The following is a 222102-nucleotide window of genomic DNA, read 5'->3' on the forward strand; positions in this document are numbered from 1 at the left end:
CTGCCCGAGGACGGTCGATGTCTGCCCGGGAGCGCGGGTGCGACCGCCTCCCGGGACATCTTAATCAGATTTCGTCGATACAAGCCCGAGGGTGACGCGCGGTGGGCTTGGGAAAGGTGGGATCGGGTGCGACGAGTATCCCCTCACGCCCCCGCATACGCCTTCTGCAGCCCCGCCACGTCGAGCTTCCGCATCTGCATCATAGCCTGCATGGCGCGGTTGGCGCCGGCCTTGTCGGGGCCGAAGACGGTTTCGAAAACCTGCTTGGGCACCACCTGCCAGCTCAGCCCGAACTTGTCCTTGCACCAGCCGCACATACTTTCCTCGCCGCCGTCGCTGACGAAGGTGTTCCAGAAATAATCCACCTCGGCCTGGTCGGCGCAGTCGATCACGAAGCTCACGGCCTCGGTGAATTTGAAGTCCGCGCCGCCATTGAGCAGCATGAATTTCTGCCCTTCCAGCTCGATAACGGCGGTGAAGGCCGGGCCCTTGGGATCCTGGCGCACCACGTCGTGGACCTTCGCCGACTTGAAGGTCTCGGTGTAGAACGCGATGGCATCGTCGATGCGGTTGTCGAACCACAGGCAGGGCATGATCTTGGTCATTGTCGTTCTCCTCGAATGAGCGGCGCCGGATCCTTGTCCAGAACCAATGTGTTATATTCCTATTTGGTTATATAATGAATGTCAACGGGCTCTGTTCGGCCGCGGCGTGGTTAACGCGCCGTCAATGGGTAACCGCCATGTGTCGCAAATTGCGTTCACGTTAACACCGGCGAGGCAATTGTTAGGGGCCGGTTAACGTTTGGGAGGGTAAATCTTTACCAACCAAGCCACTATGGGGCCTTCCATGACTATCAACCTCACCATTCCCGATATCCAGGAACTCAAGCCCCGCATCACCGTGTTCGGTGTTGGCGGTGGTGGCGGCAACGCCGTCAACAACATGATTGAATCCGGGCTCGACGGGGTGGATTTTGTCGTTGCCAATACCGATGCGCAGGCCCTGGCCTTGTCCAAGGCCCAGCGGATCATCCAGCTCGGCGTGGGCGTTACCGAAGGCCTGGGTGCGGGGTCGCATCCCGAGGTCGGTCGCGCGGCTGCCGAAGAGAGTTGGGACGAGATCAACGATCACCTTTCCGGCTCGCATATGGTGTTCATCACTTGCGGCATGGGTGGCGGCACCGGCACCGGCGCCGCGCCCGTCGTGGCTCGCGCTGCACGCGAGCAGGGCATTCTCACTGTTGGCGTCGTCACCAAGCCGTTCAACTTCGAAGGCAATCGCCGTACGCGCCTGGCCGATGACGGCATCGACGAGCTGCATCGCCATGTCGATACGCTGATCGTCATCCCCAACCAGAACCTGTTCCGCGTCGCCAACGAGAAGACCACCTTCGCCGACGCCTTTGCCATGGCCGACCAGGTGCTGTTTTCGGGCGTTGCCTGCATCACCGACCTGATGGTCAAGGAAGGCCTGATCAACCTCGACTTCGCCGACGTGCGCGCCGTGATGCGCGGCATGGGCAAGGCGATGATGGGGACCGGGGAAGCCTCGGGCGAAGATCGTGCCCGCCACGCGGCCGAAGCCGCCATCGCCAATCCGCTGCTCGACGATGTGTCGATGCAGGGTGCGCGTGGCCTGTTGATTTCCATCACCGGTGGTCCGGACCTCACCCTTTACGAAGTCGATGAAGCGGCCAGCCGCATTCGCGAGGAAGTCGATCCGGACTGCAACATCATCCTGGGCGCCACCTACGATCCGAGCCTGACCGGCACGATCCGCGTGTCCGTCGTCGCCACCGGCACCGATGCCACCATGGTTCAGGCGCTGGAGCCGGCCAAGCCGCATGCTTCGCGCACCCCGCTCGAAGTGCGCCGCCATGTGCCGGTCGAGCCGACCCGCACGCAGACCGAGCGCGCTGCCGTTACCACGCCGGCCGCGCCGCAGGCCATCGAACACCAGTTCGCGGCTGCTGTCGCCGAAGCGTTCAATGCAGCACCGGCGCCGATCTCGTCATATGACGAGGATGACGGTGTTTTCGTCGAACCGTATATTCCGGCCGCCGAGAGCATGCACGAAGCCGAGGAATCGACCACGATCGCCGAAGAGCCGGTTCCCAGTGTCTATGTGCCGTCCCATGCCGCTCGCCCCGAAGGGCAGCGCCGCATGCCGCGCACCGAGGAACTGCCGATTGTTGCGAGGCGGTCACAGGAACCGCAGGAACGTCACGACGCCGAGCCGCGCAATGCGCGCGCGCTGTTCAAGAAGCTGGCCTCCAATGTCGGCCTCAATCTGGGCCAGTCCCAGCCGGCCGCTGGCGAGCAAACCAACTATTCGGCAGCCGATGATGCTGCGGCACGCAGCGCCATAGAGGCCGGTGGGGCAAGGGCTTCGCGCGTTGCGCCGGCCGTCGAGGGCGCACGCGGCCTGTCCGATGCCCATGGCCGCCAGCCGGCGCCCGCGCCGCAGAAGGACAGCCTCGAAATCCCAGCCTTCCTGCGCAAGCACGGTTAACATTCGGCCTGCAAATTCCAGAAACATTGCTCGGCGCGTCTTTCGCGCCGAGTTTTTTTTGGCTAACACAGTCTCGGGCGTCCCGGGCCTTGGGGTCGGAGTTATTTCGAGTATGCAAAAACTGTCCACGCGCCAGCGTACCCTCGCGGCCGCGATCACTTTCGCCGGATACGGCGTCCACAGCGCCCAGCCCGTGACCATGACGCTCAGTCCGGGTGCTGCCGATAGCGGCATTACCATCAGCCGCGAAAAGGGCGATGGCACCAGGACTGCGCCGGTTCCCGTGCATTTCTCCCGCGTTACCCGCACCACCCTCTGCACCACGCTCGATCTGGGCGACAGCATCAGCGTCGCTACCGTCGAGCATGTGATGTCGGCCCTCAGTGGCATGGGTGTCGACAATGCCGTCATTACCCTCGATGGCGGCGAATGCCCGATCCTGGATGGCAGCGCACGCCCCTTTGCCGAGGCCATCCTGCGGGTCGGCCTCGAAATCCAGCCGGTGCAGCGCCGCTTCCTCAAGGTCATGCGCGCCGTAACGGTGCGCAACAATGACGCCTTTGCGGCGCTCGAGCCCTATAATGGCCGCGCGCTCGACCTCGAGATCGATTTCGACAGCAAGGTCATCGGTCGCCAGCGCATGATTTTCGACTGGACCCCGCGCCGCTACTACGAGGACGTGTCCAGCGCCCGCACCTTCGGCTTCGTGCGCGATGCCAAGATCCTGCGCCAAGCCGGCTATGCGCTCGGCTCCAGCCTCGACAATTCCATTACCGTGCACGAGGATCGCATCCTCAATCCGGGCGGGCTGCGCTACGAAGACGAATTCGTGCGCCACAAGCTGCTCGACGCCATCGGCGATCTCTCGCTCGGTGGGCTGCCCATCTGGGGCCGCTTCCGCTCCTACAAGGGCGGGCACGCGCTCAATGCGCATGTGTTGACCGGACTCTTTTCGAGCGAAGCCAACTATGAGATAGTCGGCGCCGAAGACCTGCCGCTCGAATTCGAGGCATTCGAAGACCAGCCCGAGGGGTTGGCGGTCAATCACTATCTGCGGTCCGTGCGCTGATCCCTTGTCGGGCGGCGGGCGGTGCCACAGTTTTGATCCATTTGCTAACTACGCCGCAGGCAAGCGGTTTTCGTTATAAGGACGGGGCAGTTCGTGACAGTTGACGCTATTGGTGGTCTCACCAGCCGGGCCGCCCGGTTTCTCACGGTTGCCCTGCTGGCCGCGGTTCTCGCCGGCTGCAGCCTGTTCGGTCCTGAAAAGCTCAAGGAAGAGCCGATCATTCCGGCCGCCACGCTGTATCAGAAGGCGCTGGACGATATGGACCGGCAATATTACGCGACTGCCATCAAGTCCCTGGAACAGCTCGACCGCCAGCATCCGCGCGATGCCCTGGTGGAAAAATCCAAGCTGATGCAGGTCTATGCCAATTATCGCGGCGGTAAGCTCGATGAAGCCATTCTCGCGGCCGACCGCTACATGGCGCTCTATGCCAACAAGCCCGACGCGGCCTATGTGCTCTATCTCAAGGGCAATGCCTATTACGCCCAGATCAAGGACATCACCCGCGATCAGCAACTGTCGACCGATGCGATCGAAGCCTACAATCTGGTGATTGCCAACTATCCGAGGTCCGAATATGCCGAGGATGCGCGCGAAAAGCTGCTGGTGGCCTATGACCAGCTCGCCGGCAAGGAAATGTCGGTAGGCCGCTACTATCTCGGTAATGGCCAATATACCGCCGCCATCAACCGCTTCCGCGTCGTGGTGGAAAGCTGGCAGACTTCGACCCATGTCGAGGAAGCCCTGTTCCGCCTGACCGAGGGCTACCTGTTGCTCGGTCTCACCAACGAGGCCGCCACCGCCGCCGCCGTGCTGGGCCACAACTACCCGTCCAGCACCTGGTACAAGGAAGCCTACGACCTGCTCGCCAAGCAGGGCCTGGCCCCCGTGGTCAATGACGGTAGCTGGATGGCCGGCCTGCGGAACTAACGCTTCCGAAGGATTTTGTTGCTAGTTTGTTCCGGGGTGCTAATATGCGCCCCGGTTCGTTTTTGGGAGGCATCCATCTCCTCGTGTCATTCCCGCCTTCGCGGGAATGACACAGTGGTAGTAAATGGATGCTCATCCGCCTTGGTTGATCGAAGTCCGGGAATAGTCCGCGCATGCTGAACGCGCTTTCGGTTCGCAACATCGTCCTCATCGACCAGCTCGACCTGGCGCTCGATGGCGGCATGACGGTTCTCACCGGCGAGACCGGTGCCGGCAAATCCATCCTGCTCGATGCGCTGACCCTGGCGCTGGGTGGGCGGGGCGATGCCGCGCTGGTGCGCAGCGGGCAGGAGAGCGGGCAGGTGGTCGCCGTGCTGCAACTGGCCGCTGACCATCCCGCCCGCGCTGTCCTGCGCGACAATGCCATTCCCGATGACGAGGATGTCATCCTGCGCCGCGTGCAGTTTGCCGATGGCCGCACCCGCGCCTTCATCAACGACCAGCCGGTTTCCGCTTCGCTGCTGCAGCGGGTCGGCAGCCAGATCGTGGAAATCCATGGCCAGCATGATGACCGGGCTTTGGTCGATGTCGCCACCCATCGCGCCGCGCTCGATGCCTTCGGCGAGCTTGAGACGGCTGCCGCCAGGGTCGGCACGGCCTGGCAGGAGCTCAGCGACGCGCAGGATGCCGTGGTGGCGCAGCAGGCCCTCGTAGCCCAGGCGCTGGCCGCCGAGGACTATGCGCGCCATACCGTGGACGAGCTGTCCAAGCTCAAGCCCGTTGCCGGCGAGGAAGAAGAACTGGCCGGGCGCCGCCAGCATCTCCAGCAAGTGGAGCGCTCCGCCTCCGACGTCATCGAGATCGACGACATGCTCAATGGCCCCGCTGCGCCGGCGCCGGCCCTGGCGAGCCTGATGCGGCGGCTGATGCGCAAGATCGATGGCGGGCAGGACCTGTTCCAGCCCCTCGTCGATACGCTGGATGCCTCGCTGGTGGCGCTGGACCGGACCGGCGATGCGCTTGATGATCTCAAGCGCGAAATGGCCTATGATCCGGCCGAACTGGAGGGAGTGGAAGAACGCCTGTTCGCCCTGCGCGGCGCTGCCCGCAAGCACCAGACGACATGCGACGAACTGGTCGGCGTGCTGGCCCGATACAGCGCCGATCTCGATACCCTGCAGAGCGGCGAGGCGCGTCTCGGCGCCCTCAGGATCGCCGAAGCCAGGGCCTTGGAAACCTATCGCAAGCTGGCCGAAACGCTCAGCGCCGGCCGCGCCAAAGCCGCCGCGGCGCTGGGCAAGGCGGTCGGCGCGGAACTGCCCGACCTCAAGCTGGGCTCGGCCAGGTTCATCGTCGATCACCAGATCGATAAGAGCCGAATTTCTGCCGCTGGCTTCGACCAGATCGCCTTTCACGTACAGACCAATCCGGGCACCGCCGCCGGCCCCTTGCTCAAGGTTGCCTCAGGCGGCGAGCTCAGCCGGTTCCTGCTCGCCCTCAAGGTGGTGCTGGCCGCGTCCGGCTCCGCCCCGGTGCTGATCTTCGACGAAATCGACACCGGCGTCGGTGGCGCCGTCGCCGACGCCATCGGCCGCCGCCTGGCGCGGCTGGCCGGCAAGGTGCAGGTTCTCGCCGTCACCCATGCGCCACAGGTGGCCGCACGGGCGCAGCGGCATCTGCTCATCGAGAAGCAGGCTGTCAGCGAAGGCGCCTTCATGCGCACCCACGTAAAGCCGCTCGGCACCGATGCACGGCAGGAGGAAGTCGCCCGCATGCTGGCTGGGGCCAAGGTAACCGACGAGGCGCGGGCCGCGGCGAGCAAATTGCTGAGCGAGGTGGGGTAGGGCGCCCTTTCTTCCCTTCTCCCCTTGTGGGAGAAGGTGGCGCGCAGCGCCGGATGAGGGGGCTGCTGCGTTGTGTATGCGGAGGCAACCCCTCACCCGCCCTTCTGGCACCCTCTCCCACAAGGGGGAGAGGGGGAGTCCGGTGGTTGAATGACGCAGCGAGTATCAATCGTGACCGACCTGTCCCAAAAACCCGTCGACGATCTCACCGAAGCCGAAGCCGATAGCGAACTGGCCCGCCTGGCCGCTTCCATTGCCGAGGCCGATATCGCCTATCACCAGAAGGACGCGCCCGAGATCACCGACGCGGCCTATGACGCGATGCGCCGCCGCAATGACGCCATCGAGGAAGCATTCCCCAACCTGGTGCGCGAGGATAGCCCATCGCTATCGGTCGGCGCGCCGCCGGCCGAAGGCTTCGCCAAGGTGCGCCATGCCGTGCCCATGCTCAGCCTCGCCAAGGCCTATACCGATGAGGACGTGGTTGATTTCATCACGCGCGGCCAGCGCTTCTTCCAGCGCGACGAGGGGCTGGAAATCGCCTTCACCGCCGAGCCCAAGATCGACGGGCTCTCGGCCTCCCTGCGCTACGAGAATGGCATCTTCGTGCAAGGCGCCACGCGCGGCGACGGCGCTGTGGGCGAGGACATCACCGCCAATCTGCGCACCATCAAGGACATTCCCGAAAAGCTCGCCGGCTCGGGCTGGCCGCAGACCATCGAAATCCGCGGCGAGGTCTATATGACCTATGCCGAATTCCAGGCGCTGAAGGCCCGTTCGGCCGCCGCCGGCGGGCAGGATTACGTCAATCCACGCAACACGGCGGCCGGCTCGCTGCGTCAGAAGGACGCCTCGGTTACCGCCAGCCGCAACCTCAGGTTCTTCGCCTACGCCTGGGGCGCCACGTCAGAGGACCCGGCGCCGACCCAGTATGATGCGGTGCAGAAATTCGCCGAATGGGGTTTTCCGATCAGCCCGCTGATGGTCCGGGCGAAGTCCGTGGACGAACTCATCGCGCAATATCGCAAGATCGAGGAACAGCGCTCCTCGCTCGGCTACGATATCGACGGGGTCGTCTACAAGGTCGACCAGCTCGAATTGCAGCGCCGCTGGGGCTTCGTCACCGGCGAGCCGCGCTGGGCCGTGGCCCATAAATTCCCCGCCGAACAGGCGACGACCACGGTCAGGCGCATCGATATCCAGGTCGGCCGCACCGGCACGCTGGCCCCGGTGGCGCGGCTGCAGCCGGTCACGGTGGGCGGCGTGGTGGTGGAAAATGTCACCCTGCACAACGAGGATTATATTGCCGGCATCGACAGCAATGGCCTGCCGATCCGTGGCGACGAGCCGATCGATATCCGCATAGACGACACGGTGGTCATCCAGCGGGCAGGGGATGTCATTCCCCAGATCGTCCGCGTGGTGCTGGAAAAGCGCCCCGCCGATGCCGTGCCCTATCAGTTTCCGCATGAATGCCCGATCTGCAAATCGCCCGCCACGCGCGAACTCAACGAAAAGACCGGCAAGGAGGATTCCCGCCGCCGCTGTACGGGCGAACTGATCTGCCCGGCCCAGGCGGTGGAAGGGCTGCGCCATTTCGTGTCGCGCGGCGCTCTCGATATCGAGGGGCTGGGTGCGGAAAATATCGAGCTTTTCTTCAGTAAGGGCCTGGTGCGAACCGCCGCCGATATCTTCACCCTCCGGGATCGCCGCCCGGCCGTGCAGCAGGCTCTGGCCGAGCGCCGCGAGGAACAGGCGAAAACCCGCGAAGCCGCTTCGGGCAAGGTGCGCAAGAATGTCCGCGCCGTCGAAGACCGCAATTACGAGGGCCTCGACAAGCTCTTCGCCGCCATCGACGCCCGCCGCGAGCCTGAGCTCGACCGCTTCATCTTCGCGCTGGGCATCCGCCATATCGGGGAAACCACCGCCGCCGCCCTGGCGCGCACCTTCGGCACGATGGATGAGCTGATCAAGGTCGGCAAGGAAACCGCCGCCGCCGAAGACCCCAAAAGCGTATTCCCCTCGGTCGATGGCATTGGCGGCACGGTCATCGAGGCGCTGGTCGGCTTCTTCGGCAATCAGCGCAATGACGATGTGCTCGATGCCCTGCTGGCCCAGGTCCATCCCAGGCCCTACATCGTCAATGTCTCCGCCGACAGTGTCGTCGCCGGCAAGACCGTGGTCTTCACCGGCTCCCTCGAAAAAATGACACGATCGGAAGCCAAGGCTATGGCCGAACGGCTGGGCGCCAAGGTCGCGGGTTCGGTATCGGCGAAAACCGATATCCTGATCGCCGGCCCCGGCGCCGGCTCCAAGCTGAAGACGGCCGAAGCGCTTGGCGTCGAGGTCATCAGCGAAGACGAGTGGTTCGTACGCGTCGGCAAATAGGCGCGACGCCACGAGGGAGAGTGTGATGAGGGGTTTTTCCGCGGCCGCCCTGGCTGCCCTGCTGTTGCCGGCTGCGGCTTCCGCCAGCGAAGTCGGCGACCAGTTGGCCCAGCGCCTCTATGATGGCACGCTCGCCGAAATCGGCGACCTGGCCCTGCAACGCTGCGACGAATACAATGCCGATGCCTGCTTTGCACTCGGCATGCTCGATCTGGTCACCGCTTATGAGCGCACCGCGCAGGCGCTTTATCGCCATGGCGCGACGGCGCCCAATTCGCCGGCCATGGCCATGCTGTTCGGCATGGGGCTCGACGCCCCGGCCCGCCCGGCCAATCCCGATCCGGAGCCGCTGACCTATCAGGGCCTGCGTGACATTCTCGAGGAATTCGCCAGCCTGCTCGACGTGGCGCGTGGCCATTTCGAAATGGCCGATATGGGCACCGGCTACGTCATTCCCATCGATCCGCTCAAGGTGCGGATCGATCTCGATGGCAATGGCACGGCCGAGCCGGGCGAAACGCTGGCGTCATTGCTCGGCCCGCTGGGTGAATTCACCGATATTCCCGCCCCCGATGGCCCGCCGCCATCGGGCAAGCGCAAGACCGGTCCCGAGTCCGCCCCGGACCTGACCATCGGCTTCGACAATGCCGATGCCATCTGGCTGGCCGGCTACAGCACCATTATCTCGACCCCGGCCGAGCTGTTGCTGGCCCATGATTTCTCCGAATTCTACGATGCCTATCTGCACCGGGTCTTCCCCGAGGCCGATCTGCCGATGCAGGACTATTCGCGCGGCGGCACGCTGTTCATGGACCCCGACAGCGACACTTTCATCGCCGACATCATCGCGGCCATTCACACGGCCGATTTTCCGGTCACCGATGCAGCGCGGCTGGCCGGGGTGCGCGAGCGCCTGCTGTCCATCACCGCCTTGTCGCGCAAGAATTGGGAACTGATCCTGGCCGAGACCGACGATGACCGGGAACTGTTGCCCGGCCCGCAGCAGACTTCGCTGGTGCCCGATACGCCGGTAACGCAGGAGACGGTCGCTGCCTGGCTGGCGACGCTCGACAGGCTCGACGAAATCCTCAATGGCGAATTGCTGCTGCCGCATTGGCGCTTCAAGCAGGGTTTTGATCTCAAGGCGTATTTCGATACGGCCACCGAGACCGACCTGGTCATGCTGTTCACCGGCCTCGGCGCGCTGCCCTATCTCAAGGACGGCCCGATTGCCGATGCCCAGGCGTTTGCCGATGCCAATCGCGTATTCGGTGACAACTGGCCGGGCTTTGCCCTCTGGTTCAACTGACCTTCGGAGTTCTCCATGCGCCTAGCCGCTTTCGCCATCGGCCTGTTCCTCGCCCTGACAGGCCTTGCGGCCGCCCAGCCCTATGAGACGCCACAGGCGCTGCTCGAAGCCTTTTACGAGCCCTATTTCAGCGACACCTTCTCCGAGGACGAGAGCCAGTTCCGCTCGCGGGCGCTGCAGGCGCTCTATGACAATGACGTGGAACTGGCGGGCGAAGGCGAAATGGGCGCCATCAGCTTCGACCCCTATATCGACGGGCAGGATTACGACATCACCGAACTGGAAATCGGCACGCCCGGCATTGCCGGCGACTATGCCGCGGTCGATGTGACCTTCCGCAATTTCGGTGAGCCCCGTGCGCTGAGCTATGAACTGGTGCTGGAGGACGGTGGCTGGAAGATCGACGATGTGGTTTCCACCAATCCGGATAATGAATATCGCCTGAGCGAGATTTTCGCCGAGGCGGCCGCTGGGTATTGAGGGCCCTTCACCTCTCCCTTGGGGGAGAGGTCGGCGCGCAGCGCCGGGTGAGGGGGCCTTTCCAGGGTGAGTTGCGTGGGGAAGGCCCCCTCACCCGACCCGAAGACGGGTCGACCTCTCCCCCAAAGGGAGAGGTGAGGAGCCTACAGCGCCCCCGTCGCCTCCTTCAGCCAGTCCCTGACCTTCCCCTTGACCCGCGGCCCGATCTCTTTCCACACCCGATGATGATACGCATCCAGCCATTCCCGCTCCGCCTCCGATAGCAGCGACTTGCGGATCAGCCTCTTGTCGATCGGCGCCAGGGTCAGCGTCTCGAATTCCAGATAGCCCGGGAAATCTGCGTTCTCGATCACGGTGATCAGGTTCTCGATACGGATGCCATAGGCGTCGGCCTTGTAGTAGCCCGGCTCGTTGGAGATGACATTGCCCACCTCGAACGGCGTCGTGTAGCGCGACGAAATCCCAACCGGCCCCTCGTGTACGCCCAGATACGCGCCCACGCCGTGCCCGGTGCCGTGATTATAGGTGACGCCGGCCTGCCACAGGAATTGCCGCGCCAGCACGTCGATCTGCGCCCCGGTCGTGCCCTTGGGAAAGCGCGCCATGGAAATGGCGATCATGCCCTTGAGCACGCGCGTATAGCGGTCGCGTTCCTCGTCGCTGGGCTTGCCGGTCGAAAGCGTGCGGGTGATGTCGGTCGTGCCCGACAGGTATTGCGCGCCGCTATCGACAAGCATCAATTCGCCGGGATTGAGGGCACGGTCGGTCTTGCCGGTTACCCGGTAATGCACGATGGCCCCGTTCGGCCCGGCGCCGGAAATGGTGTCGAAGCTGGCATCGACACAGCTTTCCTCTTCGCGGCGGAAGGCTTCGAGCGCCGTGACGATACCGATTTCGGTCAGCCCGCCCTTGGGTGCGGCGTCATCGAACCAGGCGAGAAACTTGGCCAAAGCCACCCCGTCGAGCAAATGTGCCTCGCGCATGCCCGACAGTTCGGCCGGGTTCTTGCGCGACTTGGGCAGCAGCACTGGATCGCGTTTTTCCACCAGCCTGGCCCCCGCCTGCTTGAGTGCCGAGACGATGGCTTCTGGCGCGCTGGCCGGATCGACCAGCACTGCCTTGGCGCTCTTGCCCAGTCGGGTCAGTGCGGCCGGTAGTGTCTTGCTGCTGGCCAGTTTGGCCACGCCGGCCAGGGCGGTCCTCAATTCATCGGTGATCTTGGTGGGATCGAGATAAAGCGTGGGCTGGCCTTTTTTAGGCACGATGGCGAAGCCGAGCACGAAGGGCGTGTTGGGCACGTCGCGGCCGCGCATGTTGAGCAGCCAGCAGATCGATTCGGGCAGTGTCAGCACCACGGCATCGGCCTGGTCGGCGGCGATGGCTTGCTGGATTTCAGCGATCTTGTCCGGCGCCGTCTGTCCGGCGCGGTTGTGGCCGAGGAACTCGATGGTGGAGACCGGCGCGCCGGGGCGGTCGGCCCAGATGGCGTCGACCAGGTTGGGGCTGGGCACCAGTGTCGCGTGGCCGGCCAGCAGGGTCGTCATTTCGCGCACTTCGCCCGGGGTGTGCAGCCATGGGTCATAAGCCAGCAGACCGCCCTTGGGAACGATGGTGGTGACCGCCTCATTCATGCCGCCGCGGTCGGTCTGGACCACCGCGATCCTTTTGGTGTCGGTCTGGGCCGGTGCCTGCAGGGTGTATCGGCTATCGACGAATAGTGCGGCCTTCTTCGGCCCGACCACGGCCAGTCCGGCTGAACCGGTGAAGCCCGACACATAGGCCAGGCGAGCCTCGCTGGCCGGTACCGATTCGCCGCGATGCGCATCGGCGCGCGGGATGAGGAAGCCATCGACGCCGGCCTTGGCCATGGCTTGCCGAAGGGCAGCGAGACGCGGCGCCACGGTCCTGCTGTCGGACTTTTCGTCGAAGCTCTGGAAAACGGTGGCGGGAAAGCTCTGGGCGGTCATGGCGGCTCCTCGGGCCGGAATGCGCTCCGGTCATGGCTGGCGTGTGGTATCGGGCTATGGCAAATCGCCGCCCGCTCCCCAACTTAGTTGCAGAAACAAGGAGAGCGAAGATGGCACAGGACAAGAATTTCCTTACACGGGCTTTTGATGCGCTGGTCGCTGGCCGCGAGCGCGAGGCTCGCCGCTATATCGATCGCTATGAGCGCGAATACGGCAAGCTGAATACCAAATTAACGAAGCGGTAACGGGACTTGCGAGTCTTGCAGGGCTGGTCTGACCGCAAAGGCCTAACCAAACCTTGCGGCGCGGCCTAGATAGATCGTGACGAAGGCAACAGACCCTCGTCACACGTGCATGGAGACTGAAATGACCGAGAGCAAGAACGATTTCCGCAAGGCCCTGGGATCCGTCATCGACGCCCGCGGCCGTGAATCGAGCCGCCAGGTCAGCTATCGCATGCAGCACCAGCTGATCGGCGCATTCACCAAGCGCCCATAAGCGCTGCAGTTTACTGCTGACGATCCAAGTAATCCCCGGAGCCCGCTTCGGGGATTTTGCTTTTCTGGAGGGGGCTGGCGACGGGTAAGCCCCGCCCCGGATCGTCACCCTCGGGCTCGACCCGAGGGCTCTGCACTGCCGATGGCGTCGCAAGTACAGACCCCTCGGGTCAGGCCCGAGGGTGACGCGCGGTGGTAGGTGGCCGATTCACACTTCCGTCTCGTCAATGCTAACAGTGTGCTAACCAATTCGACCCTCGCGTTACCGCATTTCGAGGATCAGCGTGGTCCAGTCCTTGCGCTGCAGTTTCTGGTTCAGCACCATGCCCTGACGGGCATAGGCATTGATGACGCCGCGCGCCTGATGCTCCAGAATTCCCGACAGGATCACCGTCGCGCCCTTGCCGGCGATGCGGCCGATTGAAGGCGCCAGGGCCATCAGCGGACCCGCCAGGATATTGGCGACGATCAGGTCATAAGGCGAATTCTGCGTGATGGTAGGGTGGTTTACGCCGGTCGCTTCAAGCGCGATAATGTGCTTGCCCACCCCGTTCTGGGCGGCATTGTCGATCGTGGTGGTCACCGAAACCGGGTCGATGTCGCTGGCGATCACCGTCGTCCGCGTGCGCTTGGCCAAAGCGATGGCGAGGACGCCGGTGCCGGTGCCCACATCGATCATGGTGCGCGGCCGCTTGCGCTTGAGCACCTTGTCGATGGCTTCAAGGCACCCGGTCGTCGTTTCGTGGTGACCGGTGCCGAAGGCTTGCGCCGCGTCGATTTTCATCGGCGTCAGCCCGCCGGGAATCGGTCCGGTTTCGTGGCTGCCATAGACATAGAAGCCCCCGGCAATCACCGGGGCCAGGCCCTCGAGCGACCTGGCGACCCAGTTGATTTCGGGGTCGATCGGCGCGACGGAAAATTCCACAGCGCCGCCAAGGGTTTGCCGCGCCAGTTCAACAAACGATTCAATATCGGGCGGGCTGTCGCAGGTGGCTTCGAACACCCATTCGCCGGTCTCTTCGTTCTCATGCGCCGAGGCGGTCAGCGCCAGGTCGTCCCGCTCCATCACGGCATCGACCAGCGCATAGGCCTGTTCCTTGGTGAGCGGGACGGAAGAAAGCTGATCGACGGACATGGCGAAAAATCCTTTGTTCCGCGCCTAGTTGCGCCATGTGCGGAGCAAGGTCAATCTGACTTATCCCCGTATTGGCGGGGTGGTGTAGATTCGGCGGAGGACGGGTTATGTATGGATTGATCGGGAAAATGCTGGCGGCGCCGGGCAAGCGCGACGAACTCATCGCCACCATGCTGGAGGGCAGCGTGGCGATGGCGGGGTGCCTGAGCTATGTGATCGCCCGCGATCCCGCCAGCGATAACGGCATCTGGATCACCGAGGTCTGGGACAACAAGGAAAATCACGCCGCCTCCCTCGCCATTCCCGAGGTAAAGGCGACCATAGCCAAGGCCATGCCGCTCATCACCGGCTTCGGCGAACGCTTCGAGACCGAGCCGCTTGGCGGGATAGGGCTGTGAGCGGGTCGGCGGGGGCGTCATATCGTATCACGGCGTCATTGCCCGGCTTGTCCGGGCAATCTACCTTTCCACTCGCGCTGAACCATGGATCACCCGGACAAGCCGGGTGATGACGATGGCGGTGGGACCAGTGCGGGCGCTATAGCTTCACTGCCGTCCCAGAGATCGAAACCATCAGCATGGAGCCGCCCTGGCCGACCACCTCATAGTCAAGATCGACACCCACCACGGCATCGGCGCCCATGCGTTCGGCCTCCATGCTCAACTCTTCATAGGCCTGACGCCTTGCGTCGCGCAGTGCGCCCTCATAGGCGCCGGCCCGGCCGCCGACAATGTCGCGGATGCCGGCAAACAGGTCCTTGAAGATATTGGCGCCTACGATCACCTCGCCGGTGACAATGCCGAGATAGTCGCGAACGGGGCGGCCTTCGAGCGTGGGCGTGGTCGAGATGATCATGCGGCTTCTCCTGATGTGCTACGCCAAGAAATAGGCTTGCCAGCACGGATGCGGAAGAGCGGCGAAAAAATCTTTGGCCAAAGTGTCGAAGCAAGGGCAGGCTGGGCGACATGGATCGAGAGCCGGATGATCCGGCCGCAGACAAAGGATGCCCAGCCGTGCTCGCCGTCACCAGCTACAACGAAGTCTATGTGCAACTGACCGCCGCCAAGGTGGAAGAGCAACTCGCCGCCTACGCCGCGCTGGCCGCCGCCGTGAAGGGCAATGCCAAGGCCGAAGCCGCGCTGGCCGCCTTCGCGCCGGGCTATTTCAATGCCATGCTGCTGGCGCTGGACCACCACTTCATGCACCGCATGCGCGGCGCCGAAGGCAAGGACGGCAACCCGCTCAATGAAGTGCGGATGCTGAGCGATTCCATCATGGAGCATGATGGCGTGCTGAAGGAGAACAAGACGATCAAGTACAAGGCGGAAAAGGCCGTGGCGGGCATCGCAGTGGGCCAGGAGATCGCGCTGGACGCGGAGACGTTCGAGCGGCTGGCCAAGGCTTATGTGGCGGAGATCGGGAAGCGGTTTTCTTGATGGGTGGATCACCTCTTCCGGTTCCACTCCACCAGCGCGACTCCTCCCCCTCGACGGGGGAGGTTGGGAGGGGGTGTTGGGAGCCCGGATATCCGGGCTAAACATCCCCCACCCTTGATCCCTCCCCGCGAGGGGGAGGGAGACGACTGAGGCATTTGGGCCTTCAAGCCTTCTTCACAAAGCTCTCCAGAACCTTCTTGCGACCGGCCTTCTCGAACTCGATGCTGAGCTTGTTACCCTCGATATCGATAATGGCGCCATAGCCGAATTTGAGGTGAAACACCCGCTCGCCCACCCCGAAGGCGGAGCGGTCATTGCCGAGATCGACCGAGCGGGCGACGAGGTCGCCTTCGATGGTCAGGGGGCCGGCACTCTTGCGGTTGCCCTGCTGGGCGCGGGCGCGCTGCCAGCCGGGGGTTTCGTAGACGCTTTCGAACGGGTCGGCCTTGTTGAAGCGGCTGGTGGCCCCGCCGCCATAGCCGTAGCCGCCATAGGACGAGCCGGTATCCTTGACCTCGACGGCGTCGGCCGGTAGTTCGTCGAGGAAGCGGCTTGGAATGGCCGATTGCCAGAGGCCGTTGATACGGCGGTTCTGCGCCACCGACAGGCGCGCGCGCCTGCGGGCGCGGGTGATGCCGACATAGGCGAGGCGACGCTCTTCTTCGAGGCCGGCGCGACCGCTCTCGTCCATGGTGCGCTGGCTGGGGAACAGGCCTTCCTCCCAGCCGGGCAGGAAGACGGTGTCGAATTCCAGCCCCTTGGCCGAATGCAGGGTCATGATGGACACGGCGTCCTCGGCCTCGGCCGTGTCGCGATCCATCACCAGCGAAATATGTTCCAGGAACCCGCCCAGCGTCTCGAACTCTTCCATCGAGCGCACGAGTTCCTTGAGGTTTTCGAGACGGCCGGGGGAGTCGGGCGATTTGTCGGCCTGCCACATGGCGGTGTAGCCGCTTTCGTCGAGAATTTGCTCGGCCAGCTCCCAATGCGGCATGGCGTTGAGACGGGCTGACCAGTTATCGAACTGGCCGACCAGCTCGCGCAAAGTGCTGCGCTGCTTGGGCTTGAGCTCTTCGGTTTCCAGCAGCATACGCGTGGCGGCGAGCAGCGACACTTCGGCGACGCGAGAGGCGTTGTAGATGATCTGCACGGTGGAATCGCCCAACCCTCGCTTGGGCACGTTGACGATGCGCTCGAAGCTCAGGCCGTCGGACGGGTTGGAGACCACGCGCAGATAGGCGATGGCGTCGCGGATTTCCTTGCGCTCGTAGAAGCGCGGGCCACCGATGACGCGGTAGTTCAGCCCCAGCGTGATGAAGCGCTCTTCAAACGAGCGCATCTGGTGGGAGGCGCGGACGAGGATGGCCATGGAATTGAGGGCTTCGCCGGCGCGCTGATAGTTCTCGATTTCCTCGCCAACCGTACGGGCCTCCTCCTCGCTGTCCCATAGCGAGGTGACCGAAAGCGGCTCGCCCTGTTCGCCCACATCGGTCTGCAGGGTCTTGCCCAAGCGGCCTTCATTGAAGGCGATCAGGGTCGAGGCGGCCTTGAGGATATTGGAGGTGGAGCGGTAGTTGCGCTCCAGCTTGATGACCTTGGCGCCGGGAAAATCCTTCTCGAAGCGCAGGATATTGTCGACCTCGGCGCCGCGCCAGCCATAGATGGATTGGTCGTCATCGCCCACGACGCAGATATTGGCTTCGCTTGCGGGTTTTCCCTGCGCGAGAAGCCGCAGCCAGAGATACTGGGCGGTATTGCTGTCCTGGTATTCATCGACAAGCATGTATTTGAAGCGCTCGTGGTAGTGCGCCAGCACGTCCGGATATTCGCGAAACAGCCGGATATTTTCCAGCAGCAGGTCGCCGAAATCGGCGGCGTTGAGCACTTTGAGCCGGGCCTGATAGTCGGCATAGAGCTTGGCACCCCGGCCATTGGCGTAACTGCCACTGTCGGCCGGCGAAATATCCTTGGGCAAGAGTCCCCGGTTCTTCCAGGTGTCCATCATCCCCGCGAACTGGCGCGCCGGCCAGCGCTTTTCGTCGATATTTTCGGCGTCGAGAAGCTGCTTGATGAGGCGGATCTGGTCGTCGGTATCGAGAATGGTGAAGTCCGACTTCAGCCCCACCAGTTCGGCATGGCGGCGCAGGATGCGGGCGCCGATGGAGTGGAACGTGCCAAGCCACGGCATGCCCTCGACGCCTGATCCGACCAGGTGGCCAATGCGCTCCTTCATCTCGCGGGCCGCCTTGTTGGTGAAGGTCACCGACAGGATTTCCGACGGCCAGGCGCGCTTGGTTGTGAGGATATGGGCGATACGAGTGGTCAGCACGCGCGTCTTGCCCGTACCGGCGCCGGCCAGCACCAGCAGCGGGCCATCCACGGTCAGCACGGCCGCGCGCTGTTCCTCGTTGAGACCATTGAGGTAGTCGGGCGCCTGGTTCCGGCTGAACTGGCTGGTAATCGAACCCGCGGCGGGGCGAGCGAGTGGGTGGGCTTCACCGGGCATTGGGGGCCTTTCCATCGCCGCGTGCCGGGGCCGGCAGACGCAGCGCGGGGATTGACGAATCTTATTTTGTTCTCGTTTGGCAATATAGGCTGCGGGGCGTCCTGTGTATAGAACGCCGGCCTGTCACCGATCCGTCATGCCCCCGTCATCCAGCGGTCTTGCAGCGGCACTAATCGGAGCCCCGTATCCTTACAGGGGGCTCCTTCATGCATACGTCAAAATTGCTCACCGGGCTGACTGTCGCGCTGCTCGCGACCACTGCTTCGGCCCATGCCGCCGAATATTTCAACCGCATTGCCAGCTTCCCGGTGGCGCTGAACAATCCCGATGCCGAAGCCGGCGTCGAGAATTCGGCCGAAATCATCACCGCCACCGAAGACGGCATGACGCTGGTCTATTCCAATGCCTTGCTGGGCGGCATCGGCTTTGTCGATATCACCGACCCGACAGCGCCCAAACCGGCCGGCTTCGTGGCGCTCGATGGCGGCCCGACTTCGGTCGCCGTGATTGGCGGCAAGGCGCTGGTGACCTCGGACACGACGGAAGACTTCACCGCACCCACCGGCTACCTGTCGATCATCGATATTGCAAGCAAGACCATCGAGACCACCTGCGACCTGGGCGGCCAGCCCGACGCGATTGCCAAGAATGCCGACGCCTCGCTGGTCGCCATCTCGATGGAAAACCAGCGCAATGAAGACTTCAATGACGGCGTGATCCCGCAGCTGCCCAGCGGCAACATCACCTTTTTCGATGTGGCCGATGGCAGTGTCGACTGCGGCACGATGCGCGTCACCGAACTGGCCGGCGTGGCCGACTTTGCCGCCGAGGATGCCGAGCCGGAATATACCGATTTCAACAGCCTCAACGAACTGGCCGTGACGCTGCAGGAAAACAACCACATCGTCATTCTCAACGGCGAGACGGGCGAAATCATCAGTAATTTCAGCGCTGGTACGGTCGATCTTGAAGGGATCGACGCCACCGAGGACGGCATTCTGAGCTTCACCGAGAGCCAGGAGGGCCGCAAGCGCGAGCCCGACGCTATACAGTGGCTGGACGAGAACCGCATCGTGATCGCCAACGAAGGCGACTATGAAGGCGGCTCGCGCGGCTTTACCATCTTCCACAAGGACGGCACCGAGCTTTATGAGAGCGGCCCGTCGATGGAGTATATCGCCGCCCAGCTCGGCCATTACCCGGAGGGCCGTTCGGACGCCAAGGGCGTCGAGCCCGAAGGCATGGAAGTCGGCACGTTCGGCGAGACGAAGTTTATCTTCGTCAACCAGGAGCGCTCCTCGCTCGTTGCCATCTACAAGGACACTGGCGATGTGCCGGAATACTGGCAGTCGGTGCCCTCGGGTATCGGTCCGGAAGGTGCGCTGGCCATTCCGTCGCGCAATCTCTATGTCACCGCCAACGAGACCGACCTCAGCCCCGACGGGCTGGCCGGTTCGCATGTGATGATTTTCGAGCTCAGTGACAGCGAGCCGGCCTACCCACAGATCATGTCGGACCTCGACGCCGCCGGCAAGCCGATCGGCTGGGCCGCGCTGTCGGGCGCCGTGGGCGATGCCGAAAAGCCGGGCATGCTCTATGCCGTCAGCGACAGCGCCTTTACGGAAGCCGCGATCTACACCATCGACGCCACGGCCAAGCCGGCCCGCATCGTCAAGAAGACGATCGTGACCCGCAATGGCGTTCCGGCGCAGAAGCTCGACCTCGAAGGCATCACGCTGGACGGGGAAGGCGGCTTCTGGCTGGCTTCGGAAGGCGATACCGCCAAGCTGACGCCGCATGCGCTCTACCATGTCAATGCCGATGGCGAGATCGAAGACGAGATCGCCTATCCGGCGGCCCTGCTGGCCGGCGAAACCCGCTCGGGTTCGGAAGGCGTGGCCAAGATCGGCGATACGCTGTGGATCGCCATCCAGCGCGAATGGAAGGACGACGAGAAGGGCTTCGTGAAGCTCGTCTCCTACAACACCGACTCCGAAGAGTGGGGCGCGGTGCGCTACCCGCTCGAAAAGGCCCCGGAAGGCGGCTGGGTCGGCCTCTCGGAAATCACTGTCCACGGTGACTATGCCTATATCATCGAGCGCGACAACCAGATCGCCGGCAAGGCCACGCTCAAGGCGATCTACCGCGTGCCGGTCAGCGAGCTGGTTCCGGCCGAACTGGGCGGCGAACTGCCGACCGTCAGCAAGGAACTGGTGCGGGATCTGGTGCCCGATCTCGCCGCCAATAACGGCTATGTGGTCGACAAGGTCGAAAGCTTCGCCGTCGACGCTGATGGCAACGGCTTTGTGATCACCGACAATGACGGCGTCGACGACAGCTCGGGCGAGACCTTCTTCTGGTCCATCGGCGCGCTCTGAAGCGTTGCAAGGCCAAATATGAGCGGCCGGACCGGGAGGTCCGGCCGCTTCGTTTTGCGCGCGATGAATCCATACGTCGATTCAAGGCAATGGCGGGGTTGCGCCAGCGGTGCGCATGCCTACACTCTGCGGCGGGAAACCGGGTGACCACGCGCAGTGCTGAACCGCATCTACATCGTCGTCGGCTTGCTGGCGATCATCGTGCTGGCCGGCGCTTTCATCGCGCCGCATTTCATTCGCTGGAGCGATTATCGCGGGCGGATGGAAGAGCTGGCGACCAATGTGCTCGGCACGCCGGTCACCGTGCGGGGCGAGATCGACTTCACCCTGCTGCCGCAGCCGCGCCTGCGGTTCTCCGACGTGCTGGTGGGGTCGCCCGAGGAGCCGGCGGCGACGGTGGACAGCGTCGAAGCCGAGTTCTCGCTGATGGATTTCCTGCGCGACAACTACAATGTCACGCGCCTGGTGCTGCGCCAGCCGGTGGTCGATTTCACCATCGATGAAAGCGGCCTTTTCGGCAGCGGGGTGGCGCTGGCCTCGGGAACCGGCGGGGTCGGCCTGGGGCAGACGACGGTCATCGATGCCACCGTGCGGCTGATGGACCGGCGGTCGGGCGAAAATTTCGTTGCCAGCGCGGTCAGCGGCGAGCTGCGCCTGGCCAGCTTCAGCGGCCCGTTCTCGTTCCAGGGCAATGGCAGCTATCGCAACGAGCCCTATGGCCTGCGCTTCAATTCGGGCCTGGTCGACGAGGCCGGCAAGACGCGCGCGTCGCTGTTCCTGCAGCCACTGTCGAATGCGTTCTCGCTGTCGCTGGAGGGGCTGCTGCAGCCCGGCATGGCGCCGAAATTCGAGGGCGACATGGTCTATCGCCAGACACCCCCCGCCACCGATGTCGCGACCGACATTCGCGGCGACCTGGTGCTGGAGAGCAAAATCACCGGCTCGACCGACCGCATCGTGCTGTCGGGCTATACCTTGCGGCCGGACGAAAACCGGGCCGGCACGCGCCTCACCGGCGCCGCCAGCATCCAGCTCGGCGATGTCAGAAGTTTCGATGCGGTGATTTCGGGCGGGGTGTTCTCGCTGTCGCCGCGCGACGCCAAGGAGGACGCGACGACCTTGCCCTATGAGGCGGTGCGGCTGCTGTCGGAACTGCCGGCGCCGATCATTCCGTCCATGGCGGGGCGGGTGGGGATCGACCTGGCCGAAGTGGGCCTGCGCGGCTTCGCGCTGCGCAATGTCCGCATGGATGCACGGACCGATGGTTCGGCATGGCAGATCGAGCAATTCATCGCCCAACTGCCCGGCGATACCGAGTTGCGGATCAACGGGCAATTGGCCAGCGAAAACGGCCGCCCGGCTTTCAGTGGCGACGTTTCGCTGGCAAGCGCCCGTCTGGATGGCCTGGCGGCGCTGTGGCGCAAGCCGGATGAGGATAATCCGCTGTTCAACGAACCCGGCTCGCTTAGCGGGCGCGTCATGCTGGCAGGCGATGCCTTCGGTCTGGTCAATGGCGTACTGACCCTCGACGAGCGCCCGCATGGCGTCGAAATCCGCCTCGGTTTCGGCGAGGAAAAGCGGCTTGACCTGGTGGCGCATTTCGACGAGCTGGGCGCCAGGGGGAGCGCCGTGGTCGCGGCGCTGCTGCCCGATATCGCGGCCGAACCGGCCTTTGGCATCAGTTTCCCCTATGGCAGTTTCTCGCTGACTGGCAAGGGTGGCCGCGTGCTCGGGCTCGATGGCACGGGCCTGGTGGCCGAGGGGCAATGGGGCAATGGCGAGGTGAGCTTTTCGCGGCTTTCCGCCGACGACTGGGGTGGCGTCGGCTTCGACGCGACCTTGACGGCCGGAGGTACTATAGCGGCGCCCAATGTTTTCGGCTCGGGCATGGTGAGGGTCGATGCCGGCGACGCCCCGGCGCTGGCGCGATTCTACGGCCTGCTCGATGTGCCGCAAAGCTGGCGCGACGCCCTGGCCCTGTCGGCGCCGGCCGATCTGCTGATCGACCTCGGCAAGCCGGTCGATGGCGGGCAGACGGTGACGGTGGCGGGCGCGCTGGGCGTGGGCAAGCTCAATCTACGCGCCGACTTCAGCGATGGCATCGGGGCACTGGCCACGGCGCCGTTGCGGGTCACGATGGGGCTCGAATCCACCGACATTGCCGGTCTGACACAGCAGGTCGGGCTCGGCGACATTCCGCTATTCGCCGGCGAGGGCTCCATGCTGGTGAGCCTCAGCCTGCAGGGCTCGCCGAGTAACAGCCTCGACAGCGCCGTTACGGCAAGCCTGGGCGATGAAAGCATCAGCTATTCCGGCAACCTGCTGTCGCTGGACAATGGCGAAATCCAGGGGACGGGTCGGCTGGACGTTGCACTGGCCGATGCCGGCGGACTGGGGCGCATCGTCGGTGCGCGCGGCCTGACCCTGCCGATGGCCACGGGCAGCGCGCAAATCCATTTCGAGGGCGAACGGCTGGCGCGGCTGACCGAAATCAGCGGAACGTCCGGGGAAACCGGCTTTGCCGGCGAGCTGTCGCTGTCGCGTACCGGCAGTACGGCCGCCGTTTCCGGCGATATCGCGGTGGACCTGGTGTCGGCCGAGGGGTTGGCGGTGACGCTGTTCGGCCCGGCGGCACTGGTCGGCGGCAGCCAGACCTGGCCCGAGGGGCCGATTTCGCTCGGCGGCGAGGTCCGGCAGACGCGCGGCACCGTTGCGGTGACCGCCAATGCGCTGGCGGCCGGCGGTGTCGAACGGCTGGGCAAGACCAGTTTCGAATTGAGCTGGGACGAGACGCGGACACGGCTGGCCCGTTTCGAGGCGGTAGCCGATCTCGGCACGCTGGGGCTCGATGTCGCGGTCTGCTGTGCCGGCCCGCTGACCGACAAGACGGTGAGCGGGCGCCTGAGCCTGACGGCGGTGCCGATCGGGATGGTCGCGCCCCCCGCCATCGCCGCTATGCTGGACGGCTTGATCGATGGCGGGTTGCGGTTCGAGGCCACCGGCGCCAGCCTGGCCGAAGCGATGAGCGTCATGGCGGGCGAGGGCAATTTCACCCTGACCGGGCTGACGATCGACGGTATGTCGCCCCAGATTTACCCCACCGTGGCCGGGCTTGAGGACGTGCTCGACATGGACCCCGACGCGATGGGCGCCATCATGGGATTGGCGCTGGGGCAAGGGCCGTTCACCGCGCCCACGGCGACCGGTGCATTTTCCGTAGCCGGGGGCGTGGTGCGGCTGGCCAATTTCATTGTCGATGGCATGGGTGCCAGCCTGGCTGGCGACATCCACCTGACGCTGCCGAACCTGGGTCTTGGTGGCGGCTTCGTGATGACGCCGCGGGATTTCGCCGATAGCAGCGGTCTTGTCGGCCCCGATACGTCGCGCGTCATCACCCGGTTGGCTGGCACGCTGCTGGCGCCTGAGGTGACGCTGGACCTGGGCGAGATGGTCGCGGCCGTGATGGTGCGCGCCAATGAAATGGAAGTGGACCGGCTTGAAATCCTGCGCGCGGAGGATGCCGAACGCCAACGGGCGGCCGCCGAGGAGCGCAATCGGCTGATCGCCGAACAACGCCGCCGCGCCGCCGAGGAAGCGGCCCGCCTCGCCGCTGAAGAAGCAGCACGGCAGGCCGCGGAGGAAGAAGCGCTTCGGCTGCAGCAGCAACAGGCGCCCCAGACCAGTCCATCGATCACGACGCTGCCGACCCAGCCGATCGAAGGGCCGCTGGATCTGGGCCTGCCGCCCAGGGTCAACCAGCCCATCGGCCCGGGCGTGAACCAGTCGCTGTTCTAGGCGGCTCCAGGGTTGGGCATGCCTAAAGCGCTGCGGCCCTGCTCTGATACCAGCGCAGCACGGCCAGCCGCGCGGCCGACGACAGGTTGGCCGTCTCGCGGTTTTCGTCGATGTCGCGGATCAGGCCAGCCATGGTCTGGGATTTTTCCGCGGCCATGAACTCCAGCGCCGCCCAGAATTCGGGTTCCAGCGCAATGGAGGTGCGATGACCTGCGATGGACAGGGAGCGCTTGTCCATCAGGGGCTTGTCAGGGTTTCTTGCGGAAGGCGTCGAGGCTGACAACCTTTTCGCCGGGTTGTTCTTCGCCATCGGTGGCATCGGTCTCGGCGGCCGCTTCGACATCGGCGTCGGCCTTGGCCTCGACGGCGGCGGCGCCCGGCGCCGTTGCCGGATCGAACTGCAGGCCAAACTGGACCGAGGGGTCGAAGAAGCCCTTGACCGCCGAGAACGGGATCACCAGCGTTTCGGGAATGCCGTCAAAGCTGAGGCCGACCTCGAAGCCGGTCTCGTTGACCTTGAGGTCCCAATACTGGTTCTGGATGACGATGGTCATTTCCTTGTCGTACTGGCCGAGCAGTTTTTCGCTCAGGCGCACGCCGGGGGCGCGGGTGATGAAGGAAATGAAGAAGTGATGCTCGCCGGGCAGGCCGGTCTTGGCGACCTCGGCCAATACCTTGCGCACGACGCCGCGCAGGGCTTCCTGGGCGAGGATGTCGTATCGCATGTGGTCTTCGGCCATCGGCTACCTTCCAGTCTTCTGGGATAGAATCCCTGATGGCCCATATCAGCCTCACGTTCCATGAGAATTCAAGAACAAAGGCGCGCGGTCCGACAATGGGAAGTGCAGGCTTCTGTTGCCAGGTGCCTGCGAACCCCGCCTGTCACCCGGCTAGGGGTGGAGGACTTAAATTCCCAGTGCTAGCACCGCTTACGCGGCGAGAGCGACCGGAGCCTTATGGTTGTCATTTGCAACTATAAGTTTTGGACCGATAACGGTGGTACCTCACCGAGCAAAAGCACACCCTTTACGCCCTCGTCGATCCTGTTTCGCCCCCATTGGCTGCCCCTGCGGGGGGTAGATGGTGGAGGCGCCGGGTACTGCCCCCGGGTCCGAAAGGTTTATTACGATGACCGTTTATCGCCATAGCTCTTGCGAGCAGGTTCTATATAGGCGCGGTCGGGTTCCGATGCAAATCAACCGTTCCATTTCATGCCCATATATGCGCTGCCGGCCTCCAGCTCATCGAGCATCTGGGCCAAATGCTTCCGTTTGGTGTCATCGCGCTTCACCTTGTTGATCCAGAGCAGGTAGTCGTTGCGCTGGTAGGCGGGGCGGGCGTCGTATTTGTCGCGCAATCCGCGTTCTTCCAGCGCCTCGCGGACGAAGTCTGGCATGTCCTCGCGCTGACGCAACGGACGCAGTACCGGGCTCATGGGAGTGCCGCCTGTGCCTCGATCTCGATGAGGAAATCGGGATTGGCGAGACCGGCAACACGGAAGCCCGTCACGGTCGGCGGATTGGGCCGCTGGCCCCAGACGCTCATCCAGACGCCAAAGGCAGCGCCGAGGTCGATATCCTGCTGCATGATGATGGTCGTCTTGACCAGATCCTCCAGGCGCCCGCCGGCGGCGGCGAGCACCTTTTGCAGATTGTCCAGTGCTTGCTTCGTCTGTGCGGCGACGTCACCCTTGCCGACGATCTCACCCTTTTCGTTGACCCCATTCTGGCCACCGATCAGCAGGATACGGGCGCCCGCCGGCAGGATGATGCCCTGCGAGAAAACCGGGCTTTTATACACTCCATCGGGATTGACGTGTTCAACGGGCATGGTCGTTCTCCTTTGGGTCAGCGACAGGAATAGCGCAGCTATCCTGACATCGTGCGTCAGGGGAGTCTGCGGTATTCTACTACCTGCATGCCAACGCCGTGGATAGCGATCGAGCCGGTGCGAGCAGCAGCGCGCGAATCGAACTAGACTGTGGGCATGCAGCCCTATCTCAAACTCCTTTCCGACATTCTCGAACACGGCACCGACAAGGCCGACCGGACCGGCACCGGCACGCGGTCACTGTTCGGCTATCAGATGCGGTTCGACCTCAATGCGGGCTTTCCGCTGCTGACCACCAAGAAACTGCATCTCAAATCCATCATATACGAGTTGCTGTGGTTCATCCGTGGCGAGACCAACGTGCGCTGGCTGCAGGAGCGCGGCGTCAAGATCTGGGACGAATGGGCCGACGAGAGTGGCGATCTCGGGCCGGTCTATGGCTCGCAATGGCGAAGCTGGCCGGCGCCGGATGGGCGCAAGATCGACCAGCTCGCCAATGTGATCGAGAGCATCCGCACCAGGCCGGATTCGCGCCGGCACATCGTTTCGGCCTGGAACCCGGCCGAGGTGGACGAAATGGCGCTGCCGCCCTGTCACTGCCTGTTCCAGTTCTATGTCGCCAATGGCAAGCTGAGCTGCCAGCTCTACCAGCGCTCGGCCGATACATTCCTCGGCGTGCCGTTCAATATCGCCTCCTATGCGCTGCTGACCCATATGGTGGCTCAGGTAGCGGGGCTCGGCGTGGGCGACTTCGTCCATACCTTTGGCGACGTGCACCTCTATTCGAACCATTTCGAGCAGGCCCGGCTGCAACTGACACGCGAGCCGCGGGCGCTGCCGGTGCTGAAGGTCAATCCGGCGGTGACCCGCATCGAAGATTTCGCGTTCGAGGACTTCGCCTTCGAGGGCTATGACCCCCATCCCCATATCAAGGCCGAGGTTTCGGTCTAGGTTCCGCCTCGGGCGGCGTGGTATCTCAAGGTGTCTGATCGGGAGGATTGGGATGCGATCTCTGATTGCTGCCGGCCTGTTGCTGGCTGCCGCGCCTGCCTGGGCCAATGACACATCCGCGGTGCTGACGACGGGCGGGCTCGAATTCATCACCAACCAGGATATCGTGATGGAGAGCGAGGAGCTGTTCATCTCGAAGGATGAAATCCGGGTCGTCTACCAGTTCAACAATACCGGGGCCGAAGACCAGAACATCCTCGTGGCTTTCCCCATGCCCGATATCGTGCCCAATTTCTGGTCGCCGGTGGCCTTTCCAATGGGGCCTGACGACAATCTTTTCCAGTTCGAGACCACGCTCAACGGCCAGCATGTCGAGACGGAATTGCACGAATATGCCTATGCCTTCGGGGTGGACCGCACCAAGACGATCAAGCAGCTTGGCCTGCCGCTGGTGCCGATCACCAGCGCGGCCAGCGAGGCGACCGATGCGCTCGACAACCAGACCATCGAGCGGCTGCTGCATCTGGGCCTGGTGGCGCCGGACGAGTTCGATGCGGGCGAGGGCTGGGAAAAACATTACTGGCCGGCCTGGACCTACAAGGCGACCTATACTTGGGAGGGAATTTTTCCCGCCGGGGAAACGGTGACCGTGGAACATCGCTACAAGCCGAGTGTCGGCGGCACGGTGGGGGTCAGCTTCCTCAGCGAACCCTACGAGGGCTATGACCCGGCCGCCGAATACAGGACCAAGTACTGCACTGACGAGGGCTTCCTGGCGGCAGTCCGCAAGACGCTGACCAATCCGGACGAGCCCTGGTCGGCGCCTTTCTTCGAAAGCTGGATTTCCTACATCCTGACCACCGGCGGCAATTGGAGCGGTGGCGCCATCGGCAAGTTCCGTCTCGTGGTCGACAAGGGCAGCGCCGACAATCTCGTCTCGTTCTGCGGCGAGGGCGTCAAGAAGATCGGCCCGACCACGTTCGAGATGGTCAAGGAGGATTTTTGGCCGCAGGAGGAGCTGAATATCCTGATCCTCGAGCGGCAGCCGGCGAGCAATTAGCTAAAAAACTCGGTGTCATTCCCGCGCAGGCGGGAATCCACTCTTCATTCTCGCGGCGCCTACAGGAAGAATGGATTCCCGCCTGCGCGGGAATGACACCGTGAAAACGAGAAGATTGAGCAACAGTTGAACACTTCCCTCACCATCCGCTCCGCGACTCCTGCCGATGCCGCAACCATCATCGGCTTCATCGAGGCCCTGGCGGCCTATGAAAAGCTGAGCCACGAGGTCAAGGCGAGCGAGGCCGATATCCTGCGCGACCTGTTCGGAGCCGAGCCGAAGGTGTTCTGCGAGATCGCCGAGTGGGACGGCAAGCCGGTCGGTTTCGCGCTGTGGTTCTATACCTATTCCACCTTCCAGGGGCGGCATGGCATCTGGCTGGAAGATTTGTTCGTCGATCCGTCCCTGCGCGGCAAGGGGATCGGCAAGGCGCTGCTGGTCAATCTGGCGCGGCGCTGCGTGGCCGAAGGCCTGGGACGCTTCGAATGGTGGGTGCTGGACTGGAACGCCCCGAGCATCGACTTTTACAAGGCGCAGGGCGGCGTGATGCAGGACGAATGGACCAAGGTGCGGGTCGATGGCGAGGCGCTGCTGAAATTGGGGGCGACATGACCGTGCGGATCGCCATGATCGCCGGCGTGGCGGAAAACGGCGTCATTGGCAGCGACCAGGCCATTCCCTGGCGCGTGCCATCCGACATGGCCTTTTTCAAGCAGACCACCATGGGCAAGCCCATCGTCATGGGCCGCAAGCAATATGAGACCGTCGGCAAGCCGCTGCCGGGGCGGACCAATATCGTCATTACCCGCCGGCAGGGCTACCGGCCCGAGGGTGTGCTGGTGTTCCACGACATCGACGCCGCGCTCGCCAAGGCGCGTTCCATCGCCCTCGCGGACGGCGTTGACGAAATCATGGTCATCGGTGGCGGCGAGCTTTATGCGCAGCTCATCGACCGGGCAGACCGGCTCTACATCACCCATATCGACCTCAGTCCCGCCGGAGATGTGCGGTTTCCCGCGATAGAGCCGGCGCAATGGGCGGTGGTCGACCTGCCCGAAGTAACGCCCTCGCCCAGGGATGAAGCAAGCTACCGCGTCAAAGTGTACGAGCGCCGTCTGCCCGCCGCGCATTGATCGCATGAAGGCCTTGCCTATATAAGTCCGTAACGAAACGAAAATTATCCGAAAGGGACGCGATGCCGTGGGAGAATAACGGAGGCGGAGGTGGCCGCAATAGTAATGGCGGCCCCTGGGGTCAGGCGCCCGGCGGCGGTGGCCCGCGGCGTCCGGGCGGCGGCAATACGCCCAATCTCGAAGATATTCTCAACCGGGGCCGCGACCAGTTCCGTGGCGGCATTCCGGGCGGCCGCTGGGCGCTGATCGGCGGAGCCCTGGCCATCGTGGCATTCTGGGCGCTCAACTCGATCTATACGGTCGATCCGCAGGAAGTCGGCGTCGAGCTGCGCTTTGGCGCACCCAAGCCGGAATTGTCCATGCCGGGCCTGCATTTCCATCTCTGGCCCATCGAGACCGTCGAACGCGTCACCGTCACTGTCAACCAGACCACCATCGGTTCCCCCGCCGCTGCCGGCTCCCGCAGCAATGGCGATGACGGGCTGATGTTGTCGGGCGACCAGAACATCGTCGATGTCCGGTTCTCGGTGTTCTGGGCCGTGGCCAATCCGGTCGAATACCTGTTCAACGTGCGTGATCCCGAGGACATGGTGCGCAACGCGGCCGAAAGCGCCATGCGCGAAGTCGTCGGCCGCCGCCCGGCCAATGACGTGTTCCGTGACGACCAGGCGGGGATCGAATCCCAGGTCCAGGACATCACCCAGACCATTCTAGACTCCTATGGCCTCGGCGTTGCCGTCAGCCAGATTTCCATCGAAGGCGCGGCGCCGCCGGCCGAAGTGGCCGATGCCTTCAACGAAGTGCAGCGTGCCGAGCAGGACGAGGACCGCGTGCAGGAAGAAGCCCGCTCCTACGCCAATACGCTGCTGGGCGATGCCCGCGGCCGTGCGGCAGCTTTGCGCGAAGACGCCGCCGCCTACACCAACCGCGTGGTGCAGGAAGCGACCGGTGAGGCCGAGCGCTTCAACGCCATCTATGCCGAATATGTCAACGCCCCCGAAGTGACCCGCAAGCGCCTGTTCCTCGAAACGATGGAAGAAGTGCTGGGCGGTTCCGAGAAAGTGCTGATCGAGAGCGGCGCCAACGGACAGGGTGTCATTCCCTACCTGCCGCTGCCCGAATTGCGCCCCGGCGCCACGACCAACACGACGACGGGGAATTAAGCCATGAACAATCGTCTGATCATCATCGGCGTCGTTCTGCTCGCCGCGCTCTACGTCTTCTTTTCGTCGATTTATGTGGTCAACGAGCGCGACCAGGCCATCGTTACCCGGTTCGGACAGATCACCGATGTTCGCACCGAGCCGGGCATCTATTTCAAGATCCCGACCGATATCGTGGACAGCGTGCAGATCATCGAGGATCGCCTGCTGCGCCAGGACATCCAGGATTTGCGCGTGCAGGTTTCGGGCGGCGCCTTCTATGAAGTCGACGCGTTCCTGACCTATCGCATCACTGATCCGCGCCTGTTCCGCGAACGCGCCCAGGGTCAGCTGGCGGTGGTGGAAGATCGTATCGCCACCCGCTTTGCCGCCGTGCTGCGCCAGGTCTACGGCCTGCGCGAATTCAACGCGGCTCTCTCCGAGCAGCGCCCGCAGATGATGCTGGAAGCCCGTGACCTCATCCGTCCGGACGTCGAACAGCTCGGCATCGAGGTCATCGACGTGCGTATTCTGCGCACCGACCTGGCTGCCGATGTGTTCGAGCGCACCTATGAGCGCATGCGGGCCGAACGCCTTGCCGAAGCGGCCCTGCTGCGGGCTCGCGGCCAGGAACAGGCACAGAGCCTACGCGCCATCGCCGACCGCCAGGCCGTGGAAATCGTGGCAGCCGCCACCCGCGACTCGGAAATCATCCGTGGTACCGGTGATGCCGAGCGCAGCCGGCTGTTCGCGGCTGCCTATGGTCAGGATGCGGAATTCTTCGAATTCTACCGCTCGATGGAGGCCTATCGCAAAGCGCTGACCAGCACCGGCACGACCATGGTCCTGTCGCCCGACAGCGAGTTCTTCCGCTACTTCGGTTCGGGCGGCTCGATCCCGCCGGCCAATACCAACCTGGCGCCCCCGATCCAGCCTTCGGCAGCACCGATCACGCCGGCGCTGACCGACGAGCCGGCGCTCGATGGGCTCGGCATCGAGGAAACCACCGTCCCCAGCATTACGCTGGAAGACGGTTCGGAACTGGCGCCGACGGTGGGCACCGAGGTTCCGGCGCCAGCCGAGGAACCGGCGGCTCCGGCAGCGCAGTAAGCGCTCCCGGCTGACGCAAAGGCCGGCGCAGCGATGCGCCGGCCTTTTTTGTTGCGGCCTCTCCCAGGGGAGGTGAAGATATTAGCGGACGATCTCTTCGTCGCTGTAGCCCTGCAGATAGAGCAAGGCGGTGAGGTCGCCATGGTCGATGCGGATGCCCGCTTCCGCCGCCACGGCCGGCTTGGCATGCAACGCCACGCCGAAGCCGGCGATGCGGATCATGTCGAGGTCGTTGGCGCCGTCCCCTACCGCGATGGTCTGGCTCAGCGGCAGGTTGCGTTCGGCGGCCAATGCCGTCAGGCGCTCGCGCTTGGTGTTCTTGTCGACGATGGGCTTTGCCACCGTGCCGGTCAGCGCGTCGCCGTCGAATTCGAGCACGTTGGCGATGGCCTCGTGGAAGCCGATGCGCTTGCCGAAATAGTCGGCGAAAAAGGTGAAGCCACCCGAGACCAGCGCGGTATAGGCGCCATATTCCTTCATGGTCTGGATCAGCGCGCGTCCGCCGGGGGCCAGCGTAATCTGCTCGCGGCGGATTTCCTCGATGACCTTGCGCTCCAGCCCCTTGAGCAGGGCGACGCGGGTATCGAGCGCCTGGCCGAAATCGAGTTCGCCGCGCATGGCGCGATCGGTGATCTCGGCCACCTGGTCCTTGATGCCGAGGGCGGCGGCGAGTTCGTCGATGCACTCCTCGTTGATCATGGTGGAGTCCATGTCGGCGACGAGGATCTGTTTGCGGCGGTCTTCCGTCGGCACCAATGCCGCATCGACCCGGCGATTACCGATGATCTCGCGCGCCCGGGCCAGCGCGTCGGTTGACTTCGGCTCGATGATCTCGCAGGCAATGGCGTGGTTGAGCCAGTTGAGTTCGCCACCTGTCGCCTTCACCACGGCGGCGGCCAGTGCCGGGTCGAGGTCGGAATCGGCGGGGTTGGCGATAAGGCAGAGGACTGGCATGAGGTCTACTTCTTGGAGGAATGCGTGACAGGCCGCAGACGCGCCGTTCTGATAGCGGGTCCGACTGCCAGCGGCAAGTCGGCGCTGGCGCTCGCCATGGCGCAGCGAGAGAATGGCATCGTGGTCAATGCGGATGCCATGCAGATTTACGATACGCTGCAGGTGGTTACGGCCCGTCCGAGCGGCGGGGAAATGGCCCTGGCCGAGCATCGGCTCTATGGCACGGTGCCGGCGGCGACGCGGTTTTCGACGGGGCAGTGGCTAGCGGCTGTGCGCGTGATCGTCGCTGATGCCGATCCGGCGCGGGTGCTGATTTTCGTTGGTGGAACAGGGCTTTACTTCGATGCGCTGCTAAACGGATTCGCCGATATTCCCCAAGTGCCGGTCGCGGTGACGCTTCAAGTTCAACAAGAGATTCAAGCGCTGGATGGTGCGGAGCGCCTGGCTTTGCTGCGTCGCGAAGACCCGGTGACGGCGGCGCGGCTCAAGGTTGCCGACCCGCAGCGGCTGGTCCGGGCGCTGGCGGTAAAGCGGGCAACGGGCCGCAGGCTCTCCGCCTTTCAGGACGAAATTTCCGCAGGCATGCTTGCCGACTTCTCGCGGGTTGACCGCCTGGTGCTCGATCCTGACCGCAATCTGCTCCGCGACCGCATCGCATGGCGCTTCGAGGCCATGTTCGCGGGCGGGGCGGTGGAGGAGGTGAAGGCGCTGCGCGCGCTCGATCTCGATCCGTCGCTGCCGGTCATGAAGGCCATCGGCGTGCGCGAAATCGGCGACTGGCTCGATGGGGTGACGGGGCGCGACGAGGCGATTGCGCTCGCCACCATCGCCACCCATCAATATGCCAAGCGGCAGCGCACCTGGTTTCGCAACCGTTTCGGCGACTGGCCGCGACGGGGGCTGGCCGGCGCTTAGCGCGGACGCAGCAGGCCCAGCCGCTCGCGCAGCGCAAAGCGCGTGACCAGCACCACGGCAACGAAGGCGAGGCCCGCCGCCAGGCCGATCCAGATGCCGACGCCATTCCAGCCGACAACGAAGCCGAGAATGTAGGAGGTCGGCAGGCCGACGCCCCAATAGCCGAGGATAGCCAACAGCATCGGTATCTTGGTGTCGCTGAGGCCGCGCAAGGCGTGCGCTGCAACCACCTGGGCGCCATCGACCAGTTGGAATATGCCGGCGACGGCGAGGAAGGCTGCCGCCAAGGCCAGGGCATTGGCGTTCTCGATGACCTTTGGATCGAGGAACCAGGTCACGATCACCTGGCCCAGGGTCAGAAACACGATGCTGGCTACTGCCATGAAGCCGACGCCCAGCGCGAAGGCGGTCCAGCCGGCCTTGCGGATGCCTTCGGTGTCGCTGCCGCCATAGGCATTGCCCACGCGCACGGTGGCGGCGATGCCGAGGCCGAGCGGCACCATGAAGGCCATCGAGGCGCATTGCAGGGCAATGGCGTGGGCCGCGACCTCGTCGGTGCCGATGCGGCCCATCAGCAATGCTGCAGCGGTGAACAGGCCCACCTCGGCCAGCACCGTCAGGCCGATGGGCGTGCCGATGCGGAAAATTTCGCGGAAACGCGACCAGTCCGGCTTCCAGAAACGGAGCAGCAGGTGGAAGCGCTTGAAACGGCGATGCCGCAGCACATAGACCAGCATCAGCACGAACATCGCGATATTGGTCAGCAGCGTCGACAGCGCCGCGCCGCGCAGTTCCAGCCGGGGCAGGCCGAGCGTGCCAAACATCAGCAGATAATTGCCGATGGCGTTGAGCACGACGCCGCCGACGGTGATGAAAAGGATGATGCGCGTGGCTTCGAATGCCGAGAGCAGCGACCGCGGCACGATGATGGCCAGCGCCGGGAACAGCATCCAGACGGCGACCTGGATATATTCCTCGGCCCGGATGGTGGCCGCCGGATCCTGGCCGAGCAGGGTGAAGACAGGTCGGATCTGCAGGATGATCGGGATCAGCACTACGGCGAGCAGGATGGCGACCCAGAAACCCTGGCGGGCGATGCGGCGGATGGCCTTGATGTCGCGCGCGCCACGCGCCTGCGCCACCAGCGGGGCAACGGCGCCGACGATGCCGATGCCCAGCAGCAGGAAGGGCATGAGGAACGTCGTTGCCAGCGTGCCGGCGGCGAGCGCCTGCGGCCCCAGCCAGCCCATCATGATGACATCGGTGGTAGTGAGGGCCGTCTGCGCCAGTTGGGCGATGACGAGCGGCCAGGCCAGCGCGAAGGTGGCGCGCAATTCAGCGCCCCAGCTATCGGCGGGGGAATGGCTGATGTCGGCGGCGCCGGGCGCAACCGTGACGGGCTCGTTCATGGCAATGTCCTACTCGCGGGGGATTGCTCTAGAGGAAACCGCCCGTTAGCGGAAGGGGCAAGGGCGGAGACACGGGGCGGAGGCACAGGCATGAGCGGACCCAATGACATGATGCGGCGACTGACACTGGCGGCGGCCGGCCTGATCGGCGGGGCCGGTGTCATGGCTGCTGCGGCGGCGTCGCATGGCGGCGAAGCGCGGAATTTTGGCGCCATCGCCGCCATCGGGCTGGCGCATGGTCCGGCCTTGCTGGCGCTGGCTTTGGCCGGGCGGGGGCGAGTGCTCGCCATCGCGGCGGCACTCCTGGCAGTCGGTACCATCATCTTCGTAGGCGACCTGTTCCTGCGCCAGTGGCTGGGGCAGGGGATGCTTCCCGGTGCCGCGCCGCTGGGCGGTATCGGCATGATCGGCGGCTGGCTGGCGATCGTCGTCGCGGCGCTGCTGCCGGGGTCCCGATCCAATTTTAGTTAATGGCCGCCGGAACCAAATGCCGGCGTGCCGCATTCTTGCCCTCGATAGTATCTGGAGGGTTTCCCATGCATAAAATCCTGATCATTGCCGCGACGGCACTTTCGCTGGCGGCCTGCACGACCACCCAGCAGGGCGCGGTCGTTGGCGGCGTCGGCGGCGCGGTTATCGGCGCAGCGGCGACCGGCAATGTTGTCGGCACCGCGGTTGGCGCAGGTATCGGTACCGTGGTTGGCGCGGCGGCAGGCAATGTGCTCGGCCGTGCGGCCGGCACCAGCAACATCTGTATCTACGAACGCGCCAATGGCAGCCGCTACCGCGACACCTGCCCGGCATACTAAGAAGTTGCAGCATCGCCCCATGCTGCATGCGCCCTTAGGGGCGCCATGGCCCTCGATCCGGAGTCCCTCCTGGATCGAGGGCTTTTCATCGACCAGTGAATCGCCTTGAAATTCCCACAGACAGCCGACATATTTTGCGATGACGACACATCTTGCGGCGCTATCCGATCGACCGGCAGAAGGCCGGGAACCTGGCTACCTCCTGATCTGTGAATCGTTCAGGCCGGGCCGATTGGCCCGTTTTCAACCCTTAGCCGCCCCGGCGGCGACCACTTGCGAGGACCACATTCCATGGCTGCCATCACTGGTACCGTAAAATTCTTCAATACCACCAAGGGCTTCGGCTTCATTTCGCCCGAGAACGGCGAAAAGGACGCGTTTGTCCACATTTCCGCCGTGCAGCGTTCGGGCCTGCAGGGGCTCTATGAAGGCGACAAGGTGACCTACGAGCTCGAAACCGGCCGCGACGGCAAGGTCTCGGCGACCAACCTGACCCTGCTGCCGTAAGCGCAGCGACGTGATTTCGAAGGGCCCCACGGGGCCCTTTTTGTTGGCCTTTTGCACAGGTCGTCGCATCGACAGCCAGGCGTCCATTATGCGAATGTCCGGCCCGTCGATCCGATGGAGAGTGTCATGCTGCGCGAGTTCCTGAGCAACTGGAGCCCGAGGGTGGAAACCACGCCCGGCCTGCGCCAATCCGGCGCGCTGCCCTATTCGATCGTCGAGGGCCGGGTGGTTTTCCTGCTCATCACGTCGCGGCGCACCGGCCGCTGGATTTTCCCCAAAGGTGATATCGAGCCCGGCATGACGCCATGGGAGAGCGCCGCGCTGGAGGCTCTCGAAGAGGCCGGTGTCAGTGGCCAGATCGGCACCGAGCCGGTCGGCAGCTATCGCTCGAGCGCCAGCGTCGACGGGTCCAGCCTGGTCGATGTCGATCTCTATCCGCTACGCGTGGAAACCCAGCTCGATGTGTGGAAGGAAATGGACCAGCGCCTGCGCCACTGGGCGGTGCTGCCCGAAGCGCGGCGTCTGCTCAATGACGGCGCGCTGTCGCGGCTGGCGGTGAAGCTGCAGGCACAGTTGCGCCGCGCCTAGCCGATCAGCCAGTCGAGAATCCAGAACAGCACGGCCGCGACCACAGCCGAGGCGGGAACGGTGATGATCCAGGCCGCCGCAATGCTGGTGACGTGCTGGCGACGCACCAGCTTGCGCCGCTCGCTCTTGCGCTCCCGCGACAGCGCATCTTCCGGCGTGGCATTGAGCGCGGCTGGGTCGACATGTTTGGCATGCACCGGCACGGCGGCGAAATCGAGATCGCGGCGCGAATAATACTCGCGCAGGAAGCCGACGCCGAAGACGCCGCCCACCGCTATATGGGTCGAGGATACCGGCAGGCCCAGCGCCGAGGCGACGAGCACAGTGACGGCGGCCGAGAGGGCCACGCAATAGGCGCGGATCTCGTTGAGCTTGGTGATCTGCTCGCCCACGGTGCGGATCAGCCGCGGACCGAACAGCGCCAGGCCGAGCGAGATGCCGATGGCGCCGATGGCCAGCACCCAGAAGGGCAGAGCCAGGTCCGAGGCCTCCATATGCCCCGATTGCAGGGTGGTGACGATCGCGGCGAAGGGGCCGATGGCATTGGCGACGTCGTTGGCGCCATGCGCGAAGGACAGCAGCGCCGCCGCGACGACCAGGGGCAGGCGGAACAGGGACGACACATGCTTCTTGCGGTTTTCGAGGCCGACCGACTGGAAGCGAACCAGCGGCATGGCGCCGATCCAGCCCAGGGTGGCAAAGCCGACGCCAAGCGCCAGCACCACGGCCAGGCCCGGCGACCAGACCCGGCTCAGGCCCTTGGTAGCGATATACATGGCGAAGATGCCGGTCATGCCGGCTACGATGACCGGCACCCAGATGCGCGCTGCCGAGACTTTGTCGATGCGGTCGGTGATGGTGTGCTTGATCAGCGACAACAGCAGCGCCGCCGCGATGCCGCCCAGCACCGGCGAGATGACCCAGCTGACGGCGATGGTGCCAATGACAGGCCAGGCCACGCTTCCAAATCCGGCAGCCGCGACGCCGGCCCCGACGACGCCACCCACCACGGCGTGAGTGGTGGACACAGGCGCGCCGATATAGGTGGCGAGATTGACCCAGAGTGCGGAGGCCAGCAGCGCCGCCATCATCAGTAGCACGAACTGGTCCGATGGAATTGTGGTCCCGATCAGCAGGTCCCGAGCCACGGTGCTGACCACGTCGCCGCCGGCCAGCAGGGCGCCGCCGGCCTCGAATATGGCGGCGATGACCAGCGCGCCGCCCATGGTCAGGGCCCTTGAGCCGACGGCGGGACCCATGTTGTTGGCGACGTCGTTGGCGCCGACATTGAGGGCCATGTAGCCGGCAATGGCGGCGGCGATAACCACAAGATAGCTCATCGGACCATCGGCCACGACAAAGCTGGCCCACACGGCCGCCAGCAGCAGGAAGACCAGGGCTATGCCCGGCGCCGCCAGGGCGCGCGCCAGGTCATGGGTGGCATGTTCCAGGCCGGAAACCCGTTGCAGATCCTTGTCGAGGACGCTCTTGGCCATGTGTCATCAAAACCGTCATAAACGCAGCTCTCGCGGCAATAGCATTGTCTGATGCAATGGCCACCTCTTTTGCGTGTGGACGGGCCAGTCCTCCACGGTTTTCACGCGGACGGCGGATGGCGATCGCCAGGGCAATACAGCGCGCCCTTGACACTTCCGCGGCAATGCCCCTATCAATGCGCCCGTAATTTCATGGAGAGGTCCTGTGCGGGCACTCATTCTCGTAGTAGGCAGGCGCATCGGCAACGTGGGGTAAAACCCCGCGCGTAAGCTGGTGCGCCGAAGACAGGTCCCGAACGGGGCCTTTTTTATTGCCCGGTTTTCGCCGCTACGAGACTGGGCCAGGTGGATTAAGAAGGGAATTGACGATGGCCGAAAGAATGACCGGCGCGGAAATGGTGATCCAGGCGCTCGCCGACCAGGGAGTCGAACACATATTCGGCTATCCCGGCGGAGCGGCCTTGCCGATCTACGATGCACTGTTCCAACAGGACGCGGTTCAGCACATCCTGGTGCGGCACGAGCAGGGCGCGACCCACATGGCCGAGGGCTATGCCCGGTCGACCGGCAAACCGGGCGTCGTTCTCGTCACCTCCGGTCCCGGCGCCACCAATGCAGTCACCGGCCTGACCGATGCGCTGATGGATTCCATCCCGATGGTCTGCATCACCGCCCAGGTGCCGACGACGCTGATCGGCACGGATGGTTTCCAGGAATGCGATACGGTCGGCATCACCCGCTCCTGCACCAAATACAACTATCTGGTGAAGCGCGTGGAAGACCTGCCGCGCATCATGCACGAGGCCTTCCTCATCGCGACCACGGGGCGTCCCGGTCCGGTTGTCGTCGACATTCCCAAGGACATCCAGTTCGCGCTGGGCGACTATTACAAGCCCGATCTCGAGACGCTGCGCCACCAGAGCTATCGCCCGCAGGTGGATGGCGATGCGGCGGCAATCGAAGCCGCGGTGGACCTGATGCTCAAGGCGGAGCGGCCGATCTTCTATACCGGCGGCGGCGTTATCAATGCCGGCCCGCAGGCCTCCGAACATCTGCGCGAACTGGCCGAGCTGACCGGTTTCCCGGTGACCTCCACCCTGATGGGGCTGGGCGCCTTCCCGGCGTCCAATCCGCAATGGATGGGCATGCTGGGCATGCACGGCACCTACGAGGCCAACCTGGCGATGCACGATTGCGACGTCATGATCAATATCGGCGCGAGGTTCGATGATCGCATCACCGGCCGCGTCGACGCCTTCTCGCCCAACAGCCGCAAGATCCATGTCGATATCGATCCGAGTTCGATCAACAAGGTGGTGCATGTCGACGTGCCCGTCATCGGCGATTGCGAGCGGGTGCTGGCCGAGATGGTCCGCGTGTGGCGCAGCAAGACCAACCAGCCGCGCACCGAGGCCATCGCGCCGTGGTGGAAGCAGATCGACAAGTGGCGGGCGGTGGACTCGCTCGGCTACAAGAACTCGGAGACGGTGATCAAGCCGCAATATGCCATCGAGCGCCTCTACCAGGCGACGCAGAAGCAGGGCAAGGAGGTGTTCATCACCACCGAAGTCGGCCAGCACCAGATGTGGGCGGCCCAGCATTTCCACTTTGACAAGCCGAACCACTGGATGACCTCCGGCGGGCTGGGCACGATGGGCTATGGCCTGCCGGCCGCGGTCGGCGTGCAGGTGGCGCATCCGGAGGCGCTGGTGATCGACATTGCCGGCGAAGCCAGCGTGCAGATGACGATGCAGGAATTGTCGACGGCGGTGCAGTATCGCCTGCCGGTCAAGATCTTCATCCTCAACAATGAGCGCATGGGCATGGTCCGGCAGTGGCAGGACCTGCTGCATGGATCGCGCTACGCCCATTCCTATTCGGAATCGCTGCCCGATTTCGTCAAGCTGGCCGAGGCCTATGGCGGCAAGGGGATTCGGTGCGAGAACCCGGCCGAGCTCGATGCCGCCATTGCCGAAATGCTCGACTATGACGGCCCGGTGCTGTTCGACGTGATCGTGGAAAAGGACGAGAACTGCCTGCCGATGATCCCGTCGGGCAAGCCGCATAACGAGATCATCCTGCCCGACACCGCCAATATCGGGGACATCATCGACGAAAAGGGGCGGGCGCTGGTTTAGGCGCTGCGGAGGACACAAAAATGAACGCACATCTGCAGCCGACCGGCTCGGCCTATTTCATCACCAAGGAAACCCAGGAGATCGAGCGGCACACCCTCTCGGTGCTGGTGGACAACGAGCCGGGCATTCTCGCCCGCGTCGTCGGCCTGTTCTCGGCGCGCGGCTATAATATCGAAAGCCTCACCGTCAGCGAGACCGAACACGGGCGGCGACTTAGTCGCATCACCGTGGTCGTCACCGCCACGCCCAGGACGCTGGTGCAGATCAAGCTGCAGCTGGAACGGCTGGTGCCGGTGCACAAGGTGCATGACCTGACTTCGGAAGGCGCTTCGCTGGAACGGGAACTGGCGCTGATCAAGGTGGCCGGCTCGGGCGACCATCGCGCCGAGACGCTGCGGCTGGCCGATGCCTTCCGGGCGCAGATCGTCGATGCCACGGTGGAAAGCTTCGTCTTCGAGGTCACCGGCAAGCCGTCCAAGATCGACAGTTTCATCACGCTGATGACGCCGCTCGGGCTGGTCGAGGTGGTGCGCACCGGCCTGGCGGCCATTTCGCGCGGGCCGCAGGGCATGTGATCGCAGCTATCAAAAGGTTCGATTGGGCGGCTGGCCCGGTCTGGTATAGAGCAGGGGCCGCTATTCGCGAGTCCCTGCCATGACCCTTCTCTCCGTCAATCTCAATGCCGTCGCCCAACTCCGCAACCGGCGCGACCTACCCTGGCCGAGCGTGGTCGGCCTGGCGCGCGTGGTGCTCGATGCCGGCGCCAGCGGGGTGACGGTGCATCCGCGGCCGGATGAGCGGCATATACGGCGCAGCGATGTGTACGATCTGGCGGACCTGTTGCGCTACGAATACCCGACGGCCGAGTTCAATATCGAGGGCTATCCGAGCGAGGATTTCTTCGCCCTGATCGACAAGGTGAACCCGCAGCAGGTGACGCTGGTGCCCGACGATCCGGCGCAGGCCACCTCCGACCATGGCTGGGATTTTCGCGGCAAGGGCAATTTCCTCACCGATGTCGTGCAGCGGCTCAAGGCGCCGGACCGGCGCATTTCGCTGTTCTGCGATCCCGATGCCGGTGTCGATGGAGTCGCCGCGGCGCGGGCGACCGGCGCCGACCGCATCGAGCTTTATACCGGCCCCTATGGTGGCTGCCACGATGACCGGGACCGCGCGGTGCGCGAATTGGCGGCGCTGGCCCATACGGCCCAGGCTGCCCACCTGGCCGGCCTCGGGGTCAATGCCGGGCATGACCTGACGCTGGCCAACCTGCCGGCCTTCCAGTCGGCCGTGCCGCATGTGGATGAAGTGTCCATCGGCCACGGCATCACCGCCGATGCGTTGCTGCTGGGATTTGCCGAGGCCGTCCGGCAGTATCGGGCGGTGCTGGGGAGCTAGGCTAACGCCGGCGCCGCCACCGAAGCCCATCCCCTCGACCGTCATCACCCGGCTTGTCCGGGCAATGACGGCGGAGGGATGGCTCAGTCCGTATAGTTGAACTGGGCCAGTTCGCAGACATTGTTGTTGTACTTCACCAGCTCTTCGCCGTCCTCGAAGACCGCCAGGAAGTCGTATTTGCAATAGCCGCTGCCGTCGTCGATGTTGATGACGACGCTGTTGCCGGCCGGCAGGATGTTGCGGCCCAGAATGTCTTCTTCCCACGAGCGCGAACCCTTGTTGGACGCATAGAACTCGACGATGTCGTAGGATGTGTAGTTGTTGATGCGAACGCGGCGGTCGATGGCAAACGCGTCGCCGACGCCAAGCGCCGAAATGGCCAATGCCAACAGCGCTGCCGAAAATCTGGTCATGATGTCCCTCATGTGTCTGTGCCCCGAGGCTAGCTAAGCGCTCGCACCGGCCGCCGCCAACCCGGATTCATGGGGGGTGATGCAGGGGACATGTGGATTGTTGCCTCCTGTCGAACGCTCCGTCAGCGGCAGGAGCCGAAAGCAGGTTCTGGCGGTCAGCTGTCGGAAAAATCCGGAAAATTCTCAGCCATTCCCGATACTTACACGAATGTTCCCTAGGCAGGCGGATGTCCCCGCGCCACAGCAAGGTGCCTCCTTGCGAGGATTGTTGATAGGCACATATATCGCCTCAGTTACGATTTGTTACTAAGGAGGGCTTCCAATGTCCAAACTCAAGATTGCCGTCATCATCTCGTCCACCCGCCCGACTCGCTTTGGCGACCTGCCGGCGCAGTGGATCCTCGAAAAGGCCAATGAACGTCCCGAGATCGAAGCCGAGATCGTCGATATCCGCGACTTCGACCTGCCGTTCTTCGACGAGATGGCTTCCAACGCCTGGATGCCGTCGGCCAACCAGAACGCCGTCAAGTGGCAGAACAAGATCAGCGAATTCGACGGCTACATCTTCGTCACCGCCGAATATAACCGTGCCATCACCGGCGCCCTGAAGAATGCCATCGACCAGGCCTATACCAACTGGAACAAGAAGGTGTTCGGCGCGGTCGGCTACGGCTCGGTTGGCGGCGCCCGCGCCATCGAAAACCTGCGCACGATCGGTGTCGAGCTGCAGATGGTTTCGACCCGTTCGGCCGTCCACATTGCCGGCGCCGACTTCATGGCCGTGCATCCCGGTTTCGGCGGCACCAAGACCCTGACCGACATCGAGCCCGCAATCGGCAACTCGGCCAAGGACATGCTCGACCAGCTCGTCTGGTGGGGCCAGGCCACCAAGGCCGCCCGTGAAGACGAGGCCGTGGCCCAGGCCGCCGAATAACCCTACGAAGACCTCCAAATCTTCGTTTACCGGCAGGGCCGCTCCGAAAGGGGCGGCCCTGCTGGTTTGAACCATTGTGGGCGAGCGGTGTTGTGTGTGACGGTGGGGCGGTGTATAGCGGCGCCCGCCTTTGACCAAGAGAGCACAAGGTTCATGACGCAGACGAATCCGGCCGGCGATACCATTGCCGACGTCGATGCGAGCGACCACACCAGCCACTCACATTCCAGAAAAGACCTACCCCTGCTCGTCATGGGCGCGGTCGGTGTCGTCTATGGCGACATCGGCACGAGCCCCATTTATGCCTTCCGGCAGGCGATGCAGGTGCGGCCGGGTGCCGCCGAAAGCACCGGTGAGGTTCTGGGGCTGCTCTCGCTCATCGTCTGGGCGCTGACCTTGACCGTCGCGGTCAAGTACGTGTTCTTCGTCACGCGCGCCGACAACAATGGCGAAGGCGGGACGCTGTCGCTGATGGCGCTGGCGCGCAAGACCTTCACCAACCCGCCGGTCTGGATCACGGTGCTGGGGGTGATGGGCGCGGCCATGTTCTTTGGCGACGCCATCATTACCCCCGCCATTTCAGTGCTTTCGGCGGTAGAAGGCGTGCAACTGGTGACGCCGGGCATGGCGCGCTGGGTGGTGCCGATTACGCTGGTCATCATCCTCGGCGTGTTTTTCGTGCAGCGCTTCGGCACGGCCAGGGTCTCGATCGTCTTCGGCCCGATCACGGCTATCTGGTTCCTCGTGCTCGGCTTTTCGGGCCTGGTGCATATCATTGAATATCCCGCGGTGCTCTGGGCACTCAATCCGTGGCTGGGCCTGCAATTTCTGGCGACGCATTTTGGCATCGCCTTTGTCGTGGTCGGCGCCATCTTCCTGGCCGTCACCGGTGCCGAGGCACTCTATGTCGACCTCGGCCATTTCGGTCGCAAGCCGATCGTGCTGGCCTGGTTCGGCCTGGTCTTTCCCTGCCTGCTGCTCAATTATTTCGGGCAGGGCGCCTTCGTGCTGCAGGTGGGCGTGCACAATGTGCAGAGTCCATTCTTCGAAATGCAGCCTGAATGGGCGTTGCTGCCCTTTGTCGGCCTTGCCACGATGGCGACCATCATTGCCAGCCAGGCGGTCATTTCAGGCACCTACAGCCTCACGCAGCAGGCCATCGCGCTCAACATGATGCCGCGCATGCAGGTGCTGCATACGTCCGCGACGCAGAGCGGCCAGGTCTACATGCCGCAGATCAATTCGATGCTGATGGTCGGCGTGCTGCTGCTGGTGGTGGCCTTTGGCAGTTCCGAAGCCCTGTCAAACGCCTATGGCATCGCCGTATCCGGCGTCATGGTGGTCACGCTGTCGCTGCTGGTGGTGGTGATGTGGCGGAACTGGAAGTGGCATCCGCTCGCGGTGATCGGCTTTGGGCTGGTTTTCCTGTTCATCGATGGCGGCTTCTTTGCCGCCAATGCCGCCAAGCTGTTCCAGGGTGGCTGGGTGCCGGCAGTGGTGGCGGGCATGGTCGCGCTGGTCATGTGGAGCTGGATGGCCGGTCGCCGGCGCCTGTCGGAAAAAACCCGGCGCGACGAGGTGCCCCTGCAGTTCCTGGTCGATAACCTGCAAAAGAAGAAACCGACGCTGGTGCCGGGCACGGCCGTATTCCTCACCAGCGATATCGAAGGCGCCCCCACGGCGCTGCTGCACAGCCTCAAGCATTACAAGGTGCTGCATGAGCAGAATGTAATCCTGACCGTGCGCACCTCGCCATCGCCGCGCGTGCCCGACGACGAGAAGGTGACCATCGACGCCTATAACGAGCTGTTCAGCCGCGTGGTGGTGACCTTCGGCTATATGGAAAGCCCCAATATCCCCAAGGCGCTGGCGCTCGGCCGCAAGCTGGGCTGGAAGTTCGATATCATGTCGACCTCGTTCTTCCTGTCCCGCCGCTCGCTGAAGCCTGGCCCGAAATCGGGCAACCTGCTGCGCTATTGGCAGGACCGGCTGTTCACCCGGCTGGCGCGCAATGCCAGCGATGCGACGGAATATTTCCACATCCCGACCGGCCGCGTGGTGGAGATCGGTACGCAGGTGGTGCTGTAGGCTGGATGCAGTGCCACGCCCTCGTGGTTCGAGGCGCTGAAGAAGCGCACCTCACCATGAGGGCTGTTGTTCCACCGAGGTCCCAGTAGCCCTCATGGTGAGGTGGGAGCGCAGCGACCCTCGAACCACGAGGGCGTGGCGATTTACTTCACCATGTCCGGGCACACATAGGGCACGGTCGCCGTGACGAAGCGCTGTTCCTGTACCTCTTCGCCCAGCTTGAGATTGAGCACCAGTTCGCTGTCGCTGATGCTGGCAATGTCGGCATTGATGGTCATGCCGTCCTCGTCCCAACTGATGGCGCTGTCGGAGACCTGCTGCCATTTTGACAGGCGGTAGGTTTCCCAGCAACTGTCGCTCACCAGCGTACCGTCGCCGAGGAAGATCTGCATGGGGCCGGGCAGGGACGGGTCGGCGTCGGTGCGGACCCAGACCTTGTTGAGCAGCGGGTTCTCGCTCTCGCCGATGGTGTCGGTGGCGTCCTCGGTCGCGTCGTCGGCGTCCTGGGCGCTGGCGGGGAGGGTGGCACAAGTGCCAACGCCCCAGACGCTCATGAGGGCGATGATTGCGGCCTTGGTATCCATTGCACTGCTCCCTGTTCACCGTTGATCTGGTGACGATGCCAACGATGGACAAGAGTGCGCGGCCAATCGCGGCAAATTTGCGTTGCCGCGAAGGTTGTTTGGCGGAATTATCCTGCCGTCAGGAGGCGGCGAAGCCGCGCTGGCCGAGCGAGCGGTCGCGCTCGCGCACCCGGTTGGTCGGCTTGGGCCAAAGGTCGTAGTCGTGATTGCCCAGCTCGTGGCGGACATGTACAGGCCAGTTGGGATCGTCGAGAGCGCCACGGGCCAGGGCGATGAAATCGGCCTCGCCATTGGCGATGATCTCCTCGGCGCGGTGGGCATCGCCCAGCAGGCCCACCGCCATGCAGGGCAGGCCGCCCTCGTTGCGGATCGCGGTGGCGAAAGGCACCTGGTAGTCGGCGGCGGCGGGAATGACCGCGCCTTCGAAGCCGCCGCTCGAGGCGTCGATGGCGTCGACGCCGCGCGCCTTGAGTTCGCGGGTCAGCGCGACACTGTCCTTCACCTGCCAGCCATCGGGATGCCAGTCGCTGACCGACAGCCGCACCAGCAACGGCTTGTCGGCCGGCCAGACGGCGCGAACGGCTTCGGTCACTTCCAGCAGCAGGCGCGTGCGGTTTTCGAAGGAGCCGCCATAGCGGTCGGTGCGCTTGTTGGCGAGCGGGGAGAGGAACTGGTTGAGCAAATAACCATGCGCTGCGTGGATTTCCACGGTGTCGAAGCCGGCCCGGTCAGCCCGCTTTGCCGCAGCGACGAACGAATCGATGATATTGCGGATGCCCGCCTCATCCAGCGCTTCGGGCTGGGTGAAATCCTTGTTCTCGGCATGGATCAATGCGCTGGGCGCCACCGGGGTCCAGCTTTCGAAATGCAGCGCGCGCTTTTCCGCCTCGGTCTCGTCGAACCCCTTGCGCCATGGCACCGGCGTCGAGGCCTTGCGCCCGGCATGGGCGAGCTGGATGCCGGCGGCAGCGCCCTGGCCGTGCAGGAAGGTGACGATGCGCTTGAGCGGGGCGATCTGCTCGTCCTTCCACAGGCCGAGGTCGCCATAGCTGATCCGGCCCTCGGGGACGATGGCGGTTGCCTCCTGCATCACCAGGCCGAAGCCGCCGATCGCGAAGCGCCCGAGATGGACGAGGTGCCAGTCATTGGCGAAGCCGTCCTGCGCCGAATACTGGCACATGGGGGCAACGACCGTACGGTTGCGCAGGGTAAGGCCGCGCAACGTGGCGGGGGAGAACAGCTTGGACATCGAAGGCTCTTGGTTGGTCTTGCCGGTGAGTGGCGGCGCATAAATGCCCTGTTCAAGCTCCATCGGCAAGTGCCGATGGACGAGTGCAGCGATGCGGCCGGCGCATGCACGGCAAGGGTCTTGCGGCCGTCTTTCCCGTTGTCTCGGCGCAGGTTAGGGTCCGCGCGAACGTTTCGCCCACCATAGGCCAATAGAAGATGTCCATCACCCGTGCCCGTTTCCGCGACCTTATTGGGCTTGAAGAGCCTGTGGTCAGCCCTATCGCAAGGCGGGCTGAAGCCGCCGACGGCTATGTGGTGGAACATCTGCGGCTGCGACTCGGCGATACCGAGGTGCGCGGTATTCTCACCCGACCGACCGACAATGCCGCGCGCCTGCCGGCCATCCTTTATGGCCATTCGCATGGCGGCGGCTATGCCATTGGCGCCAGCGAATTGCTGGATGGCCGCGAATATCTGCTCGATCCGCTCGGACCGGCCTTCGCCCGCGCCGGCTATGTGACGCTCTGCATCGACATGCCGGTCTTCGGCGAGCGCGCCACGGTCAGCGAAGGTTCTGCCGCCAAGGCGCTGCTGTGGCAAGGCAAGTCGCTGTTCGGGCAGATGCTGTCGGACCATTCCGCCGCGCTGAGCTACCTGGCCGGCCGCGACGATGTCGATGCGGCCCGCATCGGCGCCTTCGGCATCTCCATGGGCTGCGTGCTCAGCTACTGGCTGGCCGCCATGGACGAGCGCATTGCCGCCGTCGCGCATCTCTGCTGCTTTGCCGATTTCCGCACCATGATCGAGCTTGGCGCCCACGATGGCCACGGCATCTATCTCACCGTGCCGGGCCTGCTGGCCGAGGCCGATGGCGGCAGTATTGCCGCGCTCATCGCGCCGCGTCCGCAACTGGTCTGTATCGGCGAGGCCGACAGCCTGACGCCACCGGCCGCCGTCGCCCGCGCCTGGGCCGAACTGGAGCCCGCCTATGCCGATAGGCGCGACCGGCTGGAACTGGTCAGCGAACCCGGCATCGGTCATCGCGAAACGCCTCGCATGCGGGACGCCATGTTGGCGTTCTTCGCCACGCATCTTGTCGGCCGGACCGGCTGACGATTTCCACGCCTCGTTACAAATAGCACTTGCAACGAACCGTACCGTACGGTACGCCTGCGGACGGAATTGGCCGAAACCGTTCGGCCCATAACCGGGGACAGGTCGTGGCATTGACCATCAAGGTCAACGAAGAGACGTTCACACCGCGCCAGCAGGCAGTGCTGACGGCGGCACTGGATTTGCTCGTCGAAAATGGCGATGGCCTGACCATGACGGCCGTGGCGCGCCGCGCCTCATGCTCCAAGGAAACGCTCTACAAGTGGTTCGGCGACCGCGATGGGCTGCTGACCGCCACCGTGCAGTGGCAGGCCGCCAAGGTGCGCATGCCGGTGGTCGATCGGTCCCATCTCAATGCCAAGGCGCTGCGCCTCAGCATCGAGCAGTTCGCGCGGGACCTGCTGACCGTCATCACCGGCGAAGTCTCCATCACCCTCAACCGCACGGCCGTTACCCATGCGGCGCAGGAAAAAGACAGCCTGGGCATTATCGTGCTGGAAAATGGTCCGCTGGCCATTCGCCGCCGGCTCAAGCCCATTCTTGAAGCGGGGCGCGATGCGCGCCTGTTGCGCTTCGATTCCAGCGAGGATGCCTATCGCACCTTTTTCGGCCTCGTGGTCCGCGACGTGCAGATCCGGCTGCTGCTGGGCGACAAGGCGCTGACTCAGACCAATGTCGTGGCCAATATCGAAGCCGATGTGAAGGCCGCCACCGACCAGTTCTTCGCCCTCTACGGGGCGAAAGCCAACAATCCATAACACTGCATTTCAGGGAGAAACCCATGCGCGTCTATTACGATCGGGATGCCGATCTCAACATCATCAAGTCGAAGAAGGTCGCCATTGTCGGCTACGGTTCGCAGGGCCATGCCCATACGCTGAATCTGCGCGACAGCGGCGTGAAGGATGTCGTCGTGGCCCTGCGCCCCGGTTCCGCATCGGCCAAGAAGGCCGAGGGTGAAGGCCTCAAGGTGATGAGCGTCGCCGACGCCGCCAAGTGGGCCGACGTCATCATGATGCTGACCCCCGATGAGCTGCAGGCCGATATCTACAAGCAGCATATCGAGCCCAACATCCGTGACGGCGCCGCGCTGGCTTTCGCGCATGGCCTCAACGTGCATTTCAACCTGATCGAGCCCAAGTCGACCGTCGACGTGATCATGATCGCGCCCAAGGGTCCGGGCCACACCGTGCGCGGCGAGTACCAGAAGGGTGGCGGCGTGCCGTGCCTGATCGCCGTGCATCAGGACGCTTCGGGCAATGCCCATGATATCGCGCTGGCTTATGCCTCGGGCGTTGGCGGCGGCCGTTCGGGCGTCATCGAGACCAATTTCCGCGAAGAGTGCGAGACCGACCTGTTCGGCGAGCAGGCCGTGCTGTGCGGTGGTCTCGTGGAACTGATCCGCGCCGGCTTCGAAACGCTGGTGGAAGCCGGCTACGCGCCGGAAATGGCCTATTTCGAGTGCCTGCACGAAGTGAAGCTGATCGTCGACCTGATCTACCAGGGCGGCATCGCCAACATGAACTACTCGATCTCCAACACTGCCGAGTGGGGCGAATATGTTTCGGGCCCGCGCGTCATCACCTCGGACACCAAGGCCGAGATGAAGCGTATCCTGACCGACATCCAGACCGGCAAGTTCACCGCCGAGTGGATGCAGGAAATCAAGGCCGGCGGTTCGCGCTTCAAGGCGACCCGTCGTCTGCATGACGAGCACCAGATCGAGGAGGTCGGCGCCAAGCTGCGCGACATGATGCCCTGGATCAAGGCCGGCGCGCTGGTCGACAAGGCGAAGAACTAAGCTACGGGACGGGGGCTTCGGCCCCCGTTTTTTCTTATTCTTCTTCACCCCATCGCCGGGGTGCGCCGCCCTTGGCGATGTAGCGGTCGAGAATGGGCAGGGCTTCCGTGAAGAAAGCCCTGGAGGGTCGTGGATAAACGCGCGCATTCGTGCCCCGCCCGAACGCCATCAATTCCGCCTCGGAATAGCGGCCGCTGGCGAAATCGGCAAGGAGCGCCCGAAGCTCGCGCAGCCGCTCCAGCCGGTCCTGCTGGGGGAAATTGTCGGAGGCTCGCTGTCTATAGCTGGATGTCGATGAGATGCAACTTCTTGGCCGCACTTAGTGCTCTTGGCTGGTTGGCCGGCAGGCCCATTTGCTCGACCTCGATGGCCTGGAGGGTTGCCGCTATCACCCGAGTAGATTCTCGGTTGATGAGAAGTTTCCAGATCACCGGAATATAGTCGTCGTACTCGTCCTGTGCTTCGGGCTCATCTTCCACGCCGATTGGGTCCCAATGTTTCATCAGGACTCTTCGAATGGCGTCTCTCGCTAAGGCGGCAATTCGTTGTTGCACCTCAAAAACTCCTTCTTGGCCACATGGTAATCACCACGCCTGTTGGGTCTAGTACCACCGTGGCGCTGCCACCGATAAATTGAGTGCTGCCATTTGGCCTTGGCCGGATGCGTAAGGGATTAGATGCGCGCTTCTGCCCTGGCCCAACTTGGTCTAGAACCTGACGCGGGCGCAGAGTCGGAGGGTGCAATGGGGTTGCCGGAATTCCCGGTCGAGGGCGGGTGCCAGTGCGGGGCGGTGCGTTATCGGCTCAAGGCGAGTCCGCTCGCGGTCTACAATTGCCATTGCAAGGACTGCCAGCGCTATTCCGGCGCGGGCTGGTCCATGTCGATGATCGTCCGGGACGACGATTTCGAGCTGTTGTCCGGCGAGATCGCCCAATATCGCCGCATCGCCGAGAGCGGCAATGTCATCGTGATGAACTTTTGCGCCCATTGCCACGGCTGGCTGTGGAACGATCCACCCCAGCCCGGCATCAAGGTGGTGCGGGCGGGGACGCTCGACGACATGGATTGGGCCGCGCCCGTCGGCAATATCTGGGCCGCCATCGATCCGCGCCAGACCAATTTTCCCAAGGGCGCCGTCGACCGCCAGCCGCTGTTCGACGCCTGGACCCGCTTTACCCACAAGGACACCTGACCATGGCCGCTGCTGAAGATATCGCCCTCGTCAAGAAGCAGGAGCAGGAACTCGTTCTGCCGGCATTCGACGAGACCGTCGCCTTCAAGCTGGGCAGCGCCATTCGCGATCGGGCGCTGGCCGAGGGTCTGTCGCTGGTGGTCGATATCCGCACCTGGGACCGGCAGATGTTCTTTGCCGCCACGGCGGGCACCAGTGCCGACAATGCCGAATGGGTGCGCCGCAAGATCAATTCCGTCCGCCGCTTCCAGCGCGCCAGCTACCGGCTGGTGCTCGAGCGGGGCGAAGCGCCGTTCAGTCCGCAATCGGGCGCCGATCCGGCCGACTATGTCATTGCCGGCGGTGGCTTTCCCATCCGCGTCAAGGGCGCCGGCATTATCGGGTGCCTCACCATTTCAGGCCTGCCCGGCCGCAGCGACCACGGCGTGGCCGTCGCCGCCTTGTGCGATCACCTGGGGCTCGACCGGGCCGTCTACGCCCTGCCGGCGGAATAGGGCCGCCATGAAGCTCAACTATCTGCTGCTGGATGTCTTCACCCGCGAGCGGCTCATGGGCAATCAGCTTGCCGTGGTCACCAAGGCCGATGGGCTGCTCGATGGCGAGATGCAGGCCATTGCCCGCGAGTTCAATCTCAGCGAGACGGTGTTCATCCTCAAGCCCAAGACAGAGCGCAATACCGCCGCCATCCGCATTTTCACGCCCTATGCCGAACTGCCCTTCGCCGGCCACCCCACCGTAGGCGCCGCCGTGGTGCTAGGGCTGCAGAACAAGGTCAGCGCCGTCCGGCTCGAGGAGAAGGTGGGGCTTATCACGGCCCTGTTCGAAAAGACCGACAAACGTTCGGGCGAAGCCCGGTTTGCTCTGCCGCGCCTGCCCGCGCGTATCGCGCCGCTCACCGACAGGCTGGGCATGGCCCAGGCTTTGGGCATCGAGGTGGAAGATATCGGCTGCGACGTCTATGAGCCGGCAGTGTTCTCGGCCGGTGTCACCTTCCACCTGGTGCCGGTGCGCAATGCCAAGGTGCTGCGTAGGATCAAGGTCAACCAGGCCATCTGGAACAGCGTCTTCAGCCACGACCACAACTCGGCCTATGTGTTCACCCTGACGCCGGACGAGCCCGATAACGATCTGGCCGCCCGCATGTTCGGCATGGATGTCGGCGAGGATCCCGGCACCGGCTCGGCTGCCGCGGCGCTGATCGGCCTGCTCGCAGAACATGCCAATCTGGCGACAGGGCAGGCCGACTTCACCCTGCGCCAGGGCCAGGAAATGGGCCGCCCATGCCGCATCACCATCCAGTTGCGCAAGGAAAACGACGTGCTGATCCATGGCGGCATCGGGGGCCATGCCGTTATCGTGGCTGAAGGGCTGCTCGACTTGGACGACTAGGCGGGTGGTCCGCAAGCGCTTTATTCCCACGACGAAACTGCTATTGTCCCCGACGCAACTGCGTTGAGGGCGGCAGCATGGATATTCTGGTCAACCTTCTGTTCTGGATTCATCTGCTGGCGCTGGTCGGCGGCGGGGCGAGTGCGGTGGCGATGCCGATTATCGGCAGCAAGCTCGTTACAGCCGAAGGCCCGACACGCGAGGTGCTGTTCGATATTGTCACCCGCATTTCCCGTGCCGCTCGCGGCGCCTTGGGCGGACTCATCATCACCGGCATTCTGCTGTTCTGGCTCAAGTGGGATTTCTCGGCGCCCAGCATGACCTGGTTCGGCATCAAGATGGCTTTGGTGCTGGTGCTGCTGGGTGCCACGATTGTCGGTGGCATCAACCTCAGGAAGGCGCATGGCGGCGATGCCGAGGCGGGGCGCAGGGCAGGCATCGCCGGGCAGGTTGCGGGCCTGGCCCTGGCCGCGACCGTGCTTTCGGCTGTGTTTGCATTCAATTAGACGCAAGTCCAACAGCGAAAAATCAACATTGCCCGCAGCTTGGGCTTGCACGGCGATGCGGTTTCGCGCATTCTTGCCGGTAAATCGGAACTGAACCCATGCAGCGCAAGCGCGCAATTGCCATCGCCGTCGCCCAACGCCAGGAACGCGCTCGCGTCCTGACGATTGCCGCTGGCCTGCTTTTGCTGCCTGCTGCGCTTCTTCTCCTTCTTATCAGCCCCTGATCACCGGCAGCTCGAACGAGCGGGTCGTCAGGGGATAGTGCCATAAGCCGAACAGTAAATGTCCGGCCTGCAGAGCTGCGACTCTGGGCCGACCGATAGGAATTCGAGAATGTCCGCTGCCGCCGATACCAACAAAGACCGCGTTTTCATCTTCGACACCACCCTGCGGGATGGCGAGCAATCCCCCGGCGCCACCATGACGCTGGAAGAAAAGCTGCAGGTCGCCGAAGCGCTCGACGAGATGGGCGTCGATATCATCGAGGCCGGGTTTCCCATCGCCTCCAATGGTGACTTCGAGGCCGTCGTCGCCGTCGCCAAGCAGGTCAAGCGCTCCACCGTCGCCGGCCTCGCCCGCGCCATACCGGCCGATATCGACCGGGCAGGGGAGGCCGTGCGCCATGCAAGGCGCGGCCGCATCCATACGTTCGTTTCCACCTCGCCGATCCATCTGGCCCACCAGATGAAAAAGACCGAGGACGAGGTCATCGAGATCATCGCCCGCACCGTGGCGCAGGCGCGCAACCTGATCGACGATGTGGAATGGTCGGCGATGGACGCCACCCGCACGCCGCTGGAATTCCTCAAGCGCTGCGTCGAAACCGCCATCAAGGCCGGCGCCACCACGATCAACCTGCCCGATACGGTCGGCTATGCCGTGCCCGACGAGCATGAGAAGATGTTCCGCGATATCATCACGCAGGTCCCCGGCGCCGACAAGGCGATCTTCTCGGCCCATTGCCACAATGACCTGGGTCTGGCCGTCGCCAATTCGCTGGCCGCCGTGCGCGGCGGGGCGCGACAGGTGGAATGCACCATCAACGGGCTGGGCGAACGCGCCGGCAATGCGGCGCTCGAAGAGGTCGTCATGGCCCTGCGCACCCGCGCCGACGCCATGCCCTACCACACCGAGATCGAGACCACGCACCTGGCGCGCGCCAGCAAGGTCGTCTCGGCGGCCGCCAATTTCCCGGTGCAGTACAACAAGGCCATCGTCGGCAAGAATGCCTTCGCCCATGAAAGCGGCATCCATCAGGATGGCATGCTCAAGAATGCCGAGACCTACGAGATCATGACGCCGGCCAGTGTCGGCATCAAGGAAACCACCCTGGTCATGGGCAAGCATTCCGGCCGCGCCGCCTTCAAGGACAAGCTGCGCGAGCTGGGCTACGAGCTGGGCGACAATGCCTTCCAGGAGGCTTTCGTGCGCTTCAAGGATTTGGCCGATCGCAAGAAGCATGTCTACGACGCCGATATTGTCGCTTTGGTCGATGACGAAGTCGGCTCGGTGGGCGACCGCATCAAGCTGGTCGATATGGAAGTCGTCTCCAAGACCGGCGGTACGCATAAATGCACCATGACCCTCTCGATTGATGGCGAGGAATCCCGCGTCACCTATGAGGGCACCGGCTCGGTGGATGCCATCTTCAACGCCATCAAGGCGAGTGTCGGTCAGGAGCCGCATCTGGTGCTCTATGCCGTGGATGGCGTTACCGGCGGCACCGACGCCCAGGCCAGCGCCCATGTGCGCCTCGAAATGAACGGCCGCATCGTCTCCGGCAACGCGGCGGAGCCCGATACGCTGGTGGCCTCGGCCCGCGCCTATCTCAACGCCTATAATCGCCTGCTGATCGAACGCGGTGCTGCGGCACAAGGCGCGATGGCGGGCTGACAACCGCGTCTTGCTCCCGGCCCGCGGGAGCAAGACGGCCACCACCCCTTGCAATATATCGCCGGGCCGGGCCACCATTGGCGGGCAGGCGAATTCACGGGGCCGGTTTGTCGATTCTTTCCGAAACCAGAGGCGTGCTGAGCGGACTGGCTGTCGTCGGGGTGGCGCTGCTGTTTGCCGTGAGCGTCAATCTGGGCGTGCCCGGCCAGGAATTGCTGAGCACGCTGCGCTTCCATATCGGGGTGGCCATGCTGCTGCTGCCGCTGGCGCTGGCGCTGACAGGGGCGCGGCTGCGGGCGCTGGTCTTGTCGGGGCTGATTGGGCTCAGCCTGGCGCAGGGTGCGACGACGATTTTCGCACAGCAGCAGCGGCGCGCGGCCCTGGAAAGCGGGGTAGCCCACGCTAGTTTCCGCATGCTCGGCTTCAACGTGCTCAACAGCAATCCGCGCGGCGCGGATGCGGCGGCCTTCGTCATCGATAGCGGAGCGGATGTGGTGGTGCTCATGGAGGCCAGGGGCGTCGGTCCAGCGGGATTGGAGGCCATTGCTGCGCACTATCCCTATCGGCTGGGCTGCGAAAGCCCGAGGGTCTGCGACCTGGCGATCTTTTCGCGGACGCCGCTGGCCGATACACAGATGCAGCGGTTGAACGGCCTGTTTCGCACCCGGCTGTTTACGGCGAAGACCATTATCGGCGGCCAGGCCGTAACCATCGTGGCGCTGCACCTGACCAAGCCCTATTTCGATAACAATGCCGAGCTGGAACTGCGGCAGGCCCGCGAGGTGATCGGCGCCATCGAGGGGCCGGTGCTGCTGGCGGGCGATTTCAATGCCGCGGCGTGGTCCAACCAGATTGCCGCGCTGGCCGATCAACTGGGCCTGATCCCGCCGCCGGGCTATCCCGCCACCTGGCCGGTCAAGATCGCGCCGTTTGGTGTTCCCATCGACAACATGTTTACCCGCGGTCCCGCCCTGATCCGCAATATCGCCTCGACGCCCGAGGCCTTCGGCTCAAACCATCTCGGGCTGCTGGCGACTGTTGATCTGTTCTAGCGCGGCAGCGCCGTCAACACTTCGCCCAGCGCCGCGTCCAGCAAGGCCCGATCGGCTTTTGTGCCGGCGCTGATGCGGATGCAGCGGTTGAGGCCCGTCACCGCCGGCTTGCGCACGAAGATGCCGCGGCTCGCCAGCCCATCGAGGATGGCCTGTGCATGCGGCCCGTCGCGGCCGCAATCGACCGCCACGAAATTGGTCGCCGTCGGCAGGGGCGTCAGCCCGTGCCGACGCACAATAGCGGCGGTGTCCTCCAGCGCGTGCTGCACTGTCGCCACCGCCTGCGCCAGGTAGGCGCCATCGGCCAAAGCTGCGATGCCGGCGGCCTGCGCCACATTGCTGATGCCGAAATGGTTGCGGATGCGGTTGAAGGCGGAAATGCTGCGTTCCTCGCCGAACACATAGCCGACGCGGGCGCCGGCCAGGCCGTAGGCCTTGGAAAACGTGCGCATACGCAGCAGGTTCGGCCGGCTGACGTCCAGCGGCGGCAGCGTGCCGGGCGGGGCGAATTCGCCATAGGCCTCGTCGAGGATAATCATCGTCGTTTCGGGCACGGCGGCGATGAAGCGCTCCACCGAGGCCGCGTCCCACCAGCTTCCCATGGGGTTGTCGGGATTGGCCAGATAGACCATGGCCGCTTTGGTCTGGCGTGCGGCGGCAGCCAGCGCATCGATATCCTCGCGGTCCCCGATATAGGGGACAGTGTGCATCTGCGCGCCGTAGCCGTGGATATGGTAGTTGAAGGTCGGGTAGCCGCCCAGCGATGTGACCACGGTGCTGCCCGGCGCCGCATAGAGCCGTACCGCCATGCCCAGGATCGCATCCACGCCTTCGCCGGGCATCACATTGGCGAAGGGAATGCCGAGATGGGCGGCGATGGCTTCGCGCAGGTCATGGTTTTCCGGATCGCCATAGTGCCAGCTTTCATGCGCCGCTGCCGCCATGGCGGCCAGTACGGACGGCGCCGGGCCGAACGGGCTCTCATTGGCGCCGATCCGCGCCCGCAACGGCACGCCGCTGTGCCGGGCAATGGCTTCCGGCCCGACAAAGGGCACGGTCTCGTCGAGGGTGGCGGCAACGGGGGAGAGGGAAGGGCGGGGCACGGGACGACGACTCGCTGTTCTTTGATCACGTCATCCTAGACGGGCGCGCCGCCTGCCGGGAAGCGATTCAGGCGCCGGCGTGATTCTTCCGGTAGGCAATTTTTGCCCTGATTCTGCCGCTTTCCAGCGGGTTTGCCAATCCTGACGAAATTGCGGCAGGCTTTTACACAGGGCAGCCGCGGCGCCAGTCGGGCGGCGTGGCCACGGAAACAAGGCCTCTCCGGCCGGTCATGCAAACCGGTCGCTTTTGAATCAAAGGCCAGGAGTTCCGGCAAGGTTGAGGAAGGCATGCACGCGCACCCTCTGTCCCGCGTCACACCTCCCTGGCGCTCCCAAAAACAGATTCTCTATCAAGGAGCCTCGTGCCATGCCGCCCACCTACGTTCTCGCCCGAGATCACCTGCAGCGCGCCGCGACGATCCTGCAGGGTGTGGACAGTCGCTCGCGCCAGCTGCGCTACATTATCGAACGGACCATCACCCTCATGGATGAGACGCGGCAGGAGCCGGCGTCCAGGGCCAGCAATGTCCTCGATTTCGCTGCCTTCCGTGAGAGCCGGGTCAATTTCGACTGATCATTCCGACGCTGGCGGGCATCCGCCGGCGTCACCCCTCAAGCGTCTGCCTGCGTTTTTGCGCTGGCAAAACCTCCCATGTGAGGAAAGTGGCGTGGGGCGCTAGACAGGGCGGAATCCCTTTGATAGAGAGGCGCCACTTTGGAAGCTCCGGCATTGGGGCGAGTAGCTCAGCTGGTAGAGCAGACGACTCTTAATCGTCGGGTCCACGGTTCGAATCCGTGCTCGCCCACCAAAGCCCCCGGTTTTCTGTCGCAATTGCCTGCCGCTTGCGGCAAACTGGTGCTTTGTGGACTGGAGGACGGCAATGCGGTTCCTGCTGGTTTTGGCTTTGGGCCTCGTCGTCGTGCCGGTTGCGGCGCAGGATATGCCCCCGGCGTTCAAGAGGTGTCTGCCCTGTCATGCGATTGGCGAGGGCGCGACCAACAAACTCGGGCCGGAGCTGAATGGCGTCGTCGGCCGGCCGGCCGCTGACGCCTATGGTTATTCCTATTCGGCGGCCATGCTGGCGGCCCAGGTCGATGGCCTCGAATGGACCCGCCAGACGCTGACGCAATTCCTCAAGCGTCCCAAGCACCTTGTCGTGGGCACCAGCATGTCGTTCGCCGGCATGACGGATCGCGCCGAGATCGACGCCATCATCGATTATCTTGCCAGTTTCGATAGCGGGGGCGGGCGCGTTGTGCCCTGAAAACGTGCAATTGAGGCCTCCGGGGTTGGCGCGTTCCGATGCAGTTCGAAGTTACCGCCTATAGTTATGACGCTGCGGCGCACCGACTGCATTTTACCGCCAGCGGCCTGCGTGATGGCATGCGCTTTACCGTCGCCAGCCATGTGCGCTGCCTCAAGGATCCGGTTACCCCGCAGAATGCCCATCTCGTCGCCCTGGTGGCGCTGACCGAAATCTTCAAGCGGCCGGGCGCCTCGGGGCGGTGAGCCTGTCACCAAGCTGTCAGAATGACGCCGAACCGGCATCGATCCTCAGACTTTCGTTTATTTTGGACGAGTTCCGCTTCCCAGCGGTCGACCGGCCCGTTATAGGGCGGACCATTAGTTGCCCAGACGAGGATCAGTTGCATGTTCGGTTTCGACCCGAGTTTCTTTAGCTCGCTTGTTCAAGTGATCCTCATTGATCTGGTTCTCGCCGGCGACAATGCCGTGGTTATCGGCCTCGCCGCAGCGGGCCTTTCCTCAGATATCCGCCGCAAGGCCATCCTCATCGGTATCATTGCCGCGACGGTGCTGCGCATCTTCTTCGCGCTCATCACCACCCAATTGCTGGCGCTCGGCGGCGGCCTGCTCATCGCCGGCGGCGTGCTGCTGCTCTATGTGTGCTGGAAGATGTTCCGCGAGCTCACCGTCTCGCAGGCCGAAGAGCACGAGGCGCAGGAAGCGCTCGAAGACAGCGACAAGAATGCTGATGGCACCGTTGCCGGCAAGGCGCCGCGCAAGACGCTGCGCCAGGCCGTCATCCAGATCATCATCGCCGACGTGTCCATGTCTCTCGATAACGTGCTGGCCGTGGCCGGCGCGGCGCAGCACCATTTCGAGGCGCTGATCATCGGCCTCGGCCTTTCGGTGGTGATGATGGGCGTTGCCGCCACCTTCATCGCCGGCCTGCTGCACAAGCATCGCTGGATCGCCTGGGTGGGCCTGCTGATCATCCTGTTCGTGGCCGTGCGCATGGCACTCGAGGGCCTGGGTGCGTTCGTCGCCATCCCGGAAATCCCCTTCGTCTATACGCCCCATGCCGTGGCCGGGGCCGCTGCGGCTGCCCATTAGCCTTTGGTAACCACGGCCCGAACTTTGCGGCATTTGCCGTGCCGCAATAGGGATTTACTCACCTCGCAGGTCTAGTTTCCCGCTCAACTGATACGAGCGGGAAGCAATTTCGATGTCCCTTATCGCTGATCGACTGGTCGAGACCGAGCCGGCCGGCCATCCGGCCGAGCGCGCGGGTCTGGCCGTGGACCGCTTGCAGACCCGCATTATCGATGGCGCGGAGTGGGACCGGACCATTGCCGGCTTCGACGAGGTCTGCCAGGAGCAGATGTACGCCTTTGCCGTTACCCGCTGGCCATCGGTCAAGCAGGAACCGATGCTGTTCCTGCTCGATGGCGAGATTGTCGGCGGCGCCCTGGTCATGGTGCAATCACTGCCGCTCGGGTTGGCGCGGATCGCGGTGTCCAAATGGGCGCCGATGCTCAAGGACGTGTCGCGCCCCGATGCCGAAGCCATTCATGCCGGCATGGTCGAGGCCATGATGGCCGAATATGCCAATGGCCGGGGCCAGATGCTGTCGGTGCTGCCGCGCGCCTCGATCAACCCGGTCAATCGCGAATATGAGCGCCTCAGGGCGCGCGGCTTCAGGCGCGGGTCCGAGCTGGGCTTTCCCAATCGCTATATCGTCAACCTGCGCCTCACCGACGAGGCGCAGCGCAAGAGCTTCCAGCAGACCTGGCGGCGCCAGCTCAACAAATCGGAAAAGGCCGGCCTCAGCTTCGAGCATGCCGGCCCGGACAGGATCGCCGATTTCGAGACGCTCTATGCCGCGATGACCGACCGCAAGCAGTTTTCCGACCATTCGGCCTATGAAACCGTGCCTGCGCTCATGCAGATCGATGTGCCGGAACTGCGGCCCGAACTGTTCTTCGTGCGCCACGCGGGCGAACTGGTGGCCGGGGCGCTGATCTTCAAGGCCGGCGACCGGGCCGTCTATCTCTATGGCGCCACCAATGACAAGGCGCTGCCGCTGCGCGCCGGCTATTTCATGCACTGGCACGTCATCCGCTGGCTGCGCGACAATACAACCGCCACCTGGTACGACCTCGGCGGCACTGACGGGTTTCAGGGGCTGCATCAGTTCAAGAAGGGCATGGTCGGCGAGGCCGGCGTCATCCGCCCGGTGCCGCCGGTGGCCAATTATGCCAGCCGCCCCCTGGCCCTGCTGCTGGGCACAGGGGCCTTTGCCGCACGCGATGCGCTCTATGCGCTGCGCCGGGCCGTCGACGGCTGGCGCAATCCCAGGACCAGGGCGACCCAGACCAGGCACGCCGGCGAGGAGGCCGCCGAATGAACGTGCATCGGCGCCTGGCCTCGCAGTCGACGATCATTTTCGGCGCACGGCTGGCCGGCGCCGGGCTGATCTTCCTGGTGCAGGCGCTGATCGCCCGCATCTGGGGCGCCGATCTGCTGGGCGAATACATGATCGTCATTGCCACGGTGAACCTGGTCGCGGTGGTCATGCCGCTGGGCTTTCATACGGTCGGCACCTATTTCGCCGCCGAATACCGGGCCCGCGGCGAGCGCCGGCATTTCATTACCTTCATCACCCGTGCCTATGGCCATGTCGTGGGTGCGCTGGTGCTGTTGCTGCTGCTGGGCCAGCCGGTGCTGGGCCTGCTGGGGCAGGGGGACAGTGTCCTTGCCGACCATTTTATCCCGGTAGCCTTACTCGCCTTCGCGACGGCCATGGTCTATGTCAACGGGGCGCTGCTGGTCGGGCTCAAGCGCCCATTTGCCGGCTTCTTCGCCGATACCATGTTCCGCCCGATCATCGTCATCGCGGCGTTCCTCGCCACCATGAGCTTTGCCGTGCCCGCAGAGGGCTTTTCGATGATGCTGTGGATCGTGGCGGCGGGCTATGTGGTGATCGCGCTGGTGCATTTCGGCTTCGTCGTCAGCTCGCTGAACCGCATTCCCGATACCGCGCCGCGGCGCCCGTCCGAGGCGGCCCGCTGGTGGCGCTTTGCCTTGCCCTGGGTGTTAATCTCGCTGGCCACCGATTTCTTCTTCGACATCGACCTCCTGCTGCTCAGCCATGCGCTCAGCCGCGAGGAACTGGCCGTTTTCGGCATCTGCACCCGCATCTTCTCGCTGATTTCCTTTGCCGTCGCCGCCGTCTACGCCGTCACCTTGCCCGACATGTTCGAAAGCGAGGCCAATGCCGACCGCGAGTCGTTCAAGCGCAAGGTGGGCGATGCCAATTTCGTCGCCAGCGTCATTTCTGTCGTGCTGTTCGGCGGTATCGCCGTTGCCGGCCCGTTTGCGCTGATGCTGTTCGGCCCGAGCTTTTCGGCGGGCGCCGCACCGCTGGCCGTGCTGTGCCTGGCGCTGGTGGTGCGCTCGGTTATGGGCCCGGCCTCGCTGGTGCTCTCCATCCACGACCGTCCCTATGCCAGTCTGCCCTCGGTGGGGCTGGGTGTCGTGACGCTGGTGCTGGGCAACTGGCTGCTGGTGCCCAATTTCGGGCTGATGGGCGCCGCCCTCTCGGCCATCATCGCCATTTCGATCTGGTCGGTGGGGCTGTGGTGGGTAGCCTTGCGCACCGCCAAGCTCGACGTCTCGATCCTGCAATGGTTCCGCAGCCGCCGCGCCGCCGCGGTGGCGGCGGAATAGATCAGGCCGCCAGGCCCAGCCGCCGCTTCAGCAGGCCCAGCCGGCCGATATTGGCGCCGCTGTCATAGTCCTCGGTCACTTTGGTATAGGGCTTCTCGATCAACAGGTAATCCTGCCCAAAAATGTGCTTTTCCAGCAGGCACGTCTCCTTGTAGCCGTAGCGTTTGAGCAGCATGCGGGCTACGGCGTTCTCGGGCCGCACGAAGGTATAGGCCTTGTGGAAGCGGGTATTGTCCCAATGCTCGTCGAAGGCGCGCATGCCGAACATGCCCAGCTTGGTCTGGCGGTGGCTGGGGAAGACCCAGCTCCAATAGCGGAACACCGAGCCGCATTCGGGGCCCGACACCATGGCGCCGCCCGGTATGCCATCGGCGCACATGATCATGATGTGCCAGGGGTCGAGCGCCAGCAGGGTGCGCAGGAAATTCTTGTTGAGCCGGCCCATTTCGTGGGCCTTGAAGCGGTCGCTGTAATATTCGGACGTGGCAATCACATCCATCAGCTCGCGGTGGATCAGCTCGATATCGGCCGGCGTGGCGGCCCGAATGGTCATCTCGGCCATGATGCGGCTCCCTCAATGCGCCGACAGTACCAAACACCGGCCCGCGCCCGAAGCATCCTAGGCCAGCGCAGTTAATGGGCGGTACTTGGTGCCGTACCCATTAAGTCGCAGCGTCAAGGCCTTGCCCGGCGCGGGGTGGGTCAGTAGAACGGGAGCGGGAGAGATAAGGGAGGATAGTATGAGCGAGCAGCTCGTATTCCAGCCAAGTGCGGCTGCGATCGCACGCACCCACGTCACCAAAGCCCAGTATGACGAGATGTATGCGCGCTCGATCAGCGATCCGGATGGCTTCTGGGCGGAGCAGGCCAAGCGCCTCGATTGGGTGAAATTCCCCAGCAAGATCAAGAACACCACCTATGCCTATCCCGATGTCTCGATCAAATGGTTCGAGGACGGGATCCTCAACGTCTCCTACAATTGCCTCGATCGGCATCTGGCGACGCGTGGCGACCAGACCGCAATTCTCTGGGAAGGCGATACGCCGGGTACCGACAGCAAGGTGACCTATCGCGAGCTGCATGACCGGGTCTGCCGCTTTGCCAACGTGCTCAAGGCCAATGGCGTCAAGAAGGGCGACCGCGTCACCATCTACATGCCGATGATCATCGATACGGCGGTGGCCATGCTGGCCTGCTCACGCATCGGTGCCGTGCATTCGGTGATCTTCGGCGGCTTCTCGCCGGATTCGATCGCCGGCCGGGTCAGCGACTGCGGCAGCAAGATCATCCTGACGGCCGATGAAGGCCGCCGCGGCGGCAAGACCGTGCCGCTCAAGAAGAATGTCGACGAGGCGCTGGGCAAGGTTTCGGGCGTCGAGACGGTCATCGTGGTCAAGGTGACCGGCAATCCGGTGAACATGGTCGAGGGTCGCGACATCTGGTACGACGACGCGGTTTCCCTCGTCGACGCCGATTGCCCGCCCGAGCCGATGAATGCCGAAGACCCGCTCTTCGTGCTCTATACGTCCGGCTCCACCGGCAAGCCCAAGGGGGTGCTGCACACCACCGGCGGCTACCTGCTATGGGGCTCGCTCACCCATGAGCTGAGCTTCGATTATCAGGATGGCGAGGTGTTCTGGTGCACGGCCGATGTGGGCTGGGTCACCGGGCACACCTATATCGTCTACGGTCCGCTGGCCAATGGCGCCACGACGCTGATGTTCGAGGGCATTCCGAGCTATCCGGATGCCTCGCGCTTCTGGCAGGTGGTGGAAAAGCACAAGGTCAACGTGTTCCATACCGCGCCGACCGCCATCCGCGCGCTGATGGGCGCCGGGTCCGAATTCGCCGACAAATACGAAATGCCGACCCTGCGCCTGCTGGGCACGGTGGGCGAGCCGATCAACCCGGAAGCCTGGCTCTGGTATCACAAGCATGTCGGCAAGGGCCGCTGCGAGATCGTCGATGCCTGGTGGCAGACCGAGACGGGCGGCCATATGATCGCGCCTTTCCCCGGCGCCATTCCCACCAAGCCCGGTTCGGCCACCAAGCCCTTCTTCGGCGTGCAGCCGGTTGTGCTGTCACCCGAAGGCGTGGTCCAGAGCGAGACCAAGGCCGAGGGCGTGCTGGCCATCAAGGATAGCTGGCCGGGCCAGATGCGCACCGTCTATGGCGACCACAAAAGGTTCGTGGAAACCTACTTCACCCAGTACAAGGGCTATTACTTCACCGGCGATGGCTGCCGTCGCGACGAGGACGGCTATTACTGGATCACCGGCCGTGTCGACGACGTGCTCAACGTCTCGGGCCATCGCCTGGGCACCGCCGAGGTCGAAAGCGCGCTGGTCAGCCACCCCAAGGTCTCCGAGGCCGCTGTCGTCGGCTATCCGCACGACGTCAAGGGGCAGGGCATCTATTGCTACGTCACCCTGATGGCCGGCGAAACCAGCGACGACGCGCTCAAGGCCGAGCTTAAGAGCTGGGTCCGCAAGGAAATCGGTCCCATCGCCACGCCCGATCTCATCCAGTGGGCGCCGGGCCTGCCCAAGACCCGCTCCGGCAAGATCATGCGCCGCATCCTGCGCAAGGTGGCCGAGAACGACTTCGGCTCGCTGGGCGATACGTCCACGCTGGCCGATCCGGCCGTGGTCAACGACCTGATCGAGAACCGGCAGAACCGTTAGCCCGGAAAAGTCACGGGCGGGGACCCCAAGATCCCCGCCCGATCAAAGGCAACGGCCTCACGGGCTGAAGGTTGAAAACGGCCCATGCTCCAAGTCACCGCGGCCAAACTGGCATGGCCGGGCGGCGTCCCGCATCCCCCAAATGGGGGTGATGGGACAATGAACTTGTGCGCCCAGCCATTGTTTCGGCCGGATTTGCCGGTCATCGTCGGACCAGTGATTCCTGCCTGGACCATCCCGTGACCCGTCATGCCTGCCTCATTGCCGCCCTGGCGCTGCTGTTCCTGCCCGTTACCGCCCATGGCGCGACGCTGGAGCAGATGGCGGGGCAGATGATTGTGGTCGGCTTCCAGGGCGACGATGTGGACGATGCCGCCGTGGCCGGGCTGCGCGACGACCTGGCGGCCGGCCGGCTTGGTGGCGTCATGCTGCTCAAGCTCAACGTCAAGAGCCTCGACGCCGTGGCCGAAATGAATGCCGCCTTCCGCGCGGCGTCCCCAGACCTGCCGCCGTTCCTCACGCTCGATCAGGAGGGCGGCGCGGTCGAGCGGCTGACCAGGGATGTCGGCTTCAAGGAAATCCCCAACGCCGCCACCATTGCTGCCGAGAACTCTCCCGAGCAGGCCGAGGCGATCTATGCCGAAATGGCCGCGTCCATCGCGCAATACGGTTTCACCGTCAATTTCGGGCCGGTGGCCGACGTCAATATCAATCCCGACAACCAGATCATTGCCAAATATGGCCGCGCCTTCAGCGTCGATCCGGCGGTCGTCGCCCGCTATGACGCGGCCTTCATCGCGGCCCATCACCAGGCGGGCCTTCTTACGGCACTCAAGCATTTTCCCGGGCATGGCTCATCCACCGCCGACAGCCATGAAGGGTTCGTGGATATCACCCAGACCTGGCAGCCGGCCGAACTCGATCCCTATCGCGCGCTGATCGCCGATGGCCTGGTCGACATGGTCATGGTCGGCCATCTCTATCACGCCGATTATTCCGATGCCGGCGCCAAGACCCCCGCGTCGCTCTCCCCGCAATGGATAGACGGCGTGCTGCGCGGTGAGTTGGGCTATGATGGCGTGGTCATCAGCGACGATCTCGAAATGGGCGCCATCCGCGACCATTTCACCCTGGAACAGACCGTCACCGAGGCTGTCCGCGCCGGCATGGACGTGCTGCTGTTCTCCAACACGGCCAGATACCGCGCCAGCCTGGGCCAGGAAATCCTCGACATCCTGCTCGCCGAAGCCCAGGCCGACCCGGCCTTCGCCGCACGGATCGAGGAAAGCTACGAGCGGATCGTGCAGCTCAAGGCACGAATTCGCTGAGTCCGCCCAAAACTCGATCGTCACCCTCGGGCTTGACCCGAGGGCTCTGTACTTACCGGACGCTCTGCAAGTGAAGAGCCCTCGGGTCAAGCCCGAGGGTGACGCTCAGTGGTGGTGGATATAGGTAAGATAGCTGAGTAAGCTCTGCCCCCGCTTTCCCCACCTTCTCGCCAGCAGCGGTTCCCTCCGCATCCATCGCCAGATAAAGTGCGCCCCCACGAGGCAGGAGTCGTTGCTTGATGACGGATGATCGCGAAGTCCGACAGGTCCGGGCGATGTTCATTTCGGACGTCCATCTGGGCATGAAGCCGATCCGGGTCGGACAGCTCATCGAATTCCTGCGCGCCCATGATGCCGAGACCATCTATCTCGTCGGCGATATCCTCGATGGCTGGCGTCTGGCCAAGTCCTGGCATTGGCCGGCCGAATACAACGTGCTGGTGCAGATCCTGCTCGACAAGGCCAATGCCGGCACCCGTGTCGTCTACCTGCCGGGCAATCACGACGAGTTCCTGCGCGAATATCTGGGCACCTATTTCGGTGAGGTCGAATTCGTCGACCGCACCGTCCACACCTCGGCCTCGGGCAAAACCTACCTCGTCATCCACGGCGATCAGTTCGATGTGGTGGTGATGAACGCCAAGTGGCTCGCCCATGTCGGCGACTGGGCCTACAACGCCGCCCTGCGCGTCAACATCGCCATCAACTGGGTGCGGCGCCGGCTGGGCCTGCAATACTGGTCGCTGAGCGCCTGGGCCAAGCAGAAGGTCAAGAACGCCGTCTCCGTGATCGGCCGCTTCGAGGAAGCGCTGGTGCATGAGGCGAAAGAGTCCGGCGTCGACGGCGTCATCTGCGGCCATATCCACTTCGCCGACATGCACGATCGGTTGGGCATCCACTACATCAATACCGGTGACTGGGTGGAAAGCTGCACCGCCATCGTCGAAAATGCCGACGGCGCCTTCGAGCTGGTCAAATGGACCGAAATGGTCGCCGGTGAACCCCGCAGGTTCCGCCTGCGTCGAGCCGCCGGGTAAGCCGCCCCTCACCTCTCCCTGGAGAGGTCGGCCGAAGGCCGGGTGAGGGGGCGCCCGCCGGATAACAGTAAAGCGGCAACAACACCCCTTGCCTTGCCGGGCAATGCGAGGCACCAAGGGTTCCGGGCGCTGATTTGCCCGGAGTTCATTTCCATGCTTTCGGCATTTTCGCGCCCGGCCAGTCCCGAGCTGCGCGCGTCCGTGTTTCAGTTCACCGTCTATATCCCCGGTGGCGTGGCTTCGGTCTTCCTGGGCATCTGGCTCAGCGAACACGGTATTCCCGCCGACCAGATCGGCATCATCAATGCGCTGCCCACTTTGTGCCTGCTGCTGCTCAACATCCTTGTGGGCCGCATTGCCGACAAGGCCGATGACTGGCGCACGGCGCTGATCGTCATCTCGCTCGCCTCGGCATTGGCGCCGCTGCCGCTGTTCTTCGTCTCCGAATTCTGGGGCATATTGCTGATCTGGGCGCTCTGCGCCACCTCCAACGGCCTGGTCGCCCCGGTCATCGACGCGGCCACCGTGCGGATGACGCGCCGCAACGGCACCGATTTCGGCACGGTCCGGGCCTGGGCCACCGTGGGCTATGTCTTCGCGGCCGGCGGGCTTGGCCTCTTTCTCAATGTGCTGGGGTCGGGTGCCTTTGTCGCCCTCTATGTGGCGACGGTGGTGGTGCGGGCCGCGCTCGCCTTCCTGCTGCCGCGCTTCCGCGCGCCCGCGCCCCAGCCGACGCTGGCCAACAGCGATCCGGCGCTGGTCGCCCAGCCCAGCCGGCTCAGGGATTCCCTGCAACCTTGGTTCGTGCTGCCGCTGCTGGCGTTTGCGCTGGTCAATTCGAGCAATTCGGTGATCGGCAGCTTCGGCGCGCTGCTGTGGCACGAAAACGGAATTCCGAGCTATTTCCTCGGGCCGCTGCTAGGCATTGCGGCGGTGGGCGAGGCCATCCTGATGTTCGCCTGGCGGCGCTTCGGCGGGCGGGTCACGGCGCGCAACATGATCCTGGTGGCGGCGGTGGCGGGCTTCGTGCGCTTCACCATCATGGCTTTCAATCCGCCGGCGGAAGTGCTGTTCTTCACCCAGCTCCTGCACGCTTTCAGCTTCGGCATGGGCTATTTCGGGGTCGTGCACTTCATCGCCAACTGGACCAACGAGGCCAATGCCGCCGAGGCGCAGGGTTTCGCCAACATGCTCAACATGGCCATGGCCATGCTGGCGCTGGTCATCTTCGGCGTGCTGGTGGAGTTTTTCGGGGCCTATGCCTTCTTCTACTCCACGGTCACCTCGCTGCTGGCCGTCGGCTGCGTACTGCTGTCCCTGCGGCTCCGCCCGCCAAAGTCGCTGGTGGGGTAAGACTCCAGCGGGTGGTTGGCGTATGGTGCAGCCAGTCGCAGATTACCATTGGTAGGAAACTGGCATGGCTATCGGGCAGAGTGACGAACGGCACGGCAGAGTGCTGTGGAGCTTCATGATGTCGCTGGATGGGTTTGTCGCAGGGCCCAACCATGACATGGGCTGGATGTGGACCGGTGGATATCGCGCGGAGCCGGGGGTGATCCGGGGATATATCGAACGAACCGGCGCGATCATCGCAGGACGCGACGGCTGGGACTCTCCAGGGGGCCATAGTCCCTGGGGTGGGGCATGGCGCGGTCCGATCTTCGTTCTCACGCACCATCCCGAAGATGCTGAGCCCGCTGAGAATGTGACGTTCCTGCATCGCGAACCCGCCGAGGTGGTGCAACTGGCGCTTGCCGCCGCGGCTGGCAAGGACATCATGGTGTTCTCCCCGAATATCGGCGCCCAGCTTCTCGGACTCGGGCTCATCGACGAGATCGACCTGCACATCGCGCCCGTTCTGCTCGGTGACGGCATCCGGCTTTACAGCAAGCCGGATGGCACCCCGATCCGCCTCACGCCGCTCGCCGAGAACAGCGACACCGCATCGACAGTTCGGGTGCGATACCGGCCCATCTCCCGCCACAGGGACGCCGATATCTGATCGTGGTCGCAGGCAGTAGGCGCGACCGGTTCTCGGCGTCGATCACCGGTCGCGGATCGATTACTGCTCCTTCTTGAACACATCCTGGAAGATGAGCTTGCCCCAGACGCGGTCGCGCGCATGTACCAGCGCGCCACCCTCGTCGAGCTTTCCCAGGTCGACTGGTGCGAAGCCCAGTTGCCTGGCCAAATCCGCCACGGGGGCGATCGCGGCCTCGTCGTCGCTCGACAGGAAGACCACGCGGTGGCCGCCATCGACGACCGGATCGGCGGCCAGGATGGCTGCGATCAGGTGATTGAACCCCTTGACGAGCCTGGCGCCGGTGAACGCCCTGGCGAGGAAGGCGGAGGACGGCAGGCCTTCCAGGTCCTCCAGGGAAACCAGCGCGTTTGTCGCGTCGATGACCGTCTTGCCTTGCCAGCTCGGCAGGGCCTTCGCAACTTGGCCATGTTCCCCGAACGGGATCGCCAGGATGATTGTGTCGGCTTCGAGTGCCTCCTGCAGCGATCTGGCGACGACTGTCGGGCCAATCGCCCGAGCCTGCGGCGCCAGTGCCTCGGCCGGCCGCCGGCTGGCGACGGTCACGTTCATGTTTTTGCGGGCAAAGGCTTGCGCAAGCGCCTGGCCTATCCTGCCGAATCCTATAATCGCGTAGCTCATAATGCTTCTCCGGGTTATCCGTTGTGCTGTCCAGCCGCCTCAACATGGGTCCGGCGAAGCTGGGCGTTGAGTGCGGAAGCGCGCATATCGGTGGTGCGAAATCGATCCGGCCGGACGATTGGTGCTCGCCGATGGCCACCCATACTGCTGCTCGATATGCTAGATACGGGCTTGGGAGGCGCACCGCGCGGTGCGGGATTGCACCATGATCGACTGGGATGACGTCCGCTACTTTCTTGCCGTCGCGCGGGGAGGCTCGGTGCGGGCCGCCGCCGGGCGCCTCAAGGTGAATCACGCGACCGTGCTGCGACGCATCGCGCAGCTCGAGGAGCGTCTTGGGGCGCATATGTTCGAGAAACTGCCTTCAGGCTACCGTCTGACGACTGCGGGCGAGGAGGTTCTCGAGTTCGCGGAGCAGATGGAGGCGTCGTCGCATTTGCTGGAGGCGCGAATCTTCGGGCGGGACCAGGGCGCGCGGGGGCTTTTGCGGGTGACGCTTCCGCCGTTCCTCGCCACACACCTGCTCATGCCGGATCTCGCCGATTTCGCCCGGCTGCATCCGGATATCGAGATGGAAATCCTGTCGTCCGGCGAATTGGCAAATCTGACCAATCGAGAGGCCGACGTTGCAATCCGCATTGTTGCCGACCGCAAGACCCTGCCGCTCAATCTTCACGGCCTGAAGGGACCGGAACTGCTCAGCGGCATCTATATGTCTCGCCATCGACTGGCCGCGTGGCGTGCGGGCGCGCCTGATCCCATCCGGTGGATCGTCATTGACAGTCATGGAATTCCGGGCTGGGCGCGCGAGGGAGATGTTCACACCACGGGCGTTCCCTTCAGAACCCCGGATGCCGAGACGCAGATCGCAGCGGCGCAGCAAGGGATCGGGATGACGAAACTGCCGTGCTTCGTCGGTGATGCCGACCCTCTGCTGGTGAGGGTTCCGGGCACCGACCTGCCAGCCCATGGAACGCTCTGGCTTCTCACGCAGGGGGAGACACGCAAGACGAAGCGCGTGCGGCTCTTCACGGAGTTCGTATCCCGCAGGCTCGCCGCCTATGGTCCGCTGCTCGCGGGGCTGTCTGTATCGCGCGACTGACGCGCGGCAGGTCGAAGTAGCCCTCGTGGTTCGAGGCTCGCGAAGGGCTCGCACCTCACCATGAGGGCTACTCTTGGTCCGGCGTATCAGTAGCCCTCATGGTGAGGCGGGAGCGTAGCGACCCTCGAACCACGAGGGCGTGGCATTGTGCCCCCAAACAAAACGGCCCCGGTTTCCCTGGGGCCGCTGCAATTCCCTGCCGGGCCTCAGTTCAGCCGCCCGCTGGCATGGGCCAGGGTCGTATAGACCTTGCCGCGGTCGCTCAGCAGGTATTCGCGCGTTTCGGCGGCCGGGTGGGCGCCGGCGGCGGCGCGCTTCAGCAGCTGCTCGAATTCGCTCATATATGCCTGCGCGGTGCGGGCGAATTCAGGTTCGCGCTGCAGCTTCTTGCGCACTTCGTCATAGGTGCCCTGGCCGCTGAGCGTGTAGATCCGGCGGGAGAACACGTTGGATTCGCCGGCCTGGTAGCGGGCCCAGGCATCGGCCAGCGCGCCATCGTCGATGGAGCGGGCGATTTCGTCGGTCAGGCCGGAAAGGCCGACCTGCTGGGGCTGCGTGCCCTGCTGCTTGGCCGTGGCATTGCGCAGCACGTCGCGCAGCCAGCCGCCATTGTCGGTGGCTGCCGGCGCTTCGGCCGGTTCGACTTCGGGCTGCGGCTCGGGCTGGCGTAAAGGTTCGGCGTGGCGGGCCGGCTCGGCGGTGCGGATCGGGTCGATCAGCGTCGTGGTCTGACGGGCCGGTTCCTCGCGATAGGTGTCGCGCGGCGCCTGATAGGCCGGGGGCTCCTGGCGGGTTTCGGCGCGCGGGACAGGGCGCGACGGGCGGCGGTCGTTGAGGTCATGCGTGGCTGGCTGGCTGCGTACGATGGCGTTGAGCTCGCTCAGCGCCTCGATCTGTTCGGCCACGACCCGGCGCATGGCGGCGGCGCTGGCGCGGGTTTCCTCGGGCAGTTCGTTGACGCCGCGCGCCAGCTCGGCGCGGGTGGCTTCGAGTTCGGTCCCCACTTCGCGGGCCGTCTCGCGCATGGCGCGGGCGGTGTCGTTGAAGCGCAGCGTGGCTTCCTCGATGGCGCGCTGCATCTCGCCCACCATCATCTGCTGCGCCTGTTGCAGGGCCGCATTGGCGCGGCGACCTTCGGCATCGGCGGCGCCGCGGAATTCGCCCAGGCGGCTGGTGACTTCGCCGGAGGTTTCGTCCAGCGCCTGGCGGAAGGTGCCGGTGGTCTGGTCGATGGCGTTGCGCAGCTGGCCGGCATTGGACGCAATGGCATTGCGCACCGATACCGAGCTGTCGCTGATGGTGTCGGCCAGCGTGCTGGTGGTGGTGGTGAGAACATCGGTGACATTGCTGGCCGTGGCGGCCAGCACGTCGCTGACCTTGTTAGCATTGTCTTCGAGCGCGTTGTTGACCTGCGCGGTCTGGTCGTTGAGCGCCATCCGGACCGAGGATGCGGTCTGGCTGAGCGCCGCGGCGGCGGCGTCGGCGGCGCGCTGCACGGCGCTGTCGACCTGGCTGGCATTGGTCGACAGGGTCGTGGTGAAGCGCTCATTGGTCGCATAAAGCGCGTCAGTGACGCTGTCGGTGGAGGACTTGATGGTCTCGGCAATGCTGCCGGTCGTGGCGGTCAGCGCTTCGTCCATGGCGCGGCGGGCGCCGATCAGGCGGCGTTCCGTGTCGTTGACCGTATCCGCGATCGACTGCGCAAAGAGCCGCATGCGACCGTCGATATCGTCGGCGCGCGAGGCGAAGCTCTGGGCCAGCGAGTCCATGGCGGTGCGGCGGTCTTCGAGCGTCTGCAGGGCCTCGTCGCTGGTCAGGGCCAGCGCATTGGAGGCCTGGGACATGTTGGCCGCTTCCGAATCGAGCCGCCCCAGCACGGTCGAGAACTCGTCGACCATGCCGCGAATGGTGGTCTGGAGGGCCGAGACATGCTGGCTGACCATGGCGCCGGCCTGTTCGGTCTGGCCGATGGCCTCGCGCACCGTGGTCGAATAGGTCGAGGTCTGTTGGGCGACGCTGGTTTCCAGGTTCGCCAGGTTGGCCGTGGAGGCATCCAGCACGCGCTGCAGCAGCAGGTTGGAATCGTTGAGCTTGCCCAGAGCCGCGGTGACGTCGGTGAGGATGCGCGAGGTCGAGACCGCCATGATGGCCTCGGCTTCGCGGGCATTGTCGCCCAGCGCGTCGCGCAGCAGGTTGCCGTGGCTGTTGAGCGCCCCCTGCAACTGCTCGGATTTCTCGCTGACCAATGCGGCAAAGGCGCTGGTATGGTGTTCCACCGAGCGGTTGATGTCGCTGAGGCGGGTTTCGATCGTGTCGACCGCGCCCACGGCCTTGACCGTCAGCAACTGGTCGATATCGCCGGCAGCGACGCGGATTTGCTCCAGTGCGGTGCGCACGGCGCTGTCCATCCGGTTGGCGGTGTTGCTGATGTCGGTCGAAATATTCTGCGTTGCCGCGGTGATGCGGGTGGCGATGGTCTCCTCGATGCGGTCGGCGCCGGCTTCGAGATCGGCCATGGACTGGGTGATCGACGTGTTGATCGAGGCGTTGAGCGCGGCCAGGCGCTCGGCGGTGATGTCGGCGCGGGCGGTGATCGCCTCGGGCAGGGTGCCCAGGCGCTGGTCGACCATGTCGCTGATGGCCTGGCGCGCCGAGGTGACGCCGGTCTCGATGAGGTCGGCGGCCTGGCGGGCGCTTTCGCTGACCGTGGCGCTGGCCGCATCGATGCGGGCAGCGACGCCGTGCTCGGCGTCGGAAATGCGCGCGATGGCACTGTCGAGGCCGGTGCCGAGATTGCTGTTGAGTTCGGCCACCTTGTCGGTGATCAGCGACGACATGGTGGTTACGCGCTCGCCCATGGCGTCGGTGGCGGTGCGCAGCGAGCCGTCGATCTTGGCGCGGGCTTCCTCGCCCTGCTGGGCGATGGTGTCGGCCAGCTCGGACGTGCGCAGGCCGATGGTTTCCCCGATCGAGGCGGTGTGGGTCGCCAGGGTATCGCTGAGCGCCTGGGTGCGGCTGCCCAGGGCTTCGGAGAGCTGCTGGGTGCGGGTGCCGACAGCTTGCGCCAGTTGCTGGGTGCCGCCGTCGAGCGCGCTGCGCAACTCGTCGGCGCGGCTGTCGAGTTCCCCGGTCAGCGTGGTGGTGCGCTCCCCGATCTGGGCCACCAGCGCGGTGGTGCGGTCGTCGAGCTGGCTGGCCAGCGTGCCGGTGCGGCTGTCGAGTTCGAGCGACAGGGCGGTGGTCTTTTCGGTCAGCGTGTCGGCCAGGCGCTGGGTGCGGCCGGCAATCGCCTGGTCGAAGGCGCTGGTGCTGCCGGTCAGCGTCTCGCCCAGTTCTTCGCTGCGGGCGCGGATGGCTTCGCTCATTTCGGTGGTGCGGGCGGCGAGCAGCTCGTCCACGGCCCTGGTGCGGCCGTCGAGGGCCTCGGCGATGATCCCGGCATGGCCTTCCAGCGAATCCGAGATTTCGCGGGTGCGGTTGGTCAGGCTTTCGGTGATGGCCTTGGTGCGCGCGCCGAGCACTTCGCCCAGTTCGCGGGTGCGTTCGGCCACCGCGTCATCGAAGCGCCCCGATTCCTCGTTGAGCGCCAGTTCCAGCACATTGGCGCGGGCGGCAAAGCTGGTGCCCTGCTCCTCGAGCCGGGCAATGAGGCTGTCGCCCTTGTCGCCGATGACATTGTCCAGCGTATGCAGGCGCGTATCGAGGATGGCGGCGATTTCGTTGAGGCGAACGTCGAACTGGCTGAGCGAATCCTGCCCGGCGGTGGCCAGGGTGATGCGGGCGCGCTCGGACGTGTCGTCCAGCGCGCCGTTGATCTCGATGACCGCCGATTGCAGGCGGCTGTCCATGGCGTTGAGCTGGATGGATACCGATTCATCGAGCTGGCGGGTCAGCGCGTTGAGCAGCACTTCGGCTTCGCGCGAGCGGGAGGAGATATCCTCGGCAATGCGCTGGCCGATCATGTCCAGCCCGCCGGTCACCTCATGGCCGCGTTCGCGCAACTGTTCGAGCAGCGAGGCGCCGCCGTCGGTCAGCAGGGTGGACAGGGTCAGCGTGCGGTCGTCGAGGGCCGAAGCCAGTTCGCCCGTGCGGGCTTCGATCAGCCCGGCAATGGTCTGCGTACGCTCCTCGAACGAGCCGGTCAGCGTGGCCGTCCGCTGCTCGATCTGCTGGGTCCGCGAGTCGATGGCGTCGGCAATGGAGGCCGAATGGGCATCGAGCGCCCCGGTCAGCGAGGCGATGCGGCTTTCGACGCCGGCATTGAGCTCGGCGGCGCGCTCGTCGAGCGAGCGGGCCATGGCGCCGGTCTGGTCCTCGAAGGTCAGCGACAGGCGGTTGGCGCTGTTGTCGAGCGAGGTAATGAAGTCGGTGGTGCGGTTATCGACCAGCGACACGAAGCTGTCGGTGCGTTCGCCGAAGGAGTTGGTCAGCGTATTGCCGGCGGTTTCGAGGGCGCGGGTCAGGTTGCCGCCGCTTTCGACGATGGTGCCGGCGATGCGCTGGCTGATCATGTCGAGGTCGAAGACCAGGCCGGTATGGCTTTCGGTGATGGCTTCGCGCACCCGCTCGGTATTGGTCAGCACGCTTTCGCGCTGGCTGGCCAGTTCGGCGATCAGCGCGCGCATGCGCGATTCATTGTCCGAATAGGTGCGTTCGAGCGCGGTGACCTCGTTGTGGATCATCACTTCGAGCTCGCCGGCCCGGCTCAGCGCGCGTTCGAGCCCATCGCCCAGCGCGTTGACCTCGCGGCGCACCGCCTGGCCCACCGAGGCGACCTTGTCGGCGGCGGTGACTTCGGGCTCGGCCAGGCGAATGGCGGCCTGGGTGATCGAGGAGGCGGCGTTGCGCAGGTCCTGCGCGCGGCGGAACAGGGTGGCCACGGCGAAGAAGCCGAGCACCGGCAGGATCATGATGGCCAGCACGCCGATGAAATCGATGGTGCCGACGAACTGGCCGAAATTGGCCAGTTGCGGGCCATAGCGCAGCCAGGCGACGGTTCCGGCGACCGCCAGCCAGACGATGGACAGGACCAGCGCGATCCAGGTGGGGGTCGACGAGGAGCGGTTCTGCAGGTTGTAGAGGATTTTCGATGTGGGGAAGCGGTCGTCGTTGGCGACGCTGCCGGCCTGCTGGGCAATCTTGTCGGCGGCGCGCAGACGCTCGGAGCGTGCGCTGTCCGCCGGCTTCTTGTCCGCAGGCTGCTGGGCAGGGCTATCGAGGCTGAATACCGAGTCCTTGAGAGCGTCTTCGACGGCCGAAAAGGCCAGCGCGGCCGGATCGTTTTGGGGTGTCGGATTCTTCGCCATACTCTTTACAACTCTCGCGTCGGCTTCACAGCAACAAGGCGGACCACGGGAGTTGTCATGACTCCGCAGCCGTTTCCGGTCGCATCGTCAAAAGGAAGCAATTCGATGCAAATGCCCCGCATCGTCCCCCAACCGTCGCCGCCGCGCGCTGGTTCAAAGCCCATTAATACATTCAATTTGAACCAAACCGAACGGTTTCTTACCCAAAGGTTAATTTTCTGGGGATGAAACCGGGTCATCACAACCGCCAAACAAAGGCGAAGATGTGGCTTAATCCCCTGTTCATTCGCCCGTTCTAGGCTGCTGGGGTGTGGCATTGTCCGTTTCCGCGGGCGCGTCGCCGCACCAGTCAGGGAGCCGCCAGGATGGCGCAGCGATCAGCAGCAGTCGAAAAGCTCGACCAGGGTGTCCATGTCCGGCCGATGCGGCCCATCGATCTGGTCCATCTGGCCAAGCAGTGCCTGGGCGACGAACATCTCGAATACGAGATCCTTCGCCTGTTCGATACCACGGTCAAAACCTATTTCGGCCGCCTCGAACTGGCCGCCAGCTATGATGACCTGGCGATCAACCTTCATTCCATCAAGGGTGCGGCCGGCGGTGTCGGCGCCTGGACCATCGCCGACCTGGCCAAGGCCGCCGAAGTCGAAATGCAGGCCGGCCGGCCGCTGACCACCGAGCGCATTGCCGATCTGGGCATGGCCATCGAGGAAGTCCGCACCTTCATCGACCGCATGCTGAGCAACGAGCCGGCCTAGAAGCGCCCGCCCACGATGCCCTTGATGCTCTGGGTGAAATCTCCGGCGGAGACCTGGCCGCCATAGACCACGTCGATATTGAGGCCCGCATTCACGTCGATGTTGAGCCCGGCCTCATAGGCCAGCGCATCGCCTGCAAAGCTGGCGCCGCTCACCGTGAAGGGGCCGCTGCCGGCCAGGGCCATCTGCGACGAGGGCGCCGTGCCGTTCTGGTGTTGCCAGCCCAGCATGCCGCGCGCGGCAACCAGCATGTCATTCACCGCAAAGGGCGCCGCCATGCGGGCGCCGAGCAGCGTCGTGGTGGAATTGTTGCTCGCTGCGGCGCTGCTCAGCGCTGCCGGCCCACCGGTTTCGGCGAAGGCGTCCGTATGGGTCAGCGCATAGCTTAGCGAGCCGAAGGGCTCGAGTTCGAACGAACCCATGTCGAACACATAGCCGGCTTCGCCGAACACCTGCGCGGTCCGGGCGCCATAGCTGGCCGTCAGCGTGTCGGTCAGCCCGCCGAAGCTCACATCGCGCCGCGTGCTCAGGCCATGCCAGGTCAGCATGGCATTGCCCTGCAGCCTGATGGCATCGAGCGCCGCGCTGGCGTAGATGCCGGCATGCAGGTTCTGCGCGGTGCCGGTGGCCGGCCGGTCGATGGCGGCAAAGCCCGATCCAGTATAGCCGGCCAGTACGCCCAGGCGCCAATTGCTCGGCAGCAGCACGTCGGCACCGCCCAGCACGCCGCCGGCGCCCGCGGTCAGCCCGCCCGCGCCGCCATTGGGCTCGACGCGCACATAGTCGCCCAACCCCTGCAGCCAGACCCCGACCGGCAAGCGATCGTCCGCCTCGACGACACCCTGGCCGGCATAGGCCGAAACGGGGTTGGCCTGGCTCACGGCGGCGAAGGTCTGGCGCACCCGGGCGGCCGCGAAATTCTGCACCTGCTGGGCCAGCGCCATATTGGCGTCCTGCAGCGTGCCATGCGTGTCGCCGGCAAGCTGGTTCAGCGCATCGCGCGCCTGGTCGGGCGTCAGCCCCAGCATGGCCTGGACCAGCGGGTTGCTGCCCGGCAGGCCGGACAGGGCCTGGCCTACCTGGCCCTGGTTGCCCGTGCTGCCCACATCCTCGAAGGCGACATCGTTGCGCGACAGGGTCAGCCACACCTCGTTGGGGGTGTCATAGTCGAGCGTGGGGTCCAGGAAGGCCAGCGCGCTGGTGACATCGGCGAAGGTGCCGCTCAGGCCCGTTTCGCTGCTCAGGATGCGGACCGATTCCTGCCAGTCGAATGTGTCGGCCGCCGCCTGGTGCTGCACGGTGCCGCCATTGAGCGTCACCGTTCCGGTGGCGGCGATGGAATCATGCGCGCCCGGCACCGCATCGACCAGATAGAAGGAACCATTCTCGAAGGTCAGGTCGCCGTCTACCGACAGTAGGCCATCCGGCGCTATGCTGCCCAGTGCATCGACGACCGTCGTGCCGACCGTGCCACTGCCTCCGAGCATGCCGCCGCCAAAAACGTCGACCGTGCCGCCCAGCGTCTGCATGACCCGCAGCGTGCCGCCCTGGACGACCGTTTCGCCCGTGAACAGGGAACCGTCGCCTGACAGGATGGTGGTTCCGGCGAGTTGGAACAGGCCGCCGTCGCCGACAAGGTCGGGCGCAAAATCGAGATCGGCGCCGGTGTGGTTGAAGCCCAGCAGGCCGTCGCCGTCGCCGAAGGTGATGCTCGGGGCGTCGATGGTGCCCGGCGCCTCCGGCGTTGACGCGCCGCCTACCGTCAGCACGCCGAAGCTGCCTGCGCCGTAGGCAATGCGTACTGTCCCGCGCAGGGTGCCGCCATTGCTGACCACGGCCTGGCCGTAGCCCAGATAGCCAATCATCGCATAAGTGCTGGCGTCGAGCAGGCTGCCGGCGCCATTGATGGTAGCAAGGCCCAGGCCATCGGTCGTCGTGCCGAGCAGCAGGTGGGTGGCATTGACCACGCCGCCGTCATCGACCTGCACGCCGCCCAGCCCGCTCATGCCGGCCCATATCTGGCCGGCATCGATCTGGCTGCCGGTCCCGGTCACGAACAGCACGCCCTGGCCGTCGTAGCCCTGGCCGATATTGATGCGTCCGGCGCCGCCCAAGGCCACAGTCGAGGCGGTGGCGCCGTCGGAAATGAGCACGCCGCCCAGGCCATCGCCGCCGATAACGGTCGTGCCCGACGTGACATCCCAGCGGCTGCCTTCGCCGGCAATGTCGAGAACGCCGTAGGCCTCGAAGTTCTGCCCGAGTGTCGTCGCGCCGGTCACCAGCGACGCTTCGTCGGACACCGAAATGCCGCCATTGCCGGAAGCGCCGACAACAGTGACTCCCTGGCTGGTCACCTTTGAGCCAGCGCCGAAAATTTCCAGTGTGCCCATGCCCTGGTTCAGCGTGGTCGCATTGTAATGCGTGCCCAGCTGAAGCGAGGTTGCCGCCGTGAGTGTGCTGCCATCTGTCACGAATACGGAGCCGTCGCCATAGGCACCGATATTCAGCCAGTCCGTGCTCCAGTCCGAGGCGCCGGACAGGGCGACGAGGCCCCCGTCTTCTTCCAGCAGGTTGCCGGCATTGTTGTTGCCGGCCTCGCCGACGGATGCCGACGCCGTGGTCAGGCTCGCGCCATTGATCAGGTCGAGCGTCGCGCCGCCATCGATGGCGTCATGCCCGACATAGAGAATATTGGCGGTGACGGTATCGCCGTCGATGGTCGGCATTTGCACTGCCGGCCCGGTGATGACGATATTGGCGCCGGGCGCGGGCGCAACGCCGCCGACCCAGTTGTTGCCATCCGACATGTCTGTGCTGTCGCTGCCGTCCCAGGTCTGCGCCCAGGCCGGAATGGTCCCGGCAAGCACGACAGCGACGGCTATCGGCGCGAATATTTGAGCGCGACACGCGAACACAGAGCTGGGCATTGGCTCCCCCCCAATGGCTGCAGTTATTCGGTCTTGTGTTTGGCAGTCAAGTTGGGAGAAATCTCTTGTTAAGTTTTCCATCGTGTGGCGGCCTGGTCGCGCGATGGGTCGCCAATTGCAGCGGGCAACGCCAACCGTCATTTGACCCTCCACTTGTCTGCCCCTATACAGCGGCCAATAGCTGACGCGCCGCCCCTTGCCGCGGCCCATGACCCGACACGTTCCCATGACCTTATCATCTGCCGCCGAGGCCGCGCCCCGGTCCACTGCCGAGCCGTTCCGCACCCGCCGTACCTTTGCGATCATTTCGCACCCGGACGCCGGCAAGACGACGCTCACCGAACGGCTGCTGGCCGCCGCCGGCGCCATTCAGTCGGCCGGTGCCGTGCGCGGCAAGGCCGGTGTCCGCTCGACCCGGTCGGACTGGATGGAGATGGAGCAGCAGCGCGGCATTTCCATCACCTCGTCGGTGATGACCTTCGAATATGACGGACTGACCCTCAACCTGCTCGATACCCCCGGCCACTCCGACTTCTCCGAAGACACCTATCGCACGCTGACGGCCGTCGACGCGGCCATCATGGTCATCGATGCCGCCAAGGGCATCGAGAGCCAGACGCTCAAGCTCTTCGAAGTCTGCCGCCTGCGCGACATTCCCATCATCACCTTCATCAACAAGGTGGACCGCGAAGGCCTTAGCCCGCTCGACCTGATCGACGAAATCCAGGGCAAGCTGGCGCTCGATCTCACCCCGGTCCTCTGGCCTATCGGGCAGGGCGTGGATTTCCATGGCTATCTCGACCTGCTGGAAAAGCGGGTCCTCTCGCCCCAGGGCAGGCCGATGGCCGAATATGACGCTATCGAGGACTTGCTCGACAACGAAAAGCTGGTCGACGATCCGGTTTTCATGGTGGCGCTGGAAACTCTCGAAATGGCCACGGCCATGCTGCCCCCATTCGATCTCGACACCTTCCATGCCGGCCATCTGAGCCCGGTGCTCTTCGGCTCTGCCCTCAAGGGCATCGGCGTTGCCGAATTGCTGCGCACCCTGGGCGAGTGGGGGCCCGAACCGCGCCCGCAGCCGGCCATTCCGGCCCCCATCGCCCCGAGCGAAAAGAAGGTCACCGGCTTCGTGTTCAAGGTGCAGGCGAATATGGACGCCAATCACCGCGACCGCATCGCCTTCGTGCGCCTGTGTTCCGGCACCTTCACCCGCGGCATGCGCCTCAAGAATGTCCGCTCCGGCAAGGACATGGCGGTTTCCAACCCCATGTTCTTCTTCGGCAATGACCGGGAACTGGCCGAGCAGGCGGTGGCCGGCGACATCGTCGGCATCCCCAATCACGGCACCCTGTCGGTCGGCGATACGCTGACCGAAGGCGCCACGATCAACGTCACAGGCATTCCGAACTTCGCCCCGGAAATTATCCGCCGCGTCCGCCTCACCGATCATATGAAGACCAAGCAGATGGCCAAGGCCCTCAGCGACCTCGCCGAGGAGGGCGTGACGCAGGTGTTCCGCCGCGTCGTCGGCGCCGACTGGATCGTGGGCGTGGTCGGCCAGCTCCAGCTCGAAGTGCTGTCCAGCCGCGTCGCCAAGGAATATGGCGTACCGATCACCTTCGAGAGCCTCAACTACGAAGTCGCCCGCTGGATCGAGAGCGACGATCCCAGGGAGCTCGACCGCTTTATCGCTGCCCAGAAGATGAATATCGCCGAGGACCGCACCGGCGCGCCGGTGTTCCTGGCGCAGAACGCCTGGTGGGCCGATCGCGCCAAGCAGGATTTTCCAAAAATCGCCTTCCTCACCACGAAGGAACGGCATTGAGCACCGAGCGCATCGAGGAGTTCCTGGGCACGGTGAAGTCGGCCTTTGCCGGCAATACGCTGGTCGGGCTCAAGCTGGGCGGTTATCACGGCGCCGAGCCCGACCTCAAGACTATCGACGTCAAGAAAATCGTCGCCAAGGGGACCGAGAAGTTCAGCTTCACCTTCCACTACAAGACGCGCGACATCATCAAGAACCACATCCAGCCCGAGGCGCTAGGCCTGTTGCGCGCCGCCCTGCGCGACGAATTCCGCAGCGCCCGCCTCGCCACCACCGAATTCGATCTCACCTACGAGCGCAATGGCGACAAGGTGCGCCTCAAGCGCAACGAAATTGCCGGTCGCGCCGCGCCGTCGACCGGGCATGATCGCGCCAAGAACCGTCCGCTGACCGTTACCGACAAGCCGTATCTCCATGCCCTCGGCATCACCGGCAAGGATGGCCAGGTCCGCAATGACGCGCAGGACAAGTTCAGGCAAATCAACAAGATGGTCGAGATTTTCGCGCCATTGATTCAAGCGATCAAGGCCGAAAAACCCCGCATCGTCGATATGGGTGCCGGCAAGGGCTATCTCGATTTCGCCCTCTACGACTACCTCGACGGCAACGCCGAAATCATCGGCGTCGAGCTGCGCGACAAGCTGGTCGCCGATGGCAACGCCACCGCCGCCGTTTCGGGCTTTGCCGGCCTCAGCTTCGTCCCCGGCACCATCCTCGACTATGACGCCGCTGGCGTCGACGCCGTCATCGCGCTCCATGCCTGTGACACCGCCACCGACGACGCCATCTATCAGGGCATCAAGGCCGGCGCAGCGCTGATTGCCGTCGCCCCCTGCTGCCACAAGCAGATCCGCCGCCAGATGGAAGCCGGCAAGCCGGCGACCGAACTTGGCGTCCTGCTGCGTCACGGCATCTTCCTCGAGCGCCAGGCCGAAATGGTCACCGATACTCTTCGCGCCTTGCTGCTCGAACTCAGCGGCTATCGCGTCAAGGTCTTCGAATTCGTCTCCGACGCCCATACGCCCAAGAACAACCTGATCGTGGCCGAAAAGGATGGACGGGCAGGGCGAGACCGCGATGCCGTGCTCAGGCAGATTGCCGAGACCAAGGCGCTGTTCGGGGTGGAACGGCATTATCTCGAAGGCTTGCTCGGGCTCGGAGTCCTCCTCACCTCTCCCTTTGGGGGAGAGGTCGGCGCGTAGCGCCGGGTGAGGGGGCCTTTTCCTGGCTCGGTGCGTGAGGAAGGCCCCCTCACCCGACCCAAGAGGGTCGACCTCTCCCCCAAGGGAGAGGTGAAAGCCCCGCCTTCCTAAACCCCCCGCCATCGCCTATATGCGATGTAATCAACCAAATCCCCGAGACCATGACCAAGATCACATTCGTCCAGCAGGACGGCGAACGCATCGAGACCGAGGGCGAAAACGGCGCCACGGTGATGGAAACCGCCATCATGAACGGAATTCCCGGCATTGTCGCCGAATGCGGCGGCGCCTGCACCTGCGCCACCTGCCATGTCTATGTGGATGACGCCTGGACCGAAACGGTCGGCGGCCCGTCGAACATGGAAGAAGACATGCTCGATTTCGCCTTCGACGTGAAAGCCCAGAGCCGCCTGTCCTGCCAGATCAAGGTCAAGGACGAACTGGATGGCCTCGTCGTGCATGTCCCCAGCCGGCAGGGCTAGTCACAGCGCGTGAATATATAGGGGTGCCCCCATTCTGCATCCTGGGTTGGAACGTCGTCGTAGAAATAGAACGCATCCCGGCTGACCCAGAAGGCGAAGTCGCTGTCGCTGTCGTCATCGGGTGTCCATAGCGTGCCACCTTCGATGGCCCGCAATGTCAGTATGGTTCCGGACCGGGTCTCGCCCGGCTGGTAGTAGATCATCGTTTTGTCGCCCGTCGCCTCGATGCGTATGGGCAAACTGCAGATGGCGAGACTGTGATCGGGTTCGCCCATCGTCATGGTCGGATTTCGGATGGCCCATGAACCGGCAAAGGCGTGGGCATTGGCATTGGCGACGTCGTCCGTTGGTTCAGGCTTTGGAAACGGTGTCAGCGCCGAAACGCCCGATGTGGCCAGGGCCAGCGCGACCACTGCAAGCGCCAGGTGCTTCGCCATCATTTCATGCCTTTCCTTCCTGCCGTCCCGGCACTGCCGCATTTCCGAACCGGGCCCGGCGCGCAAAAATTTCTCTCGGTCCCCCGTGCGCAGATTCATTTAGCTTCTATGCGCCAAAGCCATAGGTGGCATTCCACGGCGGCCCTTCACAGGGAAATATAAAAGCTATTGAATTTCAATGTCTTGCCGCGATGGGCTGGTTTGGATTATTTTCCTGCCATTCAATTCAGGGTTCCAATGGGTCAACTCAACACATTTCCGTTGAGCTACAAAGTTCAGGGTCAGCGCATCGTCGTCCTCGGCGGTGCAGAAGAAGCCCTCAACAAGGTCCGGTTGGTCACTAAGACGACTGCTTCAGTAGTCATTATATCCCGCCACATCGAAGCTGACTTCAGCGCCTTTCCCGTCGCGGTGATCGAGCGGGCCTTTGCCCCGTCCGATCTCGACAATGCCGCCTTGCTCTTCGTCGCCGAGGAAGGCCTCGATGCCGAGCTGGCGAAGGTCGAGGCGCGGGCTCGCGGCATTCCGCTCAATGTGGTCGATGTGCCGGCCGAATGCGATTTCTACACGCCCTCCATCGTCGACCGCGCGCCGCTTACCGTCGCCATTTCCACCGAGGGTGATGCGCCGGTGCTGGCTCGCCTGGTGCGCGCCCGCATCGAGGCCATGCTGTCGCCACGGATCGGCAAAATCGCTGGCCTCGCCGGACGCTTGCGCAAGGCGGCCGAGAGCCTGATCCACGATGGCGCCGCCCGCCGCCGCTTCTACGAGGCGCTGGTGACCTCGCCCGAAATCGAAGCTGCCGAAAGCAAGGGGCAGGGGCTCACTGCCGCCGAGGCCCTGCTGGCGCATCACGCCAATGGCCGGACCCAGGGTGTCGTCTGGCTGATCGGGGCCGGCCCCGGTTCGGAAGACCTGCTCACCCTGCGCGCCCAGCGGCTGCTGCAAGAAGCCGATGTTATCGTGCATGATCAACTCGTGCCCGCCGTCGTCATCGACATGGGCCGCCGCGACGCCGAGCGTATCGATGTCGGCAAGGCCAAGGGGCATCACAGCTTTTCGCAGGCGCAGATCAATACGCTGATCGTGCGACTGGCCCGCCAGGGCAAGCGCGTCGCCCGCCTCAAGTCCGGCGATCCGATGGTGTTCGGCCGGGCAGGCGAGGAAATCGCCGCCCTGCGCCAGGCGGGCGTCGCCTACCAGGTCGTTCCCGGCATTTCCTCCGCCCTGGCGGCGGCGGCTGATACGGCGACACCGGTCACCCTGCGCAAGGTCTCCAGCGGCTTCGTCACGGCGACGGCGCATGGCGCCGACGATAGCGACCTCGCCCATTGGGCAGCGCTGGCGCAGTCGGGCCTCACGCTCGCGCTCTATATGGGCAAGTCCATCGCGTCGGATGTGGCGGCAAGGCTCATTGCCCATGGTGCGGCGGCCATGCTGCCGGTGGGCATCGTGGTCAATGCCGGCCGGGCCGACAAATCCACCTATGCGGGTACGCTGGGTGCCCTCGCGGCCAACAGGATCGCGTTCAGCGACGGTCCGGCCATCATTTTCGTAGGCGAAGCCGTTGCGGCCGGTGATTGGGCAGAGGCTGTCCAATTGGCCGCGTCGGGCTTCAAGGTAGCGTGACGACATGGAAATTCTGACAGGCAACGAACTGATATCGGGCGGCACGGTCTATCTCGATGCCACCAATCGCTGGGTCGAGGACCTGCAGGCCGCTCGCCTCTTTTCCAAGGACGAGGCCGAGGCGCGCGATGCGGCGATGGCCGCCACCAGGGCCAGTGGCCGCATTGTCGGGGTCGAGGTCGAGGATGTCTCCCATGATGGCACCGGCATCGTGCCCAAGCGCCTCCGCGAACGCATCAGGGCGGCGGGGCCCACCGCGCCGCTGACCTTGAACGGCCGGGTCTATGAGCGCCAGCCTCTGGGTGAGGACGGTCATGTATCGATATGACGAATTCGACGCGGCCTTCGTTTCCGGCCGCACCGCACAATTCACCGACCAGGTGAACCGCCGCATTTCGGGCGAGCTGTCGGAAGACCAGTTCCGCCCCCTGCGCCTGATGAACGGGCTCTATCTGCAACTGCATGCCTATATGCTGCGCATCGCCGTGCCCTATGGCACGCTGTCGTCGCGCCAGTTGCGCAAGCTGGCCCATATCGCGCGCACCTATGATCGCGGCTATGGCCACTTCACCACGCGGCAGAACATCCAGTTCAACTGGCCCAAGCTCAAGGATGTGCCGGCAATCCTGCGCGAGCTGGGTTCGGTGGAGATGCACTCGATCCAGACTTCGGGCAATTGCATCCGCAACACCACGACCGACCAGTTCGCCGGTGCCGCCGCCGATGAGATCATCGATCCGCGTCCCGTGGCCGAGATCATCCGGCAATGGTCGAGCCTGCACCCCGAATTCAGCTATCTGCCGCGCAAGTTCAAGATCGGCATGAGCGGTTCGCCCAATGATCGGGCGGCCATCCGCTTCCACGATATCGGCCTGCAGGCCGCGGCCAATGCCGCCGGCGATATCGGCTGGGAGGTCTGGGTCGGTGGCGGGCTGGGGCGCACCCCCATCGTCGCCAAGCTGATCAACAGCTTCGTGCCCAACGAGCATCTGCTCGCCTATCTCGAATCCATCATGCGCGTTTACAACCGCTATGGTCGCCGCGACAACAAGTTCAAGGCGCGCATCAAGATCCTGGTCCACGAAGAGGGTCTGGAGACCATCAAGGGCCAGGTGGAAAACGAGTTTGCCCAGGTGCGTGGGGGTGTGCTGACCCTGCCGGCCGAGGAAGTCGACCGCATCACCACCTATTTCGCGGCGCCGGATTTCAAGGTCCAGACGGCCACGAAGATCGATGTGGCCTATGAGTCCATCATCGATCCAGCCTATGGCCGCTGGCTCGACAACAATATCAATTCCCACCGCCAGCCAGGTTATGCCTCGGTCACCATTTCGCTCAAGCCGGTCGGCGGCGCACCGGGCGATGCGACCGATGCCCAGATGGATGTCGTGGCCGACTTGGCGGAACGCTATTCCTTCGACGAATTGCGCGTCACGCACGAGCAGAACTTGGTCCTGCCCCATGTCGCCATTGCCGACCTGCGCGCGGTCTATGACGCCTTGGTCGCCGCCGATCTGGCCGAAGGCAATACCGGGCTCATCACCGACATGATCTGCTGCCCGGGCCTCGATTTCTGCGCCCTGGCCAATGCCCGCTCGATCCCGATCGCGCAGGAAATCTCGCGCAAATTCGCCGAACCCAGGCGCCAGGCCGAAATCGGCGATCTCAAGATCAAGATTTCCGGCTGCATCAATGCCTGCGGCCACCACCATGTCGGCCATATCGGCATTCTCGGCGTGGAGAAGAAGGGCGGCGAACTCTACCAGATCACCCTGGGCGGCGACGCCACCGAGAACGCTTCGGTGGGCAAGATCATCGGGCCGGGCTTTGAGGCCGAAAGCGTGCCTGGTGCCATCGAGACGCTGGTCGACACCTATATCGCCCGCCGCACCAGCGCCGACGAAACCTTCATCCAGGCCTATCGCCGCCTGGGCGAAGCTCCCTTCAAGGAGGCGTTGTATGGCGCTGCATAGCGTTCTTCACCTCTCCCTTTGGGGGAGAGGTCGGCGCGAAGCGCCGGGTGAGGGGGCCTTTTCTCGGCTCGGTGCGTGGGGAAGGCCTCCTCACCCGACCCAAGAGGCTCGACCTCTCCCCCAAGGGAGAGGTGGCGCTGCCGCGCCAATGAAAGCGGAGACCACTCATGGCGCTGCCTAAGCTTGCCCCCGTTCAGCCCGCGCATGACAAGCTGCGCGCGCTGGGCATCCTCGCCCTCAACGGCATGTTCGACGAAATGGACGCGCTGGGCGTGCTTCGCTATGCCGTCAGCGACGTGTTGCCGGGCGATCTCGCCATCGTCAGCTCCTTCGGCGCCGATTCCGCCGTGCTGCTGCATCTGGTGGCGCAGGTCGATCCGTCCATGCCGGTCTATTTCCTCGAAACCGGCAAGCATTTCAGCGAGACGCTCGATTATGTCGAGACGCTCAAGAAGCATCTCGGCCTCATCAATGTCCACGCCATCCACCCCAGTTCCGATGACGTGAAGCGCTTCGATCCCAAGGGAGACCTGTGGGAGACCGATCCCGATTCCTGCTGCCATATCCGCAAGACCGAACCGCTGGAGCCGATCACCGAGCAATTCGGCGGCTGGGTCACCGGGCGCAAGCGTTTCCAGACCAAGGAACGCGGGGTGCTGCCGCATTTCGAATTGACCAGCGACAACCGCATCAAGGTCAACCCTTTGGCCTACTTCTCCGACACCGACGTCAACCAGTATAAGATCGAGCATGGCTTGCCCGAGCATCCGCTGTTCGCTAAGGGCTACAAGTCCATTGGCTGCGCGCCTTGCACCTCGGTCGTTGCCGAAGGCGAGGATCCGCGCGCGGGACGGTGGCGCGGCCTCAACAAGAAAGAGTGCGGCATCCATTTCGATTTCAACGGAGCGATTGCCTCGCCGATGACTGCCGCGACCCGCCATACGCTGTGGAAGGACGGTGCCTTCATTGCCGACCCGTTCCACGACTGGACCGAGGCGAGCGATCCGGCCACGGCCAGCTACACCCATGTTCCGCTGGCGGTGTTTCTCGCTAACAGGGCGGCCTTCCTCGCCAACCCGCATCCGCTGGGTCTGCTGGTATCGCCGGGCGAGGGCATCGAGGCCGTGGAAGCCGATGTCGGGCGCTTTGCCTCAATCGCCATCAAGTTCCCCGGCTTCACCGATGGCCGTGGCTATTCAACCGCACGTCTGCTGTCTCAACGTTACCAGTACGCTAACGAAATCAGGGCCATTGGTGACGTATTGCAGGACCAGATTCCACTGATGCGGCGCTGCGGCTTCACCGCCTTCGTGGTTACCCACGAGCCGACCCGCCAGGCGCTGATCGAGGACCGTCTGCCCGAGGTGGCGCTGTTTTATCAGCCGGTCGGCACGGCAGAAATCCCCGTCGGCACGCGCCCCTTCCTTCGCCGCGTTTCCTAGGGTAAGTGGAGCGTACTAGTCAGGATTATTCAATCCTATCTGTCAACGACGTCATTCCCGCGCAGGCGGGAATCCACTCTCGTCAGTGAAGAATGGATCCCTGCCTGCGCGGGGATGACCCCTGCAAATTACGGCCTTCGGGCCTTTGGAAGAGTCTGGAATGACCACTGAAATCACCACCGATGTCGTCGTCGTCGGCGCGGGCCCCTGCGGGCTGTTCGCGGCCTTCGAACTCGGATTGCTCGATCTCAAATGTCATTTCATTGACATTCTCGACCGTCCCGGCGGCCAGTGCGCCGAGCTTTATCCCGAGAAGCCCATCTACGATATCCCCGGTTTCCCTGTCGTCACCGGCCAGCAGCTCACCGACAACCTGATGGCGCAGATCGCGCCCTTCGCGCCCGAATTCCACTTCAACCGCATGATCAACACGATCGAAAAGCAGCCGGACGGCTCATTCAGGCTGTCGACCGACGCCGACGAGGTGTTTCACGCCAAGGTCGTGGTCATCGCAGCCGGGGGCGGCTCGTTCCAGCCCAAGCGGCCGCCGGTGGACGGCATCGAAGCCTTTGAAAATACGTCGGTTTTCTATTCCGTCCGCAAGATGGACGATTTCCGTGGCCAGGACGTGGTCATCGTCGGCGGCGGCGATTCCGCCCTCGACTGGACCCTCAATCTCCAGCCCATTGTCCGCTCGCTGACGCTGGTCCATCGCCGCGCCGTATTCAAGGCGGCCCCGGCCTCGGTCAACAAGATGCAGGAGCTGGTGGGCGAGGGGAAGATCAATTTCCTCACCGGCCAGATCGCCAAGCTCGACGGCGAGGATGGCCAGATCAACCACGTACACCTGACGACCGACGCGGGCGATCTGTCAGTGCCAGCAACGCGTTTGCTGCCTTTCTTCGGGTTGACCATGAAGCTGGGCCCGGTGGCCGATTGGGGGCTGGAGCTCAACGACAACACCATCGTCGTCGATACCGAGAAGTTCGAAACCTCGGTGCCGGGCATCTTCGCCATCGGCGACATCAATTCCTATCCCGGCAAGCTCAAGCTCATCCTGTCCGGCTTCCATGAAGCGGCGCTGATGGCCCAGGCTGCCAAGAAGATCGTTTCGCCGGACGAGCGCGTGGTATTCCAGTATACCACCAGTTCCACCAAGCTGCAGAAGAAGCTGGGCGTCGCCTGACCATGATCATCCATGTCACCGACCAGGCCGGCGAAAACCACGAGCTCGAAGGGCTCGAGGGCTGGCGCGTCATGGAGGTCATCCGCGACTGGGGCCTCAATATCAAGGCCGAATGCGGTGGCGCCATGAGCTGCGCCACCTGCCATGTCTATGTCGACAAAGACTGGCTTGACGTTGTCGGCGCACCCAGCGACGAGGAAGAGGACATGCTCGACAGCGTCGGCGATGTCCGCTCCAACTCCCGGCTCTGCTGCCAGATCCTGTGCAGCGACGCGATCGACGGCCTCAAGCTGACGCTGGCACCGAGCGCTGCCAAGGACTGAGCCTATTTGGCCACATCGCCGGCCAGGTTGGTCAGCTCGGGAATGAAGTCCCGCACCATAGGCTGTTTCTGCGTCTCGAAGGGCAGGGGCCGGACGACGCGCATGGCAGCAATCCCCACGCGCACCGTCATCAAGCCATTGACCACGCCCTCGCCCAGCCGGGCCGAGAGCTTGGCCGCCAACCCCTGACCCACCAGTTGTTCCACCACCCCATCGGTCAGCACCAGGCCGCCGGTGACGGCCAGATGGGTCAGGATGGCGCCAAGCAGCCGCCAAGAGCCGAAGAAGCCCGGACGGGCTCCGTAAAGCCGTGCAATAGCCCCGGACAGGCGGAAGCTCTCATAGATGACGAAGGCAATATCAACCAATGCGCGCGGCGACACGGTCGTCACCAGCGCCACGCGGCGCGCCGAGGCGGCCGTCAGCACTTTCGCGCGTGCATCGAGCGGCGCCATCAGGCTGCGTTCGGCCAGCGCGATCATTTCGTGCCCGTCGAACATATGGGGCAGGTTGTCGGCCACACCCTGCCGCGCCCGCGCCAGATCGGGCCGGCCGGCATAGATGCCCTCAAGGCTGCTGACGACGTGCTTTGCCTTGTGTCCGTCATTCTCGGCGACTGCCGCTGCCGCGTCGCGCCGCAAGGCATCGAGCACGCGCAGGCGGCGCAGGGCGAAGACTTCGCGGGCCGCCAGCGCCAGCACGGCGATGAGGAAGACCCCCAGCACGCCAAGCCCCAGCCAGCCCAGCCACTCATTGGCGGCAAAGAGGTCGCGGATCAGCCGGTCGGCGGCGAGGCCCAACCCGGCCGAGACCAGAATGCCGCCGGCGGCCCAGGCCAGCCGCCCAACCCAGCCCATGCGGCGCGGCGCCGGCGCGATCAGCGTTTCGTCGGTAGCAGCATCGAATTCCGGCTCGATGATTTCCACCTTGGCCGGCGCGAAGGCCCTTGGCGTGCGGAAGGGCTCGGGGGCGTCGTCAGCCGGTATGGTGGGGCGGGCGATGGGGCGTTTCATGCGAGCCAGTCTCCCAGCAGATAGTCCAGCGCGCGGTCGAAGCGGATATGGGGCAGCACCACGTCGCCATTGGCGTTGCGGTCGAGCTTTTGCGGCGGGGTGAAGCGCAGGAAGTTGAGCGCGACGGGCGTGCCGTCCTCGAACAGTGAATCCGGCCGCTCCGGTAAGTCACCGGGAAACAAGGCGATTTCCGTCTTACCGTCATAGGTCACGCCATCCAGCGTCTCGCCCTGCATCGGCGTGCCGACAATGGTGGGCAACGTCTCGCCACCCTCCGATATCGTGCCCTCGCGCGTGGCGCGAATGCCGGCCATGGCGATGGATTTGACCTCGGCCCCAGCAAAGCGGGCGCGCTTGCCGGCATTGGCGACAAGGCGGTTGAGAATGGCCTCCAGCCGGTCATGGCTGGTGTGATGCACATGGTCGGCCTTGGTGGCCGCGAACAATATCCGGTCGATCTTGCGCACGAAGGGGCGGAGCAGCGGATTGGTCTCGCCCTGGCGGAAGCAGGCCAGCACTGATGTCAACGCCGTCTCGAGGTCCGCCACGGCGGCCGGGCCGGTATTGAGTGCCCGCAAAGCATCCACCAGCACGATCTGCCGGTCCAGCCGGGCGAAGTGGTCGCGGAAGAAGGGACGTACGATGCGGTCCTTATAGGCCTCGTAGCGGTGCTCCAGCATGGCATAGAGGCTGTTGCCGCGGATGGCTTGCCGCTGCGGCGGCAGGGGCGCGAAGGTCAGTGCAGGCGAGCCTTCCAGGTCCCCCGGCAGCAGGAAGCGGCCGGGCGGCAGAGTGGAGAGCGCCTGATGTTCGCGGCTCTTGCGCAGATAGTCGGTGAAAGCTGTCGCCAGCTTCTCGGCGTCGGGATCGTTGGCTTCCTTGAGCGGGTCGGTGCTTTCGAGCAGGTCGAGGAACGGCCCTGCCTCCTTGCTCGAACCCGGCCGGTCGGCGCGGTCCAGCGCCTCGGCGCTCCACTCGGCAAAGCTCAGCCCCAGCAAAGGCAGGTCGAGCAGCCATTCGCCGGGATAGTCCACAATGTCGAGATTGACGGTCGAAGGCCCGGTCATGCCGGAATACCAGTTCTTCGACTGGAATTTCAGCACCACGCGAAGCTGGGAAATCCGCCGTGTGCTTTCCGGCCAGGTCGGCACCTTGCCGGTCAGCGCGTCCAGATGCTGCTCATAGGCGAAGCGCGGAATGGTGGCGTCGGGATATTCGGCCAGTCGTGCGCCGATGAAGCGCCCCTCGGCGAGCGGCGCAAAGCCGGGCAGGCGGCCGCCGGTCAGCAGGTTATGCACCAGTGCAGTGATGAAAATGGTCTTGCCGGCCCGGCTCAGGCCGGTCACGCCCAGCCGCAATGTCGGGGTAAAGGCGCCCGTGGCGGCGTCGGCCAGGTTGGACAGGGCAATGCCCAGTTCGTCGACGATGGTCGTGGGTGGCTGGGGCACGCTTATGTCTCACTTGTCCCTGCGCAAGATAGGGATTTGTCCAGCGTGTTCAAGCATGCACGCCGAGCATCCCCCACCCACCGCCGCCTCCCGCGGGCTTGACCCGCGGGTCGCTATCAGCGCGGTGTGTGCGGCGAAAGACCCCCGGATCAAGTCCGGGGGAAGCGATTGTGGGTGGGATAGATCGGGTTCGTTCTGGCGGTCAGCCTTACGTGGTCCCGATCCTGTCCATCTCGTATGGCGTCGTCTGGTAGATCTCGTTGATCCAGTTCTGGAACAGCAGATGGGCGTGGCTGCGCCAGCGGTTTTCCGGCGTGGCTGACGTGTCGCCATTGGGAAAGAGGTTGAGCGGCGGCGCCGTATCGAGCCCTGCCTTCTGGTCGCGCTCATATTCATCGGCCAGCGAGCGGTTGTCATATTCCAGGTGATTGAGGAAATGCACCGCCCGGTGCTTCTGGTCGCCCAGCATGCAGACGCCGATATCCGGGTTATCGATCAGCACTTCGAGGTCCGGTCCGAAGGTCGCCCGGTCGATGTCGTTATAGCGCGATACCGGGATCATCGGGCTGTCCGAGAAGCCACGCAGGAAGGGCGAGCGCGGGTTGATCACCTGGTGACGGAACACGCCGAAGGCCTTTTCCGGCATGCGGTAGCGCTTGGCGCCATGGAAGTGGTCCAAAGCCGCCTGGGCCCCCCAGCAGATAAACATCGTGTGGTGCACATTGGTCTGCGTCCAATCCATGATTTCGAGCATTTCGGGCCAGTAGCGGACCTCCTCGAAGGGAATGTTGGCGATGGGCGCACCGGTGACGATGAAGCCGTCGAACTTCTTTTCCCGCACCTCGTCCCAGGTCTTGTAGAAGGCCTTGAGATAATCCTCGGACGTATTCTTGGACTGGTGCTCGGTCACCCGCACCAGTGTCAGGTCCACCTGCAGCGGCGTCGAGCCGATCAGGCGGGTGAACTGGGTTTCGGTGCGCTCCTTGTTGGGCATCAGGTTGAGCAGGCCGATTTCGAGCGGACGGATGTCCTGCCGCGCGGCGCGGGCGGAATCCATCACGTTGACGCCCTCGTCTTCGAGGGTCTTGCGGGCAGGCAGGTTGTCGGGGATTCGGATAGGCATATCAGCCTCTTGAACGAGTTTGATCGAAAAGCGATGCAGGCGTGGCGCGTCTCCAGTGGAGCCCGCGCTAACGCATTCGCTGCTCGATCGCGGCGGCCATGAGATCGATGAATTCGTCACCGTCGCGGACCGTGGCCAGGTCCGATGCTTCGACCACATAGCCGAAATTGTCGGCCAGCGCCTGGTAGCGCGGCAGCCGGTCATGCAGCAGGGCCTCGAAGCCCCAGGCGCCGAAACCCAACGGATCGACGTCGCAATCTTCCACGATGCCGTTGATCAGCTTGTATTCGGCCCATTTCTCGATGAGGAAGGGCGGGCGGTAATACATGGGCTTGGGCGATTGCCGGAAGCGGCGCACCAGTTCGGTCGCGTCCTTTTCCGTGCCGCGGATATAGAGCAGGGCGGTCGAGGCGGCCAAAGTCTTCACCACCGGGTCTTGCGGATCGGTGGGATCGATCACCTCGATCAGCGAGCCGCCGGTATCGGCGATGAAGTCGTCATAGCCATAGAGCGCCTTGGCGCGCTCGATGAAATGCGGCACGTCCTTGAGCGCATCGACTTCTGCGATCCTGTGCTGCTCCTGGCGGCGCTGGTATTCGGCCAGCGGCAGGCCGCCCTTGTCGGGATTGCCGGGCGTGCCGAGATAGGTCGACAGCGGATCGAGATTGTCGAAGGTGATGTTGGACGAGATATAGATCGAGTCCGAGCGTAGCAGCTCAGCCAGGAACGGCACCTTCATCGCCTCGAGCTTGAAGTTGTCGACGATATATTCGCCCATATAGCGCGTGCCGATGCGGTAGTCGGCCGAGTAGTGGAACCACTTGCTGGCGCGCAGCATGTTGGACAGCCGCGTCTTGCCGACCCCGGCCATGCCGAACACCGTCACGGCGCGGCGCGGGGCTTTCACGAACTCATCGGCACTACTGAACAGCATCCTGGATAACGACTGCCGTCGCCCCTCTCGGTGTCATTCCCGCGAAAGCGGGAACCTCCGTTTCCTTTTATTCGTGCCGCAAACAGAGGTTCCCGTTTTCGCGGGAATGACCCTGTGGGTTGGCTTGATCGTGTAGTCGAAGGATCGCGCCTTCACAAGCGGGCGGCAATTTCTGCCGCCGGCTCGGACTCAATTGCCGGGATGTCGCCACATTTCGGCCGTCTCCCGACAAATAAGCTAGTAAAATCAATATCGAAGCTAGTTGGCATCGTGCTTGCTTTGTCCTTGGCGAACGCGTCCGGCGACGCAAACGGGTTTTTACGGAGTTTCACATGGGCATTTATGGCGCTCTTTCCAGTGCGGTGACGGGTCTGCGGGCTCAGGCGCATGCCTTGGAAAACATTTCGGGCAATATCGCGAACTCGCAGACGACGGGCTACAAGCGGATCGAGACCGATTTCCTCGACCTGATCCCCGATGCTCCGATCACCCGCCAGGTGCCCGGCGCCGTGCTGGCCCAGTCGCGCGGCACCAACAATGTGCAGGGCGACATCAAGACGGTTTCGGACGAAACCTTCATCGCCCTCAATTCCAACGGCTTCTTCGTGGTCGAGCCCAAGATCGGCCAGTCGGACGGCAATGCCGTGTTTGCCGGCACCAATTTCTACACCCGCCGTGGCGATTTCGAGATCGACAAGGATGGCCTGCTGGTCAACGGCGCCGGCTACTACCTCAAGGGCCTGCCGATCGATACGCTGACCGGCAACATTTCGGGCTCGGTGCCCGAGGTGATCCACCTCTCCAACAACTTCCTGCCGGCCCAGGCGACGACCCGCGTCAACTATCAGGCCAACCTGCCGCAGCTGCCCAAGAACACCGGCTACAACCCCACCATCTACAATAGCGAGCTGATGGAGGCCAACGACTACCTGGCTGGCTCCACCACGGCGACCAAGGCCGGCGCCGGTGGCCTCTTGACCGATGGTACGCTCAATGCGGCTACGGTGATGACGCCAGGCGAATCCATCACCGTCACGGTGAACGGCACTGCGGTCAAATTCGACTTTTACGACAGCGATCTTCTTCCGCCCGGGGAGACTTATAGCGGCACCAATGTCGGCATTGACGTATCGGCCACCACTGTTCCGCCCGTGTCGATTAACGCTGCTCTCGCGGCGATGCAGGCGGGGTTGATCTCGGCGGGCGGCCCGGCTGCGGCGACAGCCACCATCGGCATCAATGGCGCCGACAATCTCGAGATCACGCTGGGCTCCGACTACCACGCCTCCTTCTTGGTGACCGGCGACGCCGCCGCCATGACGGCCCTGGGCCTGACGGATGGCGCATCCACCGCGCCGACGCGCCCGGACGTGGAGACGATCGCGGCGGACCTCGATGCCGAGTTCAAGGCCAATTCGGTCGCTGGCGGCGCCATAACGGTCTATGCCGAGAACGGCGCTCCGGCCAACGTCCAGATGCGCTGGGCCAAGGTGGACAGCGCTGCCGCGGGCGGCGCCGATACGTGGAACCTCTATTACATGTCCAACAGCGCGGCGACGGGTACATCGCCGATGTGGACGCGCGTGGATCAGGACTACACCTTCCGCGGCGATGGTTCGCTGGTGCCTCCCGGCGTTCCCACGGCGATGATCAATGATCTCGTGGTCAATGGCGTGGCGCTGGGCGATGTGGAACTCAAGCACGACACCAATGGCGTGTCCCAGTTCGCCGATGTCAACGGCACGGTCAATGTCTCGACGCTGAACCAGAACGGGTATGGCGCCGGCGAGTTCGTCTCGGTGGCCATCAATGACAGCGGCCGCGTCGTGGCGACCTATTCCAACGGCGAGCGCATCGATATGGCGCAGGTGGTGACGGCCGAATTCAACGCCATCAACAAGCTCAAGCGGCTCGATGGCGGCGTGTTCGCCAGCACCTCGGAATCGGGCGAGGCCATTCTCGATCTTTCCGGCTCGGGCGTCATCGGCGGGGCACTCGAAGCCTCCAATACCGATATTTCCGACGAGTTCACCAAGCTGATCGTGACCCAGCAGGCCTATGCGGCCGGCACGCGCATCGTCAGCGCGGCCGACGACATGCTCCAGGAAGCGCTCAACATGATCCGCTGACGCGGAGCAAGCCAGTAGACGGCTCGGGACCTGGTTCCGGGCCGGTTTTCCCAGTGTGGAGTCCTCGTGAATGGGTTTGACGGCATCCCTCACCAACGCTGTGTCCGGTCTGCGGGTCAATCAGGATTCTCTCGACATCCTGAGCCGCAACATCGCCAATTCTGGCACGCCGGGCTACCACCGGCAGTCGCTCAACATTGTCGACTACAATTCGCAGGACAGCAGCTACGCCCGCTCGGTGGGCACGCATCGCGCCTTCAATTCCAGCCTGCAGGCCTATTACAACCGCCAGGTTTCCGACACCGCCAATTCCGGCATCCAGGCAGGCTATCTCGATCGCCTCCAGGGCTTCATGGGCAAGCCCGGCACGGCCGGCTCGCTCGATACGGTATTCGGCGATTTGCAGAATGCCCTCCAGGGCATTGCTACCAGCCCCGACGACTACAATTCACGGGCCCAGGCCGTTGCCTCGGCACAAAGCATGGTGGAAACGCTCAACCGGCTTTCCACCACCATCCAGGGCATGCGTCAGGAGACGGAGGGGCAGATTGCCTCGAATGTCCACAATCTGAATGGCATGCTGAACTCGCTTGCCGAGGTCAATAACCGCATGCTCGACCTGGGCATGACCGAGACGTCCCGTGCTGCGCTGCTCGACCAGCGCGACCGCCTGATCGGTTCGGTCGCCGAGATGATCGACGTGCGGGCCGATTACCGCCCCGACGGCACCGTGGCGCTGATGACGCGTTCAGGTGTCGGCCTGATCGACAATGGCGTCTCCACCTTCAAATTCGAGAGCGCCGGCAACCTGTCGCCGAATTCGGTGTTCGACGTCGATCCGGCCAAGACCAAGGTCGGCAAGATGACGCTGACCACGCCGTCCGGCCTCACCATCGACCTGGTGACGCAGGGCGTCCTGCAGGGTGGCGAACTTGGCGGCCTGGTCACCTTGCGCGACAAGACCCTGGTCGAGGCGCAGGACCAGCTCGATGAAATCGCCGCGGGTCTGGCGCAGGCCTTCTCGACCAACAAGACGGCCGGCGTGGCTGCCGCCGACGGCCTTGGCGCCGAAGGCCTTGATGTCGACATCTCCAACATGGCGCCGGGCAACGATGTCCTGCTCACCTATGCCGAGAATGGCGTGGAAAAGCGGGTCCGCGTCGTCAATACCAGCCAGGCGCAGGACTATGTCGATGCCTCCGGCCAGCGGGTCATCGGGGTGGATTTCTCGGCCGGCGCGAGCGCCGTTGCCGCTGCGCTCGATGCCAAGCTGCCGAACCTCGACATCAGCAGCACCGGCGCCAACAACCTGCGCATCCTCGACGATGGCGCTGCTGGCAAAACCGACGTGCGTACCGCTGTCGCCGGCTCCAGCTCGACGAGCCTTCAGGGTTCGGGGCTGGGGCTCAACCTGTTCGTCGACCAGGGCAATTCGGCTTTCACCAACAATCTCGATACCGATCCGCCCCAGAAGCAGGGCTTCGCGGCGCGTATCTCGATCAATCCGGCGATCCTCGCCGACAATCGCCTGCTGGTGCAATACGAGGTCGGCGGCACCTTGGGCGATGCCGATCGCGCCGACTACGTGATCGACCAACTCAGCAAGATGCAGTTCGTGTCCGGGGGCAATCCTGCCGCCAATACGGGGCGTTTCCAGTTGAGCGGCAATCTCAGCGAGCTGATCTCGCAGGTGGTCGGCTTCCAGGGGTCGACCATCAATGCGGCCATCACCAAGAATGACGACCGCCAACTGACGCTGGACACCATCGTTGACCAGATGGAATCCGACTACGGCGTCAATGTCGATGAGGAAATGGCGCGGCTGATGGAGTTGCAGAATGCCTATGCCGCCAATGCGCGCGTGGTTTCCGTCGTCAAGGAACTGCTCGACGCGCTGCTGGCTTCGACATGACGGCAGCGGCGGGATGTGAGGGAGTAGAGTAAGATGATCGTCAACAAGTCGATGTTTCCGCTTCAAACCGGGTTCGGCGTCATCTCGAAGATGCAAAGCCGCTTTGCCACGCTGCAGATGCAACTGGGCACCGGCGAACGCGCATCCAAGCTCTCGGAAATGGGACGCGACCTGCCCATGTCGCTGTCGGTGCGCTCGCGCCTCAGCAAGATCGAGGGATTCTCGGCCAATATCGACACGGTCAACCTGCGCCTGACCTTTCTGGACAAGACCATGACCCGCCTCGATGCCATCGAGAGCGAAACCCGCAATTCGGCGGTGCAGGGGCAATACGGCACCAACAATATCAACATGGCCACGCTGCCGGGCCTGTCCAAGGCGCGGTTCGACGAAATGGTCACCCTGCTCAATGCCGATGTGGCCGGGCGCTACCTGTTCGGCGGTTCCAATACCGACAGCGCGCCGTTGCCCGATACGACCAGCCTGCTCGAAGGCATCGGCGGCAAGGATGGCTTCAAGAGCGTGGTGGGCGAGCGCAAGGCTGCCGATGCCGGCACCGACGGACTGGGGCGCCTCGTGATCGACCAGCCGACGACAAATTCCGTCAGCCTGACCGAGGACGGCATCCACCCGTTCGGTTTCAAACTGCTGCGCGTGACCAGCACGGCGCCGGCGGCATCGGTGAATGTGGGGGCGGTCGCCGCCTCCCCCGTCGCGGTGCCGCAGCTCGGCAACACCAATACCGTCACCTTCGAAGCGCCGCCCGCCGAACAGATGCTGCCGGGCCAGACCATAACACTGGGCCTGCAACTGCCCGACGGCCGGGACACCCAGATCACGCTCACCGCGATCGCCCCGGAGGATGCGCCTCCGGGCAAGGGACAGTTCGTGGTCGATCCCGGCACCGCCGGCCCGCCCGCCATTCCTGCCGATCCGGCCATTACCGCCACCAATTTCAAGGCGGCGCTGCAGGCCAGCCTCGAAACAGCCGCCGGGTCCGAGTTGGAAGCGGCTTCGACTTTCGCCGCCGCGGAAATGTTCTTCAACGGTCCCGGCGAACCGGCCTTGCGGGTCGATGGCGATCCGGCTACGGCGACGGCGCTCAAGGTGGCGACCGATGCTGATACTGTGCTCTGGTATCGCGGCCAGTCTCCCGCCGTGGCGGCAGAGGGGCTGGGCCGGTTGGGCATAAAGACGAGCGCCGGCGTCGTGACATTGCAGGAAAAGTCGCCGGTTTCGGCGGCGCACGGCTTCCAGATCACCGGGATCTCGCCCGATACGACCAATATCGCTACCACCCCTCCCGGTGCTGATCCCAGCAGCGTGGCCATCGCGTTCACGGCGACGCTGACCCCTGGCGAGAAAGTCAGCGTTACCCTCAAAGAGCCCAACGGCACGACGCGCACGGTCGAATTGACCGCGGTGGTCGGCAAGGCGATAGCGGGCCAGTTCAGCATCGGTACCACGGCCGACGAAAACGCCGAGAATTTCAGCAAGGGGCTTGAGCAGGCCCTTACCGAGACGGCGATGCTTGCCGAAGGCAATCCGCGCCAGAGCGTTACCGCCCAGGTCGATGATGCGACGCGCGTCAGCTACGGCCTTGAGGCCAATGAATCCGGCCTGTTGCGCATGGTGCGTACGCTCGGCGCCATGTCGGTCGAGACCTATCCGGATGCCGATACCAACGCGATGGGACGTTTCGATGCCATGGCGCGGCGGCAGCAGTCGGAACTGTCGGAGTCGCATAATTCCGAGCGTGGCTCCATCGAGGTTCTGACCATGGAACTGGCCGTGGCTCAGATCGGCATCAACAATGCCGCCGAGCGTCACACCAACTACAAGGCGCAACTCGACAACCTGCTGAGCGATGTCGAGACAGTGAGCAAGGAAGACGTGGCGATGGAAATCCTGGCGCTGCAGACGCGCCTGCAGGCCAGCTACCAGGCGACCTCGATGATCAGCCAGCTCAGCCTCGTGAAATTCATCTAGCCATTGCATCACGGCCAGCAAAAAACCCTCGGCACAAGCCGAGGGTTTTTTGCTGGGGAGGATGTTCGGTTAGCTGCCGCGCAGGCCGGCGGCGATCTGGCGATTGAGACGCACCAGCACGTCGAGCTGATTGGGCTGCGGATTGACTTCGAGCAGGATGTCGCGGGTCTGGTTCATGATGAACATGCCCAGATTGGCGATGTTCTGGCGCACGTCCTGGGGCAGGGGATTGTCTTCCTTGGTCACCGAGGCCATGAAGATGGTCCAGAGCTTGCGGTTGAAGGCCAAGGCCGACTTGAGCTCCTGCTGGGTGCCGATATCCCACTCGTCCTTCACGCGTTGCAGGCCGGCGGCCGCTTTCATCAGCAGGGCAGATTCGCGTTCACGGGGCGATTCAACGACTTTCGTCGTCTGCTGATAGGCCAGGGCGCCTTGCTGATGCATGATTGAGGAGTTCCTGTTCGTACTCGGTAAGCCGTTGGGCAGCTTTCAGAGCTTTGTACAGGGCGCCAGTTAATATCTCGTTATTGATTTGGTTAATGATTTCAATTGCCGAGGGGACGGCCTCGAGGAAGTCTTTCGACAGGCTCGTGTAAGATGACTTGGCAGCATCGAGGTCCTCGTCAATATACATCAACTGGATGGCCAGGTAGATGCGCTTGGCCGGCGTTGTGGCCGTCTCCGAGGTCAGGATGTCCTTTTCGCGAAGAATGGGCGCCCGGCCGTCGATGAACAGGCGGGTGCGCTGGTCCGAATTGGTGATGATGCAGTTGCCCACCAGCAGCTTTTCGCCAGGTTTCAGTTCGACCTTGAGCGCCATTTAGCCAGCCTCCACGCAATTGCCCGTCTGATCTAGCCTGACACTGTGGCGAAAACAATGAAGGCGGGCCTGGGCCCGCCTTCCGGTTGATCTATGGTAACCGATTTACCGCAGCAGTTGCAGGATCGACTGGTCGGCCTGGCTGGCCAGCGACAGCGAGTTCTGCGAAAGCTGCTGGCGCGTCTGCAGGGCCAGCAGGTTGGCGGCTTCCTCGTTCATGTCGGCCAAGGTCAGGTTGCCGGCGCCGGTCTGCAGCGTGTCCACCATCGAGTTGGTGAAGGTCTGGCGGTTTTCCACGATCGAGAGGTTCGAGCCGAAGGTCGATGCCTGCGAACGCACCTGATCGAGCGCCGCCTTGACGTCGGTCAGCAGGGCATCGATCGACAGGTCGCTGTCGAGCTGTTCGGGCAGCAGCGAGGTCGGCACGCCCAGATTGCTGGCGTTGATGGTATCGCCGCCCTTGGTCTGGATGTCGATGGACGACGTGCCCGTCTCGTTGAAGGTGATGGTCAGCTTGTCGCCGCGCAGCAGGTTGATACCGTTGAACGAGGCGTCGTCGGCGAGCTTGTCGAGCTGGTCGCGCAGTTCGTTGAACTGGTCGGCCAGGCCGGTGCGGACCGAATTGCCCTCGATCGTGGAGGTGCCGGTGCCGCCATTGATGGCCCCGTCAGCGTCCTTGCCCTCGACGGTCAGTTCCTGGGTCGACTGGTTTTCGATACGCAGCTTGCCGTTGTCGTTGGAGGCGCGGATATTGCCCTTCAATGCCGTATTGGCGTTGATCGCGGCCACCATTTCGTCGGTGGTGCGGGCAAATTTCAGGGTGCCGGAGGTGCCGGCCACGACGCCGCCTGCCGGCGTGCCGAAGAAGTCCGCGTCGGGTCCGCCGATCGTCAGGGGGCCGGCATTGTCCTTGATCGCGCGAATGCCGATCTTGCCGCCCAGGGCATCGTAGGCCTCGAACTTGGCGTCGGCGCCGAGTTGGGTGTTGATCGAGGCGATGGCGGTGTCGAGATCAAGGCCGGTCGTGGGCGTCAGCGTGATCTTCTTGCCGTTGATGGTGAAATCGTGCGTGCCGTTGGAGCCCGTGACCGAAACGGGATTCTCGGTTGCCGTCGCACTGGCCGGATCGCCGAAGAAGGCGTTGCCGTCAGTGCCGCCGATGGTGAATTCGCCATCGACGTTGCCAACGGTCTCCAGCCTGAACACGCCGGCGGCCTGGCTGATGGTGACCTTGCCGGCATAGGCGGGCGAGGCATCGATCAGGTCCTGCATCATGTCGGCCAGTTCGGCCGGCGTACGCGTCGCGCCTGCGTCAACAGCCACGCCCAGGTCGAGCACCGGGCCGTCGTCAAAGCTGAATTCGAGGTCGATAACCGCCTGCGCGGCCGCGTCGTCGATGGCAGTAACGCCGGTGCCAGGCTCGATGGAAGCCTTGACCGGGGCAGTGGGCGCGGCGTAGGCGCCGGTCATGGCCGCCGAAAAACCAGTGCCGGTCTTGATGAGGTCGACGCCAACCGTATTGGTCACCGAGCCGCCGGAGAAGCTGATCTGACCGAGCAGCGGATCATTGGCGTCGATATCGGCCATCACGAAGGATTCGGTCTGGAACGACTTGTCTTGGCGCGCCTGGCGCAGGGTCGACTGCATCGATTCCAGCGTCTTGGTCATGGCGGTGAGGCCATTGTCGGCGGCTTCCAGGGTCTGGACGCCGTTGGCCATCGAGTCGAGCAGGGCGCCGAGATCGCTGGCGCGATTGTTGAGGCCCTGGGCGGTGAACCAGTTGCTCGGATTGTCCAGGGCAGAGTTCACCTTGTTGCCGGTGGCCAGGCGATCCTGGGTGCGCGCCATCATGTCCGCAGTGCCCTGCAGCGAGAGCAGGTTGGAGCGAACTGCTTTCGAAAGAGAAATGTCGGACATCTAATGTGATCCTTGCCCTATTGGTCCTTCGGGCCGGTTCTGGCCCCGTTGGTAACCATTTAGGCAGCCTTTCGTTAAAGCGGCGTTAACCATGAAAATTCATGCGGCATAAACCATGACCGATTGGCAGGGGCAAAGAGAAAGGGCGGACCTTGCGGCCCGCCCCTCCAATTTATGTCGATGTAGCCTGGACTTAGCGGATCAGCTGGAGAACCGACTGGTCGGCCTGGCTGGCCAGCGACAGCGAGTTCTGCGAGAGCGACTGGCGGGTCTGCAGCGCCAGAAGATTGGCGGCTTCTTCGTTCATGTCGGCCAGGGTCAGGTTACCGGCACCGCTCTGGAGGGTGTCGATCATCGAGTTGGTGAAGGTCTGGCGATTCTGCACGATCGAGAGATTCGAGCCGAAGGACGAAGCCTGGGCACGAACGTCGTTCAGGGCAGACTTCAACTTGCTCAGTTCAGCGTCGATCGAGGTATCGTTGTCCAGATCGGAGGCTTCAAGAGTGGTCGACACGCCCAGGTTGGCCGAGTTGATCGTCTTGTTGTCCTTGGTCTGGATATCGATCGAAGACGTGCCGGTTTCATTGAAGGTGATCGACAGCTTGTCGCCACGCAGCAGGTTGATACCGTTGAAGGCAGCGTCATCGGCGAGCTTGTCGAGCTGGTCGCGCAGTTCGTTGAACTGATCGGCCAGGCCGGAGCGAACCGAGTTGCCGTCGATGTCGGACTTGCCAGCACCGCCGGTGATCTTGCCGTCGGTCGACAGGCCTTCGACTTCGAGTTCCTTGGTCGACTGGTTCTCGATGCGGAGCTTGCCGTTGTCGTTGGAGGCGCGGATCTTGCCATCCAGCAGCGCGCTGTCGTTGATGGCCGTCACCAATTCGTCGACCGAACGAGCGAACTTCAGCGTGGTGCTCTGCGTCGGCGCGGCGAACAGGGCCTTGTCGGTGCCATCGATCACCAGGGCACCGGCGTCGTCGGCAATGGCGCGAAGGCCGATCTTGCCACCGGTGTCCTTGAAGGCCTCGAACTTCTTGTCGGCGCCAAGGGCAGTATTGATGGTTGCGACGGCATCCTCTGCGGTGGCGTCGGCGTCGGTGAGCGTGACCTTCTTGCCGTTGATCGTGAACTCGTGCTTACCGTCCGAACCGGTGGACGCAACGCGTTCGCCGGCGACCGGAACGTCCGGGTCCGCCGGAGCGGTACCGAATACAGCATCAACGCTGGTACCACCAAGGGTGATGTCGCCGTCGACGTTGTCGACTGTGGCAAGGGTGAACTTGCCGGTCGCAACTTCCGTGAAGGTGACCTTGCCGGCCAGGTCGGAGTCATCGATCTGCGACTGAATTTCGGTCGCAAGTTCGGTGGTGGTGCGAGTGTTGCCCGCATCAGCCGCGACGGCGATCGTCGCAGTTTTGCCACCGAAAGTGAAGGTCAGGTCGATTGCGCCCTGAGCGGCGGTGTCGTCGAAGGCAGCAGCGTCGCCGACGACCTGGGCCTTGCCGGCAGCGGCCGGAGCTTCATACTTGGCAGCGGTAGCGGAGATCGCGCCCGAGCCGGTCTTGATCAGATCGACACCAACCACGTTGGTGACCGAACCACCCGAGAAGCTGAGCTGGCCGAGGTCTTCGGCATTGGCATCAACCTTGGTCAGTTCGAAGGACGAGGTCTGGAAGGACTTGTCCTGACGGGCCTGGCGCAGGGTCGACTGCATCGATTCCAGGGTCTTGGTCATGGCGGTCAGGCCATTGTCGGCAGCTTCCAGCGTCTGGACGCCGTTAGCCATGTTGTCGAGCAGGGCGCCGAGGTCGCTGGCGCGGTTGTTGAGGCCCTGGGCAGTGAACCAGCTGGACGGATTGTCGAGAGCGGAGTTCACCTTGTTGCCGGTGGCGAGACGGTTCTGCGTCGACGCCATCATGTCCGCGGTGCTCTTCAGCGAGAGCAGGTTCGAGCGGACGGCTTTCGAGAGAGAGATATCGGCCATTCGTATAGTCCTTTTCTAGGATTACGCAAACTAAAGCGCCTCTTCCTGAGGCAAGGCGATCCTCATCCGGCAGGCTCTAAAGAAGGATTAAGCGGGCGATGAATATTTGGGCAAATTGCGCGCGATACCTGACGGTCAAAACAAAAAGCCCCGGATTTCCGGGGCTTTGGGTCTGGTCCTGTCGTGCGGTGCGTTAGCTTGTGTTAACCTAGGCCAGCAGATCCTTGATCCGGGCCTCGGATTCCGGCGGTAGTGGAATGGACCCGATGCGCATGATCAGTTCTTCAATCGTGGTGGGAACCGGGGGCATCTTGCCGGCAATCACCGCGGCGGCGAACATCGAGGCAGCGCCAAAGCGTTCCGCGTCCTGCTTCGGCATCGGTTCCGCCGGCGTGTCATGTTGTGGAAAGTTGCCGTTGTCGCTGGTGCTTGAATTCTTCGGTGCCGGCGGCGGGCTATCGGGCAACAGGCTGCGCTCCCCAAGGCTGGGGCGCGTGCGATAGCCAGCGAGGCCGCTGCTACTGATGATTGGATCTGCCGCAACTGCAGTGATCATGACGCTGTCCCGTGCATTCACGAATGCCAGTCGTCATCGTATATACTCCGCTCTTGCGGCGCCGTTACTTCAATCCGTTACAATTGGTTAAAATTGAGTCCAAGTCAAAGCGCCCGGTTGACTGCTATGCCACGCGCCGATGCTGCGGGGTCTGCTGCAATGGCGCCACCCCGTCCATAGGTCTTTGCCTTGTTCTGCTGCCCGACGATCTTGGCGACATCTGTCAGCAGGTCTTCGGTGACCATTCGCGCCGTGGCCAGCACGCGCAGATTCTCGGCCATCTGTGTCGCGAGGCGCTCGTGGCCCAGGCGCAGACGTTCCACGGCGTCGGGCGCCTGCGCCTTGAGGCGCGCACTCTGGCGCTGCACCGAGCGGGCGAAGCTCACATAATCCTGCGCCAGCCGCGTCTTTTCGGGCGTCAGTGTGCCGGCCTGCCGCATATGGCCGGCACGAAGCAGGGTGGTTTCCTGGTTCATGACGTCGACAAGGGCGGCAAGGGCGATCTCGGCCATGCGGCAGAGCTCATCGGCCGGCAGGCTGTCGAGGGCGGCGAGGCGTGCGGCTGCGGTCATTTGTAGGCTCCCGGCAAGGTGTTCTGGTTATTGGCCGCTTCCTGCATGGCGAGCAGGTCGGGCAGGAGTTGTTCGGCAATGCCCAGCCCGCCATTCTGCGCCATGTTGGCGGCGAGCTGTTCGGACTGCATGGAGCGCCAGGTTTCTTCCCCGAAGCCGCCGCCCATGACGCTCGCGTCGGTCTTGATGGACGAGAAGAGTTCCTTGGTCAGGGTATTGAGGAAGACGCCTTCGAATTCCTCGGCCTGCTGGCGCACCTTGGCGATCTGGTCGGGGGTGAGCGTGGAGCCGGTCCGCTTGACGGGATCGAGCATCACAGCACCTCGATTTCGGCTTGCAGCGCGCCGGTCGCCTTGATGGCCTGGAGGATGGCGATCAGGTCGCGCGGGGATATGCCCAGGGCGTTGAGCCCATCGACCAGTTCCTGCAGCGATACGGATTCGTTGACGACCGACAGCGCGGTCTCGGACAGGTTGGCGTTGAGGTCGGTATTGGGTTCGACGGCCGTCACGCCCAGGCTCAGCGGATTGGGCTGCACCACATTGGGGTTCTCGGCGATGGTGACGGTGAGGTTGGACTGCGCCACCGCCACGCTCGACACGCGAACATCCTTGCCCATGACGATGATGCCGGAATTCTCGTCGATGACGATCTTGGCGATCTGGTCGGTCTCGACCATCAACTGCTCGATATCGGTCAACAGGTCGACGATATTGCCGTTGAAGCCATAGGGCAGGGTGACCCTCACCGTGGCTGGGTCTTCCGGCGTTGCCGTCGGGGCGCCGATGAAATCGTTAACGGCCAGGGCAATGCGACGCGCGGTCGTCAGGTCCGGGTTGCGCAAGGCCAGGCGCAGCGAGGTCTGGCTGCCGAGATGGAAATCGATCTCGCGCTCGATCAGCGCGCCCGAGGAAATGCGGCCGGTGGTGGGAACGCCGGAAATGATGGTGGCGGCGTCGCCCTCGGCCTTGAAGCCATTGATGGAAACCGGGCCCTGGGCGATGGCATAGACTTCGCCGTCGGCGCCGAGCAGCGGCGTCACCAGCAGCGTGCCGCCCTGCAGGCTGTCGCTATCGCCCAGCGCGGCGACCGAAACATCCATGCGCGAGCCCTGGGTGGCGAAAGGCGGCAGGTTGGCGGTGACCATCACGGCCGCCACATTGGCGGTGCGGACATTTTCGCCGGCGGTGTTGACGCCCAGCCGTTCCAGCATGGATTGCAGCGACTGCTTGGTGAAGGGGGAATTGTTGAGGCTGTCGCCAGTGCCGTTGAGGCCGACGACCAGGCCATAGCCGACCAACTGGTTCTCGCGCACGCCCTCAAAGTCGACGATATCCTTGATGCGAGCGGCCGCGGCCTGGGCTTCGAGCGTTGGCAGCAGCACCATTGTAATGGTGAGCGCCCCCGCGATCAGCCTGTGCAGCAGTGATTTGGTCATTCGGCATCCCCGTATTCCGGCCTGCCATCCCCATGGCGCAGCACTCGCCGATCACATTGCGAAAACCGTGCCAATTGGCGTCCGAGCGGCTAGTCCATTAATATCAAATGGGATTTCTGGCAGGTAAGGGCTGCTCGGGATCGGCGGAAGGGTCCGGTGAGCAATTCTTGCCGGGCATGTTAAGGTCTTGTTAACGGCTGGCGGCAGATTTTGCCGATGACGGCACCAACCGATTTGAGTCCAGCCTTGCGCATCGACACCACCAACCGAACGACGGGCGTCGGCCGCGGCAGTGCCGCCGGCCGCTCCGGCGCGGGTGGCGATTTCGTGCCGGTGGGCGGCAATGCGCCGGCCCGCGTGGCCGGCAACGCCCCCATGCAGGCTGCTGCGGGGATCGATGCGATCCTGGCGCTGCAGGCGGTGGGCGAGCCACTGTCCGGCAAGAAGAAGGCGGTTCGCCGCGGCGCGTCGCTGCTCGACCTGCTCGACGACATCAAGGCGGACCTGCTGATCGGGCGGATCAGCGGCGAACGCCTGGACGATATGGTCGCCAAGCTGGCGGAGGCGCGGGAACGGTCGCTGCCCGGACTCGACGCGGTGCTCGATGACATCGATCTGCGGGTGCGCGTGGAACTGGCCAAGTTCGGGCGTTTCCCGTCCGCCTGACCCTTGGTCATCAAAATGTTGTCAATATCGCGCTATGCGCCTGACGCGCCGGGGCTTTCCTGTGTTAAGCACCGCCGCTTTTGTGCGCTTGCCCGGTGGGGTCGAGGCGCATATATAGGCCGCCGTGGGGGCGCATGGGAGTTGAGTCTGCTGATGTCTTCGGTTGCAGAAGTGATTGAATACCGGCCCAGTGACAACGAGCCGTTCATGAATCCGCGGCAGCGGGAGTATTTCCGCGCCAAGCTCAACACGTGGAAGGATGATATCCTCCGTGAGAGCCGCGAGACCCTTGAGAACCTGCAGGAAGAAAGCCAGAACCACCCGGACATGGCCGACCGCGCCAGTTCCGAGAGTGATCGCTCCCTCGAATTGCGCACGCGCGACCGGCAGCGCAAGCTGATCTCCAAGATCGATGCGGCGCTCAAGCGCATCGACGACGGCACCTACGGCTATTGTGAGGAAACCGGCGATCCGATCGGCATTGCCCGGCTCGATGCCCGCCCCATCGCCACGCTGAGCCTGGAAGCCCAGGAAATGCACGAGCGCCGCGAAAAGGTCTATCGGGACGAATAGGAAGTCCGGCACTGTTCAGGAAGGTCCGCAACAGTTGCGGGCCTTTCTTTTTATGGCCGAGCGACATCAAACTACTGACAATCCAATACTCTTTGCGGCCTTGTTTCCGCCTCAGCTTCACGTCCATATGGTGGCGTTGAGCTTGGGAGGGCAACGATGCTGCAGATCGTCTCGAAGATGCGCGCGCTGGGACTGGCGGTTGTTCTTGCCCTGGGCCTGCCAGCAGCGGCAATGGCGGCGGACACCAAGATCACGCTGCTGCAGGACACCGATCTGCCGGGTTCCGACTACGCCATCATCCGCAATACCGATCTGGACGCCTGCAGCGCGGCCTGTGCCGACGACAATATCTGCCGGGCCTTCACCTTCAACGCGCAGTCGAACTGGTGCTTCCTCAAGGGCACGGTGGGCGAGCCGACCGAATTTGCCGGCGCCACGTCCGGCCGCGTCAGCCGCGCGCCTTCCCCGGCGGTAGTAGAGGCCGTCCGCCAGGCCGAACTGCCATTCCCGGCCCAGGGCATCATCGGCGACGCCCGCAGTTTCGCCAACAACCTGCCGCAGACCGATGCGCCGCCGCCCAAGGTGACCTATGCCAGCCTCGTCCAGTCCGGCGATGAAGCCGCCGCTGCGGGCAATCCGGCCGCGGCCATCGTCGCCTATCGGCAGGCGCTGGCCATCAATGCCAATGACCGCGCGGTGTGGCAGGCTTTGGCCCAGGCCGCGCTGACGCAGGCCGAAATGGTGGCCGGCCAGTCCGAGGGCGACAACAGCGCCGATCTGGCGCGGGTTGCCACTGCCGCCGCCATGAATGCCTTCCTGCGTTCCAGCGCCCCGCTGGATCGCGCCAATGCCCTGGCGACCCTGGCCAATGGCATGGAATATCGCGAAATGTGGCGCGAGGTCATCGCCACCTATCGCGTGAGCCTCAGCCTGGCAGCCAATGACGGCGTCGCGGCCCATCTCGACGATGTCGTCGCCCAGCACGGCTTCCGCGTGGTCGATCACGTCGTTGATGCCGAGGGGGCCGCGCCACGCATCTGTGCCGTCTTCTCCAGCCCGCTCCCCTATAGCTCGACCGACCTGTCGGCCTATGTGGTCGTGACCGACACGCCGCAGGCTGCCGTCGAGGCCGAGCAGGACCAGATCTGCATCGAGGGCGTGCAGCATGGCGGGCGCTATGCCATCCGCCTGCGCGCCGGCCTGCCGTCGGTCGATGGCGAGGAATTGCTCAAGGATGTCGTGCTCGATGTCTACGTGCCCGATCGCTCGCCCTTCGTCGGTTTTGCCAACAATGCCTACGTCATGCCCGCTGGCCTCGGCGGCGGATTGCCGATCACCTCGGTCAATGCCGATGTGGCGCAGGTGATGATCTATCGCGTGGGCGACCGCTCCATTGCAACTGCGGTGCGTGACGGCATCTTCCAGGGCAGCCTCACCGAATACGATGCCGAGGACATTGCCGGCCGGGTTGGCGAGCAGGTCTGGCAGGGCGAAGTCGATCTCGCACGCGGCAAGCCCAATGAATTGACCACCACCGCCATTCCGGTGGCCGAGACGCTCGGCCAGATGGAGGCGGGCGCCTATGTCATCACCGCCAAGATCAAGGACGAATATACTGAATATTGGGACAGCGTAGCCACGCAGTGGTTCATCGTTACCGACCTCGGCCTCACCACCATTTCCGGCGATGATGGCGTGCATGCCTTCGTGCGCGGGCTCGACGATGCCCAGCCGATCGAAGGCGCCACTGTGCGCCTGGTGGCCGTCAACAACGAAATCCTGGGTGAAGCCACCACCGATGCCGATGGCCAGGCGATCTTTGCGCCGGGCCTGGCGCGCGGTGAAGGGGGCAGGGCGCCGCAATTGCTGGTCGCCGAAACCGATGATGGTGACTATGCCTTCCTCGACCTCAGCCGCCCGGCTTTCGACCTGACCGATCGTGGCGTCGAGGGCCGGCCCTCTCCGGGTCCGCTCGACCTGTTCGCGACTACCGAGCGGGGTGTCTATCGCCCCGGCGAAACCGTCTATCTCACCGCGCTGCTGCGCGATGAACGGGCGGTCGCGGTGACCGGCCTGCCGCTGACGCTCGAGGTCGAGCGCCCGGACGGCGTCGTCGCCAGCACCCAATTGCTCGACGATCAGGGCGCGGGCGGCTATTTCGTGGCGCTGCCCATGGTGGCCGAAGCGATGCGTGGCTCGTGGACGGCACGGCTCTATGCCGATCCCGACGCGCAAGCGCTGTCCAGCACCAGCTTTCTAGTGGAAGATTTCGAGCCTGAGCGTCTGGCCTTCGAGGTCAGCGCCGCCGATGCGCCCTTCGTCGCCGGCGAGGTCACCGAGGTCGATATTGCCGCCAAGTACCTCTATGGCGCCACGGCGCCCGATCTGGCCGTCGAGGCCGATGTCATCGTCAGTCCGCGAAGCACGCTGGACGGCTTTCCCGGCTATGTTTTCGGCCGCCTCGACGACACGATCGAAACCACCCGCGAACCGCTGGGCGTGGTCGGCACCACCGATGAATCGGGCAATGCCGTCGCCGAAATCGTGCTGCCCGAGCCGCAGGTAACCACGCGCCCGCTCACGGCACAGTTGCTGCTGCGCCTGGTGGACAGCAATGGCCGCAGCATCGAGCGCAGCATCAGCCGGCCGGTGCTGGCCACTGTCGATCGCATCGGCATCAAGCCCGTCTTCAGCGATGCGTCCGGCCTCGCCGAAGGCAGCGAAGCCAGCTTCGATATCGTCGCGGTCTCGCCCGAAGGGGAGGCCATCGCCAAGACGGGCCTCAACTGGACCATCGCCCGCATCGAAACCAACTATCAGTGGTATCGCAATGGCAGCACCTGGCAGTGGGAGGCCATCACCACCTCGCGCGAAGTCGCCAGCGGCACTGCCGAGACGCCTGAGGGCGGCCCGGTGACCATTGGCGCCAATGTCGATTGGGGCCGCTATCGCGTCGAGGTGCAAAGCACCGGCGAGGGCGCCACCTCGTCCAGCTACGAGTTCTATGCCGGCTACTACTACGCCGACGCGGGCAGCGACACGCCCGACACTTTGCAGGTTGCCCTCGACAAGCCCGCCTATCGGGTCGGCGAAACCGCCAATCTCAAGCTCGATCCGCAGTTTGCCGGCACCGCGCTGGTCATGGTGGTGGATAATCGCGTCATTGCCATGCAGGCGGTGGACGTGCCTGAAGGCGGCACCACCATACCGCTCGAAGTCACCGAGGAATGGGGCCCCGGCGCCTATGTTACGGCGATCCTCTACCGTCCCTCCGACGCCGCCGAGAAGCGCATGCCGTCCCGCGCGCTCGGTCTTGCCTTTGCCGATGTCGAGCCCGGTGACCGCAAGCTCGACGTGACGCTCGATACGCCCGAAGTCACCCTGCCGCGCCAGAGCTTCACCACCACGGTCGAACTGGGCAACCTTGCCGCCGGCCAGCAGGCCTATGTGGCTGTCGCGGCGGTGGATTTGGGTATTCTCAACCTCACCAATTTCAAGGTGCCGGACCCCGATGGCTGGTATTTCGGCCAGCGCCAGCTCGGTATGGATATCCGCGATCTCTACGGCTCGCTGATCGATCCGACCCAGGGCCTGGCCGGTGCTATGCGCTCGGGCGGTGACGGCGGCTCCTCGCGCACCGGGACGCCACCGGCAACCTCGGTCCTCGTCGCCCTCCATTCGGGCATCGTGGAGGTCGATGCCGAAGGCAAGGCGACCGTTACGTTCGACATGCCCGACTTTTCCGGCACGGTGCGCGTCATGGCCATGGCCTGGACCGACACGGCGGTCGGCCATGCTTCCGCCGATGTGATCGTGCGCGATCCTGTGGTCGTCACCCTCAGCCCGCCGCGCTTCCTGCGTGTCGGTGACGAGTCGCGGCTGCTGGTCGAGATCAACAATCTCAGTGGCGCCACGGGCACTTATGGTGTCGCGCTCTCGACGGGTGAAGGCATTGCCACCCCGGCTGGGGACAGCGAGGTCGAACTGGCCGAAGGCGACCGAACCGCGCTCGATCTCACGCTCAACGGCATGCAGATCGGCGATTGGCCGGTGGTCCTGACCATCACCGCGCCCGATGGCACGACGCAGACCAAGGAACTGCTGCTCGGCGTGCGGCCGACCAGCGCGCCGATCACCACCAGCCGCGTGCTGCCGGTCAAGGCCGGGGAAAGCGTTACGGTCGGGCCGGACTATTTCGACAGCTACATGGCCAATACCGGGGCGATGACCCTGGCCATCGGGCCGATTGCGCGCCTCGACGTGCCCGGCCTGCTGCTGGCGCTCGATCGCTACCCCTATGGCTGCGCCGAGCAGCTTTCGAGCCGCGCTTTGCCGCTGCTTTATCTGAACGACGTGGCCAAGCTGCTGGGCACCGCCACCGACGATAAACTCAACCAGACCGTCATCGACGCCATCGCCAACCTGTTGTCCAAGCAGAGTTCCAGCGGCGGCTTCGGCCTGTGGGGGCCATTCGATGGCGGTGACCTGTGGCTCGACGGCTTTGTCACCGACTTCCTGCAGCGCGCCGTGGCTGCCGGCTACGATGTGCCCGAGCAGTCCATGACCATGGCCTTCGACAATCTGGCCAACCAGCTGTCCTATGCTGCCGATTTCGACAAGGGCGGCGAAGACATCGCCTATGCGCTCTACGACCTGGCGCGAGCCGGTCGGGTGTCGATGGGCGATCTGCGCTACTATCACGAGGCGCGCCTCAACGCCTTCGGTTCGCCGCTGGCCCAGGCGCAGCTCGGGGCGGCACTGGCGCTCTATGGCGATCCGACGCGCGCCAATTCCGCCTTCGAGGCAGCTTTGGCCGGGCTCGACGCGCCCGACAATATCCGCCGCTATCGCGGCGACTACGGCACCCGCTTGCGCGATCTCGCCGGCGTGCTGGCCCTGGCCGCCGAGTTCAAGCCCCCTGGGGTGGACCTGACGGCCCTGGCCAACCAGCTCGCCAAGCTGCGGGACCGCGCCACCTATACGTCCACACAGGAAGACAGTTGGACATTGCTCGCCGCCGCTGCACTCGGTGCATCCAGCACCGATGGCTCGATAATGCTCGATGGTGAGGCCCTGACCGGCCAGGTCTATCGTCGCTACGACCAGCAGGGCTTCGAAGCGGTCGAGATCGCCAATACCGGCACCGCAGATACCGAAGCCAAGGTGACCGTGACCGGCTATCCGCTCACGCCGCCGCCGGCCACCAGCAGCGGCTTCACCATCACGCGGGAATATTTCCTGCCTGATGGCACGCCCATCGACCCGCAGGCCGCGCCCATCGCGCAGAATGAACGCCTGATCGTAGTGCTGCGCGTGCGGCCACAGAGCCTCGGTTCGGGCCAGTATGTGGTGTCCGATCCACTGCCGGCCGGTTTCGAGATCGAAAATCCGGACCTGTCGGCCGGTGGAGGCGTCACCGATTTCAACTGGCTCGATCTCGACAGCGCGACCCATGTGGAATCCCGCACCGACCAGTATGTCGCGGCCTTCCGCTACTTCGACGAAACCGGCAGCTTCACCACCGCCTATCTGGTGCGGGCGGTTTCACCGGGCAGCTTCGTGCTGCCGGGCGCCACGGTGGAGGACATGTATCGCCCAGAATTCCGGGCGAACACGGCTGCCGGCGCCATCGAGGTCACGCCAACCGGGCCATGAGCGGGGTGACGACATATCAGGGCGGGATGGAGGGCACTGTCTCTCCCTTTCACCAGCCGTCACCCTCGGGCTTGACCCGAGGGCGTTACGCTTGCCGAGCGGGCGGCAAGTGCAGGGCCCTCGGGTCTAGCCCGAGGGTGACGCTCGGTGGTCGGTACGATGAGTGATACCCGCCCAGCCAAATCCCACCCCTGGGCCCGCCGGCTCACCCTCGCCGGCTTCACCTTCTTCGTCATCGCCTGTGCCGGCGCCATCCAGCTCAATTCCATGATTGTCGGCATCGCCGCCACGCTGCCGCCGACGCCCGACATCGCCACGCTCCCGGTTTCCGTCGCGGTCACCGACCGCGATGGCCTGCTGCTGCGGCCCTTCACCACCGGCGATGGCCGCTGGCGCCTGCCGGTCGACCGGACCGCGGTCGATCCGCGCTTCATCGCCATGCTCATCGCCTATGAGGACCGCGGCTTTGCCGAGCATGACGGCATCGCCTGGTCCTCCATGCTGCGCGCTGCCGGCCAGTTCGTCGGCGCGGGTGGCCGCGTTGTCTCGGGCGGCTCGACGCTCACCATGCAGGTGGCGCGGCTGATCGAAGGCGAGCCGACGCGCAACATCTGGGGCAAGCTGCGCCAGATGGTGCATGCCGACCGGCTGGAGCACGATCTCAGCAAGGACGAGATCATCGATCTCTACCTGACGCTGGCGCCCTATGGCGGCAATATCGAGGGTATTCGCGCCGCCACCCTGGCCTATTTCGGCAAGGAGCCAACGCGCCTCACCACCGCCGAGGCCGCCTTGCTGGTGGCCCTGCCGCAATCGCCCGAAGCTCGCCGGCCCGATCGCGACCCGGTGGCCGCCCAGCGCAGCCGCGACATGGTGCTCGACCGGCTAGTGGCCATGGGCGCCTTGCTCGAAGAAGATGCCATCGCCGCCAAGCGCGAGCCGGTGCCATCGGCGCGCCGCGATTTCCCGATGCTGGCGGCGCACATGGCCGAGCAGGCAGTCCGGGCACAACCGACGGCGCGCTCGGTGACCCTCACCATCGACAAGCGCCTGCAGGATGCACTGGAACATCTCGCCGCCGGCCGGGCGCGCCGCATCGACCCGAAAGTGTCGGTCGCCATCGTCGCCGCCGACATCGCCAGCGGAGAGGTGCTGGCCTCGGTGGGCTCGGCCGGCCTGCTGGACACCGAAAGCGCCGGCTTCGTCGACATGACCAACGCCATCCGCTCGCCCGGCTCGACCCTCAAGCCGTTGATCTATGGCCTCGCGTTCGAGCTGGGCCTCGCCCATCCGCAAAGCATGATCGAGGATAGGCCTACCGCCTTTGGCGGCTATGTGCCGGTCAATTTCGACGGCTTCAACCGCGGTACGGTCACCATTCACGATGCGCTGACCGAGTCGCTCAACATCCCGGCAGTGGTGGTGCTCGATGCCGTCGGTCCGGCGCGCCTCGTCTCCCGCCTGCGCCGCGCCCATGCCGAGCCGCGCCTGCCGGTCGATACCGCGCCCAGTCTTGCCGTGGGTCTTGGCGGGGTCGGCATCACCCTGCGCGATCTTGTCTCGGTCTACGCCGCCATCGGCAATGGCGGCATGCCGATCCAGCTTCGTGACGGCACAAGGCCGGCTCCTGCAGCCGAAATCGCGCCCCCGGTGCTCGATCCGATAGCCGCCTGGTATGTCTCCGACATTCTCGCCGACGTACCGCCGCCGTTGAACGGTTCGCCCGGTCGCATCGCCTACAAGACCGGCACCTCCTACGGCTATCGCGATGGCTGGGCCATAGGCTTCGATGGCAAGACTGTCATCGGCGTCTGGGTTGGCCGGCCCGATGGCGCTCCGGTGCCGGGGCTGGCCGGCATCACCGGCGCCGCGCCGATCCTGTTCGAGGCCTTCGACCGCCTCGGCAATCGCAAGGCGCCATTGCCACGTGCGCCGCAGGGGGCCGTCCTGGCCTCCAACAGCGAGTTGCCCACGCCGCTGCGCCGTTTCCGCCATCCGGACGAGGACATGGTCGCGCGCGTCGCCGCTCCGGAAATCGCCTTTCCCGGCGATGGCGTCGATGTCGATCTGGGGCTGGCCGCGGGCGACATTTCCCCCCTGATGGTCAAGGTGCGCAACGGCGTGCCGCCCTTCACCTTCTTCGCCAATGGCGCCCCCTTCGGCCGCCCCGAATTCGCCCGCCAGAGCCTGTGGGAACCCGACGGTCCTGGCTTCGTGACCCTCTCGGTGGTCGATGCCGAGGGCAGGGCGGATACGGTGACGGTGTTCCTCAACTAGCAACAGAAACGGGCCCCGAAGGGCCCGCAAACTGCGTGCTGAACGGGCTCAGAAACCGAAGACGGTGGTGATGCTCGACTGGCCATTGCCATTTTGGACGCACTGGCCGTTGGTGTTTTCGCCGAACTGGAACAGGCCACAATTGTTGTTGTTGCCGTTCTGCTCGATGGTGCCCTCGTGGCCATTGCCCTCCTGCACGATCAGGCCGTGATTGCCCGAGCCGTTCTGGTTGAAACCGGCGGCGTTGAAATTGCCGTTCTGGCTGGCATTGGCGCCCGTGGCTGACAGGCCCTGCATCAGCGAAAACATCTGCAGGCCCATGCCCAGCGCCTGCTGCTGGTCGGGGTCGGTGGGGGTGAAGCTGATCGAGACCTGGCCGGCGGCCATGGCAGGAGCAGCAAGGGTCGCGGTGCCGATGACGGCAGCGGCAAGGGCGGCGACGAAGGTCTTGGTGAACTTGGTGGTCATGGCATCTCTCCCTGAGGGTGTGGCAGTGTTTGCTGGGTGTTCCAGCCGATGACCCGAAACTATGGGAGGGCGACTGAACCGGTTCGGAGCGGGATGTTCAGAATGGGTTCAGCGTTGTCAGCTAATAGTTGACATCTTCGATGTAAGCTATTAGTTTGCATTCATGATCAAGAGCTTCAAAAGCAAGTCGCTGGCAGAGCTTTGGAATACCGGAAAGTCGGGCAAGATCGATGCCCGCATGCACAAGCGGCTCATGGTCCGTCTGTCTCGCCTCGATGCTCTGGTTTCCCTTGATGAGTTGAATCTTCCCGGCTTCGATTTTCATCCGTTGAGGGGCTTCGACCCGGCCCGCTACACGGTGCATATCAATGGGCCGTGGTGCGTCACATTCGAGTTCGACGGCAATGACATTCTTGCAGTCGATTTCGAGCAATACCATTGAGAAGGAGGCCAATATGACCCTCTATCCCGCCAAGCGATCGCCAGATATTTGCCCCAGTCATCCGGGCGCACTGCTCGATGACATCCTGCCCGACACGGGCAAGACCAAGACCGAAATCGCCCGCTTGCTCGGTATTTCCCGCCAGCACCTGTATGACATCATGGCCGAGCGCAAGCCGGTGTCTCCCGAGGTCGCCGTTCGTCTGGGCAAGCTGTTCGGTGATGGTCCGGGTGTCTGGGTCAGGATGCAGGCCGCCTATGACACCTGGCATGCCGAGCGCGCGGTGGACGTCTCGACCATCCCGACGCTCGAACTGGCCTGAAACAAAAAGGCCCCGGCATCCCGGAGCCCTTCAGTCGTCCCTGATGATGTGTGTCAACGCAGGCTCGCAATATCCTGGTCGCAATCGATTTTCTGGCCGCCAACCGTAACGTCGAAGGCAATGTCATAGCTGGAGCCGGCATTGACCAGCACCTTGCCCAGGATCGTATCTTCGTTGGCATTGGCGGCAAAATGGCCGCCTTGGCTGATATTGGTCGAGCCGCCATTGCCCGAGCTCTGGACGGCGAAGCGGTATTCGCCGCTGAGCGCCGCCGGACTGACGATGATGCCCTCCAGCACCAGCATGCCGCGTTCCGAGTTGGTGGCGATGCCGCATAGCGTGTCGCTGGATGCGGAATTGGCCAGGCCCGCATTGGCCGCCAGGGCGGCGACAGCGAGGCCGAGGGCGATGGCGCCGATGCGCCGGGATGGAATGGTCATGGCTTCCTCCTGATTTCGGGTGGCAGACGAGCCGGAAGGGGAACTCCCTTCCGGCTATGCGCAGGTCACGTCAGGACCGATTACGGGCAGGCCTGCACGAAAGCAGTCACATTGCCCGCGCCGGCCTGGTGGATGTTGGCATTGCAGCCATTGCCGACCTGCACGCCGGCGGCAACATTGCCGTTGCCGTCCTGGGTCAGGATGGCGGTGTGGTTGTCACCGAACTGGCCGACGCCGGCGGCATTGTTCCAGCCGTCCTGCCAGGTGTCGGCATAGTTGTTGTTGCCCTGCTGGCCGATGGCGCCGACATTGTTGCCGCCATTCTGGTGGCCGGTGGCGGTGTTCCAGTTGCCGGTCTGGTCGACGCCGAGCAGGTTGTTCCAGCCGAGCTGGCTGCCGCCGGCGGCATTGCCGAAGCCGAACTGATTGACGAAGACGTCGTTGGCCATGGTGGGGGCAGCCGAGGCAGCGATGGCGACGGCGGCGACTGCGGTGATGAAGAACTTGGCGATCATTTGGTCTCTCCTGTCTGGGCTGCGCTCCCTCCGAGCGCTTCTTGCCGATGACACGAGGATTAGTCCGGTGATTTGGAACCGGTCCTGAGCGAGGAATTCAGACTCCATTCATCGGCGTGGCAGCTTCGGGGCCGGCCAGTTGGATGTGCGTGGCAATGCCGATGGCGGCGAGAAAATCGGCATCGTGGCTTACCACCAGCAGGGCTCCGTCATAGCCCCGCAGGCCTGCCTCAACCTGCTCTATGGCGTGGATATCGAGGTGATTGGTCGGCTCGTCCAGAATAAGCAATTGCGGCGGGTGGTTGCCGCCGATGGTGCAGGCGAGGCCGGCCCGCAGCATTTCGCCGCCGCTCAGCGTTCCCACCTGCTGCAGGGCGGCATCGGCGCGGAACATGAAGCGGGCCAGCGCCGACCGGCAGGTTTTCTCGTCCGCATCGGGATTGAGGATGCGGAAATTGTCGCGAATGCTCAGCGCCGGATCGAGCAGGCTCACGGTCTGGTCGAGCATGGCGAAGGGCACGAGGATGCGGGCTGTTCCGGACAACGCGGGCAGGGCGCCGGTCAGCAGGCGCAACAGCGTCGTCTTGCCCGAGCCATTGGGGCCGGTGATGGCGACGCGTTCCGGCCCGGTCAGTTGCAGCGACAGGTCGCCAATAATCGGCGTTGTCTCATCCGGGCCGCCGGTCAGGCTGTCGATCTGCAATACCGTGCGACCCGCCGGCAGGCCGGTGGGCATCAGGACTACTGATAGCGGGGTGAGGATTTCGACCTTGGCGCGCGCGTCGCTGGCCGCTTCCGCTGCGTCGCCACGCAGGCGGTTGGCCAGACGCGCGCCTTCGCCGCTGGTGTTTTCGGAATTCTCCTTCATGCCGCCCAGCATGATCTTGGGAATGTCGCCCTTGGCCGCCTTGCGCTTGCCGGCTCCATCCTTACGCGCCTTCTTCTCGGCCACGGCCTGAATCTTGCGGTCGATCTCGGCGACCTTGCGTTCGGCCGTGTTCAACTCGTGTTCGGCCGCCGCCAGTTCCAGGGCCTTGCGCTCGGCATAGTGGTCCCAATTGCCGCCATAGGTCCTGGCCCCGAGTGTTGTCAGCTCGATAATGGCGTCCATTTCGCGCAGCAGCGCCCGGTCATGGCTGACCACGATGGCCGCGCCGCGCCAGCCATGCAGCAGGTCGACCACCGCCTGCCGGCCGTCGGCATCCAGATTGTTGGTGGGCTCGTCAAGCAGGATGATGTCGGGCGCCGCAAGGATCAGCCGCGCCAAGGCCAGCCGCGTGCGCTGCCCGCCACTCAGCGTGGATAGCGGCCTGTCCGGCGCATAGGCCGGCAGGCCCACATCGGCAAGGGCGGTCTCGATCCGTCCAGGCAGGGCCCAGTCCGCCTCGCCGGCATCATCGACGCTGCCCAGCCCCTGTTCGAGCCGGTCGAGCCGCGCCAGCGCCTCGGCCGCGCCGAGCTGATCTGCCACGGTGGCGCCCGGCGTGACCTGGACCGACTGGTCGAGCATGCCGATGCTGCCCTGGACCGACACCGATCCGGCGCCCGGCCGCAGTTGTCCGGTGATGATGCGGAGCAGGCTGGATTTGCCCGTGCCGTTCCGGCCGATCAGCCCCGTTCGTTCATTGCCGAACGCAAGGTCGAGACCGGTAAAGAGCGGCTGGTTATCTGAGGTCGAATAGGAAAGCTGGTGCAGTGAAACGGAGGCGGGCATGGACGGATTCCAGGTGAGCGATGCAAGCGAGGCAGTCGTTCAGCGTGGAATCCATGGGTACCGTCCGGTCAGTGCTGCGGATGGCGTGAAAATAGGGATGGGGGCGGGGATGTCAAGTTTTGGGCTCTTCCCCTCTCCCTTTGGGGGAGAGGTCGGCGCGTAGCGCCGGGTGAGGGGGCCTTTCCATGCGCTGAGGCAGGAAGGCCCCTCACCCGACCCGAAGGCGGGTCGACCTCTCCCCCAAAGGGGAGGTGAAGAAGGCCTAGGCCAGATATCGCTCCTTCAGATGCGCCTTGAAGAAATCGGCGTTGAGGGGTTCGCCGGTGGCGCGGGTGATCAGCTCCGGCGTCGACCAACGCGAGCCCTGGCTCCAGATATTGTCGCTGCGCCATTGGTTGACGCCACCGAATTCGCCCTTGCGAATATCCTCGCGCACGCCCGGCTGGGCCTTTTCCAGCGCCGCCCATTGCTGCGCCGCGATCATGGCGCCGAGCGTGTAGCTGGGGAAATAGCCGAAGGCGCCGCCCGGCCAATGCACGTCCTGCATCGGGCCGTCCTTGGGGTCGGCCAGGGTCGAGATGCCGAGATATTCGGTCATCCTGGCGTCCCAGGCCTCGGGGATCTGGCTGGCTTCCAGTTTGCCATTGACCAGGTCCTGCTCCAGTTCGTAGCGCAGGATGACATGGAGCGGATAGGTCACCTCGTCGGCATCGACGCGGATATAGCCGCGCTCGACGAAATTCACCTCGTTGAGGATATCGGTGATGTCCCAGCCCGGAATGGCGTCCTCGCCCAGATGCAGATGCACCAGCGGCAGCGCGAACTCCCAGAATTCGGGGCTGCGCGCCAGCTGCATTTCCACGAACAGGCTCTGGCTTTCGTGGATGCCCATGCCGCGCGCCTTGCCCAGCGGCCAGTGCGACCAGTCCTCGGGCAGGCCTTGCTCATAAAGCGCGTGGCCGGTTTCGTGCAGCACACCCATCAGCGAGCTCAGGAATTCGTCGGTGCGATAGCGCGTGGTCATCCGCACATCGCTGGGTACCCCCCCGCAGAACGGATGGTGCGACACGGAAAGCGAGCCATGGGTGAAATCGAAGCCGACTGCCCGCATCGCCGCCAGGCCCAGCTCGCGCTGCTTTTCGATCGGGTAGGGGCCGTTGAGGCTCTTGCGCGGCCGCTTGGCCAGCCGGCGCTCCTGCGCATCGAGTGCTTCGGGGACGAAGCCCTTGAGGAAGCTCTTGAGGTCGCCGAACACCCCGTCCAATTCGGCTGTGCGGTTGCCTGGATCATACTGGTCCATCAGCGCATCATAGGGCGCCAGCTTCAGCGCCTCGGAGCGAAGCTGTGCCTCCTCGCGGACCAGCGCGACGACACCTTCCAGCGCCGGCAAAAAACTGTCCCAGTCGCCCTTGGCGCGCAGGTCGCGCCAAAGCTGTTCGGACCGCATCGTGGCTGCTGTACGGCGCTCGACGAATTCGGTCGGCAGGCAGGTGGCGTTGATATATTGCCGCTTGAATTCGGCCAAAGCGAGCTTCTGGTCCTCGCTTTCGGGCTTGGCCGCCTCGATCCAGTCGGCGATCTCCGGCGCCGTGGCCTGGGCATGATACATGCCGGCCAGGTTCGACATGGCCTCGGCCCGCTTCTCGCCCCCGCCGACCGCCATATGAGTGGCCTCGTCGGCGCCCAATATGGACAAGGCATGCTCCAGCGCTTCGAGCTTGCGGCCGATTGTGTCGAGTTTCTGGAAGGACATGCGGGCAACTCCGTTTGTTGCCCAAGCTCTTTCATAGAGCGCAAATTCGATCAAGCCGCCGGCGGCCTCACTCCTTCGGCTTGTTCCTGCCGAACGCCTGCCAGGTGCCGCCCATGGCGATGCCGATCGCAATGCCGATGCCGATCCCCATCGCGACATTGTCCATTGCTACACCGATGGCGACGCCGATCGCGACGCCAATGGCAATCCCTGTACCCATGGACATGGCAATCTCCTTGTTCGTTGTTGGTCAACCACTACAGGCCCGATGCGTTCCCAAAAAGGGGAAGAGGCGCAGCCGGGGGACTGCGCCTCTGGAAAGGCCGGGTCTGTTCTGGAGCCGACCGGGGATCCTGCCGCGCCATTGGGGGAATGCGACGGCAGGAGAAACCGGGGTCGTTAGAAGGGCAGGATGGCGTCCATGGCCTGCTGCCCGTAGCGCGGTTGCTGCATGTTGGTGATCTGGCCGCGACCGCCGTAGGAGATGCGGGCTTCGGCGATCTTGGACGAGAGGATCGTATTGTTGGCCTGGATATCGGAAGGCCGCACGATGCCTGCGACGATCAGGTCGCGGACTTCGAAGTTCACCCGCACCTCCTGGCGCCCTTCGATGACCAGATTGCCGTTGGGCAGCACCTGGGTTACCACGGCGGCGACCGAGGTTTCGAGGCTTTCCGAGCGGTTGACCGAGCCGTTGCCGCGATTGGTGAGGCCGGATTCGAAGTCAATGGCGGCAGACGGGTCGATAGCCCCGCCACTCAGATTGTCGACGGCGGCGCCGAAGAGGCCGCCCATGCCGGCCGAATTGGTCGAGGTGCGGTTCGACTGGGTGGTGTTGGCGATCTGGGCGCTGTCGTCGATGGTCACCATCACCGTCAGGATGTCGCCGATGCGGTGGGCGCGTTCATCCTTGAAGAAGCCCTTGGCCGAGGTGCGATAGAGCGAATTGGGCTGATAAGTATCGGCGATCGCCTCGGGCATCGGCATATGCACCGGCTGGTAGCCCGCCGTGGTGGTGGGGTCGGCGATGGCGGTCAGCGGCGGCGCCTGTCCGACGCTGGCAAGCTGGTCCATGGTGCTGCAAGCCCCGAGGCTGGCCGCAAGCATCAGGAGGGCGGCGAGTTTGAAGAGGTTCATTGGTCTGGTCTCCTGAGGCTTAGAGTCCCGCTACGGCGAGCGGGTCGGCGCTGACTTCGACGGCACCGGCAGAGATTGCGGTGGCGCTGATGACGCGCTTGGACATGAGGTTGAGCACCTGTACCGGCCCGCCCGAAGCGGCGCCGGTGACCGCCTGACCTTTGACGGTCAGCGTCATCGGGCCCTGGCGGAAATAGATGGTGACGGGATCGTTCTTGCTGATCAGCAGCGGCACGGTGACATCGGCGGGCTTGAGCAGCATGCCGTCACGGCTTTGCCGCGCCAGCGCCTTGCCCACCACGTCTTCCAGCCGGGCGACGCCGGTGCTTTCGACGAATTTCAGCGGCACCGGGCGCATCTCGATATTGCCGGCTGTCAGCAGCGTGCCGGCAGGCAGGCTGGCATTGATATGCGGCGCCTCGATCATCAGTTCGATCGTCCCCGACACGTCCAGCGGCTGGGCCATGCCGGCGATGGCGAAGCGGGCGGTGAACGCGCCGCTGCCGGGCAGGTAGCGCAGGCTGATGATGCTGGCCGGTTCTGCCACCGCCTCGGCATTGAGCGGCTGGACCGGCATCGAAAACAGCGTATCGACGCTCATGCCGCTGCCGACGATGCCACGGGCGGCCAGGTCGGCGGCGATGAGGTCGGACAGCGCGGCTTCATCGATGACGGTTGCGGCGCGGGAGACGCGCACGCCGTCGAGGCCGCGCGCTTCGAATGCCTCGATGCCGATGCGGGCCAGTGCGGCGTCGATGTCGGACAGGCCGACGAGGCCGCTGGTGCCGGGCAAGGGCGCACGGAACAGCGCCTGTTCGGCGGCGGGGCCGGCATCTTCGAACATGTCGCCGACCGTAACGATGGCGGCGCTGACGACGATATCGGACCGGAGGACCGGGGTGGCCCAGGCGGCGCCAGCGAGCAGCAGGCTGGCCGTCATGGCGATAGCGGAACGCAGGATCATCTTCACCGCCCCCATCAACGCAGCTGGCTCGTCGCCTGCATCATCTGGTCGGCGCCGGAGATGACGCGGGCGTTCATCTCGTAGGCGCGCTGGGCAGCGATGAGGTCGGCGATTTCAGTGACGGAGTTGACGTTGGCCATTTCGAGATAGCCCTGCAGCAGATCGCCGGTGCCGTCCGTATTGGGCACGCTGACCTGCGCCGGACCGCTGGCGGCGGTTTCGAGGAACAGGTTGTCGCCCATCGATTCGAGGCCGGATTTGTTGACGAACCGGGCGAGCTGGAGCTGGCCGAGCTGGGTGGGCGTGGTGTCATTGTCGAGATAGGCGCTGACCATGCCGTCGGGCGAGATGGCGACGCCATCGGCGGTGCCGGGAATGGTGATGCCCGGATCGATGGGATAACCCGTCGAGGTCACGATTTCGCCCTCGGGGGAGCGTTCGAACGAGCCGTCGCGGGTATAGCCGGTGCGGCCATCGGGCAGTTGCACCATGAAGAAACCTTCGCCGCGCACCGCGACGTCGAGCTCGCGCTCGGTGATGTTGACCGTGCCCTGGCTCATGACGCGCGGGGTGGAGACGGTGCGCACGCCGGAGCCGATTTCGAGGCCGGCGGGGATCAGGGTGCCCTGGTCCGAAGTCGGCGAGCCGGCGCGGGTGACCTGCTGGTAGAGCAGATCCTCGAATTCGGCGCGCTGGCGCTTGTAGCCGGTGGTCCGCATGTTGGCGATATTGTTGGAAATGACTTCGACGTTGCGTTCCTGGGCGCTCATGCCGGTCGATGCGATATAGAGGGCTTTCATGGCATATCCTCAGGGTTAGCTATTGGCGTCGCCAAGGCGCTGGATGGCGCTGCGGCGCAGCTCATCCTGCTTCTGGGCAAGGTTGGCGGCCGATTCATAGGCGCGGGTCACGCGGATCATTTCGGCCATCTCGGAAACGCCCGAGACGTTGGAGCGCTCGACAAAGCCCTGCATGGCCCTGGTATTGGTGGCCGCGACCGGCGTGCCGCCGGCAAACAGGTTGGTGCCCTCGCGGGTCAGTTCCTGCGGATTGGCGAATTCGACGAGACGGAGGCGTCCCTTGGGGCCGGCGCTGGAGCTGACCGAACCGTCGGCGGCGATCAGGATGCCGTTTTCCTCGGGACCGAACTGGATCGGGCCGGCTTCGCCGAGCACCGGATTGCCGTTGACGTCGACCAGGGTGCCGTTGGCGCTGAGCTGGAAGGCGCCGGATTTGCTCCAGCGCTCGCCACCCGGGGTCTGGATGGCGAAGAAGCCGTCGCCATTGAGGGCGACATCGAGGGCGTTGCCGGTCTGCACCATGGCGCCGCCGGCCAGATCGTGGATCGTCGCCCAGTCCTGCACATAGGAGAGCGGCTGGTCGAGGCGCGGGAAATCCTGGTCGCGGGCGACCGGCATCACATATTCCTCGAACAGGATGTTCTCGGCCTTGAAGCCGGTCGTGTTGATGTTGGCCATGTTGTTGGCCACCACATCCATCTGCCGCTGCAGCGCGATCTGCCTGGAGAGGCTGATCAGTTGCGCATTCTCGATCATTGCTGATCCCCGGAATGTTAACGTCCCCGAGACTGCCCACTTCCCCAAGCGGATCGCCTCGCCGTTCACATTGCAGAAACCATGCCAGGCGGCGAAATTGAATAAAATCAGATAGATAGCGAATAGGCTGGGTTAGCCTTACTGGGCTACTCTCTCCGGTCTCGGCAAAAGCTGCCCGGCAAATTTTGCCGCTTCGGGGCAGTTTGTAACCAATCGTTAACCATCGGGCGCTTAGCTGGACGAACAGCCGGAATCGTCCGGAAAGCCCCCGTATTTGGCAGGTTGGCATGGCCGCTGAAGCAGATCTCGAAGACGGCGCCCCAGCCAGGAAGGGGATCCCGAAACTCTTCATCATCATCGGTGCGGCGGCCCTCGTCGTGCTGCTGGGCGGGGCCGGGCTCTATTTCTTCCTGTCATCGTCGTCGGCGCCGGCCGAAGATGCCGAGCACGGCGCAACTGCTGATGCGCATGCTGCGGCTGCAGCGGCGGGGCATACCTTCATCTTCAACCTGCCCCCGATGATCGTGAACCTTCATGACGAGAACGGTCAGAGCGGCGCGTTCATGAAGCTCAGCATCGCGCTCGAAGTCGCCAATCAGGAAATGATGCTCGAGATTCAGCCGCGCATGGCCAAGGTTGTCGACGCCTTCCAGATTTACCTGCGCGAACTGCGCCGCTCGGATCTCGAGGGGTCCGCGGGGGTCTACCGCCTCAAGGAAGAGCTGCTGCGCCGGGTCAATGTCGCGATCTATCCGAGCCGCGTCGAATCCGTGTTGTTCAAGGAAATCCTGGTGCAGTAATGGCGGGCCCCACCGAACAGGACAAACTCGCCGACGACTGGGGGCTCGATGATGCGTCCCCCCAGGGCGAGAGCATGGCCGGCGCCGCCAGTGACGACGACATGACCGACGAGGAACGCGCCGCCGCCGCCGCCGCTGAATGGGCGGCGATGCTGGAGGGCGACAATGGCGACGGCGAGGGTGGTCCCGACCGTGTGCTCAACCAGGACGAAATCGACAGCCTGCTCGGCTTCGACGCCAGCGTGGGCAGCAATGTCGAGCTGACCGGCGTCCAGGCTCTCATCAATTCGGCGCTGGTCAGCTACGAGCGCCTGCCGATGCTCGAAATCGTCTTCGACCGCCTGGTGCGGCTGGCGACGACGAGCCTGCGCAACTTCACCTCAGACAATGTCGAAGTCACCATGGACTCGATTTCGTCGGTGCGGTTCGGCGACTACCTCAATTCCATTCCGCTGCCGGCCATCCTCTCGGTCATCAAGGCCGAGGAATGGGAGAATTACGGCCTGCTCACCGTCGATTCCAGCCTGATTTACTCGATGATCGACGTGCTCTTGGGTGGCCGCCGCATCGGCGGCAATATCCGCGTCGAGGGCCGGCCCTATACCACCATCGAAATGGCGCTGGCCCGCAAGATGATCGAGATCATCCTGGAGGATACCCATCGCGCCTTCGAGCCGGTGACGCAGGTCAATTTCAAGCTTGAGCGCATGGAGACCAATCCGCGCTTCGCCGCTATTTCGCGGCCGGGCAATGCCGCCATCCTGATCGAGCTGCGCATCGAGATGGACGATCGCGGCGGCAAGATCGAGATTCTGCTGCCCTACGCCACTATCGAGCCCATTCGCGAACAGCTCCTGCAGATGTTCATGGGTGAAAAATTCGGTCGCGACCCGATCTGGGAGGGCCACCTCGCCACCGAGATCTACGCCGCCGATGTCGAGATCGAAGCGGTGCTGCATGAGCAGGATTTGCCGCTCTCGCGCATGCTGGCGATGAAGCCGGGCGATACCGTGATGTTCGAGCGCTCGCCGAGCGACCCGGTGCGGCTGCGCTGCGGCGATGTCGATCTTACCGAGGCCATTATGGGCCATATCGGCAACCACGTATCCGTGCGGGTGTCGCGCCCGCTTAACCCGCCCAAGGTCACCATGGCGGCCTTCGAGGCGATCGACGAGAAAATGGAACAACAACGATGATGTTCGGCTTGCCTCTGGGGCTGCTTGTGGAAAGTGCTGTTGCCATTCTGCTCGCGCTGACAATCGGATATTGCATCGTGCTCAACCAGCGCCTCAAGCGGCTGCATGCCGACAAGGACGTGATGCGCCAGATGGTCGCCGACCTGGTCGGGGCCACCAACCTCGCCAATCAGGCGATCAAGGAACTCAAGCAGACGGCCGTCGAGGCCGACCTGTCGCTCAATTCGCGGCTTGAGGAGGCCGAACGCTTCGGCATCGAGCTGGCCAACCATGTTACTGCCGGCACCGTGCTGATGGAGCGCATCGCCAAGATCACCAGCGTCGCCCGCCACAGCCAGGCCATCGAGCCGGTCGAGCAGCCCAACAAGGTGCAATCGGCCCTTGAGCAGCTTTCAGCCCGCGTGCGGACCCGCGGAGTTGCCGCGTGACCAGGATTCGCCTGCTCCCTGTCGTCGTCATGGCCATTGCCGCCCTGCTGGTGCTCAAGACCCTGGGTCTGGTTACCAATGGCAGCTATGTGCTGGGCGGCGTCAGCGTGGCGCAGGCCGCAGGCGCCAGTGCGGAGGGAACAACCGAGGCCGATCTGACGGTGACGCCGGCTGGTGAGCCGACCATGGAGGACAGCAGCCCCACGCTCGCCGATTCCGCTCCGACGATCGGCGGGCAGCCGGCAGGGGCGAGTGGCGGGCATGGTGAGCCTGCCGCCGATGCAGAACCAGCTGACACCGAGACCCCGGCGGCAGAAGCGGTCGTGCCGGCCGGCGATGCCACCCTCCCTGCCATCCCCGTTGCCGGTGCGGCATCCAGCACCTATTGCGTCGACTCCGATGCCACCATTACTGCGGGCGGGGACGTGGTGCTGGAGGGTGTGTCCACCGAGCTCGCCGGCGGCGGGCAAGCGGAGGCGGGCGGAGAGCCGGCACCCGTGCCCGAAGGCAGCTTCGCGGCCCAGATGGCGGCCGATTGCCTGCCCTCCGGCGATGTTGTCCCCATGGAAATCACCACCGGGGGCGAAGTCGTGCCGTTGGTTGGTGCCGATGGCGTGTCGGTGACCGAACAGCAGTTGCTCGAGCGGCTGGCCGCCCGCCGGACCGAACTGCAGCAATATGAGAGCGATCTGGCGTTGCGGGCCTCGATCGTCGACGCCGCCGAAAAGCGCATCGCGGAACGGGCCTCGACGCTCGAGGCCCTGGAGGCGCAGATATCGACCCTGGTCGATCAGCGCACCGAGATGGAAACCGGCCAGTTTGCCGGGATCGTGGCGATGTACGAGGCCATGCGGCCCAAGGATGCCGCCAACATCTTCAACGAGCTCGACATGGAGGTGCTGCTGCGCGTCGCCAAGACCATGAGTCCGCGCAAGATGGCGCCGATCCTGGCGGAGATGTCGCCGGCGCGGGCGCAGGAGCTGACGGTGCGGATGGCTGCCCTGGCCGACAAGCCGGCAACCGAAATGACCCCGGACGATCTGGCCGCCTTGCCGCAGATCGTGGGTCAGTAGAACACCGAGAAAATGCCTGGTTGCTTTATCGTTCGGCGTAAGGCGACGTTAAGCACGGGGCGCTAGGGTCGGCACAGAGTATGTGTAACCCATGCGTTTTGTGATCCCGGAGCCGAAGGCTTCGCCATGAGACGCGCAGAGTGCGTCGGGGCGGGCAGAAGCCGGTGAAGACCGCGATCATGGCTGGTTTGCGGTTCGCGAGGCGGGCCGTCATGGTTGGCGTCGCTGTCGCGGCGCTGGGTTCGGTCGCGCCTGCCTCCGCACAGGAACAGGGCCAGCTCTTTGCCACGCAGGAAGACGGCTATGGCCGCCTGATCCTCAGCTTTCCCGGCCGCGACGACCTTCCCGACTATACGATGCGCATCGAGAATGGTGTGCTGTCGCTCGAATTCGACGAGAAGGTGTCGGTCATCCTGCCCGATGTCGGCACGACGATGGGGCAGTATCTGTCGGTCGCGCGCGTCGATCCGGACGGGATGGGCCTCCGCCTCGGCCTGCGCTCGGCCTTCACCTTCAACCGCATCGAGGCCGGTGAAAAGCTCTTCATCGATCTGTTGCCGACCACCTGGCAGGGCATGCCGCCCGCTTTGCCGCAGGAAATCATCGACGAGCTGGCCGAGCGGGCCCGTCTCGCCGCCATCCGTGCCGAGCGCGAGCGCAAGGCCGCCGATGTGGTGGCGCTCGACCCCAGGGCCAGCGTTCGGGTCGGCCGCAATCCCACTTTCATGCGCATCCAGTTCGACTGGACCGTGCCGACCACGGCCGAATATGTGCAGGAAGGCGAAGTCAGCCATATCGCCTTCGAATGGCCGGTCGGCATCGACCTGCGCGACCTGGCCGTCGACCTGCCCCCCGAAATCGCCTCGGTGGAAAGCGCGGTCAGTCCCGATGGGGCCGTGGTGTCGCTGACCCTGGCCAAGGATATCACGCCGCGTTTCTACGAAAATTCCTCGCGCCAGTTCGTTCTCGATATCGACATTGCCGGGGTCAGCCTGCCCAGCTTTACCGCGGCCAGCCTGGCCGATAGCGTGGCGCAGGAAGCCGAGCCGGAGGCCCAGATGCCCGGCGGGCCCGAGCAGGCCCAGGTCGACAAGCTCTTTCCGGAAAGCGCGGCGCGCACCGTGACACCTTTCGTCAGCGTGCTGGGCTCGACCGTTCGCGTCGTGTTTCCGTTCGAGCAGGATACGCCGGCCGCCGTATTCCGCCGTGGCGACACGGTGTGGATGATGTTCGATACCGTCTCGGGCATCCTGCCGCCGAGCCATTCCGATGAACTGGACGCGCTGGCCAGCGAATTTGCCGTGGTGGCGTCAGGCGATACCCAGGTGGTGCGGGTCGAGCTGTCGCAGGATCGGCTGGCGACGCTGGGCTCGGAAGGCATGGCCTGGGTGTTGTCACTGGGCGATATCATGCTGACGCCGACCGAACCGATCGAACTCAGCCGCCGCCGCGATATCGAGGGTAATTTCGAGGTCGTGGCCGATGTGGCGCGCCCGGCCCGCATCCACGATTTCCGCGACCCGCTGGTCGGCGACATGCTCAAGGTGGTCACCGCCTATCCGCCGGCGCGTGGCGTGACGCGCACGCTGGACTATGTCGAATTCTCCGCCCTGCGCAGCGTACACGGCCTCGTCATCAAGCCGAAAAACCCCGAACTGGATCTGGCCATTGAGAGCGATCTGGCGGTGCTGTCCACATCCGGCGGGCTCACCGTTTCGGCGGTCGATGCGCCACGCACCATAGGCAATGGCATCACCGAAAGCCTGCGTGGCAGTTTCGTGGATTTGGGGGCCCTGGAAGAAAAGGACTTCGGCGCCCTCAACGATCACGTCGAGTCCCTGCTGGCCGCGGCTGCCGATGGCGAGGGCCGGGACCGCGACATCGCCCGGCTGGACCTGGCGCAGTATTACGTCGCCAACCGCTTCGCCCATGAGGCGCTCGGCGTGCTCGACGTACTGGAATCCGAACTCAAGGCCGAAGACCTGACGCGCAAGCTGCGCATTACGCGAGCCATTGCCGATACATTGGCCAACCGCCCGGCCGACGCGCTCAGCATCCTCAATTCCACCGGCGTCGGGCAGGAGCTCGACGCGCTGCTGTGGCGCACCATGGCCCGCGTCGAGTCCTACGACTTCAAGGGCGCGCGCTTCGACGCTATCGAAGCCAACAGCATCGTCGAGAATTACCCGCTCTGGGTCCGCAACAAGTTCTACTTCGCCGCGCTGCGCGCCGCCGTCGAGACCGACGACATGACATTGGCCGAGCGCTTCCTCAACGAGATCGACTTTGCCAGCCTCGATCCCGAGGATTCCAGCCTCTACCACCTGATGTCGGGCCGCATCGACGAGGGGCGCGACCGGATTTCGGAAGCGATCGACACCTATGGCCAGGTGATTGCCGCCGATATCCGTCCGACGCGCGCGGAGGCCATCTACCGCACCCTGCGCCTGCTCGACGAACAGGGTACGCTCGACCTGGCCAAGGCCACCGATACGCTGTCGGCGGAGTCGCTCCTGTGGCGGGGCAATCCGCTGGAAGCGGACATGCAGACCATGCTGGCGGATTTCTACTTCCGCGATGGCGACTATCGGCGCGGCTTTGAAACCGTGCGGCAGGCCGTTGCCAACTATCCGGAGAGCCCGCCGGTCAATGCCCTGCGCGACAAGGCGCAGCAGATGTTCAGCGAGCTGTTCCTCAACGGCGTCGCCGACTCGCTGGGGCCGGTCGATGCGCTCAGCCTCTACTACGATTTCCGCCAGTTGACGCCGCCGGGTGCCCGCGGCGACGAAATGATCCGCAACCTGGCCCGCCGGCTGGTGCGCGTCGATCTGTTGGCGCAGGCCGCCGAACTGCTCGAATATCAGCTCGAAAACCGCCTGCGCGGCGTTGCCCGCACCCAGATCGCGGCCGACCTGGCCGTCATCTACCTGGCCGATCGCCGGCCGCAGGAGGCCTTGCGCGTGCTCAACGACACGCGCCTGCCGGACCTGCCCGAATCGCTGCAGCGCCAGCGCCGCATCCTCGAAGCCCGCGCCATGATCGATGGTGGTCGCGACCAGTTGGCGCTCGACCTGCTGCGCGACATGGATGGCCGGGACGCGACCCTGCTGCGCATCGACGCGCATTGGAAGGCCAAGCGCTACGACCGGGCCGGCGAGATGCTGGAAGCCCTCTATGCCGAGCAGCCCGCCGGCGTGCCGCTGGGCCAGCCGGTACGGCTCGGACTGATCAAGGCCGCTGTCGGCTTTGCCCTGTCGGGCGATGCCTTCGGGCTGTCGCGCCTGCGCGCCAAGTTCGGCGATGCCATGGTCGTCACGCCGGAATGGCCGATGTTCGATCTGGTCACCGGGCAGGTCGCCGTCACCAGTCTCGAATTCAAGGCCGTGGCCAGCCAGGTCGCCGATGTCGGCGGCATCAACGCCTTCCTCGCCTCCTATCGCGACACCTATGCCGGCGAAGGCGCCCTGGCCCCGCTCAACGCCGCCGAGCCAAGCGCAGGCCTGGCGAGCCTTTGACAGGGCTTCATGTATCCACAAACGCGATGTCATCCCGGCCTTGAGCCGGGATCCATCCTGAGATGTGTTCGCAGCGCGATTTCAGGATGGGCCTCGGCTCAAGGCCGGGGTGACATCGTGACTTTGGCCTCATTTATCGCAGCCGGCGCGCTCGGGTAGACTGAACAACATGCTCCCTTTGCGCCACGAAGGCTCGGGCCCTTGGAACGGCATCGTGCAAATACTGGTCCGGCCCCAGCATCTTTCGTGCATTCAGGGCATTGGCGCCCAGAATGGGAAAATCCACGCGCTCGATGTCGCAATCCCACCCCGGATAATCGGCCGACCAGCTGCGGCGATGATGGTCGAGCAATCGCCCGCGCAGGCTGTAGCCGTGATAGTCGAAGGCAATTACGCCATCGGTCACATACATATGGCCGCCGGGGACGTCGCCCCGCGGGATGATGCGCTCGGCATGGAACCCCGAAAGCGGTGCGTCGGCCAGATAGACGCCGGCCAGGATGTGGCAGGCGCCATGGCCGAAGAATACCCGGTCGGGCAGGGCCCACCGGCGCATATGGTTCTGCTTGATCCCCGGCTTGAGGCGGTACACGCCCGCTACCCGCTCACGAAACTGCGCACCAGCGAGCCCGCCACAAGGTACCAGCCGTCGACCAGCACGAAGAAGATCAGCTTGAACGGCAGCGATATGACCACCGGCGGCAGCATCATCATGCCCATGCTCATCAGCACCGAGGCCACGACCATGTCGATGACGACGAAGGGCAGGAACAGCAGGAATCCGATCTCGAAGGCGCGCCGCAATTCGGAGATCATGAAGGCCGGGATCAGCAGCTGCAGCGGGATCGCCTCGGGTTCCTCGGGCACCGGCGCATCGGTCAGGTCGAAGAACAGGGTCAGGTCCTGCTCGCGCACATTGGCGCGCATGAATTCATGCAGGGGGGCGCTGCCCAGTTCGAACGCTTCGGCAATCTCGATATCACCGGCCAGCAACGGCGCGATGCCCTGGTCATAGGTCTGCTGCAAAGTCGGCTGCATGACGAAGATGGTCAGGAACAAAGCCAGCGACACCATCACCGAATTGGGCGGAGCGGTCTGCAGGCCGATAGCCGTGCGCAGCAGCGACAGCACCACCACGATGCGGGTGAAGCTGGTGACCATCACCAGGATGGACGGCGCCAGCGACAGCAGCGTGATGAGGCCGATGATCTGGACGGCGCGTTCGGTAATCGTGGTGTCGTCGCCGAAATCGATCGACACATCCTGCCCGAAGGCAATGGTCGGGATCAGGGCCGCGAGCGCAAAGGCGACGAGGCCGGCATAGGGTGCAAACCGCAGCAGGCGCGCCGGGCGTGCCTCAGTTCCGGTTTGCCTCGCTGTTGTCCTCGACAAGGTCGGTGCCTTCTACGTCACGCCGCGCATTGTCCTCTTTAGCTGAGTCGGCGGCGGGCACGACTGGAGTGGACGAGTTTTCGGGGGAAACCGGCATTTCCATTTCGCTGACCGGGCGGAGCAGGCCGGTATGGCGCAGCGAGAGGTGGGCCCGCTTGTTGGTGGGCTGCCCCAGATCGCGCAGGCGCTCGATGGCGGTGCCGGGCGCCGGGGGTGCCGGCTCGGCGGGCGGAACGACCACGGCTGGCGCAGGGGCGGCCGGCACGGCCTTGGCCGGCGCCGGCTTGCGGGTTGCCACCATGGGTATGGGGCGCCGGGTCGGCAGCGCCGCCGGAGCGTCTTCCACCGCAATACCGGTTTCCACCACCACATCCTGCGGCCCACCGGTGAGGATCAGGTGTTCCACATTGTCTCGCCTGACGATCAGCAATTGCCGCTTGGGGTCGAGCGCCAGCGAATCCACTACGGCCAGCCGCCGGTTGCGGCCACGGGCGACATTGCCCGATGCGCGGAACAGCAGCTTGAGCAGCCACAGCACCAGCAGGATGGCCACGATGACCGCGCCAAGGGCGAAGATCGCCGTGAGGAAACTGTTGCCTGAGCCACTGAACAGGCTGGTGATGAATTGCATGTCGGCTCCAAATCGCGTCTCGCCCGAATCCGGGCGGCATATATTGCCTATCACATAAGGCAAAAGTGCAGAATGCGAGGCCGAAACTGCCCTAAACGGCCCAAGTTAACGCTTGATTAACCATGGGTCGGCAAGATTTGCCCATCACGCCACGGTTTAGAGACTCGCGGGGGACTTCGGCCAATGGGCCTCATGAACATGCCGGTCTTTTCGGCGCTCACAGACAAGATGCGCTGGCATCAGACCCGTCAAGGGCTCCTGGCCGAAAACGTAGCCAATGCCGAGACCCCCGGCTATCGCGGCCGCGATCTGGCCCAGTACGACTTTGCCGATCGCGCATCCGGGTTTTCGTCTGCCACGGTCACCACCTCGGCGACCCAGCCCATGCACTTTTCCGTGTCCAGCAGCGAAAACAGTGCCTTTGGCGCGCAGCGCATGGCCAATTTCGAGATTACGCCGGAAGGCAATGGGGTGACGCTCGAAGACGAGATGATGAAGGTCACGACCAACCTGATGGATTATCAGGCCGCGACCAGCCTCTACCAGAAATCGATCAAAATCCTCAAAACCGCCTTGGGCCGCCAGGCCTGATCGTTAGGACAAGCGCATGGACTTCAATTCGTCGCTCCGCATTGCCGCTACCGGCCTGCACGCACAGACAGCCCGCATGCGCGTCATCGCCGAGAACCTCGCCAATGCCGATTCTGCCGGCAAGGCGCCGGGGGAGGAGCCTTATCGCCGCCGCATCCCGACCTTCGAGGCGAGCTTCGATCCCGATGTGGGCGGCAAGATCGTCGAGGTGGGGAACCTGGCCTATGACATGAGCGATTTCACCTCGCGCTACGAGCCCGGCCATCCGGCGGCCGATGCCAGCGGCTATGTGCAGTATCCCAACGTCAATCCGCTGATCGAGGCGATGGACATGCGCGAGGCCCAGCGCACCTATGAGGCCAATCTCAACGTCGTCACCGTCACGCGGCAGATGCTTGGGCGCACGCTCGACATCCTGCGCGGCTGACGCGTTTCAGAGGAGCCATAGATGGCCATCAACACCCCATTCAACGCCGCCACCGCTGCCTATGGCAATGCCAGCCGGCTGATCAACCAGGCCGCGCGCCCGCAGACCGATCTCACCGCCATGAACTCGGGCGGCAACGGCACCAATTTCGCCGACATGCTGGCCCAGCAGGTGCAGGGCGTCGTCGATGCCGGCGCGACCAGCGACCAAATGGCCATCGACATGGTCAATGGCAAGGCCAATGTCGTCGACATGGTGACGGCCCTCAGCGAGACCGAAATGGCCATCGAAAGCATGGTGACGGTCCGCGACCGCGTCATCTCGGCCTATGAAGAAATCATGCGGATGCCGATCTAGCCCAGTGCCACGCCCTCGTGGTTCGAGGCGTTGAAGAAGCGCACCTCACCATGAGGGCTGATGTCACAGCGAGTTCCCAGTAGCCCCCATGGTGAGGTGTGAGCTCTTCGCGAGCCTCGAACCACGAGGGCGTGGCACGATAATAGGATAAACTGCACCACGGCGTCGATTCGCCTGGCAGGAAACAGCATGACCGGCGCCGAAGTTCTCGACATAGCCAGCGACGGCATCTGGACGCTGATCATCGTGTCGGCGCCGATGATGCTGGTTGGCCTGGTTGTCGGTGTCATCATCGCGCTGTTCCAGGCGCTGACCCAGATTCAGGAACAGACCCTGGTCTTCGTGCCCAAGATCATCGCCATCTTCGTCACCATGCTGCTGACCCTGCCGTTTCTCGGCGCCACCATGGGCGGCTACATGAACCGCGTGGTCGACATGATCATCGTGGGTGGCTGACGGTGACCGTCGGGCTCGACTGGCTGCCCAATACGGCCTTCCTCTACCTGCTGCTGTTCACGCGCATCGGCGCCATCCTCATGCTGATGCCGGCGCTGGGCGAGGACATGATCCCGATGCGGATGCGCCTCAGCTTCGCGCTGGCCTTTACGCTGGTGGTTTATCCCCTGCTGTCGGCCAGCCTGCCTGCCATGCCCCCCGACGTCATGAACATTGTCGGTCTCATCTTTCACGAGCTGGCCATCGGCATCATGCTGGGCGCCATCGTCCGCATCACGGTGATGGCGACGCAGGTGGCCGGGGCGATCATTGCCTTCCAGACGGGCCTCTCCAGCGCCATGGCGGCCGATCCGACCCAGGTCGGCGTGCAGGGCGCCATTTTCGGCAGCTTTCTCAGCTTCCTGGGCATGGTGCTGATCTTCGCCACCGACCTGCATCATGTGGCTTTGGCCGCGACCTATGACAGCTACGTGGTGTTTCCGCTCGATATGCCCCTGATGTTCGATGATGCGGCGCAGCTGGCGATCCGCACCGTCTCGGGGGCATTCAGCGTCGGCATCCAGATGGCAGCGCCGTTCATCGTCTTCGGGCTGGTCTTCAACCTCGGTGCGGGCATCCTCGCCCGGCTCATGCCGGCTTTGCAGGTGTTCTTCCTGTTGATGCCGGCCAATATCATGATCGGGCTGGTACTGTTCGCCATGCTCCTGATGATGATGATGGGCTGGTATCTCAGCCATTTCGAAGCGCACCTGGCGATGTGGAGGGGTTAGAGGATGCCCCGGAATCCACGTCAGGCCGTCATCACGTGGATAGCGGGGTATCCTGATGTCCAGTGAGGCCCCCGAACAAGACGCCAAAACAGAAGACCCTTCCCAAAAGAAGCTCGAGGACGCCCACAAGAAGGGCGATGTCGCCAAGAGCCAGGAAGTGGTTACCTGGTTCATGCTGCTCGGCTCGGCTGCCATCTTCGCCATGATGGCGCCGGCCACGGCCGCCAACCTGTCGGAATCGCTCAAGCTCATCATCATGAATGCCGATCAGTTCGAACTGGGCGGGGCAGGCTTTGCGGCCTTCTTCAATGGCCTGGCGCTGGCGCTGATCGGCACCGTGCTCATCCCGCTCGTCGTACTCTCGACCTGCGCCGTGCTCGCCAACCTCATCCAGCATCGGCCGTTGCTGTCGGTCGAGCCGATCACGCCCAAGCTCTCCAAGATTTCGCCCCTGGCCGGGGCCAAAAGGCTCTTTTCCATCGAGTCGCTGGTCAATTTCGGCAAGGGGCTGCTCAAGATCGGCATCGTGGGCACGGTGGTCATCATGGTGGTGTGGCCCGAGCGCGACCGGCTCGACACGATGATGACGGCCGATCCGCTGATGATCCTCGCCGATTTCCAGGAAATCGGGATCAAGATATTCGTGGCGGTGCTGGCCATCGTCACGGTCATCGCCTTCGCCGACTATCTCTATGTCCGCCAGAAATGGTGGAAGAAGCTGATGATGACGGTCCAGGAGACGCGCGACGAATACAAGCAGATGGAGGGCGATCCCCATATCAAGGGCAAGCTGCGCCAACTGCGTCAGGAGCGTTCGCGCCGGCGCATGATGGCGGCCGTGCCTGATGCAACCGTGGTCATCACCAACCCGACCCACTTCGCCGTCGCGCTCAAATACGACAAGGGGATGAAGGCCCCCAAATGCGTGGCCAAGGGCGCCGACGCGGTGGCTTTCCGCATCCGCGAGCTGGCCAAGGAGCACGACGTGCCCATCGTCGAAAACCCGCCGCTGGCCCGCGCTTTGTTCGCCAGCGTCGATGTCGACGACGCCATCCCCAACGAACATTTCAAGGCCGTCGCCGAAGTCGTCGGCTTCGTCATGCGCCTCAAGCGCGGGGCAGGGTGGAAGGCGAATTGATGGTTCGGCTCCTACCGTCGGCGATGCGCGCCAAGTCGCCGCCCCACCCACCGGCCGTCACCCTCGGGCTTGACCCGAGGGCGTTGCACTTGCCGAACGCGCCGCAAGTATAGAGCCCTCGGGTCAAGCCCGAGGGTGACGATCGAGTTTTGTTTGATGTCCATTCTCAATCCCTTCGCCGCGATCCCGTGTTGAAAACCGTGATCGCCCTCCCGCAGGCCCGGACCATTTGCTAGACCATAGCAACGTGCCTGATTCGGCCCGACTCACCGGTTACGGAGCATCCTGACCCATGGCATCGACGCCGCTCGGCGAGGACAGTTATCCAGATCCGCTCGTGACGGCGGGCCGGGGCGGGGCCGGTCTGTGGCGCGTGGTCGTGCTTGGCCTGGTGCTGATCGCCATAGCGGTGGGCTTTGCCCTGTTCAGCGACCGTGTGCCGGCCGATCTGATCATGACCTTTGTCGGCGTGCTGGCCGTGGTGGGTGTTTTCTGCCTCTTCGGTCTCGCCGCCGGCCTGTTCCGCTTCGCCAATGGCGAGGAGCGGCGCACCGTTTCCAACGCCGTGGTCGACAGCCTGCCCTTCGGCGCCGTGGTGTCGGATCGCGATGGCAAGATTTCCTATGTCAACGCGCATTACGGCAGCTTTTCGGGCGCGGTGACCAATGGCGTGCCGGTCGGCATCCCGCGGCTGTTTGCCGGCCAGTCCGACGCCAGCGAGGCCATCTACCGGCTGTCGCGCGCCGCCAAGGACGGGCGCGCCGCAGTGGAGGATATCCGCATTGTCGGCGGGCTGGGCGGCTCGCTGGGCGACAGCGCCAAGCCGTTCTGGTATCGCGTCGGCGTGCGGCCGCTCCCCGAATCCGACGAGACCAGCAGGCCTCTGGCCATCTGGTCCGTGGAGGATATCACACGCGACCGCGACAATAACGAAAGCGCCTTCCGCGACCTGCAGCGCGCTATCGACTATCTCGATCATTCGCCGGCCGGCTTCTTCTCCGCCGATGCGCATGGCCGCATCCAGTATCTCAATTCGACCCTGACCGACTGGCTCGGCTATGACCTGGCCGAGTTCAATTCCGGCCATCTGGGCCTTTCCGACCTGGTGCGCGGCGACGGCGCGACCCTGCTCATGCGCGGCCGCGGCGACGGCGAGATCGGCACCGAGATCATCGATATCGACCTGGTGCGTCGCAACGGCACCAGTTTCCCGGTGCGCCTGCTGCATCGCGCCGCCCGCCTGGCCGATGGCGAACTGGGCGAGACGCGCACCCTGGTTCTCGACAAGTCCAAGGCGCCCGACACCGAGGAGGCGCTGCGCGCCGCCGAGGTGCGCTTCTCGCGCTTCTTCAACGACACCCCCTTTGCCATCGCCACGCTTGATGCCGAGGGGCGCATCATCCGGACCAACGCCCCGTTCGGGCGCATCTTCAAATGGTCGGGCGAGGAAAAAAGCCTCGAAATGCAGCCGTTGAGCGACCTGATCGGCGAAGGCAGCCGCGAGAAATTCGCCCGCGCCATTGCCGATGCCGCCGCCCACCGCTCCGAAGTCGAGCCGGTCGATGCGCTGCTCAGCGCCGAGGGCGACCATGCCGTGCGGCTTTATCTCTCCTCCTCGGAAATGAGCGCCGGCTCGCCCGAGCAGGTCAATGTCTATGCCCTCGACATGACCGACCAGCGCAAGCTGGAGGCCCAGTTCGCCCAGAGCCAGAAGATGCAGGCCGTCGGCCAGCTTGCCGGCGGCGTGGCGCATGATTTCAACAATCTTCTTACCGCCATTATCGGCTTTTCCGACCTGCTGCTGCTCAAGCACAAGCCGGGCGATCCCAGCTTCAGCGAATTGATGCAGATCAAGCAGAATGCCAATCGTGCCGCCGGCCTCACCCGCCAACTGCTGGCCTTTTCGCGCCGGCAGACCCTGCGCCCGCAGGTGCTGGAACTGCCGCTGATCGTCGATGACCTCACCGTGCTGCTCAAACGCATGATCGGCGAGAAGAACACGCTCGGCGTCGAGCATGGCCGCAATATCTGGCCGGTGCGCGCCGACGTGGTGCAGCTCGAACAGGTCATCATCAACCTGGTCGTCAATGCCCGCGATGCCATGGAAAATGGCGGCTCCATCACCATCCGCACCAGCAATATCGAAAAGTCCGAGGCCGAGCGCCTGAGCTTCGAGGGTATGGTACCGGCCGATTATGTGCTGATCGACGTGCAGGATACCGGCACTGGCATGAGCGCCGAAGTGCTGCAGAAGATTTTCGAGCCCTTCTTCACCACCAAGGAACTGGGCAAGGGCACCGGCCTCGGTCTCTCCACCGTCTACGGCATCGTCAAGCAGACCGAGGGCTATATCTACCCGGTCTCGGTGGTGGGCGTCGGCACCACGTTCAAGATTTTCCTGCCACGCCATGTCGCCAGCGCTGCCGAGCAGGCCGCCAAGGTTGCGGCGGCCGCCGCGCCGGTGCGCGATCTGACCGGCCACGAACGGATATTGCTGGTTGATGACGAAGAGAGCGTGCGTGCCTTTTCGGCCCGCGCCTTGCGTGCCACCGGATATGAGGTTTTCGAGGCCGATGGCGGCGAGGAGGCCCTTGAAATCCTTGAGGATGAAGAGTTCAACATCGACCTGATGATATCGGACGTGGCCATGCCCGAAATGGACGGCCCGACGCTGCTGAAACATATTCGGGAGCGCATGCCCGATCTCAAGGTCATCTTCGTCTCCGGCTATGCCGAGGAAAGCGTGCGCCGCGATATCGAGGACGACCAGAGCGTCGAATTCCTGCCCAAGCCGTATTCGCTCGACCAGATCAACACCAAGGTCAAGGAAGTGCTGCAGATGGTGGGCAAGAGCGACCTCAATTGAACGTCCATCTGGGCCTCATCCCGCTGGACCCATTGAAGGCCCATGCGCTGGATTTGAACTGAGAGTGACCTGAGATATCGGTTCTTGCCCACCCTCCCCCTTGAGGGGCTTCGACCCGGCCGAAGGCAAGTTTGCTCCAGTGGAGCAAACTTAGGTGAGAAGGCCATGAGAGCTATGCTCGAATGGCTGGTAGCGTCGCTTGGCCCGCAGGGCCGTAACAGGGCTGGGGAGGGGGTGTCGGAGCATCCGCAAACGTCGTGCCCGGGGGCCTAGGCAACCCTTCTTGGGGGCCTGGACTCTTCCCCTTCTCCCCTCGTGGGAGAAGGTGCCCGAAGGGCGGATGAGGGGGCACCAAGCGATCCGCGAATATTGAAGTATGGGCGAGCGCAGCCCCCCTCACCCGGAAATCCGCTGGACGCGGATTTCCACCCTCTCCCAAAGGGGAGAGGTTAGCCGGCCTCATGCATTCAAGAACACCGAACCTTACCCCCGCATCAGCCGCGCCAGCGCCACGCCCAGCCCGGCGAGCGCCACGGTGAAGAAGGTCCACTGCAGGACAACCAGAAACGTGCTGGGCGCCTCGGTGGAAAAGAAGATCGTATAACCCAGCCAGGCAGCGACCGCGGCGCAGATGATTGCCGAAATACGGGGATCGTTCATGCGCCTTCTCCCATCTCCGCCAGCACCTCATCCATCTTGGAGAACCCAAACTCCATGCCCTCAGCCATCGGCGTCGCCAACGCTCCGTCGCGGGCTTCTTTCGACGAATAGGTGATGGTGTTGACCAGCGTCGTCCGCTCGCCTTCCTCGGTGAATTCCAGCGACGAAACGGCTTCGCCACCGGTCCAGTCATCGTCGAACACTTCGGCGCTCACCAGCCGTTCGACCGGCTCGATTTCCCTGACCACGCCGCCCATGCCCATCACATAGCCGCTGGGCGCCTTCCATTCGTAACGGTATTTTCCGCCCACTTTGGCGTCGAATTCGCAGACCGTCATGACCCAGCCGTCGGCGCCGTTGAGCCAGCGACGGATCAGTGCCGGCTGGGTGTAACAGGCAAAAACCAGATGCCGCGGCGCATCGAACTGCCTTGTGATCACGATCTGCGTGTCTTCAGGCGTGGTTACAACAAGCGGTCCGCCAAAACCCATCGCCATCTCCTCAATTGTTCTTGCCCGCCATGGCTTCAAGCCGCTTCAACTCATCGAGCAGGTCGTCGAGCTGGCCGAACTGCTTTTCCCAGAATTTGCGGTATTCGATCAGCCAGCCCGTGGCCTCGGCCAGTGGCGCAGCCTCCAGCTTGCAGGGCCGGCGCTGGGCGTCGCGGCCACGCGAGATCAGTCCGGCATTCTCCAGCACCTTCAGGTGCTTGGAAATGGCCGGCTGGCTCATGGCAAAAGGTTCGGCGAGCTCCATCACCGAGGCTTCACCTTGTGCCAGGCGCGCCAGGATGGCCCGCCGGGTCGGATCGGCAAGCGCCTGGAAGGTGGCATCGAGAGCAGCAGGCGTCGGCATGGGAATAACTTTCAGGTTCTAGAACCGTCCGGTTATATTGCTCGCTTGTCGCGCAGCCGTCAAGCCACGCCGCTGGGAATGGGCGTGCCCGGTGCCAGCAGGCCCCTGTCCGCCAAAGTGGTCCACAGCTCGCCGGGCACCTTGATGTCCCACCAGCCGAGAATACCGTCCAGTTCGGCCGGGGATCGCGGCCCCGGCAGCACGTTGCAGACGGCCGGATGGGTCAGCGGAAATTGCAAGGCGGCGGCGGGCAGGGGCACGTCGAATTCGCGGCAGACCGCTTCGATGGCCCTGACCTTGCTGACGATTTCGTCCGGCGCCTTGGCATAGTTGAACGTTTCGCCGCCCACCAGAATGCCGGAATTGAACGGGCCGCCGATGACCACCGAGGCGCCGCGCTCGATACAGGTGGTCATGAAGGGGGTGAGCGAGGTCTGCTCCAGCAGCGTATAGCGCCCGGCCAGCAGGAACACGTCCCAGTCGCCCAGCGCAAAGGCGTCCATCAGCACCTGCCATTCATTGACGCCCAGCCCGATCGCCTTGACCGCGCCGCCGTCGCGCAATTCGCGCAAGGCCTTGTAACCACCATTGGCCAATTGCGCCCAGAGCGGCTTGTTGCCTTCGACGCCATGCGTCGCCACGCCGATGTCATGCACATAGAGAATGTCGATGCGGTGGATGCCCAGCCGCTGCCGGCTGTCTTCGTAGGATCGCATGATCCCGTCATAGGAATAATCATAAGCCTGGTTGAAGGGCAGGGGATCGATCCAGTTGCCCATGTCCTGCTCGGCGGCGCTGATCGGCTTCAGCAGCCTGCCCACCTTGCTCGACAGCACCACGCCATCGCGCCGCTCGCGCAGCGCGTCGCCCACCAGATGCTCGGAGCGGCCCAGCCCATATTGCGGAGCGGTATCGACATAGTTGATGCCCATATCGAGCGCATGGCCCACCGTGGCGCGGGCCTGCTCGGCCGGAACGGCGGAGAAAATGCCGGCCAGCGAAGCGCAGCCCAGCCCCAGCGTCGTCACCTCAAGATCGGTGCGGCCGATGCGGCGCTTTTCGAACTCGCGAGCAGTCATGTCATCCCTCCAGCAGGCGGTGGGATAACTGACATGTTAGTTGGCTGGCTTCAAGCTCAATAGACGTTGCCGACGATCACCGGATGCTCGGTTTCTACCCGCACCGGGTTGCGCAGGGCCATGCCGAACTGGGCTTCCTCGATTTCGAAGATATCGTCCGGCTGGGTCTTGATGCCATCGGCAAAGCTCAGCGTCGCCGTGCCGAACATATGCACATGCACGTCGCCCGGATTGCGGAACAGGTCATACTTGAAGTGGTGATATTCGAGATTGGCGATAGTGTGGCTCATATTGTCCTCACCCGACAGAAACGGCTTTTCCCACAACAGCTTGCCATCGCGCCAGATGCGCGACTGGCCCTCGATGTGCCCCGGCAGGTCGCCCACGCGCAGCTCCGGCCCGAAAGCGCAGGCACGGAGCTTCGAATGGGCCAGGTAGAGATAGTTTACCCGCTCGGTCACGTGGTCGGAAAATTCATTGGCCAGCGCAAAGCCCAGCCGGCGCGGCTGGCCGTTCTGGTCGATCACATAGATGCCGGCAATTTCGGGCTCCTCGCCCGCATCCAGAGCAAAGCCGGGCGAGGGGATGGGATGGCCGGGATTGACCACCGAATAGCCATTGCCCTTGTAGAACCATTCCGGCTGCACGCCCTTGAGCCCATCGGCCGGCTTGCCGCCTTCCAGCCCCATGCGAAACATCTTCATCGAGTCGGTCAGGCCCTCCTCGGTCTTGGTGCCGTTGGACTTGTGCATGGCGTCGCGCGTGGCGGCAGAGCCGAGATGGGTCAGGCCCGTGCCAGTGACATAGAGATGGGCCGGGTCGGGATGGTCGATCGGCGCCAGCATGCGACCCTCGGCGAGCAGCGCCGCCCGGTCGACTTCGGCGCCGAGCCCCTTTTCGGCGATCAGCGCGCCAAGGCCGCCATGCCGCGACAGCGCGTTCAGCGCCAGCTCGTGGACGCTGGTGGCTTCATTGACGATGCGGGCGACGCCATTGTCGACGGCGCCGACCGCGCGCTCGCCATTGGCATCGAAAAACTGGATCAGGTTCATGGCGGGCTCCTCAACTCTCTGTCGGCATAAAGCGCAACCGGGCACAAGGTGGCAAGTCAAAAATCATACTTATTGAAGGCCCCGCTCTTTCCCGCATCGCGCGCGTCGATGCTAACAGTCTGCTAGCGAATTCAGGCCATGTGCGAATGCCAATGTTCTCATTTTGTCCCTTGACGGGGCTGGAACAATATGAGAACAAATAAAGGACATTCAGGGCATGACCACCGGCGGTGTCAGCGCGTTGCGCAGCCTCCCAGAGCATGGAATAAGGAGAGATCAGATGGCTAGTGCGCCGCTTCGTATTGTTGAAGGTGGATCGATGGATAAGGATAAGGCTCTTGCCGCCGCGCTCGGCCAGATCGAGCGGAATTTCGGCAAGGGTTCGATCATGCGCCTGGGCGAAGCGGCTGCCATCGAGGTCGAATCGATCTCCACTGGCTCGCTCGGCCTCGACATCGCTTTGGGCATTGGCGGCCTGCCAAAGGGCCGTATTGTCGAGATTTTCGGGCCGGAAAGTTCGGGCAAGACCACGCTGGCTTTGCATGTCATCGCCGAGGCCCAGAAGTCCGGCGGCATCTGCGCCTTCGTCGATGCCGAGCATGCACTGGACCCGGTCTATGCCCGCAAGCTGGGCGTCAATGTCGATGACCTGCTGATTTCCCAGCCCGATGCCGGCGAGCAGGCGCTCGAAATTACCGATACCCTGGTCCGCTCCGGCGCCATCGATGTGCTGGTGGTCGATTCGGTGGCAGCCCTGACGCCGCGCGCCGAACTCGAAGGCGAGATGGGCGATTCCCTGCCGGGCCTGCAGGCCCGGCTGATGAGCCAGGCCATGCGCAAGCTGACCTCATCCATTTCCAAGTCCAAGTGCCTCGTCATCTTCATCAACCAGATCCGCATGAAGATCGGCGTCATGTATGGCTCGCCGGAGACGACCACCGGCGGCAATGCGCTCAAGTTCTACGCCTCGGTGCGCCTCGATATCCGCCGCATCGGCGCCCTCAAGGATCGCGAGGAGATCGTCGGCAACCAGACCCGTGTGAAGGTGGTCAAGAACAAGCTGGCCCCGCCGTTCCGGCAGGTCGAGTTCGACATCATGTATGGCGAAGGCATTTCCAAGACCGGCGAATTGCTCGACCTTGGCGTCAAGTCCGGTATCGTCGAGAAGTCCGGCGCCTGGTTCTCCTGGGACAGCCAGCGGCTGGGGCAGGGGCGTGAGAATGCCCGCCAGTTCCTCAAGGACAATCCTTCCATTGCCGCCACGATCGAGCAGGGCGTGCGCGAAAGCTCGGGCCTGCTCGGCGAAGTGCTGCTGGTGGCCGGCGGTGACGACGACAGCTCCGGCGACGACGACTGAGCTCCTTTCCCATGCAGGGATATTCGAGGCATCGCGCAAGCGGTGCCTCTTTTCTTTGCCGATCCGCCGCAAGGCAGCCGCAATGCTGGACAGGGCGGCAAGCTGCACGATAGAAAGCCAGCCGAACTCGTCCGCGGCGCCCTTGCGCCAGATTTCCGCAATGAAAGCCCCTAGATGACCAGCGTAAACGATCTCCGTTCGAGCTTTGTCGACTACTTTGCCCGCAATGGTCACCACGCTGTGGCATCGAGCCCGCTGGTGCCGCGGAACGATCCGACGCTGATGTTCACCAATTCAGGCATGGTGCAGTTCAAGAACACCTTTACCGGTGTGGAGAAGCGCCCCTATTCACGCGCCACCACGGCGCAGAAATGCGTGCGCGCCGGCGGCAAGCATAACGATCTCGACAATGTGGGCTTCACCGCCCGCCACCACACCTTCTTCGAGATGCTGGGCAATTTCTCGTTCGGCGATTATTTCAAGGACCACGCCATCGAGCTGGCCTGGAATCTTCTTACGAAGGATTGGGGCCTGCCCAAGGACAAGCTGATGGTCACCGTCTATCAGGACGATGACCAGGCGATGGACCTGTGGAAGAAAATTGCCGGCCTGGGCGAGGATCGTATCGTGCGCCTCGGCGCCAAGTCGAACTTCTGGCAGATGGGCGATACCGGTCCCTGCGGCCCCTGCTCGGAAATCTTCTACGATCATGGCGAGCATATCTGGGGTGGTCCGCCGGGCTCGCCCGAGGAAGACGGCGATCGCTGGATCGAGATCTGGAACCTCGTCTTCATGCAGTATGAGCAGCATGGCGACGGTTCGCGCAACGGCCTGCCGCGCCCCTCTATCGATACCGGCATGGGCCTCGAGCGCATCGCCGCCGTCATGCAGGGCGTGCATGACAATTACGATATCGATCTCTTCAAGTCGCTGATCGGTGCCGCGGCCGCCGCCACCGGCGTCGATGTCAGTGGCGAGGGCAATCGCAGCCTGCGCGTCATTGCCGATCACCTGCGCTCGATGAGCTTCCTCATCGCCGAGGGCGTGCTGCCCTCCAATGAGGGCCGCGGCTATGTGCTGCGCCGCATCATGCGCCGCGCCATGCGCCATGCCACCCTGCTCGGCGCCAATGAGCCGGTGATCTACAAGCTGGTGCCGACGCTGGTGCGCGAGATGGGCCAGGCCTATCCCGAACTCAGTCGCGGCGAGGCGCTGATTTCCGAGACGGTGCTGCTGGAGGAGGGGCGCTTCCTCAAGACGCTCGGCCGGGGCCTGCAACTGCTGTCCGAAGAGACCAGGGACATGGGCGAAGGCGCGGTGCTCAATGGCGCCAGCGCCTTCAAGCTCTACGACACTTATGGCTTCCCGCTCGACCTGACCGAGGATGCCCTGCGCATGCGCGGCATCACCGTCGACCAGGCCGGCTTCGACGCCGCCATGGCCGCCCAGAAGGCCGAGGCCCGCAAGAGCTGGTCCGGCTCGGGCGAGGCGGCCACCGACACGGTCTGGTACGGCCTTGCCGACAAGCTCGGCCCCACCGAATTCCTCGGCTACGAAACCGAAACGGCCGAGGGCGAGATCAAGGCGCTGCTCAAGGATGGCGCCGAAGTCGCCGCGCTGGCCTATGGCGAAGAGGGTGTGGTTGTCCTCAACCAGACGCCGTTTTACGGGGAAAGCGGCGGCCAGGTCGGCGATATCGGCCTGCTCAAGGGCGAAGGCCTGGCCGCCACCGTCACCGACACGCAGAAACACCATGGCGTCTTCGCCCATAGAGTGAAGGTCACCGAAGGCACGATCAAGGTCGGCCAGCCGGTGACGCTGCTGGTCGATCATGAGCGCCGCTCGTCGATCCGCGCCAACCATTCGGCCACCCACCTGCTGCACGAGGCTTTGCGCCTCGTGCTCGGCGATCATGTCGCCCAGAAGGGTTCGATGGTTTCGGCCGATCGCCTGCGTTTCGATTTCGTCCACACCAAGCCGATGACCGGACAGGAAATGGCCGAGGTGGAGGACATCGCCAATACCATCGTGCTGCAGAATACCCCGGTCGAAACCCGCCTGATGGGCGTCGAGGAAGCCAAGGAATCGGGTGCGCGCGCCCTGTTCGGCGAAAAATATGGCGATGAAGTCCGCGTGGTCGCCATGGGCGAGCCGACCGGCAATGGCCTGGGCTGGTCCGTCGAGCTCTGCGGCGGTACCCATGTCCGCCGCACCGGCGATATCGGGCTGGTCTCCATCGTCGCCGAAAGCGCCGTCGGCGCCGGCGTGCGCCGCATCGAGGCGCTGACCGGCAAGGCGGCGCGACATCGGGGCAATACCAATGTCGCCATCGTCGATGCCGCCGCCGGCCTGCTGCGCTCGGGCAGCCATGAAGTGCTCGACCGCATTGCGGCCCTGCAGGACAATATCAAGAAGACCGAGCGCGAACTGACCGATGCCCGCAAGAAGCTGGCTCTGGGCGGCGGCGCCGGATCAGGCGCCTCCGCAGCGGTCGACGAAAGCGTCAACGGGGTCACCTATGTCGGCCGTACCGTGGAAGGTATTCCTGCACGGGACGTGAAGGGCCTGGTCGATGCCGAAAAGAAGCGTATCGGTTCGGGTGTCGTCACCGTCGTCCTCAAGGGCGACGACGGCAAGGGCACGGTGGCCATCGGCGTCACCGACGACCTCACCGCACGCTATGCTGCCGGCAACCTGATCAAGCTGGCCACGGCCGCGCTTGGCGGGCAGGGCGGTGGCGGCAGGCCCGACATGGCGCAGGGCGGTGGCCCCGATGGCGGCAAGGGTGCCGAAGCCATAGCGGCCGTGCGCGCGGCGCTCTGACGCCGGCGCAAGTCCACCCACAGGACTGCCCTCGGACTTGATCCGAGGGCCATTCCCCGCTTGCGCCGTGTTGGAGAGTGGCCCTCGGATCAAGTCCGAGGGGGGACCGCGGGTGTTGACACCCAGTGCCTCACAGCCCCGTGCGCCAGAAGAAAATCCGCGGCTTCCAGACGATTTTCAGCTTTTCGGTCAGCACATTGGCCAGGCCCGCCGCCAGCACGATGACGAGGCCGATAACGGCGACATAGTCGGGGTATTCGCCGAAGAACATTGCGCCGAACACGATGGCCCAGATCAGCTGGCTATACTGCACCGGTGCCACCAGATTGGCAGGCGAGCGCCGCGCTGCCGCGATCAGCAACAGGCCGCCGGTGCCGCCCAGGAGGCCAATGCCGAGGAAAACCGCCATCTGCTCCAGCGAGGGCACCACGAAGAACGGGATCATCAGCAGGCCATTGACGATGGCCGAATAGAGCACCTGCAAGCCGACCAGACTGATGCGCCGTTCCCTTGGCGCCACATGGCGCAGGATGATGGTGGTCGTGCCGCCCAAAAAGACGCTGCAGAAAATGGCGAGGTGGCCCAGTTGCAGGTCGCGCACGCCGGGACGGATGACCAGCACCACGCCCAGGAAGCTGATGATCAGCAGCAGCCAGCGGTGCAGGGCAACATGCTCCTTGAGCACCAATACGCCCAGCAGGGTCACCACGATCGGCGTCAGGAAGCCGATGGCATAGACATCGGCGAAGGGAATGTGGGTGAAGGCGAACATCACGCATGCCGTGCCCAATATTGCCGTCGTGCAGCGTAGATGCACCAGTCGCGGATGCTGCAGCTTGTAGAGGTCGCGCCAGCGCTCGCCACGCTTGGTCAGCATGATGGGAATGATCGACAGCGTCGTTGTAAAAAACGCGATCTCGAATACCGACATGGCGGGGCCGGTGGCCTTGATCAGGGCGTCGGCGACGGAAAAGCTGGCATAGGCCAGAAATGCAAAAAGGACGCCGACCGGCATCGAAGTATCCGAAACAGGGAAGACTCGAAAATGCAGGCGCTACCATACAAGCCAAGCGGCCGGCCGTCGACGGAACCGGCCCTGCGGCCGAACTATATTTCGGGGCCGCGTATCTCGGTGATGTTCCCGGCCGGATTGTCCGGGCGGCCGCGATATTCGGCAAAGCGGCCGGCGACCCGTGCTCGGGCGCCATCCACGAACACATTGACCAGGCCCGACAGCACCACGACCGCGAGCCCGATATAGACCAGCAGGTCGGGATATTCGAAATAGAAGAAGGCGCCCAGCCCGATGGCCCAGACGATCTGCACATACTGGATGGGCGCCACCTGGCTGGCGGGCGCATTGCGTGTGGCAGCGATCAGCAGGATGTGCCCCATGCCGACGAGACTCCCCGATGCGGCCAGCAGGCCGAATTGCTGGGGCGTCGGCATGACGAAGGTCGGCGCCATCAGGATGGCATTGACCACGATCAGGTAGAACGCCGGCAGCGCGATGAGGCTCACCCGCTTCTCGGTGGGTGCGATGATACGCAATATGGTGGTGGTCGACGCGCCGAAGACGGCGCAGAGCAGCGCCGTCAGGTGGCCGAATTCCAGCTCGCGGAAGCCGGGGCGCACCACCAGCATCACGCCGACAAAGCCCAAAGCGAGCATGGACCAGCGCAAGAAGTCGACGCGCTCCTTGAGGATGAAGACCGACATCACCGTGATGAACAGGGGCATCATGAAGACCAGCGAGTAGGTCTCGGCGAAGGGAATGGTGGTGAAGGACACCGTGACCAGGATGGACGAACTGACGCCGGTGAACGAGCGCAGGTGGACCAAGGCCGGATGCTTGAGGCGGAAGCTGTCGCGCCAGCGCTCGCCTTTCGGCTTGGCGAAGGCGGCGGGGATCAGCCCGAAAATGGCGATGAAGAAGCCGATCTCGAAGACAGACAGGCTCTGGCCGAAGCCCTTGATGATGGCGTCGCCGCCGGAATAGACCGAGTAGGCGACAACCGCGTAAAGCACGCCGACCGGCATGATATTTTCCAGGAAAACGAGGGCTCAGAGCAATGCGGCGACCCTAGAGCGAGCCGCCCGTTCCGTCGATGGGATTCGTGCGGGTGCGGCGCTATCGCCCGGCCATGGTTGGTCCGATGAGTTCGATCTTGTTGGTCCACACAAAGCCCTCGAAACTGTCGGGCACCAGCGCGAGCTGCTCCAGCGTATCGATGCCGGCGGTGCCGGAATCCCCGGCCTCATAGGGGCCCATCAGGATGACTTGGCTGCCGGCATTGCGGATGCGCTCGAGGAACAGGTTGGGCCAGCCCCACACGAAGGGCGCCACGTTGATGGGCAGCATGACCTTGGTGCCGCGGCAGGCTTCCGGCATGTAGCCGGTCCAGCCCAGCCCCTCATATTGCAGCAGGCAGTCGACCAGCCCGCGCCGCGACCATACGGCCAGGCCATCCATGAGGTCCGCTGCGCGAAATGTCGGCTCGTCGCCGCCATAGGCGCCCCAGATGGCGTGCCGCCATTCGGGGTGATCGTCCGCCAGTGCCGCCAGCATGTCGCCTTCGCGCGCCTCGCGGCTCTTGAAGTTGATGAGGAACTGACGGTCCGGCATGGCCGAGAGCACTTCCTTGAGTTCGGGCATCTGCCCGACGCCGGTGCCGCGCAACGGGAAGGTGGCGCCGCCGTCGGCGGTGTAGCCGTAGCCGATGTCGAGCGTCTTGAGATAGGCCATGTCGTGGCTGCGGGTCTCGCCGGTGCCTTGGGTGCGGCAATCGAGGGTCCAGTCATGCAGCACGGCGAACTGGCCATCGGTGGTCGGATGCACGTCGAGCTCGACGATGTCGGCTCCGGCGGCAAAGGCGGCCTGCATCGAGGCGATGGTATTCTCGATATAGGCGTGTTCGGGCGGGTAGATACGCGTGGCGGTGCAGGTATCGTTTTCCAGCCCCTCGGGGGTGAAGGTCTGGTGCACGCCGCGATGGGCGATCAGCGCCACCTGCGGATCGGCCGGTGGGGCGACGCGCCAACTGGCGTTGAACATATAGATACCGGCCGCCAGCACCAGCAGTGCCAGCAGAATTCGCCGCAACCAACGCATCATGATTCCCCCTCAGGCCCAGATGCCACTTTGGCAGCCATTGGGGTTGAAATGAGGCGGCTTGTCACCGCGTCGCGAATCCCCCATCAGTGGGGCGATGGTTCCGGCTACCTTGCTTAGGCGGCTGGATTAAAAGGGAACACGGTGCGACGTACCCATCAGGGCGCAAGACCGTGGCTGCCCCCGCAACTGTGAGCGGATAGCGACACCGGGACATGCCACTGGCCGTAAGGCTGGGAAGGTCCGGCGCCGCAGCGACCCGCGAGCCAGGAGACCTGCCGTCATCATTTCCTTTCAACCCGGCCGGGGTGTGCCGCGGGAGACGATGATGACCAGTTGCCGCGACATCGCTGCTTGTCCACTGCTCGGATCGCCCGTGCCCTCCTGCCTTGTGGCGGAGGTTGCCCATGGCACAAGGCGACAATTCGGCTGACCGGTTCACCGGCGATCGTCCGGCGCGTCTCGATATCGACGATCTGAGCTGGGGTGCCCAGCCCGGAAATCCCATTATCGGCCCGATTTCGCTCGCTATCCAGCCGGGCGAAATGCTGGCGCTGGTCGGTCCCAATGGGGCCGGCAAGTCGAGCCTGTTGCGTTGCCTCTATCGCTATCACCGGCCCATCACGGGCCAGGTCCGCCTCGATGGCGAGGATATCTGGTCGCTGCAGGGCAAGGCCGTTGCCCGCCGCGTCGCCACCGTTTTGCAGGAGCAGGCGAGCGATTTCGGCCTCAGCGTTGCCGAGATCGTCGAGCTGGGCCTGACGCCACATCGTGGCGGCTGGGGCGCTGATCGCGCGGACCATGAGGCGGTCGAGGCTGTCCTCACCCTCATGGAACTGAGCCACCTGGCGCCGCGTGATCTCGCTACTTTGTCGGGTGGCGAGCGGCAAAGGGTGATGATCGCCCGTGCCTTGCTGCAAAAACCTGATCTTCTGATTCTGGACGAGCCGACCAATCACCTCGACATCCGCCACCAGCTCGAAGTGCTCGACCTGCTGGTCCGGTTGCGCTGCACGGTCATCGTCTCCCTGCACGACCTGGCATTGGCCTCGGCCCATGCCGATCGCGTGCTGCTGCTCGATGGGGGCCGTGTCGCCGCCATCGGCGCGCCGGCAGAAGCGCTCACCCGATCCAGTATTCGCGCGGCTTTTGCCGTCGAAACCCTGCTCGACGCTCATCCGGCCACGGGCCGGCCGCGTCTCAGCTTCTATCTCCCCAACCAGAACCAGGAGTGATTTTCATGCGCTTTGTTTTCGCACTCGCTGCCCTTGCCGCAGTCAGTTCTTCGGCGCTCGCCGCCGGCTATCCGGTTACAGTCCAGAGCTGTAACCGCGACGTGACCTTCGATTCCGCCCCGCAGCGCGCCGTCTCCAACGACGTCAATCTCACCGAGATGATGCTTGCCCTTGGCCTGTCGGACCACATGGCCGGCTATACCGGCGTTTCGAGCTGGAAGACGCTGGATGAAAAGCTCCGTGAAGGCGTCGCAGAACTGCCCGAACTGTCACCGGAATATCCGAGCAAGGAAGTGCTGCTCGGCGCCGATGCCGATTTCTACTTTGCCGGCTGGAACTACGGCATGCGCGTCGGCGGCGAGGTCACGCCAGAGACGCTGGCCGCATTCGACATCGCCGTCTACGAGCTTACCGAGAGCTGCATCCACATCATGGACAAGCCCAAGGCCTCCATGGACGATCTCTACAACGACCTGCTCAATCTCGGCGCCATCTTCGACGTCTCCGACCGCGCTACGGCGCTGGTTGACGGCTACATGGCCGACCTCGCCGATTTCCAGGCCACCCTGCCAACCCTCGAAGCGCCGGTGCCGGTCTTCGTCTATGACTCCGGCGAGGACAAGCCGTTTACCGCCGGGCGCTTTGCCATTCCTACGGCGCTAATCGAGGCGGCGGGCGGCTCCAACATCATGGACGATGTGCAGTCGAGTTGGGTCGAGATCGGCTGGGAGCCGGTGATCGAGCGCAATCCCGAGGTCATCGTCATCGTCAACTACGGCGACGTGACCGCCGAGCAGAAGATCGACTTCATGAGGTCCAACCCGGCCTTCGCCTCCATTCCGGCCGTGGCCAATGATCGCTTCGTGGTGCTCGAATATGTCGAGGCGACGCCGGGCCCGCGCAATATCGAAGCGGTCACGCGACTCGCCGCCGCCTTCCGGGAGTAGGTCTGTGTCGCACCGCCACCTCGCCACCGGCCGCCGCCATGCCGCGGCCCACTGGCTGCCGGCCCTTATCGTAGGGCTGATCATCCTGCTCGCCGTCACCATGTCGGTGGCGGTGGGGGCAGGGGCGGTGCCCATCCCCGTCGAAACGGTCTGGCGCATCGTCGCGTCCAGGCTCATGCCCGGCAGCGTCGTCGTGGACTGGTCTGCTGGGCGCGAGGCCATTGTCTGGGAGGTACGCCTGCCGCGCATCGTGCTCGGGGCCATTGTCGGGGCCAGCCTCGCCGTCGTCGGTGCCGCTCTGCAATCGGTCACCCGCAATCCGCTGGCCGATCCGCACCTGCTCGGCATCTCGTCTGGCGCGGCTTTCGGGGCCATCCTGGTGCTGCTGCATACCGGCATGTTCCTCGGTCTCGTCACAGTGCCGCTTTTTGCCTTCTTCGGGGCGCTGTTCGCGACCGGGCTGGTGCTGGCGGTTTCCAATCTCACAAGGTCGCAGAGCGCCGGAAGGCTGGTGCTGGCGGGCGTCGCCGTCAGCTTCATCATCACTGCGGCGGGGAACCTCTTCATCTTCCTCGGCGATCCCCGGGCGGCCCATACGGTGGTGTTCTGGATGCTGGGCGGGCTGGGCCTGGCGCAATGGCCGCAATTGCCGTTTCCATTGGCGGCCCTGGTGCTTTGCGGCTCCTATCTCGTCGCGCGGGCGCGCGCCCTCAACGCCATGACCCTGGGCGACGAAAGCGCCACGACGCTGGGCATTCCCGCCGGCCGCTTCCGGCTCACGGTCTTCGTCGTCTGCGCGCTGCTCACCGGCTCGGCGGTGGCCTTTTCCGGCGTCATCGCTTTTGTCGGGCTTATGGTTCCCCATATCGTTCGAATGGGCGTTGGCGGCGACTATCGGCGGGTGCTGCCGCTCTCCGCGCTGGTCGGGGCCATCTTCCTCGTGCTGGCCGATATCGCCGCCCGCATCCTCATGCCGCCGCAGGATATGCCGATCGGCGTGCTGACCGGCATTATCGGCGGGCTGTTTTTCGTCGGCCTGCTGCGCTGGCGCAAAACGGGTGGCGAATAGTTGCAGCAGGTTACCCTACTGTCTGAACGAAGCATTCATTCCGGCGTCATCTGGCGCATGATTTCAATTGCGCCCTATTGTGCGGCGTTCGATAGTCGAGGTCGCCACTGCTGGAGGGCTACCCATGCGGATTGTTCGAAACTTCTTGCTGGCGGCGGTCGCGGCGCTCGGCCTGGCGCTACCGGCTGTTGCTGCCGAACGCGCCATTATCGTGCTGGACGGCTCGGGCTCGATGTGGGCGCAGATCGACGGCAAGGCGCGTATCACCATTGCCCGCGAGACGCTGCACGAAGTGCTGGCGACGCTGCCTGGCGATCTCGAGCTCGGCTTCATGACCTACGGTCATCGCGAGAAGGGCAATTGCGCCGATATCGAAATGCTGGTCGATCCGGCCGCCGGCACCGGCGCCGCCATCGCGGCGGCCGCCGATGGCATCAACCCCAAGGGCATGACGCCGATTTCCGATGCGGTGCGCCTCGCCGCCGAGGATTTGCAGTTCACCGAACAGAAGGCCACCGTGATTCTCATCACCGATGGTCTTGAAACCTGCGAGGTCGATCCCTGTGCCCTGGCGGCCGATCTCGAGAGCCGGGGTATCGATTTCACCACGCATGTCCTTGGCTTCGGCCTCTCCGACGATGAGGGTCAGCAGGTGGCCTGCCTCGCCGAGAATACCGGCGGCAAGTATCTCTCGGCCAATGACGGCGATGCCCTGGTCGAGGCGCTGACGACCACAGTGGCGCAGATCGCGCAGGCCGAACCCGAACCCGCCCCGGAGCCGGAACCCGAGCCTGTCGCCGATTTCAACTACAAGCCCACCGCCTCCCTCTCCGAGGGTGGCCCCGATCTCGCCAGCGAGAATGCCGACCTGGTCTGGGAATGGTACAAGGTGGCGGCCGACGGCAGCCGGGGCGACTATATCGGCACCGACTACAATTCGGACTTCGAAGGCTCGCTGGAACCCGGCGACTACATCATGACCGCCACCATGGGCTATGCCAGCGCGGAGCAGCCCGTCACCATCGCGGCCGGCAAGGTCGCCGCGCCGCATTTCATCCTCAACGGCGCCATCCTCAAGCTGCACCCGCGGCCCAGCGAGGGTGCCGAGGTCGACGACAACGCTTCCATCGAAATCCGCAGTGCCGGCGAATATGTCACCACCAATTATGGCGACACCAACCTGGTGGTTCCGGCCGGTGCCCTGGAGGTCGATGTCTCCATCGGCGAGGCCACCGTCGCCCGCAGCTATGACGTGGCGGCGGGCGAGACCATCGACGAAGACGTCATCGTCGGCGTTGGTGTTGCCAGGCTCACCTCGCTCTATGTCCAGGGCATGCCGGTCGAGACCGATATTTTCGTCGAGGTCTTCGAAGCGGCAAAAGCGATCGATGGCAGCCGCAAGTCCGTTGCCTATCAGTATGGCGGCGATCTCAGCTTCGAGCTGCCGCAGGGCGATTATGTGGCTGCCTATCGCCTCGGCGGCGCCGAAGGCGAGGTGCCGTTCTCGGTCAGGACGGCGGAGCTGAGCGAAGTGCCCATCGTGCTCGATGCCGGCATTCTCTCCGTCACCACGCCGGGCGACAATTATGTCGAAGTGTTCGGCGCGGCCAGGAGCATCGACGGCAACCGCAAGTCCTTCCACTACGGCTATGGGCCGGACCTGCAGGCGGCGTTGCCGGCCGGCGACTATGTCGTCGCCACCACGATCGGCGATGCCGTCACCGAGACGCCGGTTACCATCAAGGGCGGCGAGCGCTTCGAACTGACCGTCGAGGCCGCCGCCGGCAAGACCAAGTAGTCGATCCCCATAGGTGAAAAGGGCGTCCGGTGGGCGCCCTTTTTGTCTGGCTCAGTCCTCGAAATGGACGTCGCCGCCGCTCGATGTGTCCACATCGCGCTCCGCGGGATTGCCATGGACGTTGACGTCGCCGCCGCTGGACGCGTTGACCGCGAGGCGGGCCGTGGCATGGACGGAAACATCGGCGCCGCTGGAGGCTTCCGCCTTTGCCGTGGCTGCAACCAGGTCTGCGGCATCCAGATCGGCACCGCTGGAGGCTTCGGCACTGATGGAGTCGGCCGTGCCCGACAGGGTGAGGTCCGCGCCGCTGGAGGAGCCGGCGCGGACGGTGCCGAGCCTGGCATCGGGCAGCGAGATATTGGCGCCGCTCGAGGCGGTGACATCCAGTTGGTCGCTGGTGATGCCCTCTGCCCTGACATCGGCGCCGGCGCTGGCCTCCAGCCCGGTGAGCGCGGGCAGGGTGATGTCTATGGTCAGGGTGTTGTCGTTGATCAGCATGCCCACCAGGCCGCCGCTGAAGATGAAATCGAGAAAGCTCTCATCCAGCCGGGCGCGCAGCACGCCGTCGACGACGCTCAATTGCAGGTTGTCGAGGGCGTCGAGATTGTTGGAGGTCGCGCTGACGGCGAAGTCGCCCTGACGGATCACGGCGTCGAGGCCGGCGGCGATATCGACCTTGTCGAAGCCGCTGAGCTCGAAGCTGCGGCTCTCGGCATGGGCCGTCCCGGCCAGCGTCAGCCCCAGGATGGTCCCCAGCGCCAGAGTGATGGCAGTGCGCATGATGTTGCTCCCGTGTTGTGGGCTCAATATGGGAGCACCCGCCGGGCACTCAAGGGATCGTGAAAATATAGTCTGCCTGGGGTTGCAAGGCACATTCATGTGCCTATGGCGAAAATGAAAAAGGCCGGGTCGCAAAACCCGGCCTTTCAAATTCACATGTGGCGGAATGGCTTACGCCATGGCCTTCTGCAGGTTCTGGTCGATGGCGTCGAGGAAGCCCAGGGTCGAGAGCCACGGCTGGTCGGGACCGACCAGCAGGCTCAGGTCCTTGGTCATCTTGCCTTCCTCGATCGTGTCGACGGTGACCTTTTCCAGCGTCGCGGCGAACTTGGCCAGCGCCTCGTTGTCGTCGAGCTTGGCGCGGTGGGCCAGGCCGCGGGTCCAGGCGAAGATCGAGGCAGTCGAGTTCGTGGAGGTTTCCTTGCCCTGCTGGTGCTGGCGGTAGTGACGGGTCACCGTTCCGTGGGCGGCTTCGGCTTCGACGATCTTGCCGTCGGGCGTGGCCAGGACCGAAGTCATCAGGCCGAGCGAGCCGAAGCCCTGCGCCACGATGTCGGACTGCACGTCGCCGTCATAGTTCTTGCAGGCCCAGACGTAACCGCCGGACCACTTGAGGGCCGAGGCGACCATGTCGTCGATCAGGCGGTGCTCGTACCAGATCTTCTTGGCTTCGAACTTTTCCTTGAATTCGGCCTCGTAGATTTCCTGGAAGATATCCTTGAAGCGCCCGTCATAGGCCTTGAGGATGGTGTTCTTGGTGCTGAGATACACCGGCACGCCGCGGGCGAGGCCGTAGTTGAAGCTCGAATAGGCAAAGTCGCGGATCGAGTCGTCCAGGTTGTACATGGCCATGGCCACGCCGGCGCCGGGCGCCTGGAACACTTCGTGCTCGATGACCTTGCCGTCTTCGCCGGTGAACTTGATGGTCAGCGTGCCCTTGCCGGGGAAGGTGAAGTCGGTGGCGCGGTACTGGTCGCCGAAGGCATGGCGGCCGACGATGATCGGCTGGGTCCAGCCGGGCACCAGGCGCGGCACGTTCTTGCAGATGATGGGTTCGCGGAAGATCACGCCGCCCAAAATGTTGCGGATGGTGCCGTTGGGCGACTTCCACATCTTCTTGAGGCCGAATTCCTCGACGCGCTGCTCATCGGGGGTGATGGTGGCGCATTTGATGCCGACGCCGTACTTCTTGATGGCATTGGCGCTGTCGATGGTGATCTGGTCGTTGGTGGCGTCGCGGCTTTCCACGCTCAGGTCATAATATTCGATCGGCAGGTCGAGATAGGGATGGATGAGCTTGTCCTTGATCGCCTGCCAGATGATCCTTGTCATCTCGTCGCCGTCGAGATCGACGACCGGATTGGCGACTTTGATCTTGCTCATCGGAAACATCTCCCTGAATTCCACATATGGCCGTCTGGCCTTCGGCGAGCCCTATAGCATCGGCGCGCGGCAGCGCAAAGCGGGCAAAGGGCAAGGGGGCATGCCGTTGACATCGTGCATATACACGCTTACCTGAGCAAGCATGAAGGATGACTTCGATCTCTGCATGGTGCTGAACACCCGCATGGCGGCACGAGCCGTCACGCGGCGGGTCGATCACAAGCTGCGCCCCTACGGCGTCACCGGCGCCCAGTTCACCATTCTGGGTTCGCTCCGCAACCATCCAGGCCGCTCGGTAACGGAGATGGCGGAGGCCATCGCCATGGATCGCACGACGCTGTCGCGCAATCTTGCTTTGCTCGAACGCAAGCGCCTCGTTTCCGCCACGCCCGCCGCCCATGGCAATGGCCGTATCGGCGCCGTCACGGAGGCGGGCCGCAAGGTCATTGATGACCTGCTGCCAGAATGGCGCAAGGCGCAGGCGGAATTGCGCAGCCTGCTGTCCGATCCCGATTTCGACACCATGATCGCCGGTCTCCGGCAACTGTCCCGCGTCTAGCCCCGTTCTCGGCGCAACCGCCGCCGTGCCCGAACACACTGGAGAAACCCATGCTGAAGCCCGATCCCGCCGATCCCATCGTTGTCACCGGCATGGGCGCCGTCAGCCCGCTGGGCGTCGGCGTCGAGGCGCTGTGGCAGGGCCTCGTCAGCGGGCGCAGCGGTATTGTCCACAACGATCGCTTCGATACCGGTGAGTTCGTCGCCCACATTGCCGGGCTGGTGCCCGCCAAGCCGGCCGATCCCAATGGCTTTGATCCCGCCGACTTCATCGACGGCAAGGAGATCAAGAAGATGGACCTGTTCATCCAATATGCCATCGGCGCTGCCAGCGAGGCGCTGGACCAGGCCGGCTGGCACCCCACCGCGCTCGAGGATCAGTTGGCCACCGCCACCATCATCGGCTCCGGCGTCGGGGGTTCGCCGGTCATGGCCCGCGCGGTGGAAATCATCCAGACCAAGGGACCGCGCCGGCTGTCGCCGTTCACCGTGCCCTCGTTCCTCGCCAACCTGGCGGCCGGCTGGCTGTCCATCCTCCATAGCTTCCGCGGCCCCATCGGCACGCCGGTCACCGCCTGTGCCGCCTCGGCCCAGGCTATCGGCGACGGCATGCGCCTGATCATGACCGGCGAGGCCGAAGTCGCCGTGGTCGGCGGCGCCGAAGGCTCGGTCGATCCCATTTCCATCGGCGGCTTCGGCGCCTCGCGCGCCTTGAGCCCCAGCCATGCCGGCGAACCGCACAAGGCCTCACGCCCCTTCGACAAGGGCCATGACGGCTTCGTGCTGGCCGAAGGCGCCGCCGTGCTGGTTATCGAAAAGCTCAGCCACGCTTTGGCGCGCGGGGCGAAACCGCTGGCCGTGGTGGCCGGCTACGGCACCTCGGCAGATGCCTATCACCTGACGGCCGGTTCACCCGATGGCGCCGGGGCGCAGGTCGCCATGCGCAATGCGCTGGCCATGGCCGGCGTCGATCAGCGCCAGGTCGGCTATGTCAACGCCCACGCCACGTCCACAGCCGTCGGCGACACCGCCGAAATCGCCGGCATCGCCGCCGTCTTTCCCGGCCGGGGCAAGGATCTGGCGGTTTCCTCCACCAAGTCGGCCACCGGCCACCTGCTGGGGGCCGCCGGCGCGCTCGAAGCCATCATTTCGGTCAAGGCACTGCGCGAAGGCCTGCTGCCGCCCACCATCAATCTCGATGACCCGGTGGAAGAAGCCGATATTTTCGACCTGGTGCCCAATGTCGCCAAGCCCAAGCCCATCGACTACGCATTGTCGAATTCGTTCGGCTTCGGTGGTGTCAATGCGGCTCTGGTCTTCGGCAAGGCGCCGGCCTGACCGCTATTTTGCCGGCAGGGTATCGACGAAGCTGCGGGCCAGCACGATCCAGTCGCGCAGCACGTCATCCTCCTCCAGCACGTCGCCGGTCACTTCGATGAAGCCCGACATGGTCCTGCCGCCCATGGTCATGGGTCGGGCGCCGGGCCGGGCGAGGGCGTCCGCATGGCCGTCCTTGCCCACCCGCACCAGCATGCCGCCATCCTTCATCGGGCAGACCAGCATGTTGCCATTGAGCATGAAGCAGCGGCCCCCGAACATCCGCTGCTCGGCGACGGCCGGATGCAGCCCGAGATGCTCGCGGATGCGGTCGGACAGTTCCTCGGAGGCGAGACTCATCTTGCCGCGCCCTGCCGGTAGGTTTCATGTCGGGGCAGGTGGTCGGCAATGAGGTCCCAGGCCTGCCGGCTGCGGGCGAAGATCAGTTGGTTGGGCTCGAACCAGTCATTCTGCCCGGCGAAGAACCCCACCGGGATCATCCGCATGTCGGGCGCACGCGAGGATTGGCCATAGAGTGGCGTGCCGCAGTCGGGGCAGAAGTATCGCGTGAAGGTCGCGCCGGAGTTGCTTGGCCGATCGAAGGATTTCGCTACGCCATCAAGTTGCAACGCCGCCGCCGGCACCAGCGCCACCGTCGCATGGCCCGATCCGGTGGCCCGCTGGCAATCGAGGCAGGAGCACATCAGCATCGAGACCACCGGCCCGCGGACCGATAGGCCCACGCTGCCGCAGGCGCATCTGGCGGTGAGATCGACAAGGGGGCGTTCGCTGCTGCTCATGGGCTGAGGCTGGCACGCGGTTTCCACACCGGCAAGGGGTTGGTCTTGCCTTTGTGCGCCGCAGTGGCGACAGTATTGCGCCAGCGAGGGGAGGCATGCCGCTCTATCCCGACTACCCGATCGCCACCGACCGGTTGACGCTGCGGCCCTTCACACGGGGGGACGTCGATGCCGTCTACGCCTACCGGCGCCGCGAGGACGTGGCGCGCTATCTCTTCGATGTCGCCCTGAGCCGGGAGGAATGCGCCCTGGCGGTGCAGCAGCGCATCGGCCAGGTGGCGCTCGAAGGCGATGGCGACAAGATCATCCTGGCCGTGGACCTCACCAAGACCGGCAGCGTTGTCGGCGAGGTCTCCCTGATCCTGCGCAGCGCCGATGCGCGGCAGGCCGAGGTCGGCTGGATTTTCGATCCGGAATACCAGGGACAGGGCTACGCCACCGAGGCGGCCACCGCCATACTCGATCTGGCATTCGGCGCCGGTGACATCCACCGTGTCGCCGCCCGCTGCGACACGCGCAACGATGCCTCCTGGCGGCTCATGGAGCGGCTCGGGATGCGGCGCGAGGCGCATTTCCGCGAGCACGCCCTGTTCAAGGGGGCGTGGGACGAAGAGTATATCTATGCCATGCTGCGCCGCGAGTGGCTGGGTCGGGAGAGCTCGTTTTCCGCCCCTTTGCGTGCCGGTCCGTGATCGCCGTCCATTAGTATTCTTTTCCAGCAGTGGCAGGAACTTCCGCGACTTTGGCGGCGTTGGGGGCTTTGGGCTTGCAACGACCATGCGGAGGGATCGCAGCTATCATGACGTCACTGATTTTGCCCATTCAAACCGACCGTCTGACCCTGCGAACCTTCGAACGCAGCGACATTGAAGGCCTCATGGCCTATCATGCGCTGCCCTCGGTGCAGCGCTACGTCTTCAGCCGTACGCGTGACCGCTCGGAGGTCCCAGACGCGCTCAACGTCATGCGTGGGCATGTGAGTCTGCAGCGTCCCGGCGATACCCTGACGCTGGCCGCGGTGCGCAGGGGCGACCAGGCGCTGATCGGGCATGTGGCCTTGCATTGGTCCGATGCCACCGCGGGGCAGGGTGAAGTGCGTTTCGTCGTCAATCCCGTCCATGCGGGCCAGGGCTATGCTGGCGAAGCGCTGGGCGCTCTGTTCGATCTGGCCTTCGATCATTTCCGCATTCACCGGGTCTTTGCCCGCAGCGACGGGCGCAACCATCATTCCATCAAGCTGATGCAGCAACTGGGCATGCGGCTCGAGGCGCACTACCGCGAACACGCCCTGTTCCAGGGCGAATGGGACGAGGAATTGCATTTCGCAATTCTCGACCGCGAATGGCAGCGATCGACCAAGGTCAAGGACTTGCCGGTACGCAATCGCGTCGCCTGAATTGCCTTGGGCCGGCGAAAGGGGCTATGAGCGCCTGATCTTTCTGGATTGGGTGATATGGCCGGAACCGACACATCCCTCAAAATCGAGCTGCGGGCGTCGCCGGCGGTGATCCTGTGCGAGCCGCAACTGGGCGAGAATATCGGCACGGCGGCGCGGGCCATGGCCAATTTCGGCCTTTGGGACCTGCGCCTGGTGCGGCCCCGCGACGGCTGGCCCAACGAGCGGGCCGTTGCCGCGGCCTCCCGCGCCGACCATGTCATCGAACGCGTCCGCGTCTTCGAGACGCTGGAAGAGGCCATTGCCGACCTGACGCTGGTTCTCGCCACCACCGCGCGCTCGCGCGACATGCAGAAGGAAGTCATCGGCCCTGATGAGGCCGCGCAGCGCATGGCGGCCCAGATCGGCATCGGCAAGGGTGTCGGCCTGCTGTTCGGTCGCGAAAAATGGGGCCTGCTCAACGAGGAAGTGGCGTTGGCCGACACCATCGTCACCCTGCCGGTCGAACCGGCTTTCGCTTCGCTCAATATTGCCCAGGCAGTGCTGCTGATGGCCTATGAGTGGCGGCGGCACAGCGATCTCGGCACCACGCTGCCATTCACCGATGCCATGGCCGAGGTGGCGCCACGCGAAGAACTGATCGGCCTCTTCGGTCATCTCGAAAGCACGCTGGACGGATCGGGCTTTTTTACCGCGCCCGACAAGCGTCCCACGGTCATCAACAACCTGCGCACCATGCTCGAGCGCGGCAAGTTCACCAGCCAGGAAATCCGCACCCTGCGCGGCGTCATCTCCTCCATCGACCGCCGCCACCAGCGGCCCAATCCCAACAGGCAGAAGAAGTCGGAGGAGCAGGGCTGACACCGTTGCCTCTCCCTTTGGGGGAGAGATCGGCGCGCAGCGCCGGGTGTGGGGGCCTTTACTCCCCCAAAGGGAAGGTGAAGAAGCCTTTGACTGCGACAAAACGCCGTGGCACTCCCAAGCCATGAGCACCGCCAATCCCGCCGAGCCGTCCCGCCTTGCCTTCAGCTATACCGGTTTCCGATTTTTCTGGCTGACCACCTTGCTGGTCAGCTTTGCCGTACAGATCATGTCGGTCTCCATCGCCTGGCAGATCTATGACGTCACCGGCAATGTGTTCCTGCTCGGGCTGGTCGGCCTCAGCCTGTTCCTGCCGGCGCTGCTGCTTATCCTGGTCACCGGCCTGACGGCCGACCGCTTCAATCGCCGGCTGATCATGGCAATCTGCCTGTCGGTCGAGCTGCTGTGTGCGCTGGGCTTTCTTGCCTTCGTCAATGCCGAGGCGCACGAGGTCTGGCCCATTTTCGGTATCCTGGTCGTGCTGGGCACGGCCCGCGCCTTCTGGGGACCGGCGGCGCAATCGCTGGCGCCCAACCTGGTGCCGCCTGAAGCGCTCAGCAACGCCATCACCGTCAATGCCTCTGCCTGGCAGGCCGCCTCGATCATGGGGCCGGCCGCCGGCGGGCTGCTCTACGGCATTGCCCCCACCGTCGCCTTCGGCACCGGCGCGACGCTGCTGCTGCTTGCGGTGGTCTGCGTGCTGCTGATTCCGCGCCCGGCACAGCGCGAGTCGCACCAGGCCACCAGCATCGAGACCATTTTCGGCGGCTTCCGCTATATTTTCTCCAACAAGGTGGTGCTTGGCGCCATTTCGCTCGACATGTTCGCGGTGCTGATGGGCGGCGCGGTGGCGCTGCTGCCGGTCTATGCCAAGGATATCCTGCATGCCGGGCCGCAGGAACTCGGCCTGTTGCGCGCTGCGCCGGGCATCGGCGCCATCATGATGGCGCTGTGGTTGACGCGCTTTCCCATTCGCGACCATGCCGGCAAGCTGCTGTTCCTGTTCGTCGGGCTTTTCGGTCTGTTCACGCTGGTCTTCGGGCTTTCGACCACGGTCTGGGTCTCCATTCCCGCGCTGGCGCTGGTCGGCGCCGCCGACATGGTCAGCGTCACCATTCGCGAGACCATCATGCAGCTCTGGACGCCCGAAGAGGTGCGCGGGCGGGTCAACGCGGTCAATTCGGTATTCATCGGGGCGTCCAATGAGCTGGGCGAATTCCGCGCCGGCACGGTGGCCCATTTCGTCGGGCCGGTCGCCGCGGTGGCCATCGGGGGCGTCGGCGCCATCGGCATCGCCATCATCTGGAGCCGTATTTTCCCCGCCTTGCGCGAGCAGCGCGGCCTCGACAAGAAAATGGCGTAGGAGGGCAGGGATGGCCAAGGGTTATTGGATCGCGCAGGTCGATGTCGAGGACATGGGCCGCTATAATGAATATAGCGCGGCCATCGATGCGACGCTGGCGCCGTTTGGCGGCCGGTTCCTGGTGCGGGGTGGGCGCCGCGAAGCCGTCGAAGGCGCCACGCGCCAGCGCGCCATCATCATCGAGTTCGACAGCTACGAGCTGGCGCTTGCCTGCTATCGCTCCCCCGCCTATCAGGCGATCATTCCGCTGCGGGCCGGCGCGGCCATCGCCGACATTGTCGTGGTCGAGGGCCAGGATGGGCTATAGACCCTCATCTGCTTGACTCCCGCGGCTTTCCGCTCTATCAGGCGCCCACCTATCCGGGCCGTCGGCCCATAGGCGCACCCGGGATTCCTCAAATATCTGGAGTCTGTCGGCTCTCCGCAAGGAGAGCAGAGGAGGGCGCGATCCATTCGTCAACCAGACGCATGGCCTTGTCCGAAAAGTCTGCAACTTTTCGGGGCCGTGCGTCGAGAAAAGGATACGCGATGTCGAAGCGTCATTCAGCCAAGTACAAGATCGATCGCCGTCTTGGCGAAAATATCTGGGGTCGTCCGAAGTCCCCGCTCAACGCCCGTGCCTATGGCCCCGGCCAGCATGGCCAGCGCCGCAAGGGCAAGCTGTCGGACTATGGTCTGCAGCTCCGCGCCAAGCAGAAGCTCAAGGGCTATTACGGCTCGGTCACTGAAAAGGCTTTCAAGAAGCTCTACACCGAAGCTGCCCGCGTCAAGGGCGACACCGGCGAGAACCTGATCGGCCTGCTCGAGAGCCGCCTGGACGCCGTGGTGTACCGCGCCAAGTTCGTTGCTACCGTGTTCGCCGCGCGCCAGTTCGTGTCGCACGGCCACATCCTGGTCAACGGCAAGCGCGTCAACATCCCGTCCTATCAGGTCAAGGTCGGCGACAAGGTCGAAGTGCGCGAGCGCTCCAAGCAGCTCACCGTGCTGATCGAAGCCACCCAGCTCGCCGAGCGTGACGTTCCCGACTATGTCGAGGTCGACCACAACAAGATGACCGCCACCTTCGCCCGCGTTCCGGCGCTGTCGGACGTGCCGTACCCGGTCCAGATGGAACCGAACCTGGTCGTCGAATTCTACTCGCGCTAAGCGAAGTCGAAATCAGAATTGGAAGGGCCGCTCCTCGGAGCGGCCCTTTTTGTTTTGCGGGAATGGACACCGGCGCTATTGCGCCGGCGTTGCGTCGCTGACGCTTTCCTTGATCGGCTCCTGATCCTTGGGGATGAAGCTTTCGAAAGTGCGCAGGCGCATCACCACCGACTGCAGCTCGACGATGACCGTCCAGGCGCGGGCGAAGAACTGGAACGAGCCGAACACCTGGCCGAAGGCGATCTGGATCTGCTGGTAGAGACCCATGGTCAGGGTGCCCGCCAGGATGGACGGCGCCATGATCAGCAGCGGCACATAGCCCACCATGTTGGTGTAGCCGTAGCGGGCGAGGTTGAAATAGGTGTAGTGGAAATAGAGCCGGAAATAGTTCTTCTGAACGCCGGCAAACAGCTCGCGGATCGTCGGCGGATCGGCCCGGTCGGCGTGTTCTTCACCGAACACCAGTTCCTTGCGGTAGGCGGCTTCGACCCTTTGGTTGGCGAAGTTGAGGCCGGGCAGCTTGATGCCGACCACGGCCAGCAGGGCCGTGCCGGCGGCTGCACCCACCAGCGCAACCCAGACAAGCCCGCCGGGTGTCGCGCCGAAAATCGGCAACTCACTGATATTGGCCGAGAGTTGCCAGAGCAGGGGCAGGAACACGACGAGGGTAATCAGCGAGTCGAAGAAGGCTGTTCCCAGATCTTCCATGATCTGGGCGAACCGCATCGTATCTTCCTGCACGCGCTGCGCGGCGCCCTCGGTAGTCCGGATTTGCGGCCAGTAGGCCATGTAGTAGAAGTTCATCGCCTTGCGCCAGCGGAATACATAGTGCGAGGTGTAGAAGGCCAGCGCCACCGATACGAGGATGCTGGGAATGGTGACAAGCACGATGGTCCAGGTCAGCCCGTAAAGCTGCTCCGGTGACACGGAGCCAGGTTGCGTGAGTGCCAGTTGGATCGTGTTGAAGAACGAGCCGGACCATTCGTTCACGAAGGCCGAGACCTGCACCTGGAAATAGATGATCAGCAGGATGACGGTGGAGGAGACCACCGACCACCAGTACCATTCATTGCGCTTATAGAAGTACCAGAAGACGCAGAAGATCAGCGCCGTCATCAGCACATACTGGTATAGCCATACCCGTTCAGCCGTCAGGAAGTTCAACTGCGATCCCGCTTCGGCAGCTGCCGTGGGGTTCGGACCGGCAGGTGCCTCGCTCGCCGTCGTCGCTGGCGCATTCGGATTGGCCTGCTCATCGCCGAGTACCGGGTCGCCAGTGGACTGCTGGGCGGCCACAGCCACCTCGTCTTCGACGGGTGCGGAAATGGCAGGGTGGGTGAAGCGGTCGATACTGATGACCGAGCGCAGCGGCTCACCGATGGCGAACCACAGCAGCACCGCCGCCAGCAGCCAGAGTGCGGCCGAGCTGAAGAAAATCTTGGGAACGGGAAAGAAAGATCGAAACACCGCGAGACTCCTGGGTGCCGAGGGGATGGCGTCATCTAACTGTCGCTTTTGGCGTAAAGCAAGGAACGGAAATTAATCTTCGGTAAGGTTTGCACCATCCGGTTTTCCTTCCCCTGCCGGCGATAGGGCGCTATCAGCTACGGCACTGACAGAAAGAGAGTTTCGCCATGAGTGACGTCATGGACGCCGCGCCCGTTGCCGACGACGAGGCCGGGGGGCACCCGATCTACGCCCATGCGCCGCGCAGCGGCGAATTCAACAAGCTGCGCAAGCGGCTGATCCGCAATATGCGCGAGGCGCTGGACAAGTTCGCCATGGTGCGGCCGGGCGAGAAGTGGCTGGTCGCCCTCAGCGGCGGCAAGGACAGCTATGGCCTGCTGGCGCTGCTGCTCGACCTCAAATGGCGCGGCATGCTGCCGGTGGAGCTGCTGGCCTGCAATCTCGACCAGGGCCAGCCGAACTTTCCCAAGCATATCCTGCCCGAATTCCTGACCGGGTTGGGGATCGATCATCGCATCGAATACAAGGACACCTATTCCATCGTCACCGACAAGCTGCCCGCCGGCGCGACCTATTGCTCGCTCTGTTCGCGGCTGCGCCGGGGCAATCTCTACCGCATCGCGCGGGAGGAGGGCTGTACGGCGCTGGTGCTGGGGCACCATCGCGACGATAGTCTCGAAACCTTCTTCATGAACATGTTCCATGGCGGCCGCCTCGCCGCCATGCCGCCGCGCCTGCTCAATGATGAGGGCGATATCGAAGTGCTGCGCCCGCTGATCTATTGCGCCGAGGACGACCTGCAACGCTTCTCCGACGCCATGGCCTTCCCGATCATCCCCTGCGACCTCTGCGGCAGCCAGGATGGGCTGGAACGCAATGCCATGAAGGCCATGCTGAGCGATATCGAGAAGCGCATGCCGGGCCGCAAGGATGTGATGATCCGCGCCCTGGGCAATATCAATGCCAGCCATATGCTGGATACCAAACTCTTCGACTTTGCCGGCCTCTTCGACAAAAGGACTGCCTTGTGACATCAGACATCATGGCGCTTGCCAATATCCTGCGCGACGCCGCCCGGGCCGAGGCCCTGCCGCGCTTCCGTCGGCTCGATACCAGCATGGTGAAGGTCAAGACCGAGGCCATCGACCTGGTGACCGAGGCCGATATCGCCACCGAAAACGTCATCAAGGCGCGCATTGCCCAATGGATGCCCGACGCCTTGTTCGTCGGCGAAGAATCGGTTGCCGCCGATCCGGCCCTGCTGCCGAAGCTGGCGACGGCCGATCTGGCGGTTGTCGTCGATCCCATCGACGGCACCGCCAATTATGCCGCCGGCCTGCCGCTGTTCGCCACCATGGCTTCGGTGGTGTCGAAGGGCGAAACCGTGGCCGGCATCATCTACGATCCGATGGGCGATGACTGGGTGATGGCCGAAAAGGGTGGCGGCGCCTGGCTGCGGCGTCCCGCTGGCGAGGCGGTTCGGCTCAATGTGGCAGCGCCGTTGCCGCTGGCGCAAATGGTGGGCACGTCGTCGGTGGCCTTCATGCCGGCTGCGTCGCGCCCGCAGGTGCTGTCCAATTTCGACAAGGTGCGCATGGTAGCCAATTTCCGCTGCGCCGGTCACGAATATCGCACCTTTGCTTCCGGCCATTCCCAGTTCCTCTGCTACAACAAGCTGATGCCGTGGGACCATCTGGCGGGCGTTCTCATCAGCCAGGAAGCGGGCGCCTATGCCGCGCGGCTGGATGGCGGGCCGTATCTGCCCAGCCATGTCGATGGCGGGCTGCTGGTGGCGATCAACCGTGACGCCTGGGCCGAGCTGCGCCGGGAAGTGTTTGTTTTCTAGGGGATACCTCTACTTCCAACTGCGCAGATGGCTGGTGACAGGGAGGCGCCGAGGCAAACGTCCCCCTTGCCACGACTCATAAGTCTGTGCTTATGTGTTGCGCATGAGCGATGCCGATATTTTCAAAGTTCTGGCCGATCCGACCCGCCGCGCCATGCTGGAGCGGCTGGCGGGGGCCGAGATGACGGCCACCGAGTTGCGCGAGGGCTTTGCCATTTCGCAGCCCGCCATGAGCCAGCATCTCGCAGTATTGCGCGGGGCCGGGCTGATCAGCGAGCGCCGCGACGGGCGCTATGTCAATTACCGCGTCGAAGCGGGCGGTATGGCGCCGCTGCATGAATGGCTGGCGCGCTATCGCGCCTTCTGGCCGAGCCGGATCGACGGGCTCAAGGACCTGCTCAAGGAGATGGACCAATGACCGAGACGGACGCGCTGGTGTTCGAATGTGCGCTCGATGCGCCGCCCGAAAAGGTCTGGCGGGCGCTCACCATTCCGCAATATCTCGAACGCTGGCTCAGGCCCGCGCAGGAAATCGACCTGGCGGTGGTCACATCAGAAGAGAACAAAAGCCTCACCTATCGCTGGCGGGAAGCCGGGGAGGGTGCCGTCATGGGGATGGAGGATAGTCTCGTCACCTTCGAGCTGACGCCCACCAGCGATGGCGGCACCTGGTTCCGGCTGACCCACGCACCGATGACCGTGCTGGTGGCGGCCAACAGCAATCTTGTCGGGCCGGTCATGCTGGCTGCTTAGCCTCGGCTCTGCCCACCCCTCCCCCTTGAGGGGAGGGTAGCGGCGCCTGGCCCGCAGGGCCCGGCAAAGCTGGGGAGGGGGTAGTTCTGTGGACTACTGATAGACCCCCTCCCTCAATCCCTCCCCTCAAGGGGGAGGGAGGCGAAAGACCTGCCGGACTTGGATTCAAATCATTCAACAGGAGAAATCGCCAATGCGCGACATGATGCAACTCGTCCCTATGGTCGTCGAACAGACCACACGCGGAGAGCGGAGCTTCGATATCTATTCCCGTCTGCTGCGGGAGCGGATCATCTTCGTCAATGGCGAGGTGGAGGACAACATGGCCAGCCTGGTCTGCGCCCAACTGCTGTTCCTTGAGGCGGAAAATCCCAAGAAGGAAATCTACCTCTATATCAACTCGCCGGGCGGCGTCGTGACCTCGGCCATGGCGATGTATGACACGATGCAGTTCATCAAGGCGCCGGTGGGCACGCTGTGCATGGGCATGGCCATGTCGGCCGGCTCGTTCCTGCTGATGGCGGGCGAACCGGGCACGCGCATCTGCCTGCCCAATGCCTCGATCATGCTGCACCAGCCATCAGGCGGCTATCAGGGCAAGGTGACCGATATCATGCTGCATGCCGAGGAGAGCCAGCGGCTCAAGCGCCGCATGCACAATCTCTATGCCAGGCATTGTGGCCGGACCTATGAAGAGGTCGAAGCCGCGCTGGAGCGGGACAATTTCATGACGCCCGAACAGGCCCGCGACTGGGGCCTGGTCGATCATGTGTATAGCGATCGCAGCCAGATCGAAGGCCCGGCGGCGGAGGGGTGACGAGCAGCAGGTTGCTGACCCTCCCCCTTGAGGGGAGGGTAGCGCCGCTCGGCCCAAAGGGCCGTAGCAGAGCTGGGGAGGGGGTGGCTTTGTGGTCCACTGATGGACCCCCTCCCTCGGTCCCTCCCCTCAAGGGGGAAGGAGGCGAACGAGCCGGGGCTCCCGGTGCATGAGTGAAGCGTCCGAAGTGACCCTCTCCCCCAAGGGGGAGGCGAGGGGATCAGTGCTCGCCCACAGGCGCTACCTCGCCATGGGCATATTGCTCGCCGACGCCGAACAGCCGGCCTTTTTCGGCGACCAGAATGCAGATCAGCGCCAGCGCACCCATGAGGAAATAGCCCGTCGCCGCGGGAATGGTGGTGCCGTTGAAATGCTGGCCGGTATAGCTGCCGATCAGCGCGCCACCCACGGTCTGGATGAAGCCGAACACGGCCGATGCCGTGCCGGCCACGGCGCCGAGCGGCTCCATGGAGAGCGAGTTCATGTTCGAGGCGGCCCAGCCGAAGCTGAACATGACGATGGCGAGCAGCGCGAAGAACAGCCAGAGCGGCAGGAAGCCGCTCATGGCAAAGGCCAGCCAGATGGCGCTGAAGCCGGTGAAGGACAGGATGGCGCCATGCGACAGCCGCCGCATGCCCAGCCGGCGCACGATGCGCGAATTAGTGAAGGAGGAAATCGCCATCAACCCCGCCATGGCCGCGAAGGCGACGGGGAAGTAGACGCCGAGCCCATAGATATCGACGTAAATCTGCTGGGCCGAGCTGATGAAGCCGAAGAGGGCGCCGAACAGGAACATGCCGGCCAGGCCGTAGGAAAAGGCCACGCGGTTGGTGAAGACAATGACGAAGCCGGCGAACACCGCCTTGAGGCTCAGCGGGCGGCGGGCGGCCACCGGCAGGGTCTCGGGCAGGCGAATATAGGTCCACAGCCAGAACACGGCGGCCAGCACGCCCATGAAGATGAAGATGGCCTGCCAGGGCCCGGTCAGCAGCAGCACCTGGCCGATGCCCGGCGCGACGATGGGGATGGCCATGAAGACCATGAAGGTCAGCGACATGACTTCGGCCATTTCACGGCCCGAATAGCGGTCACGCACGACGGCCGTGGCAATGACGCGCACGCTGGCGGCGCCCATGCCCTGGATGAAGCGCAGCACCAGCAGCACGGCAAAACTCGGCGCGAAGACGGCGGCAATGGCGGCCACGACATAGATGCCCATACCCACCAGCAGCGGCGCGCGCCGGCCGAAACGGTCGGTGAGCGGGCCGAAGCCGAGCACGGCAATGCCCATGCCCAGCATATAGGCGGCAATCACATATTGCCGCTCGTTCTCGCTCGTCACGCCAAGAGCCTCGCCCATATAGGGCAAAGCCGGCAGCATGACATCGATGGCCAGCGCATTGAGCGCCATCAGGGCAGCCATGAGGGCAATGAATTCGGGGCGCGAGAGAACCCGCGTGAAATGATCGGACATCAAAGGAACCTGGAATGGTGGTCGCCGCGAGAAACGGGCGCGGGGAAATAGGCGCGGACCATGTACCCGCAAGGCGACATTTGCAAGACTGTATCGGCAGGAACCGATGGTTCCCGCCGATCGCGTGGATCAGGCTGGCTTGAGCGCGAAGCTGGGGGCGCTGCGTTCGTTGATCGGGATGTGTACCGCGGCCGAGGCGAGGCCCAGCACGATCCCGAGGTACCAGACCAGGCTGTAGGAGCCGGTATGGTCATAAACGTAGCCGCCCAGCCAGACGCCGACGAAGGAGCCGATCTGGTGGCTGAGGAAGGCGACGCCATAGAGCATGCCCATGTAGCGGGCGCCGAAGAACAGGCTCACCAGCCCCGCCGTCAGGGGAACGGTCGAGAGCCAGAGCAGGCCCATGGCGGCGGCGAAGGCATAGGCGGTGACCTCGCTGACCGGAATCAGCAGGAAGAGGCCAATGGCCAGGGCACGCAGGAAGTAGATGGTCGCCAGCAGCAACTGCTTGGGCAGGCGGCCGCCGAGATAGCCCGACAGCAGCGAGCCGGCAATGTTGAACAGGCCGATGACGGCGATGGTCCAGGAGCCGACTTCCGGCGACAGGCCGCATTGCACCAGATAGGCCGGCATGTGGACGTTGATGAAGGCCAGGTGGAAGCCGCAGACGAAGAAGCCGATCACCAGCAGGCGATAGGAGCCATGGCCCCAGGCCTTGGCCAGTGCCTCCATGAAGGGCAGGTCGGCCTGGCCGGTGCTGCTCTCGGTGCGGCCGCGCAAGGCATAGCTCAGCGGAATGATCAGCAGCAGCGCCATGCCGAGATAGAGCAGGGCCGATTGCCAGCCGAAGGCATTGATGAAGCCCTGGCTGATCGGCGCGAAGGCGAACTGGCCGAAGGACGAGGCGGCGGTGGCGACGCCGAAGATCAGCGAGCGCTTTTCCATCGGGACCGAGCGGCCGAAGGCGGCCATGACCACCGAGAAGGAGCAGATGGCGATGCCGACGCCGGTGACGACGCCGGCGGTCAGCGCCATGATGCTGGCATCGGGCGAAAACGCCATGCCGAGGACGCCGAGCGCATAGACCGCGGCGCCGGCCGCGATGGTGCGGCCGGTGCCGACGCGATCGGCAAAGGCGCCGGCGAAGGGCTGGGCGATGCCCCAGGCCAGGTTCTGGATCGCCATGGCCATGCCCCAGCCCTCGCGCGTCAACCCGAGATCGGATGTCATCGGCAGGGTGAACAGGCCGAAGCTGGTGCGGACGCCATTGCCGATGGCGGCGATGATGCAGCCGGCGATGATCAGCACAAGCAGCGGCACTGCGGGGCGAAGCGTGGACGTGGTCATGGGGAGCATCCGGAAAGTGGATGTTCTATCTACGCCCGGCCGGCGATCGCGCAAAGTGATATTGCCGAATGGGGCCCATCAATTGCAGTGATGATGCAGAAAAGCCCGGTCGAGGACCGGGCTTTGAGCAGGAAAACCGCAGGAAATCAGGCGGTTTGCTTGACGGCAATACCGGCATTGGTCAGGTGCGACTGCAGTTCGCCGGCCTGGAACATCTCGCGCACGATATCGGCGCCGCCGACGAATTCACCCTTCACATACAGCTGGGGGATAGTCGGCCAGTTGGTGTAAGCCTTTATGCCGTCACGCAATTCGGCGCTTTCCAGCACATTGGCGCTGTCATACTCGACGCCGAGATAGCTCAGGATCTGCACGACCTGGCCGGAAAAGCCGCATTGCGGAAAGTCCGGCGACCCCTTCATGAACAGAAACACGTCGTTATTCTTCACCTTGTCGTCGATGAAGGCGTTGATGTCGGTCATGGCGAAAACCTTTCGAAAGGGCGGGGTCAAGGGCCGCTTGCTGTTGCCCTTAAATAGGACAGGACTTGGGCGCTGTCGAGATCACCATCGGCAGGGGACGATGATTGTGAGCGCATGGCTACGCACCTAGAGCCGCGCGGCGATCCAGGGGTGGCTAGTGCAGTCTTCGTTCGTCTCGAACAGCACGGCTTCCCAACCATGCGTGCGGGCGCCCTGGATGACCTTGGGGGTGTCGTCGAAGAAGAGCGGCGGCTCCGATTGCGGGCCGATGCGCTGCTCGATGAAGTCGAAGAAGCCTTTTTCGGGTTTCCTGACGCCGGCGCGGGCCGAATAGAAGATGTCCTCGAACAGCTCGCTCAGGCCCAAATGGCTCCATAGCCACGTTGCACGGAGATGTTCCTGGTTGGTGGCGATATAAAGTCGGATGTCGGTCCGAGCCTTCAACACCCGAATTGCATCCAGCAGTGGTGCATTGAGCACGCTGTCCTGCGTCAGCCAATAGTGATGGAAAGTCATCGGTGAGCCACGATAGCCCAGCGACGGAAGATGCCGCTCGAGCGCCTCGATCACCGACATTTTGCCGACGCTCACCTTCTTGACGAAGACGTCAAAGATGAACTCCTTAGTAAATCGCTCGGGATCTACACCCATGTCGGCATGCAGCGATGTGTCCCAGCGGCGGGAAAGCTCGGGGCGAGCATGCATGCCATGCACCAGCACCCCATCGACATCGAAAAAGACGGCGCGGGTCACGGGTTACTCTCGGTCACGCTGTGGGCGCCGATTGGACGGCTGCTTGAGATGATGGCGCAGGCCCAGCCCGGCCAAGGGTTCGTCGCCAAAGCGGGCCACGATATGCAGGTGCGTATGCGCCACGGTCTGACCGGCCGCGGCGCCCACGTTCCAGCCGATGGTGTATCCGTCCGGGGCGGCGGGCGACAGGTGGACCCTGGCCCGGTGCAACAGCTCGAAGGCGTCACGCCACTCGTCGGCTGTCAGGTCGAAGGGCGAGTCGCTATGGCGAAAGGGGACGATCATGCCCGCATGGGTGAGGACCGGATCGATGCTTTCGAGGAAATAGCAGGTGTCGTTGGCAAACAAGGGTGCGTCGGCCAGCAGACGATTGTCGAGGCAGAAACGGCAGCCGGCCGCCGACGTCACCGTTGCTTCCCCGCCGGCATTGCGCCAAGTCCGGCAATGACTTCGCGGGGAATGTTCAGCTCCTGAATCACGTCATTGTGCTTGCGAAAGCCGACCAGTTCGCGCTGAACGAAATATTCCCAGACGGTTCGACGGGCCTCGGAGAGGCGGGCGTCCCGATCATCGCCGGGCGCTGCCAGGGCGGCAATGGATGCGACGACGCGCTGCTCGGCGGCGCCCAGCGAAGCAGCGCGCTCGGCCATGACCTCATATTCGAGGGCCGAGGTGCCGGCATCGGGCTTCACGGTCCGGATCAGGTCGAGCGAATCGCGCAGCGACATCGATCAGTCCGGCACGACGGTCTGGAGCGCGAGAGCATGCAGGGCGCCGCCCATGTCGCCTTGCAGGGAATCATAGACCAGCTTGTGCTGCTGCACGCGCGTCTTGCCGCGGAACTGCTCGGACTTCACCGTCGCCGCCCAGTGGTCGCCGTCGCCGGCGAGATCGCGTATGTCGATATCGGCATCGGGGAGGGCCGCCTTGATCCGGCGCTCTATTTCGCTGGCATCCATGGCCATGGCTCGACTCCTCGCTATCGCCGGCACCATGCCGGACCATGCCCATGATATGGCATGGGGGTCCAGCGCCTTCAATATCGCAGGTGTCGATCAGGGGGTAACGACGGGCTGCGCGTCCTGTCTTGTAGAGAAGTTGGCGATAATGGCATCGACCACCGGCCGCGCCTCGGCGGCCATTTCTGTCGCATAGAAACAATCCAGCGTGTAGCCGTTCCCGGCAGCCACCGTTTCGGTATGAACCAGGGTGATTGGACCCTGTTCCGCCCCGGTGCTGGTGCCCTCATACTGCAGTGCCGGATTGCTCTGGTAGTTGGTAATGAGGCTGGCGCCGAGGGTGAAGCCGGGGAAGGTTTCGCTCCAGCCGGCGGCGACCGTTGCCGGATCGAGCGCGCCGAGCGCGCCTTCGGCGGTCCAGCCGGTGTCTTCGACGGGGACGACAGTCAGCACACATTGCAGCGGCAGGCCGGGATGATTGATGGTCAGCGGGCCGCCGGGCTCGCCGCTCGTCACCATCACGTCAGGGTAGATCAGCGTATAGGGCTGGTCAGGCAGGGGAGAGCCGCTGATGCCTGCAGTCTGGGCAAAAGCAGCCACCGGCGCGAGGCTGAGGGACAGGGCCAGAAGGCCGCCAATAGCCGGTGCAAATCTCATCGTAGTCTCCACAAAATGACGCCGCCCTCGGAGCGTCACAACACTCCAAAGAGCGGCGATCATAAGGCAGATGCAGGGATTATGCAGCCTCTCCATCCATGTAGCTGGGGAACCAGCCTTCATGGGCGGCCTTGAGCGCGGCAACCGCCAGCGGCCGGGCTGCGCCCAGTTGCAAGGTGTCGCCGCCGGTATTGCCAAACCAGGGCGCGTAGATGCCCAGGGCCCCTGCTTCGGCAAGCAGAGTGTCGAGATCCGCCTCGCGGATGGTCACCAGGTAGCGCCCTTGATCCTCGCCGAAGAAGGTGACGATCGGGTCCTGGTCGTCGACCTGGTTCACGCTGGCGCCAATGCCGGAAGCAATCGCCATTTCCGCCAGCGCAACGGCAATACCGCCGTCTGAAACGTCATGGCAGGACGTGGCCACGCCAGAACGGATCAGGCGGCGAACGAAATCGCCGACGCGGCGTTCATGCGCCAGATCGACTGGCGGAGCGGCGCCGTCGCGCCGGCCATGCAGATCGCGAAGATAGATGGATTGGCCCAGATGCGTGCCCCAACTTGGCGGCGCGCCCACCAGCAGAATACATTCGCTGGGCCCGGCAAAGCCGATGCGGGCCATCTGCTCCCAATCGGGCAGCAGGCCGACACCACCAATGGTCGGGGTCGGCAGGATGCCGCGGCCATTGGTTTCGTTGTAGAGGCTGACATTGCCCGAAACGATGGGGAAATCCAGTGCCAGGCAGGCTTCGCCGATGCCCTTGATGGCATGGACGAGCTGGCCCATGATTTCGGGGCGTTCGGGATTGCCGAAATTGAGATTGTCGGTGGCGGCCAGCGGCTCGGCGCCGGTGGCGGTGAGGTTACGCCAGCATTCGGCCACGGCCTGCTTGCCGCCCTCATAGGGGTCGGCTTCGCAATAGCGCGGCGTCACGTCGGACGAGAAGGCCAAGCCCTTGCTGGCATGGCCCTCGACGCGGATGACGCCGGCATCGCCGCCGGGGCGCTGCAGGGAATTGCCCTGGATCAGCGTGTCATACTGCTCATAAACCCAGCGGCGCGAAGCGACATGGTGGCTGCCCATCAGCTTGAGCAGGGCATCGGCCACATCCATCTGCGGCACGTCGTCGGCGGCCAGGGGCACGGGCTTTTTCGGCTCCGTCCAGGGGCGGTCATATTCGGGGGCTTCGTCGCCCAGTTCCTTGATCGGTAGGTTGGCGACTTCCTCGCCCTGCCACTTCACCCGGAAGCGCAGGTCGTCGGTGGTGATGCCGACGGTGGCGAAATCGAGTTCCCACTTTTCGAACACAGCGCGGGCCACGGCTTCCTTTTCGGGATGCAGCACCATGAGCATGCGCTCCTGGCTTTCGCTCAACATCATCTCATAGGGCGTCATCTGCGCTTCGCGGACCGGCACCTTGTCGAGGTCCAGCTCGATGCCGAGGTCGCCCTTGGCGCCCATTTCGACGGCCGAGCAGGTCAGCCCCGCCGCGCCCATGTCCTGGATGGCGATGACGGCGCCGGTCGCCATCAGTTCGAGGCAGGCTTCAAGCAGCCGCTTTTCGGTGAAGGGGTCGCCGACCTGCACGGTCGGGCGCTTTTCCTCGATATCGTCGCCGAATTCGGCCGAGGCCATGGTGGCGCCACCGACGCCGTCACGGCCGGTCTTGGCGCCGAGATAGACCACCGGCAGGCCCACGCCTTCGGCCTTGGAGTAGAAAATCTTGTCGGTATCGGCCAGGCCTGCCGCAAAGGCGTTGACCAGGATATTGCCGTTATAGCGCTCGTCGAATTCGACTTCGCCGCCCACTGTGGGCACGCCGAAGGCATTGCCATAGCCGCCGATGCCGGCGACGACGCCGGAGACGAGATGGCGGGTCTTTTCATGGCCGGGCGCGCCGAAGCGCAGGGCGTTCATGGCCGCGACGGGGCGGGCACCCATGGTGAAGACGTCGCGCAGGATGCCGCCCATGCCGGTGCCGGCGCCCTGATAGGGCTCGATGAAGCTCGGATGGTTGTGCGACTCCATCTTGAAGACGATCGCCTGGCCATCGCCGATATCGACCACGCCGGCATTCTCGCCGGGGCCCTGGATGACGCGCGGACCTGACGTCGGCAGGGTCTTGAGCCACTTCTTGGATGATTTGTAGGAGCAGTGCTCGTTCCACATGGCCGAGAAGATGCCCAGCTCGGTATAGGTCGGCTGGCGGCCGATCAGGGCAACGATCTTGTCGAACTCGTCGGGCTTGAGGCCGTGATCGGCGACGAGCTGGGGCGTGATGGCGATGTTGTTCTGATAGGAGGTCATTGGAATGTCCGGGATGGGCGGGCCAGCAGGCGGTCGAGCGCGATGACGGCGAGGGTGAGCACGGCGAGGCCTGATGTCATGTAGACCGCGTTGAGCGCGACCTGCGGGTAGCCCAGCTTGATCGCATTGAGAATGGGGTAGGGATATTCCTGCACCCAGGCGCCACGCGCCATGGCGTAGAGGAAATAGACCAGCGTCGGCGCCAGCATGAGGGGCAGGTTGGCCCAGCGCAGGCGGCCATGCTTCTGCGCCACCAGCCACCACAGCAGGTACAGCACCGGGCAGAGATAGTGCAGGATGATATCGGCCAGCAGAAACAGGTCGCTCAGCGCGGTGAGGAAGCGCAAGACGAAAAAGACATAGAGCGCCACCAGCGCGATATTGGCGGCCATCATGCCGCGGATGACGGGGTGGCGGAACAGTGCCAGCCCGGCGGCGGGCAGCAGCTCGGACAGGTAGATCAGCACCAGGATGATATTGGTGAGGATGGTGTAGTAGGAAAAGAAGGCGCCGAGCGAGCCAAAGACGTCGCGGCCGCTGCCGAGCATGGCCTGCATCGAAATGGTGAATTGCAGCACGAGGCCGGCAGCGCCGAACAGCAGGCCCAGCCAGGTGAGGAGCGTCCGTGGATTGACGGGCGCGCGCAGGTTCATCAGGCGGCCTGGCCGAGCAGGCCCGAAAACAGGGCCCGTCCATCGTCGCCGCCATGCGCGGCTTCGATCAGGTTTTCCGGGTGAGGCATCAGGCCGAGCACGTTCTTCTGTTCGTTGAAGATGCCGGCAATGTCGTTGATCGAGCCGTTCGGATTGGTGCCCTCGGCATAGCGGAAGGCGACCTGGCCATTGCCTTCAAGGCGGGCGATGGTTTCGGCATCGGCGAAGTAATTGCCATCGTGGTGGGCGACAGGGCAGCGGAACACCTGGCCCTGCGTGTAGCCACGGGTGAAAGCGGTGGCGGCATTCGCCACTTCGAGCTTGACCTCGCGGCAGACGAATTTGAGGCTCATGTTGCGCATCAGCGCGCCGGGCAGGAGACCGGCTTCGATGAGGATCTGGAAGCCGTTGCAGACCCCGAGCACCTTGACGCCTTTGGCGGCCCGCTCACGCACCTTGTCCATGATGGGCGAGCGCGCGGCGATGGCGCCGCAGCGCAGGTAATCGCCGTAGGAAAAGCCGCCGGGAATGACGATGAGATCGACATCGGGCAGGTCGGCATCCTGATGCCAGACCGATACGGGGGCGGTGCCGGAAACCTTGGTCAGCGCCGCGATCATGTCGCGGTCGCGATTGAGACCGGGAAAGACGATGACTGCGGATTTCATCGGCTGGTCCTCGCTATGGGGGGTGCGAGGCCCTTGTGCTGAGTCTTGTGACAAAAGGCAAGGGCCGGGATTGCATATCCCGGCCCCGCGCAGCGTGTTCTGTTTCGCCTACTCGGCCGGCGCCGCTACGACACGCGGGCGGCTGGTGCCGGGCAGATGGGCCCAGTCGGGGCGCTCGAACAGGAAGCGGCCGAAGCCGATGCGCTGCACGATCCAGTAAAGCACCAGCGGCGAGACGATGGAGATCGCCATGATGGCGAGGCTGAGGATGGTCGGTTCATCCACGCCCAGCTTGATGAGCAGGGTGCGGGAAATGCCCATGGGCAGCACGAAGGCGACATAGATCACCAGCGACTTCGACCCCATCCAGCGCAGCCAGTCCATGAATGGCAGGCGGGTGAGCAGGGCGGCGAGGACGCAGAGCGCAGCCGTGCCCACCAGCGCCAGCACAAGATGCGCGCCCGGCAGGCCGGCAAGCCCCATGACCGGGTGGATGGGGTGCATTTCAAAGCCGGGTGAGAAGACCAAAGCCGCGTTGAGGCCGGCCCAGACCAGCAGGCCGACCAGGGCGAAGGCGACGTGGTCGCCGGCCCAGCCCGCCAAGCGGAACAGATGCGGGGCCAGCACGTAGCCGGAATAAAAGAACACGAAATATTCGGCGAATTGGTCGACCAGATAGCTGCCAGTCTCGATGGTGGCCATCTGCAGGATGGCGGCAATGGCGAAGACCACCCATTTCGGCGCGCTGAGATCGGCCAGCAGCTTGGTGACGGCGCTGACCACGGCCAGCATGTAGATGAACCACAGCACGCCATAGGGCTGGATCACGGCCCAGGCGATCTGCTCTATGGCGCCGACTGGATCGGTGGCCAAGAGGCCGACCTTGAAGACGATATGGATCAGCGCCCAGAGCACGTAGAAATAGAGATAGTGGACGACGCGGCGGTCGGCATAGGCGGACCAGGTCCGGCCGATCACCTGCGACAGGAACAGGCCCGAGATCAGGAAGAATTCGGGCATGCGGAACGGGGTGGCAAAGGCGATGGCCCAATGCAGCGCACCGACGCCGCCGGTGTCTTCGCCGACGCTGGAGGCCGCATACATCATGACCACGAGGAAGATGGACAGGCCCTTGGCCATATCCACCCAATCGAGACGGTTGGTGGCTTGAGACATTTCGCGCTCCCGACATTTGGCGCGCATGATACTGCCGTCAGGTGCGCCAGAGGCTAATGACTTGCCGACAGGCTTAAGCAAATTGCTTAACTGGTAAGAATTTAGCTAAGGGCGCTCACTCAATGCGCCAGGCTTCCATCTCGCCATTGTCGATATTGCTCTTTGCAGCAAGAAACGTGCCCTGCATGCCGTTTTCCTCGAGTAGATCGAGGATCACCTCGCAGTCCGTGCAGAGTAGCCAATAAGGGCGACGCACCTCGAGAACGCGCTTGTCAATGGTGCGTGCTTTCCAGGTGCGCCAGTTGATCGGGCCGAGTGTTTCGCCAGTATTGCCGCTGATGAATTGGATGTCTTCGTCGGCGGCCGTTGCCAGACCGACCAGATCCGGCCAGGCCACCAACTGGGCTTCCGGTCGGAAATCCGGGCCGGCATCGGCGCTGACGACGGCGTAGAGATTGGGCTGCAACCAGACCGGATGGCTCAGCCGTTCAACGATTGCCCATGCGCCAACGACGGTTTGTGGCGCCAGAATGGCCAGCATGACCCAGCGCCGAGCCTTCGGTCCGGCCCAGACATAGGCCATCAGGCACAGCATGGTCATAAAGGCGAAGTGCCACGGATAGAGGTCGTATACCCGCGAGGTCGCTACCGCGAAGGTCACCAGCAGGGCCAGGAGGGCGGCCAGCACGCCCGGTTTGGCCCAGAAACCGTAGACCAGCAAAGCCAGGGTAACGAAAGCCGTGAGGGGGACGCGGAGGGCAGCGAACATACCCAGCCAACCCAGATTGCCTAACGTGCCGGCGATGACATTGTCCACTGGCTGATCGACTGCGGAATTGCCGAGACCCGAGAGGACCGCGCTGACACCAAAGGCTGCAGCCAGGACGGCGGGCGGGATCAGGTGGCTCAGTTTTGTGCCCTTCCGCCACTGCCAGATCAGGAAGAAAGCAAACAGGAAGCCAGCAAAGAAATGAAAGCCGCAGGCGATAGCCAGGCACCAGGTCGCCGCAATCGGTCGCCCGTTGCGATCGAGTAGCAGGGCGGAGAGCATGGCCGTAAAGACCAGGCCATAGGGCCGAAAATGATAGCCCCAGAACTGGAGGACGACGAAGGAGAACAGAACCAGCGTCAGCAGGACGACGTCGCTCCGGAAAAGGCGCGACAACAGCCAGGCGTTGACCAGCGCCACAATTGGCATCAGCAGGCGCGCCTGCGAGAAATCAAGCACGAGCGACAGCGCACGCAACAGCCAGAACCAGAGGGGTGGGTGGCCCTCGCTCGGGATGACCAGGAAGTCGAGGGACCTGGACAGAGATTTGGCCACCAGCCAGCCCTGAGCCTCGTCGATCCATGGATCGTGCATGGCAAACATGACGAGTTGCAGCGCGCAATAAAGCCCAACAACAATCAAGACCGCCAATCGGCTCTTGCCTAGTGGTGTCGACGCCGTGGCCTGTGCGGTCAGGGACTCAGGCGATGCGGCGGGGAACAAGGCGTTCCTCGATCTTGTCGGCGCCGGCTTCGCCGCCCTCGTGGTATTCGGCATCCTCGTTGACAGTCCACACATCGTGGACACGGGTTCCGGCGATGATATTCTTCGCGGTCAGCATGCCGGTCATCATGGCATGGTCCTGGTTGTTGTATTTGTGCATGCCGTTGCGGCCCGCCAGGTGCAGGTTGGTGAACTGGCCTTCGAGGCCTTCGGTGATGGTATCGACGTTCATCTTGTAGGTGTCGTCATAGACCGGATAGGCCTTGGGCTGGCGGACGACCGAGCCGTCGATGATGTCTTCGGGCCGGGCGAGACCCAGCTTGCCGATTTCCATTCTGGCGCGGGCGATCAGGTCGGCATCGGCCATGTCCCAGGTGTCGTCACCTGCATTGCAGAAATATTCCATGCCGTAGCAGGCGGTGTCGGGATCAGGCACCATGTCGGGCGACCACGACTTGAAGTTCTGGATGCGGCCGACCTTGACGCTGGGATCGTGGATATAGATCCAGTTGTCGCCGAAGCTTTCCTTGCCGCGGGTGATCAGCCCGATGATGAGGAAGTCGCGATAGCGCAGGCCCGACGCGGCGGCGGCAACGGCCTTGTCCTTGTCGGCGCCCAGCATCTTGACCAGTTCGTTGATGGCGGCCGTCGAAACCAGGTGGTCGGCGGTGACCTTGGTCTCCTTGCCGCTTGCATCGGTCACGATGGCGACCCACTGGCCGGTGCCTTCGTGCTGGCTGATGGCGGTGATGGTGGAGCCCATCATGATCTTGCCGCCGCGTTCGACGATGCGGTCGCGGGCGCGCTCCCATATCTGGCCGGGGCCGAGGCGGGGATAGCGGAAGGAATTGATGAGGGTCTTGATGACCGCGTCATTGCCCTTGGGCTTGCTGCCGATGCCGAAGCTCTGGATGATCGCCTGGTAGAGGTTGAGCCCCTTGATGCGCTGGGCGGCCCAATCGGCTGATATCTCGGAGCAATCCATGCCCCACACCTTCTCGGTGTAGGTCTTGAAGAAGATCTGGAACAGCCGGCGGCCGAAATTATTGACAACCCACTGCTCGAAGCTAGCCACCTGGGGGTAGGGTCGGGCTTTCGCCCAGGCGTAGGACATGACGCAGCGCAGTGCTTCGACAGGGCCGAGCTTGCTGAGCGCATCGCCGGCGCGCAGCGGATAGTCGAATAGCTTGCCGTTATAGTAGATGCGGCTGGACCGCGGGCGCTGCAGCATCTCGTCGCCCATCACTTCGGTCCACCAGGCCTCGACCTCGGCGCTTTTCGAGAAGAAGCGGTGCCCGCCGATATCGAAGCGATAGCCCTTGTAGCTCACGGTCCGCGAAATGCCGCCGACATAGACCGGGTCGCGCTCGACGATCGCGACGCTGCGGCCCGCTTTGGTCAGCTCATAGGCTGCGGTCAGCCCTGCCGGACCCGCGCCGATGATGAGGGTTTCGACATGCATCAGGGGACCACCGTTCTGCGGCTGGCAAGCCAGTTGAAAAGGCCCCCCGCGAAGGAAACATGCTTGTGGGCGAGGAACGAATAGATGGTGACGATGCCGATGGCACCCAGATGGGCAAGCCGCTCGGCCGCTGCGCCGACGGGCAGCATGCCGAGCCAGTTGGCCAAAGCAGGCAGGGCGAACAATGCGACCAGCGCGTAGGCCACGGCCAGGCGCAGCGCGAGCGTCGTCAGGGAAACCAGTACGAAGCTGGTGAATTGCTGGTGGGCTGGGCGCTCATCGACGGTAAAGACGAAGCGGCGGGAGAGCCCGAAATTGACGCACATGCCGGCGAAGGCGCCCAGGGCGATGGTCGCGGCAAAGAAAACCGGCTGATGTAGCAGGTCGAGCGACAGCAAAAACTGGACCAGCGCGATATCGAGGCAGGTCGCAGCGCCGGCGGTCAGCAGGTATCGCGCAAATGAAAGCAAGAAAAACCGCCGGGCCGATTCGAGAAAGGATTGTTCTTCCTCGGAAATCTAGCCCGCAACGGCTTAACAAAAAGTCATTTTGACCGTCGCAGAAGCGACATGATGGCCCTTAGACGGGAACCGAGGCATAGGCCGCGAAAAGCAGGCCGAGGGTAGCGAAGAACATGACCGAGAGCGAGATGGTTTTGAGCATGGCAGAAGGGTCCTGCGCCGGGGCATGGCGCGACATAAGTTATCGCCCAGAGGCGTTAATTTGAGATTTCGACCGCGTAGTTTTCGATCACGGTATTGGCCAGCAGCTTTTCACACATGCTGTTGAGTTGAGAACGCGCCGCCTCGATGTCGGTTCCGTCGAGGACCAGGTCGAAGACCTTGCCCTGTCGCACGGATGCAACACCGGCAAAGGCAAGGCTGCGAAGCGAACCTTCGATGGCCTGACCCTGGGGGTCAAGCACGCCGGCCTTGAGGGTGACGGTGACGCGCGCTTTCATGGCCATACCCTACTGCACGAGACGCGGACCGGTGGTCAGCGCATTGTCGGTTTCGACCAGGATGCCCAGGCGCTGGGCGACTTCGCGATAGTTCTCGATGAGACCGCCGAGGTTTTCGCGGAAGCGGTCCTTGTCCATCTTGTTGCGGGTCTTGATGTCCCACAGACGGCAGCTATCGGGGCTGATCTCGTCGGCCAGCACGATGCGCATCAGGTCGCCCTCGTAGAGGCGGCCGCATTCGATCTTGAAATCGACGAGCTGGATGCCGACGCCCATGAACAGGCCGGTCAGGAAGTCGTTGACGCGGATGGCCAGGCTCATGATGTCGTCGAGCTCGGCCGGCGTGGCCCAGCCGAAGGCGGTGATGTGCTCTTCGCTGACCATGGGGTCATGCAGGGCATCATCCTTGTAGCAGAATTCGATGATCGAGCGCGGAAGCTGGGTGCCCGGCTCGAGGCCGAGGCGCTTGACCAGCGAGCCGGCGGCATAGTTGCGCACGATGATCTCGAGCGGGATGATCTCGACTTCCTTGATGAGCTGCTCGCGCATGTTGATGCGGCGGAGGAAGTGAGTCGGGATGCCCAGGCCGTTGAGCTTGGTGAAGACGAACTCGGAAATCCGGTTGTTGAGCACGCCCTTGCCATCGATGATTTCGTGGCGCGCGCCGTCCCCGGCGGTTGTATCGTCCTTGAAATACTGAACCAGAGTGCCCGGCTCAGGACCTTCGAACAGGATCTTGGCCTTGCCCTCGTAGATTTTGCGACGACGGTTCATTGGGAATCCGGGACCGTTGGAAGAGGGAGAATTTGGCCGCTTCATGCGCCAGAAGTGAGCAAAAAGGCAAGCTCTTTTGCATGACGGACCTGGATGGCCGCCCACGACGCCGTGCATAAGGTCGCAGCGCCCCCGATGCCGTTGATTTGGCGTGCCGAACCGCCTATGTCGATGGGAAAGCGCCGGACAGGCGGCAAGAGTCAAGCCAGCGGGAGAGTTGCATGAGCCAGTTCGAGGATCGGCAGAAGGGCCAGGAAGCCAAGTTCGCCTTCGACGCCGAAAAGAAGTTCAAGGCGGAAGCCCGCCGCAACAAGCTGGTGGGCATCTGGGCCGCCGAGCTGATGAGCCTCACTGGCGATGACGCCAAGGCCTATGCCGCCGATGTCGTGGCTGCCGATTTCGAGGAAGCCGGCGACGAGGACGTATTCCGCAAGGTTTCCGCCGATCTCAAGGCCAAGGGCCTCAGCGTCGGCGACGACGTGATTCGCCAGAAGATGGCGCAACTGGTGCAGGTCGCCAACGAGCAGATCGCCGCCGAAGGCTGATCCATCCGCCATGTATGCACAAGGGGAGCCGGCTTCGCCGGTTCCCCTTTTTGCTGGCTGCGCTCAGCCGATGTCGATGGCGGTCACGTCGTGGGCGCTGCCATCCATTTTCCAGTGCACCGTCACCTTGTCGCCCGTCTTGAGGTCCGGCGCCTTGAAGGTCGGCGGCAGGTAGTACCAGGAGCCGTCGGCCAGCTCGAGCGAATGCGCCGAGCTGTTGAAGAATTTGACCGTGCCGGCGATGGTCTGTTCCCCGGCCGGCGTCGGCACGCTGGTTGCCGCGAAGGCGGCGCCGGGTGCGACGGCGAGCAGGGCGATGATGGCGGGAACGATGAGTTTGCGCATGATGATAGTCTCCATGAGACGGATCGGGCCGTGCGCGGCCCTTTGTTGGCCGATTTTCGGGGGGCGTCGCGTCGCGGGATTCTGGTGATCCCGCCGGCGTCTCCAAACCGGCGAGAGGTGGTTTAGGCGCGCCGCGACAGGTGCTCAAGTTAAGAAGATTTAATCCCGATGGCGGCCAATTCTGCCAAGATTTGGGGCAGGTGGGCGCCTTTGCGGCAGAGAGGTGGCGATCAGCCGACCCGCATGCCCATGCCGATGGATTCGGGCATAACGGGCGCGAAGCCATATTTGGCATAGAGATATTGCGCATCGCCGTCGGCGATGAGGCTGACATAGGCGCTGGCCGGGGCATGGGCGCGCAGGTGATCGACCAGGGCGGCGACGATGCGTTTGCCGAGCCCGCGGCCCTGGTGGTTCGGTTCGAGCGCGATATCAACGATCTGGAATGCGGTGCCGCCATCGCCGATGACGCGGCCCATGCCGATCGTCTTTCCCTCATGCCGGATGGTCACGGCATACCAGGTGTTGGGCAGGCCGGCCTCGGCTGCCGCCAGGGATTTCTCGCTCAGTCCCGCCACCCTGCGCAGGCGGCGATAGTCCTTGACGCTGGGCGTGCCTGATATCAACTCGTAATCGCTCATCTCAGCCTCTGCATCAGGCGGGTGAACATCAGCAGACCCTCGGGCCAGGGGCCATGGCCGGAATCGATGTTGATATGGCCGGCTTCGCCCGCCTGGTGGAAGTCCGAGCCCCAGCAGGTGGCAAACTCGACCGCGCGGTCGAGCGAGACATAGGGGTCGTTGCTCGACGCCACCACCATGGAGGGGAAGGGCAGCGGATCGCGCGGGATCGGGCGGAAGATGTGGGTTTCCTCCGGCGCGGCAGGGCTCAGTTCCACATCGGTCGGCGCGACGAGAAAGGCGCCGCGGACATTTTCGGGCAGCAGCGGCGCCGCGTGGGCGACGGCGGTAACCGCCAGCGAATGGGCAACCAAAACCACCGGCCGCAAGGTCAGCCGCGCCGCCTGGTCGATGGTGGCGACCCAATCGTCAAGGTCGGGCTCGAACCAGTCGGCCTGCTCCACCACGGCTGCATTGGCCATGCGTTCCGCCCAGCGCATCTGCCAGTGACCGGGCTTGGAGCCACCGAGGCCCGGCAGGACGAGGATGTCGCATTCCGAGATTTTCATGAGCGGTCGGTCCTCGGTCGCCAGAACCCGTTGGCCGGCTCCATGCCGATATTCCGGTAGAAACCGACGGCTTCCTGGTCGGCCATCAGGGCGATGCCGATGCGCGGCCCGAGCAGCTCCGCTGCCTTGTCGAGAATCGCCCGGCCGATGCCACGACCTTGGTGGCTGTCGCGCACCGCCAATTCGGCGCAGTAGCAGATCCAGGCATGATCGGTGATGCAGCGGGCGAGGCCGACCAGTGTGCCATCGTCATCGCGAGCAGTGACGACAAAATTGGCACCGTCGAGCATGGCCTGGATGCGCGCCGTATTGGCCAGCGGCCGCCGGTCGCGCATGATCGTCCGGCCGACAACGCTGACATAGTCCTCGACGGTAAGGCCGGTTTCCTGGGTGCAGATGATCGCCATTACGCCTCGCCGAAGACCCGTCGGAAGATCGTATCGACATGCTTGAGGTGATAGGCATCGTCGAACATGGCGTCGATTTGCGCATCATCAAGAGTCACTTGCGGGTCATCCTTGAGGTTTCGGGCGAACTGGCCGGCGCGATCGCCGCGCATTTCCCACACCTTCATGGCGTTGCGCTGCACAGCGGCATAGCTGTCTTCTCTGGAGTAGCCGGCCTGGGTCAGCGCCAGCAGCATGCGCTGGGAATTGTGCAGCCCGCCGAGCAGATCGAGGTTTTTCCGCATATTCTCGGGATAGACCACCAGCTTGTCGATGACGCCGGTGAGGCGGGCCAGGGCGAAATCGAGAGTCACGGTGGCGTCGGGGCCGATCATGCGTTCGACCGAGGAGTGCGAAATATCGCGCTCGTGCCACAGGGCAACGTTTTCCAGCGCCGGGGTCACCATGCCGCGCACCAGGCGGGCGAGGCCGGTGAGGTTTTCCGTGAGCACCGGATTGCGCTTGTGCGGCATGGCCGAGCTGCCCTTCTGGCCGGGGGAGAAGAATTCCTCGGCCTCCAGAACTTCGGTTCGCTGCAGATGGCGGATTTCCACCGCGACGCGCTCGATGGAACTGGCGACGACGCCCAGCGTGGCGAAGAACATGGCATGGCGGTCGCGCGGGATGACCTGGGTCGAGACCGGTTCGACGCTCAGCCCCAGCTTTTCCGCCACGTATTCTTCGACCTGCGGATCGATATTGGCGAAGCTGCCGATGGCGCCGGAGATGGCAGCGGTGGCGATTTCGGCGCGGGCGGCGACGAGACGGGCGCGGTTGCGGGTGAATTCGGCATAGGCCTCGGCCAGCTTGACGCCGAAGGTGGTCGGCTCGGCATGGATGCCATGGCTGCGGCCGATGGTGATGGTGTTCTTGTGCTCGAAGGCGCGGCGCTTGAGCGCGGCCAGCAGCGCATCGACATCGGCGATGAGAAGGTCGGCGGCGCGGGCCATCTGCACCGACAGGGTGGTGTCGAGAATGTCCGAAGAGGTCATCCCCTGATGCACGAAACGGGCATCGGGGCCGACGATTTCGCTGAGATGGGTCAGGAAGGCGATGACGTCATGCTTGGTGGTGCGCTCGATTTCGTCGATGCGGGCCACGTCAAAGCCATAGTCACCCTTCTCGGCCTTGCGGGCATTCATCACGTCCCAGATGTTCTGCGCCGATTCCTTCGGCACCACGCCCAGCTCGGCCAGTTTTGTAGTGGCGTGCGCCTCGATCTCGAACCAGATGGCGAAGCGGGTCTCCGATGACCAGATATCGACCATTTCAGGGCGGGAGTAGCGCGGAATCATGGGCTTGGGCTTTCCGGTTCAGAAGGTGATTCAGGCAAGGCGAGTCGAAGCGGCATTGCGGATGGCCGCTATGCGCGGCGCATAGGTGGCGGGGTCATTGCCGCCATAGACCGACGAGCCGGCAACGAACACATTGGCGCCCGCAGTGGCGATATCGCGGGCATTGTCTGATGTGACGCCGCCATCGACTTCGAGGTCGATCGGGCGATTGCCGATCAGGGCCGCCGCCTGCCTGATCTTGCTCAGGCTCTGCGGAATGAAGCTCTGGCCGCCGAAGCCGGGATTGACCGACATGACGAGCAGCAGGTCGATGTCGCCGATGACGTTTTCCAGCGCCGAAACCGGCGTCGCCGGATTGAGCGCCACGCCGGCCTTCTTGCCCTCGGCGCGAATGGCCTGCAGCGTCCGGTGCAGATGCGGTCCGGCCTCGGCATGGACGGTGATGATATCGGCGCCCGCTTTGGCGAAGGCGGCAATGTAGGCATCGACCGGGGCGATCATCAGATGCACGTCGAAGGGCTTGGCGGTGAACTTGCGCACCGAGGCCATGACCAGCGGCCCGAAGCTGATATTGGGCACGAAATGGCCGTCCATCACATCGACATGGATATAGTCCGCGCCACCAGCGTCGATCGACGCAATCTCCTCGCCAAGCCTGGAAAAATCGGCCGAGAGAATGGAGGGAGCAATGCGGATGGGACGGGTGGTCATGGGGAGGGCACCTCAGCCGCGTATGGGAACGAGGCTGCTATAGGGCCGGAGCGGGCAGGGGGCAAGGGTTGGCGATGCCGGTAGTCTCTCAGAAGCGCGTTTCGTTTTCGCGCGCCAGGGCGTCAAAGGCGTCAGAATCAGGAGTGTAGCGTGCGGTGGCGGAGTCCCAGCTATAGGTTACGGTGATGGTGCGGGTGCCCGGCCCCGGAGGTGCGAGATCGGTGCAGGGCCCGGTTGGGATCGTGGTCCGTTCGGTCACGATGGCCACGATATCGGCGAAGGGCGTTGCCGGGGCCGATGTCACGTCGAGGGACTGGCTGCGCTCATAGCTGCAGTTGTTTTCTCTGAATGTGGCGACGGTATCGATCAGTTCGAACCGGTCATCCCGCAGCAGAGTCAGCGCCGTCATCGCGTAGCCCTGGCTGGAATTGTGGTGCGTGCTCTGGGTTAGCAGCAGGTCGGCCCCGTCGCCAAGCGCGACAAGATATGGGGCAATGAAAGAGGTACTGCCGTCGAGGCTGGCATTGACGGCATCGAGCAGCCGCGGGGTCTCCGTGAGATCGAAGAGCGCGAGGATGGCGAGGTTGGTGACCTCATTGGCCGCAGTGCCGAAATCCAGCAGCACGGCCAATCGGGGACCGGCGGGAAGAGCGGAGATATGCAGCTGGCCGGTGGCCGCAAGTGTTACGCCCGGATCGTCCCAACCGGCCAGGTGCCTGATGTCGAGCGACTGGCCGCCCGAATAGGCGCTGCCATCGAGGACGATTCCCGGCGCGACAAACGCGATGAGGTCGGCATAGCTCCCGCCAGCCTTGCCGGGCAATGGATCCGTCGGCTCGAGGTGCGAAACCGGCTGGGCGAACGCCGCCGGGCCCGTGAAGAGCATCAGCGCCATCAGGATCGCTGCCAATGGTTTGACCATCACAACCGCTCCGTGCCGTAGGAGGCAGCAGAGTAGTCGGCTTTGTCCGAAAGGTACAAGCGCCTCTGTCGGGCACACCACGTCCGGGCGGAAAGACGACGCAGATGTAACTCTCACTCGTGCGAGGGCGCCTGCTAGGTTTTGGTCATCGAAAGACCTGGCAACAGGCAATGAAGGAGACCATCATGCTTACGTCGCTGTTCAACAGATACCGACTCTGGCTGCTCAAGCGCCAAACGACACGGATACTGCACGGTTTTGACGATCGGCAGCTTTATGATGTCGGTACGGTCCGGGACGGCATAGGGGTGTTCGTCGACGAACGGGTCACGCTTGGCGGCAAGGCCGACCGCGTTGTGTCCCCCCGCTATCGGATCGGCCGGGCAAGGGTCGCGCTCGATGCCAGCAAGCAGGTGATGTCATGAACGCCTCAGCGGAAATCATCAGCAGGTTCACTGGCAATAGCGATGGCGCGGTGAACGGCGTCAGCTTCGATGGCCGCCATATCTGGGCGGCCACCGGCGATCAGCTAAGGGCCTTCGACCCCAAGACTGGCGCGGAAGTGCGGGCAATCGATGTGGCAGCCCATGCCGGCACCGCCTTCGACGGGCAGTATCTGTTCCAGATCGCGGATGACAGGATCCAGAAGATCGATCCCCAGACGGGCGCCGTGCTGTCCGCCATACCGGCGCCCGGCGCCGGGCGGGATTCGGGCCTGGCCTGGGCCAATGGCTCGCTCTGGGTCGGCCAATACCGCGACCAGAAGATCATCCAGATCGACCCCGAAACGGGTGCCGTCCTGCGCAGCATCCAGACCAATCGCTTCGTGACGGGAGTGACCTGGGTCGATGGCGAACTCTGGCACGGCTATTCGAATGATGGCGATGGCGGCCTGGCGCGTATCGATCCGGCCAGCGGCAAGACCATCGCTACGCTGGACATGCCGGGAATCAGTGTGTCGGGCCTCGAGTCCGATGGCGGCGACCGCTTTTTCTGCGGCAGTGGCGAAAGTGGAGCGGTGCTGACCGTTCGCCGGGCCTGATCGCGGCGCGCTTTAGCGTGCCTGTGGCAGCAGCAGCGTCCGGGGAAATCCGGGCGCGGTCAGCATGGTCCAGCGCCGTGTCCGGCCGTGGCCGATGGACTGGACCTGTTGCTGCTCCTGCAATTGCGTCAGGGCGCGTTGCACGGTGCGAATGCCGACGTCGAGCGCCAGCGCCAGGGCGGAACTGGACCAGGATTCGCCGTCGGCCAGCAGCGCCATCACCGCGGCGTTCTGGCCGTCGAGTGGCGAAGCCAGCATGGCCAGATTCTCGGCGTTGTGTACTGCAAGCCTGAAGCCGTTTGGAGTCGCCGAGACGGTGGCGAGGGGGGCAATTGCCTGGCGCAGGCGCGCGATTTCCACCCGCAACCGGCCGCGATGGGATTCATCGACCTGTCTGGCGTTGAAAGCGCGGCGCAGCAAGGTTTCGCGGGTTGCATCACTCGGCCAGGTTTCCGCCAGGGTGCGAAGCAGGGCGAAGAGAATGGGGCGGCTCGACAGGGCAATGACGTCGTCACGCCGGCGCAGTACATTGCGTGTCGTGTCGATCACCAGGGTATCGGACGCCAGGAGCCGTTCCACGCCGTCCAGCCCGATTGGCTCCGCGCGTTCACCGCGATGGAGCACTGCGACCGGGCTGGACAGCGAAACCTGCGCAGCCTCGACTTCGGCGATCAGGGCAGGGATGGCTGAGTGCAAGGCGGCGGCGTGGGCTTGCGCCAGGGCTTGTCGGGCGGCCACGGCATGGGCGCGGCGAATGTGGATGCCGGCACTCACCAGAAAATAGCTGGCGCGCAGCATGGGGGACAGCCGGGCGGGATCGAGCCGGGCAAGGCCGGCCTGGGCCAGGTCGAGCTGGCCGAGCAACAGGCTGCGGCGGGCGGCGATGCAGCGGGCATGGGCCGCATTCCGCGTATCGCCGCGCAAGGCCAGGATACTTGCGGATTCCTCCAGCCTTTCGGGAGGCCAGGCGAGATCACGCGAGACTAGGGCAATTTCGGCCTCCGCTACGACGCACCGGGCCTGGGCCACGGGTTCACGGCGGCCGAAGCGGCGTGCCGCCGTCTTCAGCAACGTCTTGGCGCGGGCGAAATCTCCAAGCTGGGCCATGGCGATGCCGTGCAGGGCCAATGCCGGTGGATCGTTCCGCAGGGCGACCCGGTTAAGGGCGCCGAGCACATCCCCCGAGGCCAGCGCCTGGGCCGCTGCATTGATGGTGGAATCCATGGTTCGGCAATATGTCCGGACGGTGCGGGCGGAGCATAGCCGCTGTTCCCCACCATCACAAACCAGCGATGCGACACTGGGCGCGTTGCTTTGTGAAGGCGACGGGGTACAACCACGGCGCAACAGGAGCGTCGGTCTCGTGGAATTCTCTCTGCCATTGGTGTTCGGCGCAGGCGTGCTGAGTTTCCTCAGCCCCTGCGTGCTGCCGCTGGTGCCGCCCTATCTCACCTACATGAGCGGGGCCAGCTTCGACCAGTTGCGGGCGGAGGCCGACGGTACGGCCGGTGCGTTGCAGCGGCGGGTGGCCTTCACCTCGCTGTTCTTCATCCTTGGTTTTGCCGTGGTGTTCGTGACGCTGGGCGCCACGGCCACCGCCTTCGGGCAGGCTTTCCGGCAGGCGCTGCCCATCCTGACGCCGGTTGCCGGCGTGCTGATCATCGCCATGGGGCTGCATTTCCTCGGAGTCTACCGCATCGGCATTCTCGACCGGCAATTGCGGCATAACGGGCCCGGGGTGGCCAGCGGGCCGCTGGGCGGGTTCCTGCTGGGCCTGGCCTTTGCCATCGGCTGGACGCCCTGCATCGGGCCGGTGCTGGCCGCGGTACTGTCGGTCGCCGCCAGCCGGGAGACGGCGTGGGAAGGGGCCGGGCTGCTGGGGATCTATTCGCTGGGGCTGGGCGTGCCGTTTTTCCTTGCCGGTATCGCCATAGGACCGTTCCTCGCGTTCTTCCATGGCTTCAAGAAGCATCTGCACACCGTCGAGCGCGTCATGGGCGGGCTGCTGGTGCTGACGGGCGTGCTGTTCCTCACCGGCAACTTCACCCGGCTGTCCTACTGGTTCCTGGAGACCTTCCCGGTGCTTGCCAGCTTCGGCTGAGCGGTAAGCCGGGCTTAACCCTCTGCCAAGTTTCTGCCCGGCAACGATTTTGCAGCGTGGATTTTCAGCACTGGTTTACCCCGGAGGGTCAGAGTGCGGCTCGACACGAGGGGATCATGCTGACAGTCGACACAGCCGATGCAACGCTCGATTCCGGCGCCCGCAGCACCGCGGCCGGGGTCGCCGCCATGCGTGGCGAGATCGGCGTGACGGTGACCAGCCGGATCGAGGATGTGGAGGCGGTCTGGCGCGACCTCACGGCAGGGAGCATCGAATCCCCCGGCCAGAGCTATGATTTCATCCGCCTGTGGGTGGCCAATCGCCAGGTGCCGCAGGCCGAGCAGCTTTATGTCGTCGGCCGCATCGATGGAGAACCGGTGGCGTTGCTGCCGCTGCATCGCAAGCGCGTGCATGGCCTGCCGGTCCTCACCTGGTTCCCCGGCGCCAATGCCGGCTGCTATGCCCCGATCGCCGACTACGATCGGCTGGCCGCGCTCGGCTCCGAGGGCCGCTGCCGGCTGTGGACCGCCATGACGGATCAATTGAGCGGCGCAGACGTGGTCTATCTCCGCTCCATCCCCGTCACGGTCGGTGGGCATGAAGGGCTGTTCGACGAGTTGGGCGCCACGCTCGCCGTGGAGACGCTCTACCGCTCGCAGTATGCGAGCTGGGAAGAATGCGACCGCCTGCAGCGCAGCAAGTCGCGCCGCAAGCATGACCGGCAGCAGGGCGACCGGCTCAGCGCCATGGGGGAGGTCGGGTTCGAGGAGCTGCGCAACGGCGGCGATACCGATTGTGCCATCGAGGTCATGTTCCGCCAGCGTTCGGCCCGCTTCAAGGCCATGGGCATCCGCGATACCTTCGTCCATGATCGGCTGATCGATTTCTATCATGACGCGGCGCGGGCCGGGTCCGGCGTGGATGTCCGGCTGCATGTGCTGCGGCTCAACGGCGACATCGTCGCGGTGCGTTACAATATCGTCCACAATGACCGCATGTTCTGCCTGATTTCCTCGATGAGCGACGATCCGGCCATCCAGAACGGCTCGCCGGGCAAGCAATGCCTGCTGCGGGTGATGCAGACCGTGTTCGACGAGGGCATCAGCGTCTTCGACATGGGCAGCGGCTTCACCGACGAAAAGCGCCACTGGTGCAATGTGCAGGCGCCGCTGCGTCAGCACTATGTCGGGCTGACGCTGCAGGGGGCCGTCATCGTCAAGGCGCACCGGCTGTTCCAGCAGACACGGGCAGCCATCAAGGCCAATCCGCAGCTCAAGGCGGCGGTGCGCAGCCTGCGCCAGCTCTTTGATCGCGCGACCGGGGCCGCAGCGCCAGGCCCTGCCGAAAAATCAGAGTAGCTTGAGGCCGCGCAACGAGGCGTGGCCCGATTTGCCGATGATGAGGTGATCGTGCAGCGTGATCCCCAGCGGCTTGGCTATGTCCGAGATTTCCCTGGTCATCCGCACATCGGCCGATGACGGGGATGGGTCGCCGGACGGATGGTTGTGCACCAGGATCAGCGCCGTAGCCGACAGTTCGAGCGTGCGCTTGATGACTTCGCGCGGATAGACCGGTGTATGGTCGACCGTGCCGGTCTGCTGCACTTCGTCTGATATCAGCCGGTTTTTCTTGTCGAGGAACAGGATGCGGAACTGTTCCACCGATTCGAAGGCCATCTGGCTGCGGCAATAGTCGATGAGTTGCGACCAGGACGACAATATGGGCTGGTCGCTGTCGATCCTGTCGCGACCGAAGCGGGCCGCGACGGCCTGGATGACCTTGATATGGGCGATACTCGTTTCGCCGAGCCCCTTCACCTTGGCGAGGCGGGCCTCGCTGGCGTTGAAGACAGCAGAGAACGAGCCGAACTCGCGCAACAGCGTCTTGGCGAGGCCCTTGGTGTCCTTGCGCGGAATGGCCAGCTGCAGCGCCAGTTCGAGCAGTTCGTAGTCTTCCAGCGCGTCGCCGCCGACCTTGAGGAAGCGCTCGCGCACCCGTTGCCGGTGGCCGGCGTGATCGTCCGGCTCGGGAGCCGGGAAGGGGGCCTCGGCGAAAGCGTCGGGCCGCTCCTTGCTCATGCTGCCCGCACGGCCATCGGGTTGAACAATCCGCCCGGCGACAGCGTGAACACCTCGCAGCCGCTCTCGGTGATGCCGATGGAATGCTCGCATTGCGCCGACAGGGTCCGGTCGCGCGTCACCGCGGTCCAGCCGTCGGAGAGGATTTTCACATGCGGCCGGCCGAGATTGATCATCGGCTCGATGGTGAAGATCATGCCCGGCTTGAGTGGAACCCCGGTGCCCGGCGTGCCGAAATGCATGATATTGGGCTCGTCGTGGAACAGCTTGCCGAGGCCATGGCCGACGAAATCGCGCACCACGCTCATCCGCTCGGCTTCGGCAATGGCCTGGATCGCGGCGCCGATATCGCCTGTGGTATTGCCCGGCCGGGCCGCGGCAATGCCCGCTTCCAGCCCGGCATAGGTGATCTCGATGAGCCTTTCGGCCTTCCGCGAAATCTCGCCCACCGGATACATGCGGCTGGAATCGCCGTGCCAGCCGTCCACCACCAGCGTCAGGTCGATATTGACGATATCGCCGTCGCGCAGCGGCCGTTCATCGGGAATCCCATGACAGACGACATGGTTGATCGAGGTGCAGAGCGAATGCCGGTAGCCCTTGTAGAAAATGGTGGCCGGCACCGCCCCGTGGTCGCGGGCGAATTCGTAGGCGACCTTGTCGATGGTGGCGGTGGGCACGCCCGGCTCGACATAGTCGGTGAGGATATCCAGCGCCTGCGCCGTCAACGCCCCGGCCCTGCGCATGCCCTCGAAGCCTTCGCTGCCATGCAGCGGAATGACGCCGGGTGTACGGCGGGCTTTGGCGGGAGCATCGACGAAGGTGATCATGCGGGACTCCGGAGAATTCCTGTCAAATTAGTCGCTCGCCCCCACGATTGGAAGGGCGGCGCGCCAGCTTGACGCCGATATCGCGCAAGGTTCATTGCTGGCGGGCAGCAAGCCACGGAAACTCCCCATGTCCAGCCCAGATACCGTTACCGCCGCCCTCCTGGTCATCGGCGATGAAATCCTTTCGGGCCGGACCAAGGACGTCAATATCGGCGCCACCGCCGATTTCTGTACCGATCTCGGCATCGAGCTCAGGGAAGTGCGGGTGGTGAGCGACGAGACCGACGACATCGTCGATGCCGTCAATGCCCTGCGCGCCCGCTACACCTATGTCTTCACCACTGGCGGCATCGGCCCGACGCATGACGATATCACCGCCGATGCCATTGCGAAGGCGTTCGGCGTCGCCCTGCCGATCAACCCCGAAGCGCGCGCCATGCTGGAAGCGCGCTGGGCGCAGACCGGCACCAAGGTCAACGAGGCCCGGCTGCGCATGGCGCGGATTCCCGAAGGTGCCATGCTCATCGTCAATTCCGTCAGCGCCGCCCCCGGCTTCCGCATTGGCAATGTGCATGTCATGGCCGGCGTGCCGGTCATCATGCGCGCCATGCTCGAAGCGCTGGTGCCGGTGCTGAAGGGCGGCAGGAAGGTGTTGTCGGTCACCGTCAAGGCGGCCGTGGGCGAGGGGACTTTGGGCGGTCCGCTCGGCGCGCTGCAGGAACAGTATCCCGATGTGAAAATGGGCTCCTATCCGCAGATGGGCAAGGATCGGGTGATGACCGAACTGGTCCTCCGCTCCGCCGACCCCGTGCGGCTGGAAGAAGCCGCCGGCAAGGTGCGCACCATGGTCACCGAGGCCCACCGCAAGGCCGGCGTCGCCCTGCCGGACGAACCCTATTGACTGGGCATAATCGCGCTGGGTGATTGGCGCAACCGCCGTGGTTTGCTAAGCACGACGCTTCTCATTCATCCCGGCGCTGGGCAGCGCCGGCGCAGGAGCCCGAGCCGTGAGCAATCCCAACCAGAAGTCGTTCCCCGTCACTTGGGACCAGTTCCACCGCGACAGCCGGGCGCTGGCCTGGCGGCTGGCCGGCATGGGCACGTTCGACGCCGTCGTCGCCATTGCCCGCGGGGGCCTCGTCCCCGCCGCCATCGTGGCGCGCGAGCTCAATATCCGCACGGTCGAGACCGTGGCCGTCAAGAGCTACGACCACCAGAACCAGGGCGGCATCCAGGTCCTCAAGTCGATCAGCCAGCCCGTGCTCGATATTGCCGGCAAGGGCGGCAAGATTCTCATCGTCGATGACCTCGTGGATACCGGCTCCACCGCCCGCGTCGTCCGCGAAATGCTCCCCGGCGCGCACTTCGCCACGGTCTATGCCAAGCCCAAGGGGCGCGAACTGGTCGATACTTTCATCACCGAAGTCAGCCAGGACACCTGGATTTTCTTCCCCTGGGACCTGGACGTGGCCTATGTGGCCCCGATCAGCGGCGGGACGGACTGAGGCTCGGCCGGGCGTCCGACTTGGGATGAGCCGGCTAGCGCCTCCGCTGCCTTGCTCTGATCCACGCACGCGAGCGGCGATACAGCCACTGCGGGCCGTCCTGCCAGCGGTACCGCGGCGATCGATCAAACAATATTTTCACGCTGCGCCGCAGATCATCTGTAGCGGCGTGCTTGTCGTCCACTAAGCGAATAACAAGATCCACCTGTTCCTGTGAATTGCGGGGCAATCGTCGCACTTGGGCGAGTTCGTAGCGGGTCAGATACCGATGAAGGTGGTGGTGGGGATTGGGCGGCGCCGGCCAGTTAAGGAAGTTTCCGAGCATGGCAGCCCACCATACTCGGGACAACGCCTTGGCCCGTTCGGAGAGGCAGCGTTCATAATCGCGGAGCGCCACCAGCTCCGGCGAGGATAGTTCCTGCCTTAGCCAGCCGTGGAAGCGGGAGGCCCTGTCACGATATGCACGGAACACATCTACGAGGTCGAGGTCTTTGTCATGGCTGTTGACGAAAGCCCAGGTGCTTGCCCTTGAGGCTAGACCCGAAAAATCGTCGATTGCCCGTAGCAGGTTTTCCTTGCTCAGCTTGAACGTCGCCGACTGGCCGTCGCGTACAGAATTAGTCAGGTTCCATCCCGCATCAACGATGCGCAGATGGTGCAGCAGGACGCGTAGGTTGATGACAAATTCATGGAGACCGTCGCTGCCGAATTCCGTCCGGCGACGCGCATCGTATCCGGCAATGATCGTTGCCGGATCAATCCGACGGCAATGGTCAACCAGAGACGCCGCCGCATTGGCACTGGCAAACAGCTCCTTCTGGATGCGTTGCTGAATCATGCGGAGTTCTGATTCACGCTGCCGTTCGAATAGGTCGGGCTTGTCGGCTACCGCCCTCCCTTCGAAGCCATGGATGGCTCCCAAAAGGTCATCAAGGCAGAGGTTGAACACGTCGAGACTGGTGAAGTACGATTGGCACCGTTCCCACAAGTCAAAGCCAGGGTGGCCACGCAGGATGGAGGGCGCATCGGATTGAAGAACGACGCGCTGCAATAGCTCATGCGGTAGGGGTACGGCAGAAGAGGCGACCTCTACCCGCAGGGCCTCGCGCGCAAGGGTCTGGCGCTCATTCTGTGCCCTTAGGAAGGATAGCCACCTGTCTTCACCAAAGGGGGCCATGGCGTGATTCTGGTCCAAACTAGTGTCGGAGGCTATTTTTCCGGTCAACAAATCGTCGTCGCGCTCATAGTCCCTCGGTGGGGCGGACTGAGGTACCACTGCGGCAGCATTGCCCTCTTAGTGCTACGCAAGAGAAGCTATAGTGCATCCAGCTCCAAATCGGACTTACCCGCCTTAAAAGCTGCCTCTCCTGCTCGATGACTGTAGATGAGGCGCCAAAAGGAATCGCGGGTTGATGCGGCGCCAATGGATAGCTCGATATCGGCTGATAGCGAGGTGTAGGTGCTAAACCAGTTCGCTTCGTTCTGATCGATGGAGTAGGTAAAATTCTCTGCCTTGCCGTAGTAACTGTCTGTCGACGGACGATGATATTTCTGTCCGGCGGTATAGGATTTTTCAAGCGACCGCTCAATTTCACTATACCTAGATCGGACTGCGGTGCCGTACGAGTCATTTTCAAATTCTGTACTGATGGCGGCAACACGCCATAGTTCGTCCGTGTAGCCGAAAGAGAGTACGACGGTTTCTATATCGGAAAGGGCCTTTGGCAAGTTGGTGGCAAGGTATGACGTGCCGAACCCCGACATATCAACGGGCGTCAAGACGACACCTAGTTCCGTGATTTCTTCCGCAGAAACCATCCACGCAAGGCCAAATGGGGCGGTGTCATCATCCTGGCCCGCAACGCCAAATGTCATCAACCAAGAAATGTGAGCGCAGCCAGTAGGCAAGATGTCAATCTCATAATGCTTCGGAGTCCTCTGTAACAATCACCTGGCCAACTGGTGCATTCGGCTCTTGTGCGGACGTGCCGCCAAACACAAACCCATATTTCTCGGCAAGTAGCGACAACCGAAGCTGACCTATAGTTACCTCACTGGTCGCAGCATTCATTAGAGCCATCGTCTGAATAAGGCCCCCGCTATAGCGTGCCGCTTCCGCCATGTTTCTGTCGCGTTCCTTTTGGGCGCCGGCAATGTCTTCTTCAAGCGCTGCTATGATCTCGGTGTTGGGGATGTGAGCCACACCTTCGATGACATAGCTAAGGTTGATCCGACGCAACAAAGAATTCCGTTTTTGCTCCAGCATGGCTTGGGTAGTTTTCAGTGTCTCAATGCGTATCTGTATTAGTGCCAAAATTGCGCCGCCGGAGTACAAGGCGGCTTCGTTCTCTGCCTCTTTGATGCTTATCTGCACTTCTGAGAGGTCAGCGTCGAGATCGGCTGTGGAAGGATCGCTACTGATGCAGCTGAGCGAAAAAAATAGAGTCGCAAAAACGATTGCGCATGCCGTACCGACGGCCAACACTAATTTCAATGTAGATCCCCCCAAGAACGATTTCCTTGGTACCCGACAATTTGTTAGTTGGGAAAGAGATGCCTGCAGAGTTGAGGCGGGCAAGAGTGCAACAAGTGGTCGTTTGAGCTCCTTTGGCAACGCTTCCGCAAAAAACTTATCCCCACCCCCAAAGTCTTTCCCGCATACTTCCACCCGTTTCCGCATTCACGCGGCCCCGACGCAGGGCCGGGCGGGGAGACCGTGGGACGGGGGCACCTGTCCAGTGAGGGGAAATACGGCAGCCGGGCCTGCAACACTGGTACCGCCTGAACCATACCTCGCGCAAAAGCGGCTCGTGATGGGCGGCCCTTGGTCCGTTCCATGTCGACATTTTTTGGTCCAACGGCCGCCCATCTCCCGTGTAACCGCACGCGAAAGCCGTGCGGCAATTTCGGCTGTCCGGCGATGCGTAACGCGTTGGCATCCCCGTCCCCCCATGCTACCTGCGAGCCGATGCGGGCGTGGTGGAATGGTAGACACACCGGACTTAAAATCCGGAGGGGGTATCCCCGTGCGGGTTCAAGTCCCGCCGCCCGCACCACAATGGGAGGCCGCATGATCGAACGCGTCGAAACCGGCATTGCGCCATCGTCCTCGCCCATCAACGATGCGGTGCGGGCCGGCAGGCACGTGTGGCTGGTGGCCATTGCCGAGGATCCGGTGACGGGTGCGATCGTCGAAGGTGGCATCGAGGCGCAGGCGCGGCGCTGCATCCAGAATCTGGACATCGCGGTCAAGGCGGCCGGCGGCACGCTGGCCAATCTGGTGATGGTGCAGATTTTCCTCGTCGACGGCGCCGATGCGGCCGGCATGAACGCGGTCTATCGGCAATTCTTCACCACCCAGCCCTATCCGGTGCGGGCTACGGTGGTGGTCGAGGAATTGCTGGCCAAGGGCCTCAGGATCGAAATCACGGCACAGGCGGTACTGGACTGATGTTGCTCAAACTGGAACTGCTCGAACGGATCAAGGCCGGCAAGGTCGACCTGGTGTTCCGCCGCTGGAGCCGGCCCAGTGTCAAACCCGGCGGTACGCTCAAGACCAAGGTTGGCCTGCTGCAGATTGGCGCCATCACCGATATGGACCCGGCCGCTGTCAGCGAGGCCGAAGCAAAACGCGCCGGCTTTGCCGATGTGGCCGATTTCCGCAAATGGCTCGACACGATGAAGCCGGGCCACCTGTTCCAGCGCATCGAGGTGAGCTATCTCGGTGAAGCCTAAAAGGGCGTTGGCGCCACGAAGGTCATGAATTCGCCCGTCGTGGGGTGCGTCAGGCCCAGTTCGGCAGCGTGCAGTTGCAGGCGGTCGGCGGCGGCGAAGCTGGCTGGATCGGCATAAAACGCATCGCCCAGAATCACATGACCGATTTCTCTCATGTGAACCCTGAGCTGATGCGTGCGGCCGGTCAGCGGATGGAGACGAACGCGGGTGGCATTGGCCTCGCGCTCCAATACGGTCCATTCGGTCTGGGCGGGGCGGCCGTTCTCGTAGTCCACGCGCTGGCGGGGCTTGTTCTCCCAGTCCGTCGCCAGCGGCAGGTCGATCAGGCCGCTATCAGCCTCGATCACACCGGCGACGCGGGCAATATAGGCCTTGGTGGTCTTGCGGTGCTCGAACTGGCTGCCGATGCGGCCATGGGCGCGCTTGTTGAGCGCCAGCACGAGAACGCCGGATGTATCCTTGTCGAGCCGGTGGCACATGCCGGCCGTGGGCCAGGTCTGGCGGGCGCGATGTTCGATACAGTCCCAGAGCGAGGGATCCTTGCCCGGCACGCTCAAGAGGCCACTCTGCTTGTCGACGACCAGGATATCGTCATCGACATGGAGGACGTTGAGATAGGGGTCGAGCGGCGGGAAATAGTCGAGCAGGGTGGGCATGGGTCCGGGCATGGGCGCCGTTTAGCAGATGGCGGCGCGTTTGACCAACGCTCGCCGGGGCGCGGCATGTTTTCTCTGACATGACAGCAATTTAACGGAACGTCCGCGGGGGCTGCCTCGTTATGCCTGCAACACCAACACGACAGGAGGTTTTCATGCACAAGGATGAAGTCAAAGGCGTCGGCAAGCAGGTCAAGGGCGCGGTGAAGGATGCTGCGGGTGGTCTCACCGGCAATGAGCGCCTGCAGGCCGAAGGTAAGCTCGACAAGGCTGTGGGCAAGGTCCAGCAGAAGGTCGGCGAAGCCAAGGACCACGCGCGCGACGCCCTCAAACACTGAGCTATACGCCTGAATAGCGTGAAGGGGCCGTCCCGGTGGGGCGGCCCCTTCACTTGTTAGGCGAAGCGGTAATGGAGGCGGGCGCAGGCGGCGCCGAAGCCCTGTGCCGAGATCAGCCTGGGCGAGGCGCGCAGGCCCGTTGGCGGGAAGAGCGGAATGCCGCTGCCGATGATTTCGGAGATGACGTAAATCTCGATCTCGTCGAGGGCGCCGCGCTCCATGAAGGTCATCTGCAGCTTGCCGCCGCCGAGCATCCAGACATTGCCGTCATCGAGGGCACGAAGCTCGGCGATGAGGCTGTCGATATCGCTGTGGGTTTCGAGCGGACCCTTCGGATTGTTGATGGGGCGCGAGGTGACGACGATGACGCGCTTGCCCGCATATTCCCATTCGCCCGGATACTTCGCCACCCAGTCATAGGTGGCGCGGCCCATGACCACGGTGCTGATGGTCTTGATGAAGTTGCGATAGTCGTGCTCGCCGAGGTTGAGATCGGGTTGCTGGGTGAGCCAGTCGAGATTTTCGTCCGGCGTGGCGATGAAGCCGTCGAGGCTGGTGGCGATATAGCCGACGATGCGGGCCATGACTTGCTCCTTGCGTGTGAAATGACGGCGGGTGTGGCGACCTGCTGCGACAGGATCTGTCAGCAGTGTGGCCGTTCGGCGGTTCAGGCTCTGGCACAGCAGGCTTTGGGGTCATAAGGTCGCCGCATGGAAACCATGGTGTTCGACACGGCGCTGGGAGAATTCGGTATCGGCTGGACCGATGCCGGGCTGGCGCGCGTGCAACTGCCGGGGCTGGACCGGGCGGCTTTGCTGCAGCGGATCAACCGGGGCGGCGCAGAGGCCGGCGAACCGACACGGGCGATTGAGGACCTGGTCAACCGGATCGAGGATTATGCCGAGGGCGAGGCCGTCGATTTTTCCGTGGTGCCGCTGGATTTGAGCGGCGTGCCGGATTTCAACCGGCGGGCCTATGACCTGCTGCTCAGGATCGGTTGGGGCGAGACGACCACCTATGGCGCGCTGGCGCGGGAACTGGGCGACGTGGCGTTGTCGCGGGCGGTGGGTGCGGCCATGGGGGCCAATCCCATCCCGCTTGTCATTCCCTGCCATCGCGTGCTGGCCAGCGATGGCAGACCGGGCGGCTTTTCGGCGCCGGGCGGGGCGGAATCCAAGCTCAGGATGCTCGAGCTGGAAGGGGTATCGGTCGGTACGCCTGCCGGGCAGATGACATTCGGATTTTGACGATGGGCCGGGAAATCGAACGCAAATTCCTGGTGGCCTCGGACGACTGGCGCGCCGAGGCGACGGGAAGCATGCTGCTGCGCCAGGGCTATCTGTCGTCCAATGCCAAGGCGACCGTGCGGGTGCGGACCCGTGACGATGTCCGGGCGGTGCTGACGCTGAAGGGCATAGTGGAGGGCATTTCCCGCGCCGAATACGAATATGAAATCCCCATCGCGGATGCGCGCGAATTGCTCGATATGGCCGAGCCGCATGTGATCGAGAAACGCCGCCACCTGGTGCCGCATGAAGGGCTGGTGTGGGAGGTGGACGTGTTTGCCGGGCGGCACCTGGGGCTGGTTATTGCCGAGGTGGAGCTTGCCGACGAGAATCAGGCCGTTCCGCTGCCCGCCTGGGTCGGGGCCGAGGTTACCCGGGACGAGCGCTACAAGAATGCGAGCCTGTCGCGCGCCGAAACGATTCCGGATGCGAGTAGCAGCTGACGTGTTGACCCTGACGCGGCGTGAGGGACTATTCAGCTGTCTTGCGGAGACGTGGACAGATGAAGACCTACACAGTCAATCAATTGGCGCAGCTTGCCGGCATCTCGGTGCGGGCGCTGCATCACTATGACGAAATAGGCCTGCTGAAGCCCGCGTTCACTGGCGACAATCGCTATCGCTATTACGGCGAGGAGGAATTGCTGCGGCTGCAGCAGATCCTCATCCATCGGGAACTCGATATTCCGCTCGCGGAAATCGGGGCCATTCTCGATGCGCCGGGCTTTGACAGGGTCGAGACGCTGCAAAGGCAGCGCGCGCGGCTGGAAAGCCAGGCGAAGCGATACGCCAGAATGGTCAAGACGATCGACCGCACGATCGCCAGACTGAAAGGAGATCGCGCCATGAAGGACGCGGATTTGTATTCGGGCGTGGTATCGCCCGAAAAACAGGCGGCATACGAGCAGTGGCTCATCGAGCGCTATGGCAGTGACATGGAGGTGCGGATCGCGCGCAGCCGCAAGGCCATGTCGGCAATGGGCAAGGACGAGATGGCAGCCGCGATGCAGGAACTCGAAGCGGTGGAGCAGGGACTGGCCGAAGGCCTGCGTCGGGGCATCCCGCCGCAGGCGGCGAGCCTCGATCCTGCCATCGAGAGGCATCGCGCCTGGGTGGCGCGTTCATGGGGCAGGGATTGCGGGCCGGCGGCCTATGCCGGGCTGGCCGACATTTACGAGCATCCCGATTTCCGGGCGCGCTACGAGGCCATCGAGCCGGGCTTCGCTGATTATCTCATGACCGCCATGCGGTCATGGGCGCGCCGACAGGGCGACTGACCGCCGGGCGCCGGCCTTGTAGGGAGGCGCTTGGTGCTACTGCCAGCGCTTGAAGGTCTTGAGATGGTCGAGCGACTTGATCACTGTGCGGGTGATCTGGTCGACACTGTCGGTGACGGGCACAACAAGGACGTTCTCCGTTTCTGGATCGGGGATTTCGAGCGTGGCGAACTGGCTGTCGAGCAGGCTGGTCGGCATGTATTCGTGGTTCCGCCGCGCCATGCGCTCGCCGATGACCTCGCGGGAGCCGTCGAGATAGACGAAGGTGATGGGCTCGCCCGCCTTTTCGGTCAGGAAGGTGCGATAGGCGCGCTTGAGCGCCGAGCAGGCGCCGACGGCGGCGCCTTTGCGGTCGGCGGCGTCATGCAGCGCGGCGGCGAGGCGTTCGAGCCAGGGCCAGCGATCGGCATCATCGAGCGGTATGCCGGCACGCATCTTTTCGACATTAGCCTCGGGGTGGTAGCCGTCACCATCCAGAAACGGCACATGCAGGCGCCGCGCGATGGATTGGCCGACGGTCGACTTGCCCGACGAGCTGACGCCCATGACGATGATGATGCGGGAGGGCGTAAGCGGCATGGAATGCAATCCTAGACGGTCGCCGTGAAGGCGCCATCGACATAGAGAATGTGACCGTTGACGAAGCGCGCGGCCTCGGAGGCGAGAAAGACGACGGCTCCGCCCAACTCCTCGGGCTGGCCCCAGCGGCCCATGGGCGTGCGGGTTTCGACCCAGGCGTTGAATTTTTCGTCTTTCAGCAGGGCGTCGTTGAGCTCGGTGGCAAAGTAGCCCGGCGCGATGCCGTTGACGTTGAGGCCGTGCCACGCCCAGTCGACGGCCATGCCGCGGGTGATATTGGCGACCGCGGCCTTGGTGGCGGCATAGGGGGCGACCGAGGGACGGGACATGCCCGACAGCAGCGAGCAAATGTTGATGATCTTGCCGCTGCCGCGGGCGATCATGTGGCGCGAGACGGGCTGGCTGACATTGAAAACGGAGGTCAGGTTGGTTGCTATGACCTGATCGAATTTTTCCGGCGGAAAAGCTTCGAGGCTGGAGCGGAACTGCATGCCGGCATTGTTGACCAGGATATCGATCGGCCCGATCTGGTCCTCGATATAGGTCACGGCATCATTGATGCTGTCGCGGCTGGTGACATCGAAGGCCACTGCATTGACCGCGGCGCCGGTGGCGGCCAAGTCCTGCGCGGCGGCGCCGAGCGCCACATTGTCCCGCGCATTGAGCACGATGGCGGCGCCGGCATCGGCCAGCGCGGTGGCCATGGCATAGCCCAGGCCGCGACTGGATCCGGTGACCAGCGCACGCTTGCCGGCAAGGCTGAACTGGTCGGCAATGCTGGTCATGGGGCGGGCGATCCACAGGTGAATATTGCAGTTGTTAGAGGAGGCGCCGGGCCGTTGCAAGGGCGGATGGCCGGTGGCGCCGCTGCGGCAGAAATCTTCCATACATGAAGCCGGATTCGGCCAAAAAATCCGTAAATACGACTTCCGTCGGAGGCTCGTTTGTGGTCAGGTTCGCCGCCGCACGCCATGCGTTGTGCGCATAAGTTGATGACGACCTCGGAAGGACTGCTTGTAATGTCGACTGCGGATATCGGCCTGATCGGCCTGGCGGTGATGGGTTCCAACCTCGCCCTCAATATTGCTGAAAAAGGCTATACTATCGCGGTCCACAACCGGTCTTCCGGGCGCATCGACGAATTCGTGGCGGAGGCGAAGAAGGAAGGCCTCGATGGCAAGACTGTCGCCAAGTACGAGCTGGCTGAGTTCGTTGCGGCGGTGAAGCGCCCGCGTTCCATCATCATCATGGTCAAGGCCGGCAAGCCGGTGGACGAGATGATCGAGCAGCTGCTGCCGCATCTGGAACAGGGCGACGCGATCATCGAATGCGGGAACTCGCTGTTCACCGATACGCAGCGTCGCTTCGACTATCTCAGGCCCAAGGGCATCGGCTATCTCGGCGTCGGCGTGTCCGGCGGTGAAGAGGGCGCGCGCCATGGCCCCTCGATTATGGTCGGCGGCTCCAAGGCGCAGTGGCACAATGCCGAGCCGGTGCTGACCGCCATTGCCGCCAAGTTCAACGGCGAACCCTGCGTGGCCTATCTGGGCGAGGGCGGCGCCGGCCATTTCGTCAAGACCATCCATAACGGCATCGAATATGGCGACATGCAGATGATCGCCGAAGTCTATGGCGTGATGCGTGACGGTCTGGGCATGAATCCAACCGCTTGCGCCGAAGTGTTCAAGGAATGGAACAAGGGGCCGCTCAATTCCTACCTGATCGAAATTACCGGCCATGTGCTGGCCGCCGTCGATGAGCAGACCGGCAAGCCGCTGGTCGAGCTGATCCTCGACAAGGCCGGCCAGAAGGGCACCGGCGTCTGGTCCGCCATTGCCGCCCAGCAGATGGGCGTGCCGGCGACGGCCATCGAGGGCGCCGTGGCGGCCCGCTCGATCTCGGCGCGCAAGGACGAGCGCGTTGCGGCCGAGGCCATCTACGGAAAGCCGGTCCGTGCCAGGACCGATGTGACGCTGGCCGATCTCGAAAAGGCGCTGCTGGCCGGCAAGATCGTCTCCTATGCGCAGGGTTTCGCGGTTATCGCCAAGGCCTCGGAGGAGAATGGCTGGAACCTGCCGCTGGCGACCATCGCCAAGATCTGGCGGGCCGGCTGCATCATCCGCTCGCGGTTCCTCGACCAGATGAGTTCGGCTTATGCCAAGGGCGGCAATGTCAATCTGCTGGTGGTGCCCGATTTCGTTGAGATCATGAAGGACAGCCATCCGAGCCTGCGCAAGGTGGTGGCCGCCGCTGCCGTCGGCGAATTCCCGATGATCTGCCTCTCGGCGGCGCTGAGCTATTTTGACAGCTACCGCCAGGCACAGGGCACGGCCAACCTGATCCAGGGCCAGCGCGACTTTTTTGGGGCGCATGGGTTCGAGATCGTGGGCCGGGGGGCCGATCTGCATGGGACCTGGCCGTCGACGCTGGGGAAGTAGGGCTGGTGTGAAACCGAGATTGGGGCTCCGCGCAAGCGGGGCCCATTTTTGCTTGGGTTTGGTGCCACGCCCTCGTGGTTCGAGGCTCGTGAAGAACTCGCACCTCACCATGAGGGCGTGGCTCAGAGCGCTCGGAACATCACATAGCTGTCCACGTAGCCGTGGACAGGGTGGTTGAACGCCTGGGGCAGGGTGCCGACGATGGCGAAGCCCAGCTTTTGCCATAGCGCCACGGCGCCGGCATTGGTGGAGACGACGTGGTTGAACTGCATGGCGCGGAAGCCGCGTTCTTTCGCCCGCACCAGCGAATGCTCGCACATGGCGCGGGCCACGCCTTTGCCCCGGGCCGCCGGGGCGGTCATATAGCCGCAATTGGCGACGTGGGCGCCGCCGCCGGCCTGGTTGGCCATCAGGTAGTAGGTGCCGAGGATCACGCCATTCTCCTCGGCGACGAAAACCTCGTGTGACGGGGCGAACCAGTAGGCGCGAACCCCCGCCGAATCGAGATCGCGGGCGATAGCATAGGTTTCGCCGGTTGCCAGCGTCGGCGCGACGATGGCGAGGATGGCGACGTGGTCGGCTTCAGTGGCGGGGCGAATCTGCATCGGGATCGTCGGCATCGTCGTCGATGGGGGGAACCCTGATCTGGCCCGGCGGGGCCATGTCGGGAACAACAGGCTTGTTGGCGATGGAGGGGCGATGGCCCAGCTCGAACCGCCATGCCGCCACAGTGAAGATGACCAGCGCGGCCGTCACGCAGATCGCTGCCGCGAGGAACGGTGCGCCGGGGAAATAGCCGGGCGAGTCCGCGGCCGTGGTGAAATAGGAAAAAATCTGCGTCGCGGCGAGCGGGCCGATGATGGTGGCCAGCGAATTGGCGGCATTGACGGCGCCCTGCAACTCGCCCTGGGCGTTGTCCGGCACCTGCCGCGACAGCACGCCATTGATGGCCGGGGCGGCCAGGCCGCTGATGGCGCCCACCATGATGAAAGCGTAGAGGTAGAAGACCTGATCGGTGAAGGCGACACCGGCAAAGGCGACGATGGCGGCGAGCAGGCCCAGCATGGCGACCGGCGGTTCGCCGACGCGCTTGACCATGGGGCCGACGACGAAGGCCTGGCAGATGGCAAAGCCGATGCCGAAGGCGCCGAGGGCGCGGCCGATATTGGAGGAGGTGAACTGGAACACTTCCACGGTGAAATAGCTGAACACCGTGGGCAGCGCCTGTGCCGCCAGCGAGAAGGAAAACAGCACGGCCAGCAGCCACAGCACGACCGGATATTGCTTGAGGGCAAGGATGGCGCCGAAGGGATTGGCGCGGCGGATGTCGAACTTGCGGCGGGAATGCTTGGGCAGGCTTTCGGGCAGCACCAACAGGCCGAAGAGGAAATTGGCGAAGGCCAGCCCGGCTGCGGCGAAGAAGGGGACGCGCGGGCCGAATTCGCCGAGTTCGCCGCCGATCACCGGGCCGATGATAAAGCCCAGGCCGAAGGCGGCGCCAATGAGGCCGAAGCGCTGGGTCCGCTTATGGGGCGGGGTAATATCGGCCATATAGGCCGTGGCCGTTGCCACCGCGGCGCCCGCGCAGCCGGCAATGACGCGACCGATGAAAAGGTACCAGACGACGGGGGCGATCGACATCATGAGATAGTCGAAGGTCAGCCCCAGCAGGGAGGCCAGCAGAATCGGCCGCCGGCCGAAGCGATCCGAGAGGTTGCCCAGGACCGGAGAGAAAACGAACTGCATGAAAGCATAGGTAAAGACCAGATAGCCACCGATGACAGCGGCATCGGCGACACTGCCGCCGGTCAGGTCTTCGAGCAGTTCGGGCAGCACCGGCACGATGATGCCGACGCCGATCATGTCCAGCAGGATGGTCACCAGAATGCAGGCCAGGGTCAGGCGTGAGCGGGTCGCTGCTTGCATACTTTGGGCGCTAACCTTGTGAATCCTGACCGGCCTCGTCGTGTCGCGCAGTTGACACAGGCGGACCATTCAACGCAAGGCCGAACGGCTGCAAAGGGTTCCATCGCCGGCTAGGGGGCCATGAGCGCGGCTGCGGTCACAAGGCCCTGGGCGATGTCGATCATCCGCCGGTTCTGGTTCATCGCGGTGGAGCGGAGCAGGGTATAGGCGTCGGCCTCGCTGAGATTGCGCGTCCGCATCAGGATGCCCTTGGCCTGCTCGATGAGCTTGCGATCATCGAGTTCGCCACGCGCCTGTTCCAGTTCCCGCGTCAAGCGGGAGAAGGCGTTGAAGCGGGAAATGGCCATGTCGAGGATCGGCTTGACGCGCTCCTTCCTGAGCCCGTCGACCACATAGGCCGAGACGCCGGCCTCGACGGCCTTTTCGATCATCGCGCCGTCCGAACGGTCGACGAACATGGCGATGGGGCGCTGGATGGCGCGGGACAGCGAGAAGAAATGCTCGAGGGTATCGCGCTTGGGATTTTCGAGGTCGATGACGATGACGTCGGGCATGGTGGCCTGGATGGTTCGCGCCACCTCGTTGACGTCATGGATGACGGCGACGCGCGTATGCCCGGCCTCACGCAACCCATCCTCGATGATGGACGCGCGGATGCGATTTTCGTCGACGATCAGAACTGAGAGGTCGGGGTTGGGCATCGACTGTAGCTATGCCGGTGCCCAGAAAAAGCACAAGTGCAGATTTTGCACATTTCATATGCAGCTGGATTGGGCCTAGCCCTTGGCGGCGACCTCGTTGCGCCAGGTGTATTGCGGGGAGTAGCCCAGCATGCGCTTGGCCTTTTCGATGGAGAGCAGCGTGCCATTGGCGGTGAGATTGCCCTTGACGGGCACGTCGGGGAAGACCTCGGCCAGCAAGGACATGTTGGACCGGCTCATGACCGTATCGGCATTGGCGATGATGAAAGCCTCGAAGCCACTGAAATCCGCCTGGATCGACCGGCGCACGGCCTGGGCGCCATCGCGGGCGTCGATGTAGCCCCACAGGTTCCATTTGCGGCTGCGCGGATCGGCGTCGAATTTGGGGAAGGCCGCGTAGTCTTCCGGGTTCATGACGTTGGAGAAGCGGAGACCGACAATGCGCAAGGCAGGGTCCCAGCGGCAGAACTGGGCGGCCATGGTTTCGTCCAGCAGCTTGCCCAGCGAATAGGCCGATTCGGGACGCGGATAGTATTCCTCGTCGACCGGCGCATAGGGCGGGGGCGTCTCGAAGGGCAGGCCGAGCACCGTTTCGCTGGAGGCAAAGACGATGTTCTTGATGCCGGCGAGGCGGCTGGCCTCGAACACATTATAGGTCGTGGGCACATTGTTGGCGAAGGTGCGGGCATTGGCGGCAAGGCCGGGCGCCGGAATGGCGGCCAGATGCACGACGGCGTCGAACGGCCCCTTGCGTTCGTCCACGCCGCCAAGGATGGCGGCGGCGACTTCGCCGAAATTGGTCAGGTCGATCCGCACGCTGGGACAGATGGGTTCGGGCAAAGCGTGCTGGTCGAGGTTGAGAACGTCGTAGCCATGCGCCACCAGATCGCGCAACACGGCGCGCCCGAGCTTGCCGCTACCACCAGTCACCAGAACCTTGGGCATGCGAACCTCCTCTATTTTCTCATGATTTTTGCTCTCGCAGCAGCCGTAGCCTAAGCCGGAACCGGGCGACTGCCAACATGCACGCGCATCGGTCGGTGGGTAAACAAGTGATGAATGAACGTCTCAGCAGCGGTTCAAGCGCCCGGGCGCAGAACTGGCAGCACGGTCGATGACAGGTATCGACATGACCGCTGTCGGCGGTCTCACACAGGAGACGACAAATGCTCAAGACCACCGTTCTGGCCGTTCTCGTCGGCCTTGCCAGTGCTGCCGCCACGCTGCCCAGCGCGGCCCAGTTCCTCGCCGGCCCCCCGCCGGGCGGCCCCGGCATGCAAGCTGAAGAAGACTGCGCCTATCCGCTGCACTACATGCCGCGCGTGACCCGCGCCCATATCCAGTCGATCGATGGGCAGCCGGTCTACCTTGTTCCCGTCTGCGAGGATGGGCTGATCGGTCGCAACGACGATTATGGCTGGCTTTTCGTGCAGGGCAATGTGGACACGCTGCGCCTGCCCATCGCCCGCAACGCCACGCTGATGGCTGCGCTGACTGCCGAGGGCTACGACAGCCAGGACGTCGTTTCGCTGCGTTTCGGCGGCGGCGACAGCATCACCCTCTACGTCCACCAGCGCAACCTGCGCTGAGCCCAGGCAACCCTGCCCGCTAGGATGAACGGTTTCTGAACATCGGTCTCAGGACCAGTTCAAGCGGGATCGGGCAGGGTGCTTTCAACAACCGAACTGTCCAGGGGGACACGATGAACAAGCAACAGGAAAAAGTTCTGGTCGCCACGCTCTGCGGCCTGGTGATTGCCGCCGCCGGCGCCTTCGCCGTGCAGCCCGCCATGGCCGCCGGCTACCAGGTCGATCAGCTGGCGCAGGTGACGGGCGTGGTCCATTGGGACCAGCTCAATGTCCGCAAGTGGCCGGCATCCTACTCCCAGCAGGTCGGCGCCTTCACGCCGGGCAGCCATGTGTGGGTGGAACGCTGCATCGAAGCCAAGACCGGCGCGGACTGGTGCCTGGTCGATGCGCACGACACGACGGGTTGGGTCAATTCCCGTTATCTGACTGTCATCTACGACTGGGATCTTTGATCCCACACGGCCGCGCTTCCTTCCGAAGCGCCGGACGTCGGTGATGGCGGAGACCCGGCAGCCTGCGGTTCATTCATCGCCGCAGATCGTGACTGCCGGCCGTTCGGGTCTCCACCCTCGCCGATGCGAGCCAGTGTTTCGTGCGTACCTCCTTCCCATGCTCTGTTGACTTTTCCGGTCCTGCGCTGTTCGTGAGAACAGCCCGGACCGGAGTTTTTTCTGATGGATGCCAATCCCGTTCTTGCCGAGACCATACGCGGCAACTGGGTCGAAAACCGCCATCGCGGCGCCTATGTCGTCGTGGATGCCGACGGCCGTATCATTGCTTCGGCCGGCGATATCGAGCGCGCCGTGTTTCCGCGCTCCGCCATCAAGTCCATGCAGGCCCTGCCGATCTTCGCGCGCCATGCCGAAGACAGGTTCCACCACTCCGAGGAAGAACTGGCGCTGGCCTGCGCCAGTCATCACGGCGAGGACGTGCATGTCGCGACAGCCAATGGCCTGCTGACCCGTATGGGGCTTTCGGCGGCCGATCTCGAATGCGGCGCGCATCTGCCGACCAATGCGGCGGCGCGCGAGGCGCTGCGGGCGGCGGGGGCGCCACCCAGCCCGTTGCACAACAACTGCTCAGGCAAGCATTCCGGCATGCTGAGCGTGGCCCTGGCCATGGGCGTGCCGACATCGGGCTATGTCGGTCGCGACCATGCGGTGCAGCAGGCGGTGCGCACCGCGGTCGAGGCGGTTATCGGCGAAAGCCTGACCGAGAGCAAATGCGGCACCGATGGCTGCTCGATTCCCACCTTCGCGGCGCCACTGCGCGCCTTTGCCCATGGCTTTGCCCGCATGGCGACGGGCAGGGGCCTATCGGCCGAACTGGCGACGGCCGCCCGGCGCCTGTTCGACGCGGCGACCAGCCATCCGCATCTGGTGGCCGGCACCGGCCATGCCGATACGCTGCTGATGACGGCCTTCAAGGGCAGGCTGATGCAGAAGATCGGCGCCGAGGGTGTGCAATGCGGCGCCATCCGCGACAAGGGCTGGGGCTATGCGCTCAAATGCGACGACGGCAATATCGCCGCGAGCCAGGCCATGCTGGCCGGCATGCTGCTGAAACATGCCGATCCCGATGCCGGACAGAAGGCGCTGCTGGCAACGCTGGCGCACCAGCCGATCAGCAGCGTGCGCGGGGCGGAAGTGGGCGAGATGCGGACGACGGTTTGAGCGCTATCGGACGCTCACATTCGGGTAGCGACCGGCATTGGCGATGAGGTCGGCTTCCACGACCTCGGTCCAGGCGAGGCCGACGATGGCGTGCTGGCGGGCCGAAACGGCGTTGCTGCCGAGATGAACCGGCCCGGCCCCCTCCACCACGCTCACCCCGATGCCGATATCGCTCTGGCTGACCACGTTGCCTGATATCAGCACGTTGCGCAGGAAGCTGCCATAGCCGGCCGCGATGGCGATGCCGGGCACGTTCTGCACGGTGTTGCCGGTGATGGCCGCTTCCGCCTCGGCGAAAATGCCTATGGGGATCGTATCGGGATTGACCGGTGAGTTCGGCGTGATGTTGCGCACGATGTTGCCGGCGCAGACGGCCAACTGGCCGCCGGAGTCGAGATTGGTGATCGAGATGCCGGTGGCGGCGCCGTCGACGATATTGTTGGCGATGACCGAGCCGGAGAATTCGAATTCCGAGAAGATCGCCACCTCGCCCGAGCGCAGGCAGGTATTGCCGCTGACCTGCGTATTGTTGGTGGCGTTGAGGCGGATCGCGGTGAAGGCGCAATCGGCGATGTGGTTGTTGGCGACGATGACCTCGTCGGCCTTGAACACATTGATGCCATTGCCGTTCTGTCCGTTGCCGCCGCCACGCCAGTCGATATTGGCGATGCGGTTGCCGGTAACGATGGAGCCATCCGCACCGCTCTGCGAGCGCCAGATGCGGATACCCGCATTGCCGCACTGGTCGATGCTGTTGCCCGATATGAAGAGGCCGCGGCTGTCCATGGCGTGAATGGCGGCATCGCCGAGTTCGGTGAAATGGCAATCGCTTATGGTGACGCCGGCATCGGCGATGCTGACGCCGATTTCCGAGCCACGGAAGCGGCAGCGCTCCAGCGTGATGTCGTCGCTGGCCACGATGGCGATGCCGGCAGTGCCCGATGCGAAGCCGATATCGCGGAGGACGAGCGAACCGCGGTCGTGGACGGACAGGTTGTCGCCATCGGGCAGCAGGGTTAGCTCGGTGCGGCCCGGAACGCCCTGGACCACCAGATTGGACGGGAAATCGAGGCCGCTCACCTGGATGATGCCGGCCGGCAATTGCAGTGCCTGGCCCGCCGTGGCGGCCTGATCGAGCGCCGCCTGCAGCAACGGGCCCTGGTCTCCGGCGGTATCGCCGGCGACGCCAAGCGTCGTGGCATCGAGCACGGACTGGGCGCGCGCGGCCGGCGGAGCGGCGAGACTGGCGATCCCGGCCAGGACAAGGCGGCGATTGGCGAGCATGGTTGTCTTCATCCAGCCATTGTGCCGTGCGCGCGCCGATCCCGCCATCAGCAATGGAAAACAGAGTTACGAGTTGTCCCGCCGCAATGGGGGCGGCTATAAGAAACCAACTCAAAGGATGGCGGCGCCGATGCTTATTGACGACAAGATCTTTCTCGGGGTCAGCACGCGTCCCGAATACCTGGCGCTCAAATATGGCAACCGGCATGGCCTGGTGACCGGGGCGACCGGCACCGGCAAGACCGTGACCTTGCAGGTGATGGCCGAGGGATTCTCGGCCGCCGGGGTGCCGGTCTTCGCGGCCGACATCAAGGGCGATCTCAGCGGCGTGGCCAAGATGGGCGCGGCGCAGGGCTGGCAGACCCAGCGCGCCCAGGACATCGGCTTCACTGACTTCAAGGACGACATATTCCCGGTGATCTTCTGGGATCTGTTCGGGCGGCAGGGCCATCCGATCCGCGCCACCATCTCGGAAATGGGTGCGCTGCTGCTGAGTCGCATGCTCGAGCTCAACGACACGCAGGAAGGCGTGCTCAACATCGCCTTCAAGCTGGCGGACGATGAAGGGCTGCTGCTGCTCGACCTCAAGGACCTGCGGGCGCTGCTGGTCGATATCCAGGAGCGGGCCAAGGAAATTTCCACCCGCTACGGCAATGTCACCACCGCCTCGATCGGGGCGATCCAGCGGGCTTTGCTGGTGCTGGAACAGCAGGGGGCGGAGAATTTCTTCGGCGAACGCGCGCTCGACATTGCCGACCTGATGCGGACGGATCGGGACGGGAAGGGTTTCATCTCGATCCTGGCGGCGGACGAATTGATGCGCGCGCCAAGGCTTTACGCGACCTTCCTGTTGTGGATGCTGAGCGAGCTGTTCGAGGAATTGCCGGAAGTGGGCGACCCTGACAAGCCCAAGCTGGTGTTCTTTTTTGACGAGGCGCATCTGCTGTTCGATGATGCACCCAAGGCGCTGATCGACAAGGTCGAGCAGGTGGTGCGGCTGGTGCGTTCCAAGGGCGTCGGCGTCTATTTCGTGACGCAGAACCCGGTCGATATTCCCGAAACCGTGCTGGCGCAGTTGTCCAACCGGGTGCAGCACGCCCTGCGGGCCTATACGCCGCGCGAACAGAAGGCTGTGCGGGTGGCGGCCGAGACATTCCGGCCCAATCCGGAATTTTCGACTGAGGAGGTCATCACCCAGCTGGGCATCGGCGAGGCGCTGGTGTCGGTGCTGGAGGCCAAGGGCATTCCCTCGGTGGTCGGGCGCACGCTGATCCGGCCCCCTTCGGCGCAGGTCGGGCCACTTTTGCCGGAGGAACGGCGCGCCATCATCGCCAATTCGCCGGTGGCCGGGCTATATGACACCGTCGTCGACCGGGATTCGGCCTTTGAAAGCCTGGCGAAGAAGGCCCGTGACCGGCAATTGGCGGAGGAACGCCAGCGGCAGGACGACGAGGCGCGCAAGGCCGAACGGACCTATCAGGACGACAAGCCGCGCCGCAGCTCGACTCGCCAGACGCCCGCAGAAGCGGCAATGAATTCGCTGGCGCGCACGGTTGCCAACCGGCTGGGAAGCGCGCTGGTGCGCGGCATTCTCGGCGGCCTGAAGCGCGGCCGATGAGCATGGTGGAACCCGCTATCGCCGCTCCCGTCGTTGCCGTTTTCGCATCGGATAAGGGGCCGGGCGACCCAGAACGGGCGTCGATCATGGGGCAGGCCGGCACGTATTTTGCCAAGCGCGGCGCCCATATCGTGTGCCTGGCGGAAAACGGCGTCATCCCGGTGCCGCTAATCACCGCGGCGCGGACGGCGGGCGGGCTGGTGCAGATCGTGGCCGATGCGACCATCGCGCTGCCCAGGGCCCTGGCTGGCGTGACGATGGAAGTGCTGCCCGAGCGTGAGGAGCGGCTGACGCGAGTGGCGCAACTGGCCGATGCCTATGTGGCGCTGCCCGGTTCGCTGGCCTCGGCTTCGACGCTGTTTGGCAGCTGGGCCGCCGCCCGGGCGCAGGGACGCACGCCGCCGGTGGTGATGCTCAATCGGCATCGGGCTTATGAAGTGATGCGGGGCTATGCCGCTGACGTGCTGTCGCCGGGCCTGCCCGGCTATGAGCGGGCCGTGCAATTTGCCGACACGATCGAGGATCTTTGGGCGCGGCTGAGCAGGCTGGTCGCGGAGGCGAGATAGGATTTCGGCGACGCGTTTTCATCAGGAGCTACTGGTGCCGTTGCCTAGGCGAGCTTGTAGATCCTCACCGGCCTGGTGCTGCCGCGGGCGATGATGCCTTTGAATTCCAAGTCGAGTTGTACGCCCTTCATCCACCAGCCGGCCTTTTCGCCGCCAGGGAAATGTTCTTGCGACAGGATCGGCCTGATCGCCTCGCGCAGCTCGGCCGGGGTGATGCCGGGTGCCTCTGACGGCAGCGCGGCGAGCACCGCATCCTTCATCGCCATGAACCGCGCCTTGTCGACCCGCACCTTGTGATCGGGCGAGACGGCGTTTTCCATCAAGTATTTCTCGGCTTCATCCTTGGCCATAGCGGGTCTCCTTGATGGTGAGGTCGGCTGGCATGGACAGTGTGAACTGAACGGTCCAGTTCCAACATTGCATCAAACTAGACTGTCTAGTATGATTGTCAAGTGGACCTGACTGGAGGCGATGGATGGCTGTGGAAGAAGAGGGCATGGCGGCGGGGGCGGGGCGCTCGGCGCGCAAGCGCCAGGCAGTGCTGGCGGCAGCGACGGAAACTTTTCTCAAATCCGGATATCTCGGGGCCAATATGGATGAGATCGCCGCGATGTCCGGGGTGTCCAAGCAGACCGTCTACAAGAATTTCGGCAGCAAGGAAGCGCTGTTCATCGAGGTGGTGACTTCCATGACCGATGCGGCCGACCTGCGTGTGCACACGGCGCCGGCCGAGCCCGACAATGCCGAGGCGCTTGAGCGGTTCTTGTTCGACTATGCCTATCGGCAGCTCTCGGTGGTGATGACGCCGCGGCTGATGCAATTGCGGCGGCTGGTAATCGGTGAAGTCAGCCGGTTTCCCGACTTGGCGCGGGTGCTCTATGAGCGCGGGCCGCAAAGGGCCATGCAGGTGCTGGCGGGGATTTTCGAGCGACTGGAGGCACGCGGGCTGTTGGCCTGCCCCGAACCGGAGGTTGCGGCGACCAATTTCAACTGGCTGGTCATGGCCGAGCCGGTCAACCGCGCCATGCTGATGGGCGACGGCGAATTGCCTGACGATGCGCAATTGCGGGCGGTGGCGCAGGAGGCCGTGCGGGTTTTCCTGGCGGCTTACGGCTCGTAACCATAGAGCCAGGCCAGCCGGCGCAGGTGGCCCCGGCTGCCCTGCAGGGCGATCACCGTGTTGCGGGCCATGCTCAATGGCCATGGCAGGTGGAAGATGCGGCCATTGACTGCAGAGACGCCGGCGGTGCGGGCGGTGCGAGGGCGGCGGCGCTGGCGGTATTTTTCGAAGGCGGTTTCGGCATTGGACTCGGCGATGAGCAGAGGAGCGAGGACGGCGGCATCCTCGATGCCCATGGCGGCGCCCTGGGCCTGGAAGGGCACCATGGCGTGGGCGGCGTCGCCGGCGAGGCCGATATTGCCGGCATGCCAAAGGGGCGCGTCGACGGTGTAGAGCGGCCAGGATGTCCAGTCGCTGGCGGTCTCGATGATCGAGGACAGCAGCGGCCAGCTTGTGATGCTCGGCGGCAAGGCGGGACTTTCTCCTTTGTCCGACGGATTTCGCTGCGG

At 64.0% G+C, this 222102-nt stretch carries 222 protein-coding genes, 2 tRNA genes, 1 other RNA gene and 1 riboswitch (1 of these 226 only partly in view); of the genes, 123 read left to right on the forward strand and 102 right to left on the reverse strand.

Translation table 11 applies throughout. The annotated features are described in order from the left end of the window. Window positions 1–143 precede the first annotated feature (143 nt). Window positions 144–605 (reverse strand): VOC family protein, encoded by a 462-nt coding sequence (locus tag ASD80_RS09285; protein WP_056231859.1) that lies wholly within the window; start codon window positions 603–605, stop codon window positions 144–146. Window positions 606–849: 244 nt separating this feature from the next. On the opposite strand from ASD80_RS09285, the gene ftsZ reads away from it, so the two are divergent. The 7 genes from ftsZ to ASD80_RS09320 all read left to right on the forward strand — a co-directional run bounded on the left by ftsZ (window position 850) and on the right by ASD80_RS09320 (window position 10534). Beyond that, window positions 850–2514: a cell division protein FtsZ gene (gene ftsZ / locus ASD80_RS09290; RefSeq protein WP_056231862.1), complete on the forward strand. Its 1665-nt coding sequence runs from the start codon at window positions 850–852 to the stop codon at window positions 2512–2514. A 112-nt stretch (window positions 2515–2626) separates the two neighbouring features. Then, window positions 2627–3583 (forward strand): UDP-3-O-acyl-N-acetylglucosamine deacetylase, encoded by a 957-nt coding sequence (lpxC, locus tag ASD80_RS09295; protein ID WP_056231865.1) that lies wholly within the window; start codon window positions 2627–2629, stop codon window positions 3581–3583. Between the two features lie 93 nt (window positions 3584–3676). After that, window positions 3677–4513, forward strand: coding sequence for an outer membrane protein assembly factor BamD (locus ASD80_RS09300; protein WP_244488973.1), 837 nt, complete (start codon window positions 3677–3679; stop codon window positions 4511–4513). A 173-nt stretch (window positions 4514–4686) separates the two neighbouring features. Beyond that, window positions 4687–6357 (forward strand): DNA repair protein RecN, encoded by a 1671-nt coding sequence (recN, locus tag ASD80_RS09305; RefSeq protein ID WP_056231871.1) that lies wholly within the window; start codon window positions 4687–4689, stop codon window positions 6355–6357. 180 nt (window positions 6358–6537) lie between these two features. Then, complete coding sequence (gene ligA / locus ASD80_RS09310) at window positions 6538–8745, forward strand: NAD-dependent DNA ligase LigA (protein WP_056232725.1); 2208 nt, start codon at window positions 6538–6540, stop codon at window positions 8743–8745. Between the two features lie 25 nt (window positions 8746–8770). Then, on the forward strand, window positions 8771–10054 hold the full coding sequence (locus ASD80_RS09315; protein ID WP_056231874.1) for a hypothetical protein: 1284 nt from the start codon (window positions 8771–8773) through the stop codon (window positions 10052–10054). A 15-nt stretch (window positions 10055–10069) separates the two neighbouring features. Continuing rightward, on the forward strand, window positions 10070–10534 hold the full coding sequence (locus ASD80_RS09320; RefSeq protein WP_056231876.1) for a DUF3828 domain-containing protein: 465 nt from the start codon (window positions 10070–10072) through the stop codon (window positions 10532–10534). A gap of 143 nt (window positions 10535–10677) precedes the next feature. Here ASD80_RS09320 and ASD80_RS09325 read toward each other — a convergent pair whose 3' ends face one another. Further along, entirely contained in the window at window positions 10678–12501 is a 1824-nt protein-coding gene (locus tag ASD80_RS09325) for an aminopeptidase P family protein (RefSeq protein WP_056231880.1), read from the reverse strand. A gap of 110 nt (window positions 12502–12611) precedes the next feature. Between ASD80_RS09325 and ASD80_RS19190 the strand changes: the two genes are divergently transcribed. Both ASD80_RS19190 and ASD80_RS19195 read left to right on the forward strand, forming a co-directional pair. After that, a complete protein-coding gene (locus tag ASD80_RS19190) occupies window positions 12612–12746 on the forward strand; it encodes a hypothetical protein (RefSeq protein WP_274532317.1) in 135 nt (44 codons plus the stop codon). 121 nt (window positions 12747–12867) lie between these two features. Next, the gene (locus ASD80_RS19195; RefSeq protein WP_263574796.1) at window positions 12868–12999 is read left to right on the forward strand and encodes a hypothetical protein; all 132 of its coding nucleotides are present in this window, start codon (window positions 12868–12870) and stop codon (window positions 12997–12999) included. 261 nt (window positions 13000–13260) lie between these two features. Here ASD80_RS19195 and ASD80_RS09330 read toward each other — a convergent pair whose 3' ends face one another. After that, window positions 13261–14133 carry a 50S ribosomal protein L11 methyltransferase gene (locus ASD80_RS09330; RefSeq protein ID WP_056231882.1) on the reverse strand — a complete coding sequence of 291 codons (873 nt, stop codon included), beginning with the start codon at window positions 14131–14133 and terminating at the stop codon, window positions 13261–13263. A gap of 107 nt (window positions 14134–14240) precedes the next feature. Between ASD80_RS09330 and ASD80_RS09335 the strand changes: the two genes are divergently transcribed. After that, window positions 14241–14531, forward strand: coding sequence for a putative quinol monooxygenase (locus ASD80_RS09335; RefSeq protein ID WP_056231885.1), 291 nt, complete (start codon window positions 14241–14243; stop codon window positions 14529–14531). A gap of 139 nt (window positions 14532–14670) precedes the next feature. Here ASD80_RS09335 and ASD80_RS09340 read toward each other — a convergent pair whose 3' ends face one another. Further along, window positions 14671–14988 carry a heavy metal-binding domain-containing protein gene (locus tag ASD80_RS09340; protein WP_056231887.1) on the reverse strand — a complete coding sequence of 106 codons (318 nt, stop codon included), beginning with the start codon at window positions 14986–14988 and terminating at the stop codon, window positions 14671–14673. 158 nt (window positions 14989–15146) lie between these two features. Here ASD80_RS09340 and ASD80_RS09345 point away from each other — a divergent pair, with 158 nt between their 5' ends. Beyond that, entirely contained in the window at window positions 15147–15569 is a 423-nt protein-coding gene (locus ASD80_RS09345) for a hypothetical protein (protein ID WP_056231889.1), read from the forward strand. Between the two features lie 163 nt (window positions 15570–15732). Here the strand turns inward: ASD80_RS09345 and ASD80_RS09350 are convergent, their stop codons facing one another. Further along, window positions 15733–18075 carry an ATP-dependent helicase gene (locus ASD80_RS09350; RefSeq protein ID WP_056231891.1) on the reverse strand — a complete coding sequence of 781 codons (2343 nt, stop codon included), beginning with the start codon at window positions 18073–18075 and terminating at the stop codon, window positions 15733–15735. 206 nt (window positions 18076–18281) lie between these two features. On the opposite strand from ASD80_RS09350, the gene ASD80_RS09355 reads away from it, so the two are divergent. Together ASD80_RS09355 and ASD80_RS09360 are read left to right on the forward strand one after the other, a co-directional pair. Next, window positions 18282–20453, forward strand: a complete 2172-nt coding sequence (locus ASD80_RS09355; protein ID WP_056231893.1) for an esterase-like activity of phytase family protein — start codon at window positions 18282–18284, stop codon at window positions 20451–20453. A 156-nt stretch (window positions 20454–20609) separates the two neighbouring features. Then, window positions 20610–24248: an AsmA family protein gene (locus ASD80_RS09360; protein WP_056231895.1), complete on the forward strand. Its 3639-nt coding sequence runs from the start codon at window positions 20610–20612 to the stop codon at window positions 24246–24248. 22 nt (window positions 24249–24270) lie between these two features. Here the strand turns inward: ASD80_RS09360 and ASD80_RS09365 are convergent, their stop codons facing one another. The 5 genes from ASD80_RS09365 to ASD80_RS09380 all read right to left on the reverse strand — a co-directional run bounded on the left by ASD80_RS09365 (window position 24271) and on the right by ASD80_RS09380 (window position 26078). Then, a complete protein-coding gene (locus tag ASD80_RS09365; protein WP_056231897.1) occupies window positions 24271–24486 on the reverse strand; it encodes a ribbon-helix-helix domain-containing protein in 216 nt (71 codons plus the stop codon). A gap of 10 nt (window positions 24487–24496) precedes the next feature. Further along, window positions 24497–24988, reverse strand: coding sequence for an SspB family protein (locus tag ASD80_RS09370; protein WP_056231900.1), 492 nt, complete (start codon window positions 24986–24988; stop codon window positions 24497–24499). A 101-nt stretch (window positions 24989–25089) separates the two neighbouring features. Next, window positions 25090–25446: a transfer-messenger RNA gene (ssrA, locus tag ASD80_RS18485) on the reverse strand. Further along, entirely contained in the window at window positions 25444–25683 is a 240-nt protein-coding gene (locus ASD80_RS09375) for a YdeI/OmpD-associated family protein (RefSeq protein WP_056231903.1), read from the reverse strand. Before ASD80_RS09375 ends, ssrA begins: the two co-directional genes overlap by 3 nt. Further along, the gene (locus tag ASD80_RS09380) at window positions 25680–26078 is read right to left on the reverse strand and encodes a RidA family protein (protein WP_056231905.1); all 399 of its coding nucleotides are present in this window, start codon (window positions 26076–26078) and stop codon (window positions 25680–25682) included. The genes ASD80_RS09375 and ASD80_RS09380 overlap by 4 nt, the downstream gene beginning before the upstream one ends. Before the next feature lie 156 nt (window positions 26079–26234). Between ASD80_RS09380 and ASD80_RS09385 the strand changes: the two genes are divergently transcribed. The 6 genes from ASD80_RS09385 to hflC all read left to right on the forward strand — a co-directional run bounded on the left by ASD80_RS09385 (window position 26235) and on the right by hflC (window position 31474). Beyond that, window positions 26235–27029, forward strand: coding sequence for a thymidylate synthase (locus ASD80_RS09385; protein ID WP_056231908.1), 795 nt, complete (start codon window positions 26235–26237; stop codon window positions 27027–27029). Window positions 27030–27081: 52 nt separating this feature from the next. Beyond that, complete coding sequence (locus ASD80_RS09390; protein ID WP_056231910.1) at window positions 27082–28089, forward strand: DUF4424 domain-containing protein; 1008 nt, start codon at window positions 27082–27084, stop codon at window positions 28087–28089. A 126-nt stretch (window positions 28090–28215) separates the two neighbouring features. Next, window positions 28216–28701 carry a GNAT family N-acetyltransferase gene (locus ASD80_RS09395; RefSeq protein ID WP_056231912.1) on the forward strand — a complete coding sequence of 162 codons (486 nt, stop codon included), beginning with the start codon at window positions 28216–28218 and terminating at the stop codon, window positions 28699–28701. Continuing rightward, window positions 28698–29222 (forward strand): dihydrofolate reductase, encoded by a 525-nt coding sequence (locus ASD80_RS09400; RefSeq protein ID WP_056231915.1) that lies wholly within the window; start codon window positions 28698–28700, stop codon window positions 29220–29222. The genes ASD80_RS09395 and ASD80_RS09400 overlap by 4 nt, the downstream gene beginning before the upstream one ends. A 62-nt stretch (window positions 29223–29284) precedes the next feature. Continuing rightward, window positions 29285–30385, forward strand: a complete 1101-nt coding sequence (gene hflK, locus ASD80_RS09405) for an FtsH protease activity modulator HflK (protein WP_056231918.1) — start codon at window positions 29285–29287, stop codon at window positions 30383–30385. 3 nt (window positions 30386–30388) lie between these two features. Continuing rightward, a complete protein-coding gene (hflC, locus tag ASD80_RS09410; RefSeq protein ID WP_056231921.1) occupies window positions 30389–31474 on the forward strand; it encodes a protease modulator HflC in 1086 nt (361 codons plus the stop codon). Between the two features lie 81 nt (window positions 31475–31555). Here the strand turns inward: hflC and serB are convergent, their stop codons facing one another. Then, complete coding sequence (gene serB / locus ASD80_RS09415) at window positions 31556–32428, reverse strand: phosphoserine phosphatase SerB (RefSeq protein ID WP_056231924.1); 873 nt, start codon at window positions 32426–32428, stop codon at window positions 31556–31558. A gap of 24 nt (window positions 32429–32452) precedes the next feature. Here serB and miaA point away from each other — a divergent pair, with 24 nt between their 5' ends. Then, on the forward strand, window positions 32453–33343 hold the full coding sequence (gene miaA / locus ASD80_RS09420) for a tRNA (adenosine(37)-N6)-dimethylallyltransferase MiaA (protein WP_056232727.1): 891 nt from the start codon (window positions 32453–32455) through the stop codon (window positions 33341–33343). Here the strand turns inward: miaA and ASD80_RS09425 are convergent. After that, on the reverse strand, window positions 33340–34752 hold the full coding sequence (locus ASD80_RS09425) for an MATE family efflux transporter (protein WP_082555175.1): 1413 nt from the start codon (window positions 34750–34752) through the stop codon (window positions 33340–33342). The two genes, miaA and ASD80_RS09425, sit on opposite strands and share 4 nt — an antisense overlap. Window positions 34753–34842: 90 nt before the next feature. On the opposite strand from ASD80_RS09425, the gene ASD80_RS09430 reads away from it, so the two are divergent. The 4 genes from ASD80_RS09430 to ASD80_RS09445 all read left to right on the forward strand — a co-directional run bounded on the left by ASD80_RS09430 (window position 34843) and on the right by ASD80_RS09445 (window position 36656). Then, window positions 34843–35223, forward strand: coding sequence for a DUF423 domain-containing protein (locus tag ASD80_RS09430; RefSeq protein WP_056231927.1), 381 nt, complete (start codon window positions 34843–34845; stop codon window positions 35221–35223). Between the two features lie 65 nt (window positions 35224–35288). Then, on the forward strand, window positions 35289–35561 hold the full coding sequence (locus ASD80_RS09435) for a hypothetical protein (RefSeq protein ID WP_056231930.1): 273 nt from the start codon (window positions 35289–35291) through the stop codon (window positions 35559–35561). A gap of 291 nt (window positions 35562–35852) precedes the next feature. Beyond that, the gene (locus tag ASD80_RS09440) at window positions 35853–36068 is read left to right on the forward strand and encodes a cold-shock protein (RefSeq protein ID WP_056231932.1); all 216 of its coding nucleotides are present in this window, start codon (window positions 35853–35855) and stop codon (window positions 36066–36068) included. Between the two features lie 126 nt (window positions 36069–36194). Beyond that, window positions 36195–36656, forward strand: a complete 462-nt coding sequence (locus ASD80_RS09445; protein WP_056232731.1) for an NUDIX hydrolase — start codon at window positions 36195–36197, stop codon at window positions 36654–36656. Here ASD80_RS09445 and ASD80_RS09450 read toward each other — a convergent pair. Then, window positions 36653–38152 carry an inorganic phosphate transporter gene (locus ASD80_RS09450; RefSeq protein WP_056231935.1) on the reverse strand — a complete coding sequence of 500 codons (1500 nt, stop codon included), beginning with the start codon at window positions 38150–38152 and terminating at the stop codon, window positions 36653–36655. The genes ASD80_RS09445 and ASD80_RS09450 overlap by 4 nt on opposite strands. Window positions 38153–38520: 368 nt before the next feature. Here ASD80_RS09450 and ASD80_RS09455 point away from each other — a divergent pair, with 368 nt between their 5' ends. The 3 genes from ASD80_RS09455 to ASD80_RS09465 all read left to right on the forward strand — a co-directional run bounded on the left by ASD80_RS09455 (window position 38521) and on the right by ASD80_RS09465 (window position 41688). After that, a complete protein-coding gene (locus tag ASD80_RS09455) occupies window positions 38521–40290 on the forward strand; it encodes an acetolactate synthase 3 large subunit (protein WP_056231937.1) in 1770 nt (589 codons plus the stop codon). 20 nt (window positions 40291–40310) lie between these two features. Further along, window positions 40311–40865, forward strand: a complete 555-nt coding sequence (gene ilvN / locus ASD80_RS09460; RefSeq protein WP_056231940.1) for an acetolactate synthase small subunit — start codon at window positions 40311–40313, stop codon at window positions 40863–40865. A 79-nt stretch (window positions 40866–40944) separates the two neighbouring features. Continuing rightward, window positions 40945–41688: a pyridoxine 5'-phosphate synthase gene (locus ASD80_RS09465; RefSeq protein ID WP_056231941.1), complete on the forward strand. Its 744-nt coding sequence runs from the start codon at window positions 40945–40947 to the stop codon at window positions 41686–41688. Window positions 41689–41771: 83 nt separating this feature from the next. Here ASD80_RS09465 and ASD80_RS09470 read toward each other — a convergent pair whose 3' ends face one another. Continuing rightward, window positions 41772–42101, reverse strand: coding sequence for a hypothetical protein (locus ASD80_RS09470; protein ID WP_156460390.1), 330 nt, complete (start codon window positions 42099–42101; stop codon window positions 41772–41774). A gap of 322 nt (window positions 42102–42423) precedes the next feature. Here ASD80_RS09470 and ASD80_RS09475 point away from each other — a divergent pair, with 322 nt between their 5' ends. Then, the gene (locus ASD80_RS09475) at window positions 42424–43035 is read left to right on the forward strand and encodes an NADPH-dependent FMN reductase (RefSeq protein ID WP_056231946.1); all 612 of its coding nucleotides are present in this window, start codon (window positions 42424–42426) and stop codon (window positions 43033–43035) included. 153 nt (window positions 43036–43188) lie between these two features. After that, a complete protein-coding gene (locus ASD80_RS09480; RefSeq protein ID WP_056231949.1) occupies window positions 43189–45123 on the forward strand; it encodes a potassium transporter Kup in 1935 nt (644 codons plus the stop codon). A gap of 143 nt (window positions 45124–45266) precedes the next feature. Here ASD80_RS09480 and ASD80_RS09485 read toward each other — a convergent pair whose 3' ends face one another. Continuing rightward, on the reverse strand, window positions 45267–45707 hold the full coding sequence (locus ASD80_RS09485; protein WP_056231951.1) for a hypothetical protein: 441 nt from the start codon (window positions 45705–45707) through the stop codon (window positions 45267–45269). 118 nt (window positions 45708–45825) lie between these two features. Beyond that, complete coding sequence (locus ASD80_RS09490) at window positions 45826–46956, reverse strand: NADH:flavin oxidoreductase/NADH oxidase (RefSeq protein WP_056232733.1); 1131 nt, start codon at window positions 46954–46956, stop codon at window positions 45826–45828. Window positions 46957–47153: 197 nt separating this feature from the next. Here ASD80_RS09490 and ASD80_RS09495 point away from each other — a divergent pair, with 197 nt between their 5' ends. The 3 genes from ASD80_RS09495 to ilvC all read left to right on the forward strand — a co-directional run bounded on the left by ASD80_RS09495 (window position 47154) and on the right by ilvC (window position 49851). Further along, a complete protein-coding gene (locus tag ASD80_RS09495) occupies window positions 47154–48050 on the forward strand; it encodes an alpha/beta hydrolase family protein (protein ID WP_056231954.1) in 897 nt (298 codons plus the stop codon). A gap of 107 nt (window positions 48051–48157) precedes the next feature. Continuing rightward, complete coding sequence (locus ASD80_RS09500) at window positions 48158–48808, forward strand: TetR/AcrR family transcriptional regulator (protein ID WP_056231957.1); 651 nt, start codon at window positions 48158–48160, stop codon at window positions 48806–48808. Between the two features lie 23 nt (window positions 48809–48831). Continuing rightward, window positions 48832–49851: a ketol-acid reductoisomerase gene (ilvC, locus tag ASD80_RS09505; protein ID WP_056231961.1), complete on the forward strand. Its 1020-nt coding sequence runs from the start codon at window positions 48832–48834 to the stop codon at window positions 49849–49851. Window positions 49852–50129: 278 nt separating this feature from the next. Here the strand turns inward: ilvC and ASD80_RS09510 are convergent, their stop codons facing one another. Continuing rightward, complete coding sequence (locus ASD80_RS09510) at window positions 50130–50354, reverse strand: hypothetical protein (RefSeq protein WP_056231964.1); 225 nt, start codon at window positions 50352–50354, stop codon at window positions 50130–50132. A 240-nt stretch (window positions 50355–50594) separates the two neighbouring features. Here ASD80_RS09510 and ASD80_RS09515 point away from each other — a divergent pair, with 240 nt between their 5' ends. From ASD80_RS09515 to ASD80_RS09540, 7 genes are all read left to right on the forward strand, one after another. Then, window positions 50595–51044, forward strand: coding sequence for a GFA family protein (locus ASD80_RS09515; RefSeq protein WP_162247340.1), 450 nt, complete (start codon window positions 50595–50597; stop codon window positions 51042–51044). Between the two features lie 2 nt (window positions 51045–51046). Then, window positions 51047–51538, forward strand: a complete 492-nt coding sequence (locus tag ASD80_RS09520) for a heme-degrading domain-containing protein (protein ID WP_056231970.1) — start codon at window positions 51047–51049, stop codon at window positions 51536–51538. 7 nt (window positions 51539–51545) lie between these two features. Further along, window positions 51546–52433, forward strand: coding sequence for a PhzF family phenazine biosynthesis protein (locus tag ASD80_RS09525; protein WP_056231973.1), 888 nt, complete (start codon window positions 51546–51548; stop codon window positions 52431–52433). A 77-nt stretch (window positions 52434–52510) separates the two neighbouring features. After that, window positions 52511–52939 (forward strand): hypothetical protein, encoded by a 429-nt coding sequence (locus tag ASD80_RS09530; protein ID WP_056231975.1) that lies wholly within the window; start codon window positions 52511–52513, stop codon window positions 52937–52939. A gap of 98 nt (window positions 52940–53037) precedes the next feature. Then, the gene (locus ASD80_RS19200; protein WP_274532318.1) at window positions 53038–53163 is read left to right on the forward strand and encodes a hypothetical protein; all 126 of its coding nucleotides are present in this window, start codon (window positions 53038–53040) and stop codon (window positions 53161–53163) included. A 109-nt stretch (window positions 53164–53272) separates the two neighbouring features. Further along, the gene (locus ASD80_RS09535; protein WP_056231978.1) at window positions 53273–54832 is read left to right on the forward strand and encodes a 2-isopropylmalate synthase; all 1560 of its coding nucleotides are present in this window, start codon (window positions 53273–53275) and stop codon (window positions 54830–54832) included. A gap of 107 nt (window positions 54833–54939) precedes the next feature. Then, the gene (locus tag ASD80_RS09540) at window positions 54940–55884 is read left to right on the forward strand and encodes an endonuclease/exonuclease/phosphatase family protein (protein ID WP_056231981.1); all 945 of its coding nucleotides are present in this window, start codon (window positions 54940–54942) and stop codon (window positions 55882–55884) included. Here the strand turns inward: ASD80_RS09540 and ASD80_RS09545 are convergent. Continuing rightward, window positions 55881–56987 carry a pyridoxal phosphate-dependent aminotransferase gene (locus ASD80_RS09545; RefSeq protein ID WP_056231984.1) on the reverse strand — a complete coding sequence of 369 codons (1107 nt, stop codon included), beginning with the start codon at window positions 56985–56987 and terminating at the stop codon, window positions 55881–55883. The genes ASD80_RS09540 and ASD80_RS09545 overlap by 4 nt on opposite strands. 367 nt (window positions 56988–57354) lie before the next feature. Between ASD80_RS09545 and ASD80_RS09550 the strand changes: the two genes are divergently transcribed. The 7 genes from ASD80_RS09550 to ASD80_RS09580 all read left to right on the forward strand — a co-directional run bounded on the left by ASD80_RS09550 (window position 57355) and on the right by ASD80_RS09580 (window position 61959). Then, window positions 57355–57561: a hypothetical protein gene (locus ASD80_RS09550; protein WP_056231987.1), complete on the forward strand. Its 207-nt coding sequence runs from the start codon at window positions 57355–57357 to the stop codon at window positions 57559–57561. Window positions 57562–57720: 159 nt separating this feature from the next. Continuing rightward, a tRNA-Lys gene (locus ASD80_RS09555) sits at window positions 57721–57796 on the forward strand. A gap of 72 nt (window positions 57797–57868) precedes the next feature. Further along, the gene (locus ASD80_RS09560; protein ID WP_056231991.1) at window positions 57869–58252 is read left to right on the forward strand and encodes a c-type cytochrome; all 384 of its coding nucleotides are present in this window, start codon (window positions 57869–57871) and stop codon (window positions 58250–58252) included. Window positions 58253–58290: 38 nt separating this feature from the next. Next, window positions 58291–58497, forward strand: coding sequence for a hypothetical protein (locus ASD80_RS09565; RefSeq protein WP_056231994.1), 207 nt, complete (start codon window positions 58291–58293; stop codon window positions 58495–58497). A gap of 141 nt (window positions 58498–58638) precedes the next feature. Beyond that, window positions 58639–59343 (forward strand): YjbE family putative metal transport protein, encoded by a 705-nt coding sequence (locus ASD80_RS09570; RefSeq protein WP_056231997.1) that lies wholly within the window; start codon window positions 58639–58641, stop codon window positions 59341–59343. Between the two features lie 112 nt (window positions 59344–59455). Beyond that, the gene (locus tag ASD80_RS09575) at window positions 59456–60637 is read left to right on the forward strand and encodes a lipid II:glycine glycyltransferase FemX (RefSeq protein WP_056232000.1); all 1182 of its coding nucleotides are present in this window, start codon (window positions 59456–59458) and stop codon (window positions 60635–60637) included. Then, window positions 60634–61959 carry a lipopolysaccharide biosynthesis protein gene (locus tag ASD80_RS09580; RefSeq protein ID WP_082555178.1) on the forward strand — a complete coding sequence of 442 codons (1326 nt, stop codon included), beginning with the start codon at window positions 60634–60636 and terminating at the stop codon, window positions 61957–61959. The genes ASD80_RS09575 and ASD80_RS09580 overlap by 4 nt, the downstream gene beginning before the upstream one ends. A 1-nt stretch (window position 61960) precedes the next feature. Here ASD80_RS09580 and ASD80_RS09585 read toward each other — a convergent pair whose 3' ends face one another. After that, window positions 61961–62521 carry a hypothetical protein gene (locus ASD80_RS09585; RefSeq protein WP_056232006.1) on the reverse strand — a complete coding sequence of 187 codons (561 nt, stop codon included), beginning with the start codon at window positions 62519–62521 and terminating at the stop codon, window positions 61961–61963. 178 nt (window positions 62522–62699) lie between these two features. Between ASD80_RS09585 and acs the strand changes: the two genes are divergently transcribed. From acs to ASD80_RS09610, 5 genes are all read left to right on the forward strand, one after another. Then, window positions 62700–64643, forward strand: coding sequence for an acetate--CoA ligase (acs, locus tag ASD80_RS09590; RefSeq protein ID WP_056232008.1), 1944 nt, complete (start codon window positions 62700–62702; stop codon window positions 64641–64643). 239 nt (window positions 64644–64882) lie between these two features. Continuing rightward, the gene (locus ASD80_RS09595) at window positions 64883–65971 is read left to right on the forward strand and encodes a glycoside hydrolase family 3 N-terminal domain-containing protein (protein WP_056232012.1); all 1089 of its coding nucleotides are present in this window, start codon (window positions 64883–64885) and stop codon (window positions 65969–65971) included. A 239-nt stretch (window positions 65972–66210) separates the two neighbouring features. Continuing rightward, window positions 66211–67008 (forward strand): UDP-2,3-diacylglucosamine diphosphatase, encoded by a 798-nt coding sequence (locus tag ASD80_RS09600; protein WP_056232015.1) that lies wholly within the window; start codon window positions 66211–66213, stop codon window positions 67006–67008. Between the two features lie 153 nt (window positions 67009–67161). After that, a complete protein-coding gene (locus tag ASD80_RS09605) occupies window positions 67162–68361 on the forward strand; it encodes an MFS transporter (RefSeq protein ID WP_056232017.1) in 1200 nt (399 codons plus the stop codon). A 64-nt stretch (window positions 68362–68425) separates the two neighbouring features. Beyond that, a complete protein-coding gene (locus tag ASD80_RS09610) occupies window positions 68426–69010 on the forward strand; it encodes a dihydrofolate reductase family protein (RefSeq protein WP_056232020.1) in 585 nt (194 codons plus the stop codon). 60 nt (window positions 69011–69070) lie between these two features. On the opposite strand, the gene ASD80_RS09615 is transcribed toward ASD80_RS09610, so the two are convergent. Then, window positions 69071–69688, reverse strand: coding sequence for an NADPH-dependent F420 reductase (locus ASD80_RS09615; RefSeq protein WP_413813373.1), 618 nt, complete (start codon window positions 69686–69688; stop codon window positions 69071–69073). Between the two features lie 187 nt (window positions 69689–69875). Here ASD80_RS09615 and ASD80_RS09620 point away from each other — a divergent pair, with 187 nt between their 5' ends. After that, a complete protein-coding gene (locus ASD80_RS09620) occupies window positions 69876–70772 on the forward strand; it encodes a LysR family transcriptional regulator (protein ID WP_056232027.1) in 897 nt (298 codons plus the stop codon). 206 nt (window positions 70773–70978) lie between these two features. Here ASD80_RS09620 and ASD80_RS09625 read toward each other — a convergent pair whose 3' ends face one another. Then, window positions 70979–76078, reverse strand: a complete 5100-nt coding sequence (locus ASD80_RS09625) for an apolipoprotein A1/A4/E domain-containing protein (protein WP_056232029.1) — start codon at window positions 76076–76078, stop codon at window positions 70979–70981. 365 nt (window positions 76079–76443) lie between these two features. Between ASD80_RS09625 and ASD80_RS09630 the strand changes: the two genes are divergently transcribed. Further along, window positions 76444–76836 (forward strand): Hpt domain-containing protein, encoded by a 393-nt coding sequence (locus ASD80_RS09630; RefSeq protein WP_082555179.1) that lies wholly within the window; start codon window positions 76444–76446, stop codon window positions 76834–76836. Here the strand turns inward: ASD80_RS09630 and ASD80_RS09635 are convergent. Beyond that, the gene (locus tag ASD80_RS09635; protein WP_162247341.1) at window positions 76833–79763 is read right to left on the reverse strand and encodes an autotransporter domain-containing protein; all 2931 of its coding nucleotides are present in this window, start codon (window positions 79761–79763) and stop codon (window positions 76833–76835) included. The two genes, ASD80_RS09630 and ASD80_RS09635, sit on opposite strands and share 4 nt — an antisense overlap. Window positions 79764–79989: 226 nt before the next feature. Here ASD80_RS09635 and ASD80_RS09640 point away from each other — a divergent pair, with 226 nt between their 5' ends. The 3 genes from ASD80_RS09640 to ASD80_RS09650 all read left to right on the forward strand — a co-directional run bounded on the left by ASD80_RS09640 (window position 79990) and on the right by ASD80_RS09650 (window position 83275). Further along, entirely contained in the window at window positions 79990–81591 is a 1602-nt protein-coding gene (locus tag ASD80_RS09640) for a peptide chain release factor 3 (protein ID WP_056232038.1), read from the forward strand. Continuing rightward, a complete protein-coding gene (locus tag ASD80_RS09645) occupies window positions 81588–82793 on the forward strand; it encodes a class I SAM-dependent methyltransferase (RefSeq protein WP_056232041.1) in 1206 nt (401 codons plus the stop codon). Before ASD80_RS09640 ends, ASD80_RS09645 begins: the two co-directional genes overlap by 4 nt. A gap of 161 nt (window positions 82794–82954) precedes the next feature. After that, window positions 82955–83275, forward strand: coding sequence for a 2Fe-2S iron-sulfur cluster-binding protein (locus ASD80_RS09650; RefSeq protein ID WP_056232048.1), 321 nt, complete (start codon window positions 82955–82957; stop codon window positions 83273–83275). Here ASD80_RS09650 and ASD80_RS09655 read toward each other — a convergent pair. After that, the gene (locus tag ASD80_RS09655) at window positions 83272–83811 is read right to left on the reverse strand and encodes a hypothetical protein (RefSeq protein ID WP_162247342.1); all 540 of its coding nucleotides are present in this window, start codon (window positions 83809–83811) and stop codon (window positions 83272–83274) included. The two genes, ASD80_RS09650 and ASD80_RS09655, sit on opposite strands and share 4 nt — an antisense overlap. A 138-nt stretch (window positions 83812–83949) precedes the next feature. Between ASD80_RS09655 and cysG the strand changes: the two genes are divergently transcribed. The 6 genes from cysG (at window position 83950) to ASD80_RS09685 (ending at window position 90265) form a co-directional block, all read left to right on the forward strand. After that, window positions 83950–85341, forward strand: a complete 1392-nt coding sequence (cysG, locus tag ASD80_RS09660) for a siroheme synthase CysG (protein WP_056232054.1) — start codon at window positions 83950–83952, stop codon at window positions 85339–85341. Window positions 85342–85345: 4 nt separating this feature from the next. Next, on the forward strand, window positions 85346–85669 hold the full coding sequence (locus ASD80_RS09665) for a DUF2849 domain-containing protein (protein WP_056232057.1): 324 nt from the start codon (window positions 85346–85348) through the stop codon (window positions 85667–85669). Continuing rightward, complete coding sequence (locus ASD80_RS09670) at window positions 85656–87314, forward strand: nitrite/sulfite reductase (RefSeq protein WP_056232060.1); 1659 nt, start codon at window positions 85656–85658, stop codon at window positions 87312–87314. The genes ASD80_RS09665 and ASD80_RS09670 overlap by 14 nt, the downstream gene beginning before the upstream one ends. Before the next feature lie 167 nt (window positions 87315–87481). Beyond that, complete coding sequence (locus ASD80_RS18490; RefSeq protein WP_082555181.1) at window positions 87482–88756, forward strand: phosphoadenylyl-sulfate reductase; 1275 nt, start codon at window positions 87482–87484, stop codon at window positions 88754–88756. A gap of 160 nt (window positions 88757–88916) precedes the next feature. Continuing rightward, window positions 88917–89942, forward strand: coding sequence for an NAD(P)/FAD-dependent oxidoreductase (locus tag ASD80_RS09680; protein WP_056232062.1), 1026 nt, complete (start codon window positions 88917–88919; stop codon window positions 89940–89942). A gap of 2 nt (window positions 89943–89944) precedes the next feature. Then, window positions 89945–90265, forward strand: a complete 321-nt coding sequence (locus ASD80_RS09685) for a 2Fe-2S iron-sulfur cluster-binding protein (protein WP_056232065.1) — start codon at window positions 89945–89947, stop codon at window positions 90263–90265. Between the two features lie 2 nt (window positions 90266–90267). Here the strand turns inward: ASD80_RS09685 and ASD80_RS09690 are convergent, their stop codons facing one another. The 4 genes from ASD80_RS09690 to ASD80_RS09705 form a co-directional block, all read right to left on the reverse strand. Continuing rightward, window positions 90268–91278 carry a YcjF family protein gene (locus tag ASD80_RS09690; RefSeq protein WP_056232068.1) on the reverse strand — a complete coding sequence of 337 codons (1011 nt, stop codon included), beginning with the start codon at window positions 91276–91278 and terminating at the stop codon, window positions 90268–90270. After that, entirely contained in the window at window positions 91275–92726 is a 1452-nt protein-coding gene (locus ASD80_RS09695; protein WP_056232070.1) for a YcjX family protein, read from the reverse strand. The genes ASD80_RS09690 and ASD80_RS09695 overlap by 4 nt, the downstream gene beginning before the upstream one ends. A 208-nt stretch (window positions 92727–92934) precedes the next feature. Continuing rightward, window positions 92935–93849: a homoserine O-succinyltransferase gene (locus tag ASD80_RS09700; protein WP_056232073.1), complete on the reverse strand. Its 915-nt coding sequence runs from the start codon at window positions 93847–93849 to the stop codon at window positions 92935–92937. A 67-nt stretch (window positions 93850–93916) separates the two neighbouring features. Next, window positions 93917–94756, reverse strand: coding sequence for an ATPase (locus ASD80_RS09705; protein ID WP_244488974.1), 840 nt, complete (start codon window positions 94754–94756; stop codon window positions 93917–93919). Window positions 94757–95115: 359 nt separating this feature from the next. Here ASD80_RS09705 and ASD80_RS09710 point away from each other — a divergent pair, with 359 nt between their 5' ends. The 3 genes from ASD80_RS09710 (at window position 95116) to ASD80_RS09720 (ending at window position 100813) form a co-directional block, all read left to right on the forward strand. Then, window positions 95116–96912 (forward strand): flagellar hook protein FlgE, encoded by a 1797-nt coding sequence (locus ASD80_RS09710; RefSeq protein WP_056232078.1) that lies wholly within the window; start codon window positions 95116–95118, stop codon window positions 96910–96912. 70 nt (window positions 96913–96982) lie between these two features. Continuing rightward, window positions 96983–98824 carry a flagellar hook-associated protein FlgK gene (gene flgK, locus ASD80_RS09715; protein ID WP_056232081.1) on the forward strand — a complete coding sequence of 614 codons (1842 nt, stop codon included), beginning with the start codon at window positions 96983–96985 and terminating at the stop codon, window positions 98822–98824. A 33-nt stretch (window positions 98825–98857) separates the two neighbouring features. Further along, window positions 98858–100813, forward strand: coding sequence for a hypothetical protein (locus ASD80_RS09720; protein WP_056232084.1), 1956 nt, complete (start codon window positions 98858–98860; stop codon window positions 100811–100813). A 69-nt stretch (window positions 100814–100882) separates the two neighbouring features. Here the strand turns inward: ASD80_RS09720 and flaF are convergent, their stop codons facing one another. The 8 genes from flaF to ASD80_RS09760 all read right to left on the reverse strand — a co-directional run bounded on the left by flaF (window position 100883) and on the right by ASD80_RS09760 (window position 108049). After that, window positions 100883–101257: a flagellar biosynthesis regulator FlaF gene (flaF, locus tag ASD80_RS09725; RefSeq protein WP_082555182.1), complete on the reverse strand. Its 375-nt coding sequence runs from the start codon at window positions 101255–101257 to the stop codon at window positions 100883–100885. Next, window positions 101208–101633, reverse strand: coding sequence for a flagellar biosynthesis repressor FlbT (flbT, locus tag ASD80_RS09730; protein ID WP_056232096.1), 426 nt, complete (start codon window positions 101631–101633; stop codon window positions 101208–101210). Before flbT ends, flaF begins: the two co-directional genes overlap by 50 nt. A gap of 105 nt (window positions 101634–101738) precedes the next feature. Further along, window positions 101739–103550 (reverse strand): flagellin, encoded by a 1812-nt coding sequence (locus ASD80_RS09735; protein WP_056232100.1) that lies wholly within the window; start codon window positions 103548–103550, stop codon window positions 101739–101741. A gap of 193 nt (window positions 103551–103743) precedes the next feature. Beyond that, window positions 103744–105534 carry a flagellin gene (locus ASD80_RS09740; RefSeq protein ID WP_056232104.1) on the reverse strand — a complete coding sequence of 597 codons (1791 nt, stop codon included), beginning with the start codon at window positions 105532–105534 and terminating at the stop codon, window positions 103744–103746. Window positions 105535–105742: 208 nt separating this feature from the next. Further along, entirely contained in the window at window positions 105743–106090 is a 348-nt protein-coding gene (locus tag ASD80_RS09745; RefSeq protein WP_056232105.1) for a hypothetical protein, read from the reverse strand. Window positions 106091–106194: 104 nt separating this feature from the next. Continuing rightward, window positions 106195–106662, reverse strand: coding sequence for a hypothetical protein (locus tag ASD80_RS09750; protein ID WP_056232108.1), 468 nt, complete (start codon window positions 106660–106662; stop codon window positions 106195–106197). Further along, the gene (locus tag ASD80_RS09755) at window positions 106659–106976 is read right to left on the reverse strand and encodes a rod-binding protein (protein ID WP_056232111.1); all 318 of its coding nucleotides are present in this window, start codon (window positions 106974–106976) and stop codon (window positions 106659–106661) included. The genes ASD80_RS09750 and ASD80_RS09755 overlap by 4 nt, the downstream gene beginning before the upstream one ends. After that, window positions 106976–108049: a flagellar basal body P-ring protein FlgI gene (locus ASD80_RS09760; protein WP_082555214.1), complete on the reverse strand. Its 1074-nt coding sequence runs from the start codon at window positions 108047–108049 to the stop codon at window positions 106976–106978. The genes ASD80_RS09755 and ASD80_RS09760 overlap by 1 nt, the downstream gene beginning before the upstream one ends. Before the next feature lie 267 nt (window positions 108050–108316). On the opposite strand from ASD80_RS09760, the gene ASD80_RS09765 reads away from it, so the two are divergent. The 4 genes from ASD80_RS09765 (at window position 108317) to pbpC (ending at window position 117271) form a co-directional block, all read left to right on the forward strand. After that, window positions 108317–108766, forward strand: coding sequence for a flagellar assembly protein FliX (locus ASD80_RS09765; RefSeq protein ID WP_082555183.1), 450 nt, complete (start codon window positions 108317–108319; stop codon window positions 108764–108766). Window positions 108767–108919: 153 nt separating this feature from the next. Next, entirely contained in the window at window positions 108920–109339 is a 420-nt protein-coding gene (gene dksA, locus ASD80_RS09770) for an RNA polymerase-binding protein DksA (RefSeq protein ID WP_056232118.1), read from the forward strand. 156 nt (window positions 109340–109495) lie between these two features. After that, window positions 109496–114994 carry an alpha-2-macroglobulin family protein gene (locus ASD80_RS09775; RefSeq protein ID WP_056232120.1) on the forward strand — a complete coding sequence of 1833 codons (5499 nt, stop codon included), beginning with the start codon at window positions 109496–109498 and terminating at the stop codon, window positions 114992–114994. Between the two features lie 159 nt (window positions 114995–115153). Then, window positions 115154–117271 (forward strand): penicillin-binding protein 1C, encoded by a 2118-nt coding sequence (gene pbpC, locus ASD80_RS09780; protein ID WP_082555184.1) that lies wholly within the window; start codon window positions 115154–115156, stop codon window positions 117269–117271. Between the two features lie 48 nt (window positions 117272–117319). Here the strand turns inward: pbpC and ASD80_RS09785 are convergent, their stop codons facing one another. Then, window positions 117320–117739 carry a hypothetical protein gene (locus ASD80_RS09785; protein ID WP_056232123.1) on the reverse strand — a complete coding sequence of 140 codons (420 nt, stop codon included), beginning with the start codon at window positions 117737–117739 and terminating at the stop codon, window positions 117320–117322. A 163-nt stretch (window positions 117740–117902) separates the two neighbouring features. On the opposite strand from ASD80_RS09785, the gene ASD80_RS09790 reads away from it, so the two are divergent. Together ASD80_RS09790 and ASD80_RS09795 are read left to right on the forward strand one after the other, a co-directional pair. Continuing rightward, window positions 117903–118181: a type II toxin-antitoxin system RelE/ParE family toxin gene (locus tag ASD80_RS09790; RefSeq protein WP_056232126.1), complete on the forward strand. Its 279-nt coding sequence runs from the start codon at window positions 117903–117905 to the stop codon at window positions 118179–118181. A 13-nt stretch (window positions 118182–118194) separates the two neighbouring features. Continuing rightward, the gene (locus ASD80_RS09795; protein WP_056232128.1) at window positions 118195–118503 is read left to right on the forward strand and encodes a HigA family addiction module antitoxin; all 309 of its coding nucleotides are present in this window, start codon (window positions 118195–118197) and stop codon (window positions 118501–118503) included. A 53-nt stretch (window positions 118504–118556) separates the two neighbouring features. Here the strand turns inward: ASD80_RS09795 and csgH are convergent, their stop codons facing one another. From csgH to flgF, 9 genes are all read right to left on the reverse strand, one after another. Further along, window positions 118557–118943 carry a curli-like amyloid fiber formation chaperone CsgH gene (gene csgH / locus ASD80_RS09800; protein WP_056232131.1) on the reverse strand — a complete coding sequence of 129 codons (387 nt, stop codon included), beginning with the start codon at window positions 118941–118943 and terminating at the stop codon, window positions 118557–118559. A gap of 80 nt (window positions 118944–119023) precedes the next feature. Next, window positions 119024–119458, reverse strand: coding sequence for a curlin (locus ASD80_RS09805; RefSeq protein WP_056232134.1), 435 nt, complete (start codon window positions 119456–119458; stop codon window positions 119024–119026). Window positions 119459–119555: 97 nt separating this feature from the next. Next, the gene (locus ASD80_RS09810; RefSeq protein WP_056232137.1) at window positions 119556–121172 is read right to left on the reverse strand and encodes an ABC-F family ATP-binding cassette domain-containing protein; all 1617 of its coding nucleotides are present in this window, start codon (window positions 121170–121172) and stop codon (window positions 119556–119558) included. A 262-nt stretch (window positions 121173–121434) separates the two neighbouring features. Continuing rightward, window positions 121435–122925, reverse strand: a complete 1491-nt coding sequence (locus tag ASD80_RS09815; protein WP_056232139.1) for a carboxypeptidase M32 — start codon at window positions 122923–122925, stop codon at window positions 121435–121437. A 67-nt stretch (window positions 122926–122992) separates the two neighbouring features. Beyond that, the gene (locus ASD80_RS18955; RefSeq protein ID WP_200950298.1) at window positions 122993–123151 is read right to left on the reverse strand and encodes a hypothetical protein; all 159 of its coding nucleotides are present in this window, start codon (window positions 123149–123151) and stop codon (window positions 122993–122995) included. Window positions 123152–123324: 173 nt separating this feature from the next. Next, a complete protein-coding gene (gene flgH, locus ASD80_RS09820) occupies window positions 123325–124062 on the reverse strand; it encodes a flagellar basal body L-ring protein FlgH (RefSeq protein ID WP_056232142.1) in 738 nt (245 codons plus the stop codon). Window positions 124063–124081: 19 nt separating this feature from the next. Next, window positions 124082–125026 carry a flagellar basal body P-ring formation chaperone FlgA gene (gene flgA, locus ASD80_RS09825; RefSeq protein WP_156460393.1) on the reverse strand — a complete coding sequence of 315 codons (945 nt, stop codon included), beginning with the start codon at window positions 125024–125026 and terminating at the stop codon, window positions 124082–124084. 14 nt (window positions 125027–125040) lie between these two features. Continuing rightward, window positions 125041–125826, reverse strand: a complete 786-nt coding sequence (gene flgG, locus ASD80_RS09830) for a flagellar basal-body rod protein FlgG (protein ID WP_056232148.1) — start codon at window positions 125824–125826, stop codon at window positions 125041–125043. A gap of 15 nt (window positions 125827–125841) precedes the next feature. After that, entirely contained in the window at window positions 125842–126579 is a 738-nt protein-coding gene (gene flgF / locus ASD80_RS09835) for a flagellar basal-body rod protein FlgF (protein WP_056232737.1), read from the reverse strand. Window positions 126580–126869: 290 nt separating this feature from the next. Here flgF and ASD80_RS09840 point away from each other — a divergent pair, with 290 nt between their 5' ends. From ASD80_RS09840 to ASD80_RS09860, 5 genes are all read left to right on the forward strand, one after another. Beyond that, entirely contained in the window at window positions 126870–127382 is a 513-nt protein-coding gene (locus tag ASD80_RS09840) for a flagellar basal body-associated FliL family protein (protein ID WP_056232150.1), read from the forward strand. Further along, window positions 127382–128578, forward strand: coding sequence for a flagellar motor switch protein FliM (gene fliM, locus ASD80_RS09845; RefSeq protein ID WP_056232153.1), 1197 nt, complete (start codon window positions 127382–127384; stop codon window positions 128576–128578). The genes ASD80_RS09840 and fliM overlap by 1 nt, the downstream gene beginning before the upstream one ends. Further along, entirely contained in the window at window positions 128578–129006 is a 429-nt protein-coding gene (locus ASD80_RS09850) for a DUF6468 domain-containing protein (protein ID WP_156460394.1), read from the forward strand. Before fliM ends, ASD80_RS09850 begins: the two co-directional genes overlap by 1 nt. Continuing rightward, complete coding sequence (locus ASD80_RS09855) at window positions 129003–130079, forward strand: MotE family protein (protein WP_156460395.1); 1077 nt, start codon at window positions 129003–129005, stop codon at window positions 130077–130079. The genes ASD80_RS09850 and ASD80_RS09855 overlap by 4 nt, the downstream gene beginning before the upstream one ends. A 212-nt stretch (window positions 130080–130291) precedes the next feature. Then, window positions 130292–133594 carry a hypothetical protein gene (locus tag ASD80_RS09860; protein ID WP_056232161.1) on the forward strand — a complete coding sequence of 1101 codons (3303 nt, stop codon included), beginning with the start codon at window positions 130292–130294 and terminating at the stop codon, window positions 133592–133594. A gap of 133 nt (window positions 133595–133727) precedes the next feature. Here the strand turns inward: ASD80_RS09860 and ASD80_RS09865 are convergent, their stop codons facing one another. Genes ASD80_RS09865 through ASD80_RS09875 form a run of 3 tightly spaced genes read right to left on the reverse strand, consistent with a single transcriptional unit; the run spans window position 133728 to window position 135617 of the window. Further along, window positions 133728–134150 (reverse strand): hypothetical protein, encoded by a 423-nt coding sequence (locus ASD80_RS09865; RefSeq protein ID WP_320410355.1) that lies wholly within the window; start codon window positions 134148–134150, stop codon window positions 133728–133730. A 41-nt stretch (window positions 134151–134191) separates the two neighbouring features. After that, window positions 134192–134935, reverse strand: coding sequence for a flagellar type III secretion system pore protein FliP (gene fliP, locus ASD80_RS09870; protein ID WP_056232742.1), 744 nt, complete (start codon window positions 134933–134935; stop codon window positions 134192–134194). A 16-nt stretch (window positions 134936–134951) separates the two neighbouring features. Beyond that, a complete protein-coding gene (locus tag ASD80_RS09875; protein ID WP_056232166.1) occupies window positions 134952–135617 on the reverse strand; it encodes a flagellar biosynthetic protein FliO in 666 nt (221 codons plus the stop codon). A 183-nt stretch (window positions 135618–135800) separates the two neighbouring features. On the opposite strand from ASD80_RS09875, the gene flgB reads away from it, so the two are divergent. The 7 genes from flgB (at window position 135801) to cckA (ending at window position 142222) form a co-directional block, all read left to right on the forward strand. Next, a complete protein-coding gene (gene flgB, locus ASD80_RS09880; RefSeq protein WP_056232170.1) occupies window positions 135801–136208 on the forward strand; it encodes a flagellar basal body rod protein FlgB in 408 nt (135 codons plus the stop codon). Between the two features lie 16 nt (window positions 136209–136224). Beyond that, window positions 136225–136635: a flagellar basal body rod protein FlgC gene (gene flgC, locus ASD80_RS09885; RefSeq protein WP_056232174.1), complete on the forward strand. Its 411-nt coding sequence runs from the start codon at window positions 136225–136227 to the stop codon at window positions 136633–136635. Between the two features lie 21 nt (window positions 136636–136656). Continuing rightward, entirely contained in the window at window positions 136657–136992 is a 336-nt protein-coding gene (locus ASD80_RS09890) for a flagellar hook-basal body complex protein FliE (protein WP_200950278.1), read from the forward strand. A 189-nt stretch (window positions 136993–137181) separates the two neighbouring features. Further along, window positions 137182–137448, forward strand: a complete 267-nt coding sequence (gene fliQ / locus ASD80_RS09895; protein ID WP_056232176.1) for a flagellar biosynthesis protein FliQ — start codon at window positions 137182–137184, stop codon at window positions 137446–137448. 2 nt (window positions 137449–137450) lie between these two features. Continuing rightward, entirely contained in the window at window positions 137451–138218 is a 768-nt protein-coding gene (fliR, locus tag ASD80_RS09900; protein WP_056232180.1) for a flagellar biosynthetic protein FliR, read from the forward strand. 55 nt (window positions 138219–138273) lie between these two features. Further along, complete coding sequence (flhB, locus tag ASD80_RS09905) at window positions 138274–139356, forward strand: flagellar biosynthesis protein FlhB (protein ID WP_056232183.1); 1083 nt, start codon at window positions 138274–138276, stop codon at window positions 139354–139356. A gap of 292 nt (window positions 139357–139648) precedes the next feature. After that, window positions 139649–142222 (forward strand): cell cycle histidine kinase CckA, encoded by a 2574-nt coding sequence (gene cckA, locus ASD80_RS09910; RefSeq protein ID WP_056232186.1) that lies wholly within the window; start codon window positions 139649–139651, stop codon window positions 142220–142222. Window positions 142223–142705: 483 nt separating this feature from the next. Here the strand turns inward: cckA and ASD80_RS18740 are convergent, their stop codons facing one another. From ASD80_RS18740 to araD1, 5 genes are read right to left on the reverse strand one after another with little or no spacing between them, the layout of a single operon-like run. Continuing rightward, window positions 142706–142882, reverse strand: a complete 177-nt coding sequence (locus tag ASD80_RS18740; protein ID WP_156460396.1) for a hypothetical protein — start codon at window positions 142880–142882, stop codon at window positions 142706–142708. Next, window positions 142879–143373 (reverse strand): SRPBCC family protein, encoded by a 495-nt coding sequence (locus ASD80_RS09915; protein WP_156460397.1) that lies wholly within the window; start codon window positions 143371–143373, stop codon window positions 142879–142881. Before ASD80_RS09915 ends, ASD80_RS18740 begins: the two co-directional genes overlap by 4 nt. A 10-nt stretch (window positions 143374–143383) precedes the next feature. Next, window positions 143384–143737 (reverse strand): ArsR/SmtB family transcription factor, encoded by a 354-nt coding sequence (locus tag ASD80_RS09920; RefSeq protein ID WP_056232192.1) that lies wholly within the window; start codon window positions 143735–143737, stop codon window positions 143384–143386. 59 nt (window positions 143738–143796) lie between these two features. Then, window positions 143797–144816, reverse strand: a complete 1020-nt coding sequence (locus ASD80_RS09925; protein WP_056232194.1) for an aldo/keto reductase — start codon at window positions 144814–144816, stop codon at window positions 143797–143799. 56 nt (window positions 144817–144872) lie between these two features. Then, window positions 144873–145868, reverse strand: coding sequence for an AraD1 family protein (gene araD1 / locus ASD80_RS09930; RefSeq protein ID WP_156460398.1), 996 nt, complete (start codon window positions 145866–145868; stop codon window positions 144873–144875). Between the two features lie 280 nt (window positions 145869–146148). On the opposite strand from araD1, the gene recA reads away from it, so the two are divergent. Further along, window positions 146149–147225: a recombinase RecA gene (gene recA, locus ASD80_RS09935; RefSeq protein ID WP_056232197.1), complete on the forward strand. Its 1077-nt coding sequence runs from the start codon at window positions 146149–146151 to the stop codon at window positions 147223–147225. Between the two features lie 174 nt (window positions 147226–147399). Continuing rightward, window positions 147400–150048 carry an alanine--tRNA ligase gene (gene alaS, locus ASD80_RS09940; RefSeq protein WP_056232200.1) on the forward strand — a complete coding sequence of 883 codons (2649 nt, stop codon included), beginning with the start codon at window positions 147400–147402 and terminating at the stop codon, window positions 150046–150048. Window positions 150049–150178: 130 nt separating this feature from the next. On the opposite strand, the gene ASD80_RS09945 is transcribed toward alaS, so the two are convergent. The 3 genes from ASD80_RS09945 to ASD80_RS09955 all read right to left on the reverse strand — a co-directional run bounded on the left by ASD80_RS09945 (window position 150179) and on the right by ASD80_RS09955 (window position 153160). Next, the gene (locus tag ASD80_RS09945; RefSeq protein WP_056232203.1) at window positions 150179–151063 is read right to left on the reverse strand and encodes a DMT family transporter; all 885 of its coding nucleotides are present in this window, start codon (window positions 151061–151063) and stop codon (window positions 150179–150181) included. Window positions 151064–151155: 92 nt separating this feature from the next. Then, complete coding sequence (locus ASD80_RS09950; protein ID WP_056232205.1) at window positions 151156–152088, reverse strand: DMT family transporter; 933 nt, start codon at window positions 152086–152088, stop codon at window positions 151156–151158. A gap of 91 nt (window positions 152089–152179) precedes the next feature. Beyond that, window positions 152180–153160 carry a glycerophosphodiester phosphodiesterase family protein gene (locus ASD80_RS09955; protein WP_056232748.1) on the reverse strand — a complete coding sequence of 327 codons (981 nt, stop codon included), beginning with the start codon at window positions 153158–153160 and terminating at the stop codon, window positions 152180–152182. Between the two features lie 81 nt (window positions 153161–153241). Next, window positions 153242–153458, forward strand: a riboswitch (cobalamin riboswitch). 109 nt (window positions 153459–153567) lie between these two features. Here ASD80_RS09955 and ASD80_RS09960 point away from each other — a divergent pair. From ASD80_RS09960 to ASD80_RS09975, 4 genes are all read left to right on the forward strand, one after another. Next, window positions 153568–154395, forward strand: a complete 828-nt coding sequence (locus ASD80_RS09960; RefSeq protein WP_056232208.1) for an ABC transporter ATP-binding protein — start codon at window positions 153568–153570, stop codon at window positions 154393–154395. 5 nt (window positions 154396–154400) lie between these two features. Continuing rightward, the gene (locus ASD80_RS09965; protein ID WP_056232749.1) at window positions 154401–155342 is read left to right on the forward strand and encodes an ABC transporter substrate-binding protein; all 942 of its coding nucleotides are present in this window, start codon (window positions 154401–154403) and stop codon (window positions 155340–155342) included. A 55-nt stretch (window positions 155343–155397) separates the two neighbouring features. Next, complete coding sequence (locus ASD80_RS09970) at window positions 155398–156411, forward strand: FecCD family ABC transporter permease (protein WP_056232752.1); 1014 nt, start codon at window positions 155398–155400, stop codon at window positions 156409–156411. Between the two features lie 124 nt (window positions 156412–156535). Next, entirely contained in the window at window positions 156536–158209 is a 1674-nt protein-coding gene (locus tag ASD80_RS09975; protein WP_056232211.1) for a vWA domain-containing protein, read from the forward strand. A gap of 51 nt (window positions 158210–158260) precedes the next feature. Here the strand turns inward: ASD80_RS09975 and ASD80_RS09980 are convergent, their stop codons facing one another. Next, window positions 158261–158989, reverse strand: a complete 729-nt coding sequence (locus ASD80_RS09980) for a head GIN domain-containing protein (protein WP_056232214.1) — start codon at window positions 158987–158989, stop codon at window positions 158261–158263. A 171-nt stretch (window positions 158990–159160) separates the two neighbouring features. After that, window positions 159161–160372, reverse strand: coding sequence for an NADP-dependent isocitrate dehydrogenase (locus tag ASD80_RS09985; RefSeq protein WP_056232754.1), 1212 nt, complete (start codon window positions 160370–160372; stop codon window positions 159161–159163). Between the two features lie 142 nt (window positions 160373–160514). On the opposite strand from ASD80_RS09985, the gene ASD80_RS09990 reads away from it, so the two are divergent. Both ASD80_RS09990 and fabF read left to right on the forward strand, forming a co-directional pair. Then, complete coding sequence (locus ASD80_RS09990) at window positions 160515–160931, forward strand: MarR family winged helix-turn-helix transcriptional regulator (RefSeq protein ID WP_056232216.1); 417 nt, start codon at window positions 160515–160517, stop codon at window positions 160929–160931. A gap of 50 nt (window positions 160932–160981) precedes the next feature. Then, window positions 160982–162268 carry a beta-ketoacyl-ACP synthase II gene (gene fabF, locus ASD80_RS09995; RefSeq protein ID WP_056232219.1) on the forward strand — a complete coding sequence of 429 codons (1287 nt, stop codon included), beginning with the start codon at window positions 160982–160984 and terminating at the stop codon, window positions 162266–162268. A gap of 3 nt (window positions 162269–162271) precedes the next feature. Here fabF and ASD80_RS10000 read toward each other — a convergent pair whose 3' ends face one another. Both ASD80_RS10000 and ASD80_RS10005 read right to left on the reverse strand, forming a co-directional pair. Continuing rightward, window positions 162272–162607 (reverse strand): TfoX/Sxy family protein, encoded by a 336-nt coding sequence (locus ASD80_RS10000; RefSeq protein ID WP_056232221.1) that lies wholly within the window; start codon window positions 162605–162607, stop codon window positions 162272–162274. Next, window positions 162604–163047 (reverse strand): GFA family protein, encoded by a 444-nt coding sequence (locus ASD80_RS10005; RefSeq protein WP_056232223.1) that lies wholly within the window; start codon window positions 163045–163047, stop codon window positions 162604–162606. Before ASD80_RS10005 ends, ASD80_RS10000 begins: the two co-directional genes overlap by 4 nt. A 95-nt stretch (window positions 163048–163142) precedes the next feature. Here ASD80_RS10005 and ASD80_RS10010 point away from each other — a divergent pair, with 95 nt between their 5' ends. The 6 genes from ASD80_RS10010 to rpsD all read left to right on the forward strand — a co-directional run bounded on the left by ASD80_RS10010 (window position 163143) and on the right by rpsD (window position 167813). Then, complete coding sequence (locus ASD80_RS10010) at window positions 163143–163739, forward strand: GNAT family N-acetyltransferase (RefSeq protein WP_056232226.1); 597 nt, start codon at window positions 163143–163145, stop codon at window positions 163737–163739. Window positions 163740–163846: 107 nt separating this feature from the next. After that, window positions 163847–164443, forward strand: coding sequence for a GNAT family N-acetyltransferase (locus ASD80_RS10015; protein ID WP_056232229.1), 597 nt, complete (start codon window positions 163847–163849; stop codon window positions 164441–164443). Window positions 164444–164500: 57 nt separating this feature from the next. After that, window positions 164501–165304 carry an RNA methyltransferase gene (locus ASD80_RS10020; RefSeq protein WP_056232231.1) on the forward strand — a complete coding sequence of 268 codons (804 nt, stop codon included), beginning with the start codon at window positions 164501–164503 and terminating at the stop codon, window positions 165302–165304. Between the two features lie 124 nt (window positions 165305–165428). Beyond that, window positions 165429–166667 (forward strand): MFS transporter, encoded by a 1239-nt coding sequence (locus ASD80_RS10025; protein ID WP_056232234.1) that lies wholly within the window; start codon window positions 165429–165431, stop codon window positions 166665–166667. A gap of 10 nt (window positions 166668–166677) precedes the next feature. Then, on the forward strand, window positions 166678–166974 hold the full coding sequence (locus ASD80_RS10030; RefSeq protein WP_056232242.1) for a DUF1330 domain-containing protein: 297 nt from the start codon (window positions 166678–166680) through the stop codon (window positions 166972–166974). Between the two features lie 221 nt (window positions 166975–167195). Beyond that, window positions 167196–167813 (forward strand): 30S ribosomal protein S4, encoded by a 618-nt coding sequence (rpsD, locus tag ASD80_RS10035; RefSeq protein WP_056232244.1) that lies wholly within the window; start codon window positions 167196–167198, stop codon window positions 167811–167813. A 75-nt stretch (window positions 167814–167888) separates the two neighbouring features. On the opposite strand, the gene ASD80_RS10040 is transcribed toward rpsD, so the two are convergent. Next, entirely contained in the window at window positions 167889–169280 is a 1392-nt protein-coding gene (locus tag ASD80_RS10040) for an SbmA/BacA-like family transporter (RefSeq protein WP_056232247.1), read from the reverse strand. Between the two features lie 167 nt (window positions 169281–169447). On the opposite strand from ASD80_RS10040, the gene ttcA reads away from it, so the two are divergent. The 5 genes from ttcA to ASD80_RS10065 all read left to right on the forward strand — a co-directional run bounded on the left by ttcA (window position 169448) and on the right by ASD80_RS10065 (window position 172696). After that, window positions 169448–170311, forward strand: a complete 864-nt coding sequence (ttcA, locus tag ASD80_RS10045; RefSeq protein WP_056232250.1) for a tRNA 2-thiocytidine(32) synthetase TtcA — start codon at window positions 169448–169450, stop codon at window positions 170309–170311. A gap of 11 nt (window positions 170312–170322) precedes the next feature. Beyond that, window positions 170323–171126, forward strand: coding sequence for an inositol monophosphatase family protein (locus ASD80_RS10050; RefSeq protein WP_082555187.1), 804 nt, complete (start codon window positions 170323–170325; stop codon window positions 171124–171126). 103 nt (window positions 171127–171229) lie between these two features. Then, window positions 171230–171544, forward strand: a complete 315-nt coding sequence (locus tag ASD80_RS10055; RefSeq protein ID WP_056232255.1) for an ArsR/SmtB family transcription factor — start codon at window positions 171230–171232, stop codon at window positions 171542–171544. After that, the gene (locus ASD80_RS10060) at window positions 171541–171879 is read left to right on the forward strand and encodes an SRPBCC family protein (RefSeq protein ID WP_056232259.1); all 339 of its coding nucleotides are present in this window, start codon (window positions 171541–171543) and stop codon (window positions 171877–171879) included. Before ASD80_RS10055 ends, ASD80_RS10060 begins: the two co-directional genes overlap by 4 nt. A gap of 193 nt (window positions 171880–172072) precedes the next feature. Then, window positions 172073–172696: an ATP-dependent Clp protease proteolytic subunit gene (locus tag ASD80_RS10065; protein ID WP_056232261.1), complete on the forward strand. Its 624-nt coding sequence runs from the start codon at window positions 172073–172075 to the stop codon at window positions 172694–172696. Window positions 172697–172916: 220 nt separating this feature from the next. Here ASD80_RS10065 and ASD80_RS10070 read toward each other — a convergent pair whose 3' ends face one another. The 17 genes from ASD80_RS10070 to purC form a co-directional block, all read right to left on the reverse strand. Beyond that, a complete protein-coding gene (locus ASD80_RS10070) occupies window positions 172917–174170 on the reverse strand; it encodes a multidrug effflux MFS transporter (protein ID WP_056232264.1) in 1254 nt (417 codons plus the stop codon). 129 nt (window positions 174171–174299) lie between these two features. Continuing rightward, a complete protein-coding gene (locus ASD80_RS10075; RefSeq protein WP_056232757.1) occupies window positions 174300–175517 on the reverse strand; it encodes an MFS transporter in 1218 nt (405 codons plus the stop codon). A 146-nt stretch (window positions 175518–175663) separates the two neighbouring features. Continuing rightward, complete coding sequence (grxD, locus tag ASD80_RS10080) at window positions 175664–175999, reverse strand: Grx4 family monothiol glutaredoxin (protein ID WP_056232267.1); 336 nt, start codon at window positions 175997–175999, stop codon at window positions 175664–175666. 126 nt (window positions 176000–176125) lie between these two features. Next, window positions 176126–176752 carry an HAD-IA family hydrolase gene (locus ASD80_RS10085; protein ID WP_056232271.1) on the reverse strand — a complete coding sequence of 209 codons (627 nt, stop codon included), beginning with the start codon at window positions 176750–176752 and terminating at the stop codon, window positions 176126–176128. 3 nt (window positions 176753–176755) lie between these two features. Next, on the reverse strand, window positions 176756–177160 hold the full coding sequence (locus ASD80_RS10090; RefSeq protein ID WP_056232274.1) for an HIT family protein: 405 nt from the start codon (window positions 177158–177160) through the stop codon (window positions 176756–176758). After that, on the reverse strand, window positions 177157–177480 hold the full coding sequence (locus ASD80_RS10095; RefSeq protein WP_056232277.1) for a DUF6665 family protein: 324 nt from the start codon (window positions 177478–177480) through the stop codon (window positions 177157–177159). Before ASD80_RS10095 ends, ASD80_RS10090 begins: the two co-directional genes overlap by 4 nt. 3 nt (window positions 177481–177483) lie before the next feature. Further along, window positions 177484–177717, reverse strand: coding sequence for a BolA/IbaG family iron-sulfur metabolism protein (locus tag ASD80_RS10100; protein WP_056232281.1), 234 nt, complete (start codon window positions 177715–177717; stop codon window positions 177484–177486). A gap of 90 nt (window positions 177718–177807) precedes the next feature. Beyond that, on the reverse strand, window positions 177808–178368 hold the full coding sequence (locus tag ASD80_RS10105; protein ID WP_056232283.1) for a hypothetical protein: 561 nt from the start codon (window positions 178366–178368) through the stop codon (window positions 177808–177810). Between the two features lie 79 nt (window positions 178369–178447). Continuing rightward, the gene (gene purL / locus ASD80_RS10110) at window positions 178448–180673 is read right to left on the reverse strand and encodes a phosphoribosylformylglycinamidine synthase subunit PurL (RefSeq protein ID WP_056232286.1); all 2226 of its coding nucleotides are present in this window, start codon (window positions 180671–180673) and stop codon (window positions 178448–178450) included. Beyond that, the gene (locus ASD80_RS10115; RefSeq protein WP_056232289.1) at window positions 180670–181326 is read right to left on the reverse strand and encodes a Pr6Pr family membrane protein; all 657 of its coding nucleotides are present in this window, start codon (window positions 181324–181326) and stop codon (window positions 180670–180672) included. The genes purL and ASD80_RS10115 overlap by 4 nt, the downstream gene beginning before the upstream one ends. Then, a complete protein-coding gene (gene purQ / locus ASD80_RS10120; RefSeq protein WP_056232292.1) occupies window positions 181326–181994 on the reverse strand; it encodes a phosphoribosylformylglycinamidine synthase subunit PurQ in 669 nt (222 codons plus the stop codon). The genes ASD80_RS10115 and purQ overlap by 1 nt, the downstream gene beginning before the upstream one ends. Window positions 181995–182102: 108 nt before the next feature. After that, window positions 182103–183170, reverse strand: coding sequence for an acyltransferase family protein (locus tag ASD80_RS10125; protein WP_056232295.1), 1068 nt, complete (start codon window positions 183168–183170; stop codon window positions 182103–182105). 115 nt (window positions 183171–183285) lie between these two features. After that, a complete protein-coding gene (locus ASD80_RS10130) occupies window positions 183286–184662 on the reverse strand; it encodes a hypothetical protein (RefSeq protein WP_156460399.1) in 1377 nt (458 codons plus the stop codon). Next, window positions 184640–186124: an NAD(P)/FAD-dependent oxidoreductase gene (locus ASD80_RS10135; protein ID WP_056232300.1), complete on the reverse strand. Its 1485-nt coding sequence runs from the start codon at window positions 186122–186124 to the stop codon at window positions 184640–184642. The genes ASD80_RS10130 and ASD80_RS10135 overlap by 23 nt, the downstream gene beginning before the upstream one ends. Next, window positions 186124–186594: a GtrA family protein gene (locus ASD80_RS10140; RefSeq protein WP_056232303.1), complete on the reverse strand. Its 471-nt coding sequence runs from the start codon at window positions 186592–186594 to the stop codon at window positions 186124–186126. The genes ASD80_RS10135 and ASD80_RS10140 overlap by 1 nt, the downstream gene beginning before the upstream one ends. Before the next feature lie 248 nt (window positions 186595–186842). After that, window positions 186843–187085 (reverse strand): phosphoribosylformylglycinamidine synthase subunit PurS, encoded by a 243-nt coding sequence (purS, locus tag ASD80_RS10145; protein ID WP_056232305.1) that lies wholly within the window; start codon window positions 187083–187085, stop codon window positions 186843–186845. A gap of 9 nt (window positions 187086–187094) precedes the next feature. Then, window positions 187095–187859 (reverse strand): phosphoribosylaminoimidazolesuccinocarboxamide synthase, encoded by a 765-nt coding sequence (purC, locus tag ASD80_RS10150; protein ID WP_056232308.1) that lies wholly within the window; start codon window positions 187857–187859, stop codon window positions 187095–187097. Window positions 187860–188080: 221 nt separating this feature from the next. Between purC and ASD80_RS10155 the strand changes: the two genes are divergently transcribed. Beyond that, the gene (locus tag ASD80_RS10155) at window positions 188081–188404 is read left to right on the forward strand and encodes a DUF1476 domain-containing protein (protein ID WP_056232311.1); all 324 of its coding nucleotides are present in this window, start codon (window positions 188081–188083) and stop codon (window positions 188402–188404) included. Window positions 188405–188467: 63 nt separating this feature from the next. On the opposite strand, the gene ASD80_RS10160 is transcribed toward ASD80_RS10155, so the two are convergent. From ASD80_RS10160 to ASD80_RS10190, 7 genes are all read right to left on the reverse strand, one after another. Further along, on the reverse strand, window positions 188468–188749 hold the full coding sequence (locus ASD80_RS10160) for a DUF1344 domain-containing protein (protein WP_082555216.1): 282 nt from the start codon (window positions 188747–188749) through the stop codon (window positions 188468–188470). A gap of 230 nt (window positions 188750–188979) precedes the next feature. Next, the gene (locus tag ASD80_RS10165) at window positions 188980–189390 is read right to left on the reverse strand and encodes a GNAT family N-acetyltransferase (protein WP_056232317.1); all 411 of its coding nucleotides are present in this window, start codon (window positions 189388–189390) and stop codon (window positions 188980–188982) included. Then, window positions 189387–189938, reverse strand: coding sequence for an RBBP9/YdeN family alpha/beta hydrolase (locus ASD80_RS10170; protein ID WP_056232319.1), 552 nt, complete (start codon window positions 189936–189938; stop codon window positions 189387–189389). Before ASD80_RS10170 ends, ASD80_RS10165 begins: the two co-directional genes overlap by 4 nt. Then, a complete protein-coding gene (locus tag ASD80_RS10175; protein ID WP_056232321.1) occupies window positions 189935–190345 on the reverse strand; it encodes a GNAT family N-acetyltransferase in 411 nt (136 codons plus the stop codon). Before ASD80_RS10175 ends, ASD80_RS10170 begins: the two co-directional genes overlap by 4 nt. Further along, the gene (gene purB, locus ASD80_RS10180; protein WP_056232324.1) at window positions 190345–191679 is read right to left on the reverse strand and encodes an adenylosuccinate lyase; all 1335 of its coding nucleotides are present in this window, start codon (window positions 191677–191679) and stop codon (window positions 190345–190347) included. Before purB ends, ASD80_RS10175 begins: the two co-directional genes overlap by 1 nt. 30 nt (window positions 191680–191709) lie before the next feature. Continuing rightward, window positions 191710–192390, reverse strand: coding sequence for a ribulose-phosphate 3-epimerase (rpe, locus tag ASD80_RS10185; protein ID WP_056232327.1), 681 nt, complete (start codon window positions 192388–192390; stop codon window positions 191710–191712). Window positions 192391–192478: 88 nt separating this feature from the next. Beyond that, window positions 192479–193312, reverse strand: a complete 834-nt coding sequence (locus ASD80_RS10190) for a hypothetical protein (protein WP_156460400.1) — start codon at window positions 193310–193312, stop codon at window positions 192479–192481. A gap of 185 nt (window positions 193313–193497) precedes the next feature. On the opposite strand from ASD80_RS10190, the gene ASD80_RS10195 reads away from it, so the two are divergent. Beyond that, window positions 193498–193737: a hypothetical protein gene (locus tag ASD80_RS10195; RefSeq protein ID WP_162247345.1), complete on the forward strand. Its 240-nt coding sequence runs from the start codon at window positions 193498–193500 to the stop codon at window positions 193735–193737. Continuing rightward, window positions 193734–194354 (forward strand): PQQ-binding-like beta-propeller repeat protein, encoded by a 621-nt coding sequence (locus ASD80_RS10200; RefSeq protein ID WP_056232336.1) that lies wholly within the window; start codon window positions 193734–193736, stop codon window positions 194352–194354. The genes ASD80_RS10195 and ASD80_RS10200 overlap by 4 nt, the downstream gene beginning before the upstream one ends. Window positions 194355–194366: 12 nt before the next feature. Here ASD80_RS10200 and ASD80_RS10205 read toward each other — a convergent pair whose 3' ends face one another. Next, window positions 194367–195578, reverse strand: coding sequence for a hypothetical protein (locus ASD80_RS10205; RefSeq protein WP_056232339.1), 1212 nt, complete (start codon window positions 195576–195578; stop codon window positions 194367–194369). 139 nt (window positions 195579–195717) lie between these two features. On the opposite strand from ASD80_RS10205, the gene ASD80_RS10210 reads away from it, so the two are divergent. Both ASD80_RS10210 and ASD80_RS10215 read left to right on the forward strand, forming a co-directional pair. Next, window positions 195718–196455: a cytochrome c biogenesis CcdA family protein gene (locus ASD80_RS10210; protein WP_056232342.1), complete on the forward strand. Its 738-nt coding sequence runs from the start codon at window positions 195718–195720 to the stop codon at window positions 196453–196455. Between the two features lie 116 nt (window positions 196456–196571). Continuing rightward, window positions 196572–197813, forward strand: a complete 1242-nt coding sequence (locus ASD80_RS10215) for a GNAT family N-acetyltransferase (protein WP_056232345.1) — start codon at window positions 196572–196574, stop codon at window positions 197811–197813. Here ASD80_RS10215 and radC read toward each other — a convergent pair. Next, on the reverse strand, window positions 197805–198533 hold the full coding sequence (gene radC / locus ASD80_RS10220) for a RadC family protein (RefSeq protein ID WP_056232348.1): 729 nt from the start codon (window positions 198531–198533) through the stop codon (window positions 197805–197807). The two genes, ASD80_RS10215 and radC, sit on opposite strands and share 9 nt — an antisense overlap. Beyond that, window positions 198530–199360, reverse strand: coding sequence for a type I methionyl aminopeptidase (map, locus tag ASD80_RS10225; protein ID WP_056232759.1), 831 nt, complete (start codon window positions 199358–199360; stop codon window positions 198530–198532). The genes radC and map overlap by 4 nt, the downstream gene beginning before the upstream one ends. 130 nt (window positions 199361–199490) lie before the next feature. Between map and ASD80_RS10230 the strand changes: the two genes are divergently transcribed. Both ASD80_RS10230 and gpt read left to right on the forward strand, forming a co-directional pair. After that, on the forward strand, window positions 199491–200264 hold the full coding sequence (locus ASD80_RS10230) for a competence/damage-inducible protein A (protein ID WP_056232351.1): 774 nt from the start codon (window positions 199491–199493) through the stop codon (window positions 200262–200264). 106 nt (window positions 200265–200370) lie between these two features. Beyond that, window positions 200371–200868 carry a xanthine phosphoribosyltransferase gene (gpt, locus tag ASD80_RS10235; protein ID WP_056232354.1) on the forward strand — a complete coding sequence of 166 codons (498 nt, stop codon included), beginning with the start codon at window positions 200371–200373 and terminating at the stop codon, window positions 200866–200868. A 34-nt stretch (window positions 200869–200902) separates the two neighbouring features. Here gpt and ASD80_RS10240 read toward each other — a convergent pair whose 3' ends face one another. From ASD80_RS10240 to ASD80_RS10250, 3 genes are all read right to left on the reverse strand, one after another. Further along, window positions 200903–202045 (reverse strand): hypothetical protein, encoded by a 1143-nt coding sequence (locus tag ASD80_RS10240; RefSeq protein WP_156460401.1) that lies wholly within the window; start codon window positions 202043–202045, stop codon window positions 200903–200905. Window positions 202046–202182: 137 nt separating this feature from the next. Continuing rightward, window positions 202183–202776, reverse strand: coding sequence for a hypothetical protein (locus ASD80_RS10245; protein ID WP_162247346.1), 594 nt, complete (start codon window positions 202774–202776; stop codon window positions 202183–202185). Between the two features lie 10 nt (window positions 202777–202786). Then, the gene (locus ASD80_RS10250) at window positions 202787–203362 is read right to left on the reverse strand and encodes a hypothetical protein (protein ID WP_056232362.1); all 576 of its coding nucleotides are present in this window, start codon (window positions 203360–203362) and stop codon (window positions 202787–202789) included. Window positions 203363–203838: 476 nt separating this feature from the next. Here ASD80_RS10250 and ASD80_RS10255 point away from each other — a divergent pair. The 3 genes from ASD80_RS10255 to ASD80_RS10265 all read left to right on the forward strand — a co-directional run bounded on the left by ASD80_RS10255 (window position 203839) and on the right by ASD80_RS10265 (window position 204603). Further along, window positions 203839–203924: transfer RNA gene (locus ASD80_RS10255), tRNA-Leu, on the forward strand. A 14-nt stretch (window positions 203925–203938) separates the two neighbouring features. Beyond that, window positions 203939–204319, forward strand: a complete 381-nt coding sequence (locus tag ASD80_RS10260) for a RidA family protein (protein WP_056232365.1) — start codon at window positions 203939–203941, stop codon at window positions 204317–204319. Continuing rightward, window positions 204319–204603 (forward strand): hypothetical protein, encoded by a 285-nt coding sequence (locus tag ASD80_RS10265; protein WP_056232368.1) that lies wholly within the window; start codon window positions 204319–204321, stop codon window positions 204601–204603. The genes ASD80_RS10260 and ASD80_RS10265 overlap by 1 nt, the downstream gene beginning before the upstream one ends. On the opposite strand, the gene ASD80_RS10270 is transcribed toward ASD80_RS10265, so the two are convergent. Next, the gene (locus ASD80_RS10270) at window positions 204600–205271 is read right to left on the reverse strand and encodes an RluA family pseudouridine synthase (RefSeq protein WP_082555192.1); all 672 of its coding nucleotides are present in this window, start codon (window positions 205269–205271) and stop codon (window positions 204600–204602) included. The two genes, ASD80_RS10265 and ASD80_RS10270, sit on opposite strands and share 4 nt — an antisense overlap. A gap of 143 nt (window positions 205272–205414) precedes the next feature. On the opposite strand from ASD80_RS10270, the gene ASD80_RS10275 reads away from it, so the two are divergent. Then, a complete protein-coding gene (locus tag ASD80_RS10275; protein ID WP_056232373.1) occupies window positions 205415–205597 on the forward strand; it encodes a CsbD family protein in 183 nt (60 codons plus the stop codon). Between the two features lie 56 nt (window positions 205598–205653). On the opposite strand, the gene ASD80_RS10280 is transcribed toward ASD80_RS10275, so the two are convergent. Continuing rightward, window positions 205654–206181: a dihydrofolate reductase family protein gene (locus tag ASD80_RS10280; protein WP_056232375.1), complete on the reverse strand. Its 528-nt coding sequence runs from the start codon at window positions 206179–206181 to the stop codon at window positions 205654–205656. A gap of 126 nt (window positions 206182–206307) precedes the next feature. Between ASD80_RS10280 and ASD80_RS10285 the strand changes: the two genes are divergently transcribed. From ASD80_RS10285 to ASD80_RS10295, 3 genes are read left to right on the forward strand one after another with little or no spacing between them, the layout of a single operon-like run. After that, window positions 206308–206844, forward strand: a complete 537-nt coding sequence (locus ASD80_RS10285) for a methylated-DNA--[protein]-cysteine S-methyltransferase (protein WP_056232383.1) — start codon at window positions 206308–206310, stop codon at window positions 206842–206844. A gap of 2 nt (window positions 206845–206846) precedes the next feature. Beyond that, on the forward strand, window positions 206847–207326 hold the full coding sequence (locus tag ASD80_RS10290) for a CYTH domain-containing protein (RefSeq protein WP_056232386.1): 480 nt from the start codon (window positions 206847–206849) through the stop codon (window positions 207324–207326). A 59-nt stretch (window positions 207327–207385) separates the two neighbouring features. Next, on the forward strand, window positions 207386–208159 hold the full coding sequence (locus ASD80_RS10295) for a MerR family transcriptional regulator (RefSeq protein WP_056232389.1): 774 nt from the start codon (window positions 207386–207388) through the stop codon (window positions 208157–208159). Between the two features lie 36 nt (window positions 208160–208195). Here ASD80_RS10295 and ASD80_RS10300 read toward each other — a convergent pair whose 3' ends face one another. Further along, window positions 208196–208738, reverse strand: a complete 543-nt coding sequence (locus ASD80_RS10300; protein ID WP_244488976.1) for a gluconokinase — start codon at window positions 208736–208738, stop codon at window positions 208196–208198. Between the two features lie 11 nt (window positions 208739–208749). Further along, the gene (locus ASD80_RS10305; RefSeq protein ID WP_056232763.1) at window positions 208750–209523 is read right to left on the reverse strand and encodes an SDR family oxidoreductase; all 774 of its coding nucleotides are present in this window, start codon (window positions 209521–209523) and stop codon (window positions 208750–208752) included. A gap of 234 nt (window positions 209524–209757) precedes the next feature. On the opposite strand from ASD80_RS10305, the gene gndA reads away from it, so the two are divergent. After that, the gene (gene gndA / locus ASD80_RS10310) at window positions 209758–211176 is read left to right on the forward strand and encodes an NADP-dependent phosphogluconate dehydrogenase (protein ID WP_056232391.1); all 1419 of its coding nucleotides are present in this window, start codon (window positions 209758–209760) and stop codon (window positions 211174–211176) included. Window positions 211177–211298: 122 nt separating this feature from the next. Here gndA and ASD80_RS10315 read toward each other — a convergent pair whose 3' ends face one another. From ASD80_RS10315 to ASD80_RS10330, 4 genes are all read right to left on the reverse strand, one after another. Continuing rightward, window positions 211299–211781 carry a GNAT family N-acetyltransferase gene (locus ASD80_RS10315; RefSeq protein ID WP_056232394.1) on the reverse strand — a complete coding sequence of 161 codons (483 nt, stop codon included), beginning with the start codon at window positions 211779–211781 and terminating at the stop codon, window positions 211299–211301. Then, window positions 211759–213102: a TCR/Tet family MFS transporter gene (locus ASD80_RS10320; RefSeq protein WP_082555193.1), complete on the reverse strand. Its 1344-nt coding sequence runs from the start codon at window positions 213100–213102 to the stop codon at window positions 211759–211761. The genes ASD80_RS10315 and ASD80_RS10320 overlap by 23 nt, the downstream gene beginning before the upstream one ends. Window positions 213103–213212: 110 nt before the next feature. Beyond that, on the reverse strand, window positions 213213–213803 hold the full coding sequence (locus tag ASD80_RS10325) for an ANTAR domain-containing response regulator (RefSeq protein WP_056232396.1): 591 nt from the start codon (window positions 213801–213803) through the stop codon (window positions 213213–213215). Window positions 213804–213878: 75 nt separating this feature from the next. Then, the gene (locus ASD80_RS10330; RefSeq protein WP_056232400.1) at window positions 213879–214748 is read right to left on the reverse strand and encodes an NAD-dependent epimerase/dehydratase family protein; all 870 of its coding nucleotides are present in this window, start codon (window positions 214746–214748) and stop codon (window positions 213879–213881) included. A gap of 221 nt (window positions 214749–214969) precedes the next feature. Here ASD80_RS10330 and ASD80_RS10335 point away from each other — a divergent pair, with 221 nt between their 5' ends. From ASD80_RS10335 to ASD80_RS10345, 3 genes are all read left to right on the forward strand, one after another. Further along, the gene (locus tag ASD80_RS10335) at window positions 214970–215392 is read left to right on the forward strand and encodes a hypothetical protein (protein ID WP_056232403.1); all 423 of its coding nucleotides are present in this window, start codon (window positions 214970–214972) and stop codon (window positions 215390–215392) included. 113 nt (window positions 215393–215505) lie between these two features. Beyond that, on the forward strand, window positions 215506–215844 hold the full coding sequence (locus ASD80_RS10340) for an SH3 domain-containing protein (RefSeq protein ID WP_056232405.1): 339 nt from the start codon (window positions 215506–215508) through the stop codon (window positions 215842–215844). A gap of 222 nt (window positions 215845–216066) precedes the next feature. Beyond that, entirely contained in the window at window positions 216067–217065 is a 999-nt protein-coding gene (locus ASD80_RS10345) for an asparaginase (RefSeq protein WP_056232408.1), read from the forward strand. Between the two features lie 3 nt (window positions 217066–217068). Here the strand turns inward: ASD80_RS10345 and ASD80_RS10350 are convergent, their stop codons facing one another. Beyond that, window positions 217069–218349: a TIGR03808 family TAT-translocated repetitive protein gene (locus ASD80_RS10350; RefSeq protein ID WP_162247347.1), complete on the reverse strand. Its 1281-nt coding sequence runs from the start codon at window positions 218347–218349 to the stop codon at window positions 217069–217071. A 130-nt stretch (window positions 218350–218479) separates the two neighbouring features. On the opposite strand from ASD80_RS10350, the gene ASD80_RS10355 reads away from it, so the two are divergent. Together ASD80_RS10355 and ASD80_RS10360 are read left to right on the forward strand one after the other, a co-directional pair. Then, window positions 218480–219967 (forward strand): helicase HerA-like domain-containing protein, encoded by a 1488-nt coding sequence (locus ASD80_RS10355; protein ID WP_056232765.1) that lies wholly within the window; start codon window positions 218480–218482, stop codon window positions 219965–219967. Further along, on the forward strand, window positions 219964–220533 hold the full coding sequence (locus ASD80_RS10360; protein WP_156460402.1) for an LOG family protein: 570 nt from the start codon (window positions 219964–219966) through the stop codon (window positions 220531–220533). The genes ASD80_RS10355 and ASD80_RS10360 overlap by 4 nt, the downstream gene beginning before the upstream one ends. A gap of 44 nt (window positions 220534–220577) precedes the next feature. Here the strand turns inward: ASD80_RS10360 and ASD80_RS10365 are convergent, their stop codons facing one another. Continuing rightward, window positions 220578–220883, reverse strand: coding sequence for a DUF6958 family protein (locus ASD80_RS10365; protein WP_056232416.1), 306 nt, complete (start codon window positions 220881–220883; stop codon window positions 220578–220580). A 125-nt stretch (window positions 220884–221008) separates the two neighbouring features. On the opposite strand from ASD80_RS10365, the gene ASD80_RS10370 reads away from it, so the two are divergent. Further along, window positions 221009–221653 carry a TetR/AcrR family transcriptional regulator gene (locus tag ASD80_RS10370; protein WP_156460403.1) on the forward strand — a complete coding sequence of 215 codons (645 nt, stop codon included), beginning with the start codon at window positions 221009–221011 and terminating at the stop codon, window positions 221651–221653. Here ASD80_RS10370 and ASD80_RS10375 read toward each other — a convergent pair. Then, on the reverse strand, window positions 221641–222102 hold the final stretch of the coding sequence (locus ASD80_RS10375; protein WP_056232423.1) for an FAD-dependent monooxygenase. The gene runs 708 nt beyond the window's last position; 462 of the gene's 1170 nt are visible here — the last part of the coding sequence; its start codon lies beyond the right edge, outside the window; the stop codon is at window positions 221641–221643. The two genes, ASD80_RS10370 and ASD80_RS10375, sit on opposite strands and share 13 nt — an antisense overlap.

The sequence above is a fragment of the Devosia sp. Root635 genome (genome assembly GCF_001427605.1).
Taxonomy (GTDB): domain Bacteria; phylum Pseudomonadota; class Alphaproteobacteria; order Rhizobiales; family Devosiaceae; genus Devosia.

Coding starts and splice junctions, on each gene's coding strand:
- ASD80_RS09985 (WP_056232754.1), bottom strand. CDS start 160,372: ATGAGCAAGATCAAAGTCGCCAATCCGGTCGTCGATCTCGACGGCGAC.
- ASD80_RS10015 (WP_056232229.1), top strand. CDS start 163,847: ATGACGTCACTGATTTTGCCCATTCAAACCGACCGTCTGACCCTGCGA.
- pbpC (WP_082555184.1), top strand. CDS start 115,154: ATGAGTGATACCCGCCCAGCCAAATCCCACCCCTGGGCCCGCCGGCTC.
- ASD80_RS09680 (WP_056232062.1), top strand. CDS start 88,917: ATGACCACTGAAATCACCACCGATGTCGTCGTCGTCGGCGCGGGCCCC.
- flbT (WP_056232096.1), bottom strand. CDS start 101,633: ATGGCGCTCAAGGTCGAACTGAAACCTGGCGAAAAGCTGCTGGTGGGC.
- ASD80_RS09620 (WP_056232027.1), top strand. CDS start 69,876: ATGATCGACTGGGATGACGTCCGCTACTTTCTTGCCGTCGCGCGGGGA.
- ASD80_RS09750 (WP_056232108.1), bottom strand. CDS start 106,662: ATGACCGCAGCCGCACGCCTCGCCGCCCTCGACAGCCTGCCGGCCGAT.
- ASD80_RS09365 (WP_056231897.1), bottom strand. CDS start 24,486: ATGGACAAGCGCTCCCTGTCCATCGCAGGTCATCGCACCTCCATTGCG.
- ASD80_RS09465 (WP_056231941.1), top strand. CDS start 40,945: ATGACCCTTCTCTCCGTCAATCTCAATGCCGTCGCCCAACTCCGCAAC.
- ASD80_RS09810 (WP_056232137.1), bottom strand. CDS start 121,172: ATGCCCGCCTCCGTTTCACTGCACCAGCTTTCCTATTCGACCTCAGAT.
- ASD80_RS09565 (WP_056231994.1), top strand. CDS start 58,291: ATGCAGTTCGAAGTTACCGCCTATAGTTATGACGCTGCGGCGCACCGA.
- ASD80_RS09455 (WP_056231937.1), top strand. CDS start 38,521: ATGGCCGAAAGAATGACCGGCGCGGAAATGGTGATCCAGGCGCTCGCC.
- ASD80_RS10095 (WP_056232277.1), bottom strand. CDS start 177,480: ATGTCGCTGCGCGATTCGCTCGACCTGATCCGGACCGTGAAGCCCGAT.
- ASD80_RS09600 (WP_056232015.1), top strand. CDS start 66,211: ATGACGGATGATCGCGAAGTCCGACAGGTCCGGGCGATGTTCATTTCG.
- ASD80_RS19190 (WP_274532317.1), top strand. CDS start 12,612: ATGGCACAGGACAAGAATTTCCTTACACGGGCTTTTGATGCGCTGGTC.
- ASD80_RS09690 (WP_056232068.1), bottom strand. CDS start 91,278: ATGAAACGCCCCATCGCCCGCCCCACCATACCGGCTGACGACGCCCCC.
- ASD80_RS09425 (WP_082555175.1), bottom strand. CDS start 34,752: ATGAACGAGCCCGTCACGGTTGCGCCCGGCGCCGCCGACATCAGCCAT.
- ASD80_RS10360 (WP_156460402.1), top strand. CDS start 219,964: ATGAGCATGGTGGAACCCGCTATCGCCGCTCCCGTCGTTGCCGTTTTC.
- ASD80_RS10000 (WP_056232221.1), bottom strand. CDS start 162,607: ATGAGTCTCGCCTCCGAGGAACTGTCCGACCGCATCCGCGAGCATCTC.
- ASD80_RS09530 (WP_056231975.1), top strand. CDS start 52,511: ATGGATATTCTGGTCAACCTTCTGTTCTGGATTCATCTGCTGGCGCTG.
- ASD80_RS09450 (WP_056231935.1), bottom strand. CDS start 38,152: ATGGCCAAGAGCGTCCTCGACAAGGATCTGCAACGGGTTTCCGGCCTG.
- ASD80_RS09335 (WP_056231885.1), top strand. CDS start 14,241: ATGTATGGATTGATCGGGAAAATGCTGGCGGCGCCGGGCAAGCGCGAC.
- ASD80_RS09720 (WP_056232084.1), top strand. CDS start 98,858: ATGATCGTCAACAAGTCGATGTTTCCGCTTCAAACCGGGTTCGGCGTC.
- rpsD (WP_056232244.1), top strand. CDS start 167,196: ATGTCGAAGCGTCATTCAGCCAAGTACAAGATCGATCGCCGTCTTGGC.
- ASD80_RS10260 (WP_056232365.1), top strand. CDS start 203,939: ATGATCGAACGCGTCGAAACCGGCATTGCGCCATCGTCCTCGCCCATC.
- ASD80_RS09670 (WP_056232060.1), top strand. CDS start 85,656: ATGTATCGATATGACGAATTCGACGCGGCCTTCGTTTCCGGCCGCACC.
- ASD80_RS10345 (WP_056232408.1), top strand. CDS start 216,067: ATGGATGCCAATCCCGTTCTTGCCGAGACCATACGCGGCAACTGGGTC.
- ASD80_RS09560 (WP_056231991.1), top strand. CDS start 57,869: ATGCGGTTCCTGCTGGTTTTGGCTTTGGGCCTCGTCGTCGTGCCGGTT.
- ASD80_RS09520 (WP_056231970.1), top strand. CDS start 51,047: ATGGCCGCTGCTGAAGATATCGCCCTCGTCAAGAAGCAGGAGCAGGAA.
- ASD80_RS10060 (WP_056232259.1), top strand. CDS start 171,541: ATGACCGAGACGGACGCGCTGGTGTTCGAATGTGCGCTCGATGCGCCG.
- ASD80_RS09495 (WP_056231954.1), top strand. CDS start 47,154: ATGTCCATCACCCGTGCCCGTTTCCGCGACCTTATTGGGCTTGAAGAG.
- ASD80_RS10205 (WP_056232339.1), bottom strand. CDS start 195,578: ATGGATTCCACCATCAATGCAGCGGCCCAGGCGCTGGCCTCGGGGGAT.
- ASD80_RS09285 (WP_056231859.1), bottom strand. CDS start 605: ATGACCAAGATCATGCCCTGCCTGTGGTTCGACAACCGCATCGACGAT.
- ASD80_RS10240 (WP_156460401.1), bottom strand. CDS start 202,045: ATGGCCCCCTTTGGTGAAGACAGGTGGCTATCCTTCCTAAGGGCACAG.
- ASD80_RS09400 (WP_056231915.1), top strand. CDS start 28,698: ATGACCGTGCGGATCGCCATGATCGCCGGCGTGGCGGAAAACGGCGTC.
- ASD80_RS09320 (WP_056231876.1), top strand. CDS start 10,070: ATGCGCCTAGCCGCTTTCGCCATCGGCCTGTTCCTCGCCCTGACAGGC.
- ASD80_RS10350 (WP_162247347.1), bottom strand. CDS start 218,349: ATGCTCGCCAATCGCCGCCTTGTCCTGGCCGGGATCGCCAGTCTCGCC.
- ASD80_RS09740 (WP_056232104.1), bottom strand. CDS start 105,534: ATGGCCGATATCTCTCTCTCGAAAGCCGTCCGCTCGAACCTGCTCTCG.
- gndA (WP_056232391.1), top strand. CDS start 209,758: ATGTCGACTGCGGATATCGGCCTGATCGGCCTGGCGGTGATGGGTTCC.
- ASD80_RS09685 (WP_056232065.1), top strand. CDS start 89,945: ATGATCATCCATGTCACCGACCAGGCCGGCGAAAACCACGAGCTCGAA.
- purQ (WP_056232292.1), bottom strand. CDS start 181,994: ATGAAATCCGCAGTCATCGTCTTTCCCGGTCTCAATCGCGACCGCGAC.
- ASD80_RS10290 (WP_056232386.1), top strand. CDS start 206,847: ATGGGCCGGGAAATCGAACGCAAATTCCTGGTGGCCTCGGACGACTGG.
- ASD80_RS09955 (WP_056232748.1), bottom strand. CDS start 153,160: ATGCGTTGGTTGCGGCGAATTCTGCTGGCACTGCTGGTGCTGGCGGCC.
- ASD80_RS09710 (WP_056232078.1), top strand. CDS start 95,116: ATGGGCATTTATGGCGCTCTTTCCAGTGCGGTGACGGGTCTGCGGGCT.
- ASD80_RS09355 (WP_056231893.1), top strand. CDS start 18,282: ATGCATACGTCAAAATTGCTCACCGGGCTGACTGTCGCGCTGCTCGCG.
- ASD80_RS09945 (WP_056232203.1), bottom strand. CDS start 151,063: ATGCCGGTCGGCGTCCTTTTTGCATTTCTGGCCTATGCCAGCTTTTCC.
- csgH (WP_056232131.1), bottom strand. CDS start 118,943: ATGACCATTCCATCCCGGCGCATCGGCGCCATCGCCCTCGGCCTCGCT.
- ASD80_RS10370 (WP_156460403.1), top strand. CDS start 221,009: ATGGCTGTGGAAGAAGAGGGCATGGCGGCGGGGGCGGGGCGCTCGGCG.
- flaF (WP_082555182.1), bottom strand. CDS start 101,257: ATGCATCAGCAAGGCGCCCTGGCCTATCAGCAGACGACGAAAGTCGTT.
- ASD80_RS10100 (WP_056232281.1), bottom strand. CDS start 177,717: ATGGCCATGGATGCCAGCGAAATAGAGCGCCGGATCAAGGCGGCCCTC.
- ASD80_RS09380 (WP_056231905.1), bottom strand. CDS start 26,078: ATGCCCGTTGAACACGTCAATCCCGATGGAGTGTATAAAAGCCCGGTT.
- ASD80_RS09760 (WP_082555214.1), bottom strand. CDS start 108,049: ATGGTGCTGCTGCCAACGCTCGAAGCCCAGGCCGCGGCCGCTCGCATC.
- ASD80_RS10300 (WP_244488976.1), bottom strand. CDS start 208,738: ATGCCGCTTACGCCCTCCCGCATCATCATCGTCATGGGCGTCAGCTCG.
- recN (WP_056231871.1), top strand. CDS start 4,687: ATGCTGAACGCGCTTTCGGTTCGCAACATCGTCCTCATCGACCAGCTC.
- ASD80_RS10265 (WP_056232368.1), top strand. CDS start 204,319: ATGTTGCTCAAACTGGAACTGCTCGAACGGATCAAGGCCGGCAAGGTC.
- ASD80_RS09490 (WP_056232733.1), bottom strand. CDS start 46,956: ATGTCCAAGCTGTTCTCCCCCGCCACGTTGCGCGGCCTTACCCTGCGC.
- ASD80_RS09515 (WP_162247340.1), top strand. CDS start 50,595: ATGGGGTTGCCGGAATTCCCGGTCGAGGGCGGGTGCCAGTGCGGGGCG.
- ASD80_RS09440 (WP_056231932.1), top strand. CDS start 35,853: ATGGCTGCCATCACTGGTACCGTAAAATTCTTCAATACCACCAAGGGC.
- ASD80_RS10320 (WP_082555193.1), bottom strand. CDS start 213,102: ATGCAAGCAGCGACCCGCTCACGCCTGACCCTGGCCTGCATTCTGGTG.
- ASD80_RS09785 (WP_056232123.1), bottom strand. CDS start 117,739: ATGACCACCAAGTTCACCAAGACCTTCGTCGCCGCCCTTGCCGCTGCC.
- ASD80_RS10050 (WP_082555187.1), top strand. CDS start 170,323: ATGGCGCTTGCCAATATCCTGCGCGACGCCGCCCGGGCCGAGGCCCTG.
- serB (WP_056231924.1), bottom strand. CDS start 32,428: ATGCCAGTCCTCTGCCTTATCGCCAACCCCGCCGATTCCGACCTCGAC.
- ASD80_RS09625 (WP_056232029.1), bottom strand. CDS start 76,078: ATGGCGAAGAATCCGACACCCCAAAACGATCCGGCCGCGCTGGCCTTT.
- ASD80_RS09385 (WP_056231908.1), top strand. CDS start 26,235: ATGCAGCCCTATCTCAAACTCCTTTCCGACATTCTCGAACACGGCACC.
- ASD80_RS09890 (WP_200950278.1), top strand. CDS start 136,657: ATGGCCATCAACACCCCATTCAACGCCGCCACCGCTGCCTATGGCAAT.
- ASD80_RS10075 (WP_056232757.1), bottom strand. CDS start 175,517: ATGACCACGTCCACGCTTCGCCCCGCAGTGCCGCTGCTTGTGCTGATC.
- flgC (WP_056232174.1), top strand. CDS start 136,225: ATGGACTTCAATTCGTCGCTCCGCATTGCCGCTACCGGCCTGCACGCA.
- ftsZ (WP_056231862.1), top strand. CDS start 850: ATGACTATCAACCTCACCATTCCCGATATCCAGGAACTCAAGCCCCGC.
- ASD80_RS10230 (WP_056232351.1), top strand. CDS start 199,491: ATGTCCAGCCCAGATACCGTTACCGCCGCCCTCCTGGTCATCGGCGAT.
- ASD80_RS10340 (WP_056232405.1), top strand. CDS start 215,506: ATGAACAAGCAACAGGAAAAAGTTCTGGTCGCCACGCTCTGCGGCCTG.
- ASD80_RS09325 (WP_056231880.1), bottom strand. CDS start 12,501: ATGACCGCCCAGAGCTTTCCCGCCACCGTTTTCCAGAGCTTCGACGAA.
- ASD80_RS10025 (WP_056232234.1), top strand. CDS start 165,429: ATGAGCACCGCCAATCCCGCCGAGCCGTCCCGCCTTGCCTTCAGCTAT.
- ASD80_RS09920 (WP_056232192.1), bottom strand. CDS start 143,737: ATGCCGACGCCTGCTGCTCTCGATGCCACCTTCCAGGCGCTTGCCGAT.
- ASD80_RS10335 (WP_056232403.1), top strand. CDS start 214,970: ATGCTCAAGACCACCGTTCTGGCCGTTCTCGTCGGCCTTGCCAGTGCT.
- ASD80_RS09470 (WP_156460390.1), bottom strand. CDS start 42,101: ATGACCAGATTTTCGGCAGCGCTGTTGGCATTGGCCATTTCGGCGCTT.
- ASD80_RS10315 (WP_056232394.1), bottom strand. CDS start 211,781: ATGCAGATTCGCCCCGCCACTGAAGCCGACCACGTCGCCATCCTCGCC.
- ASD80_RS09650 (WP_056232048.1), top strand. CDS start 82,955: ATGACCAAGATCACATTCGTCCAGCAGGACGGCGAACGCATCGAGACC.
- ASD80_RS09640 (WP_056232038.1), top strand. CDS start 79,990: ATGACCTTATCATCTGCCGCCGAGGCCGCGCCCCGGTCCACTGCCGAG.
- ASD80_RS09915 (WP_156460397.1), bottom strand. CDS start 143,373: ATGGGTTTTGGCGGACCGCTTGTTGTAACCACGCCTGAAGACACGCAG.
- radC (WP_056232348.1), bottom strand. CDS start 198,533: ATGAGCAAGGAGCGGCCCGACGCTTTCGCCGAGGCCCCCTTCCCGGCT.
- flgH (WP_056232142.1), bottom strand. CDS start 124,062: ATGAACCTCTTCAAACTCGCCGCCCTCCTGATGCTTGCGGCCAGCCTC.
- ASD80_RS09435 (WP_056231930.1), top strand. CDS start 35,289: ATGCATAAAATCCTGATCATTGCCGCGACGGCACTTTCGCTGGCGGCC.
- ASD80_RS10190 (WP_156460400.1), bottom strand. CDS start 193,312: ATGGTCAAACCATTGGCAGCGATCCTGATGGCGCTGATGCTCTTCACG.
- ASD80_RS09875 (WP_056232166.1), bottom strand. CDS start 135,617: ATGCAATTCATCACCAGCCTGTTCAGTGGCTCAGGCAACAGTTTCCTC.
- purB (WP_056232324.1), bottom strand. CDS start 191,679: ATGATTCCGCGCTACTCCCGCCCTGAAATGGTCGATATCTGGTCATCG.
- ASD80_RS09850 (WP_156460394.1), top strand. CDS start 128,578: ATGTTCGGCTTGCCTCTGGGGCTGCTTGTGGAAAGTGCTGTTGCCATT.
- ASD80_RS10020 (WP_056232231.1), top strand. CDS start 164,501: ATGGCCGGAACCGACACATCCCTCAAAATCGAGCTGCGGGCGTCGCCG.
- cysG (WP_056232054.1), top strand. CDS start 83,950: ATGGGTCAACTCAACACATTTCCGTTGAGCTACAAAGTTCAGGGTCAG.
- ASD80_RS09860 (WP_056232161.1), top strand. CDS start 130,292: ATGGTTGGCGTCGCTGTCGCGGCGCTGGGTTCGGTCGCGCCTGCCTCC.
- ASD80_RS09445 (WP_056232731.1), top strand. CDS start 36,195: ATGCTGCGCGAGTTCCTGAGCAACTGGAGCCCGAGGGTGGAAACCACG.
- ASD80_RS10280 (WP_056232375.1), bottom strand. CDS start 206,181: ATGGCCCGCATCGTCGGCTATATCGCCACCAGCCTCGACGGCTTCATC.
- ASD80_RS10170 (WP_056232319.1), bottom strand. CDS start 189,938: ATGAAAATCTCGGAATGCGACATCCTCGTCCTGCCGGGCCTCGGTGGC.
- ASD80_RS09990 (WP_056232216.1), top strand. CDS start 160,515: ATGAAGGATGACTTCGATCTCTGCATGGTGCTGAACACCCGCATGGCG.
- ASD80_RS09535 (WP_056231978.1), top strand. CDS start 53,273: ATGTCCGCTGCCGCCGATACCAACAAAGACCGCGTTTTCATCTTCGAC.
- ASD80_RS09635 (WP_162247341.1), bottom strand. CDS start 79,763: ATGCCCAGCTCTGTGTTCGCGTGTCGCGCTCAAATATTCGCGCCGATA.
- fliM (WP_056232153.1), top strand. CDS start 127,382: ATGGCGGGCCCCACCGAACAGGACAAACTCGCCGACGACTGGGGGCTC.
- ASD80_RS09315 (WP_056231874.1), top strand. CDS start 8,771: ATGAGGGGTTTTTCCGCGGCCGCCCTGGCTGCCCTGCTGTTGCCGGCT.
- ASD80_RS10195 (WP_162247345.1), top strand. CDS start 193,498: ATGCTTACGTCGCTGTTCAACAGATACCGACTCTGGCTGCTCAAGCGC.
- ASD80_RS10155 (WP_056232311.1), top strand. CDS start 188,081: ATGAGCCAGTTCGAGGATCGGCAGAAGGGCCAGGAAGCCAAGTTCGCC.
- flgA (WP_156460393.1), bottom strand. CDS start 125,026: ATGATCCTGCGTTCCGCTATCGCCATGACGGCCAGCCTGCTGCTCGCT.
- ASD80_RS09745 (WP_056232105.1), bottom strand. CDS start 106,090: ATGATCACTGCAGTTGCGGCAGATCCAATCATCAGTAGCAGCGGCCTC.
- ASD80_RS10175 (WP_056232321.1), bottom strand. CDS start 190,345: ATGGCGATCATCTGCACCCAGGAAACCGGCCTTACCGTCGAGGACTAT.
- ilvC (WP_056231961.1), top strand. CDS start 48,832: ATGCGCGTCTATTACGATCGGGATGCCGATCTCAACATCATCAAGTCG.
- ASD80_RS09655 (WP_162247342.1), bottom strand. CDS start 83,811: ATGAATCTGCGCACGGGGGACCGAGAGAAATTTTTGCGCGCCGGGCCC.
- ASD80_RS10125 (WP_056232295.1), bottom strand. CDS start 183,170: ATGTCTCAAGCCACCAACCGTCTCGATTGGGTGGATATGGCCAAGGGC.
- ASD80_RS09585 (WP_056232006.1), bottom strand. CDS start 62,521: ATGGCCGAGATGACCATTCGGGCCGCCACGCCGGCCGATATCGAGCTG.
- hflK (WP_056231918.1), top strand. CDS start 29,285: ATGCCGTGGGAGAATAACGGAGGCGGAGGTGGCCGCAATAGTAATGGC.
- ASD80_RS09525 (WP_056231973.1), top strand. CDS start 51,546: ATGAAGCTCAACTATCTGCTGCTGGATGTCTTCACCCGCGAGCGGCTC.
- ASD80_RS10330 (WP_056232400.1), bottom strand. CDS start 214,748: ATGCCCAAGGTTCTGGTGACTGGTGGTAGCGGCAAGCTCGGGCGCGCC.
- ASD80_RS09330 (WP_056231882.1), bottom strand. CDS start 14,133: ATGTCCGTCGATCAGCTTTCTTCCGTCCCGCTCACCAAGGAACAGGCC.
- ASD80_RS09570 (WP_056231997.1), top strand. CDS start 58,639: ATGTTCGGTTTCGACCCGAGTTTCTTTAGCTCGCTTGTTCAAGTGATC.
- ASD80_RS18490 (WP_082555181.1), top strand. CDS start 87,482: ATGGCGCTGCCTAAGCTTGCCCCCGTTCAGCCCGCGCATGACAAGCTG.
- ASD80_RS09480 (WP_056231949.1), top strand. CDS start 43,189: ATGACGCAGACGAATCCGGCCGGCGATACCATTGCCGACGTCGATGCG.
- ttcA (WP_056232250.1), top strand. CDS start 169,448: ATGAGTGACGTCATGGACGCCGCGCCCGTTGCCGACGACGAGGCCGGG.
- ASD80_RS09950 (WP_056232205.1), bottom strand. CDS start 152,088: ATGCCGGTCGGCGTGCTTTACGCGGTTGTCGCCTACTCGGTCTATTCC.
- ASD80_RS09790 (WP_056232126.1), top strand. CDS start 117,903: ATGATCAAGAGCTTCAAAAGCAAGTCGCTGGCAGAGCTTTGGAATACC.
- purC (WP_056232308.1), bottom strand. CDS start 187,859: ATGAACCGTCGTCGCAAAATCTACGAGGGCAAGGCCAAGATCCTGTTC.
- ASD80_RS09665 (WP_056232057.1), top strand. CDS start 85,346: ATGGAAATTCTGACAGGCAACGAACTGATATCGGGCGGCACGGTCTAT.
- ASD80_RS09605 (WP_056232017.1), top strand. CDS start 67,162: ATGCTTTCGGCATTTTCGCGCCCGGCCAGTCCCGAGCTGCGCGCGTCC.
- ASD80_RS09370 (WP_056231900.1), bottom strand. CDS start 24,988: ATGGCCGAAGACCACATGCGATACGACATCCTCGCCCAGGAAGCCCTG.
- flgG (WP_056232148.1), bottom strand. CDS start 125,826: ATGAAAGCCCTCTATATCGCATCGACCGGCATGAGCGCCCAGGAACGC.
- ASD80_RS09805 (WP_056232134.1), bottom strand. CDS start 119,458: ATGATCGCCAAGTTCTTCATCACCGCAGTCGCCGCCGTCGCCATCGCT.
- ASD80_RS09375 (WP_056231903.1), bottom strand. CDS start 25,683: ATGAGCCCGGTACTGCGTCCGTTGCGTCAGCGCGAGGACATGCCAGAC.
- ilvN (WP_056231940.1), top strand. CDS start 40,311: ATGAACGCACATCTGCAGCCGACCGGCTCGGCCTATTTCATCACCAAG.
- lpxC (WP_056231865.1), top strand. CDS start 2,627: ATGCAAAAACTGTCCACGCGCCAGCGTACCCTCGCGGCCGCGATCACT.
- ASD80_RS10070 (WP_056232264.1), bottom strand. CDS start 174,170: ATGTCCGATCATTTCACGCGGGTTCTCTCGCGCCCCGAATTCATTGCC.
- ASD80_RS10270 (WP_082555192.1), bottom strand. CDS start 205,271: ATGCCCGGACCCATGCCCACCCTGCTCGACTATTTCCCGCCGCTCGAC.
- ASD80_RS18955 (WP_200950298.1), bottom strand. CDS start 123,151: ATGTCCATGGGTACAGGGATTGCCATTGGCGTCGCGATCGGCGTCGCC.
- ASD80_RS10285 (WP_056232383.1), top strand. CDS start 206,308: ATGGAAACCATGGTGTTCGACACGGCGCTGGGAGAATTCGGTATCGGC.
- ASD80_RS09630 (WP_082555179.1), top strand. CDS start 76,444: ATGGCGCAGCGATCAGCAGCAGTCGAAAAGCTCGACCAGGGTGTCCAT.
- ASD80_RS19195 (WP_263574796.1), top strand. CDS start 12,868: ATGACCGAGAGCAAGAACGATTTCCGCAAGGCCCTGGGATCCGTCATC.
- ASD80_RS09775 (WP_056232120.1), top strand. CDS start 109,496: ATGCTGCAGATCGTCTCGAAGATGCGCGCGCTGGGACTGGCGGTTGTT.
- ASD80_RS09735 (WP_056232100.1), bottom strand. CDS start 103,550: ATGTCCGACATTTCTCTTTCGAAAGCAGTTCGCTCCAACCTGCTCTCG.
- ASD80_RS09510 (WP_056231964.1), bottom strand. CDS start 50,354: ATGAAACATTGGGACCCAATCGGCGTGGAAGATGAGCCCGAAGCACAG.
- ASD80_RS10030 (WP_056232242.1), top strand. CDS start 166,678: ATGGCCAAGGGTTATTGGATCGCGCAGGTCGATGTCGAGGACATGGGC.
- acs (WP_056232008.1), top strand. CDS start 62,700: ATGAGCGAGCAGCTCGTATTCCAGCCAAGTGCGGCTGCGATCGCACGC.
- ASD80_RS09765 (WP_082555183.1), top strand. CDS start 108,317: ATGACGGCACCAACCGATTTGAGTCCAGCCTTGCGCATCGACACCACC.
- ASD80_RS09755 (WP_056232111.1), bottom strand. CDS start 106,976: ATGCTCGATCCCGTCAAGCGGACCGGCTCCACGCTCACCCCCGACCAG.
- cckA (WP_056232186.1), top strand. CDS start 139,649: ATGGCATCGACGCCGCTCGGCGAGGACAGTTATCCAGATCCGCTCGTG.
- ASD80_RS19200 (WP_274532318.1), top strand. CDS start 53,038: ATGCAGCGCAAGCGCGCAATTGCCATCGCCGTCGCCCAACGCCAGGAA.
- ASD80_RS09340 (WP_056231887.1), bottom strand. CDS start 14,988: ATGATCATCTCGACCACGCCCACGCTCGAAGGCCGCCCCGTTCGCGAC.
- ASD80_RS10135 (WP_056232300.1), bottom strand. CDS start 186,124: ATGCATGTCGAAACCCTCATCATCGGCGCGGGTCCGGCAGGGCTGACC.
- flhB (WP_056232183.1), top strand. CDS start 138,274: ATGTCCAGTGAGGCCCCCGAACAAGACGCCAAAACAGAAGACCCTTCC.
- ASD80_RS09925 (WP_056232194.1), bottom strand. CDS start 144,816: ATGACTGCTCGCGAGTTCGAAAAGCGCCGCATCGGCCGCACCGATCTT.
- ASD80_RS09430 (WP_056231927.1), top strand. CDS start 34,843: ATGAGCGGACCCAATGACATGATGCGGCGACTGACACTGGCGGCGGCC.
- grxD (WP_056232267.1), bottom strand. CDS start 175,999: ATGACCGACATCAACGCCTTCATCGACGACAAGGTGAAGAATAACGAC.
- ASD80_RS10005 (WP_056232223.1), bottom strand. CDS start 163,047: ATGAGCAGCAGCGAACGCCCCCTTGTCGATCTCACCGCCAGATGCGCC.
- ASD80_RS09610 (WP_056232020.1), top strand. CDS start 68,426: ATGGCTATCGGGCAGAGTGACGAACGGCACGGCAGAGTGCTGTGGAGC.
- ASD80_RS10305 (WP_056232763.1), bottom strand. CDS start 209,523: ATGACCAGCATTGCCGACCAGTTCAGCCTTGCCGGCAAGCGTGCGCTG.
- hflC (WP_056231921.1), top strand. CDS start 30,389: ATGAACAATCGTCTGATCATCATCGGCGTCGTTCTGCTCGCCGCGCTC.
- ASD80_RS09815 (WP_056232139.1), bottom strand. CDS start 122,925: ATGTCCTTCCAGAAACTCGACACAATCGGCCGCAAGCTCGAAGCGCTG.
- ASD80_RS09975 (WP_056232211.1), top strand. CDS start 156,536: ATGCGGATTGTTCGAAACTTCTTGCTGGCGGCGGTCGCGGCGCTCGGC.
- ASD80_RS09475 (WP_056231946.1), top strand. CDS start 42,424: ATGTCCAAACTCAAGATTGCCGTCATCATCTCGTCCACCCGCCCGACT.
- ASD80_RS10065 (WP_056232261.1), top strand. CDS start 172,073: ATGCGCGACATGATGCAACTCGTCCCTATGGTCGTCGAACAGACCACA.
- dksA (WP_056232118.1), top strand. CDS start 108,920: ATGTCTTCGGTTGCAGAAGTGATTGAATACCGGCCCAGTGACAACGAG.
- ASD80_RS10215 (WP_056232345.1), top strand. CDS start 196,572: ATGCTGACAGTCGACACAGCCGATGCAACGCTCGATTCCGGCGCCCGC.
- ASD80_RS10115 (WP_056232289.1), bottom strand. CDS start 181,326: ATGAACCTGCGCGCGCCCGTCAATCCACGGACGCTCCTCACCTGGCTG.
- alaS (WP_056232200.1), top strand. CDS start 147,400: ATGACCAGCGTAAACGATCTCCGTTCGAGCTTTGTCGACTACTTTGCC.
- ASD80_RS10355 (WP_056232765.1), top strand. CDS start 218,480: ATGCTTATTGACGACAAGATCTTTCTCGGGGTCAGCACGCGTCCCGAA.
- ASD80_RS10325 (WP_056232396.1), bottom strand. CDS start 213,803: ATGCCCAACCCCGACCTCTCAGTTCTGATCGTCGACGAAAATCGCATC.
- ASD80_RS10275 (WP_056232373.1), top strand. CDS start 205,415: ATGCACAAGGATGAAGTCAAAGGCGTCGGCAAGCAGGTCAAGGGCGCG.
- ASD80_RS09390 (WP_056231910.1), top strand. CDS start 27,082: ATGCGATCTCTGATTGCTGCCGGCCTGTTGCTGGCTGCCGCGCCTGCC.
- ASD80_RS10160 (WP_082555216.1), bottom strand. CDS start 188,749: ATGCGCAAACTCATCGTTCCCGCCATCATCGCCCTGCTCGCCGTCGCA.
- ASD80_RS09965 (WP_056232749.1), top strand. CDS start 154,401: ATGCGCTTTGTTTTCGCACTCGCTGCCCTTGCCGCAGTCAGTTCTTCG.
- ASD80_RS09580 (WP_082555178.1), top strand. CDS start 60,634: ATGAACGTGCATCGGCGCCTGGCCTCGCAGTCGACGATCATTTTCGGC.
- ASD80_RS09865 (WP_320410355.1), bottom strand. CDS start 134,150: ATGCGCCGGTGGGCCCTGCCCGACCGGGTATTCTTCGGCCATGGCGCC.
- ASD80_RS10200 (WP_056232336.1), top strand. CDS start 193,734: ATGAACGCCTCAGCGGAAATCATCAGCAGGTTCACTGGCAATAGCGAT.
- ASD80_RS09350 (WP_056231891.1), bottom strand. CDS start 18,075: ATGCCCGGTGAAGCCCACCCACTCGCTCGCCCCGCCGCGGGTTCGATT.
- flgB (WP_056232170.1), top strand. CDS start 135,801: ATGGGCCTCATGAACATGCCGGTCTTTTCGGCGCTCACAGACAAGATG.
- ASD80_RS10365 (WP_056232416.1), bottom strand. CDS start 220,883: ATGGCCAAGGATGAAGCCGAGAAATACTTGATGGAAAACGCCGTCTCG.
- ASD80_RS10010 (WP_056232226.1), top strand. CDS start 163,143: ATGCCGCTCTATCCCGACTACCCGATCGCCACCGACCGGTTGACGCTG.
- ASD80_RS09575 (WP_056232000.1), top strand. CDS start 59,456: ATGTCCCTTATCGCTGATCGACTGGTCGAGACCGAGCCGGCCGGCCAT.
- fliQ (WP_056232176.1), top strand. CDS start 137,182: ATGACCGGCGCCGAAGTTCTCGACATAGCCAGCGACGGCATCTGGACG.
- ASD80_RS09980 (WP_056232214.1), bottom strand. CDS start 158,989: ATGCGCACTGCCATCACTCTGGCGCTGGGGACCATCCTGGGGCTGACG.
- ASD80_RS09550 (WP_056231987.1), top strand. CDS start 57,355: ATGCCGCCCACCTACGTTCTCGCCCGAGATCACCTGCAGCGCGCCGCG.
- ASD80_RS18740 (WP_156460396.1), bottom strand. CDS start 142,882: ATGAACGATCCCCGTATTTCGGCAATCATCTGCGCCGCGGTCGCTGCC.
- rpe (WP_056232327.1), bottom strand. CDS start 192,390: ATGACCACCCGTCCCATCCGCATTGCTCCCTCCATTCTCTCGGCCGAT.
- araD1 (WP_156460398.1), bottom strand. CDS start 145,868: ATGAACCTGATCCAGTTTTTCGATGCCAATGGCGAGCGCGCGGTCGGC.
- ASD80_RS10295 (WP_056232389.1), top strand. CDS start 207,386: ATGAAGACCTACACAGTCAATCAATTGGCGCAGCTTGCCGGCATCTCG.
- ASD80_RS09700 (WP_056232073.1), bottom strand. CDS start 93,849: ATGCCTATCCGAATCCCCGACAACCTGCCTGCCCGCAAGACCCTCGAA.
- ASD80_RS09485 (WP_056231951.1), bottom strand. CDS start 45,707: ATGGATACCAAGGCCGCAATCATCGCCCTCATGAGCGTCTGGGGCGTT.
- purS (WP_056232305.1), bottom strand. CDS start 187,085: ATGAAAGCGCGCGTCACCGTCACCCTCAAGGCCGGCGTGCTTGACCCC.
- ASD80_RS10055 (WP_056232255.1), top strand. CDS start 171,230: ATGAGCGATGCCGATATTTTCAAAGTTCTGGCCGATCCGACCCGCCGC.
- ASD80_RS10105 (WP_056232283.1), bottom strand. CDS start 178,368: ATGAGATTTGCACCGGCTATTGGCGGCCTTCTGGCCCTGTCCCTCAGC.
- flgK (WP_056232081.1), top strand. CDS start 96,983: ATGGGTTTGACGGCATCCCTCACCAACGCTGTGTCCGGTCTGCGGGTC.
- ASD80_RS10165 (WP_056232317.1), bottom strand. CDS start 189,390: ATGAGCGATTACGAGTTGATATCAGGCACGCCCAGCGTCAAGGACTAT.
- ASD80_RS09960 (WP_056232208.1), top strand. CDS start 153,568: ATGGCACAAGGCGACAATTCGGCTGACCGGTTCACCGGCGATCGTCCG.
- recA (WP_056232197.1), top strand. CDS start 146,149: ATGGCTAGTGCGCCGCTTCGTATTGTTGAAGGTGGATCGATGGATAAG.
- purL (WP_056232286.1), bottom strand. CDS start 180,673: ATGACCTCCTATCAGAACAACATCGCCATCACGCCCCAGCTCGTCGCC.
- ASD80_RS09795 (WP_056232128.1), top strand. CDS start 118,195: ATGACCCTCTATCCCGCCAAGCGATCGCCAGATATTTGCCCCAGTCAT.
- ASD80_RS09840 (WP_056232150.1), top strand. CDS start 126,870: ATGGCCGCTGAAGCAGATCTCGAAGACGGCGCCCCAGCCAGGAAGGGG.
- fabF (WP_056232219.1), top strand. CDS start 160,982: ATGCTGAAGCCCGATCCCGCCGATCCCATCGTTGTCACCGGCATGGGC.